Genomic DNA, 230,686 nt, shown 5'->3' with positions numbered 1-230,686 from the left:
CAGAACCCGATAGAGCAAGAGGGGACTTACCGTTTGCCGGAAGCCCAGCTGGACCGTTTCCTGTTTAAGATAGAAGTGAAGTATCCCGCACTGGCGGAAGAGATCTCCATGCTGCAGGCAATGCATCAGTACAACGGATTGTCTGATCTGACGCAACTTGTGCAGCGTGTGGTGACGGCCGTACAGGTCATGGAATACCAGGTGCTGGTACGTAAAGTGCATATTGAGGACAAACTGTTGCATTACATTGCTGCCCTGATCCATGAAACGCGTAACAATGCTTCCTTGTATCTCGGTGCATCACCACGTGCCTCACTGGCAGTAATGAATTGTGCAAAGGCGATTGCTGCGATGCACAATCGTGACTTTGTTACACCGGATGATATTGTCAGCATGTTGCCGCATGTATTACGTCATCGTATTATGCTGACACCTGAACGTGAAATGGAAGGAATTACAGCAGATGAAGTGATCTCGCAGATCGTGAAATCAGTTGAAGTGCCGAGGTAAACATTATTGTATGTTGAAAGCATTTTATCAATCTTTATTTTTTACAACGCGCTTCTATGTGTTGCTGGGAAGTACCGCGATGTTATTCGTCGTGTCTTATTTCTTTGCGCCATTATACATTGTGTCGGAGCTCGTCTTTGCATTACTCGCTTTCCTGCTGGTACTCGATATATTCTTCCTGTATGCGGCAGGAGAGAAGCCATTGGAGGTGGCGCGCACCATGTCAAGCCGTTTCAGTAACGGTGACAATAATGATATCAGGATAAAACTGGTGAATAGTTATCGTTTTCCCGTTACAGTTATATTGCTTGAGGAGTTACCCGTGCAGTTCCAGGTACGTGATTTCAGGAAGAAGGCAAAGCTGAAAGCAGGAGAGGAGCAGGAGATCCATTATACTTTACGGCCTGTCGAGAGAGGGGAATATCATTTCGGCAGAACCAATGCTTTTGTACGGAGCATATTAGGATTATCACAACGGCATATTGCACCGCTGAATGAGGAGATTGTTAAAGTGTATCCTTCTTTTCTGCAGCTACGCAACTATGAGTTCTTTTCCTTCAATGGCCGTTTACAGGAAATGGGTGTGCACAAGCAGCGTGTGGCAGGTCATAGCATGGAGTTCGATCACATTAAGGAATATGTGCGTGGAGATGATGTGCGTATGCTTAACTGGAAAGCTACTGCACGCAGAGGCACTCCGATGGTCAATAACTATGTGGAAGAAAAGTCGCAACAGGTATATTGTGTGATTGACAAAGGAAGGGCCATGAAGATGCCTTTCGAAGGCTTGTCCTTACTGGATTATGCGATCAACGCCTCGTTGATCTTTAGTAATATCGCGCTGCAGAAAGGAGATAAAACAGGACTGGTGACGCTGGCGGCGCAACAGGTAGATGTGTTGCCTTCTTCCAGCAAGAAGACACAAATGAACCTGATACTGGAGAAGTTGTACGCACAGGAAACGCAGTGGGAGGAAAGTGATTATGAGCGCCTGAGTGTTACTTTACGTAGTGTTTTTTCACAGCGTTCTTTGCTGATACTCTTTACGAATTTTGAGTCTATGACAGCGCTGCAGCGGCAACTACCTTATCTGCGCAGGCTTTCAAAGTATCACCTGTTGCTGGTGGTCTTCTTTGAAAACACAGAGTTGAAGAAAGTAACGAAAGATCATGTGCATACGGTAGAGGGGATCTATCGGCAGGTGATTGCACAGAAATTTGCCTATGAAAAAAAGCTAATGGTTCGGGAGCTGACGAAATATGGTATCCTGTCCTTACTTACCCCACCGGAACAACTCACACTGAATGTTGTCAACAAATACCTGGAGCTGAAAGCCAGGTCGCTTATTTAGCAAATGTTATCAACTGCTGCTCATGGACTATTAGTCCCTGAGCAGCTTCGGAATACCCTGAAGCTGAAAGCCGGCACACCACAGCTATCAGCTGCGAGGTACACGGGTTATTTATCGCTGCAGCAGTTTCAAAATACCTGGAGCTGAAACATAGACCACTTATTTAGCCGTAGTATTCAGCTCTGGGAATGATGAATTATTTATCCTGGAGTTGTTTCACAGGTATTGTACTCGATATCGACATTGCCGGATCGTTTTTATTGGTAGCTGTAACGGTGATAGAGCGGGTAGCGTCGTTAGCGTTCAGCAACAGGTCCTGCCCCAATAGTTTCCCGGCACTGGCCGTGAATTTCACCGCGGCTGTATCCAGCGGATAGATCTTTCCGCTGCTGAAAGAACCTTCCACATTCAGGTAAAAGCGGATGCCTTTTTTGAGGCTGTCGGCGTAATGGTTGAAGCGGATACTTTCCAGGTGGGGGAGTGTCAGCGTGGTGGTCAGCGGCTTTCCGGTTTCAGGCAGCGTGATATTAAGCTCTACCTGATAATGCAGTTTTGCCAGCCGTTGCCTGTCGAGCTGCAGGTAGCCGTTCTGTACGCTGCCGGCAGAGCTGGTCACTTTGATATTCCTCCAGCGGTAAGCACCCTGTAAAAATCCTTCTGTTTTTCTTACTTCTCCGTTAGCATATTTGAATTCCAGGCCAATAGGGATATGATCGTACAATTCGGCTATGGAAGCCGGGTCATAACTGGCAGTGACGCCGGTTATATTGTTTTGTTGTGCCTGGACATTGAAGAAAAGCAGCAGCTGCGCGATGATTAAAATAGCTCTCAATGTGTTTTTTACCTGAAAGCTGAAAAAATCATTCCACATTTACAAGTGTGGGCGGTTTTTTATATTTCTTAACAGGTAGCGGAGGCGCTATGCTATGAGTCTCAATGGGCAATGGTGGAAAAGGTGCTGGCGTGGGGGAAAGGCTTGTTTCCAGTATTGCGGCAGCGGACCGTTTTTTCCGTGCGATCCTGAGGGCTTTGGAAGGCCGTTCCTGTTTTTCTTCCAGGGGTAAAGCGGGAGCCAGTACTGCTGTAACAAACGCCTGTTCACTTCTGACGGAATTGTTAACCTGGACACTCATGTCACTATGAAGAAAGCGCAGCTGCAGTACAACAATAGTGGCTGTTGCTTTGACGGCTATGGCCGGCAGGAGCAGGGAATGCTTTTTTTCTCCCAGGGAGATACAATTGGCCGCTGAAGCGGTTCCCACACAGGTGTTATTGTCAAAGTCCATGTCCAGCGCGGCTGCATGGAGCTGTATGTACCGGGTGCCTTTAGGAGGATGGAGCCAGTGTTGCCAGTTGGCAGGCAGCTGCAGCAGGATGCTGCCATCTTCCTGACGGATGGTATCTATCCCCCCGATGGTCATTACTGCTTTTTTGTTATACCGGAAGTCTTTCAGGTGTTGGTGCAGGGCTGCGGGGCTGAATACGCGTTTTCCCCGTGGGTGCAGGGTATCTTCTCTCAAAGCCGCGTAAACGGCCTTATTTAGCCTGTAAATCGTCGTTTCTTCCTTTACGGGCTGCCATACTCCATTCAGGGCTGAACGGATCGATTTTGCAGCCTTACTGGCCTTTGCAAATTCGCGGCTGCTTTGTTTACTGGCGGCAGACATGCTGTCTGGGCCATACTGGGGCATTTTGCGGCAGAACGGCTTACCGTCCCGCTCGTAAAAGATCAGGCCTCCGACACGACCGGAGAGCCCCTGGGTAATAATATTTGAGTTTTGGGCCATAAACGCACAATAGATTTTATCGAATATACGAAATAATCAGCTGACAAATAGGCTCTTATCACGTTTATGTCCTTCTTCCTCAGGCTCATTATAAGCACTTAATAAATGCATTTATACATCTCTATAAAGAGCTTAAAATGAGCCTGTAATCAGCCTGAAGTGACCTTATAATACAAGACTTTAACCGGACCTTAGTCGGACTTTAGTTTGACTTGACCTGGACTTGATCAGGGTAAAGAAAGAGTTTAGGCGGTAATCGGGGAGGTGGCAGATGCCTGGTAGAAGATGAAAATCGTTGCTTATGAAACGTCTCCGGGAAGTGCAGATGCAGCAGTACAAAGGTAAGCTATTCAGTGATCAGGACATTGGAAACCGTGCGAAAGTTCTACTAAAAAGAGCCGTGATCACGGCCTCGGACCTTGCGCAACTATCCTGCAGGTTACTACTAACCTTTAGTATACTACTAACTATTTAATAGCAATTGTAAATAGTTTTGCCCTGTCAAAAAATATCAAATGAAAACATTAAGGATTGTTTATTGGATCAGTACCGCACTGGTAGCATTAATGATGACGTATTCAGGGTATGCTTATTTCACTGACGTAAAAATAGATCAGGCATTTCAACATCTGGGTTTTCCCGCTTATTTCAGGATTGAACTGGCCATTGCCAAATTTATAGGTGTCGTGTTGTTGCTGGCGCCGGTTGGTAGCAGGTTAAAGGAGTGGACATATGCAGGGTTCACTTTTACGTTTATCTCTGCCGGTATAGCTCACGGCTTTTCGGGAGACCCGATGCCCGTGCCGGTTGTACCGTTTGTTTTTCTAGCCGTACTGGCGGTATCGTACTTCACTTATCACAAATTGAATAAATCAAAATAACATGAAAAAGATACTAAAAATTATATCAAGCGTAAAAGGAGCTGAGTCAAAAAGCACGCAGCTGGCAGATGCTGTTATTGAAAAGCTGACGGCGCAATATCCTGGTACTAGCGTTAAGGTAAAAGACCTGTCAAGGGAGCCATACCCGCACTTTCATGAGGGGCATTTAAAAGTATATCGTGGAATGGGCGAGGTCGCACAGGAAGCGGTAGCGGAAGTGGAGAAGGTTTCTGACGAGGCGATCAATGAGTTAATGAGTGCGGACATTATTGTGATAGGAGTGCCTATTTACAATTTTAATATTCCCTCGACACTAAAAGCATGGCTGGATCATGTGATGCGGGCGGGAAAAACTTTCTCTTATGCAAGTGGTCAGAAGGAAGGCCTGGTGACTAATAAGAAGGTGTACCTGGCGGTATCTTCAGGTGCTATTTATTCTGAAGGACCGATGCAGGCTTATAATTTTGCTGTTCCGTATCTGGAAGCGTCTCTTGGTTTTATTGGTATAACGGATATCAGCACATTCTGGGCGGAAGGGTGTGATATGCCGGGTTACAAAGAGACAGCATTACAGAAGGCGATTGAAAGAGTGGCCGTATAGTTTTTGAAATGCGTAAACAGTTAAACAGGAGCTCCGCAAGGGGCTTTTGTTGTTTAATATTGGTATTGTCAATTCAAGAAAAGTTCGCAAGATTTATTGTTGTATTGTTTGTTTGACATAAATTCGGGTATTGCTTGTTAACACTCTCCACTAATGAATTAATTGAGAACTTCTAGATGATAATTGCGATATGCCTATGCCATACTATGCAGTGTAGGCATGGCTATGCATTTGCATGGGAGGGAGTGTTATTGGGAAAGAAAAGATATTGTTTACTTAAATATAGAGCATGACATCAGAACACATTCGGAAAGTGATTGAATTTATGAACAGAGAGAGTGTCAAGAATAGAACAAAGGAAGAAATAATAAAGGAATGGCAAGAAGTTGGGCTTTTGGATAGTAACGGAAATTACACAGCTCCCTACCGGAATTTAGGCCGGCGGATAGATGAATGTACCAGAAAGGCTAAAGAAGAATAAGTGCAGTTGACATAATAGACTTTGACGGGACCTTAAGACGAAATTATAATGTCAAAATAAGGTGCAGGTTATCTTATGCCTGACTTAATATGGCTTTTACTTAAATAAAAAAATTATAATCATGACATCAGAACACATCAGGAAAGTACTTGAATTTATGGATAGAGAGAGTGCCAAGACCCAAACGGAGGAAGAGATAATAAAGAAATGGCAAAGAATTGGATTTTTAGATAGCAATGGAGACTACGCAGCTCCCTACCGGAATTTGGGCCGTTGGATAGATGAATGTACCAGAGAGGCTAAAGAGAAACAAGCACAATTGACATAATACACCTTGTTAGATCATTAAAGTGAGATTGTTAGGATCTACCGAGATAAGGCTCATCTATGTAACAAGTTGCGCGTGGTTTAGTGTTTGCTTTAATATTATTCACTTAAATAAAATTATAATCATGACATCAGAACACATTCAGGAAGTAATTGAATTTATGAAGAGAGAGAGGGCACGGAAAAAAACGAAAGAAGAGATATTTAAGAAATTTCAAGAAATTGGTTTTTTAGATAGCAACGGGAATTATACAGCCCCCTACCAAAATTTAGGTAAGTGGATAGACGAATGTACTAGAAGAGTTAAAGAAAAACAAGCTACGTTGGCAACATTAAATTAAATATATGTTACCCGGACTTAAATAAGATTGTTAACGCCAAATAATAAGTACTGTAAATGTATCATATCAGACCAAATTTAATTGTAGGCTTTCACGGTTGTGATGAAGCAGTTTGTAACGCATTGTTGAATAATCCAAATAGAATTAAGATAAGCAGAGAACGATTTGATTGGTTAGGTAATGGAATGTATTTCTGGGAGAACAATTATCGACGCGCCTTAGATTGGGCTAATGAAAAACATAAACGCGGGAAGATTACTAAACCCGCTGTAATTGGCGCTGTTATCGAGCTTGGATATTGCTGCGATTTTTTAAATGCGGAACATATTCTTATGTTTAAGCGTTCATATGAGAGATTTGTAACTGATCTTCGACAGAGAGGAAAAGAACTATACGAAAGTGCAGATAAGGCAAAGGGTAGGTCTAAAAATAGAATGATAGGAGAGCTTGATTGTTTTATAATTGAACATATGCATGAAGAAATCGCAGCGCAAATAAAAGAAGACATCGAGCAGCAAGGTTTTTCCGAGCAACGCCTTCCTGATTCAGTACGTGGTGCCTTTATTGAAGGGAAACCAGTTTTCGAAGGCTCTGGCATTCACGAAAAAACACACATCCAAATCGCCATCCGTAATCCGAATTGTATAAAGGGGTTTTTTCTTCCGCGTAAGGAAAGGATATCAGATGGTTTTCATTATGATATTAGCGATATCTCTGAAGATGGATTCCTTGTATCCGAACCCGGAGTGCCTTATAATGTATGAAAAACAAGTCCCGGGAATGAACTATCTCCGGGACTTATATATTACGCTGTTGTGTAAGAGCAGGCAGGAGTTACATATACTTCATGGCTTCATAGCCCAGTAACCTCCGCCATAATGCTAATTGTCCGATACAGTTAGCCTCGCGGTAAGTCTGAAAAGAAACCAGATCAAACAGGCTCATTTTCATACCGGGCATTTCAAAGGGCTCATCAAACTTATCATCGTCAGCATTGAGGAGCGCTTCTCTTAAAAGCGGAGAAATGATCTTCCAGTCTTTTTCGAAGGCGCTCAGTGCAGGATAGGTCACGCCCTCCTGTATGCCCTTGTGATCTTTAAAAAGTTCATGCGCCTGCTGTTGTTTTTCAATACCGAACGATCTGGCCAATTCAAATCGTTCCTGTACCAGGCTGCCTGTAAGCCAGGCCATATGATTGGCTTTGGTACCCAGGCGTTCATTGGCGTCTTTTTCAGAAATGTCAACGATCACATTTGAGAAAAAAGTGGTATGCATGTCATACAATACCATAAAGCCAAAAGTTTTACTGCTAAGTGGTTGTACTTCCATTTTAAATAGTATTGGTGAGTACTAAGGTAACTAATAAGCCCCGGGTAACAGGTTGCTGAAGCTGCCAACCTTAGGGGGTATTTGTGACAAATGCAGTAAATTAGTAGTCATATACACGCAGTTATGCCATCTCAGACGCTCGACAGCCGAACCATAGATACATTAAGAGATATACCCGACCTGATCCCTGTATTCCGGGAATTTTTTGAAGACTGGACCATCAGGGTGTTTAACAGGGAAATACATGAATGCCGGAATTATCTGTCTCCCAACCGGAGAGATTTTTATAAAGTACTGCTGACCACGAAAGGGGCAGGGGTGTTCACAATGGGATTAAATACCTATTACCTGGAAGAGCCAACCATTCTGTTTATCCATCCCAATGATATTATTTCGTGGAAAAATTTGTCAGAGGAATCAGGCGGATTTTATTGTCTCTTCAAAAAGTCGTTTATCAATGAGCATCCCACTTTGAAGGCAAGCATGGATAAATTTGGTCTGTTTAACGACAAGTCCAAAAGTGTGATCAGATTGACGGAGCAGCATGCACATACATTGGAGCAATTGTTTGCGAAGATGAAGGAGGAGGAGCTGCTGGGCGGCAAGTGGAGCGATGATTCCATGCAGGCTTACCTGCAGCTGATAATGGTGGAAAGCGCCAAAATTGCCAATTTCCCTCCGCCAGATAATGTAACAGATGAGTTCCGTCATGTGCATGAGTTTTTCAGATTGCTTGAAGCGGAAACTGCTACCATCAACAAAGAAACCCCTATCCGGATCAGGACAGCCAAAGAATTTGCAGCAGATCTGGCAGTACATCCCAATCACCTGAATGCCTTACTGAAGAAGCATACAGGCCAGAATGTAAGCACCCATATCAAAAACCGCCTGCTGGATGAAACCAAGGTATTGCTTTTGCAAACTGATTGGTCACTACAGGAGATCGGGTATAGTATTGGTTACGCAGAACAACCCAATTTTAACTCATTCTTTAAGAAAAATACCGGTATTACCCCCGCTGAGTTCAGGAAGACATACCATCTTTGATTTTCATAAAAGGTTCAGTGTTTTTGCTAAAGCCCGGCTGCTGGCTTCTTTTCATCTTTGTATCACAAAACGCAAACAAAATGAAAAGCACAAAAACACAGAAAGTATGGTTCATCACCGGAGCATCCCGGGGTTTTGGATTAGAAATATCAAAGGCAGTTCTTGCAGCAGGCGATAAACTGGTAGCTACCGTACGCAGCAAACCGGAAGACCTGGCCGCCCAGCTGGGAAATCATGCGCATCTCGCTGTGGTAACCCTGGACATTACTAATGAAGAACAGGCGATAGCAGCAGCCAAACAGGCTGTTGACACCTTCGGAAGAATTGATGTCCTGGTAAATAATGCCGGTTATGGTCTGTTAAGCGGAGTAGAAGAAGCTACAGCGCAGGAGGTAAAGAATAACTATGAAGTAAATGTGTTTGGAGTGTTGAACGTAACCCGTGCAGTGTTACCTCATATGCGGGCACAGGGATCCGGTCATGTGATCAATATTTCTTCCATAGGTGGCTTATCCGGATTTGTAGGCTGGGGTATTTATGGTTCTACCAAATTTGCCGTGGAAGGCATTACCGAGGCAATGGCGCAGGAACTGGCTCCGCTGGGTATCTATGCGACTGTGGTAGCTCCGGGTTTCTTCAGGACAGAATTCCTCGACCACTCTTCCCTGGTAAAAACCAGCAATGAGATCAGCGATTATGCCGCTACCGTCGGTGAAATGCGCTCCTTTGCAGCTGCTGTTAACAAAAAACAGCCCGGCGATCCGGTGAAACTGGCACAGGCCTTCGTGAAACTTGGACATGCGGAAAAACCTCCTGTACACCTCCCATTGGGTAATGATACTCTGGCGAAGTTCAGGGAAAAGACCGCCGCTTTTGAGAAAGAGATCGCAGAATGGCAGGATGTGATCACCGGAACAGATCATGATGATGTTGCTGCCTGAGTGTCCCGTCCGCAGAATGAATGCTGTTTCAAGCGTTAGACGCTACAGGCAGGGACATAGACCAGAAGGGATAGTATTGCAGACGCCCCGCTAATAAGTATCCGAAAGAAGGAGGCGGAACACAAAAGTTGAAGTATTTCCAAAACTTAGGCGCTTTAGGAAGCACTTCAACTTTTTGCGTTCCGCCACTTTTATGTTAAATCGCTTGTCTGGGAGGCGTAGTTTTTATTTCACCAGCAGCTGGCTTGTTTTCTCCAGTGTCTCCTCCAGTTCCTGTATCAGTCTGTTCACAATGTCGTGGATAGGGCTGATGTCTTCCACCATTTCGACACTTTGACCGGCTGACCAGAGTTGCTGGTAATTGCCTGGTTTTACGGCCGCTTCCAGTTTCTTCATGCCGCGTAGCTGTACGAGCATTTTGAAATATTTGCGGGTACGGGCGTTTTTATTCAGTTGCTTTTCCAGCCAGTTCTGTTTATAGCCGATCTTTTTTGCGGCCGGCGTATTGATGACATTGCAGGGAGTACCTGACAGGCGTTCTGTCAATACGATATCTTCCATACCATAGTCCAGGATGGCGTTCTTGTATTCATTACTGACGCTGGCTTCTTCGCTGGCAATGAAACGGGTTCCAATGGACGCGCCGTGAGCACCGAGTACCAATGCGCTGGCTAATTGCTGACCGGTAGCGATGCCACCTGCGGCAACCAGCAGTTTTTCCGGGAACGCTTTCTGCAGGGCGGGAACGAGTATATGCATCGGGTAGGGGCCTGCATGGCCACCGGCGCCGGCGCATACGGCAATGAAGCCGTCACACCCGGCCTGGGCCGCTTTTTCCGCATGCTGAATGTTGGTAACGTCGCAGAGCACCTTAGCGCCGTAGCTATGGGCGGCAGCAATCACCTCTTTTGGGCTGCCCAGGGAGGTGATATAAAAGGGTACTTCTGCTGCAACGCAGTCTTTCAGGTGTTTTGAGTAGAGGGGATTGGTCTTCTGAACAATGAGGTTGACGCCATAAGTTCCCTGGCCGGGCGATAATTGCGCCCGGTGTTGGTTCAATTGTTCCAGCACCTGCTTGAGTTCTCCCTCTTTTCTGTAGTTGAGGGAAGGGAATGTACCGGCAATCCCGTTGTCCATGGCGGCTTTAACCATTTTTTCGTTACTAACGAGGAACATGGGCGCCATGATGACCGGATAGCGGATGGCAAGGGCTGAGGTTAATTGCATAAGTGGATGTTTAGCTATGATTTCACAGCGAGCTGCCTGGCCACGAATTTCCCGAGGATGTCAAATTCCAGGTTGATCGTGTGTCCGGGTTGAACGGCTGAGATATTTGTGTGTTCATATGTATATGGAATCACAGCAATGCTGAATTCCGTATTGGTCACATCATATATGGTGAGGCTGATCCCGTTGAGGCAGATGGAGCCTTTTTCTACGATCAGGCCGGCAAATTGTTCCGGGTAGCGGAAGCGGTATTCCCAGCTGCCGTTCTGAGGGGTACAGGAAATACATTCGCCTGTGCTGTCAACATGGCCCTGAACGAGGTGGCCGTCAATCCTGCCATTAAAGACCATGGCCCTTTCCAGGTTTACTTTTTGTCCGGGGGTGAGTTGGCCGATATTGCTTTTCAGCAGCGTTTCAGCAACAGCGACGATGTCGTAGGTATCGCCATCTGTGCGGGTAACGGTAAGACAAACGCCGTTGTGGGCTACGCTCTGGTCAATTTTCAGTTCCGGTGTGAGGGAAGAACGGATGGTGATGACCATGTTTGTACCTTCCTGCCTGGTAGCTATTACTTCTCCTAATGATTCTATGATTCCTGTAAACATAGGGCTAAATTAAGTAATAATGAGGAGATGGCCGTGACCAGAAGGAGCTCACATTATTTTGATAATTAAAAAGGATGTTATATCTTTGCCTTCCTGAAAAAAAGGAGTATTATATTATGTTGATCATCGATTCCAAAGATTGCGAAAACATTGACAAGGCGCTCAAAAAATACAAAAAGAAATTTGAGAAAGCCCGTATCCTGCTGCAACTCAGGTCACGTCAATCTTTCACAAAACCTTCTGTTAAGCGTCGTACTGAAGTGCTGAAAGCTGTTTACAGACAGCAGTTAGCCAGTGGTAAATTAGACGATTGATTCTATCGGGGGTAATTCCCCACGCAAAATATGTGATGATTGTAAGGTTTATTATAACTTTACAATCATCAAATTTTTTATTTTGAGTGAAGTCTTACACCCGGTAGCTAATCGTTTTCTAGCTTATATCCGGCTTGAGAAGCGTTATTCTGCACATACTGCTACTGCGTATCAGCAGGACCTTACCCAGTTTTTTATCTTCTTAAGATCTCATTATGGCGATGTGTCACTTTCTGGCATATCGCATTCGCATGTCCGTACCTGGCTAGCCTGGCTGATGGAGGAGGGCATGATTGCCAAGAGTGTTAACCGCAAGATCTCCACCCTTAAATCATTTTTCAAATACGCATTGCGTCACGGGGAAATTACAGCTTCTCCGATGACGAAAGTGACTGCCCCGAAGATCGGGAAGCGGTTGCCCGGCTTTATTGATGAAAAGGGGATGCAGGCAGTGGAAGATAACCGGAGTATGCGCAGGGGGCAGGAGGATACGCCGATTTTTGCGGATGACCTGGAGGGGAGGACACACCGGATGATATTTGAGCTTTTGTATCATACAGGTATCCGGTTGTCGGAGTTGATCAATCTGCAGGAGCGGCATGTGGACACGGGTAATCTGACCATAAAAGTGCTGGGAAAGGGCAATAAGGAGCGGATCATCCCTATCAGTAGTGTTTTGAAGGATGAGATAGGGGAGTACCGGGCCATGCGTCGGAAAGAGCTGGCGGAGTATGACAGGGAGGTGTTGCTGGTAAATCCGCGGAGCGGGAAGAAATTATATCCGAGATATGTTTACAATGTAGTGCGGGGGTACCTGACCGATCACCAGATCACGACCCTGAGCCGGAGAAGTCCGCATATACTGCGGCATACGTTTGCCACCCATCTTACGAACAACGGCGCTGACCTGAATGCAGTGAAAGAGTTGCTGGGGCACTCCAGTCTGGCGTCCACACAGGTTTACACGCACAATAGCATCGAGAAGCTGCGGGAAGCGTACCGGAAGGCGCATCCGAAGGGCGAGTAGAAAGGCGCGTTCTCACTTTAACAAAATATTACTAAATGGTTATGCAAAAGAGTTGAAAAGTGATTAAATTAGTAATGAGTTCTTTGTATACTTTTTACATTAGTCGATATCCATTACCATTAACACAATGAAAGCCTATGGACGTAATGTTACGAGCATGTACAAGATTGTTTAAAACTAAAAATTAGTGCTATGAACGTTCAAATTCAAACAGTACATTTCGATGCTGACTCAAAGTTGATTGACCATGTGAGTAAAAAAATTCAGAAACTCAATACTTTTTATGACCGGATCATCAGCGTGGAAGTTTTTCTAAAGTTGGATGGAATTGCCCATCAGATTAAGGATAAAATCGCTGAGATAAAAGTCCACATCCCTCGCCAAGACTTGTTTGTGAAGCACGAATCCAAATCCTTTGAAGAGTCATTTGATCTCGCCTTTGACTCGGTTGTTAACCAGATCAAGAAAACCAAAGAGAAGAAATTTCAGTAAAATCTTAAAAATATTTTGGAATTAAATATCTGTTTACTACCTTTGCCATCCCGATCGAAAAAAGGGATCGGCAAAGGTAGTAAAGTTCTTTACTGTAGGGTGTTTTAGCCAATTAATACAAGTCTTAAAATTTGTATCCGGGTGCTGAAAAAAAGATTTTGAGATTAATTAAATTCAACTATTTTTGCACCCTCTTATAACGGATACCTTTTATAAGATTCTTGCATAACATAAGCCAGCATAGCTCAGTTGGCCAGAGCTACTGATTTGTAATCAGTGGGTCGGGGGTTCGAATCCCTCTGCTGGCTCCGGAAAAATTCCGAAGCAAAAAAGTGGTCCCGGACGGACGAGATTTTTGGAAAGGAGTTTAAGGATTAAAATGGGCAGGTTCCAGAGCGGCCAAATGGGGCGGACTGTAAATCCGCTGACTACGTCTTCACAGGTTCGAATCCTGTCCTGCCCACTCAGCGCAAATGTTCCGCCTTTGCCCCTTAGCAAAGGCGGAACTTGTCTGTTAAATGCAGGTTCTCCCGAAAGGGAAATATAGAGTAGAGGGGAATGGTTCTTTTAGTGTCGGTTATCAAATCGCAGGTTTTCCCCAAAGAAAGCTTCGCAGGAAGTAGAAGGCACACAGTTCTTTAGTTTATTACTTATTAAATGCGGGAGTAGCTCAGTTGGTAGAGCGACAGCCTTCCAAGCTGTAGGTCGCGGGTTCGAACCTCGTCTCCCGCTCATCGTAATACCGGTTCGAAATTTTGTCTTGGTATTACATGGGATGAAAGTTCTTTAAAAAGATTTTCAATGCTGTTGTAGCTCAGGGGTAGAGCACTTCCTTGGTAAGGAAGAGGTCGTGAGTTCAATTCTCATCAACAGCTCAACGGATTTCCAAACATCCGGGATCCGGATTTCGTTGTAGCTCAGTGGCAGAGCGTTCCTGGTGCAGACCAGGAAAGGTCGTGGGTTCAATTCTCATCAGCGGCACAAGTTTGTAAAACCGTTTTTTATAAAAACAACTATCAATACAATCTTTACAAACCATCTAAAAAAAATACAATGGCAAAAGAAACCTTTAAGCGGGATAAACCCCACGTAAACATTGGTACCATCGGCCACGTTGACCACGGTAAAACTACCTTGACTGCTGCCATTACTACCATTTTGGCAAACAAGGGTCTGGCAGAGAAGAAAGGTTATGATGAGATCGATGCGGCTCCTGAAGAAAAAGAAAGAGGTATTACCATCAATACAGCACACGTTGAGTATCAGACAGCTAACCGCCACTATGCGCACGTTGACTGTCCTGGTCACGCTGACTATGTGAAGAACATGATCACTGGTGCTGCGCAGATGGACGGTGCTATCCTGGTGGTTGCCGCTACAGATGGTCCGATGCCACAAACTAAAGAACACATCCTCCTGGCTCGTCAGGTAGGCGTTCCTCGTATCGTAGTGTTCATGAACAAGGTTGACCTGGTTGATGATCCTGAGTTACTGGAACTGGTTGAACTGGAAATCCGCGAACTGCTGAGCAAATATAACTATGATGGTGATAACACACCAATCATCAAGGGTTCTGCAACCGGCGCTCTGGCTGGTGAAGACAAATGGGTTGCTGCTGTTGACGAACTGATGGCTGCAGTTGATGAATACATCCCACTGCCTCCTCGTCCGGTTGATCTGCCGTTCCTGATGTCTGTAGAAGACGTATTCTCTATCACTGGTCGTGGTACTGTTGCTACAGGTCGTATCGAGCGTGGTAAGATTAAAGTAGGTGAGCCAGTAGAAATCGTTGGTCTGATCGAAAAACCACTGTCTTCTACATGTACTGGTGTTGAGATGTTCAAAAAATTACTGGATGAAGGTGAAGCTGGTGACAACGCTGGTCTGCTCCTCCGCGGTATTGAAAAGTCTCAGATCCGTCGTGGTATGGTTATCACTAAACCAGGTTCTATCACTCCGCACACTGAATTCAAATGTGAAGTATACGTACTGAGCAAAGAAGAAGGTGGCCGTCACACTCCGTTCTTCAACAAATACCGTCCTCAGTTCTACTTCCGTACAACTGACGTAACTGGTGAAGTTGAATTACCAGCAGGTGTTGAAATGGTTATGCCTGGTGATAACGTTTCTCTGACTGTAAAACTGATCGCTCCAATCGCTATGGAAAAAGGTCTGAAATTCGCTATCCGCGAAGGTGGACGTACCGTAGGTGCTGGTCAGGTTACTGAGATCATCAAGTAATCACTTTTTTGATATAGAAGGCCATTAGCAATTAGCAAATTGCGTTCAGCGGATAAATTTAATTTATGTAAATTTGTTTCGCCGGGTAGCCTGAAAGCTGGCGGCTAATGGTCTTTTTTTACATACACGGGCATAGTTCAATGGTAGAATAGAGGTCTCCAAAACCTTTGATCAGGGTTCGAATCCTTGTGCCCGTGCTAACAATGGTGAAAAGTGAAGGCTTTTCACCTTTCATGTTTTCAAACGGTTAATTTTTTAAACCAATGAATAAGGTTAGAGCATACTTCCGGGAGTCTTATCACGAGCTGGTGCATAAAGTATCCTGGCCTACATGGCAGGAGCTGCAGTCTTCCACAATGATTGTATTAATCGCTACTGTAGTTATCACTGCGATTGTTTGGGGTATGGACGCCCTTTCACATCTCATGTTGACTCAGTACTATAAAATTATTTCATAATGATCGATGCATCCAATAACCCTGCAGAAGAAACAAACATTCCCACCCAGGACACCAAATGGTACGTTCTGCGCGTAGTGAGTGGTAAAGAGAAGAAGGTAAAAGAATACCTGGATATCGAAGTACGCCGCTCCGATTGGGGTAACGTGATCACCCAGATATTTTTACCTGTAGAAAAGGTGTATAAAGTGCAGGCAGGAAAAAAAGTGATGCGCGAAAAGAACTTCTATCCGGGTTACGTAATGATCGAAGCAATAGACGGTAAAATGACCGATGAGGTGATCCAGTCTATCCGCAACGTATCAGGCGTTATTCACTTCCTGGGTAAAGACAAGCCCATCGCACTGCGTAAGGCTGAAGTGAACAAGATGTTAGGTAAGGTTGATGAAATGTCTGATAACGGACTGACCATGAGCGAGCCTTTCATTGTTGGCGAAACTATCAAGATCATAGATGGACCTTTCAACGACTTCAACGGTATCATCGAAGAGGTGATAGAAGACAAGAAGAAACTGAAAGTAACCGTGAAGATCTTCGGTCGCGCCACTCCGGTAGAACTGAACTTCATGCAGGTAGAAAAAATCAGCTAACTATTTCAGTAATCATATTAAACCGTCCCGCTTTAAGCAGGACGGTTTTTTTTATGCCTAATTCTTTCTCGTGTATTTGATCTCCATCATCTTGAATTCCTTGCCGTCATTCACCATGTACATTTCCATCACCTGGTGATCATCGTCGAGCATCTTAAAGATCTCTTTAATACCCATATCCTTTCCTGTCATGGGATCAACTGATTTGCCTGTAAGTGTGGCAGACTTTGTTGCCTCGTCCCAGGTACCTTCTGTGGTCATGATGCCGGTGCCCATGTTGTCAACCCAGGAGTTCTGGAATATTTTCTTGGCATTGTCATAAGCGAGCAGGCCACGACCTTCGAAAGGCATTCCCATAAAAGTGCCCTTGTGGAGAGATTCCTGGTAACGGCCGCCCAGGATCATCCTGTTGACGGTAGTGCCCGTAGACGTGGTCGGAGGGGCATCTGGTTTCATCCACATCGTCATATCAAAGCTCCATTCGCCGTCGCATTTGGCAAGCATCTGGTGAACAGCACCTGGTGTCATATATTCCATCCAGGCTTTGTGTTCGTCAGACTGGTTCTGCGCCCGCGAGCTGGTGCTGAGCGATAAAAGTGAGATGAGGACTGAGGCTGAAAATAACAATAGACATCGCATAATTGGTGGAGTTTTGTTGTAATCAATAACGTTTGAAAACAGAGAAGGTTGGGTTAACCGGAAGCATAAGTTGGTTGATATTCACTAATTTTGCGAACATATTCGCTATACATATGAGGATTGTTTTTATATTGTTAACTGTCATCACGTTATTTTCTGCATCATTATCATATGCCCAGCCTAAGGAAAGAATCAGTACCGAACGCCCGGTACCAGCGGCCCCGGTAATACCGGAGGCAGACCTGGCTACACCGGCTACCCTGAGCCATTATTTATCGGCGCATACCACATCGAAGAAAGAGTTTGTCCGCCAGTTGTACAGCTGGTTGGTGTGGAATGTGGGCTATGATGTGGCCAATATGTATAGTCCGGACTATTACAAAGACACCCTGGATGCGGCGCAGAAGACGTTAAGGACGAGGATCGGAGTTTGTCAGGGTTACGCGAATTTATATTACCTGGTTTGTAAAGAGGCCGGTATTCCGGTACATCTGATAGGCGGGTATACTAAAACGTACGGTAAGATCGATAATGCCAGTCATGCCTGGATTGCTGTACAGGTGGATGATACCTGGTATATGACGGATCCGACCTGGGGAGCGGGTGTGGTGAACAATAATAAGTTTGTGAGGAAGCCGGTAGATAGTTATTTCCTGGTGGCGCCGTCAGCTTTTGTGACAACACATATGCCTTTTGATCCTTTATGGCAGTTGCTGGAGCATCCTTACAGGCATGAAGAGTTCCGGGACAATAATGTAAAAGCAGCGGCAGCGCGTGCTGTATTTAATTATAAAGATTCGGTGGTTGCTTACGAAACGATGAAAGACGATCTGCTGAAATACCAGCTGGTCATCAACAGGATAGAAGGGTACGGGGTGACCAACCAGCTGATCAGCCATGAGCTGGGATATTATAAGAGCCTGGTGAAATACATAGCAGAGAACAGGCAGATAGCGGCGGCGAACAGGGCTATAGATGATTTTAACAGGAGCAGTAATCAATATAACCGGGCTGTGAACCTGTTCAATGAATATGTGCAGTTCAAGAACAACCAGTTTAAGCCTTCGAAGCCGGACAGTGCGATCAGGGAAATGGTAGAAGCGATAGGGCGGAAGCTGGCGGAGAGCAGGAAGGGCCTGGCAGGATTAAACCGGAATGAGGGGACGATCAGGGGCAATATCAGTGAGCTGGAGGAGTCATTAAGTTCGTTGGAGAAGCGTTTGAATGAGGAGCAGGCGTTTGTGGACAAATATATCAGGACGGGGAAGATGTTCAGAAAATCTTTATTTTATAAGACGACCTGGATGGGAATTCCATTAAATTAAATTAGATTTGTCGTCGACCATACAGACATAATTATGCCCGGAAAGTTTTTACTGCTGGGTTAAGATAAAATACTTTTGCAATAGAATTGTAAAATTTTCGACCCGAACTGATTATAATAGCAAAAAGAATGCCCGAAAGCAAATTCTTTTTGAGATTTAATTCATTATTATTTACCTTTGCATCCCCTTTAAAAGGTAAATTTTCTCTTTTTAGTAAGTAAATTTTCTCCTTTTAGTTTTGGGAGTCTCGTCTGAGGCGAGACGTTTTCACCAAATTAAACTTTATAACATGGCAAAAGAGATCGCTACGTACGTGAAATTGCAGGTGAAAGGCGGCCAGGCCAATCCTGCACCTCCGATCGGTCCCGCATTGGGTTCTAAAGGTGTGAACATCATGGAGTTCTGTAAGCAGTTCAATGCCCGTACCCAGGATAAGATGGGTAAGGTATTACCTGTGTTACTGACTGTTTACACTGACAAGTCATTTGATTTCGTAATTAAGACGCCTCCTGCTGCTGTACAGCTGCTGGAAGCAGCCAAATTGCAGAGTGGTTCCAAAGAGCCTAACCGTAACAAGGTTGGTAAAGTTACCTGGGCCCAGATTGAGGCAATAGCTCAGGACAAAATGGCTGACCTGAACTGTTTCACCAAGGAAAGCGCCATGAAGATGGTAGCTGGTACTGCCCGTTCTATGGGTATCACAGTAGATGGTAACGCTCCCTGGAATTAATTGTGTCACCCTGTTGAAAGCAGGTTAACTTTTTAAAACATTTTGCAAATGGCAACTAAGAAAAGAAAAGCAGCCGATACAAAGGTGGACAAAAACAAGGTTTACAGCCTGAAAGAAGCTTCCACACTTGTAAAAGACATTAACTGCACCAAATTCGACAGCTCTGTCGATTTACATATCCGTCTGGGCGTAGATCCCAAGAAAGCAGACCAGGCTATCCGTGGTTCCGTAACGCTTCCCCACGGTACTGGTAAAACTAAACGTGTACTGGTTCTTTGCACTCCTGATAAAGAAGCTGCTGCAAAAGAAGCTGGTGCTGATCATGTTGGTCTGGACGAGTACATCCAGAAGATCGAAGCTGGTTGGACCGATATCGACGTTATCGTAGCAACTCCTGCTGTGATGCCTAAGATCGGTAAACTGGGTAAGATCCTGGGTCCACGTAACCTGATGCCGAACCCTAAGACTGGTACTGTTACCAATGATGTGGCAGCTGCAGTTAACGAGGTAAAAGGCGGTAAGATTACTTTCAAAGTGGATAAAGCAGGTATCATCCACGCTTCAATTGGCCGTGTATCATTTGCTTCTGACAAGATCGAACAGAATTCTCAGGAGTTGATCAACGCTATCATCAAGCTGAAACCAGCTACAGCGAAAGGTACTTACCTGAAAGGACTGTCTATGGCGAGCACAATGAGCCCTAGCATCACAGTTGACACAAAATCTGTTCAAAACTAATTGATCAAATCTGGAATGACAGAATCCCCGCAAGGAGGGAAGAGTTATTAGGGATCAATAAAAACTGACAAAAAGCTATGAACAAAGATCAAAAAAATGAAGCGATTGAACTGCTGAAAGGTAAGTTCTCTCAATATAACAACTTCTACATCACCAACACCGAGTCTCTGACTGTTGAGCAGGTGAACACGCTGAGAAGGGTTTGTTTCGATAAGAAAGTGGAAATGAAGGTGGCTAAGAACACCCTGATCCGCAAGGCGCTGGAATCTCTGGATAAGGAGAAATATGCGGGTGTATTCGACGCGCTGAACGGCGTTACTGCCCTGATGTTCTCTGACAGCCCTAAAGAGCCGGCTCTGATCATCTCTTCTTTCCGTAAGGACAACAAGAAAACAGAAAAACCAGAGCTGAAAGCAGCTTTCGTAGGTGACGAAATCTACACTGGCGACGCTCAACTGGCTACCCTGGTTAAGATCAAGACCAAGAACGAACTCATTGGAGACGTTATCGGTCTGTTGCAATCTCCTGCAAAACGCGTTCTCGCTGGTTTGCTTGAGAAAGCTAAGAAAGAAGGTGCCGGCGCAGAAGCACCTGCAGCTGAGTAATTGGCTGAATGCCTTGACAGGCGCGCAAAACAACACTGGCTTCCAAGTCACAATATAAATTATTACAATCTTTAAAATTCTTAAAAACATTATACAATGGCAGACGTTAAAGCTTTAGCCGAACAATTAGTAGGTTTAACTGTTAAGGAAGTGCAAGAACTGGCAGATTTCCTGAAATCTGAATATGGTATCGAACCAGCTGCTGCTGCAGTTGTAGTTTCTGCTGATGGTGGTGGCGGTGCTGCTGCTGCTGAAGAAAAAACTGCCTTCAACGTTATCCTGAAAAATGCAGGTGCTAGCAAACTGAACGTAGTGAAGATCGTTAAAGATCTGACCGGTCTTGGTCTGAAAGAAGCTAAGGAACTGGTAGACGGTGCGCCTAAATCACTGAAAGAAGGCGTTTCCAAAGCTGAGGCAGAAGATCTGAAGGCTAAGCTGACAGAAGCTGGTGCTGAAGTTGAAATTCAGTAATTCTTTGCTTAAAGGATACCTCTTTATAAAGGTCAAAAGTGCTTCTGGCACTTTTGGCCTTCTTCCCTTTGGGAAAGTGTCTTTTCGGAGCGTCAAAAAGGGGGAATCACCAGGTCGGTGGATTTGACACAACAGAGAAGACAGAAATTTTTGAGGGTATTTGACAAAGATGTCTTAATTTCCCCGATTCATGTTGTGATTTACTTCACAATATTATATAAGTTAATATAACTGCTAACTTCGAATATGTCTCTAAAAAAAGCCCAAACAAACGAAAGAGTAAATTTTGGAAAGATCAAACAAGTTACTGAGACACCGGATCTGTTGGCTATCCAAATCCAATCTTTCAAGGATTTCTTCCAGTTAGAAACCACACCAGACAAACGTAACAATGAAGGCCTTTTTAAAGTATTTAAGGAGAACTTCCCGATTACAGATACCCGTAACATCTTTAATCTGGAGTTTCTGGACTACTTTGTAGACCCTCCGCGATATACTATAGAGGAATGTATTGAACGTGGGCTTACCTATTCTGTACCGCTGAAGGCGAAATTACGCCTGAGCTGTAACGATGAGGAGCACGTTGACTTCCAGACGATTGTGCAGGACGTATTCCTCGGGAATATACCCTACATGACCCCTAGAGGTACATTCGTGATCAACGGCGCAGAGCGCGTGGTAGTATCTCAGCTCCACCGTTCTCCTGGTGTATTCTTCGGACAGTCCATACATCCAAACGGTACTAAAATCTACTCTGCAAGGGTGATTCCGTTCAAAGGGGCGTGGATGGAGTTTGCAACTGACATTAACAATGTGATGTACGCTTACATCGACCGTAAGAAGAAGTTCCCTGTAACTACCCTTCTGCGTGCGATCGGCTACGAAACAGACAAGGACATTCTGCAGCTCTTTGGAATGGCTGACGAAGTAAAAGCAGACAAGAAGAGCCTGGAAAAATATGCCGGTAAGAAACTGGGTGCACGCGTACTCAGAAGCTGGGTAGAAGATTTCGTGGATGAAGATACCGGTGAAGTAGTGAGCATCGAGCGTAATGAGATCATGCTGGAGCGTGACAGTATCCTGGACGAAGCGAATATCGAGACGATCGTGGATATGGGCGTGAAGAGCGTGTTTGTGCAGAAAGAAGAGGTGAGCGGCGACTTCTCTATCATTTACAATACTTTAAATAAAGATACATCCAACTCCGAGCTGGAAGCAGTTCAGCACATCTACCGCCAGTTGCGTGGTGCCGATGCGCCGGATGATGAAACAGCAAGGGGTATCATCGATAAATTATTCTTCTCTGACAAGCGTTATGACCTCGGAGATGTAGGCCGTTACAAGATCAACAGGAAACTGGGTCTGCCTACACCGCTGAACATGAAAGTGCTGACCAAAGAAGATATCATCGCGATCATTAAATACCTGGTACAGCTCACCAACAGTAAAGCGGAGATCGATGATATCGATCACCTGAGCAACCGTAGGGTGCGTACCGTGGGCGAACAGTTATATGCGCAGTTTGGTGTTGGTCTGGCCCGTATGGCCCGTACCATCCGTGAGAGAATGAACGTTCGTGACAATGAGGTATTCACACCGGTGGACCTGATCAATGCAAGGACACTGTCTTCCGTAATCAACTCCTTCTTCGGTACCAGCCAGCTGAGCCAGTTCCTGGATCAGACGAACCCGCTGTCTGAGATCACGCACAAGCGTCGTATCTCTGCACTCGGACCCGGTGGTCTTAGCCGTGAAAGAGCAGGTTTCGAGGTGCGTGACGTACACTATAGCCACTATGGCCGTCTCTGTACCATTGAAACACCGGAAGGTCCGAACATCGGTCTGATCTCCACACTGTGCGTACACGCAAAAGTGAACGACATGGGCTTTATCGAAACGCCTTACCGTAAGGTGAATGATGGTAAAGTTGACATGGATAAAGTGCAGTTCCTGAGCGCTGAAGAAGAAGATTCTGTAAAGATCGCACAGGCAAACGCACCACTGGATGAAGGCGGCCACTTTGTTAACGACAAGGTGAAATCCCGTGAAACCGGTGACTTCCCGATCCTCGATAAAGGTGAAGTTGAATACATGGACGTTGCTCCGAACCAGATCGTGGGTCTGAGCGCTTCCCTGATTCCGTTCCTGGAACACGATGACGCCAACCGTGCTTTGATGGGATCAAACATGCAACGTCAGGCCGTACCGCTGATCAATCCGCAGGTGCCTATCGTAGGTACCGGTCTGGAAGGTAAAGCAGCGCGCGACTCCCGTCTGCAGATCACCGCTGAAGGTAAAGGTGTGGTTGAATTCGTGGATGCAAATGAAATTCATGTTCGTTACGAGCGTGATGAAATGCAGAAACTCGTGTCATTTGAAGATGACCTGAAGATATATCAGCTGACCAAGTTCGTTAAAACCAACCAGAGCACCTGTATCAACCTGCGTCCTGCCGTTAAGAAAGGACAGCAGCTGGTAGAAGGAGACTTCCTTACAGAAGGTTATGCTACCCGTGGTGGTGAACTGGCGCTGGGCCGTAACATGAAAGTGGCGTTCATGCCATGGAAAGGTTACAACTTTGAGGATGCGATCGTAATCTCTGAGCGTGTGGGCCGTGAAGACCTCTTCACTTCCATCCACATCGATGAGTACGAGCTGGAAGTACGTGATACGAAACTGGGTGAGGAAGAACTGACCCCGGATATTCCGAACGTAAGTGAAGAAGCTACCAAAGATCTGGACCAGAACGGTATCATCCGTGTTGGTGCGCACATTAAGGAGGGAGATATCCTGATCGGTAAGATCACTCCACGTGGTGAATCTGATCCTTCTCCTGAAGAAAAACTGCTGCGTGCGATCTTCGGTGACAAGGCTTCTGATGCGAAAGACGCTTCCCTGAAGGCGCCTCCAAGCACAGAAGGTGTGGTAATTGACAAGAAACTGTTCAGCCGCGCCAAGAAAGATAAGAACTCCAAGACGCGTGAAAAAGCGGCGCTGGAGAAACTGGAAAAAGTACACCAGAAGAACGAAGAAGACCTGCTGGAAGTGCTGATGAGTAAGTTGCTGACACTGCTGAAGGATAAAACCTCTCAGGGTATCACCAACACTTACGGTGAAGTATTGATCTCCAAAGGCTCTAAGTTCTCTTCCAAGAACCTGGCTAACATAGACTTCCAGAACGTGAATCCGCTCGGCTGGACCACCGACGAGGTGACCAACGATCAGATCAACACACTGCTGCACAACTATAACATCAAGTACAATGAGGAACTGGGACGTTACAAACGTGAGAAGTTCAACATTTCAATTGGTGATGAGCTGCCAGCGGGCGTACTGAAACTGGCGAAGGTTTACCTGGCCAGCAAACGTAAGCTGAAAGTGGGTGATAAGATGGCGGGACGTCACGGTAACAAGGGTATTGTTGCGAAGATCGTACGTGATGAAGACATGCCATTCCTGGAAGACGGCACACCGGTAGATATCGTATTGAACCCATTGGGCGTACCTTCCCGTATGAACCTTGGACAGATCTACGAAACAGTACTGGGTTGGGCTGGTCTGAAACTCGGAGTGAAGTTTGCAACGCCGATCTTTGATGGTGCTACCACTGAGGAAATTGCCAAATATATCAACGAAGCAGGTCTGCCAAGCTTCGGCCATACTTACCTGTACGATGGCGAAACCGGTGAGCGTTTCCACCAGAAAGCCACTGTGGGTGTTATCTACATGCTCAAACTGAGCCACATGGTTGATGACAAGATGCACGCCCGTTCTATCGGACCATACAGTCTCATTACACAACAGCCGTTGGGTGGTAAGGCGCAGTTCGGTGGTCAGCGTTTTGGTGAGATGGAGGTGTGGGCACTGGAAGCATATGGTGCATCCAACATCCTGCAGGAGCTGTTAACCATTAAGTCTGATGACATTGTAGGCCGTGCCAAAGCATATGAGTCTATCGTTAAAGGCGATAACATACCAAAAGCAGGCGTACCGGAATCATTCAATGTATTGATACATGAGCTCCGCGGTCTGGGTCTGGATTTGAAATTTGATTAATAATTAGTCCATAAGTTGATGGTCCATAGTCTTAAGCAACCGCTTTAGACTATGGGCCTTAGGCTTTAGATAATCAGACACGGTCTCCATGGACGCTGTCTATGCCCGCGGACTGAATAACATGTGAATTTTCTTTAAACAACATACAATGGCCATCAAGAAAGAAAATCGTCCTAAATCAAACTTTAGCAGCATTACCATTAGTCTGGCTTCTCCGGATTCCATCCTGGAGCGCTCATATGGGGAAGTGCTGAAGCCGGAAACCATCAACTACCGTACTTACAAGCCGGAGCGTGATGGTTTATTCTGTGAAAGGATCTTCGGCCCCGTAAAGGACTATGAGTGCTATTGCGGAAAATACAAACGTATCCGTTACAAGGGTATAGTGTGTGACCGTTGCGGTGTGGAAGTAACTGAGAAAAAGGTACGTCGTGAAAGAATGGGTCACATCCGCCTGGTTGTGCCTGTAGTACACATCTGGTACTTTAAATCATTACCTAATAAGATCGGTTACCTGCTGGGTATGAGTTCTAAAAAACTCGAAACCATCGTTTACTACGAAAGGTACGTGATCATACAGGCTGGCGCTAAACAGGAGAAAGGCCTGAACTACGGCGACCTGCTGACAGAAGAAGAATATCTCGACATACTGGATACCCTGCCGAAAGACAACCAGCTGTTGCCTGACGAGGATCCAAACAAGTTCATCGCCAAGATGGGTGCTGAAGCGGTAGAAATGATGTTGGCCAGAATTGATCTGGATAGCCTTTCTTACCAGCTGCGTAACCAGGCGGCAACTGAAACCAGCCAGCAACGTAAGGCAGAAGCCCTGAAACGTCTGAGCGTGGTGGAAGCTTTCCGTGAAGCAAATGGTCGTGTAGAAAACCGTCCTGAGTGGATGGTAATGCAATATATTCCTGTAGTACCACCGGAACTGCGTCCGTTAGTTCCATTGGATGGTGGCCGTTTCGCGTCTTCTGACCTGAACGACCTGTATCGCAGGGTAATTATCCGTAACAACCGTCTGAAACGTCTGATCGAGATCAAGGCGCCAGAGGTGATCTTACGTAACGAAAAACGTATGCTGCAGGAAGCAGTTGACTCCCTCTTCGATAACTCCCGTAAATCAAATGCGGTGAAAGCAGAAGGCGGACGTGCACTGAAATCCCTGTCTGACGTACTGAAAGGTAAACAAGGTCGTTTCCGTCAGAACCTGTTGGGTAAACGTGTTGACTATTCTGGTCGTTCCGTTATCGTGGTAGGTCCTGAGCTGAAACTGCACGAGTGTGGTTTGCCTAAGGATATGGCGGCTGAGCTGTTCAAACCGTTCATCATCCGTAAACTGATAGAAAGAGGTATCGTTAAAACGGTAAAATCAGCGAAGAAGCTGGTAGACAGAAAAGAAGCAGTGGTTTGGGATATCCTGGAGAATGTACTGAAAGGACATCCTGTAATGTTAAACCGTGCTCCGACCCTGCACCGTTTGTCCATACAGGCGTTCCAGCCTAAACTGGTGGAAGGTAAAGCGATCCAGCTCCACCCGCTGGTGTGTTCTGCGTTCAACGCCGACTTTGACGGTGACCAGATGGCCGTGCACGTACCGCTCAGCAATGCTGCGATACTGGAAGCACAGTTACTGATGCTGTCATCACACAACATCCTCAACCCGCAGAACGGTACGCCTATCACCCTGCCTTCACAGGACATGGTATTGGGTCTGTACTACATCACCAAAGGCAAGAAATCTACTCCTACTGAAAAAGTAGAAGGAGAAGGTAAGGCTTTCTATTCTGCAGAAGAGGTGATCATCGCTTACAACGAGCAGAGAGTGAACCTGCATGCGAACATCCGCGTAAGAGCGACTGTACGTAATGAGAAAGGCGAGCTGGAAACTAAGCTGATCGAAACAACTGTAGGCCGTGTGATCTTCAACCAGCACGTTCCAAAAGAGGCTGGTTATGTGAACGCACTGCTGACTAAAAAATCCCTGCGTGAAATCATCGGTGACATCATCAAGTATACTGATATCCCTAAGACTGCGAAGTTCCTGGATGATATCAAGCAGCTTGGTTTCCGTACCGCATTCCGTGGTGGATTGTCCTTCAATATCAATGACCTGATCATTCCGGAAGTGAAACAGCACATGATTGACGGTGCTTCCAGCGAAGTGGATGAGGTATGGGATAACTATAACATGGGTCTGATCACGAATAACGAACGTTATAACCAGATCATCGATATCTGGTCACGTGTGGACACCAAAGTAACTGAAACGCTGATCCGTGAGCTGGCGAATGACAAACAGGGCTTCAACTCTGTGTACATGATGCTTGATTCCGGTGCGCGTGGTTCCAAACAGCAGATCAAACAGCTGGCTGGTTTAAGGGGTCTGATGGCTAAACCGCGTAAGAGTGGATCTACCGGTTCTGAGATCATTGAGAACCCGATCCTGTCTAACTTTAAGGATGGTCTGAACGTATTGGAATACTTCATCTCTACGCACGGTGCCCGTAAGGGTCTTGCGGATACGGCGCTGAAAACGGCGGATGCGGGTTACCTGACCCGTCGTCTGGTGGACGTAGCACAGGATGTGGTAATTAATGAAGAAGACTGTGGTACCCTGCGTGGTATTGCGACTTCTGCACTGAAAGATAACGAAGAGGTGGTTGAGCCACTGTACGACCGTATCCTTGGCCGTACTTCCCTGCACGATGTATTCGATCCTCATACAGAGGAACTGATCGTTGAAGCAGGTAGCCTGATCACTGAAGATATCGCTCACCGTATTGAGAACAGCGCTATCGACACTGTAGAAATCCGTTCCGTACTGACCTGCGAAAGCCGCAGAGGAGTGTGTGTGAAATGTTACGGTAAGAACCTCGCTACCGGTTATGTGACCCAGCGTGGTGATGCTGTAGGTATCATTGCCGCACAGTCCATCGGTGAGCCTGGTACACAGCTGACACTGCGTACCTTCCACGTGGGTGGTGTGGCTGGTTCTACTTCCGTGGATACCGGCTTACAGGCTAAATTCGACGGTACTATCCAGTTCGACGGTCTGCGTACCACTACATACGAAAACAACGAAGGTGAGAAAGTGCAGGTGGTAATTGGCCGTACCGGTGAATTACGTATCATGGACGTGAAGAACGACAGGCTGCTGATCACCAACAACATTCCGTACGGTTCTACCCTGCTGGTGAAAGACGGACAGAAAGTTGCCAAAGGTGACATGATCTGTACGTGGGACCCGTACAACGCCGTTATCGTATCTGAGATCGCAGGTAACATCCGTTTCGACAGCATCATCGAAGGTATCACCTTCCGTGAAGAGGCTGACGAGCAGACTGGTCACCGTGAGAAAGTGGTAATTGAAACAAAAGACAAGAACAAGATCCCGTCTATCTTCGTAGACGGTAATAAAGAGGTGAAATCTTACAACCTGCCGGTTGGTTCCCACATCGTAATTGAAGAAGGGGAAGCAGTAAGAGCTGGTCAGGTTATCGTTAAGATCCCTCGCGTACTTGGTAAACTGCGCGACATCACGGGTGGTCTGCCACGTGTAACTGAACTGTTTGAAGCACGTAACCCAAGCAATCCTGCCATCGTATCTGAGATTGATGGTGTGGTAGCTTTCGGTAACATCAAACGTGGTAACCGTGAGATCATCATCGAAAGCCGTGAAGGTCATATCAAGAAATACCTGGTGCCATTGACCCGTCACATCCTGGTACAGGACGGTGACTTCGTGAAAGCAGGTACAGCGCTGTCTGATGGTTCCATCACTCCTGCAGACATCCTGTCCATCAAAGGACCGTTTGCTGTTCAGGAATACCTGGTAAATGAGATACAGGAGGTATACCGTTTACAGGGTGTGAAGATCAACGACAAGCACATTGAGGTGATCGTACGTCAGATGATGCGTAAAGTGAACATCGAGGATCCGGGCGATACCCGCTTCCTGGAAGGTGACACTACCGATAAATTTGAATTCTTTGAAGAAAACGACAACATCTTCGATAAGAAGGTGGTTACCGAAGCGGGTGATTCTACCGTGCTGAAAGCTGGTCAGATCGTTACCCTGCGTCAGGTAAGGGAAGAGAACTCCCTGCTGCGCCGTGCAGATAAGAAACTGGTGGAATTCCGTGATGCAAAACCGGCTACCTCCAGCCCGCTGTTACAAGGTATTACCAAGGCATCCCTGGGTACTCACAGCTGGATCTCTGCAGCGTCCTTCCAGGAAACAACCAAAGTACTGTCTTCTGCAGCCATCAACGGTAAAACAGATGACATGCTCGGCCTGAAAGAGAACGTAATTACCGGTCACCTGATACCTGCAGGTACTGGTCTGCGTGAGTTCGAAAACATGATCGTAGGATCCAAAGAAGAATATGATATCCTGGCGTCTTCCAAAGAAGTATTCCAGTTTGACGAAGAAGAATAGAAGAGATACACTCATGTATAAAAAAAATGTCCCGTGCGTAGTGCCGGGACATTTTTTTTACCTGTAACTTTCCGTCAATTAAACTACCGGACGATTGTTATGAAGCAAGGGCTTTATTTAGTATTGTTATTAATAGTAGCGGGTGTCATGGCCTGCAGTAAAGACAGTGACAGCTCTATACCGGAGACCAGTTCCAGCATTAATTTTTTTACTGCGGTGCCTAACCAGGAATTTGATGTGACGATAGATACTGCCAGCATCGGCACAGGGCTGGGGTATGGAGAGAGTACAGGCTATCATGCATTCCAGGCAAAGCGTTATACGTTGCTGATCTATCGTGCTGGAAACCATACCACACCGATAGGCGGCGGAGAGGTCAGCTTACGGAACGGGCATTATTATTCTGTATTCCTGTCCCAGAATAACAGCAGAACGCTGCAGCTGCTGCTGGTGGAAGATAACCTGGCGCCATCGAAACCCAATTTTGGTAAGGTGAGGTTTATTAACCTGAGTGATACCTATGTCAATGCAGCTACCAGGCTGACGCTGGACTTCTATGTGGATGGTGTGCGGAATTTCCGGCGTCAGAGCTACCAGGCATCTACTGATTTCCTGGAGGTGCCGGTAGGGACACGTAATGTAGATGTTCGTTATGCTGACTCTTCCCTGAGCCTGATGGGCGCTAACAGCCGTAATTATGAGATACAGGACCAGAAGCAGTATACTATTATTGGTTACGGGAATGCTCTGAAGGCAGATTCCTTCAAACTGGCGACATTCGCGCATTAAGGCGGCTTCCGGAGCAGGGAAAAAATCTATATGTGAAAGTGTTGTTAAGAAAGCCGGGGACTAAGTATAATCATCTAAAAACCTTATTTTAGCCGTTCAATTTTAAAAATGTATTTAAGGAGATTAAAAAATCCACCTAACAACATGCGCACTACTAAACAACTTGTGAAAAGCGGATTACTAGCGGTACTGACAGCCGGAACATTTATTGCTTGCCAACAGAGTAACAAACAGGGGAACAATAGTCCGGCAGCTGCTGCCAAGGACGGCAGTGCTGCATCTAATAACGGCTTTATCATTGCATATGTGGATATCGATACCGTTGAAGCTCATTATGATTATTTCAAGGAAAAAAAGGCTGAGTTAGAGAAGAAACAGCAGGCGATAGACAATGAACTGCAGGCCAATGTACGCGCATTACAGAACGAAGCTGCTGATTTTCAACGCAGAGCTCAGAGTATGACGCAGGCAGAGGGAGAGGCAACTCAGCGTGCTTTATATAACAAACAGCAGCAGCTGGAAGGCAAGGCGCAGAACATGCGTTCCCAGTATGCAGAACAGGAAAACAAGTTTAACGAAGAACTGCAGAAAAGACTGAACGATTTCCTGGCCAAGTATAACAGTGATAAACGTTATGCCTATATTCTTTCTTACCGTACAGGAGCCAGCAATGTTTTGTACAAGGATGAGAAGTATGATATTACAAATGAAGTGATTAAGGGGCTGAACGAAGCAAATGCATCAACTACCGAGAAAAAATAATAGTTGCTATAGCAAAAACGTTTGAAAAATAATTATAAATTGGAATCCCGTCTCGTAAACATTACCGAGACGGGATTTTTTTAATCATATAGACACACAGAACATATGGAAAACCACAACACAGCTTTCCGCCCCAGTTTAAGTTTACTGGACGCAACCATGATCGTAGCCGGTTCCATGATAGGATCCGGTGTATTCCTTGTATCTGCAGAAATAGCCCGTAATGTGGGTTCTGCGGGTTGGTTAACATTAATGTGGGTATTGGGCGGTATCGTTACGATTATCGCGGCGGTGAGTTATGGTGAGTTGTCTGGTATGTACCCAAAGGCAGGCGGACAGTATGTTTACCTGCGTGAAGCTTATAATCCATTGGTAGCCTTTCTGTTCGGCTGGACGCAGTTCAGTGTGATACAGACGGGAACTATTGCAGCAGTAGCAGTGGCGTTTGCCAAGTTTTCCTCTTATCTCATTCCGGCTTTCAGTGAGGAAAACATATTGCTGAATGCAGGTTTTGTAAAGGTGTCGGCAGCGCAGATCGTCGCTATCATTTCTATTATATTGCTTACCTGGATCAATACACGTGGTATTAAGAGCGGCAAAATTATCCAGACAGTGTTTACGCTGGCAAAACTGTTGTCTTTGTTCGGCCTGATCATATTCGGATTCCTCTTGGGTGCCAAGCAGGAAGTATGGAATGCAAACTGGACAAATGCCTGGGAAGCGGTAAGCCTGACGCAGGTAGATGGCCAGGTGGTTACATCTGTATTGTCCGGGCTTGCTTTATGTGGTGCGATTGCTATTTCCATGAAGGGATCGTTGTTCAGCAGTGATGCCTGGAACAATATTACTTTCATTGCAGCTGAGATCAAAAATCCGCAGAAGAATATTGGACGTGCGTTATTCCTGGGTACGCTGCTGGTGACCATCGTATATGTAAGTGCCAACCTGATGTATCTGGCGGTGCTGCCAATGCATGATATCGCTTTTGCAGCTAAAGATCGTGTAGCCGTTGTGGCAGCCGAGCAGATCTTTGGTGGAAGTGGTTCGCTCGTGATTGCAGTAATGATCATGGTGTCTACATTCGGATGTAATAATGGCCTGATCTTATCTGGAGCCCGTATTTATTATACAATGGCTGAGGACGGGCTGTTCTTTAAAAAAGCAGCTGAGCTCAATGAAAACAACGTGCCTGCCAACGGGTTATGGATACAATGCGTGTGGGCATCATTGTTATGCCTGACAGGTAAATACAATGATTTACTTGTAATGGTAATTTTTGGCGTACTAATTTTTTATGTTATCACAATTGCTGGTATCTTTGTGTTACGCAGCAAGCGTCCGGATATTCCACGTCCGTATAAAGCATTTGGCTATCCTGTATTACCAATGGCGTATATTGTGGTAGCATCCGTACTCGCGTTATTGTTACTTCGTTTTGAGAGCGGCTATGCTTTATCCGGATTATTGATCATCGTTATTGGTTTCCCGCTGTATTATCTGGCCATGAAGACACAAAAAACAGCTTAAGAAGTGCGGGAAAGCTAAAATGGATAACTAATAATGCGGGTTTGACACAAAAGTTGTATGTAAAACGGTTGAAAATTTATCCGACTGCTGTGGAACTTTCAGTGAATTGATGTAATTTGCATGAAGACTTCCGGAACTAGAGGATTGATTTGTGTGTAACCCTTGACGCAACGACACGTATGAATAGAAAACCCTTTGTCAACAAAGAGCATTGCTTTTCCAAAGAGCAATGAATAGAAGGGGAGGGAACCTATCATATTTCACTAAGGTGGAAGCCCGCAAGAATACAGGAGTAGAAAGGAAAGAATAGATGTTCAAACATTCATTAAATGATGCATGTATGAATAAATATTTAACAACATTGTTTGAAGATAGGTAGCACGTACTGAAAACGAAAGTTAACATTAGAAGACTATATGCCGACAACAAACAACATCAAAAACATTATTCAATAAAGATATTTATAAAGGCAATTATTTCTCATTGGGTGGGAGTGAAGATGATTTGAACAAAATCTCTGAGCCCCATAATGACCATTAAAAGCCTACACGATTTGCATTCTCGAACATTCACATGACAATCTTAACAACAAGCGTATGGTATCTACCATACGCTTTTTTTGTGCGCGGAAGGTAAGCCGGGCACGGTTACGGATGTATCGAACACTCCTGTTGGCCCATACCGCACATTACCCGGTCAGTGCGCCCCTGGAAATTTGCGCCGGCAAGCTGTTGAACGGAAGTTGCCAGGCATAGGCTAAGACCGCTCCCAGCCCTAAATGTTAAGGAATTATGAACTCCGTTTTTTGATTAGGACAACCATCTCTGGTAATCGTACTCTTATTGTATCAGGTCATAAAACAAAATAAACCGGCCTTTGAGATTTCTGCTAAAATGAAGATAAGTTCACAATTACTGGAAAAATACTTTAAAGGTCTTTGTACGGATGAAGAGGTTGAAATAGTGGAGGCCTATCTGGACCAGGAGGAAACGCCTGAGGCAGAAGCTTATTTCATGCAGATAAGTGAGCTGACGGAAGTAGCATCAACAAATAAGGAGACTGATAAAGGCCCTTTTTTGAAAAGAATTGTTCATCCGGGATACAGCATTGCTGCAGCGGTAATTGTGGTATTAAGCGTACTGGCCTGGTTGTGGCAATATCCGCGTCAGCGCAGAGAATTAAAAGTAGCTGTACTGTCTGATACTATTTATAATAACTCCAATACTATACGTCTGGTGCATATGGCGGACGGTTCCAGAATTTGGATGAATGCTTATGCTACTATTATTTATAACAAAAGCTATAGCATTAGTAACCGGGAATTATGGTTAAACGGTGAGGCATATTTTGAGGTTGGAAAGCAGGCAGAATTCCCTTTCAAGGTGCACACGTCAGGGATAACAACAACGGCATTGGGTACAGCTTTCAACATTGCTACGGCCAATAAAGCAGATGGAGCAATACAGGTAAGTCTGGTGGAAGGAAGGGTAGCAGTAAGTGACACGTTAAAAGGAGCATCTTTCCGTTACGTGCTGGAGCCAGGTCAGATGCTGGAATACAGGGATGGCCGGCAGCCGGATGTGCCTAAAGCATTCAACGCTAAAACCACACTTGGCTGGAAGAACTATAAGATCATATTCGATCATACCACATTGGCTGACGCCTTTGCATTGCTGGAGAGCCGCTATAAATGCAGGATCACTTTGGTGGATGATAAGCTTGCCGGAAAAAAAATATCTGGCAACTTTAATGCGAATCAGTCAGTCAGCAGCATCCTGGAGACGCTGGGGTATGTGCATAAATTTACGAGCACACATCAGGTAAACAGCAACAATTACATCATAAAGAAAAAATAAGGAAACCTATATACGAGTTTACCACGACGGCATTCTTAAATAAAAATTGGATTTAAAAACATGCAAAAATCGACGTACAGATTTTGTAAGGGGACATTTATGCCTATTGCTATGCTGCTGCAACTGTGCATATTAATATGCGGACAATCAGAAGTACTGGCAGCACAGCTCTATACTGAATTGAATGAAAAGGTACAATTAAAGGCAGGGGTAACTTCTGTTGCTGATATTGTAAGTGCATTGCAGAAACAGACCGGTTACACTTTTGTTTATGATCCAGAATATTTACAGAAATGCCATGTGAAGCCAATGAATGCACAGGTGAACAAACTCTCTGATGTATTACAATGGCTGGATGAACGGGCACCGCTCGATATAGTTTTCAGTGACAATAAGATTATGATCAGGAAAGGGGTACAGGAGAAACCTGCACAGGTAGTAACTGGCCATATCGGTGGAAAAGTAGTCAATAATAAAAATGAAATGTTGCCTGGCGTAACTGTGAAGGTGAGCAATGGTAAAGGTACCGTGACGCAGGTGGATGGAAATTACGATCTGGAGCTGGAACCGGGCAAATACACACTTGAATTCAGTTTCATATCATACAATACGAAAAGAATAACGGATGTAATAGTAACAGAAAAGAAACTGACGCCATTGAATATTGTTTTGCAGCCATCTTCTTCTGCGTTAAAAGAAGTAGTGGTAACTGCCAACTATCAGAAGGCATCTGTAGAAGGTTTGTATGCAATACAAAAGAATAATGCTGCAGTATCAGACGGTATCAGTGCTGAGCAGATCAGGGCTACTCCTGACAACAATGCTGCGCAGGTATTAAAGCGTATCAGTGGCTTGACAGTACAGGAAGACAAATTCGTAACGGTACGCGGTCTGAGTGAGCGTTACAACAATGTTATGCTGAACGGCGCTAACCTGCCAAGTACGGAACCTAATAGAAGGAACTTCTCTTTTGATGTAATGCCGAGCAGCCTTATTGATAATGTGGTGATCAATAAAACGGCTACGCCTGATATGCCGGCAGAGTTTGCGGGTGGATTAGTACAGATCAATACGAAGGATATTCCCTCACAGAATTTCGCTTCTGTTACCATAGGAAGCGGATTGAATACGAACAGTACCGGCAAGTCAATGTATTCAACTGAAAGAGGCGACAAGGAATATCTGGCAGCAGATGATGGCAGACGTACCTGGTGGGAAAAAGACTGGTCGCGCGACGACTACAGGAGAGCAGCGGCAGCAGGAGATAATGTGAAGACCAGCAACATGAATAGCCGTATTCCGAACAATTGGGGATTGCACAAGTACGGTTATTCTCCGGTGCAGAACTACCAGTTAACGATTGGGAGAAAGATCAAACTAAGAGACGCTACTTCGTTGGGTATTACATTAGCAGGTACTTACAGGCATGAGGAAAGTGTGGTGGATGATAAGCGTTATCAACCTTCCTATTATTACTACGATAATGCCAATACATACAATTTCAACACTGCTATTGGAGCGGTCGCGAATATCGGCTTCCAGACCAAAGGGCATAAAGTGGTGTTGAAGAATCTTTATAACAGAAGATTCAGTCATGAATCTGCTACTAATTATGGAAAGGAGTTCAACTACAGGCTGACCACCAAAGAGGATGGCGACGATGTATTGTACTATTCAGATATGGTGCTGATCAGTGAGTTGTGGCAGAGCAGACTGGAAGGCGAGCATCTGCTGCATAAGCATCTGAAATTTGATTGGTCTGCCGACTATATAAACGTACATAGAGACCAGCCAGATACACGCGCGGCACTGGGTTATCAGGCAGATGGTCCTAAAGGATACTATCAATATGTATTAACTGATGCTACTGGTTTTATCAACAGGGGTAATACGATCTTCAATTCTGCTCTTGAGGAAAAGAGAAAGAATGTAGCTGCGAATTTCTCTGTTCCATTCAAAGTGGGGGACGCTAACCAGTTGATCAAGGTGGGTTATGCCGGCGCGTTCCGGAAAGCAGACTTTAAATCATCCGCATTAAGGATGTTATACGATCCAAAAGGGAATAAAGATTCCATTAACAAGGCGGTGTTTGGTGTGCCTGATTATCAGTTACAGACATTATTAAAACCGGGATATCTCACTTACCAGTTTGCTTCGATCAGTGCAGGTGATGATGGCGAGGACTATAACGGCGATCAGAAATTGCATGCTGCTTACATGATGGCAGATATAAATTTCCTGAAAGATTTCCGCTTCATTGGTGGTGTGCGCATGGAAAACAACGCGATGGACGTGAATGGCATCTCTTATAATAAAGCCACGGGTATGCCGGTTGATACGCTGGTGAAATACCGTAAAACTGACTGGTTGCCATCGTTTAATCTGATCTATAATCTGACTCAGACGATGAATGTAAGGTTGGCATATTCCAGAACGCTGGCCAGGGCCGACTTCCGTGAAAGAGCACCGTTTATTTACTATGACTTCAGGGACAGAAGCACCTACAGGGGAGCCACCAGTTTAAAGGACGCGAAGATCACCAACATGGATATCAGGTATGAGTATTATCCAGGTCCGGGAGAAATTATTTCTGTGTCTGCTTTCTATAAACGATTTGATAGTCCGGTAGAGGTAGTGGCTTCAAATGGCGGCGGACAAATAAGCTTATTCTATTTCAACCTTGAGAAGTCAACCAACAGAGGAATCGAAGTTGACTTCAGAAAATCCCTTGGGTTTGTAGCTACTTCTGCTGAATGGTTGAAGAAAGTATATATCAGCGGAAACGGTTCCTGGATGAAGGCGAATGTAGAGTATAGCCCTGATGCACTGTTGAAAGCAGCTGCAGATGCCGGAGCTGCTCCCGGGCAGGCGCCTGCCGGTAAGCGCGACCGTCCGTTACAGGGTCTTTCTCCATATGTAATAAACGGCGGACTGGGTTATTTCGGTGACATTATCGGTGTGAACGTGGTATATAACCGTTTCGGAAAGAGAATATTAAACGCCGGGTTTAACCCATGGCAGGACCAGTATGAAAATGCACGTGATGTGATCGATCTGCAGTTAAGTGCATCGTTACTGAAGAAAAAAATGCAGATCAGATTTAATATCAGTGATCTGTTGCAGCAGGACTTCATAATATATCAGAACGTAAAAGCAACGGCTCCAACAGAGATCGGCGGTGGTCAGTTTGTTTTTGATTCAGTAGCGGATCAGGCGAGTAATCCAAACTCCAATCACGATCCGAAGGGAACATCTTTCAACAAGGACCTGGATTTTGTTTACCATAAATGGTTCAAAGGCAGGAATCTGAGTTTAAATGTTACATACAATTTCTAATGTTCAAGCATCAACATACAACAATTATTAAAACCCTAAAGGATTAACCATGAAAAAATTCATGATTGCAGCCGGAGCTTTATCACTGCTCGCTTTCGGTGCATGTAAGAAAGACGCACAAGACACAGCTCCTAAGTCCGTAAACGCCGCTGTTGTTAACTTGCCTTCAGGCTCTACATTGCCTAATGTTATTCCAGCGGGAGACGAGTATGTTCTTCAGGCAAACGGAACTTATTTCCTGGATGGCAAATGTTATGTAGACAGTCTGGGTAAAATTACTATCAATGCAGGTGCGCAGATCCGTGGCGTTAAAAAAGCTACTCCTGCTGAAGCTTCTGCACTGGTTGTAACACGTGGTGCTACTATCGCAGCACTGGGTGATTCTGCAAATCCAATCATTTTCACTTCTGCGGAAGCAACTCCTGCCGTAGGTGACTGGGGTGGTATCGTTATCCTGGGTCGTGCTCAGACTAACCAGAACCAGTTAGGCTCAGATCCAGTGATCGAAGGTATTAATCTGCCATCATTACCAGCTGGTGTTAACGTTGGTTATGGTAGCGCCAGCACTACATTCAACACTGAATCTTCTGGTATCTTCCGTTATGTTCGTATCCTGTACGCAGGTGCTGCAATCGTTGACGGTAATGAACTGAACAGCCTTACCCTGGGTGGTGTTGGTAGCGGTACAGAACTGCACCACGTAGAAGCTGCTTACGGTCAGGATGATTCATTTGAATTCTTCGGTGGTACTGTAAACGCTCATCACCTGGTTTCTCTGAACACCAATGACGACATCTTCGATTTCGATTTCGGTTATACTGGTACCCTGCAGTTCATCGTAGGTGTTCGCAGAACAACCGGTACTGGTGCTGTTTATGCAGATGCTAATGGTATCGAATCTGACAACAACGCTGCAGGTAACGGTCTTCTTCCATTAACTCAGGCTAAGATCTCCAACCTGACATTGATTTCAGGTACAGCAACTGCTGCTGCTACCGGTACCCTGAATGGTGCTCGTCTGAGAAGAAATACCAACTACATTATTAAAAACTCAGTATTGTTCGGTTATAACAATGGTGTGTCTTTAGAAGGTGGTTCTGCTGCTTATGTTGCCAACTTTACTGACAACCTGGTACATGGTTTCTCTACAGTTGTTACAGGTGGTACACTGCCTGCTGACAATACTACTGCTACTGGTAGCAATCCTCAGACTGCTTTCGGTATCTCAGCTCCATACGGAACAGGCCTGGCCTTCCAGCCTTATCCTACTGCAACCAGCCCAGCTGCAACAGGTGCTGATTTCTCTGGTACAACTGGTTTCACAGCTGTAGCTTACAGAGGTGCTTTCGCTCCAGGTAGCAAAGCCTGGTTAAATACATGGACTGTAGGTCTGTAAGTTATTTTTTTCCTCAATGAAAAATTAAGATGCTTGAACAGCATAAGCAGGTGGTATTTTATCACCTGCTTATTTAATAGGGTTTTAAATTTTTAATGATCATGAATAGAAAATTTATTTCGTTTAAAACATTTTTCACAGCTACTTTTTTAATCTGCGCTATCACGCTATTTTATTCGTGTAAGAAAGATGGAGAACTCGTAAAGGCTACTGAGGTGCTCAATCTATCGATAACCAGCTTTTCTACAAATACCTCAGCTGCTTTTGAAGTAGTGGTCAATGATGATCTGGTTGAGGACAGTTTATATAATGGACAGACTTCTACAAAAATGATCGTGAAGACAGAAGGGATGCAGCACATCGTTATAAAGGATCATTTTACTAATGCTACGCTGATAGATACTACCATTGCTATAGCAGGAAAAATAGCATCTCTTACCTTGTTACAATTGAACGCGGATAGTGATCCTATCTTAGTTGGACAAACAGAAGAGAATGTTCCTGAGAATCATAAGCTGCAAAGCTTTTTTTATACCAGCGATATACTGCCTGATTCTATTGGTCTCCAGATCTATGGATGTTATTATGATCCCAATACTTTTGAGCTGGTAAAGACTGATACATTAGCAAGATTTGAGAAAATAAGAAAAGGTGAGCTTTCCGCCTTTCTGCCGGTAAAGGACAGTATAGACCCTGCTACCACAGTATATTTCTTTCAACCAGTGGATGTTACTACCCAGCAGCCGCTGGCGAACCTTGCAGCACCATTTGATCCGGCCATCTTTTCGGGATATCAGTTTTCGTTGGTACCTGGTATTGGTGGGACAGAAAAGCATTACATCAACAATATTGTTGGTCTGGGAACTCCGGAATTCTTTGATGTGGCTTCAGACAGACTGATTTCTTATTAAGATAATTACTTCATACAATGAGCACGCTGATCAGAAATATGATAATAAGGTTGTGGTCCGGATCTTTTCCGATCGCAGGCTTGCTATTGTTGCTGTTCACGGCTTGCTCTAAAGAAGATGCATCGACTCCTGTTGTTTCCTTACAGGCCATTCCTGCCACGGATACACTGCGCGGTATTATAGGAGAGAATACTTTATTAACTAATAACCGTACCTGGTACATAGATGGTTGGGTATATATCGCTAATGAGGCTGTCCTGAGCATCGAACCAGGTACGTTATTAAAAGTGCTGAGGAACGATCAGAAAAACGTTGATGGTGGATTGATCGTTACCCGTGGTGCAAAGATTGTTGCCCCGGGCACGGCATATGCACCGATTACACTGACTTGTAGTGATACACTCCACACCTGTAACAGTGTAAAGATGGGAGTGGTATTGCTTGGGAAATCGCCGGTAAAGGTACCTTTATCTATTATTAAAGGATTTGCTGGCTTAAACGGAAGCCTTGCTTATGGAGGTAAGCTGCCGGACGACAGTTCAGGCGTCTTGCACCATGTACAGATCATTTATCCCTATACCCGGCATAGAGGAATTGCAGGGCAGGACAGTCTGCGTGCAGGTCTGTTCCTGATGGGAACAGGAGACAGAACTGTTATAAAGAATGTTATAGGAAGACAGGTAACCCCAGATATACAGATCAAACTGAGATAGCCATTAAAAGATGTTGCATATTAGCTGATATGTTACAACAACGATTGATTACTATATTGTTTTGTTAACCCCATTTTTCTCTCACTCTTCTTGCTATGTTCTCGTTGCTGTGCTGATTTAGTGAGGGATAATTACTACGCTACCATCACTTACTTTTTTCCGGCTATCGTAATAAGACCGAGTAGTAGTCGTTGCAAAGGATGTATTGGCCAGGCGTCCACCTCCATCGATGATTTGAATAGCTCTGGCGATAAGCGGATCGGTGGAGTCGCCTATAGGTAGCAGCGGTTGTGTATTTAATTCATTCAGTGGGTAGTCGGGAGTAATACCTGTGGGATAGTTGCCTTGTCCCGCAGCATTTGACAACAGATAAGTGATCGGGTAAAGCATCCAGGTGATGCGTTGCGGGGTTCTCATGTCTTTAATGATAACCGCTGCTTTGTCTTTGCCATATGTCCGTTCTCCTATTGTGACAACCTGTGTATACGGTTTGAGATTATTGACCACTACTTCTGATGAAGAGGCGCTAACAGAAGTAGTGATGACAAAAACACGTTTGAGTGATAAGCGGCCAGCGGCAAGACTGCTGAAGGAAATATATTTACCGCTTGATGGTACTGACAGCAGGCTTTCGAAGGATGCAGACTGATTCCCTATTTTATTGTTGCCGCTGTATTTTATAAATACGCTCTTTGCTGTAATGTTCGGGGCTGTAAGTGCTGATAAGACAGCAGCAGCTGTCAGACTGCCACCGGGGTTGTAACGCAGATCGATGATCAGTTCATTGACATTATTGTTTTTGAACCCGGTAAATGCACTTAAGAGGTTATCATCAAAATAATCGTCGAAATAATTATAGAAGATGTAACCGATCTTCTTATTCCCCATGCTCCAGATCTTTTTTGCATACAGGGGATTTTCCAGCAGTAGTTTGTTCTCTACGAATACCTCTTCCTGCTCTGTAACTGAAGTGTTATTAACGACGGCTTTTGTGACAGTGCCATTGTCAGCCTTCATCAACTCGTTTTCCAGTGCTGCCGCATTATACGCTGTCAGTAGTTTCCCGTTAATACGGGTGAAATAATCTCCCCTGTGTAATCCGTTCAGCTCAGACGCACTGCCTGGTATCACAAATTTGATCAGCCCTAATGGTTGGGGAACACCATCCATAGAGATGACGGCATAACTGAAGCCATATGCATGCAGGATATCCTTTTGAACGGTGCCGGAAATATTGTTTGCATCGAGCATTTGTGAAAAGCTGTCGGTCGTTTTCTTCAGGCTATGGAAGAAGTTCAGGGCCGTCAGCTGGGTATCGGCTCTGGCGGGTAGTGCGTCGTTCCACAGGTAATAATACCGCATACTGTCCAGTATCCAGTTGTTGGTTTCCTGTTGGGTAACCGGGCCGGTGGGTACGGGTGGGGGCGGAGCATCGTCTTTACGGCATGCAAGCAGCAATACCATGATACCGGAAAGGCACACGATCTTACGCGGAAAGATTTTTATGTCCATAAAGTGGGTTTATTGGATTATTTAGTCTCCATATCGTAATGTACCATTAACTCCCGTTTCAGGGCTTGCAGGGCAAGGGTCAGATGATTTCTTACTGTGGTTGGCGAAAGTGAAAGCTGGCTGGCTATTTCCTTATTACTGTGTCCCTTATCACGGCTTAAGATGTAGACATTTCTCCGTTGCTCCGGCATTTGTTCTATCACCCTGTGCATGTGTTGGTGAAACTCTTTTCTGAGTAAAGCATTTTCTTCAGCATTTTCGCTGCTGACAGGCTGGTTTTGAGAAATCTGGGACAGTGTTTTTCTTTCGCGGTACAGTTTACGTGTTTCATCGATGACAATGTGTTTGGTAAATACGAACAATAGCGGGAAGACATCCTGTCCTTCCTGTACTTTATGCATGTTTTCCCAGAGCTTGATGAAGCACTGCTGGGTGATCTCTTCCGCCCGTTGCCGGTCATCGGTTAGTTTGAATGCAAACCGGTACACCTTTTCCCTGTTGGATTCAAATAATTGACCAAAGAGTATTCTGGATGGGTTATCAGACATATAGTTTGATATGTGGTTGCTATAATGGAAAATAAATGTAGGCCTTACATGTTACTTGAATGTTAAGACTCTGTAGTCCTGCATTTGGGGAGGGTTGGAGGGGGGAGGGGGACCCTTCTATGGACTATTTCGCCAATTTATATACTTTTGTCCCATGTCTACAGAACTGTACAATCAAATATTTGATCAGAGTATTGCCGATTATCATGTGCATAACAGTGTACATCAGCCTATCCTGAACCCTTACGAAAAAACAGCTTTTGAGCACCTGCTCTATCTGAAAAACTGGATTGATACGGTGCAGTGGCACCTGGAGGATATTATCCGTGATCCGCTGATCGATCCGGTGAAAGCATTGGAAATCAAGCGTTGGATAGACCGTTCCAACCAGGAGCGTACGGATGTGGTGGAATATATTGACAGCTATTTTCTTGATAAATATAAAGATGTGAAGCCAGCTGCCGGCGCCATCATCAATACGGAAAGTCCTGCCTGGGCAATAGACCGTCTGTCTATACTGGCGTTAAAGATCTATCACATGCGGGAGGAAGCTACCCGGCCGGATGCTACGCCAGCGCACAGGGAAGCCTGTCAGCGTAAGCTGGACATCCTTTTGGAGCAGCGCAGTGACCTGGGAAGTGCTATTACCCAGTTGCTGGCGGACATCGCCGCTGGTAAGAAGTACATGAAGGTGTACAAGCAGATGAAAATGTATAATGATCCTGCCTTAAACCCTGTTCTTTATAAGGGGAAATAATATATGCCAGAACAATTGAGAACGATACTGTCTATCCGCTTTTCCGCCATGGGAGATGTGGCTATGACCATTCCGGTGATGCAGCAGGTCCTGGAGCAGAATCCTGACATACAGATCGTTTTTGTCTCTAATAAGAACTGGGGGGCCTTATGTGAAGGCATTCCCCGGCTGATCTTCTTTCCGGCGGACCTGAAAGGGGAGCATAATGGCTTTAAGGGATTATACCGGCTTTACAAGGCGATCAGAAAATCGTGGAAGATAGACGCAGTGGCAGATCTGCACCAGGTACTACGTTCCCAGATAGTGCGCACGTTTTTCCGGCTCAGTGGTTGTCCCGTGGCTGCCATAGACAAGGGAAGGGCAGAAAAGAAGGCCCTGGCCAGACCGGAGGAGAAGGTCCTCCTGCCGCTGACCAGTACTATAGAGCGATATGCCGCTGTATTCCGTCAATTGGGGCTATCCCTGACCATTAATGCTACCCGGCCTGTATTTCCCCGTCAGCCGCTTACGGCGGAGCTAATGGCCATTACAGGGCCTAAAAACGGGGATAAATGGATAGGACTGGCGCCTTTTGCCACGTATAAGGAAAAAACCTATCCGCTGGCGAAGATGGAGGAGGTGTTGGCCGCGTTGGTGAAGCATCGCGGAGTCAAAGTACTGCTGATGGGGGGAGGGGCCGCTGAAATAGCCCAACTGACCTCCCTGGCCCTCAAATACCCGGAAGCAGTTGTGGTGGCAGGACGATTCAAACTGCCGGCGGAGCTGGCCATTATCAGCAATCTGGATGTGATGATCAGCATGGATTCGGCCAATATGCACCTGGCCTCCCTGTTCCGGGTACCCGTGGTCTCTGTCTGGGGGGCTACGCATCCTTTTGCCGGGTTTATGGGATTTGGGCAGAGTGAGGCTAATGCGGTGCAGCTGGAAAGCCTTTCCTGTCGCCCGTGCTCAATATTTGGTAATAAGCCGTGTTTCAGAGGAGACCATGCCTGTATGGAGTGGATTCCGCCCGCCGCTATTGTGGATAAGGTAGTAAAAGTGGCTGGGTGAGAATAAATTTTAAAACTTTTTTTTGGGAAATGAGAAAAAATACTAATTTCGCCATCCCAAATAACGGGATTGTCCCATAGTATAATGGTAGTACAACTGATTTTGGTTCAGTTTGTCTAGGTTCGAATCCTGGTGGGACAACAGAGGCCCTCAGCTATTGCTGAGGGTTTTTGCATTTTAGGTGTTTTGTGAATTGTTTTGGGGTGACCCGGTTACAAATATCCGTATTAGGGTTGCACCGGCGTGTTACAAATATCTGGCCCCTGGCGGTCCCGGGGTTACACCCCGCGCTACAAACACTGGGACTCCTGACGGAGTCCTGTTATGTTTTGTTGGATACGTTTGTTGTAAACTATAGAAAAGAGGGACGTGCCAAAAATAAATGAGCCTCCTGAGAATAGCTTAAAAGCCTGTCGGTCTCCGTCAGGTATCCGAATAAAAAGAACCCGTATCTTACTTTTGATACGGGCTCGTGTTCGCACCAATCAATAATCCATGTTATAATGATGTTATAATATGGGGGTATGCCTGTAGCACTCCTGTTAGTGTCTTTTCATCTGTTCTCCTTCCCTGTGCTAATTTTTCTTTCACTTTATCCACTAAGTGATACACCATCGGCACAAAAAATGCAAACTGTGACAGTTTTATCTGTTGTCTGCCGTATTTAAGGAAGTTACGTTTTCTACATCTTCCATGTTCTGCCTGTCGAAATCATCCAGCTTGATATTAATGTCATATTCGTTCAACCCCGCCCGGTATTTGGCATCGGTATTACCTGCGGCGCTCACGACAAGGATAATACCGATAAGGAATGGGAAGTAGTCAAATATGAGCGATATGTTAAGGCGTTAAAATTTAGCATAGACTTTTTAAAGCTGATCTACAGGCATAGATGGTCTGTTGGCTTTTCATTTGGAGATTGTATATGCCGGCAGCTAGTTCCAAGGAAAAGGATTACATGTATTGATGCGTTTTTTCTGTTATCTTTAGTGCAATAGCGTGAAATATGGAACTGATCCAGTATATCAACACTAAAGTGAAACTTAGCGAAGAGGAAAGTGCTATCATTGATGCTGCCTTTAAAACGGAGACATATCCTAAGGGAACCATTTTAATGCATCCCGACAATAATTCCCAAAAAGTCTTCTTTGTAGAGAAGGGCCTGATCCGGACGTTTTATAATAAGAACGGAAAAGACATTACGCATTTTTTCTTCGATGAGAACAAGTTTAGTCTGTCCCTGGATAATGTTTATTTTAACCGGGTAGACCCATATGGCAGAGAAGTACTGGAGCATACAACATTAAGAGTAATCCTATTCAGGGACTTTAATGCATTGCTCGAAGAAATAGGAGCATTTAAGCAGCTGGGCCTTATGGTAGCCATTGAATTCCTGAAACTGTTCTCCGACAAATTATATTCGTTGCAGTTCCAGACGGCGGAGCAACGTTATAAGTTTATGATGGATAATTATTCAAATATACTGTCAAGAGCCCCACTCGGACATATCGCCTCTTACCTCGGTATTACCCAACAAACGCTAAGCGTTATAAGAGCTAAATATTAGTTTACCTGCCCCCAACGAAACAAAACCCGGTTTTGAGTGTTCATTTTTTAATATAGATTAAAAGTGGTCCCGCACTTCTTTCTTTGCTTTGCATTGTAATTATTAATCAATACAAAAGCTATATGAGGAATGGGTATTCATTATGTATTTTTTGCAGATGATTTAGGCATTGCCTCCATCTATCCTGCTTTAAAAGACAGGCTTGCCAAACCTGGCCACACACATGTGTCGCTGCTTTATTGTTCTGCCGATAACCCATACGAGTTCCAAAAAGAATTGGAGATTCTCCAAAAGCATTTTCCAACGCGGTTATTGGTATACTACTATTCAAAAAGGCCAACCGGACAATGGGCTATCCAGCAGAGTGAGATTGAAGCAGTATTGAATGCAAACACCATGCGGCAAATGAGTTTCATTATATCCGGTAACGAGTTATTTACTGCAAACGTCAAAGAGGTACTGCTTTTTCTGGGTATAGAAAATGTAGCGATACAAGAACAATATTTCACAGAATAATAAAACATAAAAAGATGAGACGATCTCTATTTTATTTTACACTGATTGCCATCTTGCTTTTCTCAGCTTGCAAGAATAAAGAAACACATACGTCCGCAGATACTTCTTCACCTTTAGCCGTCAAAGTTGAGGAAGTACACCCCACAACCATCTCCGGTGAAGTTTCAGTGAGTGGAAATATAGAAGGCAATACTACCGTAAAGTTGGGCTTTATGGTTGGTGGCAAGATCAATTATATCTCTAACAACGAAGGGGATAATATATCCAAGGGGCAATTGATTGCCAGCCTCGATCCAACCAGTTATTCCATTGCTAAGGGGCTGGCAGACGTTCAGGTAAGTACAGCGAACGATGAATTTAACCGCCTGAAAATACTACATGACCGGGGAAGCCTCAGCGAAAGTGACTTTTCTAAAATAGGATTCAACCTCCAGCAGGCGAAGCTTCAGCAGCAGTTACAGCAGAAAAACCTGTCCGACACCCGCTTGTATTCGCCGGTTAGCGGTGTATTGTTAAAAAGACAGGCAGAAGTAGGAGAGATCGTAAGCGTTGGCTTACCATTGTTTATTGTATCTGATATCAAAACGGTAAAAGTACTGGCCTATGTTCCGGAGGGTGAGCTGCATGAAATCAGAATAGGTCAGACTGCAAACATTAGTATTTCATCTCTCGGCAGAACGTTTGCCGGTAAAGTGATGGAGGTCGGTTCTGCTGCCGACGCCACATCCAGGGCTTTTACAATAAAGATCGGGATAGAGAATCCGGGATTGATAATTCGTCCGGGAATGATTGCGGAAGCGCGCATTGCTACTAATAGTAATAAACAGGTGATCCTGTTGCCTGCCGAATGCATTCAGCAGGACCTGGCCAATCAGAGCTTTGTCTTTGTGGTGGACAAAGCACAGAATAAAGTATTCCAGCGCAGAGTAAGTCTGGGAAGTATGGTGAACAACAAGATCGAGATTGTATCAGGGCTTTCTGAGAACGAGGTCGTAGTTACCGGCGGTCAGAAAAGATTGTCTGATGGTTCCCTGATCACTATTACTAAATAATTACTGCAAATGAACATTATAAAATCATCACTAAAGTATAAGCATGTAACCTTGTCTGTATTGTTATTGCTTTTTGCAATAGGTGTCAATTCCCTGTTCAATATGCCACGCAGGGAGGATCCTAAGATTACCATACGGCAGGGATTGGTTATTGCATACTTTCCGGGGGCCAACTCTGTGCAGGTGGAAGACCAGGTTAGCAGGAAGCTCGAACAGTACCTCTTTCAGTATGAGGAGGTCGATAAATCTAAAACCTATTCTACTACAAAAGACGGAGTGGTTGTAGTAAACGTGGAACTTACAGAGAATGTGAAGCAACCTGATATATTCTGGAGCAAACTTCGTCATCAACTGCTCGTCTCAAGACAGATTGACCTGCCGGAAGGAGTAAGAGGGCCCATTGTGAATTCAGATTTTGGCGATACGGAAGCCATGGTGATCGGGTTGGAAAGCAACAGCGCCAGCTATGAAGAATTAAAGCGGTATGCTCAACGCCTGGAGGACTATCTGCGAACTATTCCTGCCGCCTCAAAGATAAAACGAATAGGTGAACAGCAGGAAGAGATTGTAGTATCGTCTACTTCGGAAAAGCTCTCCCAATACGGGGTAAGTACAGACCAGGTGGTAAAGTTATTGCAATCTCAGAATAGCATTAATGCAACAGGAGAGGTGAAAACCAGCAGCAGCAAGGCGCCGCTGTATACCAATGGTTATTATAATACCGAAACTGACCTGGCCAGCCAGATTGTCGGTACTTCCCAGTCGGGTGCAGTAGTTAAGCTGGGTGATGTTGCCAGCCTGAAAAGAGATTATGCGGAGCCGCAGAGTATTATTACCGTAAATGGTAATAAGGCGATGATGCTTTCCATTCAGATGCAGGAGGGCAACAATATTGTAAAGTTCGGAGAAGATGTGAATAAAAAGATTGAAGATGCCAGAAAGGTTATTCCTTCCTCTGTTAAGATCACCACTATTGTTAACCAGCCACACGTAGTAGATGAAAATATTTCACATTTTATCCATGAGTTCTTCCTGGCCATCCTTTCTGTGATCGTTGTGGTTGTTTTATTACTACCGCTGCGCATAGCAATGGTGGCAGCTATGGCCATTCCCATGACGGTGGCAGTAACATTTGCCGTCATGCATGCATTGGGTATTGAGTTACACCAGGTATCCCTGGCCGCGTTAATACTGGTATTGGGAATGGTGGTGGATGATGCTATTGTCATTGCAGACAACTATGTGGAATTGCTGGACGAAGGTGTGGACAGGTGGACGGCCGCCTGGCGTAGTGCCAATGATCTGGTAATACCTGTACTGACAGCAACAGTTACCATTATTGCGTCCTTTATGCCAATGATCCTGCTAAGGGGTACTGTAGGAGAATTCATTTTCGCCCTGCCCATAACAGTCGCGGTGGCCCTCGCTTCTTCATTTTTCGTTGCCATGGTGCTGACGCCATTGCTTTGTTACACTTTTATTAAGAAAGGTCTTCACCAGCACCCAGCCACCACAGGGGAAACTGATAATGTTCCTGCAAAGAAGAAAAAAAGATCAGTGCTGGATCTGATGCAGGATGGATATAATGCGTTGCTGGATTGGTGCGTACTACATCCCCGGCTTACAATTGTCAGCAGTCTTGTGCCGATTATTTTTGCTGGCTTGCTGTTTTCAAAGGGTGTAAGGCAACAATTTTTCCCGGCAGCAGAAAGAAGCCAGTTTGTGGTAGAACTGTGGATGCCGACCGGAACGAAGCTGGAAACGACCAATGAAGCTATCCTGCGGGTAGAGGCATTGTTGAAGAATGATAAGCGTGTAGTGTCATATGCAACATTTACAGGAACTGCTTCGCCCAGGTTTTATTATAACTTCTCACCAGAGTTTCCCACATCTAATTATGCGCAGATACTGATTAATACCACTACGGAAGAAACCACGGAGGAACTCTCCCGGGAGTTAAGCAGCAAAGTAGGCGAACTGGTACCTGAAGGTACCACTTATGTCAAGCTGATGCAGCAGGGATCGGCTTTAAAGGCGCCTGTGGAAGTAAGGATCACTGGCGAGGATATCAATCATTTAAAGGCCATTGGGGCCGATGTAACCAACATAGTCAGGAATACAAAGGGAGCCCGTTTTGTGAGAAGCGATTTTGCGGAGGATTATTACGGTATCGGCATAAGATTGAAAGAAGAGGCCAGCCGGTTAGGTTATACAACCACCAGCATCTCTCAGTCAGTGTATACCGGCTTCAGTGGCGCAGCTGTTTCTACCATGTATGAAGGCAATGATCCGATAAACATATTGCTACGTCTGGATGAAAAGAGCAGGCAATCAACCAACGATCTGGAGAATCTCTATTTGAAATCTCCGATAACAGGTGCGGCAGTGCCTTTAAGGCAGATCGCTGACTTGAGCCCTCAATGGCAAACCGGCAGGATTATGCACCGTAATGGTGTACGGACGCTTACTATTCAGAGCGAAACAGCACCGGGTGTACTGCCCTCCGAGTTGCTGGCCGCCATACAGCCGGCGATAAATAAACTGGCGCTTCCAAATGGATACCGCATCGAATATGGAGGGGAGGAGTTTAATAAGAAAGAAGTACTGGGGCAGTTAATAGCTGCACTATTGGTGAGCCTTGTGTTGATATTCTTCATTCTGCTGTTCCAGTTCAGGAATATCAAAGAGGTGCTGATTGTGATGCTTACAATACCATTAAGCCTGTTTGGCGCTATCATGGGATTGTATGTTACAGGTAACTTTTTCAGCTTTACTGCCTTTGTTGGTTTGATTGCACTGTCGGGTATTGTTGTCCGTAATGCCATCATCCTGGTGGATCATACGCATGAACTGATGAAACATGGGCTTGATATCAGAGCAGCGGCAATTGAATCGGGTAAAAGGCGTCTGAGGCCCATCTTCCTTACAGCAATGGCGGCGGCTATTGGGGTGTTGCCAATGATTATATCCGGATCTCCCATGTGGGCGCCACTTGCAAGCGTGCTGGCATTTGGTGTGGTATGGAGTATGATCATGGCATTGCTTTCTGTTCCGGTAATGTATATATCCCGAATAAAGTCAAAACCTGTTAATGTAGAACAATAAAGTCAACAGCGAAATGAAGCAATATATAAAACATCTTGCCCTTTTATTCATGGCTTTCCTCTGCTGCTGCAGCTTGCTGAAAGCGCAGGATAGCCAGTCGTACTCCCTGGAGCAGTTAAAAGCCACTGCTTTAAGGAACAACCATACACTTGCCATCAAGGAATGGCAAATAAAAGAAAAGCAGGCGAAGATCAAAGAAGATGAAATCAGGAAGTATCCTTCAGCAACGGTGAACGGCAATTACTTATACAATTTTAACCTGGGAGAAATAACCATACCTGCTGGTACCATTGGTGAGTTGCAGCTCAGTCCGACTAATACCGCACTACTTCCTAATACTGACAAGACTTTTGAAGTAGGCCAGCATAATAACTTTACCATTGGAATGTTGGCATACCAGCCTATTACCCAGCAGGCTAAGATAAAAACCGGACTGGAAATAGATAAGACTGATATGGCGGTGACAGAAAAAGAGCGATTTAAAATATCCCTGCAAATAAAACAGGCAATAGATAAGCTTTACTACGGAACTTTAATAACACAAAAGCAGCTGGAGGAAGCGGAAGCAAAGCTGGCTTTAGCCAGTTCAAGACTAACGGATCTGGAGAATGCACAACTGGCAGGTAAAACGACCAATGCAGATAAAGCGGGCCTGCAGGCTGCTGTTGCCAATGAAGAGCAAAATATCCTCAAATTGAATATTCAGCTACAGGATTATATGGGAGACTTAATAAACCTGACAGGTATTAATGCGCAATCTTTAAAACTGGAAGTAATTGAGCCGGAGGTCCAGCCAATAGACCAATTGGAAGGTTATAAAAGTGCGGCGTCTGACTCAAACGCAGATATGCAGATAGCTAAGCTGAGTAAATCTAAAGCCTTATTGGGCATCAAAGCAGCCAGACAAAGTAATATCCCCGATTTTGGCCTTGTTGGCGGCTATTCCTATCAGTATGGAAATGCAATATTACCTTCTCATATCCCATTTTTAGGGGTGAACCTCAAATGGAATGTACAAGACGTCTTTTCTAATAAACAAGTATTAAAGCAAAGACAGTTCCAGCTAAAGCAGGCGGAGGAAAATATCCAGTATACACAACAGCAGGTGGACAATGATATCGCTAAAGCTTACCGGAAGATTAGCCAATCGCAGGCATTGATCGCTGTTGCGCAAAAAGCGCTTTTTTATCAGAAGGAAGCGTTTAAACTGCAGGAGGATAAGCAGGCTGCTGGTCTTAATGTGAAAACTGATCTGCTCAACGCAAAATCTTCATTGGCAAAATCTGAGGCCGACATGTATGCGGCTCAGTTGTCTTATCTGATAGCGGTTTCCGACTTAAAAATACTGACAGGACAATAAGATCAGGCCCTTGTTACTGCAAAAGTACCGGTTCTCATATCTGCAATATGGATATTGACAGGGCGACCTATTTCATTAACCGAATACACAAATTTCATTACACATGAATTTAAATCATGCCTGTAAGTTATCCTTATTGGTTGGGGCAGTTTACCTGCTGCCATTCGAAGCTTCCGGTCAGGAACATAGGTCATCTGATTTTACCATCAATGCCGGAACTTCTTTTCCGCTGCAGCACATGTTGCAGTTTGGTTGGATTTTCACAAAGGGTCCGGTATTTGAAGCTTATGCACAATTGGGGCTTCCGCCAAGGGAGTACATCAGGCCCCTGGTAGAAGTTTCTGTCACTGAAAATGAAACGGCAAAAGAATACCTCAAGCAGCATCTCACTGGTAGAATTGGTTATGGTGCGGGCATCCGGTGGCATTTTAGCAGGTATTTCAATGTTGACATTGCCTATAGTAAGCTAAATTACGTCATTGACAAAGAGTCTTCAAAAGAGCTGATTGATGCGTTGGTGTATGATGGTCAGGCGCTCAAAGAAATTTTATCCGATATGGCTGCAAGGAATACTTTGTTTAATAATCTTTACAGCAATTACCTGATCACTTCTATTGCTCATGCGCATCAGATATCAGTATCGGGTGGGTACCAGTTTGCTTTAAACAAGCGTAAATCGGTTTTCGTTGTAACAGCGATTGGCGCTTCTGCCACGATACAAACAACAGCCCGGATAGATTCGAACCATTCAAGTCAATTTACACAAGATTTGTCGGATGCTGTCTCGCCTGTCGTAACTACATATCTGGAAGACCTTGTTAACTGGCGGGTGATTCCTATGGTGAATCTTCGTTTAATCTACCGTTTCCCTTAGCCGGTTTATGAACAACTTACCCGGCTGGAGCTTCCCACATTTTTTAATTTATATTAAAAAAGGCCCGGGTACTCCTTCTTTACTTTGTAACTAACAAACTTAAAACATGAAATTATTATCGTTATTAACAGTAAGCGTTTTTTTTAGCCTGGTGGCCAATGCACAAACCGGAAAAGTTATTGTTGGAAAATGGTTCAATGAGGAAAAGGATGGTAAAGTGGAAATTTATGAAAGAGGAAACAAATATTATGGTAAACTGATCTGGATGAAAGATCAGTTCGAGCCAGATGGAAAAACACTTCGTAAGGACAGCAAAAACAAAGACACAAAGCTCCGCAGCCGGACATTGCTGAATACGGTAATTCTAAATGATTTTGTATATGAAGATGGCAAATGGATTGGTGGGGAGGTGTATGACCCAAAAAGTGGTAAAACGTACAGCAGTGAAATGAAGCTTAAAGGCGAGAAATTAGAAATAAGGGGATACGTCGGCAACCCCATGTTCGGTCAGACTTCTGTTTTTACACGTGAGTAGTATTCGTAAACAGTTATTCCTCATTTTAAGCGGAAAGTCAAATAATCCAACACAGAGATTCCATCATATCCAAACATAAAAAAGGGCGTTCGCTTTAGTGGGCGCTCTTTTGGCTGTATGAATGAGTTTAAATACCTGCTGCTTCTCTTGCCTGAGGGAGCGTCTTTCCGGGATATAACAAGCACCAACACTACAACAGACAGCAAAATGATTGAAAATTTGTCGCCTGTGTTTTAATTTTGCGCCCAGTATCCGGGGACGGTAAAATTAATCGAGCAATGAATTTCTATACACGTAAATGGGTGAAACCCGAAGATCTGAATGCACATGGGACTTTATTTGGCGGCAGCCTGCTGCGTTGGATAGATGAAGAGGCAGCTATTTATTCTATCATTCAGCTGGGTACAAACAGGTGTGTGACCAAGTATATGTCAGAGATCAATTTTATCAACTCTGCCAGACAGGGTGATATTGTAGAGTTGGGGATCAAGGCCATCCATTTCGGAAGAACGTCTTTAACACTGACCTGCCAGGTAAGGAATAAGATCACGCAGAAAACGATCCTCACGGTAGATAAAATGGTATTTGTAAGTGTGGATGAAAATGGTGTACCGGCGCCGCATGGCCGTACCAAGATCACCTATACTGATGAACGCCTGAGGGAGGAGGATTAACAGCGTCCGGCGGTGAAGCAACGCATAATTACTGTGCTAAATGTTTCTTTGCGGGCATAAAGAGAGGATGGTTAACAGCGTCCGACGGTGAAGCAACGCATGCTTACTGCGGCAAGTACTTCTTCGTAGGTATAGTGGATCTCTTCATGTTTGTCTGCCAGTGCTATGCTGTATAACATTGGAATGTAGTGGTCTTCCGTAGGCACCGCCCTACGGGCCAGTTTTCCCAGATTCCGGTAATAGAACAGACTGCCGAAGTCGCGTTCATTGATCCTGGCCTTCACCCATTCATCGAACTCAATAGCCCAGGAATAAGGCTTCCCATTACTGAATGTTCCCTTCAGCAGGCTGAGTTGCAGGTTATGCACAATATTGCCGCTACCGACGATCAATACGCCTTTTTCTCGTAATGGCTTCAGTTGCTGAGCCAGATTCCAGTGATAATCCAGCCGCTGACTGACAGGAACGCTTAATTCCATTACCGGAATATTAGCGTCGGGCATCATATGCCGGAGGATGGCCCAGGCTCCATGGTCAAGGTCAGTACTTTCGTCTATTTTGACCTGCGGAGACAACTCAGGTATGACAGTACTGAAGCTGGTAGCTCCGGCTACGTCGTAATAAGAGCAGTTGAAATGTGCAGGAACCTTCAGCCAGGAGTTTTCTGCCGTGAGATAATGGCCGGAAATGACCAGTATGGCGGATGGCTTCCGTGTGAGTCCAGCTCCCATTTTACGCAGGCTTTGGGTAAAAGGATTGTCTCTGAACGCATTTTCCGGATCGCCATGACCCACAAAAAACACCGGCATCTTTTCGGCAGGCTGGAAAATGCCTGGTAAGTTTAGTAAGCGCTCTATCTGCGATGAATAGGGGATCAGAGGCAGTAATGCCGCCATTTTAATGAATCTTTTCCGCTCCATACCACTTTTATAATGTTATAAAACCGGATAAATATATTTACTTTTAAGAACAACCTATGTGTACCTATGAATTTTAACTTTTATGAAAAATATAAGGAATTCTCCACCACCGAACTCCTGAAGATTGTACGACAGGCAGACCAATATGAACCCGAAGCTACTGCTGCAGCACAGCAGGTGCTTTCCGAAAGAGAGATATCCGAGGATGAAATGTTATATGTTGACAGCTTCTTTAAGCAGGAGAGGGTCATTCATGAGAAGAGGATAGAACGGGAAAATGCAGTAAGGGATTTCTTTCTCACATTCGTACGTCCCAATGGCGGCAATGACCTGTTATATGCGAATGGGGTTGTGATGTTGATTGCATTTCAATGCGTGTATCTTAGCTATGTTTATTATAGGCCGGGAGGATTATTTTACAACTGCAAAATGTGCTTTGATACATGGCGGGCGCTTTCCTTTCTCACTCCGGTTTTGCTTGCTGTGACCGTCTGTCTGATGCTTTACAGGAACAAGTGGGGATGGATGTTGTTGTTTGGTTATTGTCTGGCTACGTTTGTTAACGCAGGGTTAGATCAGATATTTAGTTTTATAAAATATAAGGAGGACTACAGTTTTCCTGGTGGAAGATTCCTCATAGTAAACCTGGCTTATATATTGTTTGTGGTGATCGTCTCACGCCCGAAGGTGAAAGTATTATTCGGCATTACAGAGAATATGAAGAAAACTACAGCGATCATCGCTGTGGCGCTGGCAGCATTGCAGGTAATGCTGATCTATTTTCCTGCAACCTAAGCTTTCTCCAATACACACCCTTTCAGGAAATTCATTTTAACAAAAGAGTCTGTTTCTTCAAATCCTGCATCCAGCCATTGTTGTTTGCACTGCGGATTAGCATATAGGATCTTTATTGGCCGTTGTTTTCTGCGCAGGCTTTCTTCAACTTTGGCGATAAATTCCTCCATGATCACATGGTCGAAGGGGTTAAAAAGGAAGATCACCCCAACAGTCTCAGGAATGGTATAAGCACGGGCGTCCTGGCAGGCAACATTAATCCTGATATTCTGGTACCGGTTGTATAGCATATCCCGCATTTTAACGGCTGCCTGGTATAGTTTGGGTGAAAGGTCTATGCCGGCAAGGGCAGTGAAACCATAGGCGGCTCCCATGGCTAATACACGTCCTTTTCCGCAGCCGACGTCCAGCAGGGTAGTGGACAGATCGGCAGGCTGCAGATGATTAAACAGCCAGGTGGCGGTATAGTAGTTGACTGGCTCGTACATGGCAATATGTTTCCTGTCCTCTTTGGAAACATCTGAGGCGAGGCTGTCTGTCCCAATTGTCCGGATGCCGTATTTCTTCTCTCCGCGGATTTCGTGCCTGATGATGAAAAAGGCCAGATCTAATCCCCAGTGCCATCCGACATATAAAAAATATAACAGGTATCTCATGGTTGATACGCTTGTTGATTACAGGGGCGATTTATCTAGTGCTGTTTCAGGATTGTAGGGTTCAGGCAGTAATATTGTAATATAAGTAATTTATCCTATTATTTACGCGGCTTGCCATTCCCATCTGAAACCGGCGGCTCTCCTGTTACTGTTTATGCGGTCTGCTTATTAAGAGTTTTGCTGATAGATAAACGCTAAGTAGCGCCGGGTTTCAGCATGGGATGTCGGTCGGCGCCTCTCTGAATGACGATTGGGCGTTGTCAGGCGAATGGGATGTTGAATGCGGATTGGACAGCACCTGTAGTGTCACCGGAGAGCCGAAGGCCCGACATTCCCATCTGAAACCGGGTGCTACTTCGCTCTCCCTATGGCTGGTTATACGGTCTCCTTGTTAAGGCCCTGATGAGCCTTGAGGTAGATAAACGCTAAGTAGCGCCGGGTTTCAGCATGGGATGTCGGGAACCGGGTGCTACTTTCGCTCTCCCTATACTGTTTATACAGTTTCCTTATTATGAGCCTGGCTGAAGAGCTTTTGTGTGGTTGTAATGACGACGGCAAGTAGCTGCGGCCGGTTACTATCGGGCGCAAAGATGGGTAATACGGCTCAGATCTTCCCCGAAGGGAGAAAGCCTAGCATTCAATCATTTAGAGCAAGGGTCAAGGAGTAGGGAAATAAAAAAGCTGCCTTCCCGGGTGGAAGACAGCTCTTTATAATTTTTATGATGTTACGATTACACCTGCTGTTCTTTTTCCAGTCTTGGCTGGTGTAACTGTACGGGCTTGCTTGCCTTGGATTTCATTTTCAGGTTCAGCATTTCTATGAAAACAGAGAATGCCATTGCGAAATAGATATATCCTTTCGGGATATGCTGTTCGAAGCTTTCTGCGATCAGGGATACACCGATGAGCAGCAGGAAGGAGAGTGCCAGCATTTTCACCGTAGGGTGCTTATTTACGAAGTTACTGATGCCTTCGGATGCTATCACCATGACGCCTACGGCGATGATCACGGCAACGATCATGATCTGGATGTGGTCGGCCATACCCACTGCGGTGATGACGGAGTCCAGGGAAAAGACGATGTCAAGCAGTAAGATCTGGATGATGGTCTGCGTGAAGCTAACGGGCTTTGGATTCGCTTCCTCGAGTCCGCCGCCTTCCAACTTTTCATGTATCTCGGCAGTACTTTTGTAGATCAGGAAGAGGCCACCGATGAGCAGGATGAGATCCCTTCCGGAGATAGCAGTGGCTTCCAGCCATTTTTCATTTTCTATGCCTATCCAGTCTCCTACGTTGAACAGCGTACTGGTCAATGACATGATCCAGCTGATGGACAAGAGCAACAATATGCGGACGAACATAGCAAGGCTCAAACCGAGACGACGGGCCTTCTTTTGCTTCTCTGCAGGCAGTTTTCCCGCCATGATGGAGATGAAGACGATATTATCAATTCCAAGTACTATTTCAAGTACGCTTAAGGTCAAAAGGCTGATCAATGAGTCTACTGTAAACAAGCCTTCGGCGGAAAAAAGATCCATATTTAATGTGCATTATAGGTTTGATGCCGCAATCTTACAATTTTTTAAGCTGATCAGGAAGTTTATTGACAACTTACTATTGGTGTCCTGATAAAAAATATGTGCATTGATGAGATTGTTGCTTCTACATGGCAATTGAGGGTATCACAAAATCTGCGCCACTGCTGCGGTGAAGTTTAATGGTTAAAAAAGGAGGAAAAGCGCCTTTAATTGGATACTTTTGTTACAGTATAACCCTTGAAGAGTATATGGATATAAAAGTTATTGCCTTTGACGCGGACGATACATTATGGATAAACGAACCCTATTTCCGCGAAACTGAGGACGAGTTTTGCCAACTGATGGAAAGTTACTTACCGCAGCATACTGCAGCGCGTGAACTATTGCAGGTGGAAATCAGGAATCTTGCACTATATGGTTACGGTATTAAAGGATTTATGCTGTCGATGATCGAAACGGCTTTGACAGTATCCAACAAAACCATTGATATCAGTGCTGTTGAAAAGATCATCGAGTTGGGTAAAGCGCTGCTGGCCAGGCCGGTAGAAGTGCTGGATGGCGTGCCTGATGTGTTGTCGGCTCTGAAAGATAATTATCGCCTGGTGGTAGCTACTAAAGGCGACCTGCTGGACCAGGAGCGTAAATTGCGTAATTCCGGTATTCTGCATTTCTTTCACCATGTGGAAGTGATGTCAGACAAACAGGAGGCAGATTACCGTAAATTATTGAAGCATCTTGATATTACCCCTGACCAGTTCCTGATGATCGGGAATTCATTGAAATCTGATGTATTGCCGGTATTGGCTATTGGCGGTCATGCTGTTCACATTCCTTATCATGTTACATGGGAACATGAACATGTAGATGTACATATTGATAATCCCAACTTCAAACAGGTAGAACATATTTCTGATGTACTGCCCCTGTTATATGCAACGTTACCGTAGCAGCAACAGTTGTTTTTTCGAGTTGTCTATCCCATACTGTCCCAGTACCAGCGGGACTTTTAATGCTTAAATATTAAGCAGGATTTACTATTTTGTAGCCTCACGTTAGAATTCCATATTATTCACTACTCAAGTCAAACTAAATGAAAATTAAATGGATGGTGTGTTGTGCACTTCCAGTGGTTTTCATGTTACCACTGGGGGCACAAGCCGGCATTAAACAGGTCTCACCCGGCGCCTACACTCCTCCCGCCTATGAAGCGTTGCCATTGGGTTCCGTTAAACCCACGGGATGGCTGAAACGCCAGTTACAGATCATGCGTGACGGTGCAACCGGTCACCTCGATGAAACGTATGCCAAAGTAAAGAACGACAATGGCTGGCTGGGCGGCCGTGGCGATGGCTGGGAGGAAACCCCTTATTGGCTGGACGGTGCATTACCGCTGGCTTATTTACTGGATGACAAGATCCTGAAAGAAAAAGTACTCCGCTATGTTAACTGGACCATTGAACATCAGCGTCCAAGCGGTTATTTTGGTCCGCTGACGAGAATGGAACTGGACAGTAATGTCACCATTGATCCACAACATGCGACCTATGGTGAAGACTGGTGGCCTAAGATGGTCATGCTGAAGGTATTGCAACAGTACTATTCCGCTACCGGAGACGAGAAGGTTATTAAGCTGATGTCAAGGTATTTCCGCTATCAAACGGAAGCCTTAAAAGTAGCTCCTATAGGTAAATGGACAGAATGGGCCGCCTCCCGCGGCGCCGAGAATGTGATGATGGCACAATGGCTATATGGCATCACCAAAGAAGACTATCTGCTGGAACTGGCCAGTCTGATAGAGCAGCAGGCATTTCCCTGGACCACCTGGTTTGGTAACAGGGACTGGGTGATCAGCACCACTACTTATCGCAACAATTATCAGTGGATGAACCGGCACGCCGTGAATGTGGCTATGGGACTGAAAGCACCGGCTGTCAACTATCAGCGTACGGGCAACAAACAATACCTGCAAAATCTGCACACCGGCTGGAAAGATTTAATGACCATTCACGGATTACCGATGGGGATCTTTTCAGGAGACGAGGACCTGAATGGTAATGATCCCACCCAGGGTGTGGAGCTATGTGCCATAGTAGAAGCAATGTATTCACTGGAGCAGATCAGTGCTATTACCGGAGATGTAGCCTATATGGATGCGCTGGAGAAGATGGCATTTAATGCTTTGCCCACGCAAACGACAGACGACTACAATGCCAGACAATATTTCCAGGTAGCGAACCAGTTGCAGATCAGCAAAGGCGTATTTAACTTTTCGCTGCCTTTTGATCGTGAAATGTGTAACGTATTAGGCCCCCGCGCCGGTTATACCTGTTGCCTGGCCAATATGCATCAGGGCTGGACGAAATTCGCTACGCATCTGTGGTATCAGTCGCCCGATAATGGTCTGGCTGCACTGGCTTATGGTCCGAACACAGTGACTGCCAAGGTGGGGAAGAAGCAGCAGGAAGTGACCATCAGAGAGATCACCGACTATCCCTTCAATGAAACGATCAGGTTTGAAATTGCGTTAAAGAAGGAAACAACATTCCCTTTACAACTACGCATTCCCCAATGGTGCGAAGCCGCCGTCATCCTGTTAAATGGCCAGCCTTACAGTCAGGAGAAAGGAGGGCAGGTCATTACGATTAAACGTGAGTGGAAAAATAAGGATGTCCTGACGTTGCAACTGCCGATGAAGATCGCTACAGGTACCTGGGGACGAAACTCCAGCGCTGTGGAAAGAGGTCCATTGGTATATGCCCTGAAGATACAGGAGCGATGGGAGAAAGCTATTGATACTGTCGAGGGAGAGTACTTCAGCGTATATCCCGAAAGTAACTGGAACTATGGTCTGCGCCGTGTAGATGTACGGCATCCTGCAGATAGTATGAAGGTAAGTATGCAGCGGCCTGTAGATGACAGCTTTGTATGGAACCTGCAGCATGTTCCTATAGAGATCACTGCGCCTGCTAAAAAGATACCGTCCTGGAAAGTATTGAACGGTGTAGCGTATCAGCCGCCTACTGATCGTGAAGGTATTTATAAGGGGAAAGTGGATACTGTTGTGCAACGTATCACCCTTGTGCCTTATGGTTTCACTAAAGTCAGAGTTGTAGCATTTCCTGTTGTACCATAAAAATAACACACATTGAGAATTATCATTTCCGCCATTCTTATCTTTTTTACCTGTAGCGCGTATGCCCAGCGTCCTGACTGGAAAGGAAGCTGGATCACCAATACGGAAGATACTACCGCTACCAGGGCGCCTTATTTCAGAAAGACATTCAAACTGCAAAAGAAAGTAGCCAGCGCCACCGCTTACGTGGTTGGTGTGGGGTATCACATTGTGTATGTAAACGGTAAACCCGTTACTGATGCTGTGCTTGAACAGGCATATACACGTTATGACAAACGTCTTTTGTATAAAGTGTATGACGTAACTGCTTTGTTGTCTAAAAGTAATGTTGCTACACAAAGCATAGCTGCGGAGCTGGGTAATGGCTGGTACAATATCCAGTCGCACGCTGTATGGGGCTTTCAGAACGCTCCCTGGAGAAAGACGCCGCGCCTGTTATTAGACCTCGTTGTCAAATACACCGATGGCAGCAGCGAAACCATTGCTACTGACGATAGCTGGAAATGTGCTACCGGCCCTAGTCAATTCAACTGTCTGTATACAGGTGAGATATATGATGCCCGCGAGGAAGTGCCTGGATGGAATCAACCATCCTTCAATGATGCGGCATGGGCGCATGCATTGAAAACATCTGCTCCCGGAGGTACATTGCATGAGCAGGTGATGCCGTCTATCAAAGTCATCCGTCATATCAAGCCGGTGTCTGTAAAGAAGCTGGGCAACGGCCGGTATCTTTTTGACATGGGGCAGAACTTTGCCGGTGTCGCTACGCTGCGGGTGAAAGGAAAAGCAGGTACGAAGGTAACGATGTATTACGGCGAAGTACTGAAAGATGGTGAGCTGGATATGAAACACAATACAGAACATATGCGCAGTATGCCTGGTGAATTGCGTTTTCAGACAGATGTATATTATCTGAAAGGAAGCGGCAATGAGACTTTCACACCCCGCTTTGTATATCATGGTTTTCAGTATGTACAGGTAGAAACTGACAATGCGCTTGCGCTGGATATTCATTCGCTCGAGGGACTATTTTACAGCACTGCTTTTGAAGAAGCGGGGCATTTCACCAGTTCAGACACCATGGTGAATAAACTGTATGATGCGGCGCGACAGTCATATCGCAGTAACTTTCTGAGCATCCCTACTGACTGTCCGCAGCGTGAGAAGAACGGCTGGACAGCAGATGCGCATATCTCCACAGAAGTAGGGCTCTGGAATTATAAAGCGGCAGCGGGGTATCGCAAATGGCTGGATGATGTGAGTGATGCACAATTGCCTAGCGGCGCCATGCCTGGTATCGCACCATCCAATGGCTGGGGATATGACAGGCCGGGTGAAGAAGAGCATACTTTCGGGCCTGCCTGGGGAAGTGCACTGGGGTTTGTGACGTGGTATATGTACCTGTATCATGGTGATACTGCGCTGGTACAAAAACACTATCCTGCCATTAAAAAATATACAGACGTTGTAGCGAAAGAGGCGGAGGGTTATTTGTTTAAATATGGTCTGGATGACTGGATGTCGTTGGTGCAAACACCGAAGACCTTTACTTCCACGGCTTACTTTTACACTGATGCTATTCTTGTGGCTAAAATGGCGCGGGTGTTAGGTAATAAGGCTGATGAAGTTTTTTATGCCAAACTCGCTGATAGTATCCGTATGGCGTTTAACCGTACCTTCTTTGATCCTGTTGCGGGCCGTTATAAAGACAGTACCATGACTGCATTGAGTGCGGCTGTGTTCCATGAACTTGCGTCTCCTGATGCGGCGACTACTGCTGCTGCGCAATTGGCATCTAAAGTAGTGCGGAGTAATTATCATGCGGATTTTGGGGTGATGGGGACGAAGTATGTGTTGCCTGTATTGAGTGAGCATGGTTATGGGGATATTGCTTTCCGGATGTTAACAGATACTGGTTATGCCGGCTGGGGCCATTGGATTGCGCAGGGTGCTACTACCTTGTTTGAAGACTGGCCCGGGGAGTTGTCGCATAATCATATCTTCTTTGGGGATTATTGTGCGTGGTTTTATAAAACTTTGGCAGGGATCCGGCCGGATGAGGATGCGCCTGGGTTTAAGCATTTCTTTTTACAGCCGGTTTTTGTGAAGGGGCTGAATTTTGTGAAAGCGGATTATGAAAGTAGGTATGGTGTGATTAAATCGGAATGGCGACGTAGTGGCAGCGGGATTCGCTTTTCTTTTGAGGTACCGGCAGGGGCAACGGCGACTGTGCGGTTGCCGGCGGGGGCGTTGGTTTCGCCGAAGGTGCGGGTGAAGAGTGGGGCGCAAGTGGATGAAGTGTTGGTGCGAGGTGGGAAGTATGCTTTTGAGTTGCAAGCGAAGTAAATGAAATAGTTTTTTGTAAGGCCTGGCGATGTATGTTGCCAGGCCTTTTTTGCGCTCAATGTGGGCTGCGTACGGCCTCAAAAAGTGACTGTATGGCGGCCGGTTATCATTGTGGGCGCGGATTTGGGCTGACAGTGATTCTAGTGTTGGCCTTCTGGCTCACGGAGCAGGCTGGGATCACTGGCTGAGTTCTTTGAAGTCTCTTGCTATTTGGCCTTGGGATGCGGATTGACGATTGGATGTCTATTTAACCCCTGGTGGGGCGCGTCAGCATACTTCAAATAACTTAGGCCAGTGATTCCCACCTGCCCGCTCGCTGCGTACGGCCTCAAAAAGTGATTGTATGGCGGCTGGTTATCATTGTGGGCGCGGATTTGAGCTGACAGTGATTCCAGTGTTGGCCTTCTGGCTCACGGAGCAGGCTGGGATCACTGGCTGAGTTCTTTGAAGTCTCTTGCTATTTGGCCTTGGAATGTGGGTTGACGATTGGATGTCTATTTAACCCCTGGTGGGGCGCGTCAGCATACTTCAAATAACTTAGGCCAGCGATTCCCACCTGCCCGCTCGCTGCGTACGGCCTCAAAAAGTGATTGTATGGCGGCCGATTCTTTATGATCATGTGATTTAAAGGGGAAGCGGGAGAGTGGTGGCAAAAGCGGCAAAAATGGCATAATTGGCATAAACGGCAATGAGGTACGCTTTAAACATGCCGTTACTATGCCGTTAACCCAACGTACCAATGGCGGGGTGTATATTCGTATAAATCTTTTAAACTGATCTATATGGCAAAGATTGTTGGCTCCGTACCTCCCTTTATTGGTACCAGAGATAATGTGACAATATATCTTATGAATGGAGAATATATTGCCCGCACTAAAAGTTCGCTTACAGGAAAACGTGTTAAGAAAGATCCCATATTTGCCAGAACCATGGAATGGGCTGGCCGCTTAAAACAAGCGGCTCGTATTGCTTCATTTGTCTATAAACAAATGCCGGTTGATGAACGTGTTTATAAACAGTATCGGGAAATTACCGGAAAGGCCATGACCCTGCTGAAAGAGGGTTTTGATACAGAAGATGTGATCACTATGCTTGAAGCTGTTTATTTGCCTCGACAAGTGGAGATTGCAGGAGATATCATGGCTGGAACTAAACCAGCAGCTGAACAGGAAGAAGAATTGCCACTGTTGAGAGAAGGAACTGGTGTAGAAGATGTGATCACTATGCCTGAAGCTGTTTATTTGCCTCGACAGGTAGAGATTGCAGAAGATATCATAGCCGATATTAAATCAGTAATTAAATGGGAAAAGCTCGCATCATGTGAACAAAAGTATGCCATATGTTATGGACGTCCGACTATAATTTGGGCGCCGTACGCAGCGAGCGGGCAGGTGGGAATCGCTGGCCTAAGTTGTTTGAAGTATGCTGATACGACCCGCGAGGGGTTTAATAGTCCCCCAACCGCTAATCCGCCCTCCAAAGCTCCATAGTAAGAAACTTCAAAGAACTCAGCCAGTGATCCCAGCCTGCACCGTGAGCCAGAAGGCCAACACTAGAATTACTGTCAGCCCAAAACAAAACAGCTTTGAAAGTTCAGCGGCCAGTAAACAAGCTTACGAGCCAGCTAGAAACTGTCAGCATGCGTGAAATACCTCATCAAGTATGCGAAAGAAGCAGCCCCGAAATCAAAGAAAGCATCCATAACACATCAACTTAAAACTTATGCGGATAAAAATTCACGGCCGGATTTTTCCCTTCGCTGATTGTTATATACCCGGAATTATCAACACTAAAAGTTACCCCTTCCCCCTGCTTCTCCGGTACATAAGGCAGCACGACAGCAGCTCTCGCCATCGCCGCCTCCACACTCTCCCCGGCGTTACGATGCCAGTAAAAGATCTGCTCTTTGTTCTTAATCACAATATGCCTCCCATCCTGCGAAATGTCCCCGGCAGTAATCCACGTATAAGGCACCGTTCCTACTTTCTGAAATACCGCTTTATCTCCATCCTTAAAATCCAAAGGGGCCTTATAAATCCCCACAGCCTTCTCCCGCTTGCTGACAATATAAAATTGCCGACCGATAGGATCCACCATCAGCGTCTCCGCGTCCCGCGGACCGTCGGCAAAGGCGACATGTAATACCTCAGGTTTGACATTCTCCTGCTTCCCCGGCACATGTACCGGCGCAGGAAAGCGTAAGATACGCGTACGCAGATCTACCTGGACATTGTTGCCAATATCGCCGACATATACATATTGTTTGTGCGGAATCGGACCGGAGCCTTCTGCAATATCTTCCCAGTCACGGTTGAACACACCTTCGAGATGTATGGTACTCACCAGCTGGCCTTTGTTATCCAGCAGGTATACTTCGGGTTTATTACCACTGTCATTGTGCGTCCAGAAATCGCCTGGAAGCGCTTTGCTGGCTGCAATGCCTGACGCCTCGGCAATGGCGGGTGATTGTACAATGCCGAGCACCACTGGTTGAACAGACTCCGTCGTCTGTTTGGCTTTTTTCTTCTTCTTATGTTTCTTTTTCTGTGCCGGTGCTGCAATAGCGACAGAAAGCATGATCAGCAGCAGGCTGTTAAAGCGAAAACTCCGTTTACTCATGATACGATACTACGAAATAATGAGCATATAAACATGCCATACCTGCCCCGTCCGTAACGCTGCTTTTGTCAACCCCGCAGTACTCTTCACTTGCAGTTTGTACAGGCGGCCGACACGGTGATTTTCTACTGTGTGCAGGCTGAGAAAGAGTTGTCGGCAATTTCCTGGTTGGTGTGTTCATCAATGATCAGCTGTAGTACTTCTTTTTCGCTGCGGGTTAAGGTAGTTGTTTCCTTCTCTGTTTTCATATTGCGGAATAGAAAAAAGAGGCGCTGGTTTTGGAGTCTCTTTTTTCATTTGTACATTGTCCGTCCTGATCATTCAAAAAGAATCTATGAAAAGTTACAGGCACTTGATAAGTACAGCTATTCTGTTGTTAGGATCGGTCACTGCGGTGATGGCTCAACAGCCATCGAAGGCCAGCAATGTATCGTATGTAGATCCCACTATTGGGAGTGTAGGGCTCATATTGGAACCTACCCGTCCGGTTATGCACCTGCCCAATAGCATGGTAAGAGTATTTCCCGGGCGTAAGGACCAGCTGGATGATAAGATCAGCTACTTTCCTTTAACGATCGCTTCACACCGTCAGGAAAGCCTCTTTGGCTTACTGCCTCTCTCCGGTGAGATCAATGATGATAACTGGCGGCAGTCACGGGTATCTGACAGAGAGGAAGCTACGCCGTATAAATACGATGTTTACCTGGATGATACTGATAATGTGCAGTTTTCTCCTGCAGCCCGCAGTGGTTACTTCAGTGTCCGTTTTGCCGGCAATATACCGCATCAGCTGCGGTTCAGCATTCTTAACAAGGGGGGCGAGCTGGCCGTTGTTGGTAAGCGCGTTATAGTTGGTGAGGAGAATTTCAGTGGTATGAAGGCTTACTTTTATGCCGAGCTGAATACAGATATTACAGGTGTAACATATCAGGGTGAGAAAAAACACATGTTTGTAGCTACGGGTAATAAAGCCGGGCAGGTGGATGTGCGTTATGGCATCTCCTTCATCAGCACAGAACAGGCAAAGGCAAACCTGCAGAAAGAGATCCCTGAATGGGGCATTGCTGCTGTTACCAATAAGGCATTCCAGGCCTGGGACAAGGTGCTGGGGCAGATCAATGTAAAAGGTGGTACGCCTGCCCAGAAGAGAGTATTCTACACTTCCCTGTACCGCGCATATGAGCGGATGGTGAACATTAATGAATACGGTAAGTATTACAGCGCTTACGATCACCAGGTACATACTTCCGACAAACCTTTTTATGTGGATAACTGGTTGTGGGATACTTATATTGCCCTGGAGCCATTACAAACCCTGCTGAATCCCACTATGGAGGCAGATAAGATCCGCTCGTATGTGACCATGTATGAGCAGAGCGGATGGATGCCTTCCTTCTCTATAGTATGGGGCGATAATCCCTGTATGACGGGCAACCACGCTGCTGCCTGGATGGCGGACGCCTGGTTCAAAGGCATCAGGGACTTTGATGTAAAGAAAGCTTATGAAGGACTGAAAAAGAATTCCTTGCAGGCTACACTACTACCCTGGAGGAATGGTCCTGCCACTTCCCTGGATTCGTTTTACAATGAACATGGATATATGCCGGCGCTGAAACCAGGAGAGAAGGAGACCGTGAAAGAAGTGCATGGCTTTGAACGCCGTCAGGCGGTAGCGGTAACACTGGAAAACAGTTATGACGACTGGTGTATTGCGCAGCTGGCGAAAGCCGCGGGCCAGCCGGGTGATACTGCCCTGTTCCTGAAACGGGCAGCCAACTATAAAAATGTGTACCGTGCGGACCACGGTTTCATGTGGCCCAAAGATGCGGATGGTAACTGGATAGAGCCCTTCGATCCTAAATTTTCCGGCGGTCAGGGTGGACGTGATTACTTCACTGAAAATAACGCCTACACGTATAACTGGGACGTGAAACATGACCTGCATGGCCTGTTTCAACTGATGGGAGGTCGCGCAAAGGCAGAGGAGAAACTGGACAATCTGTTCCGGGAGGGTCTGGGTCGCAGCAAATACCAGTTATGGTACACCTTCCCGGATGCTACCGGCCTGGTAGGACAGTTTGTGATGGGAAATGAGCCAAGCTTCCATATCCCTTACCTGTACAACTATATGGGCGCCCCCTGGAAGACGCAGAAGCGTATCCGCATGCTGCTGGATACCTGGTATACTGATAACCTGTTCGGTATTCCGGGTGACGAAGATGGTGGTGGTATGACGGCTTTCGTGGTATTTTCCATGATGGGTTTTTGTCCGGTGACACCCGGTGTACCGGTATACAATATCGGCAGTCCTGTATTTGAAGAAGTGACCATCAAACTGTCCAATGACAAGGTATTCACCGTGTCTGCGCCTGGCAGTTCTGCAAAGAATAAGTACATCCAGCAGGCATCATTGAACGGTCAGCCGTTGAATACGCCCTGGTTCACACACGAGGCCCTGCTGAAAGGAGGAGTACTGAAACTAGTGATGGGAGAAGCGCCAAATAAGCAATGGGGTAGCGGGGAACAGGCCGCGCCGCCTTCATCTTTGCAATATAAGCCGGAGTAGCTTTTATCGGGATAAGGAATGACCAGGAAGGTTCATTCCTTATCTTATATCTGGAAAGATCTACAGTTCGTCCTGGATATGAAGGCCCAGTTTTTTGATGGCTTCCTCATTCCGTTTATAGTGCGTCCATTGGCCCAAACGGGTAGCTATCAGCAGGTCCGCCCGCTGCAGCATAGACAGATATTCAGATACGGTGGATTGAGTGAGCCCTGATTTCTGCTGAATATGACCCACGCACACGCCTGTCTTGCTGAATTCCCCGCATTCCTGTTTCGGGAAATGCTTTTCCGGTTCCTTCAGCCAGGCTAAAATTTCGAGCCTTTTTTTGTTGGATAAGGCCTTAAAAACTTCAACTTGATCCATACTGCAAAGGTATCGGAATTTACCGATTTTAATGGAATTGGGGTTTTACAATGGTTTAATAACGTTTTTATAACAATAAATTCTTTTATCTTACTGTTTTATAGATAATTTATTATGGATCTGTTTCAATATAAGAATGGGGTGCTGCATTGCGAAGATATCCCGGTAGACAGTTTGCCGGCGAAAGGTCTTCCTACGCCTTTTTACCTGTATTCAGCGAATACCTTAAAGACACATTATCAGAAGATCTACGGCATCTTTGAAAAGTTGCAGCCTATGATCTGCTTTTCTGTGAAGTCGAGCAATAACGTACACCTGCTGAATGAACTGGCCGACCTGGGCGCGGGGATGGACATTGTAAGCGGCGGAGAACTGTTTGTTGTGAAACAGAGTAATGCAGATCTTTCGAAGGTCGTGTTTGCCGGTGTTGGTAAATCGGATGAAGAGATCACTGATGCGATCCTGAGTGAAGTGGGTTTTATTAATATCGAATCAGAACAGGAGCTGGCAAAAGTACAGGAGCTGGCCGGAGAGCTAAAAAGAGAGGTGAATGTGCTGATCCGTATGCTGCCGGATGTGCTGGATGAGAAAACGAATGAAAAGACCCGTACCGGTCATAAGGGCGCGAAATTCGGCATTGATTACGCCAATGTGGAAGCGCTGATAGAAGAGAATGCAGATCATCCCTATGTGAAGATCAGGGGTCTGCATTCCCACATCGGTTCTCCTATTTCTTCGTATACATTCTATGTAGCCGCCATTCATAAAATGGTGGAGCTGGTGGAGGCCCTGAAGCGTAAGAACATCCGTCTGGATGTATTGAATATCGGTGGTGGTTTCCCGGCAAATTATATGGATAATGACAATTTCTCCTGGGAGAGTTTCGCCGGGCCGATCACTGAACTGCTGGAGCCTTATGTAAAGAATGAAGGCTTTAAGATCATCCTGGAACCGGGACGTTCTATTTCTGCGAATGCAGGGATCATGATCTGTAAGGTGTTGTATGTAAAACAATCAGGCGATAAGAACATTGTTGTACTGGATGGCGGTATGACGGAGCTGATCCGTCCGGCCATGTACAACGCCTTTCACTTCATCTGGCCGGTAAAGCCACAGGCCGAGCATATCCTGGCCAACCGTAACTACCCGGTACCACAGGATGGGCTGACCACTTATGATGTGGTGGGACCTATCTGTGAATCGTCCGATTATCTCGCTAAAGAAAGGCCTCTACCGGCTTTGCACCAGGGAGATTATGTAGCGGTATTTACTGTGGGTGCTTATGGAATGGTAATGGCCAGCAATTACAATCTGCATGTGAGGCCGGCAGAAATCATGATCGACAAAGACAAAATATATGTTATCAGGGAGCGCGAAACACAGCAGGACCTGGTAAGGAAAATGATCAGACATGAACTGTAAATGTTAATCAACCTATGACTAAGGAAGAGTACAAAAAGTTATTCAAAGAAGAGGATGCAGTGGGATGGCTGGCAATAGATAAACAACTGGAAGGCATCTATGGCACAACGGAGCCAAGACATTATGCTCCACCCTTACATTTTGCAATAGGAGGTGAAGACCCTATTGATGGTACCAGTATTTACGACAGTGAAAAACAGATCCCGCACCTGCACATGGTGAGCTACGGCATGTCGCAGTTGTATTATGATGAAGAACAGGCGGGTGGTGAATTCAGTAAATGGGGATTTGAATTTACTTTCAGGGTCAAGCCTTTTGCAGAAGATGACGGTGATCCTACCTGGGCTATTCAGGTGATGAATAACCTGGCGCGTTATGTATTTGAAAGCAAACGCTGGTTTGAACCCTATCATTTTGTTCCTGCTAACGGGCCTATCAGGCTGGACACTGCTACCGACATTGTCGGACTGGCATTCGTTCCTGATCCTGAACTTGGCGCTATTCAAACGCCTCACGGAGAAGTTACTTTTCTGCAGATGGTGGGGCTGACTACTAAAGAAGTGGAGCGTTTACTGGCCAAACCGCAGACAAGTGAAGTGGAGAAACTGATCAATGAGATGCGATTGAATAATCCTTTGTTGATCACAGACCTCGACAGGGTAGATTAATGAAAGAGAATATAAAGAAAAGAGACTGCTCATACTGATGGGCAGTCTCTTTTCTTTATATAATGTTATTTGTGTTTTACACAATAACATTCTTTTCCTGCTTCATAAACGGCAGGTGTTTCTTTCGATAAGGGCTCTTTTTCGGTATTGCCGTAATACCTTCCAAAGCACTGTTCTGTGGCAGTGTGATGCTCCAGTAATAATTAGCATTTTCCTCCGTAGTCAGGTACAGTACACTGAGCCCGACACTATCATAAGGCAGCATCCATTGGTTCCAGTCTGCATTGACAAAATATACTTCATCGCCGTAATGAATATCCATTCCATTGGAAGTATCCCGTTTGTACACATACCATGCTGTTTTATCGTTGTTGTCATCATCATAATACAGCGACTTTCTGGTGAAGGCGCCCAGCTGATTTTTGTCGCCTACACTGCTGTCTGTAGTAAGTATGCGCAACTTATCTCCATGCGTCAGATAGTTGCCAGATGTGACAACCACAGGATAGAACTGCTGTGCTACCGGTGTATCATTACTCATATATGGATAGTCTTTATACTCCGGCCCGATGAACTGTCCGTCCTGGGAGAGGAGGTAAGTATTGGCAAGGTAAGGTACCTGTACCTCTGATACCGCAGGAAGGCTATACTGTTCCTGGTACAACTGAGTAGCTTCAGGATTGTCCGGAGGATTGTCTCCCCAGGAAGGGTACTCGTAATAAGTAGTTGTAACCGGATCGGTAGGATTTGTTCTGCCACTGAAGTCAATGACCGCGTAAGCGTGATTGTAGTAAGTCACACCATTCAGATCAGCATTAGTGGAGAGTTGAATCATATTGCCTGTTTCCGGATCAATGAAATTTTTGATGTCCGGATAGTTGATCGCATAAGGATCGGAAGAGGTCAGTTCTTCGAATGCACTGCAACCCAGTAGCCGTCCTTTGGAGAGTCCCAGCAGGTCATTTTCAAACATCACAAAGTTGTGTTCATGTCCCCAGATCCAGGCAGCTATCTTTGAAAAATAGGGGAGGAAGGTCTGGTAGAGATAAGGATTCTGTGAAGGCAATGCGCTGAAGTCAGACCAGGCTCCGTTGATCTTGGCATTGCTGGAGAACAGCTGGTGGTGTGAAAGCAGGATAGTAGCTCCTGCAAAGTTGTTCAGTTTATCCTGGTGCCATTCTATCTCATTAGGTTGCAGCCAGGGGCCTGCATAGAACGGGTCTGCCTGATCGGCAGGGTCACTATCATTATAACCGGTATCCATTCCGAGGAACTGCCATCCGCCGTCTTCTGTACGGAGACAGAAGTAACTGGCTGGTTGAAAAGCAGCTGTTCCGATCTCGCTGTTCAGGCCATATACCATGCTGTAATAGCCCCAGCCCAGTGAGTAATAATCATGGTTGCCGGGAATGGTGAAAACAGGGACAGGATCCTTTTCAGCGATGTCAAAAGCGTTTTTAATGATAGCGGAGAAATTGTTGACACATTCTTCAGGTGTACCGGAATAATAGATATCACCCAGGTGAATGATACAATGCGGATTATGCCGTTCGATGATGTCTACCAGCAAAGCCTGTGCGTCTGCCAGTCCGGTACCCCAGTCGCCAATGATGGCTACCCTTGCATCAGAAGGAAGGGAAAAACCATTGCCGTTATCATTTTCATTGATAACGCCGTAGGTAGAGATATCTTCCCCTAATTCTTTCCAGTCGTTGTAAGCGAAGACACCTGCGTATTTCAGGTAGTACTCCGCGAAAGTAGTAACGCAGGAGGCGAAGCCAATGATATCCTTGTCGCTGTACTTACGGTATTCCGTATCGAACGCCCCGGCTCTTTGCACATCGCTTTCTACCAGGCACAGTGCTTTTTCGTAGGCCAAATGGGAGAGATATACCATCTGCTGGTCAGGATCAGTAAGGTCTAAGGTGTCCGGACCAGGAGGAGTTCCCTTAGCCGTTAGTTTAACATGTTGTGCGGTTGCGGCGATTGCCGGATGTTTGAGTAGTAGATTATGGCTAACCTTAGCGCCGGTCAGCTCCAATTGTTGGCGCACGCGTTGTGATACCACTGATTGCCAGAAGGACAGAGTGGCATTGTGTACCCGTACAAAGTTTTGCAGAGACATAAAGTGGGTTTTAGGAAATGATTAAATGTGTTTACGATCGAAAAGTGCGTAAAGCGTCGTACGAACAAGTAGGCCTTATTCATATGATATTAGTAAACTGTGGCTATATGTCTCAGGAAGTCGTGGGTTGCAATTACCGGTATGGCAGCACTAAGATGAAGTTTCTACGTGGCCTGAACAAATTTATGTAAAAATTTAACACGGTCTTATGGAATCTTTTTATTTCTTGCATCATTATAGAAATTTGTCGAATTGAAGTACTTCTCATGGACCTCAATGGTCATGTTTGTTAGCGGAGCGTTCCTTCTGTTCTGGCATTACCTTGAAGCCAGAAGCCTGCACCTGCGACCTGCTGCGCGTTATGAAACTGTCGGGCAGATACCTTTGCCAGCGGGATATAAACGGGTGTCACTGGCGGCGGGATCATTTGGAGCGTGGTTGCGGGGAGTACATTTAAAGACCAATAACACCGTATACCTCTATAACGGTAAAATAAAGCCGAATCAGTCAGCGCAGTTTGCTGTACTGGATGTCTCTGTTGGAAAGAAAGACCTTCAGCAATGTGCGGATGCTGTGATCAGGTTATATGCAGAATATAAGTATGCTTCTGAGCGATATACACAGATAGCGTTTCATGCGACTGATGGAACGCTGATGGATTATAACAGCTGGATGAAGGGATACCGGTTTCCTGTTAAGAACGGGCGTTTGCAGCGGCAGCAGACCAGTGTGGCTTGTCAGGGCAGGGAGTGCTTTAATCAGTATTTACAGACAGTGTTTTCTTATGCGGGAACTTTATCGTTGAGTAAAGAACTTGTATCTGTTGCTACACCGGCGGATATACAGGCCGGGGATGTGTTTATTCGTGGTGGTTCTCCGGGGCATGCAGTGCTGGTGATGGATATGGCGGTGAATGCTGCAGGGCAGAAGGTGTTTCTTTTAGCGCAGAGTTATATGCCTGCGCAGGATATACATATATTAAAGAATCCGGTTCATTCTTCTCATCCATGGTATGTGGCTGGTGATGGTAAATTGCTGGCTACGCCTGAATGGATTTTTAAATGGGAGGAGTTGAGGCGGTTCAGATAAAGATTGTCGATTCCCTATACCATGCGACGCTGGTAAGCTACTTCGGTATGCTTGCCAGCTTTTTTTTATGCGCCGAAGGGGCGATATTGCTGCTGCTACCTTCCGGTTGGGTTGTGTGTTATTGCGGAGTGTTGTTTGAATGTGACGGAATAGCGTCTGCACGGTTTCAGGTAGGATGCCGGTCGGCGCCTCTCCGGGCATTGGATGGCGATTAGGCTTTGTCAATCGTGTGGATTGGGAATGTCTATCAGGCGTTATCAATCGTATGCCCAAAGAGCCGAAGGCCCGGCATTCCTCCTGAAACCGCTTGCTGCTATTGCCTCCCAATTGGGTTAGGGAGTTGCTGTAGATATGTGTTCATGCATGTATATTGGCCTGTATCAATCGTGTACTCCTTCTTTTCTTCGTTATAATTCTTCCCTTTGTACTTATTGCAAATTTGAATACTTTGCAATGATGTAACCCGTAATCCGGTCATTTTTATAACCTATAAAATATTTCATGAAAACATTAGTATTCATTCTTAGTGCTGTTTTGTCATCAACATTTTTATATGCTCAAAATAATCAGATGAAGTGGAATAACGAACCCAAAAAATGGTCAGGCGATGAAAAGAAACTGACCTGTACCATTGAACCCAATACAGATTTCTGGCGTGTAACACATTATGGCTTTATCCGCGATAATGGTCCTTTTTACTACAAAGAAATGACCGGTAACTTTGAAGCCAGCGTGAAGATCAGCGGTCATTACAAAGAACTCTTTCACCAGGCCGGTCTGATGGTGCGTATCGATGAGAAAAACTGGATCAAAACCGGGATAGAATATGTGGATGGCGTACAGAATGTCAGCGCTGTGGTGACCCGCGAAGTGTCCGATTGGTCAGTAGTGCCAAGACATGATAGTCCCGCTTCCATCTGGCTGAAGCTTTTAAGGAAAGGCGATTATGTGGAGATAAAATATTCCTTTGATGGGGTGAAATATGATATGCTGCGTTTAGCTTACTTCCCGCCAAATGTAAAGGCAGGAATTGGGATTGTAGCTGCTGCTCCTGGTAAGCAGAGCTTCGATGTGACGTATGAGAATTTTGAAGTGAAGGCTGTTGAGTAGTATGTGAGAAAAAAATAATACAACTTCAGATGCAGGGATAATCCTGTCAAGTAATTGGAAGGCTGTTCCATAACAGATGAAATGCTCCCTAAAGCTTCCAGCTTTCTGGGGGGCACTTCATCTGTTATGAGGCAGCCTTAGTTATTATTTAGGCTTCGGATATAGTAGAGATCCGGTTGAGATTCGCTTATCCTCCCTTAATCCTCCCTTTTAAAGGGAAGATTAAGGGAGGATAAGCGAATCTCAACCGAATCTCTACCGGATTGCAGGTAGGTAAAAATCCGGTGTTGAACTGGACGGAGGAAAATCCTGGTCATATACAAGTTGTGAAGGTCTATCGCGGTGATAAGCAGCGATAGCGCCTTGTGTTTTCTGCCGCCGGAATGCGACCCGGGGCAGAAATATAAATCAACACAATTCCCCGAAATAATTTGTAAACCATGTTTTCTATTTATGGTTGCATGCGTATCCAAGTGTTATACAATTTACATATAACTAGTATATGATCAGGATGTAACCAGCATGTAACCAGGATGTAACTAGCATATGACTAGGATTAACTTCCGATAATCCTCCGATCAAATCGGAAGATAATCGGAGGATAATGCTAGTCATATGCTAGTTACATCCTGGTCATATGGAGATTGCTGGCTGTCATAATTCGGGCAGCGAACCGACTTTATAACGCGATTAAGGGCATTAATGACAACGTAAGGCGGCTTCGTGAGGAGAATGAAGGATAGGGGAAGGGCTACGATCGATAATGGCAGGAGTATGCGGAAATGTGAATACAGGTAATTTTTGGTGATGTATTACCTGTATTCACTATAGGATGATGGTTATTGGTTTTTGTTGTTGTCGATAGCCTGACGGAACATGTTCCGTTCCTGTTCAGGGATATTCTGGCCGTATTTCTCCAGGTAGGTATTTGCTACGGAGGCGTAATTTGACCAATCCTGTTTGTTGAAGGTGTATACTGTTTTCGCTCTCAGGAAAATCTCTTCACCTGGTTCGCCATAAGGTTTGATGCTATTGGCGATTGCGTTCCAGTCGGGGGTATCTCCGCTTTTCTGCAGTACCGGGTCGATCACATCTTTGAATACAATATTCATCAGCTTAACGGTAACAGGTCTTTTTTCCAGTTTGGAGTTGCTGGATTGTAATTGTTCCTGTAAGACGCTGAATCCTTTATCTTTTGTGCTGGAGGTGAACTGGAGGATAAGCGCCAGCTGTTCAGGTGTGTAAGGGGCCTGTAAGGTACCTATATAGGCTCCGCCTGCTATGTTGGCGCCGTTCTTATCGCCGGCCTGTTGAGCCATCATCGCCATTTTGAAGAGGAATTCGGCATCACGGCGGCCGTTGATGAAGTCCTGCAGCATTTTGCTATACACTTCGCCGGGATCGGTGAGATCGGCATTTTTGGCCGTCACCTGTGGAATGGTGCCCAGATCTGGATTCAGCTGGGAATGGATCTTACGCATCTGGTCGAACGGGATCTTGACCACTTCCCGGTCGTACGTTAGCAGACCGTTCTGTTCGCCTTCCACATCAAAGGGCTGGGTATAGATAGAGCCTGACAGTCCTTCTACTTCCAGCAGTTTCAGGTGCTGATTCATGATGGTGTATTTGGTGGCAAGACCGGCCGCTTTTTCCTGGATATAGCCCCACGCGCTGCTGGTATTCCACTGGTGGTCCGGAATGAATACGCCGATACCGCCAAATTCGCCGAGTACTCTTGCCTTGCCTGGTTCCGCTGGAGCATTCATCGGGTCGGGGTAGGAGTGAACGTCAGTCATGTCGGCACTTACCCAGGCATTGGGAGACGGACTGCGGAGCTGTTCATTCACATAGAGCATTTCGCCGGAGTGACCATTTACAATACGGGAAGGGTCAGCGGCTTTTACCCATTCGGTGATACGCTGCTGGTCGTACACACCCCATTTCTCATTGAAGATCACCCAGGTGGTGATAGCGGGGCTATTGTGCAGTTGTCCGAGCGTTTCTTTTACTTCTTTCTCGTAGGCTGCTTTGGCGCCTTCCGGTAATCCCTGGTTGGGATTCACGAAATCCTGCCATACCAGCATGCCCAGTTTGTCTGCGTGGTAGTACCAACGGGCAGGCTCTACCTTGATGTGTTTGCGGATGGTGTTAAAGCCCATCGCTTTGATGGCTTCTATGTCGAATTTTAACGCATTGTCTGTAGGGGCGGTATACAGACCATCGGGCCAGAAGCCCTGGTCTAAGGTACCGAGGTTGAAGTAAGCCCGGTTGTTGAGGAAGATGCGGTCAACACCTTTTTCATCTTTCTGGATGGCGATTTTACGCATACCGAAGTAGCTCTTTACCTGGTCTATCGTCTGACCGCCTTTGGTGAGTTTTACGGTCAGGTCATACAGGAAAGGATTCGAAGGTGACCACAGCTTCGCGTTCTTTACAGGCAGTTTTAAGGCTGTTCCTGCCTTGCCTTTTACTTTGCTGACCTCAGTACCTGCATCGCTGGCAATGAGCTCGACGTTCGTGCCAGCAGGGGCATTTACGGTGACGTTCAGAACGCCTTTGTCAATATCAGGTGTCATGACCAGTCCGGAGATGTAGGTAGCGGGCACTGTTTCCAGCCAGACCGTTTGCCAGATACCGGAGGTGGGAGTGTAGTAGATATTAGCCGGATTAAGTACCTGTTTACCATGAGGGCCGACGCCTTCGCTGGTGGGATCAAATACCTTTACTACGATCTCGTTCTCGCCATCTTTCAGTGCGGCGGTAATGTCCTGGGAGAAGGCCTGGTAACCGCCGCTATGGCTGCCTGTTTCTTTACCGTTCACATATACGGTAGCTTGCCAGTCGACCGCGCCGAAGTGCAGCAAAACGTGCTCACCTTCTTTCAGGGCAGGTTTGGTAAAGGAGCGTTTATACCAGAGGTTTTCTGACGGCTGTAATGGCTTTTTTACGCCTGACAGGGCCGATTCCAGGGGGTAGGGAACGAGGATCTGTTCCTGATAGCCGGAAGGCATCGCAGCATCTTTAGGCGTAATGGTATAATTCCACAGTCCGTTCAGGTTTTGCCAGTTCTCCCTCACCATTTGTGGACGGGGATACTCAGGTAAAGCGTTAGTGGGGGAAACATCCTTCGCCCAACGGGTCTTGATGGTTGTGGGCTGGACTTGCCAGTTGGTCTGCGCCATCAGGCCTTGACCAAGCACGACACTCAAAAAACATACACTAGCAGTCTTAGACAGGTTCATTGCTGTAAATGATTGGTTATTAATTGATTTTTTCGTTGTTAGATAAGCTGTTTATCTCAGGTAATCGATTACGTTGTGGATGATAAAAGATCACTTTCGAGGTATCACAATTCAATAAGTATTTATTGGTAAAATGGTAACGTGTTGCCGTATTTCTTCGGATGGAGATTGTTTTGGTCGCTAACTTCTTTGTCTTGATCTGTCTGCGCTAAAGATATGGAAATTCGTTGATAATCATTCCACTTTCATCACCGGGCTCCTTTGGCCAACTCCATTCTCATTGATGGGTTCAATGGAAAAATAGTAGGTGGTATTCTTATCAAGCGTCTTCAGATAATATTCCGAAGCATTATAAACCATGATGCTGGTGTATAGTTTGTCGGGCGCGATGCCATAGTAGATGTTACAGGCATAAGCATCGTTTGCGGGGTACCATTTCAGCCAGGCGTTCCGTTTGTCGGATTGTTGCCGCAGTACGATAAAATTCCTGATTCCGGCGGGAGGGGCGCCGGTGCCTTTACCGAATACACGGAGTCCGCTGATGGCGAATTTACCATTGGCCATGTGGATATTTTCCAGTTTTATGAAACGGGTCCTGACAGGTTGGGATAGTTCTATATAATCGTGGGGGACATCGGTTTTATTCCGGCTTTTGTCTACCAGTAATTTCCAGTTTTTGCCATCGGTTGATTGCCAGAGGCGGTATTGGTGATAGATGTCTGTTCGTTTGCCGAGTATATCTGCATCCTGATCTGCATAGTTGATCTGGATGGCGTTAACGGTAGATATGGCTCCCAGGTCGGTTTGTATCCATTCTCCGGCATTGGCGGTGGCTGCACACCAGTAAGTCTTTATGCTCTCGTCCACGGCGTTATTGGCATAGAAAGCGCCATAGGTGGAGGATACAGTTACAGGGCGTTGATAGTTCAACAGCATCCAGCCAGTGAAATGCCCCTGTTCTTTTTCTGTCGGCAGGTAATAAGGGTAATCGCCGAAAGCGGTATTACAGTAAAGGATATCGTCTTTGTCAAAGCCGGCAGGCCAGATGCCGATCCTTCTTTCAAAATTGTTTTTTACGTTGATGACCATGGTGGAAACATGCCACCAGTGATGGTATTTATCCTGGTAGGTAGCGCCGTGTCCTGCGCCGCGGGCAAATCCTCCGGCTTTATAACTGAAAGGATTATGGGTTTGGTAGGTAAATGGTCCTAAAGGATGATCGCTGATATATACGCCATCCGCATAGCCGCTGAACTCAGTACCGGGAGCGCCGTATTGCAGGTAGTATTTGCCGTTATGCTTGTTGACCCAGGCACCTTCCATGAAGGGAGGCATAAAGTTGTTGTCGTTATATTCACCGAAACGTTCCCATCCATGTTGATCATCGTGGAGCTTAATGAGATCGTGTCGTTCCCCGATGGGCTGTAAGGTATGCCGGTCCACTTCCTGGCCATACAGCGGGTAGGTATTACTGGAGCCGTGATAGAGGTACAGCCGGTTATCATCGTCCAGGAAAAAGGAGGGATCCCATGCACCTGCACGGAAAGAGTCTACCACTTCTTTCCAGTCGTCTACCCTGGGATTGGTGCTCATCCAGATGGGAAAATTCTTTTCGTAGGTAGAGCCGATCACCAGCAAGGTATCTCCTAATACAAATACTGCCGGTGCGCAGAGTTCGTCATATACTTTATGATAAGGCTTAAGGAATTTTCTGGGTACAAAGTGCCAGTTACACATGTCACTGCTCCACCAGTAGCCCCATTGGTTTGTAGAGAAGAGGTAGTAGTCGCCTTTAAAAAGAGTGATAACAGGATCGGCTGTAGCGCGGTGCCTGCCTGCTTCAGAAAAATTAGGAATAGGGGTGAAGCCGTAGTCTATATTGATGGGATTGCAATAGGTCTTTTGTTGCGCATTACCAACCGTAGAAAGTAACAGGAATAAAAAGAGTATGTATACTGCGTTTTTCATGGGCCATCCTTTTCCTGACCGAATTTAAGAAAAGGATAGCGGCTGAAGATATATGATGGAATAGAATATCTGTTGGGGATAACAACAAAGGGTGAAAGAGGTATAAACCGGAACACAGGCTGTTAGCCGGTATTCCGGTGGGCTAACCTAAACGGTTGAAATGGCCGAACTGTTCTTTGAATGCATCAGCAGTTTTCTTTTTCTCTGATGGATCATAGATCGCAAAGACGATATGTTTGAAAGCATTTTTGAAAGTCTCATTCTTCAGCAGGTGGTGTGCAAACCATGCAGCTACATCTTCAGTGCGATTCCTGAATACTCCACAGCCCCAGGCGCCCAGTATCAGGGAAGTGTGTTTATTTACGACAGCCACTGACAGGAGATTCTCTATCCTGTTGAGCATTACACTTTCAATCTTTGGAAGGTTTTCCGGTTCGTTGGTCATCAGCGCTCCTCTGTTAACTGCAGGCGATGTAATGATGGATACGAGATAGTGGTTATCTATCAGTTGATCATTATCATCTCTGAACACAGGCACTGAAGGTGAATAGATCATATGTTCTGTATACAGCAAGCTTTTATGTGCTCTGTTGGTGTCGTACATTTCATGGTGCTGTTTCAATGTAGGATAGAGTCCGCTGGCCCTTGCCAGGCTTTCTTCCTGCGCCTGTGCACCGCCGAGGAAACCACCACCGGGATTTTTCGCAGAGGCGAAATTAAGGCAGCATACATTTTCCTCTCCTTCGGTGACCACCAGTCTGCGGGCTGCAGCAAAGGTACTTTCAGCAGTTACTTCAATGCGACAGTTGCCGGTGGGAATATGCTTTAGTTGAGCATCTCTCGCAATGAATACTTTTTCAAAGTCTTCTGGTTTGTAATGAATAGTATGCTCTATAGCATATTTGAGGTCCTTGCTGATACTCACTACTTCATTTCGTTTGTTTTGATACTGGCCATTTGCCAATATGTCCAGTGTTTCATAGGCGATAGCCACTCTTGCACTCTTGTTCATAAGGGGTATATTTTCTTTGTGTTATTATGACGCAAAGTGAATGTATTTTTTGGAAACGGTCAAATTTTTTTGAAGAAAGCGAATCGGGAAGTGGCGGAAACTGATACGGGATAGGCTTCGCCGGTAGCTAAGTGTCTGACAGACATTCCTTTCCTTGTGTAGAAAAAATATTGTTGGGCAAATGTTGGGACAGGTCTTGCCTGTATACGGGATTTGCAGATAAATAATAATCGTAATTTCACCGTTCCTAAACCTTATACGGCCAAAGTGGCGAACCAGTATGCATTTAAAACATATCTGTTTAAAAGTAAGGGGAACAATCTGAAGATGGAGGATATGGAGAGAAGCCTGAACACACCGGCTAAGGTGATGGAGTTGGCAAGCGTGTTAGGAGTGGCCGTTGTTCCTGTAAAAAATAATTAATGCGGGATACCCTTCGTAACGAAGTTTTTGTTTTTTTATAAAATTGCTCTAATTTCAGTGCACAAGATGTGCTCAGATAACCTTTTTGCTTTTAACATAACCAGACCTCAATTTCTAATATCATCAACAAATTTTGACATTATTACATTGCTGTTATCACATCAGAAGCATTATTCGTGTTGATGTAATGCAGCCTACGTGCTTTTACTGAGAATCGCAAACTGTAAAGAAAATACATCTTATTGTTTAATACCCGGGCTGTGAGTCCGGCGCAAATGCCATACCCTATTGTATCGTTCTTAAATGAATCATAAACCATCGTTCATGCAAAACACCACCTTTACCGTTGCGGATTATCTTTTAACCCGGTTAAAACAATTAAATGTCACAGAGGTCTTCCAGATACCCGGCGACTATGTGAAACACTTTACCCAGGCATTGGAGCACTTTGACGGTGTAACAGCCATTGGTTGTATCAATGAGCTGGATGCGGCCTATGCGGCTGATGCATATGGCAGGACCCGGGGACTGGGCGCCGTGTCCCTTCAATACGGCGTAAGTACATTCATCGCGCTCAATGCCATTGGAGGCGCGTATGTAGAGCGTAGCCCCGTTGTTGTTATCTCGGCAACGCCAGGAGCTGACGCCCGTCAGATCACGAAGATGTACGATGTATTGTACCATCACTCTACCGGCAACCTGGCGGCAGACCAGGAGGTATATGACCAGGTAACGGTAGCCTGCGAAACACTCAGTACTTCTGCCGGTGCTGCAGAAAAAATAGACAATCTGCTGATAGCAGCGCTGACGCACAAAAGACCGGTATTTATCGAATGTTACAAAGAAGTATGGGGAGAGCCTTGTTCGCCGCCACCAGACACTGTTTTGCAACCCATCATTCCCAAAAGCGATCCGCTTGACCTGGAGAATGCCGTTACTACTGCCTGGACGCAGATCACCCAGGCAAAGAACCCATTGATCTTTGCCGGTGTGGAAGTATTACGCCATGGTCTGTCGCCTCTTTTACAGGAACTGATCGACGTGAGCGGTTTTCTGTATACCACTACCAGCCTGGGTAAAACAGTGCTGGATGAGGGAGGCGATAAGTTCATCGGTACTTATTCTGATCAGGCATCTATTCAGAACGTACTGGACCTGGTGTCGGCAGCAGATTGTTTCCTGACACTGGGCACCATCATTACGGACGATTATCTCTGGTTTATCGAGAACAAGTATGCAGATATGGTGCTGGCTACCACAGAGACGATCAGGGTAGGATATTTCACTTATAAGAACGTGACCATGCGCGATTTCATGGAAGCCTTAATAGCCCGTTTTAAAGCCCAGGGAAAACCTTATCCGCTGTCCGTAAAAGCACCGGCACAACCTCCTTATCCGGAACCTTGGTTATCAAATTCTGATCCCCGTTGGAATGATCAGCCACAAGTGATCACTTATAACCGCTTTTTCCAGCAATCCATGAAGTTTCTGAATGACAATAATATGTTGAAAGATATTGTGTGGACTTTCGGTATCAGCTCTGCCATGTACGTGGCCACCAATGCCTATGGTTTGGCGCAGAACAGTTTCCTGGCATCCGCAGCCTGGCAGATCATTGGGTATGAAACGGGGGCGGCATCAGGAGCGCAGCTTGGCAGTGGAAAGCGGGCATGGACGGTAGCAGGAGATGGCGGTTTTATGATGGTTTGCCAGTCGTTATCAACATTGGTAAGGAACAAACTTAATGCCGTGATCTTCGTGATGAGTAATGGCGTATATGCGATTGAGCAGGTATATGTCAATATGGATGCGTTTGAACCCGGCCCTGAACACAAGTTTGACACATTCGACATCCTGCCTAAATGGGATTATCTGGCACTTGCGCAAGCCTTCGGCGCCAGCGGATTTCGTGTGACCACCATAGATGAGCTGGTGAGTGTATTAGGCGAACTCAAAAACCTGAGTGGAGTGCCTGCACTGGTGGAAGTAGTGATCCCTGAAAAAGATCTTCCGCAGCAGATGCGCCGCCTCGGTCTCGAATAACAAGCAGATATCAATACACTCTCAAATATTAAACCATACATCTATGGCTAAGACCTATTCTATTTTCGGCGCCGGCGCAGCCGGGCTTTATACCGCATGGCGATTGCTCAATGGTATTGTAAACAGCGAGTCCGGCAAAGCCAAGCAGTTGCAGTCTGGCGATACCCTCGAACTCTTCGACTGGGGCCAGTATACTTTCAATGACGAAAATAAAGGTACGCGCGAAGCGGGTGCGCGTGTATGCACATGGCATTACAAGGATGATCCCAATAAATCATATCTGGAAGTAGGAGGTATGCGTTATTCGTATTGGGATGGCAATAACGACGGCAAAAGCGGGGGTCACCGGCTGGTGACAACGGTTATCGAAAAACTCGGCCTGAAGCCATTGTCTGTACCATTCAACGAGTCGACGAATCCCCTGTTCTATCTGCGTACAAAGAACATGTACCTGAATGATATTACATCCAGCAAACCTGCTCCTTACAATGCAGATCATTATGCGGCTTCAGACTCTCCCGATACAGGGTTCAACACGGTAGAGAACCTGGCGGTTACCGCCAATTCTGGTCCGACGACAAGAGCGGAGTGGTGTAACTTCTATCAGAATGGGGTGATCAAAGTAGATATGCCGGATTCCTCTATTTTCCGGAAGGGCGATAAATTGAGTGATATCGGCTACTGGAATCTGATGTTTGATCAGCTGGGATCAGAAGGATTCAGTTATACTTCTGATGGTAATGGCTACACTTCCAACGTGATCAACTGGAACTCCGCAGTAGCTTTCCAGGCGAATAATGAGTTTACGCCAGGTACGGAGTACCGTACGCTGAAAACCGGTTATTCCAGCATGTTCAATGCCTTATTTGACGCGATATTAAAGCTGGCGAAAGACCGGGGCGTGAATTTTAACTATCAGCCTAATACACGGCTGCATTCCATTCTGGCAACGGGTGATGGTAAAGTGAGGTTTAGTACAGCTACACGCGCAAACCCTAATAAGAAGAGCGGCAGTTTCACCACAGATGCTGCATGGATGGCGATGCCCCGTGCTTCTATTGAGCTGGTTGCCCAGGCCACGCGTTATGAAGATCATGAAGATACAGACGTCTTAAACGACAGCAAGGTGCAATTGTATCTCGAATCTGCAGTGCTGCAGCCTTCCTATAAGGTAGGAATGTTCTTTAAAGAACCATGGTGGGCGAATAATTACAAGGGCGATAATGCCGCTGTTTATCCTGCGCAGATCAACGGTTATGAAGTAACGCAGGATGTTATTAATAATCTGCAGCAGCAGGGATTTCCGCAAGGCTATCTGAATGCGATGGAGGATCCGAACAATAATATACTCGAAGAACCTTATGCTGCTGGAACTGACTTCATCGTGGCTGTAGAACATGCTATTCAGGCACGGTTGACAGTGCCGCAGGAAGAACAGCTGCTACAGGCATCACAGCGTTATACGATCGGTCCAAGTGTCACCGATATGCCTATCCGGCAGGTAGTTTATTTCGGTAACAATGCGCTGGATCAGAGTGGGGAAAAAGTATACGGACTACTTGCCGCTTATGATGATGAGATGTACACTACCTTCTGGAGGGAGCTGGAGCTTGGGCCGGAACAGGGACGTACCATACCGACTTCAGAGGACCTGCAGACGCTTGATGGTCCGCGTATAGTGCCGGACATCATGGTGAAGATGCTGCGCAAGCAACTTGCCGCGGTGCATTATGGTCCGGCGTCAGATTATACATTCGTTCCGGAGCCATTGGAAGCGCGGTATATGGACTGGTCACTACCGCCGTTCAACGCAGGGTATCATGCGTATGCCGCACATTACGATGTTTGTGATGTACAGCAGAAGATTAGAAAGCCTTCGCAGCTCATTCCGGGAGCTGATGCAAATATCTTCATTGTCGGAGAAGCGTATTCGAATGATCAGGCATGGGTAGAGGGCGCGTATTGTACGGCGGAGTCGGTGTTAAATGATTTCTTTGGGGTTGAGCCCTTGATTGATAATACGAATTATCCGTTTATATGCCCGTGTGGAAAGTGATTTGCTTATGAAGAAAAGAGGCCCGTTGTGATAAGTGCAGCGGGCTTTCTTATTATTACAAGTGTTTATTTTCGTGATGCTGATTGTTTATTAATGAATCTATCTGGCGCTATTTTTCTCATAATTTTTCTTGCAGATTGCGCTCTTTTTTCATACTTTTGATGTGTTGAATTGTTTAACCCATTAGGACTTCTAATGATAAAATAACCATTTATTTCCACCAGATAATCTCAATATTAACCCTTAGTGTTCAGGCACTAACAGACTTCGTTTTTTTTAATCCTAAATACATACTATGAAAAAGATCCTTACAAGGAAAGCTATGCTTATGGCCCTATGTGGCATGTTAACCACTTTTGCAGCCTCCGCCCAGGGCTGGGTAGCTGATGCTACCGGACAGCGACTGTACGCTGTAAATGATTCTCTGAGATTTGGCAGCCTGTTTGTTGGCATTGGCACCAATGTCCCTTCTGCGCAGCTGCATACAACAGGTACTGTGAGATTTGCAGGTATCACGCAGAATAACACATTCAGCCGCCTGCTTGTGCAGGATACCAGTGGCCGTTTGTTCTGGAGGGATGCATCCTCTCTGGGCAGTGGATCCGCCTGGTTATTAACCGGTAATGCTGGTACAAATTCAGCAACTAACTTTCTTGGTACACTGGACACGGCCAGATTGGTATTCAGAACCAACAACACAGAAAAAGCCACCATTCTATCTAATGGTAATGTAGGTATTGGTGTAAGCCAGGCGGCTAAGTTGTTGCATGTGCACAACAGCAACGCAAACGTTGAAGACAACAATGCGTTCCTGTCAGGCCGTGCTCCTTCTCTTTATTTCAGCTTGACGCCAACTCAGCCTACCGCACCTCCTTTTAACAGTCCCTATGCCAGAATAGGCCTGTCAACAAGGCTGGGAACTTTTGTTACCACGAGCCAGGTAGGTGACTTTGTATTACATGCTATCACTACCGGAGGAAGCCTGGTATTTGGCGTGGGTACAGATGCTCAGGGTACTAATGGTGTGGAACGTGCAAGGTTGAACGGCAGCGGTAACTTTGGTATCAATACTGTTAATCCTTCTGCAAAATTGCACGTAAACGGCAACGTGCGCTTCCAGAACCTGCCTTCAGGTACCGGCAGAGTGCTGGTAGTAGATGATAGCGGATATGTATATAAAAGCAGCACCAGTGCCGCCCGTGCTTCAGAAGCAGCTGGTTCAGGTGAGGATGTAGCTGCTCTGCAACAGGAAGTGAATGCTTTAAAACAGACGCTGGCAGAAGTACAGGCACAGTTAGCCGCAATAAAAAGTGGTAGTCTGCAGGTGAATGCAAATACTTCCAACGAATCTTTCGTTCTCGGTAATGCGCCTAATCCGTTCAATGGCAGCACTACTATTAAGTACGCTTTCCCACGTTCAGCTGCTAAAGCATATCTGACTGTGTCTGACCTGAGTGGCAAACAGATTAAACGTTACGATCTGAAAGCTAATAGCGGTAACAGTGTTACTTTGACACTGGACGGTGTTAACGCGGGTACTTATATCTATAGCCTGGAAGTAGACGGACGGATTGTAGAAAGCAAGAAAATGGTGTACACAAAATAAGCGTGATAATGGCGGATCCCGCTTAATAAAAAAGCCCGCTGCAGTTGATGCAGCGGGCTTTCGCATTATTTTACTACTGTTGTTTTCCAACCATCGTAAACGCCGTTACATTTTTTTGCTTCTTTTCTTAGTTCGGTCGTGATCTTGCTGATCGACGGCAGATCAACCTTGTCGGTTCTGAAAATCTGTAGTTTGAACAGTTCGCTTTTTGTGTCTCTCCCTTTCGTTACTGTTTTAAAGCCTTGTTTGGCAGTGTAAGAGATAAAACATTCCATATCGCTTTCACTGGTGAAACCTATCCAGTGATCAACGCGTCTTGCTTTATCCAGTTTATCGCCCTGCTTTTCAAGCGTCATCAGTATTTTCTCATTCTGCGTGTATTCCAATGTCTCTTCATTTGGATACAGGAACTTGAGGTAGGCGTCCCAATCTTTGTCAAGTTTGATATTGATGTAGGGCTCGTATGAATTAAAGTGCTTTTTGAACAGCGAAATGAGACGATCTCTTATCTGCGTGGTGTCAGCAACATAATAATATTCCAGCCGTTCGCATTGATAGGTGAATGTACCGGCCATGATGTTCTTTACAAGAGTGGTGACGGTTGCGTAAACAGAATCAGAGATGGTGTATAGATGAGATAATTCATTTTCTGTTGGTATGCCGTTCGCACAGTCTTTAAATTTTACGCCTGTTATGAGAACAAAGGGGAAACCGCTGACAGGGGCAGTTTGTTTGAGGCCTTTGTCGAAGATGGTGCTGCCGGCTCCCTGGTCGTATTGGGCCTTATAGGCGCCGAAATTTGCTTTCTGGGCTTTCAGGGAGGGGGAGATGAGGATGGGTAAGGTGATGGATAGTATAAGGCGGATAGAGATATTCATTTTTTATGATATTTCGTCAGGTAAATTCCGGAAAATACTTGACATTTTAAATGGCTGATTATGGCCATTCGTGATTGTTATTTTGGATTAGTTTTTCCGTATAACTATCATTATCACATCTGTTTTTACTGTTGCCGCCTGAGTAGACCGGTATTCGTCGAAGTATCTTTATGAGAACAATTTGTTTTTTTTAGGTACAAAATGTACAAGGCTGGTAGATGAAAAATTTGCTTTTTTGGTACATTTTGTACCAAAAAAGCAAATTTTTCATCTACCTTTGAATATATATTACACCCACGTTGAATGAGGAAAAACGGAAAGTAAAAATTCTTGAGGTTAAATCTGGTAGTGAGATCGAAGCACTTATCAGAAAAGGTACGGTTAAGGACATGCCATCAATGCATGATGGCTGGCAGTTTAATTTTGATAAAGAACTCAAAAAATTAAAAAATGCAACAGGCTACCTAAAAGGAATAGAATAAACTCAAATTTTGTGCAATGGAAAAGAAAAGAGAAACCCGCCAACAAGTAAATGTCACCCTCGGCCCTAAAGATGGTCAGGCAAGAAGTGCAAAGCATAAGGCAATTGTTGCAGCCGCTGCCAAGAAACATAACGCTAATCGAACCACCGCGCGATTGATAAGGAATGAAATGCTAGCCATCCGTTATCAAATGGAAGCTTATATTTTAAATCAAACAATTACGGCAAATGAAATGCGATCTATCCGAGATTTTGCTAATGACTTCTTACGTATTTTGAATTTGAAAAAGGGGGATTTTGCCTGTTACATAGAAATTGATCTTGCTAACTTAAACAAATATTATAAAGAAGATAGAAAATTCAATCCAGAATTGGCCCTGAAATTTGGACATTTCTTTCATACGCCAGCCGATTTGTGGCTCAGGATTCAATTTAAAAATGAAATGCTAAAGTTTGAACAAGAGACAAGGCTGGAAAAAAAATATAAGAAATACGATTACGAAAAAGTGCTGAAAATTGCCTAAGGTTCATGGGTTGTGAATTACTTTGCAGTGTTATCTGATCTTCCGTTTGGCCACCGCCTAATCCGGGAAAATGGAAATAAAAAAAGCCCGCTCAACGAGCGGGCTTTTTTGTTGCCTGACCTGGATTCGAACCAAGACAAACAGAGTCAGAGTCTGTCGTACTACCGTTATACTATCAGGCAATAGTACCGGGGACATATTTCCCCGTTCGGGACGGCAAAATTATATATTTCTCTTCAATTTCCAAAAAAATCCTAAACAAATTTATAAATGTCTGTAAATCAAAAAAGTAGTTTCGCAGAAGCGAAACTACTTTTCTATTGGAAAAAGGAGATTGATTGTCTTATTTATACGTCGCTGCCAGTTCGAGTGCTTTGTACGCATTCACCACACCACCGGTACGGCAGAGGTCTGTCATCTGTACTGTTTTAGGCTGACCGTCCTCGACGATAGTCACCGGGTGGTCTACTTTTATCACTGATTTCAGGATGATGTCTTTTACCTGAACTGCGCTCAGCTTAGGGTAGTAAGAACGGATCAGGGCAGCCAGGCCGGTTACTACAGGGGCCGCCATACTGGTACCATCATGGTAGTCGTAGTGGGAACCCGGGGTAGAAGAGTAAATGCCTACGCCAGGAGCAAATACATCCACAGAGATCTTACCGTAGTTGGAAAACGGCGCTGCCAGTGTTTCGTCATTGTCAGGGCCGGAGGCTCCTACTTCTATCCAGGCAGTTGCGGTGTCACCATTCTGATATACACGGCTGGGATAGTTAGGTGTAACGTCGATGTTTTCTGCATCATTACCAGCTGCATGAATAAGTAATACGTCTTTGGAGATGGCATATTTAACTGCTTCGTCCACAACATTCTTGTTAGGGGAGTAGGCCTTACCGAAACTCATATTGATCACACGGGCGCCATTATCAGCCGCATAACGGATGGCATTGGCCACATCCTTGTCTCTTTCATCACCATTAGGAACTGCCCTTACCGACATGATCTGTACATTATTAGCAACACCGTTAATGCCAAGGCTATTATTTCTGCCTGCACCAATGATGCCTGCCACGTGTGTACCGTGGTCAGCGTCCGGACCGGTAGCATCGCCGGATCCATAATATCTTTCAGATGGATTGTTATAGTCGTCGCCCACAATAGCGCGTGGATCATAGTCCAGGTTCAGCTGGTACTGTACCTGCTCTTTATAATGTGCTACGGCAGCGTCCAGTTCTTTTTCACGGAAGGTTTTAAAATCAGGGAAACGTTCGAGTTGCTGAGATACTACCTGTTTGATCTGAGCTTCTGCCGGGTTCTGCGGTGTGTAAGCCTGCAGTTCGGCTGCCGTCGGGTTGTTATTGCCCAATTTGGTAAGCATAGTATCCAGCATACCTACAAAACGGGTGATGCCGTATAATGTCTGCTGTGCTTCCGATAGTTTCAGCTCGTACTTACTTCTGAGCACTTTATATTGGTACAGGCCGGCAGTGTCTTTAGGAACACTGTTCAGACTGCCGAATTGTTTTTGTTGCTGGCGGATGATACGGGTCAGTTCCAGGTTGTCGTAGTCAACATTACCTTTCGTAGAGCCGATGAAGTTCCAACCGTTAATATCGTCTGCATAATGATTCTTGTCATCATCTTTACCATTGCCCCTTTTTTCTTTAGCGTTTACCCACAGTACGCTTTTCAGGTCCTCGTGCGTTGTGTCAACGCCACTGTCAATTACTGCAACAATTACTGGTTTGGATTTTTTGTCCTTTAGCAGTTCTGTATAGGCTTTCTCAACACTGATACCGAATACGGAATCTTTCTGAAGGTCCATGTTCTGCCAGTTCTGTGTCTGCGCCTGCGCAATATAACCTGAGGATAATAATGAGGCAATGAGTGCTGCCCGCTTAAAAATATTCATGTAATAAATCATTGAATCAGCTGTAGTCCTGTTCTATATGTGACTAGCTGGGGTTGGTTTAAGATTGAATTGAATATTGTTAATAAATGCTACGTCCAATCCTGAGTTGCTCTGACCTAATGCTCCTGAAGGAAATACTGTTACGCAAATTAGAAATTTAATAGTATTGGAAATGTTAAAAGTTGTCCGACGGCAAGGGAATTATTCAATTGGATTAACCGATTTCCATTAAAAATGGATGTTACAGGGGTAATATTCTATTGAGAAATAGGGCTTTGCAGGTGATTTTAGTAAATGTCCTGCTGAAAACCGGAGGGTCGTTTATTGGTAAGCTGATAGAAGACCTTACTAAAAGCAGCAATACTGCTATATCCCGTCTGATAAGCAATTTCACTTAATGTCTGGTTCGTCTGGAGGATCATTTCAATGCCTTTCACTACTCTTAATGTCTTCAGGTATTGTACAAAAGACATATCGAGTGTGTTGGTGAAAAGGCGCGAAAGCGTACGGGGGCTCAGGTCGAACTGGTGACTAACACTTTCTAACGTCAGCTGCTGATCAAAATGCTGAGCTATATATTGCAGTACTGGTTGCAACCTTTCATGTTGTGTGGTAGGTAATGCCACAGGCAACGCTGTGGTACTTATATCAGGTAGAATGTCTTTAATAGCGCTCAGAAAACTGAAGCCGGGTTCGCCTGGCAAAACATGCTGCTTCCAACGGGCTGAATAGCCGATCATTTGTAATAGTAATTCATTGACCGGATAGATACCCAGGCGGCTATAAAAAGGATTCAAATGATCATTATGACTATAGAAATACAGGTTACGCGTAGTAGTAGCTTTTGAATGTTTTATCTGCATGTAATGCTGCTGATGTTTCGGGACCCATATATAATGGCGTGCCGGTATCACATAAGATCTGTCAGGCATGTTACAATAGGCAATACCTCCTTCCACATAGGTCAGTTGTCCTTTTTCATGCGCATGCATGGAAAACCTTCTCTCTACTTTTTCATGTAAAACATAGACTGATTGTGGATGTACATCTATCTCACTTAAATAACCTGCCAGGGGCTGCATGCGCTTAAATGGCTTGAATGGATAAATAATTGGCAATTTAGATAAAAGTGTTCATATCCTCACATAGTACCTTTGCATGCAGAATAAAGAATATGTGTACGAATATCAGGAAGGCATACGCACTGTTGCCTTTTATGTTTTTGACATTGTGTGTAATGGCACAACAACCTCATGACACTATCAAACCGTTACATCTATCGATTGAGCAGATATGGGAACAGGCGGAGTTAAAGAATAAACGGATAGAGATGTCCAGGCTACGCCTGGAAAGTAGCGAAGAAGCATTGAAAGATGCGAAGGCCGAACGGCTGCCGGAAATCAATGCAGCTGGTGCTTATGCGCGTGTAACCAATATGCCTGTATATGAAGATGGTCTCTTTCATACACCAGAACAGTTTCCTGTCTTACATAATTATTACAAGGTAGGAGGAGAAGCATACTTTAATATTTATAACGGGAATAAAACTAATCTTGAAATTAAAAAGGAAGCGACGGAACATGCTATAGTACAACAACAACAAAACCTGACCGTAGCTGAAGTGAAATTCAATGCGGCAGTCTGTTACCTGGATCTGGCGCGTAGTTGCCGGTTTAAAGAATTAATAGCAAAGGATATTGCCGAACAGGAAAAGCAACTCGCCCATATCCGGGAGCTACAGAAAAATGGTGTTGTACTGAAAAGTGATGTGTTGAGAGCTGAGTTAAAATTATCCCGTCAGCAAATGGGGATGGTCCAGATCAATAATGACATTGCCATTGCCAGTCAGAAGCTGGCCATTATGATCGGTGCAGATGAACATGTGTTGATTGAGCCTGACACTTCATTGGCAGAACAGGCTGTGATACCCGGTACGTATGAAGATTATCTGGCTGCTGCCGCAGATCATGCCTATGAATATAAGATCTCCGAGGGAGAGACTGCCCTTAAAGAGTTATCGCTGAAACAGGTAAAAGCAAATGTATCTCCTAAGGTTGGTTTGTTTGCAGAATATGCATGGGCCTATCCGCAGATACAGTTTTATCCTTATGCCGGTGCGATGTATGGATTAGGTATGTATGGTGTGAAAGCATCTTTTCCTATCTCTTCTTTTTATCATAATAAACATAAAGAGAAGGTAGCGAAACTGCAATTGGAAAGACAGGAAGTAGAACATAAGGAGACAGGCGACGAGGTAAGACAGCAGGTGAACGAAGCCTTCCTGCGATATAAAGAAGCGCTGACACGCATAGATGTAGCCAGAACGAATGTGAAACAGGCAGCGGAAAACCTCAGAATTGTGAATAACACTTATTTCAACCAGCTCTCTCTTGTGACCGATCTGCTTGACGCGGATACCCAGATGTTACAGACACGTTTTGACCTGGTGTCGGCAAATATTGCTGCCCGCGTCAGGTATTACCAATTACAGAAAGTTACAGGCAATTTATAAATTATGACAGGCAGAATGAACAACTATGCGAGGACCGACAGACTGATCACCACTATTACCGGTTGGATAGCCGGTGTCATCCTGGTGGCGCTGGCCATATGGGGTGTCATTACCCTATTTGAACTGCGCAGGTATGAAGAGACCAATGATGCACAGGTGGAAGAATATATCAATCCGATTACCTCACGGGTGACAGGTTACATCAGCAGGATCAATTACGAGGAAAACCAGGACGTAAAGAAGGGAGATACTTTACTTGTGATAGATGACAGTGAATATGTTTTGCAGGAGCAGGAGGCAAGTGCTGCTTTGATGAATGCAAGAGCGCAGATACAGGTGCTGGAAAGTAATGTGTCTACCAGCAGCAAAGCAGCTGAGGGTACGCAGGCACAGATCGCGGCCGCCAAAGCAAAGCTCTGGAAGCAACAGCAGGAATATGATCGTTACAAGAACCTGTATGACGCGGAATCGGCTACGAAACAACAACTGGAGAATGTGCAGACAGCATTGGATGTAGCCAAAGCTGACTATGCGTCTATTGTTAATAACTACGATGCTGCGGTATCTAAAATTAATGATATCAGGTCACAGAAAGCCGTATTGATGGCAGAGATACAAAGACGGGAAGCCTTGCTGGGGCGTAACAAACTGGATGTTTCCTATACAGTGATCAGAGCGCCGTACGATGGCAAAATGGGGCGCCGCACTATACAGGAAGGACAACTAGTGCAGGCAGGGCAGACACTGGCCTTTATTGTAAACCAGGCTACAGGAAAATGGATCATTGCCAACTTCAAGGAAACACAGGTCAGCAAAATGCATATAGGCCAGGCAGCTGATATTGAAATAGATGCCTTTCCGGGTAAAACCTTCAACGGCACGATAGAGTCACTATCGCCTGCTACAGGTGCCCGTTTTTCTCTTTTACCGCCTGATAATGCATCCGGTAATTTCGTGAAGATCGTACAACGAATTCCTGTCCGCATTAAACTGACAAATGCTTCCGGCGAGACGGCCCTCTTACGTGCTGGTATGAATGCCACTGTTTTAATCAGTAAGAAGCATGGCTAAGCATACTCCCATCTTTAAACCATGGGCCTCCGAATGGCTGATCAGGGCAGTGATCTTTCTCAACCTGCTGCCTTCGATGCTCGTGTTTGGACTATCAACTGCCAGTGGACCTGCAGCAGCCGGTTATTATGGTATAGAGCCTGCAGATGTACAGTATTCAATGGTATTGTTCTATGCCTCACTGGCTGGTTTTTTTGCACTGGAAAGACGATTCTTTGTCTTTATTGCCAGTAAGGAATATTTGATCATAGGGACTGTGATACAGATCATCGCTTCCTACGGCTGTTATATCACCCGCGATCTGCATATATTATTGGGGCTTCGCTTCATACAGGGGATGGCGAACTGTGTAACCACGAGCGTATGTATTACACTTGTGTTCAGCAGATTGCGCACAAGCCGTGCCAGGGAGATAGGTTATTCCCTCTTTTATGGTATCCTGCTTTGTATAACTGCTATTACCACTCTACTGACAGCGCCGATTATTGATGCCTTTGATTATAATGTGCTGTACAAGTGGATGATCTTTATTTATGTACCTGGTGCGGTATTGCTGGTACTGATTATGAACAGGATACGGCTTAACAGGAGGTTCCCTTTGTACCAGCTTGACTGGGCAAGTTATGTGATCTATACTACAGCGTTATGTCTGCTGGGATATATTCTCCTGTACGGACAGCAGTATTACTGGTGGGCCAATGACAGGATCATGGCGGCTACGATAGGGGTAATAATGCTGGCGGTCATACACATCTTTCGTCAGCGTTTTTTAAAGCGACCTTACCTAAGCCTGGAAGTGTTCCGTTACAGGAACTACGTGACAGGCGTTGCCCTTATATTGATCCTCTATATCTGCAGAGGAGCGTTGAACGTTACGACAAATCATTTTACTACTGTATTAGGCATGGACCCGAGACATTTATCTTATATCCTGTTGGCTAATATTGGCGGTATCATAGGTGGTGTATTGTACTCATCAAGATGGATCGTAATGAAAAGACCTATGCGATGGATATGGATCTTAGGCTTTGCACTGCTGTTGATATTTCATCTGTGGATGCATGCTTTGTTTGCCACACAGGCAGATGCACCAACGTTTATTGTACCGTTGATAGTACAGGGTCTGGGAGCAGGAATGCTGATGGCGCCGATGATCATCTACGCCATTTCTTCCGTACCATCGCACCTGGGAAGTACAGCGTCGGCAACAGGCGTCTTTTTCCGCTTTACAGGCTTTTGTCTCAGCATAGCCCTCATCAACTATTTTCAACTCTTTTCCAGGAAGGTGCACTACAACCGTTTCCTGGAGCTGGTCACTTCGCTGGATCCCTTCGTAACAGCAAGGCTGGAGGGATATAAAAACGCTGTTACTGCAAAAGGGATTCCGGCAGACCAGGCTGCAAAGATGGCAAATGGACTATTATACCGTTCTGCAGACATACAGGCGCAGATCCGTTTCTCCATGGATTATTATTACCTGATCAGTTGTTTCCTGATACTGATCATTCTGTTGATCGCATTACTGCCTTATCTGAACAGAACTGTTATTAACCTACGGAATAATCAGCCTGCGCCTGCATCGTATTAAGCAAATAAAGTGAGGTCTTTGCGATCTGCTTAGAGTCTGGTTTTCTCCTGTAGCACTGCACTTAAGGTCTTCCGCTTCAGCTTTGCTTCTATCCATGCTGAGAAGTCGAAAAGTTTCAGCTGCTGGCGTTCATATTTGTCAGCTTTTATTTTCTCAAAACTGGCATTAAGCTTTTTCCATAAGGCAGTACGATAAGCAGTGACGTGAGGTATTTCACCATTTCCAAGGAATTTGATAACTGTTCTCTCCAACAGATAGGAGCGTTTTGCATCCGGCTGGAGGTGCCGGCGGAAGGCTCTGGTCTCGTAACGGATATATTCATAATTGCCCAGTTCAAATTGTATAAGCAGATGTACCAGGCGACAGGTACGATAGATAGGCAGCGTGCTGTAAAGATTGCTTTGTAATACCTGCTCAAGACTATTATGTGCATTGTTTATATCTTCATTGCCGAGGTAGATAAGTGTCATATGAAGATAGATCTCTGCCTGCTTGCTGATGTCCATCAACAGGATGTTCTTCTTTATTCCCGGCATATACTGCTGCAGTAATGTAAGAGCAAGCGGGAAGTTGCCACTGTCGATATAAGCGCCTGCTTCATAGATAAATAACAGACGCTGCTGCATAATGTCGAAATAAACACTGTCGCCATTCAAACGTTTCACCTTGTCTATAAATGAGAATAACTCCTCATAGTGTTTGCCTGCACGCAGACTGTCCAGTATGCCTTCTATGACCAACAGATGATCGGCAGGTGTGTCTTCAAAGAGCACCGGATGTGTTTCCAGTAAATGATGCAGTTTGTGAAATACCTGTAATGCTGCTGGGTAATCGCTGGTGACAAGATGGTAATGGGCTTCGAACAGCAGCTGTACTTTCAGACTGGTAGCAGAATGAGCTACAGGTGGAGGCATGCCGGCATTCAGCGCATCTACCGTTTCCTGTTGTCTGACAGTGCGTGCGCTGCCCCTGTATAACAGATGATGCCGGAGTGTTTCGTACAGCGATGTCTGTTGTCTTATCTGTTGCATTGTCTGCATTGTTTGCTGTATGCCAGATTGTTTTTGTAACAGGTCTTCTTCTGTGATGCCTGGAAAGTTCATTTGCTGCAGCAATTGCATCTCCTGTTGTTGTGCCCATAGATGCAATAGTTGTTTTTCATTGACGGATGCGGTTGTTTGTGCTTTATGTAATTGTTTCAATGCATCTTCATGCAGGGAGCGTTCAAAAAGAATGTCGCATTTCAGAATGCCTGCTGTCAGCGCAGCAGTGGGATGTCGTTGCAAACGCAGATGCAAAAGGCAATCCAGCAATACTTTGTATAGGTATTTACTGCAAACTTCATAACTACAGCCGGCATATTGTTGCTGAAACGCCTGCTTCAATTCAGCAGTGCTTCTAAAAGACATGCGCTCCATCATGTTGAATAGGTTGACATAGTCTTTGTTACCCTGCTGGAGCGCCGTATACAAACGGAAGTATCTTTTTTCAGCTTTTGTAAGTGTATTTATAAGTCTGCTAAGCATATCAGCTTTAGCCATAGTCCAGTTGGTTTAAATTTATAAGGCCCCCAAACTTTCCATTGTTTCAGTAAGAGATCTGGTTGATACGAACCAAAGTAAGTTAAATAACGAATAGTATTCTAATGATGTTATAAAGACAATGTTATTGCTTTTGGATTATCTTATTTGTATAATAATATTATTTTATTTGTATAGATTATTTGCTTATTAATGGCTTGATTTATATATTTATATGTGGTGTTTGAAGTAGTCGAGATATTCAAAATAATGGCGTTGGGAATGTCTAATCTTTATAAAAAAAGGTTAAAAAGTTATCAGACGGCTCATTATATTTGAATCGTAATAAAGGCACAAATGCGACTAGCATGTAACCTGTACTTTGTAGATTCCCGTTAACAAGCCCTGATGAAAATGAAGAGTGTTAGTTAATCGTAAGAGTTCAACCTAAATCGCAAACCAAGAAGATATTGTAGCAGGAACTGAAAAATCAAGCAAACAGGATTACAGTAACCAGTAGCTTCACAAAGTATCAACAGCAAACAACTTATTTTTAAAACTTAAACAGATTTCTATTGATGAAAAGTATACGCTAAAACGTTTTATACAAGCAGTTAAGAGATACTAATCCAATGCAGCCAACACTGCATATATTTATTTCACGTTATAGTTTCCACGGGGTCAGGTTCGGTGTTGTTCACCCAGTTCACTCAAGTATAAATACCACTTTTAGCGTTAGCTACGCAGAGGGGAGGCCTATCATTGTTGGTCTGTTCCTTCTATTCAATTCAATTTTAAATACATGATGTAATCGATTACTCAGTGTGCTTGCCATCACTGTAGTGATCTGCTCTGCCTATTTTAAACATTTACGTTATGCGTGTACTTGTACGGATCTTCATCACGTGCCTGGCTGTGTATTGCCCACAGTATGCCTTTTCACAGGATACAGTTAAACAATATCATCCGGTGGTGAGGGTGACAAAAGCGGATTCCATATCACCTGAGCGTGAGCATATTTATCCTTATGCCTCACTACAACAACTGTTAAAAGGAAATAGTGCAGGGGTATACATACAGGAGCCGACAGGAGAGTCAGGGTCCTTTTCCAGTATAGCTTTGAGAGGCACAGCGATTCCTTTTATCACGAGTAAGGATATCTATGAGTCGCAACCTACCATTGTATTGGATGGCATTCCACTTATCATGGATCATCCTTTCACTTTTGACATTCAGCTGTTCGGGTACAATCATCTCGGGCCTGCTACTAATCTTCTCTCCGCTATCGATATGAACAATATTGAGAAGATAGAAGTAGTGAAAGACTTTGGCAGAGCTGCATTATACGGCCCCCGCGCTGTAAATGGCGGTGTGATCCTTCTCACTACCAAGGCGCCTGTAACAGGCCGCCGTAAGATCAGTTTCAATACCTACTTTGGTATGGTACAACGGCCGCATATTTATACGACGAACGCTAAGTTTGAAAATGATTTTCGGCAACGGTTCTACGATAAGTATGCTACTACTGAACAGTTGCAAACTTACCCGCTCTATCTGCGCGACTCTACTAATAGTGCCTATTATGGGCCGTCTAACTGGACGGACCTCTATTTTAAAAACACACCTGTATACGGCATAAATGCCAGTCTTTCCAGTGGTACCGACAGGGCTAACTTCAGGTTTGCCGCCGGCAATCAGCGTTCCGCCAATACTGCAGACAACAGCAAGATGGACAGGTACAACGCCATGTTTGAAATAAACATGGTGCCGTTGCATGGTTTCACAGTGTCATCAATGATCAGTGCTTCGAGACTGGAGAGGACACGGAGCAGATGGCTGCGCGACAGGTTTGCCGAAATGCAGTATCTGCCTGATCTGAGCAGTCCCCTGCCACCTAATAAACAGTACTATGGGCAGTACCTGCATGAGTTTACCAAATCATTCGACGATAACAAAACCAATGAGATAAACGGGTATTTTAAGATCAATGTAAAGTTGTCTAACAGTCTGCAGATCAATTCGCAATTCGGGTTTGATTATAATGAGGGATTGAGGGACCTGTTTTATCCCAGCACCCTGCTGGAAACAGTAAACTACCTGTCCAACTATTTCGGTTATAACCAGCGGGTACTCTTCAATAATACCATCACCTATGACCATACCTTTAAGGAGAAGCATCACGTGACTATCGAAGCCGGTGAAGGATTCCAGGCAGACTATCACAGGTATAACTATGCTTATGCCTATAAAGGGCCTAATGATCTGATCCGTATTAACCTGTTGCATTCAGATAATACGAAGACAGAATATCTATCGCCAAAGTCATTCAATCATGCATTGATCTTCTCGTTCCTCGACAAACAACGCGCCCGTTTATTATCCTTCTATGGCCGTGCTGCATATTCCTACAATGATCAGCTGGACTTTTCCGTACTGTTACGCGCAGACGGTTCTTCCAGTGCGCAGCCCGACAACTGGTGGCTATTTACTCCGACATTCTCTGCCGGATTGAATGCTAAAAATATCTGGTTAAAAGATGACCATACCATCAACGCCTTAAAGCTGCAGGCCAGTTGGGGAAGAGTAGGCAGGCTGATGCCGGACGACCGTTTTGGTGAAGGCTCGCAATATACTTCCGACCTTTCATTCAGTAACAACCCCGTTCGCTTCTCCTACAACGGTTTTCCGGGTATCAGCCGGGGCTACTCTTCCGGTTATATCGGGTACGGCATCACATGGCCATATGCCGATCAGCTAAATGTTAATGTGAGTTCCGCATTGCTTAACAACAAACTGCAGGTCTCCCTTGACCTCTACAACAGAACCGATCGTAACATGCTGCTGGGAGTACCGTTTTCGGCGGAATACGGTTATAACTTCCGCTATAAGAACGGAATGTCGGTACGCAATCGTGGGATAGACCTGGCCCTGAAAGCTACCGTACTGCCGACAAAGAGTGCCGTACAATGGGTACCTGGTATCACACTCAACTACAACAGGAACACATTGCTTGCCTTACCGGGCGGTCTGAATGAGCTGACTGTTGCCAATGGCACTAAACTATTGAAGGTCGGTAAGGCAATAGATCAATACTGGGTGCTGGAGAATGACGGCATCTATAACCGTGACGCCGACATTCCCACGAGCCAGGAAGGGAAGCGCCTGAACTACAAAGGCATTCCGCTGATGGCCGGAGACCCGCGCTGGAAAGATATCAATGGCGATAACGTGATCGATGATAAAGACAAGGTGCTGAAGGGACATGTTTCACCGATTATCTCTGGCGGGTTTAACAATGATTTCTATTGGAGAGGTTTTACGCTTGGCCTGTCATTCTATTATACCCTGGGCAGAAAAGTAATGAACGCAGAAGTGGCCGATCGTTTCGACTTCATTAACAAAGAAGGAAAGATTGATATGAGTGCAGTGAAGGAAATCACATTCTGGAGCAAGGCAGGCAACTATGACCAATACCCTTTATACAATCCATGGAGTACGGTAGACGCATACCGTACAGACCAGGACCTGTTCCTGGAAAATGGCTCCTTCCTGAAACTGCGTACACTGTCCCTCCAGTACGATCTGACCACGGCGAAGTGGTGGAATAAAAAAGGTAAGATCAACGGGCTGTCTATCTATGCTACGGCTACAAATGTATTTACAATCACGCCTTATACGGGGGGCGATCCTGAGTTGGTTGATTTTAATGGTTTTGATACTGGCTATTCCCTGCCATTATCCAGGACATATACAATGGGTTTAAAAATGGATCTCTGATGAAACGCTTATTCCTGATAACTATCATCTTCTGTTGCACCACTTTTGCCGGTTGCAATAAACTGCTGGATATTGATTCTTCTCATGCCGTGTCGGAAGAGAACTTCTGGAACTCGCATGAAGATACGCGTACAGCGCTGGTAGCTGTGTATGGCCTCCTGCGTGCTGCCATGGCGGATAATAATGCCTGGTGGATGTATGGTGAATTACGTAAGGGTGATTTCTACGCGCTGCAAAGGCAGGATATGAAAGCCATTATACGCAATGACCTGCGGGCTGCCTATCCATTGCTGGAATCATTATCGAACTGGCGGCGTTTTTACGCTGTCATCAATGCTGCCAATATGTTCCTGGAACACGTAGGTGAAGTAAAGGCACGCGATCCGAAATACTCAGAAGAGAACATGCGTGTGGATATTGCCCAGATGCGTTGTATAAGAGCATATGTTTACTTCTTTCTCGTATCTGTATGGGGAGATGTACCATTGATCACATCATCTCATGACGGCGAGTTTGCCAATAAACCAAGGGAGGATAAACTGACCATACTCGCATTCGTAGAAAAAGAACTGGTGCAATCTGCCGCAGATCTTCCCTATAAATACAGCGCTGACGATCCGCAACAATCAGGCTCTTACTATAATGAAAGCAGCACTCGCTGGTATGGTGTACTGGCACGCAAACATACTGCTTATGCAATCCTTGCTCATGTGGCCGCATGGCAGGGAAAGTATGTTGATGCCTCTGTATATGGCCAGTTTGTGCTGGACAATTACTCCAAAGGCGGTAGCTACTACATCGGTACCGATGAACTGGTAAGTGGCAATGGGTTCTTCAAATGGAAGAAAGACAATCATATCCTTGCTTTCAATTTTGACTGGGGCCACGTGGATGCTTCTTTCTCCGGTCACCTGGAAGAAATGACACTGGCTGAACCTGTAATCAATAAAGCGCTGCCGGACATCTATGTGCCGAAAGATACGATCCTTTCCGTCTTTGATCAACCTGTGGATGAGCGTTTCAGCCTGGATACACTGACCGGCGTGCCTACTTCCCAGCGTTACTTCGCCAATTTCAATAGTCAGATCCCCATTTTCACCAAGATAAAAGTGATACAGGACGGTAATACATCTGATCCTTCCTTCAGGATATATTCCAGCACTATCGTTATTACCCGTCTGGAAAACATTGCATTGCTACAGGCGGAAGCATTGGCAGTGATCGGAGAGCAGCAGCGGGCCATTGATCTGCTAAACACCATCAGGGACCTGCGAAGGATTAAACGTTATGACAGCGCCAGAGAGGGCGATCTGATAGATGCCATTTTTAAGGAGCGGCGTAAAGAGCTGATGGGAGAGGGATGGCGCTGGTTTGATCTTATCCGCTACAACAAGATCAAACAGAATGATCCTGCCTTTATGGAACTGATTGCCAAAGGTGGTATCTATTGGCCAGTGGCAGATGAGGTCATCAAACAAAACCCATTGATCACCCAGAACCCCTATTGGCAATGATAAAAACGATGAGATATATGATCAACATAAAGATGCTCCTGGTAGCAGGGCTGGGTATACTGTTGTTATCTCCGGCCTGCAAAAAGGATAGTGGCTACTACAGTTATGAGAATCAGCTGAGGGAATTTGATGGCAGTACCCTCGAGTTCCTGCAAAGCGAACATCAGTACGATTCTTTTCTGCTGGCAGTGGAAAGGGTACACCTGACAGATACGTTAAAGTCCGGTCTGTATACGGTATTCGCGCCTACAAACGCCAGCTTCAAACAGGCGATAGAGAATATGAATACCCTGCGCACCATTCAGGGACGGGGACATATGTTCATTAGCACAGTGCCTTATGAACAACTGGATACCCTCGTATGCCGCTATTTTATACGTGATACCTTCCCTTCAAGGGCTATGGTATTACAGGATGGTATCCGGCTGACAGCCATCAGGTATAATTATCCGATGCATGGCAAATTCAATCGTACCGATGCGGAAGGCCATGTGAATGGAGGACCTGGCGTCATCACCTTCAGTGACACCAAAGGTGTGATCTATACCAATCGCTGGAGTAATGCCAGTACAGTAGCCCTTGACATTAAAACCAAAACAGGACTGGTAAATGTGCTGGATAAAGATCACATGTTCGGCTTTGATGAATTCATCCCCAGGATGAATCCTACGGTGTCTGCTCCCTGGAATGAATTTCCTTTCTATATACCTGGTGTAATAGGATTGGAACAATACAATCGTGGTGGTAACAAGGTGGCCTACCTGGACTTCTCACTGAACAACCAGGGCGGTCAATACCGTCCTGCCGATCAGGTGGATATTACTACCGCGTCCAGTGAAAATGGACTCAAGGTAGGATGGACAGAGACTGGAGAGTGGATGGATTACACCGTAGAGGTGACCGAGACGGGTGAGTATGATATGACTTTGCGTTATGGTAGCGGCGGAAGTGATGGCAGGGTACACCTTGAAATGGATGGAAAGCCGGTAGTAGGTAGTGCTTTAGTGATGCCGGGAACTGGTGGCTATGATACTTTCCGTGATATTACTACGACCGTGCAACTGACCGCAGGCCGACATCTGATGAAGATATATTTTGACTTTGCCAACTTCGATCTGCGTTACCTCAAATTCCTGCGCAAAGGTGCTCCTATGACCATTCCCGGTGTGATCACGCTGGAAGACTTTGACAGCGGCGGGGAAGGTGTTGCTTATCATGATAATAACACGGAAAATAATGGTGGCAAATACCGCCCCTCTGAAGGTGTGGATATTGACTTCGCCAGAAATGAAGGGGGCGGCTACCAGGTAGGGTGGACAGGTACAGGCGAATGGATGAACTACACAGTGGTGGTAAAAGAAACTGGCTACTATAACGCATCCATACTTGCCGGCTCTGAAAGGAGTGATGGGGTTGTTCACCTTGAGTTTGACGGAGTAGATGTTACAGGCCAGCTGAAAATGCCTAACACCGGCAATTATCATAAAAGACAGAACGTCACCACCAGTGTCTATCTCACCAAAGGAACGCATGTGATGCGCTTCTTTGTAGACCACGAAGGATTTGATGTGAAGTCTGTCACATTCCGGCCATTAAACTAAAACATTACTACCCATGCGACGACTTTTTATATTACTGTCTTTATCACTGTTGCTCTTCGCCTGCAGGAAATGGGCGGCAGATGATCTCGACTATCTCAGCAAACGAGCGGTGTATAACCAGCGGGTATTCTCTCCAATACTGGGAAGAACGACTTTATATTCTCAGATCTTTAATACAGACAACTCTACCACACCGATCAACTTCCGTATACTGAATGTCAGGTATAAGAAGGATGGTAAACCCACCAATGATTTTGAGCAGCAAGTGCAGACATTGGTCTGGAAGGCGACTTATACCGGCGAGGAAAAATCGCTGGCAGAGATAGAAGCCAAACGTGGAATAGAGACACATTCGGTTTTTGAGGTAAGACAACAATCGGGCGATTTTGTGCTTTGGGCAGAAGCAAACAGTACACCCATGCGCCAGCAACCAGACTCCGGTTATTTGTTCGATGTAGAAGCTTCCAATTCCGGTGGTACCAATATGTACAAGGACCTGTCACTGATGCCATTCAGGGAACAGCCTTATGCACCTTATGAATATGATGCGATCACAGGCATGCATCGCGCGAATTATCCCAACCCTAATGATTCATCCGTATTTGAGCTGATCTACAATCACCCGGGTGTATACAACATGATAGACGACGGCACCAATCTGCAGCTGAAAGGCGATAGTGTCAGGGTATTCTTTCATCGTAAAGGAGATGGCAATTCTTTATCCTTCAAGTTCATGGATAAGGATTCTCTGCCTATCAATCCTGAGAAATTCAATCTCACACCCTGGGATTCCCTTTTACATGGCTTCAACAAACAGATGACGGCAACAGAGGTCACTTACCAGGTTGCTTATCCGGTACCGGTAATGCGCTTCAAAACACGATATACAAATGGAGACGGCTCACAGGCTTACGTGAAGTTCAGCTTCAGCAGGCTGGGATTTGGGAATATCAGAGAGATCGGTGTACTGGACCTGAATTTCAATATTTATCAGAAGGGCGACTGGGAGATCATCTTCTATTTCCGGAATAATCCAAGGTTCAGGGATGAATGAGTTAACAACACAAAAAACTGTGACTATGCAATGTCTGCGTTTATATAAAATGATAGGACTGTTACTGTTGCTGCCGGTATTGGTGGCGCAGGCACAGGAGAAAGTACAGGTAAAGGGCGTGGTAAGGGACGCTCAGACCAATGAGCCGCTGGTGGGTGTAAGCATCATGGCGGGCACGCCGCCGAAAGCGGTAGGTGTTACAAATGCTTCCGGTGCGTTCAGCGTATCTGTTGCACCAGATGCTAATCTGGTGTTTCGCTATATCGGGTTTTCAGATTATAAACTGAAGCTGAAAGATAAACGTGATCTGGTGATAAGGCTGGTGGTAACAGAGAACAAACTGAACGAAGCAGTCGTGATCGGTTACCAGAAGAAGACCAGGGAGGTTACCACAGGTTCTGCCGTGATTGTAAGCGGTAAGGAGCTGCAGGATATTCCCGTGTCGAATGTGGAACAACTGTTACAGGGGCGTGTAGCCGGTCTGAACATCCAGAATAATACCGGTACGCCCGGTGGCCGTGGTATTATACAGATCAGAGGCTTGTCCAATATCAGCGTCAGCGGTAGCGGTAATGACGCATTTCTGTCTCCCACTTCACCATTGTATGTGATAGATGGAGTACCTGTAGAAGCAGACGCCAATTTTGAATACGGGTATCAGTCGGCGGGACCGGGTGTAAGTCCCCTGTCACTGATCCCGCCGGAAGATATTGAAAGCATGGAGATCCTGAAAGATTCACAGGCAACAGCTTTATATGGATCGAGAGGCGCATATGGTGTGATCCTGATCACCACAAGGCGTGGTAGTTCTCCTATCCCGCTGGTGAGATATACCGGCAACTTCTTCATCAACAACCCTCCTAAATTGCGTCCCACCATAGGTGGCAAGGAAGAGAGAAGGATAAGACTGGGCATGATCTATGGAGGCAACAACATGGATGATATCTACAAAATCTCTAACCAGCCTTTCCTGGCGGACAGTCTGAATCCTTATTACAATAATTCCACAGACTGGCAGGATGTTTTCTATGCCACTACTTACAACCAGACGCACAACGTGAACATTAGTGGTGGTGATCCTAAGTTTAACTATAAAGTGGACCTCGGATACTATCATGAAAATGGTGTGATCCGCAATACCGGGTTTGACCGCTATTCTATTAATACAAACATGTTGTATCAGCCTAATCCTAAATTCAGGGTATTCACTACTTTGTCCACACAGGTAGGCAGAAGGAACAAGGGCGATGGTAATGGTCTTACACAAAGTGGTGTATCGAATAATGCTTCAGCTTCCTCACTGTTGCCAGGGCCCTCTTTTTACCAGAGTACAGCCGGCGTATTGTCTGCACTCAACACCAGGAATGACAACAAAACGGGAAACGTGCGCAGCAGTCTTGATGTAAGCTATCAGCTGATACAAGGGCTGAACCTCGGTTCAAGTGTGAGTTACGAATACGCTTCCAATACGGAAGACAGGTTCACTCCGGCAGAAGCGCATAACGATTTCTCACAGATCTACGCTTACAATGACCGGAAGTACACATTGTACAACCGTAATACGATATCATATAACCACATCCTGAATACAAACCATAATTTCTTCATTTCTGCTTTTAACGAATTCTATAACCGCGGTTTCCAGGCACAGGTGATTCAGCAGGAAAAGACGCCGAATAACCAATACGAAGGGCCGCTCGGTTATGATGGATATGCTTCCCGCGGGGGAGGTCTCCTGGATAACTACAGCAAACAGCACGTGGCCTCCTTTGCAGGAACATTTTCCTACAATTACAAGCAGAAGTATGTAGTAGATTTCAGTTACCGTATGGATGGTACATCCAGCAGCGGTTTTGAAGATCCCTACTCCAAGAACCCCGCCATCGGTGTTCGTTGGAATTTCAACAAGGAACCCGGCCTGAGCGACAGCAAATGGCTGACTTATGGCTCTCTCCGCGGTAGCTGGGGACAGAATATTGTACCTACCGGAGATATCTTTTCTATTTACGGTACCTATGACCCACGCGGTACTTATAATGCGAATCCCCGTTTAGGTATCAACTTCGGCCGGCTGCCCAATACCTATCTGCAACCCACTGCCACGACGCAGTATAACTTCGGTTTTGAGGCGGGGTTCTTTGACAGCAGGGTAGAAGTGATCTTTGACGGTTATTATAAAACGGTGAAGAACCTGCTGCGTACCAAATCATTGTCCAATATTACCGGCTTCAATGAAATCACTACGAATGAAACTTCGCTGATCAACTACGGCTATGAGCTGACTTTCACCTTCCGTCCTTTGCCGCGTACCAGTGCCGTACAGTGGACCATCTCACTAAATGGCGCGCTGAATAAAGATGTACTGACCAGTCTTCCGAATGGCGCAAGACAACTGGTGCAATACGACAATTCGACCAGTCAGCATACTTTGTTCCGTGTAGGCCGTAACAGTCTTACGAACTATCTGCTGAAAACAGAAGGCGTTTACGCCAGTGATGCAGATGTGCCTGTGGACCCCGCTACAGGACAACGTTACCGCACGGCAAATGGTACATTCTTTAAAGCAGGCGATCCTATCTGGAAAGATGTGGATGGTAACTACATCCTCGATGGAAATGATTATGTGCCTGCAGGTAATTCACAACCACTGATCACAGGCGGTATACAGTCTTATGTAAACTGGAAGAATTTCTCTCTGAACATCAGCAGTTCTTTCACGCTCATCAGGGATATATTGAACAATGCATTCGCAGAAAGGATGCAGTTCCTGGGAGATCCGTATAACAAGAAAGCGATGGTTGATTTCAGTGATGTAGACTACTGGAAAGGGCCGGGTTCCACAGCACAATATCCTAATCCTTTTGACTATAAACGTTACAATGACATAAGGCCTTACCGCTACGATCAGACGCTGATACAGGAAGATGGCTCATACTTTAAGGTGAATACCGTGACGCTGGCGTACCTGTTGAACAGGAAGTTTACCAGTCGTTACAGCATCAACTCTGTCCGTATGTACCTGTCTGCCAATAACCTGATCACCTTCTCGCCGTACAGCGGTCCCAATCCGGAAAACGTATCTGCCATGGGGCGCGACCAGTCGGGAGGCTATCCCATTGCCCGCAGTTACAACTTCGGGATGAATGTTGAATTCTAATGATTTTAAAAGTATTGCTATGCTCCGGAGGTTTATTTATATCACTGCCTGTTTGCTGCTCTGCGGTCAGTACGGGTGTAAAGAGTTCCTGAATGTGGAGCCGCTGGACCGGCTTTCAGGAAACACGTTCTTCAAATCAGCGAAAGATGTGGAAGATAATATCTGGGACATCTACGGCCTTTTCAGAGATGCTACAGGTTCCTGCCCGCTGTTTGCTCTCGCGGGAGAGGCAAGGGGAGGTATGCTGGCCATGTCGCCGAAGGGTGATGGGGCAGACAGGACCTTCGTGGAATATGTAGCCAAGAATGACCTGATCCCGGTTATTTACAGACCGCCTGGCAAGGACTTCTGGGACATCTTCGATCTTTATATGCTGGCGGACTGGAAGCCTTTCTATCGCGTGATACAAGCTTGTAATATCCTCATCTATGAAGTAGACAGGCGCGACATACCCGACCTCGCCGCGGACCGTAAAGAGACCTATAAAGCGGAAGCCATCTTTATGCGCTGTCTTTCCTATTTCATCATGGTAAGGCTCTGGGGCGATGTGGTATACTATACAGATGCGTATCATCAGGCACCGTTGCCAAGAGAAAAGATGGTGACGGTAATGAACAATTGTATCGCAGAGCTGACGGCGGTATTGGAAGCATTACCCTGGAGCTTTACGGAGCCGGCTTACCAGGGCGCCCGTACCAGCAGAGGATCGGCCATAGGATTGCTGATGGAAATGCATATGTGGAATGCCGGTTTTGATAAAGCAAATGCGCAGAAGCATTACCAGGCTACTGCCGATCTGGGTGATGAGCTGATGAAGAGTGGCGCTTACATGTTGTTACCCATAGAGGAGTCGTTCACCATTTTCAAAGGCCGTTCAAGAGAAAGCCTGTTCGATATCGTTATCAGCTCCAACTATGGGGAAGGACTGGCAGAGAAATGGAATGACCTTTCTGAGCTGGTAGTGCATTATCCGTATAAACGTCCCGCCTGGAACCACCAGTACAGCTTCTGTTACTTCCGGGCAGAGTACCTGCGCCGCCTGTATCCGTCGGGCGTGCCTGATGCCAGGATACAGATGTGGTTCGACTCACAGATGTTTGCCAACGACGGCACTTTTATGTTCCTGAAGTACAATAGTGTTTATGAGCAGGGTAACTCAGATGTGAATGTGGATAACAACCTCATTGTACTACGGTACGCCGGCGCTATCCTGTTGAGGGCAGAAGCACTGGCAGAACTGGGGCAGACCGATGAAGCCATCCGTCTGATGAATATCATCAGGCAGCGTGCAAAAACCACCTTATACCAGGGAGGAACAGGGCAGGCACTGAAGGATGCGATTTTCACCGAAAGGGCAAAAGAGCTGATGATGGAAGGACACTATTATTTTGACGTAGTGCGCACAGGCAGGGCGACCAACCAGCAATGGTGTTACTATCCGCTTACGCAGGCGCAATTCGATAATGGTGGTTGGACATGGCCTATTAACACCGCTGCGCTGGATAACAATCCCTTTATGCAACTGAACAATTATTGGTTAAGATAAAATAATACTTATGCGGACAATACTGTGCTTTATGGCTGCGCTCTTATTGGGTTTATGCGCCTGTAATAAAGATAAATACTACCAGGACTCAGGTACCCATGATCCTGTTTTTAAAGGTACAACACTGGACTACCTGGACGCTGTACCGTTCTATTTTGACACTGTGGCTACGATAGTGAGGCTGGCAGGTATGGAAGAGGTTTTTAACAGTGATACGCTTACTTTCTTTGCGCCGACCGACAGAAGTGTGCTGCGTTTGATACAGGAGCTGAATTATACCTTGTATCGCCTCGGGCATGATACTGTAAAAGTGCTGGCAGACGTCCCAAAGGACATCTGGTTTAAATACCTGCAGCAGTATATGTTCCATGGCAGTAATGAACTGAAGGATTATCCGCAGATAGATTATAACCTGCTGAATACCTACCCGGGGCAAGGCTTCCTGTCGTGGAACGGCTCTCCTATGAATATCGGGGTTGTGTACAATGATGATAACGGTGTAAAATATGTGGGATACCGGCAGCTCTCCATTGCCTGTATCCCGGATCCTGCGAGGCCTAGGGAGAACTGGATCATTGACTATGTAGCCTCCTGTAATATCACCACCTATAACGGAGTGGTCCATACACTGACAAATGACCATTATTATTTCGGATTCCAGGGAGGCCTCTTCATTGCAGACATGATCTCTGTAATGGAAAACGGAGGTTAATAAAAGCGTGTAACACATGAGAATAATGTCAATGGCAGCGCTGCTAATGATACTCTTCATAACAGCCTGTAAAAAAGATAAAACGTACGATGATCCTTATGCCGGGGGAAAAGAACCATTGGGAGTAACGTTAAGTACAGAAACACCCAATCCGTCGGAAGCGGCGCCTGGTACTCTGGTCACTTTCAAAGGGAAAGGACTCACGAAATACAAGGACTCCCTGCTGTTCAACTTTAATGGTGAAGCAGCGGAGATAGTAAAAGTGGATTCTACCGGTATTCAGGTGAAAGTACCTGTTACTGCCAGTACTGGTGTGACTTCTGTGACTATCGGCGATCAGATCTTCTTTGGTCCTCTGTTCAGAGTAAGAGGTAATCTGGATATTGACAACAACTATAAAGTAGTTGTAGGGGCGAACAGCTGGGTGAGTGATGTATATCGTTTCGCTGACGGAAGATTATTGCTGGTGGGCGACTTCCTCGACTATGAACGTAAGGGCATAGTAAGACCTATCAGCAGGATAGTGCTGACTTCCCGTGATGGGGAAATGGATCGCAGCCTGCAGTCGGGCAGGGGAGCCGATGGTTCACTCAATAGTATAGCAGCATTACCCAGTGGTAAGCTGGTGGTAGGTGGCAGCTTTGCTTCTTACGATATCCACCAGGCAGAGATCCATAATATTACTGTATTGAATAGTAACGGCTCTCTTGACTCTATGAGTGTGAACACGTTTACTGATAAGGATACAGTGCCTTCTTTCAACGGTGGTACCGATGGAAGGATCAGCAAGGTCTTTGTGTACAATAACCGTATTACCGCTATTGGAGGTTTCAACTATTACCTGCGGTTTGTATATGGAAAATCAGATTATCTGCAGGAAAGAGACTCACTCGTTACGGACAGTATACTGGTTCGCCAGCTGATACGCTTTTATCCTGACGGCACCCTGGACACTTCATTCAATTATGACCTGGCGCGTCACAGGAGCTTTGATGGTCCGAATGGCCCCATTAGTGATGCTTATCAACAGCCTGACGGCAAGATCATTATTGTAGGCCGTTTTACACGCTATAACGGACAGCCGGCGCCCTATATCGCACGTATAAACATCGATGGCAGTCTTGATCCGGGCTTTGGAGGCAGTGGCGCTGATAATGATATTATTTCCATCCGATATAACGAGACTATGCAACGCTTTGTGCTGGCGGGCAACTTTGATAAGTTCGACGGTACTGCGCATAGCGGTCTGGTAATGTTGCGGTCGGACGGAACTCCTGATGAACAATTCATCGCAGCACCAAGGGCAAGTAATGAAGCTTATTACTGTGCGCAGCAGCTAAGCAATGGACTGGTAGTTGTCAACGGGAATTTCACCCGATATGACAACGTGCACCGAAGTGGGTTCATGGTGCTGGACAAGACAGGCAAGCTGGCGCAGGGATATAACAACACTGCTGATTTTTCAGGCGTTCTGCTCAGGGTATTTGAAACTATCAATACCTCCGGACAAACGCAGGCGCTCATCATGGGAAGATTTAGCCGCTTTAATAACAAAGAGATCAATAACGTAGTCCGCCTGTTATTCAAATGATAAAATTATCCGCATATATGAAGAATTTCAACCGGCTGGCAGCTATCATTACGGTTATACTGCTTTCAGCCTGTAACAAGGGCTATGACAGGTTGCTCGAACAGAGGGAATATGAAGACACGACAGGTGTAACCGGTAAGCAACCCAAAATACTGTTTCTCGTCGTGGATGGGGCCCGTGGTGAATCTGTTCGGGATGCACAGGCCTCACATCTGCTTGAACTGGGTGATAATGCCATCTATTCGTGGAACAGCATCAGCGATACACTTAGTCTGGATGCCACTGCCTGGGCAGACCTCCTGACGGGAGTGCGCAAGGAAAAACATGGCGTGGTGAAAAGTGATTTCAGCGACAACAGGCTTGGGCAATATCCTGTCTTTTTCAAATACATTAAAGCACGTATGCCTGCTTTCAGGGTGGCGGCATATAGTGCTAGCGATTCACTGGGTAAAATGCTGATCACTGACGCTGATGTGAACAGGACTTTTAGTAATGATGATGATGCGACGGAACAGGCTATCCTGGAAGAGTTGAAAATCGACACAGCCGGATTGATATTCGGGCAATTCAGTCAGGTGGCTACCGCTGGTAAGACTTATGGCTATGATGCCGGCATACCGGAATACAAGGCGGCGATCCTGCGTGTGGATGAATATATCGGCAACATTATGAATGCCCTCCGGCAGCGTAAGAACTATCAGCATGAAAGCTGGCTGGTGGTGGTAACATCCGGCAGAGGCGGTCCTTTCAATATTCCGCCTGATGAAGATGATGGCACCATCCTCAGTAATCCGAAGGTGAACACCTTCACTATTTTTTATTCACCCCGCTATACACCGAACTTCATAGACAGACCTTATACGGGAGCCCGTTATACGGGCAAGGCAGTGCGTCTCTATGGCAAAACAGCCGGCGATGCCGTATATGCTACCATCGACGAAGGCAAGGAAGACCTGAACATTGGTAAGACCAATGAAGTGACCATTGCACTGAAGATCAAAAAGAATAAGACCATTTATGGCGATTATTCCTATACCTATCCGAATATCATCGGTAACAATCTGTCGCTGGACTGGTGGAAGAATACCGGTTGGGCTATGTCCCTGGAGTCAAATGGCTGGGGGATGCACTATGGACAGGATGGTGCTGGTTTCAACATGGTGACCGGCCCCAATATCAGTGATGGTAAATGGCATGATCTGACAGCCGTGTTCCTGAACAGGGATAATAAACGTTTCATCCGCCTGTTCACAGATGGAAACTTTAATACTGAAACAGAGATCACTTCTTACGGCAACTTTGATACAGACGACCCGCTGACACTGGGATATGTGCCGGGAAATGTTACTGACGATAACCGTTGGCTGAACGCCTATGTTACTGAGATCCGTTTCTGGCGGGCTGCATTACCCGACAGTGTGATAAGGGCATATGTCTGTGCGGAAGAATTACCTACTTCCCATCCATATCATGATTACCTGATAGGATACTGGCCCTGCAGGGATGGCTTTGGTGGTGTATTCAAGGATCAGACGGAATATAAACACGATTTCCAGATACATAATAACTACCAGTGGGATGACTTCAGTGACCTGATGTGCCCCAGTTCTGCATCTAACCTGACGCAACTGGTACCGCAACCCGTGGATGTGGCCCGGCAGATCATGAACTGGCTGCAGATAGCGGTAGATACCAAATGGCAGATGGATGGCAGGGTATGGGTAACCTCTTATACATCTATCTGAATTTATTTTTTAACTGCAAATATGCTGATATGAGTCGCAATATGCTCTTTGTGTTGTTATCACTCCTGTTGTCCGGTGTGTTGTCCTGTAAAAAGGACGACAAATTCCAGGATGAGCAGCTGAACCCTGTGAATATATCTATTCAAAGCACAAACGGGCGGATAGCTGTGCCTGCAGGCAACAATTACACCAAAACAACTGACTATCTCAATATACCTGTTAAGATCGTGCTCTCTGCTGCTGCGCCGAAGATCTTTACCATGGATGTGCATGTAAATAACGATACGATCACTCATCTCATAGAACAACAGCAGCTGGGAGATGCGGTATTACTGGAGGAGGTTTATTATCAGTTGCCCAAAACAGCGGAGATCCGGTTCGGTATTGATACATTCACACTACCCCTGCAGATCAGTATGCAGGCTGTTGAACGGTATTATGGCAAGACGCTGGCCCTGGCAGTCGGCCTTTCGGATGTTGGTAAGAACAACACCCTGGATGCTTCGGGCAAGGTGGCAATTTTGCTGATCAATACAGCGGAAATCATCCGTCAGGAAGACATTCATTACATCTCTTTTACGGGGGCAGGCAGCGTATTACAGCAGCCTTCAGGCACTAACCATGTGTTGGGCACTAACGAAGTGGTGCTACCTGTTAGTGTAACGTTGGGCGGAGTAGCGGGAGGTGCGTTCACCGTAAATGTGAGCGCAAGCCCTGATACAGCGCAGGCATTGATAGATGATGGTACGTTGAGCGGCTCAGTGTTGCTGAAGGAAGGAGATGATTACAGTATGCCGTCTACACTGACATTTCCCGCTAATACCAATACGGCAAGATTTAACCTGGTTGTGAAAACAGAAGCCTTGAAGAGGAATGTGCAGAATAAACCGGTGCTGGCATTAAGTCTGAGCAGTCCTACCAGGCATCTGCTGGATGCAGAACACAGTACTATTGTGATGACAATGGATCCTTCCAAACTGATCGAAACAGATATTACCAATACCAATATCAGTTATAAGACACAATACGAGAACACCAGTAACGCCAATGAGACTTCAGGTAAGCTGATCGACAATAACATCAACTCGAAGTTCCTGTTGTTTAATTTTTCTACGGTTTGGGCGCAGCTGGAGTTTGCTACTCCGCAAACCACCGGTGCCTATACCATGACGTCTGCCAATGACGCCCCGGAACGTGACCCTAAGAACTGGACACTGGAAGGGTCGGACAACGGTACTGACTGGACGGTGCTGGATACGCAGACGGACCAGTCTTTCGGCTCCAGGTTCCTGACAGTGAAGTATACCTTCAACAACCAGGTGGCCTTTAAATTCTATCGCCTGAATGTGTCTGCCGTGAAGAACAGTTCATTATTCCAGCTGGCCGAATGGAGGCTTTTAAAACGTCCATAATATTTTCCTGTTCCCTCAGAATCAGGAGGTTTTAGATCCGGAGGCCGGTTATTGCCGGCCTCTTTTTATTACATTTGAATGAACCGTTCCTCTTTAAAGTTATAGATGCTGCTTTTACCGTCAGCCAGTGAAATGCGCAGAATATCGCTTACTTCGCCTATTTTTGATTTGTTAATATCCTGCCTATGTTAAAAATATTATCCTTTTTTTTGCTATTGAGCTTCCCCGTGTTTGCACAGACGGATAGCATATTACAGCATATCAGAGAAAGGTATGAGGAAGTCAATAAAAATATCAGCTCTTATCGGCGTGTCGAAGTGTATCTGTCAGGTATTAGTGCAGAGGGGGCCAGCCTGGAGGGGTATTTTACGGGTGACTCACTTCAGTTGATGATAGAGGACGTATGTGGAGAGACAGGCAAATATCGACTGGAGGTGTACTATGACAAAGGTGCGCCAGTGTTTTATTATATGAGGGATTACAAATATGAAGTGCCTATGTATGATTCCACATTTGGTCAGCATAACATAGCTGTTGCGGAGCACAGGGGATATTTTTACAAGGGAAAAATGATACGGATGATAGATGAAAAAAATAGGATCTTTACGAAAAGAGATGCTGCTTTCATTAAAACAGAGCAGCAATATTTCGAATCAATAACAGAATCCTACAAGATTATCTTTGCACACAGACATGAAAAGTTCTTCGAGTTGGAACAATAAAATATGAAAATAACACTCTTACAAGGCGATATTACCAGGATGGAAGTAGACGCTATTGTCAATGCGGCTAATTCATCCTTATTAGGTGGTGGAGGCGTGGATGGCGCTATCCATAGAGCAGGAGGACCCGCTATACTGGAGGAATGCCGCAAGATCCGCGATAAGCAGGGAAGATGTGCACCAGGTGAAGCGGTGATCACAACAGCCGGCCGGCTGCCTGCAAAGTATGTTATTCATACGGTCGGGCCCGTATGGAACAAAGGGAGTGACGAAGAAAAAGCCTTGTTGCGAAGTGCTTACATGAATAGCCTGGCATTGGCTGTAAAGCACGATGTGACGACCATCGCCTTCCCAAATATCAGTACCGGTGTGTATCGTTTCCCAAAACAGGTAGCCGCTGAAATAGCAGTAGCTGCTGTAACGGATTTTCTGAAAAGTGATAACAAGATAAGTAACGTGATCTTCGTGTGCTTCGAAAAAGAGAATTATGACATCTATACGCAACTGCTTAGCCAACAGGGCGCCATATAGGTTCCGGTGATATGGCGGAGCGCCAATGAATATGGGCGTGATTGCATTCAATTGCAGTCACGCTTTTCTTTTTTAAGATTCATTTAGTACTTTTTCCGTAAAGCAAAGACTATGAAAAAATTCCCGTTATTATTGCTCCTGTTCTGTTTTACTGTACCATCGTTTGCGCAACAGTTCAATGGCCTCGACATGAATCTGGGCAACCTGTACCGTTTATCTAACGCAAAGACACGCTCTATCAGCCCGGAAAATTTTACCGGTGAGCAAGGCAAAGGTGGGATGGCCGTTCCTCACAAAGATGCAGCGGCCAATACCGCAAATGCTTCACACGCGGCACGCGACCTCGGACAGGGATGGAAGGTGAACCCTTTTGTCATTATTAAACCCGGACAAACTTTCACGCTTGCAGAAGTGAGTGGTCCCGGCGCTATCCAGCATATCTGGATGACGCCGACAGGTGTATGGCGTTATTCCATCCTGCGCATATACTGGGATGATGAAAAGGAACCCTCTGTGGAATGTCCTGTAGGCGATTTCTTCGGCATGGCCTGGAATGAATATGCACCGCTGAATTCCATGGCTATTACCGTTAACCCGGGCAGCGCCTTTAACAGCTATTGGATGATGCCCTTCAGAAAGAAATGCCGCATTACGATGGAGAATATTCATACAGAGCAAATGACACTGTACTACCAGGTAGATTACACACTTACCGAAGTACCTGATGATGCGGCTTATTTCCATGCACAGTTTCGCCGTACCAATCCTGATACCACGTCAGACTATGTGCTGGTAGACAATATCCGGGGAAAAGGCCAGTATGTGGGTACTTTTATGGCGCTGGGAGTGAATAATTCCGGCTGGTGGGGAGAAGGTGAGATCAAGTTCTTCATGGACGGAGACACAAAGTTTCCTACTATCTGCGGTACAGGCACTGAAGACTACTTCTGCGGCTCCTACAACTTTGACAGGGGAGGCAAGTATACGGAGTTCTGTACACCCTATGCAGGATTACACCAGGTGATACGTCCTGATGGTACCTACCGGGCACGTCAGCGGTTCGGCATGTACCGCTGGCACATTATGGATCCTATCCGTTTTGAAAAGGAACTGCGGGTAACCATCCAGGACTTGGGTTGGCGGGAAGGAGGAAGGTATCTGCAACAGCATTCAGACATCTCATCTGTTGTATACTGGTACCAGACAGAGCCGCATCAGCCATTCCCGAAATTGCCTGTAAAAGATAAACTGGAGGTCTATTAAACAAGGGTTTTAGCCAGCACATTTTCCAGCTGTTTGCACAGCTCGCCAAAGCTGGAAGGTTTGGTCAGGAAATGTGATGCTCCCAGTTCGGCAGTCTCAATGCCGTCTTTCTCTCTTAGTGAAGTGGTAAAAATAACAACAGGAATAGAGCGGTAGGCGCTGTTCTTTTTGATTTCAGCGAGGAACTGTTTGCCGTTCATTCTAGGCATGTTCAGGTCCAGGAAGATAAGATCGCATTGAAGGCTGCCGCTATCCAGCATTCGCAAGCCTTCCTCTCCATCAGAAGCAAAATAACAGGTAGCAGCACTATCCACGATGGACATTGCTTCGCCAAAAAGCTCCTGATCATCCATGTCATCGTCTACCAGTAAAATTACTTTTTTTGCCATACGTGCCGCAAAATTAGGGATAATCTGCCAATCTATGGCGGGTTTAAGCAGAATGTTTATGTAGTTGAAATATTAAAAAAATGGTGCATGGAAATGTCTTGTAGCGAATGTAATACATACTGCAGCGAAGATCTGTAAGTTGCCGCCGGCAGGGTAGCCACATACTGCTGCAACGCCAGCTCCAGCATTTCCCCCTGTTATGGCAAACGTAGTACGAGAAGATGTTTGCATAATATGATAAAATAGAATGGCTTATGATTATTATTAATTGTTGTAACTTTTTTTACAGGAAATGTTGTATATTCAATTAGTCGCAATTAGTCTATAATGCAATACTGCACTGCAATTGCAGCGTTGCAGGGAACCCAGTTGATCCCCGGGCAGGGCACGAATTAAGTTAACCTGATTGAAATGGAAGACAACGTTTATTTGCGCATACTCAACGCGCTGTCTTTGAAATTGTGTTTATACTTCACTCATCCAGGTGTTCAGGTAATTAACCGCCAACATTACTGCAATTACTCCGCAGCACAATCTGTAAGCTGGTTAAACATGCACCCCGGATAGCACAGCGTGAATGCAATAATCCCTACCAAGTTCTCTTCCTCACCTAAAATAACTAACATGAAACTAGATGTTAACTTTAATCCACTTTTGGCATTTCAACAAACTGAAAATGTACCTGCATCCCTTGAACATTATCTGTCTTCAGAGAAGCCTCCGTTATTTTTTACTGCACCCCAGTGCAATGTGTTGATACAGCAGCTGCAGCTTTTTGAAAGAAGTTTCTGGTATACCGTTATCAACGCCACAGAAGATAACCTGCTGTTAAGATTTGACCTTATGCCCGGCCTGAGTAAATTATTGATCTACACTATTCAGAATGATAATGAGATGATGTTCCTGCATCAGGATATAGGGATTGATATAGGAGAGAACGATTACTGTTACCTGGGAGGCGGTTTCCAGCCAAAAGATCTCCGCGTGCTGGTGAGCAAAGGTACATATCAGTCACTGGCCTTCCCCTTCTCTCCCGAACAGGATGATAGTGACAGCATGAAGAGTGCAGAAACATTTTCGTTCGTAAACAAATTCCTTTTCGCGCTGGGCTTATTGAATACAGAGACGCGAAAGTAGGTGCCATATATTCTATCATAAAAACCTTACCAATATGCCAATTGAGTTCCGGTTGCCTGACCATTTAGTGCAGGACGTTGTGGTAACGCATGCTGTGCCGGCTCGTTACCGTAAATTGAGATTACCTATTGAAGACACCGCAGCATTGTTCTTATCCGGCAAATGGGGATCGCTGCTTAAACAGAAGGTGCAGGTAGCAGATAGCTTTTACTGCGAATTGTATGCTGAACCGGTGACCGACATGGAATTGCTGCTCTCTGTCAAAGAGCCGGTCATTATTATGCAGACAATGATGACCGGCAGTATACGCGTTGCATATGCCGACAGCCGGATGCAGTTGCAGCCCGGGAAAGTGGGGATGCAGTACCTCGCCCCCGGAGTCGTTTATACCATTAGTCTCACGGCGGGACAACACTACCGCAGTGTTTATTTTCAGACGCCGGCGGCTATGCTGGAAGAGCTGAGTGACACTTATCCGCTGATAACAGATATGTTGCAAACCGTGAAGGCAGGCGGCGGTTTCTCGGCACATCTGCCCTACATCCGGTTGAGTGCCGCTATGCGCAGTGAAATAGAGAAAATGAAGAATTGCCCGCTCACAGGACAGGCGCGTGCCCTGTATTATAATAACCGCATCAGTGATGTAGTGATTGCCTACCTGGATAGTATGCACCGTATTACTTTGCAGGACAGCAGGTTGATATTGCTGCATGAAAAGGAGATCGACGAATTTATTGAAAGAGTAGACAGATGTCCCGAAGAACATGTGAACGTGGAACAGCGCGCGCACGCTCTCGGACTGACAGAACGGGCGCTGGAAAACGCTTTCAAGTTGAAGCTGGGCAGTACTGTAAAGATCTATATACTGCAGCAGCGGGTAGAAAAGGCTAAACAGTTGTTACTGGCTACCATGCATACAATAACAGATATCGCTATGGAAGTTGGTTATTCTGATCCCTCTTATTTTATCAGGGTGTTTAAACAGACAGAAGGCGTCACGCCCGGACGGTATAGAAGTGATCACAGTGCAGCTATATAGCTGTGTATAGGACAAAAGAAATAAAAAAACAGCGATGATTTGCCGCCTTTGTCCTATCCGTTTTGTTAACGACTAGCGATATTTGAATTGTATTTGTGAGATGACCCCTTGTAGAACGCCATTACATGAAGAATTGTTAATACCACAAAAGAAATAGTCTTATGGAAGATCTCTAAAGATGCCTTGTTTGTAAAATGATTTTCAGGTCTTATTTAAACTGTCATAGCATAATATATTTTGCCTTTTCATAAAAATGCGGGCAGGCGTTCTTTCGGGATGCCGTTTTCCTCAACTACTTACCCTGTAAGTATGCCTGCAAAATTCAATCAGCCGGATGTCCACTCCTTTGCAGTTGCAAAGGTTTGGAGTCCGCTGATGGAAAGGTCTGAACAGCTCTTTTTAATGGTATATTGAGGATATTTAGCTGTTCTGCTTGTCCAGGCGGGACATTCCTGAAACTAATTACCTTATAGCTCATGGAGATGGTCAATCCGTGAGGGTACCATCAAAAAGCGATGCTTGTTCGTAAACCCTTTAAAGCGTTGGTTCCTGATCTGCCACCCTTTCTTCGTCCATTGAACAGACCCCTTCAAAAGGCAGACTGCACTTTCGCAATACAGTTCCATATTGACTCAACTTTCCCTCGTTAACAATCCTGAGTCAGCGACTGTATTTTTAATCGTTCCGGGAGAATTGCCGTCAGGCTTTTTTCCCGGAATTTGTATTTTCTCCCGGCTGCTCAGAACCTGCCTACCTAAATGCCCGGCATTGTTATCTTATAGGTTTTCCACACGGAGCAACCAATCTGAGTGTCATTACTTACACGAATGGAATGCCGGCCAGAGAACAGCTTGCCGTTACTGAAGAAGAATTGTTAAAACGATTAAAAGATAACTAATTCATACCCAGTCGGGTAATAGTAAAAGCGTCGTCTGAGTTATCAGGCGGCGCTTTACTGTATTACATATATAATATTTTTATTCTTTTTTCAGAAAACAATTCCTTACTTTGAATGTAATTTAACTATCCGGAAAACCTGATGACTATACCAACTAGGAGTCTACTTCCCTCAGTGACTCTAACCATTATTTGCTGCCTGGTCTCTTCTATTTTTATTCATGCGCGGAATAACAGTATTACAGACAGTGAGCTTTGTTCCCAGCCAGCCGGCTTCCAGGTGAACAACGGGAACAATGGAGGGGCTGCAACCCGTAACATGGATACAACACCTGTTGTTATCGCTATTTCTACTACCGCCACAGATGGTTTTTATGGCGTTGGAAGTACGATCACCTTTAACATTACGTTCGATCACGTCGTAAGGGTAAGCGGTGGTACGCCAGCGCTTATATTGGGTATAAACCCTGTGAACCGGACCGCTTTATACGTTTCCGGAGATGGTACTAATACCCTCGCTTTTGCCTATACTGTAAATACAGGAGATACCACTGCCAAACTGGATTACACCGGTACGGATGCATTGCTTTTCAACGGCGCTGTCATTCGTGGTAGTGGTGGCTCCGTCGCTTCATTGACGTTGCCTGTCCCCGGTAGTGCGGGCTCCATTTCGGGGCAACGTACAATTACAATTGACGGCAATGCACCCGCTGCACCTGTTATTAAGATCCCTGTCAGCAATACCATATTCAATACAACCGATATGTTGATGGGCGGCACAGCTGAACCCAATGCCCTCGTCACCGTTTATATAGATGGTAATGTGCTGACTACGGCTACTGCTGATGCTGGCGGTAGCTGGTCATCGGCTTTTACGGCCAATTCCCTGGCTGATGGTAATCACAATATCAGGGCCACCGCCACTGATCTGGCGAAGAATGTAAGTGCGCCGGGTACATCCGTCCCTATTATAACAGATGTTACTATTCCTGGCGCTATGTCTGTGGCAATGAGATCCAGCAATCAGAATGCTTCTTATGCCACTACAGGAGATGTGATCACGGTTTATTTTACGGTAGATGATAATATCTATGTACCTGAGATCACAATACTCGGTACACCTGTCGCTGTTAATATGGTAGGTGCGAAAGAATACGTCGGCAGATACACCGTGACGGCAGATGATCCTGACGGAGAGGTTCCCTTCTCCATCGATTTTAAAGACCTGCATGGAAATGCAGGGGCTACTATCACTGCCACAACAGATAACAGCAGAGTATCTATAGATAGAAAGCGGCCGGCTGTTACGCTGAATACTATAGAAATGTCGCCGCTCAGACGTGCATTTCTCGTCTATATCAGTTTCAGTGAGGCTATTGCTGATTTTGATCCGGCTTATCTGACTGCAACGAACGCTGTTATTTCCGATCTGACCAGTGTGAGTAACAACGTTATGACGGTTCTTGTCACTCCGCAGTACGATGGTATAGTCACCGTGAAGCTGGCTGCCAACGCAGCCCACGATGTAGCTGGTAATCCCAGTCAGGCATCAGAAGATCTGCAGGTAGAAGCACTCTTTGGAGGATACTTTGAGAAAGTATACCCTAATCCCGCATCGGGTATCATGCATCTTCACTTCACCGGCACCGTAAATGAAAAAGCAAAAGTGACCATGACAAGTTTTATGGGTGTACTGGTGTACGAGAAGGACCTGCAGATGGATAATAAGACGCTGACACTGGATGTGAGCGGTCTGCAACCCGGAGCGTACATCATGAGAATTACGTCAAAAAATTATAATTTTTACACCAATGTAATGGTGATACACTAACCTTATTAGTGCGTAACGGTACTGTTGTTTCAACACTACTTAATATTTCCCCTGCATTTTATGCGCTGTACTTTATTCTTTTAGTACGGCCGGAAAGCCTGTACGGATCTGCTTTACAGGCTATATTATATCCCTGTTTCTGAAACGGGAACACGCCTTTTTATGTATTATTTTAAGCGAAAATATTTTCCGGCAACGATTGCGTAAATAAAAAGTACGAGAATTAAATAATTCTGTAGCTTGTCAAAAATTAGTGTCATACAGACACTGTTGACAAATAGTATCAAGATTCCATGGTTGTGTAAAGGGGGCCGTAGCTCGGGGTTTGGCCTGCAAACATTGTCACGATGCTTCGTAGAAAGGTATGAAGAAAGCTTTAAATTCCTTAGGTATGAAAAAGTATGTATTCCATCATCTGATCGCTCAGAAAATTTTTTGGCAACGGCTATTTTAAATACCGTTTCCTGAATTAACAAGGCCTATTTATTAAGAAATTCCACTATTAAAAGCAGCATTCAGTTAGACCATTACGTTTTAGCGGGCTGTATTCAGCAAAAAAATCAGCTGATGAAAAACTTTTTATTCCACACAAAACTACTATTGCCTGGTGCATTACTGTTCCAAATGACGGCTGTTGCACAACAATTGGCTGTTAACAAACCTAATGCGACACCCACAGCCATTGCACAGGCAAAAGAAATTATCCTGAAGGGGAAAATAATAGGGACAGAAGAAGGTACCGGTCTGCCGGGAGTTACTGTACGTGTAAAAGTGGGCAACAAAGGCACCACTACTTTGCCCGACGGTTCTTATACCCTGAAAGTGCATGAGAATTCCACCATTGTGGTATCTCTGATGGGATATGTTACACAGGAGATCCCTGTGAACAAACAACAAAGTATAGATATATTTCTGGCCAAAGATGTAAAGGCCCTGAATGAGACCGTGATCGTTGGTTATGGTGGTCAGAAGCGGGCTAACGTACTGGGCGCCGTAGCAGCAGTCAGTGCGGCCGATATCGAAGACCTGCCTGTTGCCAACCTGGCCACTGCCCTGCAGAACAAAGTGCCGGGTGTGTCTGTGTCACAGTCTTCCGGTCGTCCTGGTTCGACTACATCCCTGACCATCCGCAATCCCGTGACCTGGGCAGCTACCGGTTCTTCCACCGATCCGCTGTTCGTAATAGACGGTTTCCAGATGACTAAACAGGATTTTGACAACCTGGATGCTACACAGATAGAAAGTGTCACCTTCCTGAAAGATGCAGCGGCTTCCATTTATGGCGCCAGGGGCGCCAACGGTGTGGTACTGGTGAAAACCAAAATGGGCCGTCCGGGCAAGCCGCGCATTAATTATGCAGGCTCGCACGGTATCTCTTCGGCAACCTACATTCCTGAAATGTTATCCTCGTATGACCATGCCGTGGCGTTGAACAACAAGTATGCCTCACTTGGGGATGTGAACACCGCGAAGTACTATACGGCCGACGAATTGGCATACCTGAAAACACATAATTATAACTGGATAGATGACGTCTGGAAAAGTTCACATCTAAGCCGCCATACACTGAATGTGAGTGGCGGGAGTGAACGGGTGACCTTCTTCACCGGTGCTAACTACTACTCTGAAGATGGTAACGTGGGTGATCTGAATATTACCAAATACGGCCTGCGCATGGGCGTAAATGCGAAGATCATCGACAATCTGACCGCGAGCGTGTCCTTTGCTACCGACAACTCTAAGATAAACAGGCCTACGCCTAAAACAGTACAATCCGGCCTGACCGAACAGGCAGACCAGATGAATGGTACTGTGAGCGCCCTGTTACTGACGCCGGGATGGGTGCCGATGTATATTGACGGCAGACCAGTTTACTCTTCCGCTCCCGGATGGCATCCGGGAGAGCTGGTAAGAACGGGCAGTTACAGCCGTACCCGCTCCCAGGGACAGACCATCAACGCTAGTCTGGAGTATAAACTGCCAGCTATCGAAGGACTCTCTTTCCGTGTGCAATATGCGCGTAACTCCCGGAATACTTTCGGCAAAGAGTTTTACCTGCCATATTCTCTGTACAACTTCGTAAGAGAAGGTGCTCACCAGACTACGCAGAATGTCATTTTTACCAATCAGCTGACAGCCACTAATCCGACTACGCTGATCAAAAACGGTAACCTGATGACGGAATCTTATGGCGCCTCCAACAATTACCAACTGAATGAAGCGATCAGCTATGCACGAACCTTCGGCAAGCACGATATCAGCGTGTTACTGGTGGCAGAACAGGGCGAATCGTTCACAGACGCTTTTGATACCCGTCGTGAACAGGTGGTAATACCCGGCATCGATGAATTGTTCGCTTTCAGCATGGATAAGAACTTCTATGACAACTCTGGTTCCTCCGGCGAAACCGGCAGGATGAGCTATATCAGCCGTCTGAACTATTCCTTTATGGACAGATATCTGCTGGAAGCCACCTTCCGTGCAGATGCTTCCCAGAACTTCCCGAAAAATTCCCGCTGGGGGTATTTCCCTTCCGTTGCAGTGGGCTGGAAAATATCACAGGAGAAATTCTTTACAGATAATGTGAAGTTTGTAAATGATCTGAAGATCCGCTTCCAGGTCGGTCTCACCGGTAATGACGCCGTAAAGAACTATCAGTACAAAGAACGTTATACCCAGACTACCGGTATGCTGTTTGGCAATACAATGACCAGTGGTTTGAACAATAACGACATCCCGAATTCTTCCATTACCTGGGAAAAGGCTTTATATAAGAACCTGGGATTTGATGGTAGCTTTTTCGACCGCCGTTTTGATTTTTCGATCGACCTGTATCACCGTTACAACTATGACATGCTGATGCAGCCTACCAGTACAGTGCCTACCAGCTTTGGTGGTGGTATCTCCGATCAGAACTATGGCCGCCTGAAATCATACGGTATTGAGGCGATGCTGAACTATAATGGAAGTGCGGGTAAAGATTTTAAATACAATGTGGCTATCAACTTCGGCATCAGCGACAACAAAGTGATCCGCAAATACTATGGCGCCGGAGATACTGCCTGGAGAAACCCGATAGGCCGCAGAACAGATAATGGCCTCGAAGGATACAGGTCAACCGGCATCCTGCGTACGCAGGCAGAGGTAGATGCTTTCCTCGCTAAGAATCCTGACTGGACCATCGACGGTGAAAAGCTGGTTCCAGGGTATATGAATTATGAAGACATTAACAAGGACGGCAGGATAGATGAGAACGACAAGACACGTATTGCACCGAGAGGGAGCAGCCTGTTTGGCGTAGGCTTTAACCTGGGTGCATCCTGGAAAACGCTGAAGTTCAGCGTGAACATCGGTCTGCAGGTTGGAGGTTCTTTAGCTTACGACAAGTCAGCCAGAACGCCAGCCACTGAGAACCTGCGTTCTCTCGCTATCTGGAAAGATTCCTGGTCGCCTGAAAACCCCAATGCGAAATATCCGCTGATCAACTCTCCGCTGATCAGGGAAGTTTCTGACTTCTGGGTGCGCAGCGCTACCACTATGCGTGTGAACAATATGATGTTGTCTTACGGCATTCCGCAAGATCTTTCCGCCCGCTGGAAAGTGCCTGAGTTCAGGGTATTTGTGACCGGCACCAATCTCTGGTCTATTATTAACAACCAACCTTACAAAGATCCGGCAACCAACCTGGCGGTAGATTATCCTGCCCTGCGTACCTATACTTTCGGATTGAATGTGAGCCTGTAAATTATTAAGCCATGCGAAAAATATTCAGCTATATATTACTCACTGTTTGTCTGAGCGCCTGTTCTGACATTCTTGATAAAACGGACCTGACAGGTATCGACGAGCGTACCTGGGATCATGAATCTACCGCTACGCTGTATGTGAACAGGTTGTATGATGTATCCATGCCTACCTGGCCGAACTTATCAGGGTCAGCTACACTGCCTACCGCTATTCACGATTTGTCTGACGACTATAATGGCGGAGACGCGAAGATCTGGTTTGGTACATTGTCTGTGGATAACATCAACGATTTCTTTGGCGGTAATGCATCCAATAATGCGTGGGCGTATATCCGTAAGATCAACATCCTGCTGACGGAGATCGAAAAAGGTGCGCTGCCGCTGGACGTAAAGACAAAGATCAAGGCACAGGCATATTTCCTGAGAGGATGGTTGTATTTTCAGCTCATTAAGCTGTATGGTGGCGTACCTTATGTCAGTCATCCGCAGGACTGGATCACGGAGAACCTGTATGTAAAGCGGAACAAGACCTCGGAATGTGTGGATTCCATCGCCCGGGATCTGGATATGGCCACTTCCTTACCGGCCACCTGGGGCAGCTCAGACAGAGGTAGGATCACCCGAGGCGCTGCAATGGGTATTAAAGGCCGTTTGCTGCTGTTTTGGGCCAGTCCGCAGTTCAACCCTAACAATGATCAGGAACGTTGGGAAAGGGCTTATAAAGCCAATAAAGCGGCATATGATACTTTGGTCTATGATGGCTACGGATTGTTCTCCAGTTTTGCCAACATTTGGCTGGATGAAGGCAACGGAAATAAGGAGGTGATCCTGTTACGTTCTTTTGACGGGGCGAACAAGGCAAGCACCTTTGAAGATGCTGCCCGTCCTTTTTCTGAGTCCAACGGAGGCGGGGGCTCTTATCAGCCAACGCTGGAGCTGGTAAATGCTTTCCCTACTGCAGACGGCCTGCCGATCACTGACCCTGGTTCAGGGTATGATTCTGTATATTACTGGAAGAACAGGGACCCGCGTTTCGATGCCACCATCGCTTACAATGGCTGTATATGGCCGCTGAGCAATAAAACAGGGCGTAAGCAATGGACATATACCGGCGTGACGGATGACAAGAACAAACCGAGTACGACCGGTTTCTATTGCCGCAAGAATATCAATACTTCGACAATTAAGGATAACACTAAACTGGGTAAGACAGACTGGATAGAGATGCGTTTTGCAGAAGTGATGCTGAACCTCGCAGAGTGTGCGAATGCTACCGGCCATATGCAGGAGGCGTATGATATGTTGATAGCCATCCGTAAAAGAGCGGGTATCCATCCCGGAGAAGGAGGCCTTTATGGTCTGAAACCTTCTATGTCCAAAGAAGAGATGTTCACCGCTATTATCAACGAGCGCCGTATAGAACTGGCCTTCGAAGGTAAACGTTACGATGACCTGCGCCGTAACAAACTGTTCGATCAGCTGAATGGGAAAAGACGTTCTATCCTGAAGATCGCGGTGAAGCCGCCATATACTGTGGCCGATCTGGAAAAAACAGATGCTACCGGCATCATGCTGCGTGACAAACTGGACCTGAACGGACCGGATTATACCACGTATTTTGAAACAACCGTGGAACTGCTGGATACGCAGCGGCCGATCAATTACCCGTCCAACTATTATTTTTATGCTATTCCGACTACAAATCTTACAAGGAATCCAAGCCTTGTACAAACAGTAGGATGGAACAATGGCAGTTTTAATCCGCTTGAGTAAAATAACCTAACATAATTAATCATCTATGGGCCGTTAAAGTTCAAGAACCATTACATTAAACTCTGTGAATAGTATGAAACATTATCTCGCCGGAACTTTGCTTATCGCCGCCCTTGGCGCGGCGCACGGCGCTCTTGCTCAGTATCCCACCATCCCGAAAGCAGTACAGGATGTCAGTGATTCACTGCTGGAAGCAGCCAAGAAACATGCCGATGAGGCATGGGAAAAGGCCTTGCCTATCGTAAAAAAGGAAGCCCGCCAGGGAAAACCCTATGTACCATTTGCCTCCCGTCCTACTGACCTGCCACAGGCAACGATCCCTGCCTTCCCGGGTGCAGAAGGCGGTGGCGCCTACACTTTTGGTGGAAGAGGCGGCAAGATCTATGTGGTGACCAGCCTGGCTGATAGTGGTCCGGGTACCTTACGTGAAGCCTGCGAAGCAGGTGGTGCCCGTACTATTATCTTCAACGTCGCCGGTATCATTAAGCTGAAAACGCCTATTATTCTCATGGCGCCGTATATCACTATCGCAGGACAAACAGCGCCTGGTGATGGCGTATGTGTGGCCGGTGAATCTTTCTGGATCAACACGCACGATGTAGTGATCCGTTACATGCGTTTCCGTCGTGGTGAAACCAATGTGGGCCGCAGGGATGATGCCCTGGGCGGTAACCCGATCGGTAATATCATCATCGACCATTGTTCTACCAGCTGGGGACTGGATGAAAATATCTCCCTCTATCGTCACATGTATAACCCGGGTGCAGGGTATCAGGAAGAAAAATTGCCTACAGTAAATATCACTATCCAGAATACGATCTCTGCTGAAGCACTGGACACTTACAACCACGCTTTTGGCAGCACACTGGGAGGAGAGAATTGTTCCTTCATGCGTAATCTCTGGGCTTGTAATGCAGGTCGCAACCCATCTATCGGCTGGTACAGCGTATTCAATTTTGTTAATAACGTAGTCTTCAACTGGAAACATCGCACCGTAGATGGTGGCGATTACCGCTCACAGTTCAATATCATCAATAACTATTTTAAACCAGGTCCTGTTACGCCGAAAGACGATCCTGTTGGTCACAGAATACTGAAACCGGAGTCTGGGCGCAGCAAGCTGAAATACCGGGAATTTGGCCGCGCATACGTAAGCGGCAACATCATGGACGGTTATCCGAACATCACCAAAAATAACTGGGATGGCGGCGTACAGATAGAAGATATGGACAACGCAGGCGAATATCAGCCGGATATGCGTGTGGAAAAACCACTGCCTATGCCGCGTATGATGATCATGTCTGCGAAGGATGCTTATGAATACGTACTGGACAATGCAGGTGCTACGCTTCCTAAAAGAGATGCGGTAGACACCAGGGTGGTAGAGCAGGTAAGAACAGGTAAGATCCAGTATAAGGACAATACGAATTCAAAGATCGGTAGCGAGTATATCAAGCGCCGTTTACCGGAAGATTCTTACAAGCAAGGCATCATTTACGATATCGCGCAGGTAGGTGGATATCCTGAGTATAAAGGAACGCCTTACAAAGATAGCGATGGAGACGGTATTCCTGATGAATGGGAAACCCGCCATAAGCTGAATCCTAAAGATGCGAAAGACGCATTGCTGGATGCGAATGGTGATGGTTATACCAACATCGAAGACTTCCTGAATGACATCAAGGAAGAAAAGAAAAGTTACCAGATGATCGTGACTGAGCGTGCAGCAAAGATCGTTTCCACACTCGATATCAATGATGCAGGCAAGTCAATGCAGGTGCAGGAGATCATTGCACAGCAATATGTAGACCTGCGCGATACCGAAGAGAAGAAGGATACGACAATGGTGCATCAGCTGCACGAACGTTACCTGTCAAAATTATCGTCTGTATTAACTACAGAACAGGTAACAAAAGTAAAGGACGGTATGACTTACGGCATTCTGCCAATAACTTACAATGCATACCTGCAGATGCTGCCGCAGCTGACCAAACAGCAACAGCAGCAGATCATGACCTGGCTGGAAGAAGCGCGTGAGAAAGCAATGGATGCCGGTTCGTCAGAACAGAAACATGCATGGTTCGGTAAGTACAAAGGCCGTATCAACAACTATTTATCATCAGCAGGTATTGACATGAAAAAGGCGGAAGCCGAATGGAAGAAACGCAGGAATGGATAAGGCATTATTAATAGCATGGATGGCCTGTTGCATGCCCGTGATGGCAAGCGCACAGGCAAAGAAACCAAAAGCACCGTTGCCCCCCGTTTCATGGGAGAAAGGGCAACTGATGTACCAACAGGATGAGCGCGGGAACCGTGTTCCCGACTTTTCCTGGTGTGGTTATATGGCTGGAGATAAAGCATTGCCCCTGGCCCCCGTAAGGGTCAGGGTGCCTGCTATGCAGGAAGATGCTACCGCAAGGATACAGGCTGCGCTGGATTATGTGGCAATTTTGCCGGCAGATAAGGATGGTATACGTGGAGCTGTGCTGCTGGATAAGGGCACCTACGCAGTGAGCGCTAGTCTGCGCATACGCTCCTCCGGCGTGGTGCTGAGAGGCAGCGGAGACAGTACAGTGTTGCTCGCTACTGGTTACAGCCGTGCTGTATTGGTACATGTAAGCGGCCGTAACGACAAGCAGTTGTCACCTGCCATAAAACTGACAGATGCTTATGTGCCTGTGAACAGTACTGTCGTACATGTGCCTGCAGGCACTGCTTTAAAAGCGGGAGATGAAGTGGAGGTTACAAGACCCTGCACACAGGCCTGGATACAACAACTAGGTACCGCGCATTTTGGTGGCGGTATTACTACATTAGGATGGAAACCGGGCGACCGGGAAATTCACTGGTATAGAAAAGTGGCCAAAGTAGAGGGAAATACAGTGACTCTGGATGTACCGCTAACCACTGCATTGGACAGTACTTACGGCGGGGCTACTATTGCTGTGTACAAATGGCCGGGACGTATATCACAGGTGGGTGTGGAAAACCTGCATTGCCGTTCAGTATTTGACGCTAACAATCCTAAGGATGAAGATCATTGCTGGACAGCCATCGCAATTGAAAATACCACAGATGCCTGGGTAAGACAGCTCACCTTTGAACACTTTGCAGGTTCCGCAGTGTCAGTGCTGGAAACAGCCCGCAGGGTGACAGTAGAAGATTGTATCTCTTTGTCGCCGGTGTCCGAGATAGGTGGGCAGCGCCGGTACACTTTTTTTACTGCCGGTCAGCAGACCTTGTTCCAGCGCAACTATGCCCAGTACGGGTATCATGATTTTGCAGCCGGCTTCTGTGCTGCGGGTCCGAATGCCTTTGTGCAATGTATGTCTGACATGCCCTACAGTTTCAGCGGGGCGATTGACAGCTGGGCATCCGGCCTGTTGCTGGACAACGTGATCGTTAACGGGCAGGCATTAGGTTTCCCTAACCGTGGGCAGGATGGACAGGGTGCAGGATGGACTGCCGCTAACAGTGTGTTGTGGCAATGTGCTGCAGCAAGGGTTGATTGTCCGCGGCCGCCCGGTGCTAATAACTGGGCCTTCGGCACCTGGGCGCAGTTTTCAGGAGATGGAGAATGGTATAGTTCCAATGAATATATTCAGCCACGCAGCCTCTATTATGCACAACTGGCGGCAAGGCGGGGAGAGGCCGCCGCAGCACGCGCTTACCTGTTACCCGAGCTGGGAGATGCTTCCAGCAGTCCGACAGTGGCAGTAGCTGCTGAGTTATCCCGCCAGGCAATGCAGCCAGCAGTTACTTTATATGAATGGATCAGACAGGCTGCACAACGTGATCCTATTCCCATTGATGCCGCAGGTGTGCGGATACAGGGGGTGGTACAATCGTCACAATCATCCGCAGTAGCAGGAATGAAAATAGTGAACGGATGGCTGGTGAATAATGGTGCTGTTATGACTGGCGACAGAAGAGATGTGTCGTGGTGGCGTGGAAACATACGTCCTGATGGCATACAGGAAGCTACACCACATATCACCCGTTTTGTGCCGGGAAGAACAGGTACTGGTTTAACAGATGATCTGGATTCTGTATCTGCCTGGATGGAACGTAAACATATCGTAGCGATCGATCATAATTACGGCTTATGGTATGAAAGGCGCCGTGATGATCATGAGCGTGTACTACGCCTGGATGGTGATGTATGGCCGCCTTTTTATGAGCAGCCTTTTGCCCGTAGCGGGCAAGGCACTGCATGGGATGGTTTGAGCAAATATGATCTTACAAAATATAACCGCTGGTACTGGTCCCGCCTGCAACAGTTTGCGCATCTCGCTGATCGTAAAGGGCAGGTGCTGATCCATCAGCAGTATTTCCAGCACAATATTATCGAGGCAGGGGCGCACTATGCTGACTTCCCCTGGCGGCCAGCCAACAATATCAATGCCACCGGCTTTCCAGAGCCGCCACCTTATGCCGGTGGTAAACGCATCTTTATGGCGGAGCAGTTCTACGATACTACTCATGCTGTACGAAAACAGTTCCACCGCACTTATATCCGTCAATGCCTGGATAACTTCAGCAGCAATCATAACGTGATACAGCTGATAGGTGCGGAATTCACAGGCCCTTTACATTTTGTGGATTTCTGGGTAGATGTGATCAGCGCCTGGGAAAAAGAAAAACAACAACATCCGGTGATCGGGCTGAGTACGACGAAAGATGTGCAGGACGCGATCCTGCAGGACCCTGCACGTTCTCCCATGATCGATCTGATAGATATCCGTTACTGGCATTACCAGACAGGTGGCACGACCTATGCTCCGCAAGGCGGGCAGAACCTGGCTCCCCGTCAGCATGCACGCCTGCTGAAACCTAAACGGAGTGATGAAAAAGAAGTATACCGGGCAGTCCGCGAATACCGTGATAAGTATCCCGGTAAAGCGGTGATCTATTCTGCCGATGGTTATGATAAAAACGGCTGGGCTGTATTCATGGCAGGAGGCTCTCTTGCCAGTATTCCATCCATAGCTGTACCCGGTTTCCTGTCTGCCGCTGCTGAGATGCATCCGGCAGACATGCCGGGGCTCTTCGCCCTCACCAACGCTCATGGTGATTATATCATCTATACGCCAGGTGCAGCTGCTATTGATGTAGCAGGAGCTTCCGGTACTTTTAATGCGGTATGGATTGATGCTGCCAGCGGACAAACACTGTCAAACAAGAAAAATATTAAAGCAGGTACTGGTCATCCACTACCGACGCCACAGCAAGGGGCATTGGTATTATGGCTGGTACGTAAATAAAGACCTGTTATGCGGAACAAGATCTGTACTGTGACTTTTTGCCTGTTATTTTGTCTGATAACCTATGTGGATGCCCAGCAAGAAAAGATGTTACCACTGAGGGTATCAGCCAACGGCAGATATTTTGAAACTACTGATGGCAAACCCTTCTTCTGGCTGGGAGATACCGGCTGGTTATTATTCACACGACTGACCCGGGAAGAAACAGAACAATATCTCACCGACCGTCAGCAGAAAGGTTTTAATGTTATCCAGGTGATGGTATTGCCAGGTGTTACCTCCGCCAATATCTACGGCGACTCTGCACTGATCGCCAGGAATGTTAGTCGCCCGCTGACTACTTCCGGCAACCAGTTTGCTGATACGACGCAATATGATTACTGGGACCATATAGATTTTGTAATTGCCAAAGCAGCGGAGAAAGGGTTGTATATGGCATTGGTGCCTGTGTGGGGAAGTCCGGTTAAAGCTGGTTTTGTGACAGAGGAAGAAGCGACTGCTTATGCGTCTTTTCTGGCAAAGCGGTATAAAGATTATCCGAATATTGTCTGGATGAATGGTGGTGATATAAAGGGCAGCGATTCTATGAATGTCTGGATGGCTGTTGGCAATACCTTACATAACGAAGATCCAGGGCATCTTGTAACATTCCATCCACGTGGACGTACGCAGTCGTCCGACTGGTTTCATAACGCCTCATGGCTGGCGTTTAACATGTTCCAGTCAGGTCATCGCCGGTATGATCAGGATACTGCGGCTACAGACAAAAAATACGGAGAAGATAACTGGAAGTACGTCAATGTTGATTATAACAGGAAACCAGTTAAACCGGTTATAGACGGCGAGCCTTCTTATGAGGGCATTCCGCAGGGGCTGCATGATCCGAAAGAGCCATTTTGGAAGGATTGTGATGTGCGTCGGTATGCTTATTGGTCTGTGTTTGCCGGTGCCTGTGGATATACTTACGGGCATAATGCTGTTATGCAGATGCATAAGCATGGCGATGGTCCTGGGGTATATGGTGTGCGCGAATATTGGGACACGGCTATTCACGCACCTGGTGCCGGGCAAATGGCTTATCTAAAGAAACTGATCTGTTCAAGGGGGTATGCTGATCGTGTTCCTGATCAGTCGTTAGTGGCGGACAATGCTACGGGATATAAACGCCTTTGTGCGACGCGTGGGAAGGACTATGCTTTTGTTTATACGTATACTGGTGGTAAGGTTCCAGTGAATATGGGGCGGATTTCCGGTAGTCGTGTGAAGGCTTCATGGTATGATCCGCGCAGTGGGAACATGAGCAGGATTGGTGAGTATGCGAATAAAGGTGTGATGGTGTTTGATCCGCCAGGAGAGGAACAGAATGGGAATGATTGGGTGTTGGTGATTGATAAGGTGAGGTGAGTTTTTGGAATACGCTTTCGGTTTCAGATGGTATTGCGGTCGGCGCCTCTTCGGCAGCGGAGTACTATTGAACTTTGGCAATCGTGTTGAGTTGAGCATCACGATGAGGCTTTAGCAATCGTCCCCCCGAAGAGCCGAAGGCCCGCAATTACCATCTGAAACCGCTCGCTACTTCCGGGGTTTTGACGATAGGTAAGCGGACGCTATACAAACCCTGCATGGACGTTAAGCCGATCAACTCCGCTAGGAGTTGTGTGTTTGTAGCGCGGGGTGTAACCCCGGGGCGTGTTTGTAGCGCGGGGTGTAACCCCGGGGCGTGTTTGTAGCGCGGGGTGTAACCCCGGGGCGTGTTTGTGGCGCGGGGTGATAACCCCGGGGCGTGTTTGTAGCATGGGGTGATAACCCCGGGACGTGTTTGTAGCGCGGACAACCCGCGGTTCGTGTATCCAACCGGGTTTATCCGCAACGGCATGTTGTTTGAAATTATCATTGGTTGGTTGATTGTTAACGAAATTCCACGGTTTGAAATGAAACAATTCATCATATACATATTGGCATTGACCTGTTTCGCCTGTCGATCAGGAAAAGAGGTTTATATGTTTACTTCATTCCACGAGCCAGGTAAAGATGGTCTGCATTTCCTTTACAGCTATGACGGTTATAACTGGGATAGCCTGCCTGGTAGTTTTTTAACGCCGGTGGTAGGCAAGGATAAGATCATGCGCGATCCCAGTATTGCAAAAGGACCTGATGGTACATTTCATCTGGTTTGGACTACCAGCTGGAAAGGCGATAAAGGGTTTGGATATACTTATTCGAGCGATTTGCAGCACTGGAAACCGCAGCAGTTCATTCCTGTGATGGAGCATGAGCCTACTACTGTAAATGTGTGGGCGCCGGAGTTGTATTATGATGAAGAGGAAAAACAGTTCATCATCATGTGGGCATCCTGTATACCCGGACGTTTTGAGAAAGGGATTGAGGACGAGAATAATAACCACCGGATGTATTATACGGTTACCAAAGATTTTAAAACGTTTTCTCCGGCCAGGCTGTTTGTTGATCCGGGTTTCAGCGTGATAGATGCCGTGATCGTCAGGACAGACATACAGGAGTATACTCTGGTACTGAAAGATAATACCCGGAATGAGCGGGACCTGAAAGTAGCTTTTGCCAAACATCCTTTAGGGCCTTATAGTACTGCTTCCGCTGCTTTCACGGGAAAGCTCACTGAAGGGCCTACTGTGTTGAAGAGTGGCAAAGAGTGGCTGATCTATTATGATGATTATGGGAATAAGAGATATGGAGCGGTGAGTACAACAGACTTTCACAATTTTAAAGACATCAACGGGCAGATCAAAGTGCCTGCAGGGCATAAGCATGGAACAGTGTTTAAAGTCCGCCGGAAGATATTGAATCAGATCAAATGACCGATATGAGGAAGAGTGCAACGATATGCATGTTGAGTTTATGCTTAAGTACTGTTGCGAAGGCACAGGAAAGTATCCGCTATACAGGCAATACATTAGTGAATGTGGACTATCATCACGGACAACTGCGGCCGGCGATGGGAGTGCATAGTATACAGATCATGCGTGCCAACAGGGAACATCCTGAGTTGGGAGATAATATCGGATGGACTTACAATCATGCGCCTATGTTGGCGTATTGGAATAAGCGCTTTTATGTGGAATACCTGAGCGATGAGAAGGGCGAAAGTATTCCTCCGGGACAGACATTGTTATTGTCTTCTGCCGATGGTTACAATTGGGGTATGCCGGTGTTATTGTTCCCTCCCTATAAAATTCCTGATGGTACTGTCAAGGAAGGACATCCGGGTGTAGCGAAGAACCTGATGGCGGTTATGCACCAGCGCATGGGATTTTATGTGTCGAAGAGTAACCGGCTGCTGGCATTGGGTTATTATGGCATTTGCCTGGACGCCAAAGATGATCCAAATGATGGAAAGGGGATAGGACGCGTAGTAAGGGAAATATTGCCTGATGGCAAGTTTGGCCCCATCTATTTTATCAGGTATAATAAGAAATGGAATAAGGATAATACATCATACCCTTTTTATGCTACCAGTAAAGACAAAGGTTTTGTTGCTGCCTGTAATGAATTGCTGGCTACACCGCTGATGCTGCAGCAATGGAATGAGGAGGCAGACAGAGATGATCCACTGATCCCTATCCATAAAGAATACAAGGCTTTCTGTTACTATCACCTGCCGGATGGACGGGTGGTAGGGCTGTGGAAGAATGCATTGACAAGCATGAGTAAAGACGAAGGACGTACCTGGGGAACCGTAGCACGTGCGCCAGGGTTTGTGAATAGCAATGCCAAGATATGGGGACAACGCACTGCCGATGGACGATATGCAACAGTGTACAATCCCTCTGAATATCGCTGGCCATTGGCCTTGTCTGTAAGTCAGGACGGTATAGATTATACAAACCTCTTGCTGGTGAATGGAGAGATCACTCCTATGCGTTATGGTGGTAACTATAAATCTTATGGTCCGCAGTATGTGAGAGGTATTGAAGAGGGAAATGGTACGCCGGCTGATAGTAATCTGTGGGTGACCTACAGTATGAATAAAGAAGATATCTGGGTATCTATGATACCGGTACCTGTTGTGGATAAAGCACCTGCTCATGTGAATGATGTGTTCCCTGAAATGAAACCTGCTGATGCACTGAAGAACTGGAATATCTATAGTCCCCGCTGGGCGCCGGTATCTATTGGAGTAGTGCCTATGGATGCCGGTTCGCCCAATGATGCGACGACTGCCGGTGGGGAATCGCAGCTGATGCTGGAAGACAAGGACCCCTTTGATTATGCAAAGGCAGAGCGATTGTTCCCGGCATCAACAAAGTTGACAGTATTATTCACCGTGAAAGCTGCGCAGAATGATCATGGCTGTTTGCACGTGGAGTTGCAGGATGGAAAAGGAAGGCCGGGGCTTAGGCTGGTCTTCGATGCAGATAGCGTTTTTAAAGCCAAGGCAGGCGCCAGGTTTAAGAACTTTATGAAGTATGCACCAGATAGTGTGTATAATGTACGTCTCACTATCAATACTACAAATCGTTTCTACACTATTAATGTAAATGGTAAAGACGTATTAACGAGTTTAATGTTTGCACCTGTGGATAAACTGGAAAGAATTGTATTCCGTACCGGTGAGCCTAGACATTTTCCTGATGCAGATACCCCTGCTGATCAGGAGTATGATCTCAAACAAGCCGGAGAACAGGAGTCCCGGACTGCAAAGTTTTACATAAGAGCCCTCAAAACAGCTGAATGATAATGCGTGCCCTGGTTTATATATTATTGACGATTGGTGTTACTCAGGTAACAGTAGCCAACACATTGCACGACCGGTTTATTGTATCTAAGACAAGTCCTGTGTCCCTGCAGTATCTCCGTTGTGAGATGCTCGTTAATCCGGAGGGCATTGATGTTATCCGTCCGCGCCTTAGTTGGGAGATAGCGGGCGCAGGGCGTAATATCATACAAACCGCCTACCAGATCCTGGTGGCGTCCACTCCTGAGAAACTGGCTGCCAATCAGGGGGATCTTTGGAATTCAGGAAAGATCCTCTCCGGAAACAGCATTCATATATCCTACAATGGTAAAGCATTACAAAGCCGTCAGCAGTGTTACTGGAAGGTGAAAGTGTGGACAAGTGCCGGTGAGTCAGAATGGAGTAATGTGAACGCATGGAGTATGGGGTTGTTGAATAGATCCGATTGGAAAGCAAGGTGGATCGGTGCAGATACCAGCTTTGCATGGGATAGCGCACATACTAAGTTTTCCCGCTTGTCGGCCCGTTACTACCGTAAACCATTTACAGTTAAACAGGCTGTTAAGCGTGCTACTATCTATGTGGCAGGGCCGGGCTCATACGAGTTATATATAAACGGGAAACGTACGGGTACAGCGGTGTTGTCGCAATCGCCCACAGATTTTCGTAAGACAGTAAAGTATAATACATACGATGTTACCAGTGCCTTAAAGAACGGTGAAAATGTGATTGGTGCTGTGTTGGGAAATGGACGCTTCTTTACTATGCGGCAGGCTTATAAGCCACATAAGATCACCACCTTCGGTTATCCCCGTTTACTGTTGCAGCTGGAAGTACTGTATGCAGATGGAAAGCGGGAGATGATTACCAGTGATGCCAGCTGGAAGCTGACTGCTGATGGACCTATAAGAACGAATAATGAATATGACGGAGAGGAGTATGATGCAGATAAAGAAATGCCGGGATGGAATGCCGCAGGCTTCAATGATAAAGGCTGGCAACAGGCAGAACTAGTGCCTGCACCTGCTGGTGTATTACAGGCGCAGATGAATGAACCGATGCGGATAGTGGAGAGGTTAAGTCCCGTTTCTGTCAAAGAAAAACAACCAGGCGTATATATTGTGGACATGGGACAGAATATGGTCGGCTGGTTGCAGTTGAAGGTAAAAGGGAAGAAAGGCCAGCAGGTAGTTATGCGTTTTGCTGAGACGCTGAAGGCAGATGGTAGTCTCTATAGAGATAATCTTCGTGATGCGAAAGTGACAGACATCTATACTTTGAAAGGCGAGGGCGAAGAAAACTGGGCGCCCGCTTTTGTATATCACGGCTTCCGTTATGCAGAGATCAGTGGTTATCCAGGGAAGCTGGAAAAGAGCCATCTCGAAGGCCAGGTGGTCAGTGATGATCTCGCGCATACAGGTGCTTTTGAAACATCTGATCCCACCATCAACAGTATTTACAAAAATGCCTATTGGGGCATCCTGGGCAATTATAAAGGAATGCCTTTGGATTGTCCGCAGCGAAATGAGCGTATGCCGTGGTTGGGCGATCGTGCTACCGGTGCTTACGGAGAAAGCTTTCTGTTTGATAATGCGAAGTTATATGCCAAATGGCTGGATGATATTGAGCAGTCACAAACCAAAGAAGGTGCTATTCCGGATGTAGCGCCGGCTTACTGGAACTACTATTCCGATAACATGACCTGGCCGGGTACTTACCTGATGATCGCCAATACGCTCTATGATCAGTATGGTGACCTGCAGGCTGTTGCCAGGCATTATGCATCTATGAAACAATGGCTGCATTATATGAGAACAAAATACCTGAAGGAAGGTATTATGACAAAAGATAAGTATGGCGACTGGTGTGTACCTCCTGAGTCCAAACAACTGATCCATACTAAAGATTCTTCCCGTATTACAGATGGTACTCTCATTGCAACGGCTTATTACTATCACTATCTGCATATGATGGCAAGGTTTGCCGGACTACTACAGCGGCCGTCTGATGTGGCGATGTTCAAAGCAGGCGCAGATAGCATTAAGACAGCCTTTAATAACCGTTTCCTGCATACAGATCATTACGGCAATAATACGGTAACAGCCAATCTGCTGCCGCTCTCGTTTGACATGGTGCCTGCAAGCGTTCGCAGTCAGGTATTCAAGCATATTACAGACAGTACGCTGTTGAAATATGGGGGTCACATCAGTACCGGGCTTATTGGTACACAATGGCTGATGCGCGGTCTTACACGTAATGGCAGACCAGATATCGCTTACCAGATTTCGGCAGACAGGGATTATCCCGGCTGGGGATATATGGTGGAGAATGGCGCCACTACTATCTGGGAATTATGGAATGGTAATACCGCTGCTCCTGCTATGAATTCACATAACCATGTAATGCTGTTGGGAGATCTGCTGGTATGGTTGTATGAAGATATTGCAGGAATAAAGAGTAACGCAGCTGCTTACAGCCAGTTGGAAATGAATCCTGTGCTCGCTCGAGGTCTGGACTATGTGAATGCATCTTTCCATACTATGCATGGTACGGTACGCAGCAGCTGGAGAAAAGATATAAACAGATTTACGTGGACACTATCCGTTCCTGTGAATACCACCGCCTCCGTGTATATCCCCGCTCGTGCTGTGGTGGATATACAGGAGGGTGGGAAACCTATCAGTGAGGTGAAAGATATCACTTTCCTGAGAATGGAAGGTGACCGGGCTGTATACAGGATCGGATCGGGCGATTATGTATTTACTTCCAATCTGCAGCAGCCATGGAAGAAAGGTATTGTGGAAGATGAGTTCATCTTCGAATCTGCTCCTTTTCCCGAAAGCCATGCAGCTACGATTGCGGAGACACCTGCCGGGCTGATCGCAGCATGGTTTGGTGGTACAAAAGAAAGAAATCCGGATGTGGGGATTTGGGTAAGCCGTAAGATGGGTGATAAATGGACAATGCCGGTGGAAGTAGCTAATGGTATCATGTCAGATACAGAGCGGGTAGCCTGCTGGAACCCGGTACTGTACCAGGTGCCCGGTGGTGCATTACAGCTATTCTATAAAACCGGAAAGAATGTTGGCTCATGGAAAGGCTGGATGAAGACATCCGCTGACGGCGGACTGACATGGTCTGCTGCACAGGCATTGCCGGAAGGCTTTCTGGGACCTGTAAAGAACAAGCCTGTTCTGCTGGACAATGGCGAGTTGATTTCTCCGTCGAGCACGGAAGGAAAGGGCTGGAAAGTACATTTTGAGTGTACCACAGATACAGGTAAGACCTGGACAAAGCGAGGCCCTATCAATGATGGAAAGACATTTAACGTTATTCAGCCAAGCATATTAAAACACGGCAAGGGTAAACTACAGATACTCTGCAGAAGTAAGGACGGTTCGATTGTGCAATCCTGGTCGGAGGATAATGGTAAGACCTGGTCTCCGCTCAGCGCTACAGCGTTGCCTAACAACAATTCCGGTACAGATGCGGTGACACTTGCAGATGGCAGACAATTGCTGGTGTACAACCATGTGAAGACACCTGCTGGCAAATCAAAAGGAGCGCGTACACCACTGAATGTAGCGGTATCTGATGATGGCATCCACTGGTCTGCCGCGTTGGTGCTGGAAGGATCGCCCGTAAGCCAGTATTCTTATCCTTCGGTAATACAGACTGCTGATGGTTATGTGCATGTTGTATACACCTGGCGCAGGCAGCGGATCAGGCATGTGAAGATAGACCCGCGTGCACTTGAATTGAAACCTATAAATAATGAGCAATGGCCATGATGGAAAAAACGAGCAGACGTCGCTTTCTGGGCAATGCCGCTTTACTGGCGGGAGGACTGTTACTCCCGGAAACGGTATCGGCAGCCTTTAAAAGAGACCTCAGATACCGGATAGCGGTATGTGACTGGATGATCCTGAAACGCCAGAAATTAGGCGCTTTTCAGCTTACAAAGGATATCGGTGCAGATGGTGTGGAAGTAGATATGGGAGGACTGGGTAACCGTCCGACCTTCAACAGTAAACTATCTGATCCCGTGGTGCGTCAGCAATTTCTGGATACGTCTAAGTCGCTGAACATCGCTATCAGTTCCATTGCTATGTCAGGCTTTTATGCACAATCTTTCGCGGAAAGGCCTGAAGCAGAAGTAGAAAAGATGGTGCAGGATTGTATTGATACAATGGTGCAGATGAATGTAAAGACCGCTTTTCTGCCGCTGGGCGTGCAGGTCGACCTGGTGAAGCGCCCCGGGCTACGGCCAGTTGTTGTACAACGCTTAAAGCGCATAGGCGCGAATGCTGAAAAGGCAGGTGTGATCATCGGCGTAGAAACGGCCCTGCCGGCTGCTGATGAGGTGAAACTGCTGGATGAAATAGGTTCTCCTGCAATAAAGAGTTATTTCAATTTTTCCAATGCCCTGCAGGCAGGACGTGATCTGATTCAGGAGTTGAAGACCCTGGGCGCTAAGCGCATCTGCCAGATCCATTGTACAGACACAGATGGCGTATGGCTACAGAATAATCCGCGCATCAATATGAAAGAAGTAAAACGTACGCTGGATAAGATGCAGTGGCGTGGGTGGCTGGTCATAGAACGTTCCCGCGATGCAAATGATCCAAGGAATGTAAAGAAGAACTTTAGTGCAAATGCAGCTTATATGAAGTCTGTCTTTCAGTAGTGTCAACACCGGTGCCAGTTTGTGTTCAGCTCCTGCTGTACAAGGTGCTGCCGGAGCTAATGATCTTGTCAGCACATTTGGCCAATGAAATGAGGGCTTTTTAGACGGTGCTTCTAACCTGTTTAGTTCAGCGGAATTTTACAAAACGAATATTAGTCAACCAATAAATGCTTGTGTAGCTCGTCTGTACGATTTTTATGAAACGGTATTTCTTTCTTATCATTTTTTGCCTTTTTGTGAAAGCTGGCATGTCGCAGAACCAACGTCTCGACAGTATTTTCAGGCAGCCTCCTGCTAATGCAAAGCCCTGGGTATTCTGGTACTGGATGCATGCGAGCGTAAGCCGTGCTGGTATTACTGCCGATCTGGAAGCAATGAAAGAAGCAGGTATTGGTGGTGCATACCTCATGCCTATAAAAGGGAAAGCGAACCCGCCTTTTATCGATCCGCCGGTAGAACAGTTAAGTCCTGCCTGGTGGGATATGGTACGCTTTGCGCACAGTGAAGCGGCCAGACTGGGCTTACAACTTGGCATGCATGTAAGCGATGGTTTTGCTTTGGCGGGAGGCCCCTGGATCACACCGGAATTATCTATGCAGAAAGTAGTGTGGACCGCTACTACAGTAAAAGGGAATACAGTATTCAACGATACTTTAGCTCAACCCGAAACCAACGAAAAGTACTATAAAGATATTGCAGTGCTGGCATTCCCGTCTTTGCCGTTAAACAGGCAAACGCCAGTCGTAAGTACCAGTCAGCCGGGTGTGAATGCGCAATTCCTCACTGTACCCGGTAATAAGGAAAGCTTCCGCAGCCAGGATCCTTGCTGGATCCAGTATGCGTATGCCCAGCCCTTCACCTGTTATGCAGTGACGGTGCGTACCAATGGTAACAACTACCAGGCACACCGCCTGCACATTTCAGTAAGCGACAATGGCGTGGATTTCCGGCCGGTGGCTCAGTTACAAGCTCCCCGTCATGGCTGGCAGGATACAGATGCGCCGGTTACACATGCTATTACTCCCGTGACAGCCCGCTACTTCCGCTTTTCCTACAACAAAGAAGGATCGGAGCCAGGTGCGGAAGATCTGGATGCTGCTAAATGGAAACAAAGCCTGAAGGTAACAGGACTGCTCCTTTCAGATCAGCCGCGTATCCACCAGTTTGAGGGTAAGAGCGGCGCTGTATGGCGTATCAGTCCTTACACAACAACAAAGCAGATCCCCGATAAAGATTGTATTCCACTCGATAAAATAACAGACCTCACGGCCTTTATGGATGCGACAGGCAGGCTGCAATGGAAAGCGCCTGCAGGTAACTGGACAATACTACGCATAGGCCACACACCTACAGGGTATACAAATGCTACTGGCGGCGCCGGAGCGGGACTGGAATGCGATAAGTTCAATAGTGCCGCAGTGCGTGTGCAGTTTGATCACTGGTTTGGGGAGACTATCCGTAAGATAGGCCCGCAACTGGCAGACAGTGTATTGAAAGTTTTTCATGTGGATAGCTGGGAATGTGGTAGTCAGAACTGGTCATCCGGCTTCAGGGAAGCGTTTAGCAAACGCCGTGGTTATGATCTCCTCCGCTATCTGCCTGCCATGGCGGGGTATCCTGTACAGAACACACAAACGGCCGAACACTTCCTGCATGATGTAAGAACAACAATTACTGAATTAGTACAACGAAACTTCTATGATACGCTGGCAGCATTGGCCCACGCACATAAATGTAAGTTTAGTGCGGAAAGTGTAGCGCCTGTGATGACTTCAGATGGCATGCAGCATTATCAGTCCGCCGATATTCCGATGGGAGAATACTGGTTGCGCAGCCCTACCCATGACAAGCCGAATGATATGCTGGATGCTATTTCAGGCGCGCATATATATGGTAAACGCATTGTGCAGGCGGAGGCATTTACAGAATTGCGTATGCGCTGGGATGAACATCCCGGTATGCTCAAGACATTGGCTGACCGTAACTATGCACTGGGCATTAATAAACTCGTGTATCATGTATTTGCACATAATCCGTGGACAGATCAGCGTCCTGGCATGACGCTGGATGGCGTAGGGCTCTATTTCCAACGCGATCAGACCTGGTGGAAACCAGGCAGGGCATGGGTGGCGTATGCACAGCGTTGTCAGGCCTTACTGCAGGAAGGCCGTCCGGTGGCAGATATTGCAGTGTTCACCGGTGAGGGATTACCACGCAGGGCAGTATTGCCTGAAAGGTTGACAAGCGTATTGCCTGGTCTTTTCGGAGACAGTATGCTTTATATGGAATCACAGCGCATGACCAACAGGGGAGGCCCGCTAAGGGAAATGCCTGCCGGGATAACTGCATCTGCAAACATTACTGACCCTGCCACCTGGGTGGATGCATTGCAGGGATACAACTATGATTCATTTAATAAGGATGCCTTATTAAGGCTGGCAACAGTGAAGAATGGCAATATTGTATTGCCGGGAGGAGCTGTGTATAGGCTGTTGGTGTTGCCTGGTACAATGGCGATGTCTCCGGAAGGTAATTTATTATCCCGCGAAACAGTATTTCATCTCAGAAGGTTGCTGCAGGCAGGAGCTACTGTACTGGTGAATGGGCCTGTCAGGTCGCTCGAAGCGCCCGATAGTGTGATCACGTTAGGAAATAAAGGTGTAATACAAGCACCCTGGAAGGCATCTTCATTTGATGCATTGGGACTGGCGCCAGACCTGCTGGTGAAAGAACAATCCGGTAAAAGAGCCAGGGGGATTGCCTGGACACATCGCACCGCTCCGGATTATGATATTTACTTTGTTTCTAATCAGGCAGAGATGGAACGATTGATAAATGTGTCTTTCCGTACAACAGGCCGGCTGCCTGAATTATGGGACGCGGTAACAGGTGACCAACGTATGGCTACAGATTGGACATCACATAACGGACGTACAAACCTGCAATTACAATTGCCGGCCAACGGCAGCATTTTTATTATTTTCCGGAAAGCCACAGGAGAAAAGGAAATGCATAAGGCTGTTAACGGGCCTATGTTGCAAGCCGGGGAAACATTGAACGGGCAATGGGAAGTGAAGTTTGATACAGCAGCAGGAGGTCCCGAAGCGCCTGTTATGTTTAATGAACTGACAGACTGGAGTAAACATGCTTCTCCACAGATACGTTATTATTCAGGTACTGCCACCTATAAAAGGAGTTTTGAATGGTCGTTGGATAAGAATGATACTTTATCCCGCGTTTTACTGGATCTGGGGCGTGTGGCCAATATAGCAGAAGTTACAATAAATGGCATCAACTGTGGTGTAGCATGGACTTACCCTTACCGTGTGGATATTACGCCGGGTTTACATAATGGAAAAAATGAACTGTCTGTCGCTGTAACAAATACATGGGCTAACCGCCTCATCGGAGATACCGCTCTGCCGGCAACACAGCGTATTACACATACTACGGCGCCCTTGCGTCTGCAAAATGTTCCCTTGCTGGAAGCGGGATTGTTAGGGCCAGTACAGTTGCTCCGGGAAAAGCTTACGGCAAATGATCGAGTGCCTATGACAGTGATGCAAAGGATCTATCATGAAATAAAAACACCTTACAAGTACGGTATGGCGATGGTGCCGCCAGATGAGAGCAGGAAACTGGATTGTCCCAGCATATTCCGTAAGGGCAGGAAATGGTACATGGTATATATCATGTATGATGGTCGCGGCTACGAAACCTGGCTGGCGGAAAGCAAAGACCTGCTGCACTGGAAAACAAAAGGAAAGATGATGTCGTTTGCTGATAGTACCACTTCCTGGGATGCGAATCAGCGGGCGGGATATATTTCCCTGCAGGACCATGTGTGGGGAGGTAACTACAAATGGCAGTCGTTCAGAAATAAACATTGGATGACGTATATCGGAGGTGCTAAGACCGGATATGAACAGGGGCTATTGTCTATCGGTATTGCCAATACCCCTAAAAAGATCACTAAGGCGCACGAGTGGCATCGCTTTGGTAAACCTGCCCTGATGGCGACAGACAGCAATGCCGGCTGGTGGGAGAATAACACTATTTACAAAAGCTCCGTCATATGGGATAAGACCACCACTACAGGTTATCCTTTTGTGATGTACTACAATGCGAAAGGGGATAGCCTGAACCCTAAGCGGGGCAAGGAACGTATTGGTATGGCAGTATCTGATGATATGGAGCACTGGAAGAGGTATTTCGATCAGCCCGTGCTGGACCATTATACCGGTATCACCGGAGATGCCGTGATACAGCGGATGCATAATGTATGGGTGATGTTTTATTTCGGTGCATTCTGGAAGGACAGGCCAACTGCCTTTAATCGCTTTGCCTGTTCTTATGACCTGGTACACTGGTCTGACTGGTATGGAGAGGACCTGATCAATTCAACGGAAGACTATGATGGCCGTTTTGCCCATAAATCGTTTGTTATTTCTTACAAGGGAGTAGTCTACCACTTCTATTGTGCGGTCGATAAGAAAGATCAGCGTGGTATCGCAGTAGCAACTTCTAAAGACTTCGGTAAGAGTACACTTAATTTCACGAAAGCTAAATGATGATGAGCCGTTTGCTGATAGTATTATTTACCTGTATGCTGTGCAGCACAAAACTGACAGCACAACGTGTACAGTTATTCGACGATAACTGGCTTTTCTGGCGGGGCGCCGCACAGGGAGCAGAAGATACCTTATTCAATGACAGTGACTGGCGTAAGGTATCGCTCCCGCATGACTGGAGTATTGAAGACCTGCCCGGAACTGTTTCTCCCTTTAATAAGGGGGCACTCAGTCAGGTGAGTGGCGGATTTACCACCGGAGGCAGTGGCTGGTACCGCAAGCACTTCCTTATGCCTGCCGCGCAGCGCGGTAAGCGTATTATCATTCAGTTTGATGGTGTGTATATGAACGCGCAGGTGTGGATCAATGGAAAGAAACTGGGTAAACATCCTTATGGATATACTTCCTTCTGGTATGATGTTACGCCGCATGTAAGATTTGGCAGGGAGAACCTGTTGGTGGTGAAAGTGAGGAATGAAGGTGAGAACAGTCGCTGGTATGCCGGATCGGGCATTTACCGCCATGTGTGGCTGAAAGCGCTGGAGCCTGTACATGTGGGACAATGGGGTACTTATATTGCTACGCCCGTAGTGAATAATAGTGCAGCAATAGTTAATGTCAATACAACATTACAGAATGAAACGGGTGCAGCTGTTACAGCTACTGTGATCACACGCTTGTCAGATGCAAAAGGAAAAATAGTAGCCGAACATAAAGGTCAGCAGCTGATACAGGCAGGAAAGGATACGGTATTACAGCAGGAAATTACTGTGAAATCTCCGGCGCTTTGGTCAGTTGAGTCGCCTGTATTGTATAAAGCGACTTCACAGATATATGTGAATGATGAGCTGAAGGACAGCATTACCACTTCCTTTGGTATCCGTACTATTACTGCGGATGCGCAAAAAGGGTTTCAGCTGAATGGTAAAACTATCAAGCTGAAAGGAGGCTGTGTGCATCATGACAACGGACCATTGGGAGCGAAGGCATATGACAGGGCAGAAGAGCGTAAAGTAGCATTATTAAAAGCCAGTGGTTACAATGCGATCCGCTGTTCACATAATCCACCTTCACCTGCTTTTCTTGATGCCTGTGATCGCTTAGGTATGCTGGTGATAGACGAGGCTTTTGATATCTGGAATGATGGAAAGAATCCTGAAGACTATCACCTGTACTTTGATGACTGGTGGAAGCGCGATTTAGAAAGTATGGTGTATCGCGACCGTAATCATCCGTCTATCATTATGTGGAGCACCGGGAATGAGATCCCTCATCGCGAGAAGCCGGAAGTAGCAAAGGTAGCAGCTATGCTGCGCGATCATATCCGCAGTATAGATACCACACGTTTTATTACCTGTGGCGTAAATGGCATTGCACCGGATAAAGATGCTTTTCTATCAACACTGGATATAGCAGGTTATAACTATGCGCGTGATCAATACCTAAAAGATCATGAACGTATGCCACAGCGGGTGATGATGGCAACAGAGTCTTTTGCCATAGAAGCTTTTGATTACTGGATGGCCGTTGAAGATCATCCCTGGGTGATAGGAGATTTTGTCTGGACTGCCTTTGATTACATAGGCGAGGCCAGTATCGGATGGCTGGGATATATGCAGCGTCAGGACTTTTATCCCTGGAACCTGGCATACTGTGGGGATATTGATATCTGCGGATGGAAACGCCCGCAGTCACACTACCGTGATGTACTCTGGAAGGAGGACCAGATTTCCATTTTCGTAAAACCACCGAAGCCTTCTTTTGATACAAATACCCGCAAAGTTGAATGGAGTCATTGGGAATGGTACGATGCCCGGGATAGTTGGAACTGGGAGGGGCACAACGGAAAGCCGCTCGAAGTGTCTGTATACACTTCCTATGAAGAGGCAGAGCTATTTCTGAATGGTGTTTCTTTAGGCCGCAAAAAAGCAGGTAGAGCGAACCGTTTTATGGCGGTATGGCAAGTGCCTTATTCACAGGGAAAGCTGACAGCGATCGGGTATAAGGGCAAACAGAAATCTCCTGCAGCCACGTTGGCCACAGCTGGGAAACTTGCGCAGATAAAGCTGACGGCCGACAGGCAGCAGATCATTGCTGACGGACAGGACCTGAGTTATGTGACGGTTGAATTGACGGACGCAGATGGTAACAGGTTGCCCAATGCAGAAGACCTGGTGAAGTTTGAGATCACTGGTCCGGCAGCTATAGTAGGAGTAGGCAACGCTAATCCGATGAGCGTGGAGAGCTATCAATTACCACAACGTAAAGCCTGGCAGGGTAGATGTCTGGCAATCATAAAAGCAGACAAAACCGCAGGTAACATTACATTACGCGCTACTGTAGCCGGGTTGTCGCCGGCGCAACTGACCATTAAATCGACATCAGCGCACAAAGAATGATAAGCATGAGACAAGGCATAATGATGCTATTCCTGTTACTATATCTGAAGAGTTGGGGACAGGAATTGCAGGTTGTTAACCTGAGAACTGATCGTAAGATAAATCCTGTAGGTACGGGGCTTAGTCCGGCATTCAGCTGGGAGTTGATTGCATCTCAAAGAGGCTGCATGCAGACGATGTTCCAGATACAGGTCACTGAAGATACTGCGTTGGCGGGAACGAAAGATACCAGCGCCCGCATTCGTATTTCGCAATCCTATAACATAGATCCTCATTTTGTGAAGCGGGCTATACTGCCTGCGCATAAATATTACTGGCGGGTACGTGTGTGGGATAATCATGGTAATGTATCATCGTGGAGCGCTGCTGCGTCTTTTACAATAGCTCTCGCCAGCCGGCAGGACTGGGCACAGGCACAATGGATAGGATACGAGGATATTCCTGATTCTATGCGTGTGGTACCAGGTGTACATAGTGGAGGCGATAAGTTCTATGAGAAGCATAAGGCGCGTCAGCGGCCGGTAGTGCCATTGTTCCGTAAGGAGTTCCTGGGTGGCGATCATATTAAAAGTGCTTTACTCTTCATCAGCGGACTTGGTCAGTACGAGGTAAGCTTGAACGGGGAAAAACTGGGGGACAATTTCCTGGCGCCTGGTTGGACCGACTATGATGAAACGGTATTGCACAATACCTATGATGTAACAGATAAATTGAAAGCAGGTGGAAATGCATTAGGCATAATTGTAGGGAATGGATTCTTCAATGTGAATAAGGAACGTTATAAGAAGTTGTCCATTGCCTATGGCATGCCCAGGATGATCTGCCGGCTAATGATCACCTATGCTGATGGAACAGTTAAAAATATTGTTTCCGGTGATGATTGGAAAACAGCGCCGTCGCCCGTCACATTTGCCAGCATCTATGGTGGAGAGGACTATGATGCGCAGTTGGAACAAAGCGGCTGGGACAAGCCTTCTTTCAATGTTGCACACTGGAAACAGGCCATCATTGTAAAAGCAACAGAGAAAAGGCTGGTACCGGAACTGGATCATCCGGTAAAGGTGATGGAAATACTGCCGGTAAAAAAGGTCACACAAGTCCAGCCAGGTGTGTATATGTATGATTTTGGTCAGAATGCTTCGGGTATCGTGGAGCTGAAAGTGAAAGGTAAAAGAGGACAAACAGTGAAGCTAATACCTGCTGAATTGTTGAATGCCTCCAAGTTATCCAATCAAAAAGCCACCGGTTCTCCTTATTACTTCTCCTATACATTGAAGGGGGATGGAGAAGAGGTTTGGCGGCCCCGCTTTACTTATTACGGCTTCCGTTATGTGCAGGTAGAGGGTGCTGCTCCGGATACCGCTGCTAATATTTTACTGCCGGCGATCACTCAATTGAACTTCCTGCATACCCGCAATGCGGCTCCTGCGACCGGTAGTTTCTCCTGTTCGAATGAGCTGTTCAACAGAATTTATACCCTGATCCAGTGGGCTATTAAGAGCAATCTGCAAAGTGTGGCAACGGACTGTCCGCACAGGGAAAAACTAAGCTGGCTGGAACAGGATTACCTGATGGGTAATTCTATCCAATATAATTACGACATCTCCCTGTTATATCGCAAGTTGCTGGACGATATGCGGGAGGCGCAGACAGACAGTGGCCTGGTGCCCGATATCGCACCTGAATATGTCTTCTTTGATGATAATGGCTTTGGTTTCAGGGATTCGCCGGAATGGGGAAGTGCCAGTGTCATACTGCCCTGGCAGTTGTACAAATGGTATGGCGATACGGGAATTATCCGCAAGGCTTATCCAACTGCCAGCAAATATGCAAACTACCTGCAATCAAAAGCAGTGAATAACATGCTTTCGTATGGCCTGGGCGACTGGTATGATAATGGCCCTCAGCGTCCGGGATTGGCACAGCTAACGCCGAAAGCGCTGACAGCTACGGCTATTTACTATTACGATCTTATGCTACTGTCAAAGATGGGAAGCATGAGTGGAGATCCGGAGGGAGCAAAAAGGGCCGCTGCATTGGCTGCCAGGGTGAAAAAGGCATTCAATGAGCAGTTCTTCAATCCGGCTACTAAAGTATATGCGACCGGAAGTCAGACCGCTATGGCCATGCCCCTATGTGTGGGATTGGTGGAAGCGCAGTACAGGAAGGCTGTTTTCAGAAACCTGGTGGACTCCATTGAGCAGAATGGCCGGAAACTCACAGCAGGGGATATCGGCTTTCATTTCCTGGTACAGGCCTTACAGGAAGGGAGCGCGTCTCAACTATTGTACGAGATGAATAACCGTGATGACGTACCGGGATATGGATTCCAGCTGGCAAAAGGAGCTACGGCGCTGACCGAATCCTGGGCTGCCCTGGAGAGGGTCTCGAACAATCACCTGATGTTGGGCCACCTAATGGAATGGTTCTATACGGGGCTGGGTGGAATAACCCAGCAGGATCGTTCCATTGCCTATAAAGAAGCGGTTATACGGCCTGAAATGGTCGGGGATGTGTCCTGGGTTAAAACTTCCTATAAAACGGTTTTTGGGGCTATAATTAGCGAATGGGAGAAAAAGGCAGACGAGTTGACTTTTCATATAGTCATTCCTCCCAATAGTAGTGCACTGATCAAACTACCGGTGATGAAAGGTCAGCAGGTGATGGAGGGAGGGCAAGGTGTTGATAAGCAAAGAGATATAAAGGTGAAAGGGTACGAGGATGGGAGAATTGTTTTAACGGCCGGGTCGGGGGACTACCGGTTTGTTGTGAAATAACCATTTCGTTCCGGGGTTAATTGTTGCATTGATTGTGACGTATTCCGTCCCGGGGTTGAAACCCCGCGCTACAAACACAGCTCACCTACGGAGGGCTATTGCCGCGAATGATTCGTATTGGTAATACACTTTTGCCATGCCTTTGCCCTGCCTTAACTCTGCTTTTAAGTTGTACCGGTGACGTTTCTAGTCCCGTTTCCTCATGTTGTCGGGCGTCCGTTATTCCCAACCTGATTCGATTCAATCCCGTACTGAATACGCTTTGATCTCTATATCTCCATATCCTTATAAGCTCATCTGGATATCACTTCACCGTCATATGTATATCCCTTCGATATACAGATGTCGGTAAAGTGATATGGAAATGATGGTGAAGTGATATGGAAGTAACGGGAATAAATCGTGTAAATAAGCTTCTTTGATAAAAGAAAATGGCGAATACTCCTGTCATAGCCGATTTGGAATTCCCACAGTGGTTGAGATGCTTGTTCAGATAAAGTTCTGTAGGGATAGGAATTAAATGTCGTAGGGGGGCAGAGTTGAAATGTACCGGTAACGATTGCGTAAATAAAAAGGCTCGCTTTGTTCCTCAACCGGTCAGATTTTTATAGTTTGTCCCCGCTGCTGTATGACTAAATTCCTTGTTATGAAGAAATATGTTCATCTTATTTCCGTATTACTTGTACTGCTGTCATTTTGCGTGCATGCGCAGGATACACGTAAGCGTCTTGTGGTAGCGCAGGATGGTACCGGCGATTATCGCTCGATACAGGAGGCGGTGAATGCCGTACGGGATTTTACGTATTTCCGCGTTACGATCTTCATCCGGAAGGGGGTGTATCATGAAAAGTTGTGTATCCCTTCCTGGAAATGCAGCATTACTTTACAGGGGGAAGATAGGGACAGTACTATCATCACCAACAGTGATTATTCGGGAAAGCCTTATCCTGGTAGGGATGCGTCCGGCAGGGATAAGTTCGGCACGTTTACCTCGTATACCGTATTGATAGCAGGAGATGATATCATCGCTGAAAACCTGACCTTTGAAAATGCCGCTGGTCCGGTAGGACAGGCAGTGGCCCTGCACGTGGAAGGCGATCGCTGCATTTTCCGTCACTGCCGGCTCTTAGGTAACCAGGATACACTGTATGCCGGAAGGGCGGACAGCAGGCAATATTATAAGGATTGTTATATCACCGGTACCACCGACTTCATTTTTGGTGCAGCAACGGTATGGTTCGAAGGCTGCACTATCCACAGTAAAAGAGATTCTTACATTACTGCCGCTTCTACAACGGAACGGCAGTCATATGGGTTTGTATTCAATCATTGTACGTTAAGGGCTGATTCAAGTGCGAAAAAGGTGTACCTGGGCCGTCCATGGCGTCCCTATGCAGCTACAGTGTTCATGCACTGTACGTTGGGGGCACATATTCTGCCCCATGGATGGCATAACTGGGACAAACCGGAGAATGAACAAACAGCCAGGTATGCTGAATATGAAAACACTGGTGATGGTGCTGTTAGCCGTCAACGTGTAGCCTGGTCGAAACAACTAAGCGCGAAGGATGCAAAAAATATTACACTCACTAAAGTATTTGGCAATTGGGAACCTTTAAAGCAATAGCAGCGATATGTGTTTTCTTCCCGTTACATCTTTTGGGTCAGCGGGGAAATGATGGTAAAAGAGCGGGTGTTGAAACATCAGTGAAACAGTATGTCTTGCAGAATACACTGCAAAAGTATACCAACCGTTTCAACAGCCTTGACTCGGAATATGTGGTCAACTATGTGAGTAATGCGCAGGCATTCGACTGGCTGAAAACAAATGTGCCATTACTCGAATGTCCTGATAGTATCATAGAACAAACTTACTATTATCGCTGGTGGACATTCCGCAAGCACCTGAAAGAAACGCCTGATGGGTTTATCTTCACTGAATTCATTACGCCTGTTAAACATGCGGGACGCTACAATGCCCTGAGCTGTGCTTTCGGACATCACGTCTATGAAGGAAGATGGCTGCGGAACAGGCAATATATCGATCAATATATACAATACTGGTATCTGAAAGATGTACAGCAGAAGTCTCCCCGTTTCCATCAGTTCAGCAGCTGGGCGGCAGATGCGGTATACAACCGTTTCCTGGTGGATAAGGATAGTAGTTTTATTACAGCGCTATTGCCATATATGGATAAGGACTACCGTTTATGGGAGCAGGAAAAACGCCTGCCCAATGGCCTGTTCTGGCAGTTCGATGTGAAAGATGGAATGGAAGAATCTATCAGTGGCGCCCGCCGGGAAAAACATACACGGCCTACCATCAGCAGTTATATGTACGGTAATGCCAATGCGCTGACAAAGATCGCTGTTATGGCCGGGAATGATACCCTGCGGCAAAGATATGCTGCCGATGCGGCAAAGATCAGGCAACTGGTGCAGGAACAGCTGTGGGATGATACAGCAGCTTTTTTCAAAGTAAGACAGGCCATAAAAGGTAGTAGCGATACCAGGTTCTCCAATGCACGGGAAGAGATAGGGTTTATTCCCTGGTACTTTAATATACCTGCTGATAAATCCAGGTACGCCAAAGCCTGGGAGCAACTTACGGATACCAGCGGTTTTGATGCGCCCTGGGGGCTGACCACTGCTGAAAGACGACACCCTGCCTTCCGCTCACATGGCACTGGTGGGTGTGAATGGGATGGCGCGATATGGCCCTTTGCTACTACACAAACATTAAAAGGATTAGCAAATCTGCTGACAGGTTACAAACATCATAATGGTATGTCGCCGGCTGTGTATTATCATGCTTTACAGGTGTACGCCCGGTCGCATCAGAAGAATGGAAAGCCTTACCTGGGAGAATACCAGGACGAACGTAATGGTTACTGGCTGAAAGGCGATGATCCGAGAAGTAGTTATTATAATCATTCAGGTTTTTGCGATCTGGTGATTAACGATCTGATTGGACTAAAACCCCGTGCAGATAATCGCCTGGAATTGCATCCGCTGATTTCGGAAGGACAGTGGGACTGGTTTATGCTGGAGGGGGTGCCGTATCATGGGAAGTTAGTGACGGTGAGATGGGATAAGAGGGGGGAGCGGTATAAAGAAGGGAAGGGGTTGAAGGTGTTGGTAGATGGGAGAGAGGTGTATAGTGGGGCGAAGTTGAAGAGGGTAGTGGTGAGGTTGTAGGAACAGATAATAGCGTGGAAAGAATTACAGGATCATAATTGAATAATTTTCTTCTATGTTGATAAAACAATGTTAATCAATTAGTAGGCTGTTTCAGGAAAGCCTTTTACTTTTGTGAAAAGCATTGTTTAATGGTATACACTGTTGACCAGATCCCAAATCCTTTTTTATTGGTATTTATATTTCAGCTTCTCTTTTATCTGAAAAGTTCACAAGTGTGGATGCATAACCTGTTTTTGCGAACAAGCTAATTTGTTTTAATTGGTGTACGGATATTTTCCGTACATTTGGGGTATTGATCATAAGCTAATCTTAGCCCTAATTTTTAAAACATTTTAGTAATGAAATCTACAGGCATGACAAGGTTTGATACGAGGTTGTCGACTGAATTAAAACAGTATTTTGAACATGCTGCTGACCTGGGGGGATTTAAAACTTTATCTGAATTCGTAATTTTTTCAGTTAAGGCACAGGCTGAAAAGATTATCGAAAAGCACAATGCTATCCTGGCGTCTCAACGTGATCAGGAAGTTTTTTTTGATGCTATTATGAATCCAGGTAAACCTAACAAATCTCTTAAGGAAGCTGCAGCACGATATAAGCGGTTAAGCAAAGAAAAATGACTTATTTAACAGTTCATTTAAACGGGGATCACAAGAAGAAAGAATTTGAATGTGGAAAACCACTCCTTGATAGTTATTTAAAAACACAAGCCAAACAGGATGTAAAAAGAAAGCTATCGGCTTGTTTTATATTAGAGGGCGAAAAAAATGCTATCAAAGGTTATTATACACTTTCAAGTGCTTCTATTGACAGAAGTATGCTTCCTGAGGCAATTATAAAAAGGTTGCCAGCTTCCTATCATCATTTGCCTGTGACACTACTTGGTAGATTGGCGGTGGATAGTTCTTACCGAGGGCAGCGGTTGGGAGAATTACTTTTATTGGATGCATTAAAAAGGAGTCATGACGTTGCCCTGGAAGTTGGCTCAATGGCGGTAGTTGTTGACCCTTTGGATAAGGATGCACAACAGTTTTATGAAAAGTATGGTTTTATTGTTTTGCCTGATAGCGGTAAAATGTTCCTGACGATGGATAGTATTTCACAGCTCTTTTAGTTAAGAGCTTTTGGGGCCCAATTATCGCATCTCTCCTTGATTTAAATCCCTTACCTTAGCCCCACTTGTAAACTTTAAAACCACAGTTATGAGGAACCCGAAGCGCTTGCTGGTAGCATATCTGCTGCTGGCTGCCCTCAGCGTGAAGGCACAAAACACGAAGCAGACCTTCGTCAGCAATCTGATTAAACGCATGACCCTGGAAGAGAAGATAGGGCAGCTGAACCTGCTCACCAGTGATATGGACGTTACGGGTCCTTTTATGAAACCGGGATATAAAAAGGATATTGAAGCTGGTTTATGCGGCTCGATCTTCAATGCATATACTCCCCAGTATACCCGCCAGTTGCAGGAAATGGCCATGAACACCAGGCTGAAAATACCGCTGTTATTCGGGTATGACGTCATCCATGGACATAAGACAATCTTCCCTATTCCATTAGGAGAAGCCTGTACCTGGGATATGGCCCTGCTGGAGCAGAGTGCCAGGATCGCGGCACAGGAAGCCAGTGCCGACGGGTTACACTGGACATATTCACCGATGGTGGATATTGCCCGTGATCCCCGCTGGGGCCGCGTAGCAGAAGGTGTAGGGGAAGATACATGGTATGGCACGCAGGTGGCAAAGGCCAAGGTAAAAGGCTACCAGGGCTCGGACTTGGGTGCTGATAATACCATCCTGGCCTGTGTGAAACACTTTGCGTTATATGGCGCCATTGAAGCGGGCCGCGACTATAATACCGTGGACATGAGCCGCCGGCAGATGTTCCAGTATTACCTGCCGCCGTACAAGGCAGCTATAGATGCTGGAGTAGCCACTGTTATGACATCTTTCAACGAAATAGACGGTACGCCTGCCACTGCCAATAAATGGCTGCTGACAGACCTGCTACGGAAAGAGTGGGGCTTTAAAGGCTTCATAGTGACAGATTATACCGCTATTAATGAAATGATCGCCCATGGCAATGTGAAGGATGAATATGAGGCCGGCGCAGCTGCCCTGAATGCCGGTGTGGATATGGATATGCAGGGAGGCATTTTTGCCGGTCAGTTGAAAAAGCTGCTGAAGGACGGAAAAGTGACCCAAAAAGAGATCGACAGCGCCGTATACCGCATCCTGGCGGCAAAATATGACCTCGGCCTGTTCCAGGACCCATTTAAATACTGCGACACCACCAGGACGGCAAAAGACATCATGTCTGCCGGAAATCTGGCTACCGCGCAGAAAATAGCAGAACGCTCCATTGTGCTGCTGAAGAACGAAAACCAGCTGCTGCCCCTTAAAAAGGACGCGAAGATCGCATTAATCGGCCCCCTGGCTAATAGTCAGCGGGATATGATCGGCAACTGGTCGGCTGCGGGCGATTATACCAAGGCTGTAACCCTGCTGGAGGCCCTGAAACAGCGTTCTGCCAATGTGCAATATCTGCCAGGCGCCCACTATACGGCGGATACCACCTTATTGAAAAGAGCTACCCAGAAATTCAAACTGGAAGCTGCGGATACGGCTGATAGCCAGTCGATGCTGGCGGCAGCCGTGGAACTGGCTAAACAGTCAGACATCGTCGTGATGGCATTGGGCGAATCGCAGGGCATGACCGGCGAGGCGGCCAGCAGGTCCAATATCAGCATCCCGGAAAACCAGCAACAGCTGCTGAAGGCAGTACATGCCACGGGTAAACCTGTAGTACTGGTGCTGATGAATGGTCGCCCGATGACGCTGGAATGGGAAGACGCCCATATTCCTGCCATCCTGGAAACCTGGTTCCTCGGTACCCGTGCGGGTAATGCCATTAGTTCGGTGTTGTTTGGCGATTACAATCCGGCTGGTAAGCTGACAATGAGCTTTCCACGGAATGTAGGCCAGATACCGATCTACTATAATCATAAGAATACCGGCCGACCGCTGAACCCCAATAATAAGTATTCAACAAAGTATCTCGATACGGACAATGAGCCACTGTATCCCTTCGGGTATGGGCTGAGCTATACAAAGTTCACCTATGGCGATCTGAAACTGAGCAAGCAGCAGATCACAGCAGCAGACAAGCTACAGGTGAGCGTACCGGTGACTAACAGCGGGAATTATGACGGCGAAGAGGTAGTACAGCTCTATATCAGGGACATGGTAGGGTCAGTTACCCGGCCGGTAAAAGAGCTGAAAGCCTATAAAAAGATCGCGCTGGCCAAAGGACAGACCCAGACGGTGACCTTTGATATTTCTGTAGAGGACCTGAAGTTCTACGATAAAGATATGCGCTGGAAGGCAGAACCGGGCGATTTTACCGTGTTTGTAGGTACTAATAGCAGGGACGTCCAGTCAGCAGGGTTTACATTAAAATAATGGCGGATATGCAAAAATTAGTTTGATTATTCAAAATTGTTATTACCTTCGCATCGTTATTTCAAATTATGAACATTAACGTACATACACATCATCACCATCATTTCTTACCACGCAGGTAGGCTGGGATGATTTTATGTATACCTAATAAGATATTAAAACATCATCAGGGGCTTACCAAACGGTAAGCCCCTTTTTGTTTTCACCGAACATTGTCAAAAACATGAAACTGAGAATTGCCATTCAGAAATCCGGTCGCTTACACGACGACTCAATCAAACTGTTGAAAGAATGTGGTATCGACATTAACAACGGTGTTAACAAACTGAAAACGGAAGCCAGTAATTTCCCGCTGGAAGTCTTCTTCCTGCGCGATGATGATATTCCGCAATACGTAGAAGATGGTGTGGCAGATATCGGTATCGTAGGTGAAAATGTGATCCTGGAAAAGAACCGTCCTGTGAAGGTTGCGGAGAAACTGGGATTCGGTAAATGCCGCCTCTCTCTGGCAGTGCCAAAATCTGTAGAGTATAACGGTGTGAAAGACATGGACCAGCTGCGTATCGCTACCAGCTATCCGGTGATATTACAAAACTTCCTGAATGAGCATAACATCAGCGCCGAGATCCACGAGATCAGTGGTTCGGTGGAGATCGCTCCAGGGATCGGATTGGCAGACGCCATCTGTGACCTGGTAAGCAGTGGTTCAACGCTGTTCATGAACGGCCTGAAGGAAGTGGAAGTGATCCTGAAATCTGAAGCGGCTTTGATCAGTAGCAGCAATCTGACGCCTGAGCAGGAAACACTGTTGCAAAAACTGTTGTTCCGTATCCAGGCTGTTAAAAAAGCAAAGAACAATAAATACGTGCTGCTGAACGCACCTAATAACAAACTGAAGGAGATCATTGCGCTGCTGCCGGGTATGAAGAGCCCTACAGTACTGCCGCTGGCAGAAGAAGGCTGGAGCTCTGTACATTCCGTGTTGAATGAAAATGCTTTCTGGGATATTATTGAAAGCCTGAAAGCAGCTGGTGCACAAGGTATCCTTGTAGTGCCAATTGAAAAGATGATCATATAATCAGGGATCATTGTAGTCATCACTGATCATTGTCATTCAATAATAGTTCAACGTAATTGATTATACCATGCTTGTATTCGAATATCCAGAACGTGCTCAATGGCCGGCATTACTCCAACGTCCGGTTTTAGATACAACAGCGCTGGAAACCAGTGTAGGCAACATCCTCGCTGCGGTAAAGCAGGACGGAGATGCAGCAGTGCGCAGATATGCGCAGCAGTTTGACAAGGTGCAATTAGATGCACTGGAGGTCACTCCTGCAGAATTTGCACACGCCAACAATGTGCTGGATGCAGATCTGAAAAAGGCCATCCTCCAGGCAAAACATAATATAGAAGTCTTTCACAAGGCACAGCAGGAACAGAGCAGGATCATAGAAACCATGCCCGGCGTACAATGCTGGCGTAAGCCGGTGGCTATTGAAAAAGTAGGTCTGTATATTCCCGGAGGTTCTGCCCCGCTGTTCTCTACTATCCTCATGCTGGGTATACCTGCCATGATCGCAGGTTGTAAGGAGATCATCCTGTGTACGCCATCTAATGCTGCCGGTGATGTACATCCTGCCGTATTATTTGCTGCACAGGAGGTGGGCGTAGAGCGTGTTTTCAAAATAGGCGGTGTACAGGCAATTGGCGCAATGGCCTATGGTACAGAAAGTGTACCGCGTGTGCATAAGATCTTCGGTCCGGGTAACCAGTATGTAACCTGCGCGAAACAGCTTGTTAATAAAAGCGGTGTAGCGATCGATATGCCTGCCGGTCCATCCGAAGTAGCCGTACTCGCAGATGAAACCTGCGTACCTGCTTTCGTTGCGGCCGACCTCCTCTCTCAGGCCGAACACGGTCCTGATAGCCAGGTATTGCTGGTAACTACAGCACGTGAGATCATCAAGGCAGTACAACAGGAAGTTGCCGATCAGCTGGCGCAATTGCCACGTAAGGATATTGCAGCGCTGGCATTGGAAAACAGCCGGATCATTCTTGTAAAAGATACGCCTGAAGCCATGGACCTGCTGAATGCATACGCTCCTGAGCACCTGATCGTAGCTTGTAAAGATGATATTTCCATCGCTGACGCTGTAGTGAATGCAGGGTCTGTATTCCTCGGAAACTATTCACCGGAAAGTGCGGGCGACTATGCTTCGGGTACTAATCACACATTGCCGACCAATGGTTATGCAACTGCATACAGTGGCGTATCTCTCGATAGCTTTGTAAAAAAGATCACCTTCCAGCGCCTCACGCAGGAAGGATTACAACAGATAGGGGCCACCATCGAAACGATGGCCGCCGCTGAAGGACTGGACGCTCATAAGAATGCAGTGACTGTCCGCCTGAAACAAAAGACTCAACTATAAAATCTTTTATCAATGTTCGATCTTAATAGCTTACTACGCGACAATATAAAACGCCTGGTGCCGTACTCCACCGCCAGGGACGAATTCAAAGGCGAGGCTTCCATTTTCCTCGATGCCAACGAAAACAGTTTTGGTTCTCCACTGCCGGTGGCTTACAACCGCTATCCTGATCCTATGCAGTGGAAAGTGAAATATAAGCTGGCAGATATCAAAGGTGTGCCACCACAGAATATTTTCCTCGGTAATGGCAGCGATGAAGTGATAGATGTACTGTACCGCTCTTTTTGTCGTCCGGGTATCGACAATGTGGTATTGTTCCCACCCACTTACGGCATGTATGAAGTGAGCGCTAATATCAATGATGTGATCGTTCGTAAAGTATCGCTAACGCCCGACTACCAGATTGATATGGCAGCCCTGCAGGAAGCTGTAGATGAGCGTACAAAGCTGATCTTTATCTGCTCTCCCAACAACCCCACCGGCAATTCCATCAACCGTTCCGACATTGAAATGATCCTGAATAATTTTGACGGTATCGTAGTGATCGATGAAGCATACATCAACTTCGCCCGTCAGAAAACATTCATTCCCGAACTGACAGAATACCCTAACCTCGTTGTAATGCAGACCCTCTCCAAAGCATGGGGACTGGCGGCACTGCGCGTAGGCATGGCTTTCGCCGGAGAAGAGATCATCAACGTCCTGAATAAAGTAAAGCCTCCATATAACATTAACCAGGCAGCGCAGGACCTTGTGCTGGAAGCGCTTGATAATATCATCCAGGTGAATGAGTGGATCAAGGACACCGTAGTGGAAAGAGATAAACTGGCTGCTTCCCTGATCAATCTGCCGCAGGTGCTGGAAGTATATCCGAGTGATGCCAACTTCCTGCTGGCTAAAACAGTGGATGCTAAAGGTATTTACAACTACCTGGTAGAAAGAGGTATCATCGTACGTGACCGCTCCAAAGTAGAATTGTGTAATGGCTGCTTACGTATCACCGTAGGTACACCGGAAGAGAATACCACTTTGTTGGAAACAATCGCACAGGTCACTGTATAATACTCTACTTCAATAACAACAGTTCGCCACTGTACAACATAACAACACACAGCTACAATGAAAAGAGTGCTCTTCATAGACAGGGATGGTACAATTATCAAAGAAGTACCACCTACATACCAGATCGACAGCCTTCAGAAGATAGAATTTTATCCGAAGGTCTTTACTTACCTTTCCCGCATTGCTGCGGAACTGGACTATGAGCTGGTAATGGTGACAAACCAGGATGGCATGGGTACTGCCAGCTTTCCGGAGGCCGATTTCTGGCCGGCGCAGAACTTTATTGTGCGGGCGTTTGAGAATGAAGGCGTAATTTTCAAAGCGGCACACATCGACCGTACCTTCCCTCATGAGAATGCGGCTACCCGTAAGCCGGGTACAGGCATGCTAACACAATACTTCTCCGCCGACTATGATCTCGCAAATTCATTCGTGATCGGCGATCGTATCACAGACGTGCAGCTGGCAAAGAATCTTGGCGCTAAGGCTATCTGGATGAACGAAGGTACTGGTCTGGGGAGTGCAGAGGTCAATTCCAATGCGCAGGCCCTGAAAGAAGTGATCGCGCTGGAATCTACCGACTGGGAGAAGATCTACGAGTTCCTGAAATTAGGCTTGCGTACCGTTTCACATACACGGACGACTAAAGAAACAGACATCTTCATTTCTTTAAACCTGGATGGTACCGGTAAGGCCGATATCAGCACAGGCCTGGGTTTCTTTGATCATATGCTGGATCAGATTGCCCGTCATGGCAGCATTGACCTGACCATCAAGGCAAAGGGAGATCTGCATATTGATGAGCATCACACCATCGAAGATGTAGGTATCGCGTTGGGAGAAGCAATGGCGCAAGGGCTGGCTGATAAGCGAGGCATTGAGCGTTACGGCTTCTGCTTACCAATGGACGACTGTCTGGCGCAGGCTGCGATTGATTTTGGTGGCAGGAACTGGATTGTATGGGATGCGAAGTTTAATCGCGAGAAGATAGGGGAGATGCCGACGGAGATGTTCTTTCACTTCTTCAAATCCTTCTCTGATGCGGCGAAGTGTAATCTGAATATCAAAGCTGAGGGCGAGAATGAGCATCACAAGATCGAGGCGATCTTTAAGACGTTTGCGAAGGCGATAAAAATGGCAGTGAAGAGGAATCCCGCGAATATGCAGTTGCCGAGCACCAAGGGCGTGCTGTAATTGCAAGCTCCGCAGTCTATCAGGATATTGTGTGATTTTTTTATCGCAAGTAGTGTGCGGTTAAAGTATGGGACTGCGGTCGGCGCCGAAGGCCCGCAGTCTCCATCTTTAACCGTCTGCTACTTAGCTGGGGTCCTATGAGTGGTTGGGCGCTATCAGGATATTGGTTAAGTTTTTCTTTGGAGCCCTTATAATGGACAATTGGGAATGGAACGGAATAGGAGGAGGATAGAGGGAATGGGATGAAATAATTAGAATGAATAGGCAATAGGCCAGGATGAATAAATCAAGAAGTCTAAGTCGGGACGAATAAATCAGGAGGTATGAATCAGATAAATAGGTCAGATCGGGACGGAATAGATCAGATGAAATAGAGGACAGCAGGAACAGAGTACGGCAGGAATAGAGGTGGAACGACATTATCGACACAGCATTATGAATGCAATAGCACAGTTAATGCAACAAAGACACTATTGAAGCAATGTCGCTGCATTGTCTCTGAATATTACAGGCAGACCATGACGAAGACGGGGTTCAGTGGAGACTGCGGGCCTTCGGCTATTCGGGTGCACGATTGATGAAGTTTCAAAGATATTCCCAAGTTCATACGATTGACAAACAACAATCAGCGATCTGATGCCCGGAGAGGCGCCGACCGCAGTCCCACTGACCCCGGCGCGGAATGTCTGCCCCGGGAGAACAAGCGGTAGCCTAAAGGTATCTGGAAAGAGAACCGGCGCGGAATGTCTGTCCCCGGATAATAAGTGGCAGCCTAAAGGTATCCGGAAAAAGAACCGGCGCGGAATGTCCCCAGAGGAATAAGCGGCAACCTAAAAGTATCTGGAAAAAGAGCCAGCGAGGAATGTCTGCCCCGGGAAGAGAACCGGAGGCCTTAGCAGCGCCCGTCAGGATGATCTACACCAGGGCGGCCGGAAAATGAAAGCAAGCCTAAAGCACTAAAAGATGTACAATTTCGCAACAGAAAGCCAGGAACTTATCGCTTCACAAATTTTTTCAAAAAAAATTTGCATCTTTTCAAAAAACGCCGGATATTTGTTCCGCAAGATATTAAAACATGATAACAAATATTACAAACAAGCATTGGTGGTGGCACAATATCAGTTCCTGATACGGTGTTACAGTGCCATGTTTCGTAATGAAATATAATTTGGAAGGCTCGCTGTTACACAGCGGGCCTTCTTCGTTTTAGATAGTCACCCTCACTCAATCACAAACCAATGGGTAGTATTCAAGTAAAATCAAAATCAAAGAAAATGCTGGCAGACGTGTTCACGCCTGTTGGTATCTATTTGCGGCTCCGCGACAAGTTTCCTGGTACCGTACTGCTGGAAAGTACAGACTATCGCGCAAGTGAAAACAGTTTCTCCTTCATCTGCATCCAGCCTATTGCTGGCATTGAAGTGACCAGCACCTCCGATTTTGAATTTAAGTATCCTAATCTCCCGCCAGAAAGGAAACAGCTCAAGAACAAACAAAGCGTGTTGAGTGAGCTGCAGAAATTCCTCGGTAATTTCACCTTCGCCGATAAGCCGGTACTGCCAGTAGTGCACAGTTTATTTGGATACAGCACATTTGATTCGGTACAGTTCTTCGAAACAATAGAATTTAACAAGGATAAACAGAACGGTAATACCATCCCATTGATGCGCTACCGTTTTTATCAATACATCATCGCCATCAATCACTTTAAAGATGAGCTTTATCTCTGTGAGAATGTGATAGAAGGCCTTGACAGCGAATTTGATCTCATTGAATCCCTGATAAGACAAAAGGACGTACCTAGCTACGGTTTCAAGGCAGACGGGGAGGAAAAGAGTAACCTGACGAATGAACAGTATATGGAGATCGTCGAAAAAGGTAAACAACACTGCTTCCGCGGCGACGTTTTCCAGGTTGTACTCTCCAGAGCCTTCCAGCAAAAGTTCAAAGGTGACGAATTCAATGTGTACCGCGCTCTCCGCTCTATTAACCCTTCCCCTTATCTCTTCTTCTTCGATTACGGCGATTACAAATTAATGGGCTCCTCACCAGAGGCACAGCTGATCATTAAGGATAATAAAGCTACTATTCATCCTATTGCAGGTACTTTCAAACGTACGGGTGATGATGAACAGGACAGACAGCTGGCGGCAAAACTGCTGGAAGATCCGAAGGAGAATGCAGAACATGTGATGCTGGTCGATCTGGCCCGGAATGATCTGAGCAGACTGGCAACAGATGTGGAAGTAGAATCATACAGGAAGATACAGTACTATTCACATGTTATTCACCTGGTGAGTGAAGTGACAGGTAAAATACAATCCGGACTGAACCCATTCTCATTGCTGGCAGCTACTTTCCCGGCAGGAACATTGTCTGGCGCGCCGAAGTACAGGGCAATGGAGATCATTGATGAAAATGAACCCACCGCCCGCGGTTTCTACGGAGGCTGTATCGGATCAGTAGGATTCAATGGTGATTTTAACCATGCCATCATGATCCGTTCTGTGTTGAGCAAGGCAAATACATTATACTACCAGGCAGGCGCCGGTGTAGTAGCGAAATCTGTCGCATCTTCTGAGCTGGAAGAAGTGAACAATAAACTGAATGCATTAAAACAGGCCATTATAATGGCTCAAAATATCTGACATGAATATTCTGGTGTTCGATAATTACGATTCATTTACCTATAACCTGGTGCACCTGGTGGAGAAGATCATCAATGGTAAAGTGACGGTGGTGCGCAACGATGAAATACCATTAGAAAAAGTAAAGGACTATGACAAGATCATCCTGTCTCCCGGGCCAGGTATTCCTGAGGAAGCAGGGCTGCTGCTGCCGCTGATCACGGAATATGCAGCGAGTAAATCCATCTTTGGAGTGTGCCTGGGTCAACAGGCTATCGGAGAGGCTTTCGGTGCAAAGCTGATCAATCTGAAAGATGTATATCACGGCGTAGCAACGAATGTGAATATCACAGCGAGGGACGGAAGACTGTTCAATGGTTTGCCCGATCAGCTGGAAGTAGGCCGCTATCACTCGTGGGTGGTAGATGAAGCAACATTATCGCCTGATCTGATAATAACTGCCCGGGATGATAATAAATATATCATGGCGCTGCAGCATAACAAGTATGACGTAAGTGGCGTGCAGTTCCATCCCGAAAGTGTATTAACGCCACAGGGAGAACAGATACTTCGTAACTGGTTGAATGCTTAAATTCCAAGTAATGAAAAAGATACTCAATTACCTTTTTGAACATAAAACATTTAGCCGGGAGGCGGCCAAAGAGATACTCATCAGTATTTCAAAAGGCATGTACAATGAAAGTGAGCTTGCCGCTTTTATGACCGTTTTCCTCATGCGCAGCATTACTGTAGATGAACTGCTGGGCTTCCGGGATGCATTGCTGGAACTATGTGTGCCGGTGAACCTGAATGGATATGAAGTACTTGATATAGTAGGTACCGGTGGCGATGGTAAGAATACTTTTAATGTATCCACCCTGTCCTGCTTCATTGTAGCGGGCGCAGGCGGTAAAGTAGCCAAACATGGCAACTATGGCGTATCTTCCATTAGCGGAGCTTCCAACCTGATGGAATCTGCCGGGTACAAGTTCAAGAATGATGATGCAAAACTCAGGGAAGAGCTAGAAGAAGCGGGTGTTTGTTTCCTGCATGCACCATTGTTCCATCCTGCATTGAAGAATGTGGCCGGTGTGCGCCGTCAGCTGGGGATCCGTACTTTCTTCAACATGCTGGGCCCGCTGGTGAATCCGGCTTTCGCGCAGCATCAGCTGATAGGTGTGTATAGCCTGGAATTGGCGAGAGTGTATAATTATCTGTTCCAGCAGACTGACAAGCGCTATGCAATCGTTTATAGCCTGGACGGATATGATGAGATCTCCCTGACTGCAGATACGCGCGTTATTACGAATGAGGGAGAGAAAGACTGGACGCCTGAACAGCTGGGTAAACGCAAGGTATATCCCGAAGATATCTATGGTGGTAACACAGTGGAAGCGGCAGCAAAGATCTTTATGAAGATATTGAAAGGGGAAGGAACCTGGGCACAGAACTCGGTCGTACTGGCTAATGCTGCCATGGGACTGTATTGTATGGAGAAATTTGATAACTATAACGACTGTTTCCTCGCAGCTGTAGAGTCGCTGGAATCAGGCGCAGCGCATAATGCGTTTAAGAAGTTGATAAGCTTGCAATCATGAAAAATATCCTGACAGAAATAGTAGCCCACAAACACACAGAAGTGGCCGCCCGCAAACAACAGCGGAGCGTGGAAGAACTGGAACAGGTATCCTGGTTCAAACGTACACCACTGTCATTGGCCCAGTTTCTCCGTGACCCGGAGAAGACAGGTATTATTGCGGAGTTCAAAAGACGTTCTCCTTCAAAGGGCGTTATCAATGGCAATGTAACTGTGCAGGATGTAACAACCGCATATACGCGCTATGGCGCATCCGGCCTGTCAGTGCTGACAGACGAGAAATACTTTGGTGGTTCTTCGGATGATCTGCAACAGGCAAGGGCGCTGAATAATATCCCTATCCTCCGGAAGGATTTTGTTATTGATGAATATCAGATCCTGGAAGCGAAAGCTATTGGTGCTGATGTGATCCTGCTGATAGCAGAATGTCTGTCAAAGCAGGAAGTAGCACAGCTGGCAGCTTTTGCGAATAACCTGGGACTGGAAGTATTGCTGGAGGTACATAGCGGAGATCAGCTGGAGAAAGTGACCAGTCATATACAGATGGTCGGCGTCAACAACCGTGACCTGACCACCTTTAAGGTTGATTTCAACCGCTCCTGTGAGCTTGCGCCGCAGATCCCTGCGGATAAATGTAAGGTAGCTGAGAGTGGTATCAGCAATACCGATGCTATTGTAACGCTGAAACAGGCGGGCTTCCAGGGATTTCTGATAGGGGAGCATTTTATGAAACAGGAAAATCCGCCAAGAGCATTTGAGCACTTTGTGACAGAACTGGCCAATAAATCAGTACAATGAAAATAAAGGTCTGCGGTATTACACGGAGAGAAGACCTGCAACAACTGGTGAATTACCAGGTTAATTATGCCGGCTTTATATTCTATGAAAAGTCGCCGCGTTTTGCGGCACACAAAATAGATGCCCGTACTGTCCGCGAAACGGAAGGCATCAAAAAAGTAGGTGTATTTGTAAATGCGCCACTGGAACAGGTGCAACGTACCATTGCTGATTATGGTCTGGATATGGTGCAGCTGCACGGTGATGAAACACCGGAGTACTGTGCTGTTATACGGAAAAGTGTACCGGTGATAAAAGCTTTCCGCTTGGGAGAAAACGTAGACTGGTCAGCATTGTTATCTGCTTATCTGCCGGTGACAGACTATTTCCTGTTCGATACCGAAGCAGGTAAGGAATATGGTGGAACCGGCAAACGGTTTAACTGGGAATTGTTGAAGACCTATCCATATTCACACCCTTTCTACCTGAGCGGTGGCATAGGTCTGGAAGAAACGCCTGAGTTAATGCAGCTGCAGCTGCCTGCTTTATTTGCGGTGGATGTCAACAGCAGGTTTGAGACACAACCGGGTGTGAAGAACATGGAAAAGGTGCGGTTATTTACAGATCAGATTCATTCAACTTATTTAAAATAATCATAGCATGAAGATCGCGGAAAATACGTTCGGCTCTAAATATCATGTAGATGAAAAAGGCTTTTACGGCAGATTTGGCGGCGCTTACATTCCGGAGATGTTATATCCGAATGTGGAGGAGCTACAGCGCAATTACCTGGCAATACTGCGTGATCCGGGATTCCAGGAAGAATTTGATCAGTTGTTGCGCGACTACGTAGGTCGTCCTTCTCCCTTATACTTCGCAAAACGTTTGTCTGAGAAGTATAAAGCGAAGATCTATCTCAAACGGGAAGATCTGAACCATACAGGTGCTCATAAGGTAAACAATACGATCGGGCAGATCCTGCTGGCAAAGCGCCTGGGCAAGACGCGTATCATCGCTGAAACCGGTGCAGGACAGCATGGGGTAGCTACTGCTACGGTGTGTGCCCTGATGGGACTGGAATGTGTGGTGTACATGGGCAGTATCGACATCAAGCGTCAGGCGCCGAATGTGGCGCGTATGAAAATGCTGGGTGCGACAGTAGTACCAGCTACCAGCGGCAGTCAGACCCTGAAAGACGCCTGTAATGAGGCGATCCGCGACTGGATCAATAACCCCGTGAATACACATTATATTCTTGGTACAGCGGCAGGCCCACATCCTTATCCGGATATGGTGACCCGCTTCCAGTCTGTGATCAGCGAGGAGATCAAAAAACAATTGCTGGAAAAAACAGGTCGTGCAAATCCTGATTACGTGATGGCATGTATCGGCGGTGGCAGTAATGCAGCCGGCGCATATTATCACTTCCTGGATGAACCGGATGTGAAACTGATCGCTATAGAAGCAGGTGGTAAGGGCGTACATTCCGGTCATTCCGCAGCCACCACGCAACTGGGTAAGCTGGGTATCATCCACGCAAGTAAAACCCTGCTGATGCAAACAGAAGATGGGCAGATCACCGAGCCGTATTCTATCTCCGCAGGACTGGATTATCCCGGTATCGGGCCACTGCATGCGCATCTTTATGAGACTGGACGCGCTACATTCCTGAATGCGACAGATGATGAAGCTTTACAGGCAGCGTATGAACTGACCCGCCTGGAAGGTATCATTCCGGCACTGGAATCTTCTCACGCGCTGGCTAAACTGGGACAGGTAGCTTTCAAGCCCGATGATGTGGTAGTAGTATGTTTGAGTGGACGCGGGGATAAAGACATGGAAACTTACATTCGTAATTTGCCCGGTAATACTGGCGGTAACGTATAAACATATTTTATGAGCAATCGTATAGATCAATTATTTGCCGGCAAAAGAAAGGGGGTGCTGAATATTTATTGTACAGCAGGATTCCCCGAGCTGAATGATACATTGCCTGTCATGAAGGCACTACAGCAATATGGCACGGACATTATCGAACTCGGTATGCCTTTCTCCGATCCACTGGCAGATGGCCCTGTGATCCAGGATAGCAGTACCCGGGCTATCAGTAACGGTATGAGCTTAAGAGTACTGTTTGAACAGCTGAAAAATTTCAGGGAACAGGTCCATGTACCCGTACTCCTGATGGGATATCTGAATCCGGTACTGCTGTATGGTATTGAGAACTTCTGTAAGAAATGTGCTGAAGTAGGTGTGGATGGTGTGATCCTGCCCGACCTGCCGATGGATGAATATGAGTCCGAATACAGGCCGGTTTTTGAAAAGTATGGTTTGCACCTGGTCTTTCTCGTAACGCCTGAAACCAGTGAAGAACGCATCCGTAAGATAGACAGTGTGAGCAAAGGATTTATATATGCGGTGTCTTCTTCATCAACTACAGGCACGGATAAAGACATGGGACATCAGCAGGCTTATTTCGAAAAACTGGAGGCATTGAAGCTGAAGAATCCCGTACTGATCGGGTTTGGTATCAAAGATAAAGCTACCTTTGATGCTGCTACAGTACACAGTAACGGCGGAGTGATAGGCACAGCCTTTATCCGCGCCATCGAGAAAGCAACTAACCTGGATTCAGCAATACAGCAGTTTATTGCTGGCGTAAAATAGACAAGAAGAGTATATGAAGACGGTCATCATAAAATATAATGCCGGTAACATCCGTTCTGTGCTGTTTGCACTGGACAGACTGGGAGTGGAAGGTGTGGTAACAGACGATCCGGAAGCGATTAAGGCGGCAGATAAAGTGATCTTCCCCGGTGTGGGAGAGGCAAGTTCCGCTATGCGTTATTTGCAGGAGCGGAAACTGGACCAGCTCATCACCAGTTTAAAACAGCCGGTGCTGGGCATTTGCCTGGGTATGCAGCTGATGTGTAAACACTCGGAAGAGAACGATACCAACTGCCTTGGTATTTTCGATGTAGAGGTAAAACGTTTCCAGTCGCCGGTGGATAACCTGCTGAAGATACCACAGATAGGATGGAATAACGTAACAGGATTGTACAGCACGATGTTCGAGCATGTACCGGAAAATTCCTACATGTATTTTGTACACAGCTACTATGCGGCGTTAAGTCCTTATACAGTGGCTACCACCAACTATGTCATCAATTACAGTGCTGCATTGCAGAAAGATAATTTCTATGCAGTGCAGTTCCACCCGGAAAAATCAGCAGGAGAAGGACAGAAGATCCTGGAGAATTTCCTGAAGTTATAAAATACTATGCAGCCAGTACAGATAAGAAGGATCAATTCTGCAGATACATTGCAGCTGCGCAGGGATGTGTTATATCCTGATGCAACATTGGAAGCAGTGCAGGTAGATCACGATGAAGACGGTTTACATTTTGGCCTGTTTGAAGACACAAGGTTAAGAGGAATCGTATCACTGTTCCCGCAAAAGCAATCGGCACAGTTCCGCAAGCTGGCTGTCCACCCTGATTGTCAGGGTAAGGGATACGGCAGTATGCTGATGCAATATGTGGAAGACTTTTGCCGAAAAGAGCATATACCCACTTTATGGTGCAATGCCCGTAATACGGCGGAAGGATTTTATACAAAGCGCGGGTATGAATTCTGGGGCGATCATTTCACAAAAGATAATATTGTTTTCTGCAAGATGAAATTGCAACTTGATAAGGCAACAGGGAGTGGGTTCACCATTATTCCTGCTATTGACATTATAGATGGTAAATGTGTGCGTCTCACGCAGGGCGATTACGGGCAGAAGAAAGTGTACAACGAACATCCGCTGGAGGTAGCCAAGGCTTTTGAAAGTATCGGCGTACGCCGTTTGCACCTCGTAGACCTGGATGGCGCGAAAAAAGGCGCTGTCGTGAACTGGAAAGTGCTGGAAGCTATTGCCGGTAAAACCAGCCTGGTGATAGATTTCGGCGGTGGGATCAAAACGGAGGATGATCTGCGTATTGTATATGAAAACGGAGCTGCGCTGGCCACGATTGGTAGTATAGCAGTGAAAGATCCGGCCTTGTTTTCAGGATGGGTGAAGAAGTATGGTGCAGAAAAGATCTTCCTGGGAGCAGATGTAAAAGAAGAGAAGATCGCTGTGGGGGGATGGCTGGAAACGACAGAACTGTCTGTATTTGACTTCCTGGAAGAGAATGTGAAACAGGGCGTAAAACATATCTTTTGTACAGACATCGCAAAGGATGGACTGTTACAGGGGCCTTCCATCGCTTTGTATGAAAAGATCCTGCAACGCTTCCCGCAGATTGACTTTGTTGCGAGTGGCGGCGTGAGCACGATGGCAGATGTACATGCACTGGCAGAAGCAGGTTGCAGTGGTGTGATAGTGGGGAAAGCAATTTATGAGGAAAGGATCAGTATGCAGGAATTAAGTGAATTCCTGAAATTGAATGCCTGATCCCAATCTTAATTCCAAATTTTTTAATCATGTTAACGAAACGTATTATTCCCTGTCTCGATATTAAAGATGGCCGCACAGTAAAGGGTGTGAACTTTGAAAATATCCGCGATGCAGGCGATCCAATTGAACTGGGCGCTTTATATGCGGAGCAGGGAGCGGATGAATTGGTGTTCCTGGATATCACGGCCACCAATGAGCGCAGGAAGACTTTGTCTGAACTGGTGACGCGCATTGCGAAACATGTGAATATCCCGTTCACTGTAGGCGGCGGCATTTCTTCCGTAGAAGATGTGAATGTGTTACTGCAATCAGGCGCAGACAAAATATCCGTTAATACTTCCGCTTTTAAACGTCCTGAACTGGTAGACGAGCTGGCCCGTGAATTCGGTAGTCAGTGTGTGGTGCTGGCCATTGATACCCGCTTTGAAGATGGGGATTGGTATGTATACCTGAACGGTGGCCGGGTGAAAACAGAAACGAAGGCTTATGACTGGGCGAAGGAAGCCGTCCAACGTGGCGCCGGAGAAATCCTGCTGACCTCCATGAACAATGATGGTACCAAACAAGGGTTTGCGCTGGACATTACCGGAAAGTTGTCGCAAAATCTGAATGTACCTGTTATCGCCTCTGGAGGAGCAGGTACGATGGATCATTTTATGGATGTGTTTGAAAACGCTCAGGCGGATGCTGCATTGGCGGCCAGCATTTTCCACTACAAGGAAATCGAGATCCCGGCACTGAAAACATACCTGTACCAGAGAGGCTTAAATATCAGGTTCTGAGAAAACCACTAATTTTGACTGCCGGACGGTATATCTTACTTTAAAATATGACTACTGCATGTACAATAACAAACAGATAAATTTTGACAAATGTGCGGATGGTCTGGTGCCAGCCATAGTACAGGATTCAGCTACACTGAAAGTCCTGATGCTGGGGTATATGAACCAGGAAGCACTGGATAAGACCCTGCAGGAAGGCAGAGTGACCTTTTTCAGCCGTTCCAGAAAGCGTCTGTGGACAAAAGGTGAGGAGAGCGGTAACTTCCTGACCCTACAGGAGATCAGGGTGGATTGCGATAGTGATACACTGCTGATCAAGGCTATCCCAACTGGCGTGGTATGCCATACAGGCGCAGATACCTGCTGGGAGGAAGACAATGTCAGCAATGATTTCCTGTCAAAGCTCGAAAGCATTATTACTGAGAGAAAGAATAATCCTTCGGAGAATTCCTATACATCCAGGCTGTTCGCAAAAGGAATTAATAAGATTGCGCAGAAAGTAGGGGAAGAGGCGGTGGAAGTCGTTATAGAAGCTAAAGACGATAATGAGGAGCTGTTCCTGAACGAATCAGCAGACCTGCTTTTCCATTATCTCGTGCTGCTCAATGCAAAAGGATACCAGTTGTCCGACGTATTGGCCGTTCTGAAGAAAAGGCACGATAAATAGCAGTTATTTTTTATATTAGTAGGAATGAAACAACTTGTTACCAGCACCCTTGCGGTGCTTTTCTCATGTGCAGCCTTTGCTCAGCAGGAGGTCTCCGGTACATTGGCGGGAGCGGAAGGCAAAAAGCTCTATCTGTATTCAGATGATGATAATAGCCCGAAGGATTCAGTATACCTGAAGGGTGGAAAATTCTCATTCAAGGTGCCTGAGCCCAAAGGACTGTCTATTTACGCAGTCGTGCTTGAGGGTGTTCAGAACCCCCTACTGTTTGTAACAGGCAAGGAATCAGTGCATTATACCCTGAATGCGCAGAGTTTCCCGATTGCTACAGCTATAAAAGGAGATGAAGAGAACAAAGCGATGCAGGCCTATCAGAAGACGTTTCTGGCCTTGATCGAACGCGCGCAGGTCCTGAATGCTGAGGCATCAAAAATATCCGGAGATGATGAGGCGGCGAAAAATGCTTTCCGTGCAAAGGCATCCCTCTTCAATGAGGATGTGGTGAATGCAGGAAGGGATTTCATAAAAGGCCACCCAAAGCAGCTGGCTAGTTTGTGGATACTGTTCAATGAGTTACGTAACCGCGTGGAGCCGGATGAATTTGAAAAGATCTTCAATTCACTGAGCCAGCCACTGAAAGAATCCAAGTATGGGTTGACAGCAGCCAAATACCTGCGTAGTGTACAGGGAGAGACTGAGGGCGGCGGCGTAGCCAGCGACTTTACCCAGGAAGATATTAACGGTAAACCGGTTAAATTGTCTTCCTTCCGGGGAAAATATGTACTGGTTGATTTCTGGGCCAGCTGGTGCGGTCCATGCCGGGCAGAAAATCCGAACGTAGTGAAGGCTTTTGAGCGCTTTAAGAACAAGAACTTCACCATCCTGGGGGTTTCCCTTGATCAGGACAAAGATCGCTGGGTTGGGGCTGTAAAGAAGGATAATCTACAGTGGACCCAGGTGTCTGATCTGAAGGGATGGAGTAATGAAGTAGCACAATTATATGGTGTAAATGCCATTCCGGCCAACTTCCTGATAGACCCGAATGGGAACATCATTGCCCGCAACCTGCGTGGCAGAGCATTGGAAGCCAAACTGGAACAGATATTAAAATAATTAACTTACCGGCCTCGTATCTACACGAGGCCGCTTTTTTTATATTCATTTCTGTCGCCGTTTATCACAAACAGGTTGATTTTCCTGCCGGGATATGTGAATTTCGTTAGTCTTAAATAATCTAAATCAATGAAGTCCGTAATGATGGCCGTGGCGTTTTTTGCGCCAATGGTCCTGTTGGCGCAGGAAAAATGGAAGGGTGAACAATCATTTACGATACAGGGCACTGTCACAGCTTTACAGAAACCAGCAAAAGTGTATCTGAATATCAGGCGTTGTGGTGATAACAAACTGGATAGCACGGAGGTTAAAGATGGTAAATTTTCTTTTTCCGGCGTCCTGGCTGAAGCAACCATCGCCAATTTGTTGCTCAAAGTACAGGAACCGCCTGTCCAGAAAGATGGCCAGGAGAATCCTGAGGTAAGAAAGAACGATGTGCTTACACTGTTCCTGGACAAAGGAGATATTACGATCACTACTGAAGATTCTATTAATAAAGCTACCGTAAAAGGATCTGTTGCAAACGATGACTACCTCCGTCTGAACGGACAGCTGAGAGATGTGAACGCGCGTCTGGATGAACTGGAACGGCAGTACCGCCAGCTGTATATGGCGGAAGACGAAGAGGGCATGAAAAAGCTGGAACCTCAGTTCGACGAACTGGCCGCGCAGCAGAAGCAGGTGATGAGGGACTTTCTGAAGAATAATTGTAACTCGCCAATAGCCATCTACGTATTGAATAAATATGCAGATTATGAGATTAACCTGGCTGAAATTGAACCTATGTTCAACAAGCTGGGAAAAAATATCCGTAATACACCGGGAGGAAAGGATTTTGCGGCAGGACTGGAAGCAGCAAAGAAAACTGCCGTGGGCCAACCTGCTATAGACTTTGCCCAGCCTGATGCTGAGGGAAAAAATGTGAGTCTGGCAGCCTATAAGGGAAAATATCTCCTGATAGGCTTCTGGGCCAGCTGGTGTGGCCCCTGCCGTGCAGAAAACCCGAATGTGCTGAAGGCTTACAGCCGGTTCCGGGATAAAGGGTTTGATGTACTGTCAGTCTCCCTGGACGATAAGCGGGAAAAGTGGCTCGCAGCAATACAGGCCGATAATCTGCAGTGGACACAGGTGTCCGATCTGAAGGGCTGGAAAAATGACGTAGCAGAGAAATATGGTATCAGGGCTATTCCCCAGAACCTGCTGATCGACCCCCGGGGAAATATCATTGCCAAGAACCTGCGGGGCGATGCACTGGAGAAGAAACTGGAAGAGGTTTTTAAAGTAGAAGTTGCCGGAAAATAACGGCTGGTAAGGATTTTAAAGTAAGTACATAGTAACATAGAAGAAAAACATCTGCCCAAAGCAGGTGTTTTTCTTTTTTTATTTGGTGGTTTACGAAAAGTTCGTAGATTTACGAAACAATCGTAGATGGTTGTTATTTAAACTGAACAATATGGAAAAGCTGACGCAGCAGGAAGAAGTGGCAATGCTAGCCATCTGGAAAACAGGGCCGGGGTTCGTGAAGGACTTTTTAGAAGCACATCCCGCTCCTCAGCCGCCGTATACCACGCTGGCATCTACCATCAAGAACCTGGAAAAAAAGGGGTATCTGAGGAGTGAGAAGATGGGCAATGTATACCGGTATACGCCCGTGATAGCGGAAAGTGAATACAAGCAGAAGTTTATGAATGGTTTTGTAAAAGATTATTTCGAAGACTCTTACAAGGCGCTGGTCACCTTCTTCGCAAAGGAGAAGAAGATCACTCCGGAGGAATTAAAGGAAATCGTCAAAATGATTGAGAAAAACTGATCGTTATGCTTATTTACCTGCTTAAAGCCAACGTAGTGCTAATACTGTTTTACCTGGCTTATTATTTCGGATTAAGGCGGCTCACTTTTTATACGCTTAACCGGTTTTTTCTGCTGGGAGGGATTGTTTGTGCGGCCATTTGTCCATTGATAGATCCATCATTATTCATACAGCAGCATCAGCCCCTGAATGCTGTGGCAGAAACATATATACCGGATCTGGCGGCTTTACAGACGCGTCAGTCTGTACCCTTTATCAACATATTCCTGGAGTATATTTTCTGGGCAGGAGTAGCCGTGATGAGCGTACGTCTGCTGATCCAGTTATTGTCTTTATGGAAACTGCACCGGCAAACAAGGGCTACCTCTTCTCCGGAAGAGCAACGGCTGAGAATAATGGAAAAGCCGGTGAATCCTTTTTCATTCATGCGTACTATTTATATTAATCCTTCTCTGCATAGTCCGGAGGAATTTGCTTCCATCATCCGGCATGAACAGGTGCATGTACGGCAGTGGCATACAGTGGACGTGCTGCTGGGAGAGCTGAACAAGATCTTTTACTGGTTCAATCCCGGCGCCTGGTTAATGAGCATTGCTATCCGTGAGAATCTCGAATTCATCACAGACAGAAGCATACTGCAGCAGGGAATGGATGCGAAAGCTTATCAATACAGTCTTATAAAAGTAAGTGGGATCCCATATGCGACGGCCATCGCAAACAATTTCAATTTCTCACATTTAAAACAAAGGATTATGATGATGAATAAAAAGAGATCATCCCGCTATCATCTGCTACGTTATGTGGTGCTGGGCGCCATTATGGGCATTGCAGTGCTGTCGCTGAACTTTACCAGGGCAATTGCCAAAACTGAGAAGGCGGCAAAAAACTTCGCTGTTGTTACTTTCTCTGCAGACACGGCGAAACCTGCAGCACCTGCACCTCCGGCACCGGTGCCACCACCGCCGCCACCGCCTCCTCCGGCACCTGCGAAAGGAACGGCACAACCAGCTGTTCCGGCAGCTCCTGCGCTTCCGCCAGCACCTGCGGGCAACGCTGTTCCTGCGGTTCCTCCGGTACCTGCTGCCCCTGCTGTTCCCAGCAAGGATGTAGTTACCCTGACTTCTGAATCTGGCGTTACTTTTAGAAGAGGGCAGACGACCGAGCCGCCACTGTATTTTGTAGACGATGTAAATATGGGCCATCAGGCACCCGACTGGTTGAAGGGCGACGAAATAGCATCTATTAACGTCTATAAGGGCGAACATGCGGCAGTATACGGAGAAGATGGTAAAAATGGGGTGTTATTTATTTATACAAAAGGGTATACTGGTACGAAGGTAAATACAGTTAACACTAACTATGTACATAAATCTGGTGAACCAGCGGTTACCAATGCCAGTACATCGACGCTGACGGGTCAACAACCTGTGAAGGTGACAACCAACGTTAATACCACTAACAAGACCTCTGTCAACACGAATGTAAACGCGGTCACCACCGTAAATGCCAATACGAACGTAAATACGGACACGGCAGATAAGAAGTCTGAAAATAAGTAAGCAATAACGTTGCACATGATATACAGGGGCTGACCACAAAGTTGGCCCCTTATTTTTGCAGCTTATTTGTCTTTCACACACCTGAAACCAAGATTCTCCAGTCCTGATTCCGGTGACGTTTTCATTCTTGCGGTAACCCGGTAACCGGAGCAATATTCATCAGTACACATAAAGGAGCCTCCTCTGATCGTATGTTTAGGCGCGGCAGGATCGTCAGGGTCATAGCCGCTGGCAGGGCCTTTTGGATTGTTATTATTGTCTGCCTGCTGATAATAACGGCTGTCATACCAGTCAGCACACCATTCCCATACATTGCCCGACATATCGTATAATCCATAGCCATTGGGTGCATAACTTTTTACAGGGGCCAGCCCGGCAAAACCGTCAGTCTGTGTATTCTGATAGGGGAAATGTCCATTCCAGGTATTTGCTTTGGTCTTTCCTTCCGTCAGTGCTTCCGTACCCCAGGGATAAGGCTGATCTTTCAGGCCGCCCCGGGCTGCATATTCCCATTCCGCTTCTGTTGGCAGGCGTTTGCCCGCCCATTTTGCAAAAGCCTGTGCATCATCCCAGGAGATGTGTACTACCGGCAGCTGTGCTTTGCCATCCAGATTGGTGTTTGGTCCGCCGGGATGCTGCCAGCTGGCGCCCAACACAAACGACCACCATTGCGATACGTCATCCAGCGGCACCGCGTGGGAGGGAGGCGCAAACACCAGTGACCCAGGTTGTAACATACTGCTGTCGGGTTCAGGAGAACCTGGCGGCAGTTGCTGCATCAGTTCTTCTTTGCTGATAGGTTTCTCAGCTGTGGTTATATATCCTGTAGCCTTTACAAATACAGCGAATTCGGCGTTGGTCACTTCATGTTCGTCCATCCAGAAACTATCCACCGTTACGGTATGACGGGGCTGTTCATCTTTTCGTGCTTCCGCATCGTTGGCGCCCATGGTAAAGGTGCCACCTGGAATGAGCATCATGTGGTTCAGTGAGTCGTTTATCGCGGCATGGTCTGCCGTGTTTGTGGCTGCGGCCTGTTGCGGATGATTGCCCTGGCAGGCGTACAGCAGGAGGCTCGTACTCAATGCCCATCCGGTAATGTGTTTACTAAACATTTGCCTAAGATCGCTATTTTGTATGTTAAATTTCAGGCTCCTTAACAATTAAATAATCAGTTATACAAACAAACTGTCGTAAACTGCATCCTTGTTTTATCTATGGAACAATTTACCGCGCCTTTCAGCCGCCAGGATTTTGGAGAGCACTTCCTATGGGGAGTGGCCATTTCGGCTTTTCAGAATGAAGGGGCCTGTGATGCTGATGGTAAGGGCAGGTCTATCTGGGATGAGTTCTCTTCAAGGAAAGGAAAGATCAAGGATGGCACCAATGCACTGATAGCAAATGATTTCTATAACCGTTACCGGGAAGATATCCGCCTGGTGAAACAACTGGGATTTGATGTATTCCGTTTTTCCATCTCCTGGCCACGTATACTGCCACAGGGCACGGGTGCCGTTAATCCAGCCGGTATCGCTTTCTATCATCGTGTAATAGACGCCTGCCTGGAAGAAGGGTTGACACCCTACATCACACTTTATCACTGGGACCTGCCACATGCACTGGAATTGAAAGGAGGCTGGTGCCACCGCGGGGTGATCTTTGCGTTTGAGGAATATGTGCGTATCTGCATGAACGCATATGGAGACAAGGTGAAGAACTGGGTAGTGATGAATGAGCCTTTCGGTTTCACCTCTCTGGGATATATGCTGGGCGTGCATGCACCAGGCAAATTCGGCCTGTCCTATTTCCTGCCTGCAGTGCATCATGTGTTACTGGCGCAGGCGGCCGGAGCGAAGGTGATCAGGGAAATGGTAAAAGGGGCCAATATCGGGACTACGCTGTCCTGCTCATATATTTACCCATATTCGCAGCAGGAGGCCGATATACAGGCTGCAAAGAAGGCTGACGCATTGTTTAACCGCCTGTTCCTGGAGCCGGTGCTGGGGATGGGATATCCGGTGAATGATTTCCCCTTGTTACGCCGCATAGAAAGGCGGTATGCCCTGTGGAGGGACTGGGATCAGTTATCGTTCGACTTCGATTTTATTGGTGTGCAGAACTACTTCCCGCTGGTGATACGCAGAAATGCTTTCATGCCGGTGGTGGGTATTTCAGAGGTCAAGCCTAAAGCGCGCCGGGTACCAACAACGGCCCTGGGCTGGGAGATCAGTGGCGAGGGGCTGTATGCCATTCTGAAACAGTACGCAGCGTACAAAGGCATTAAGAAGCTGATTGTAACGGAAAGTGGGGCCGCCTTTGCCGATATCATGAGCGAAGGAAAAGTAGATGACAGGGACCGTATCAGTTATTTTGAAGAATATCTCTCGGGTGTGCTGAAGGCAAAGAGGGAAGGGATACCTGTGGAGGGATATTTTGCCTGGACGCTTACGGATAATTTCGAATGGGCGGAAGGTTACAGGGCCCGCTTCGGACTGGTGCATGTAGATCCGGAAACACAACGCAGAACGATAAAGAGATCAGGATATTGGTTCCGGGAGCTGTTGCATAAGGAATCCACATCCGGAAGGAAGTAATAAAAAAGCCCACAGCATATGCTATGGGCTTTAATTATTTTACTGTCCGTCAGCTCAGATCAATCGTAAGTTCTGCGCAGGAACCAGATATCTCTCAATGAGAAGTGGAACACACCGTTCACATAAGTTTCTTTGACAAGTCCGCCGCTGGTAGTACCGCGCTGACCTACTTCAATTCCTATATAATAACGCAGCACATTGGATTTAGCCGGGATGGAGATACCTGCGGTACCTGCAACATCCTTGATCTGGTTATTATTGACAACCAGGTATGACTTGTAATAAGAGAAACCTGCCTGTACTATAATACCTTCGGCCTGCTGATTACCATATGTACGTTTGAAGGCATATTCAAGACCTGTAGAGTAGCGATCAGAATTAGTAAGCTTGTATTTGGCGCTTACAATGCGGCTGTCAGTCCACATCTGTCTGCGTATGTCGGCCACCCATGTGAGGCTACCGTTGGTGAGTGAAATACCGCCACCAAACTGCTCAGGTAATGTATATCTTTCCTTGGCCAGATCGTCTTCGAAGAGCGTTGTTTCCGTCGCGTTCTGTACGATCAGCTTTTTCTCGTAGCTTAATTTTGTTTTGAAGCGGTAGGTAGCACCGAGGCCTAGCATCCAGTTCTTTCCCAGCATACCGGAATACAGGATACCGGTATTGAAGTTGGTATTGAATGCGTAACGCTGGATCTTGGTAGATACGGTATCCCCGCCGATATTTTCTGTTACGTTGTTGGGACCGAACAGGAAGTTGGTGGATACACCTACTGAGAAGTTCTTCGTCAGCCTTACCCCATTAGATATATACGCTTTATAAATGCCGCCGGTACCTTCGGTAGTGGTGGTCTGGGGCGATGTATCTATAAATGTGGTAGAGATCAGTTTATAATCAACGTTGCTGAACTGTCCGAAGCCGGCGCTCATACCCCATCTGTTGTTCACCTTGAAACCCATGGCCAGTCGTTTGACGTTTACGTCGCCCGCCGTTTGGTTCAGGTTACCGGCATCTTTGTAGTTAACGGATTGTGCGCGCAGTGATACATCAAACATAAAGTTCTGACGTGGTATTGCCGAATAGGAGGCCGGGTTCAGTTCATTAAGATAAAAATCTGAACGGCGGCCAATACCGGTACTGCCGAGACCAAAGTTGCGGGTGTAATCATGCTCCTCCTGGTCGCCGATGGCGTAGGCAGAATAGAGTGAATTGATACCGTGTTGTGCCATAGCCTTTGCGCCCAGTAAAAGCATCAGGCCGCATAAGCCGGTCGTATATTGTAATCGCTTCATGTAGTCAATTCTTGATTGCATTATTTATACCGCAGGTAATAAATCTGAACTGTAATTCTGTTTTTCGTGTTCCTGTTGTCGCCCAGAATAGCACGGTCAAAGTTAGTAAGACCGACTGATCTTGGAGGCAGCAACGCCAGCCCTCTGTATGAATTATCAGTAGCTTTTAATTGTGCAATGCAATAATTGGTAATATCGTAAGTATAGGCGGTCGTCTGATTATAGATAGGATCGAGTACCAGGCTACCATATTGTACGGCGCCGGTGGTAGGGGAAACGAGCGTATCTTCTATGACGTTGCCATCTCTGATAACGCCAAGTACCAGCGCGTTAGGAAGAACGTATGGATATTTATAAGTCGCTTTCTCTGGTCTTACGGTCAGTGTGGCCCGCATGATCTTCGAAAACTTGCTCAACTGGTTAAAATAGCGGAGATAAGGAAAGTCGATACGGCCGATGATGTTAGTCAGCGGCTGTACAAACAACCTGTTGTCTGCAGCGGAAGAAGGCAGTAATTTCTTGGTCGGGCTCAGTGTGGCGAGCGGAGACCCTGAAGGACGCTGTACATCGACATGATTGAACTGTAGTGCTGAATTATAAACAGGGAAGTCAATGTATGCCTGTACGATCTCACCCGGAGTAGTATGATAGAAAAGGCGCAGGTTCAGGGAGTCATCTGCCCTGAAAGCGTTGACCACCTGGCTGTTGGCACCTGGTTTCAGTGCGAGGCCTTTGAAGTATCTGGAGAAATTCAGCTGGTTGGTGATGGTCTGTGAGTTTTTATCGCAGAGCGTAAAAAACTCTCTTCCAAGTACATCATCCAGTCTTATTTTAAATATGGAGTCGCGGTGAGGACGTATCCTCATTTGCCGGCTACCCAGTGGGGTAGGGTCTGTGGCAAATGAACTGCGGCTGTACAGGAAGGTGCTGTTTCCGAGTCTTTTGATCTCTTCCTGCACACGATATACTTCGAGGTGCTGGGTCAGCGTGGTATCACCATAATATTCCGTTTTGGGATGCACCACTAATATAAGAGAGTCATAGATGGCCCTGTCGGGAATAGCAGTACCGCTAAAGGCTTTTAGCTGCCAGTATGAAGTTGCAGAAATTTTTCCGAAGAAAGGATCATCGGCGGTACCAACGAGGGCTACGCTAAGATTTGAAGTAGGAACAGAATCCAGGTATGCCGTGCTCATGTTCATGGTAATGGTGTCTGTTACCAGAAACTCCGTACCACTCTCATCTGTGATATTATCATATAAAAAACCCTCCTTATCACAGGCGGCGGCGCCAGTGATCAATAATGCACAAACCAGGTATTTACAGGCCACTTTGGCGCGGATACTTTTATTCATGGAGCGCAATTTTAGACAGGAACCCAACTTCACGCTGATTTAATATGCGAATAGGCTCTTTTTATCGACGAATACCCTTCGGTACTCTTTGTGCTACTGCTGGGGTAGCAAGGCGCCGTAGATGGTAAAAAACCAATTGGCAGATAAAAAGGCCTGATTTGTCTGTCAAAAGTACCCAAATATCTATTTCGTGATTGAGCTTAAATAAGTGCGGATAATTTTGGCAGCTATTAAAAAAGTAAAAATAACTTATGCGCTATTTAAAAGTATGTTTTCTGGGATTGGCAGTACTTACATTGGCCTCCTGTTCATCAAGCGAAGATACGACCAAGCTGGGTAACTGGGTAAGAAGGGCAGATTACCAGGGAGACGCCAGAAGGGAAGCAGTGAGCTTTGTGATCGGAGATACAGCGTATGTAGGAACTGGTACCAGTGGTGTTGATGGTGGTACCTGGTTAAGTTCTTTTTATAAATACGACCCGGTAAAGGATAACTGGACCATTATAGCGTCTATGGCGGATAAGAATGATCCTACAAGGAATCTTGCCCGTACTGGCGCAGCAGCTTTCACTGCCGCCGGCAAAGGATATGTAACAACCGGTAGCGATGCTGATCTGAGAACATTGAAAGATACCTGGGCATACGATCCTGCTACCAACAGCTGGGAAGGCAAAGCTGAATTCCCTGGCGCCGGCCGTTATTATGCGGTAGGTTTCGGTTTAAAAGATATGGGTTATGTAGGTACCGGCTATGATGGCGGTAACAACATGAGCGATTTCTATAAATATAATCCATCTTCCAACACCTGGTCTACAGCTAACTCTCTGAAAGACAAGAGAAGACAAGCAGTTGCTTTTGTGATCGGCGATAGCGCATACGTTGTAACAGGTTCCGGTGCAGGTACAACACCTACCCGTATGTATGTGTACAACGCTACGAACGACCAGTGGAACGAGAAAGCAAAGATCGAAAACGCGACAGACGAGTCTTTCGATGATGATTATTCTTCCATCGCCCGTTACGGTGCTGTTGCATTTGTGATCAACAACAAAGGTTATGTTACTACCGGTTCAAGTGCAACTACCTGGGAGTATGATCCAATCAACGACCGCTGGACAGAAAAGACCGCTTTCGATGGTGCAAGCCGTACCTCAGCTGTAGGCTTTACCGTAAAAGGCAGAGGTTTTGTGAGCACCGGTTATTCTTCCGCTACTTACCTGGATGATCTGTTTGAATTCTTACCAGATCAGGAAAATGACACTAATGACTAATTATAAGTCTATTCTTTTTGTAAGCATGCCGGTATTGGCCGCAACGCTGTTCTTTACAGCCTGTCAGCAACCGTCCAGGCAAACAGAAAAAACTGAACATATTGAAGAGGCGCCAGCTACCGCAATGCAAGACAGCATTGCGGTAGTTACGTTTCAACCCGAAGGGGGAGGATGGGGCTTCAAGATCAATAAAGGCACCCATACTTACATTGAACAACCTTTCATTCCCGTGATCATGGGCAGAACGCCTTTCAAAACAGAGGCAGATGCACTGAAAGTGGGAGAACTCCTCGCCGCCAAGCTTAGGAAAAATCCGGCCGGTTTACCGGACTTGACCAGGCAAGAGCTGCTTGATATGAAAATAGCCGGTGTAGAGTAGCACTAAAAACTCTCCGGTAGATATATATTAACTTATATTAATATTGGCCACAGTACTGTATTTGGCCATAGAGATCTTTTATTCCCCAGAAATTTTAACATTCCTTTTACTACGCTTAACAAATTTTAACAGCCGCTTTACGGGAATTGAGTGTAAGTTTATCGCGCTTTTGGGCTACATGATAAATTTAAAACAACTCTATAGGAACCGGCTATTCAGCGTAGGACTGCATATTGTAGTTTGGACCTGCTTCCTGTTCTTTCCCTTTTTTATCTACCGGATCAAGATCCAGCACCCCTGGTTCTTTGCCAGGGAAATAGTTGATAACCTCTTCCTCATAGGATTGTTTTATCTCAATTTTTATGTACTGATCCCCCGTTTTTTCACATTAAAGAAAATAGTCTACTATCTGTCTTTTGTTGTATTAACGCTGGTATTCATCATTATGCAACAGGCAGTTACGGAGTATGTTTTCTGGAAAACCTTCGCTTCCCAGGAAACGGTACTGACGCCAAACAGGGACCGCGAAGCGGGATTTGCTCCGCCACCACCCTTTATGCGGTACCATTCGCTGGAGGGCAGGCTGCATTCAAAGGTGAGATACCGGGAACAGATAACCCCGGTATACGCCGGCGCTACGCTGAACGACTCGATCAGAAAAAAAGAATTTATCAGTGCCCGGAGTGAACTGTCTTTCCTCGACTATATCCTTTTCCCGGAAATATTGCGGAAATCGGTTTTTGCCGCCTTGCTCATGCTTTTTATGAGCGGCTTTATCAAGATCGCGCAGGAATGGTTTAAGAGTGAACAGCAACGGGAAGCCCTGAAAGTGGAGAATCTGAATGCAGAATTAAAATTTTTAAAGTCTCAGATTAATCCTCACTTCCTTTTTAACTGTCTAAACACCATCTACTCGCTGGCACATAAACATTCCGCACAGACAGAACACGCCATCGTCAAACTGTCTACCATCATGCGGTACATGATCTATGACTCCAACGAGGACAAGGTACAGCTGCAACAGGAGCTGCAATACCTGGAGGACTATATTGATATTCAACGTTTAAGAATGCCGGACGATATAGTGGTGGACTATGCCGTGCAGGGAAATCCGGCAGGATTGAAAATAGAGCCCATGTTGCTGGTGCCATTTGTTGAAAATGCATTTAAACATGGGATCAGTTATGCCGAACCATCTTTCATTGCCATTGCCCTGGCAATAGAAAGGAACCAGGTGAGACTGGTAGTGGAGAACAGCCGCTTTAGAAAGCGCGTGGCCGAAAAAGGGGGAATAGGCCTGCAGAACGTGCGTAAACGGTTGGAATTATTGTATACCGGTGACCATGATCTGGAAATCACAGAATCTGAAAACCAATTTATTGTTGATTTAAAAATCGTGTTGAAAAATGATCAGGTGCATAGCGGTGGATGATGAACCACTGGCATTGGAAATAATCACCGACTTCGCCAGGAAGGTTCCTTTCCTGCAGCTGGTGGGTACATTTGAGAATGCGACGGAAGCTTTACGTTTTTTACAGGAAGAGCGGGTAGACCTGCTGTTCCTCGATATTAAGATGCCGGATATCACGGGTATTCAATTGATGAAATCCCTGAAGTACCCACCCATGGTGATCTTTACCACGGCATATGGAGAATATGCACTGGAAGGATTTGATCTTGAAGTGGTGGATTATCTGTTGAAACCAGTGCCCTTTGAACGTTTTCTCCGGTCGGCCACCAAAGCGCTGGAACTGAGAAGCATGTCCCAGCAGAAGAATGGTGACAGCAACAACGGGCATGTCAATGATTACATCTTCATTAAGACAGAATACAAGATCATTAAGATCAACCTGGAAGATATTTTATTCATCGAAGCACTGAAAGATTATACGAAAATTTATACGCCATTTCAGCCAGTACTCACACTGCGCAGCCTTAAGTCGTTCGAAACACGTTTACCTGCAGATAAATTCATCAGGGTACACCGCTCTTATGTTGTGTCACTGAATAAGATCAATTCTGTAGAGAAGAATACCGTGATGATCGCTAATCAGTCTATTCCTATCAGCGACGGCTATAGGGAAAAGTTCTATGACGTGATCAACCGGAACAGTTAATCAGTCTGCAATATCAATAGCATAAAAAAGAAACGGTAAAGAGCGATCTGCTATTTACCGTTTTCTTTTTATTGTCTGTTGAAGTATGATCGTTTATATGATCTCTTTCAGTCGGGTGATTACTTCGTCAATTTCTTCTTTCGTATTGTCTTTGGCGAAAGAGAAGCGTACCGCAATCCTGTTAGGATCACTATTGATGGCGCGGATAACGTGAGAACCTGCATCGGCGCCGGAAGTACAGGCACTGCCACCAGATGCGCAGATACCGTTAATATCCAGGTTGAAGAGCAGCATTTCACTCTTTTCCGTTTTAGGGAATGACACGTTCAACACCGTATACAGGCTGCGGCCATAGAGGTCGCCGTTATGGCTTACGCCGGGTATATGCTGCTTTAACTGGTCCATCATATACATACGCAGGTCATTAATATACCTGCTATGTTCTTCCATGTGCTCAGTGGCCAGTTCCAGCGCTTTGGCAAAACCAACAATGCCGTATACGTTCTCCGTACCAGCGCGCATGTTACGTTCCTGGGCGCCACCATGAATGAACGGCGTGATCTTCACATTTTCGTTGATGTAAAGAATACCTACACCTTTAGGGCCGTGGAATTTGTGGCCGGAACCATTGATGAAGTGTACAGGTGTGTTACGCAGGTCAAAAGCATAGTGTCCTACTGTCTGTACCGTATCAGAATGGAAGATGGCATCAAATTCCTTGCAGAGGTTACCTACAGCATGGAGATCGAGCAGGTTGCCGATTTCGTTGTTGGCATGCATGAGGCTTACCAGGCAACGTTCAGCTGAATTGGCCAGCAGTTCGCGCAGGTGTGCCATATCCACATGACCGTCGGGTAGCAATCTTACATTACTCAGCCTGATCTTGTCTTTTGAATGGGCATGCTCCACAGAATGGAGGGTGGCATGGTGTTCAATTTCAGAAGAGATGATATGCCTGCAGCCCAGGTTGTGGATGGCTGCAGTTACCGCAGTATTGGTGCTTTCAGTACCACCTGAGGTAAAAAAGATCTCTCCCGGATGTGCGTTCAGGATCTTAGCTACGGATTTACGTGCGTTTTCAATGGCCAGTCTTGTTTCACGGCCATACGAATAGATGGAAGAAGGATTTCCAAACTTTTCTGTCAGATAAGGCAGCATCACATCCAGCACGTCTTTATCCAGCGCCGTGGTGGCTGCATTATCAAAATAAATTCTTTTCAAGGTGGTGGTGGTTTTTGATAAAAAAATGCCGTTGGCGGACACAAATGTCTGATTTTTTTAGAAAACCAAAAAAAACAACCGGCGGACACAAATACATGCATCCGCCGGTTGATATTTTCTAAGTAGTTGGAAATTAGTGCATAAACTCACGGATGTCCTGCATGATACGTTTGGCGATATTATCGGCCGTAGTCTCATTCTGGCTTTCCGCATAAATCCGGATAATAGGTTCCGTATTGGAGGTACGTAAGTGTACCCAGTCCCTGTCGAACTCTATTTTCAGACCGTCTTCTATATTAATTGGCTGGTTCCTGTACTTACCCTTGATCTTATCAAAGATGGTCACTACATCCACACCTTTGTCCAGTTCAATCTTGTTTTTGGAGATGAAGTAGTCAGGGTAGCTGTTGCGCAGGGCTTTCAGGTTCTTTTTGGTCTGTGCCACATGGCTGAGGAAGAGGCCAATACCGATCAGGGCATCACGGCCATAGTGCAGATCTGGTACGATGATACCGCCATTACCTTCACCTCCGATCACCGCGTTTACCTCTTTCATTTTACGCACTACATTCACTTCTCCTACTGCGGAAGGATGGTATTCTCCACCATTCTTCAGCGTTACATCTTTCAGTGCCTGTGTGGAAGAAAGGTTGGAAACAGTGTTTCCTTTGCGGCTTTTCAGTATATAATCAGCTACTGCCACCAGGGTATATTCTTCACCGAACATGCTGCCATCTTCACATACGAAGCAAAGGCGGTCTACGTCAGGATCTACAGCAATACCCAGGTCTGCACTGGATTTATTCACTTCGTTGCTTAACGCGGTAAGGTTTTCCGGCAGTGGCTCCGGATTATGACTGAAACGGCCATTCACTTCATCGAACAATACGGTCACCTCTTCTACTCCCAATGCCTTCAGCAGGGCAGGAATGAAGATAGCGCCGGTAGAGTTGACAGCGTCCACCACCACTTTAAAGTTGCGGGCTTTGATAGCGGGAACATCCACCAGGGGATAGTTCACAACCATATCGATGTGTTTCTGCAGGTAACTGTCATCTTTTCTGTAAGTGCCAAGTTTATTGACATCTGCAAAGGTGAAATCTTCGCGTGCAGCCAGATCGAGTACGATCGCTCCATCATCGCCGGATATGAATTCGCCTTCACTGTTCAACAGCTTCAGGGCGTTCCATTCTTTGGGGTTGTGGCTCGCCGTAAGGATGATACCACCTGCGGCCTGCTCTGCCTTTACAGCTACTTCAACTGTAGGCGTGGTAGAGAGGTCAAGATCCACAACATCCAGGCCCAATCCGTTGAGCGTAGCAACTACGAGTTGTTTCACCATTTCACCTGAAATGCGTCCGTCCCGTCCTATTACTACTTTCCTGTTGTCGGATTGTTTGATGAGCCATGTGCCGAATGCTGCTGTGAACTTTACAACATCGAGAGGTGAGAGTCCTTCTCCAGGTTTGCCCCCGATGGTTCCGCGAATGCCAGAAATCGATTTGATCAGTGCCACGAATTTCAATTTTTAAAGGAAGGGCAAATATAAAATTACAATCAGCAATAGACAAATGAATTAAACATATAGCGCTCCTTTCTAATTAAATATTAATTATATAGATGTGTTATAGTTTTAATGTGGGCCATTTATATAGGGGTTAGGAAACTTTACACCGTTTTTCATTAATGCCACAGTTTAGCATACTTTTGCATGTCAAATTAATCAACAGCTACGTTTACATGAAATATTTATGGAAGAGTATACCCCGGTATATTCGATATGTGATTATCCAGGCCTTATTCCTATATCTCTTCATGGTCGTTTTTCGTCTGGTTTTCTTTCTGTTTTTCTTTAAAACTACCGTTACGGATAGCGGGGCCATCCTGAAGGCCTGGACGCTGGGGCTGAGATTCGATATGCGACTAGCCCTGATCCTGACCGTTCCCTTATTGCTGATTGCTTTCATTTTCAGAAATAGCTTCTTTACAAAACCGGCCATCAGAAAGCCGGTTTTTGTCTATCTCTTCCTGGTCTACCTGGTGCTGACGTTCGGCTATGTGTTCGACCTGGGACATTATGCTTACCTGGGCCTGCGCATGGACCCTACCATTACCCGTTTCCTGGCAGCAGGAGAACGGGCTGACAATGCCAGGATGTTGTGGCAGAGCTATCCGGTTGTACGCACAATGGTGGGCATCGGACTGTTCCTGTTCCTGATTTCGTACCAGTTTATCCGTTCCTATCGCCGACTGGCGCATGAACCGGCTGTGAAACTCAGCAACTGGAAATACAGTGGCTGGCTGTTCTCTATGGTCATCGTGTTTGCTGCCGGTATTTATGCCAGTATAGCCTACTTCCCGCTACGCTGGAGCCAGGCCATGTTCACCAGGGATAACGGGGTGACCAGTCTGGCGCTGAACCCTGTGCTGTACTTTGTTGCTAACATATCCGGTAAAACGGACACCTATGACATAAACAAGACGAGAGAGCTTTATCCTGTGATGGCGCGATACCTGGGAGTACAGCAACCGGATGTGGAAAAACTCAACTTCCTGCGTGAGATCCCCGGCGCAGACAAAAAGAAAATGAACGTGATACTGGTCATGCTGGAATCGACCGGAGCGGCCGTTACCAGTATGCACAATAACCCGATGCAGCCTACGCCCAATATGCAAAGGCTGGCCGACAGCGGGATCCTTTTCCGCAACTTCTATGTACCTGCCGTCAGTACGGCCAGAACGGTGTACGGGGTGACTACCGGCCTGCCTGATATCAGTCTGACAAAAACTGCGTCCCGTCATCCAAAGATGATCGACCAGCGGGTGGTATTGGACCAGTTCAAGGGGTATGAGAAATACTACCTGTTGGGAGGAAATACCAACTGGGCCAATATCAGGGCCGTATTCACGAATAACGTGGAAGGGGTGAAGATCTACGAAGAAGGCTATTTTAAATCGCCTAAAGCGGATGTATGGGGCGTATCTGACTACGATCTGATCACAGAGGCAGACGAAATATTCAGGGACGCCGGCAAACGGCAACAGCCATTTGTGGCATTCCTGCAGCTGGCAGACAATCATCCTCCATATACGACCACAAATGGGGGCGGCGGTTTTAAAAGGATAAGCGCCCGGGATATTGATAAAGAGCAGTTTAAAAAATCAGGATTCGTTTCCATAGATCAGTTGAATGCTATCCGTTATGAGGATTATAACATAGGGCATCTCATCGATCTGGCAAAAAAAGGAGGATACCTGGACAATACCATTTTTATCATGTTCGGAGACCATAACTGTACCCTGAATCCTTACCATTTTATGCCTACCCCGGAGTATGAACTGGTCAGCGGATCAGTACATTCCGCCTGCTTTATCTATGCCCCGGCACTGGTAAAGCCCCAGGTGATCAATTATGCGGTCAGCCTGGTAGATATTTATCCGACAATGGCGAAACTGGTGGGTATGCCGGTGAAGAACTATACGCTGGGACAGGATATGCTGGATACTGCGCAGACAAGCAGGTATGCTTTTGCCAGCTATGCCAAAAACCTCCAGGGGTATATATCTATGATAGGGGAACGCTATATGTATGAGATCAATACGAAGACCCAGGCAGCCTATCTGTATGATATGCAGGGAGACCCGCTGAAAAATGTGAGTGCACAATATCCGGATACGGCAAAAGCGCTCGATAATTTAACGCGGGCATTTTACGAAAGCACCCGATATTTGATGTTTAATAATAAAAAATAGAGCTTTGGGGCGTTCATCTGATCATGGAAGTTTTTAATGAGTTAGCAGTGGAAATACAAAAACAATGGTTTAAAGATTGGTTCAATTCTCCTTACTATCACCTGTTGTACGATAACAGGGATAATGCAGAAGCGGCAACTTTTATAGACAAGCTGTTGAACTATCTGCGTCCGACTGCTAATGCCACCATGCTGGATGTAGCCTGTGGCACCGGTCGCCATTCCAGTTACCTGGCATCAAAAGGATATACGGTCACAGGTATCGACCTTTCCATCCGCAGCATCAACATTGCCCAAAAGCTGGAAAATGATCATCTCAGCTTTTACCAGCATGATATGCGTCTGCCTTTCAGGGTGAACTATTTTGATTTTGTATTTAACTTTTTTACCAGCTTTGGTTATTTTGATACGGAAAGGGAGAACGAGAATGCATTACGTACTATGCGGAATGCCCTGAAACCGGGAGGCTGCCTGGTGCTGGACTACCTGAACAGTCCATATGTCGAAGCTAATCTGGTGCCTTTTGAAGTGAAAGAGAAAGGCGAGGTGGTGTTCGATATTGCCCGGGAGGTAAATGATGGAAAATTCCAGAAGCAGATCAACATCCTGGACCGTTCCCGCTTATACCGGACCACATTTACCGAGAATGTAAGTGCCTTTACCCTCCACGATTTTCAGGAAATGTTCGCCCATCAGGGTTTACAAATAACAGATATCTTTGGAGACTATCATTTCAATAGTTACGATGAACAGCATTCGCCAAGACTGATCATCATTGCTACAAAACAATAGCCATGCTGGAAAGACTGCTTAGACTGGACTACAAACTCTTTTTCTATATTAATAACGTGTGGCGGAATTCCGTGCTGGATGCTATCATACCCTGGTTAAGGGAGCCATATGTATGGGCGCCGGTGTACCTTTTTCTGCTGTTGTTTGTAACGATCAACTACGGTTGGAAAGGGTTCTGGTGGATAGTCTTTTTCCTGGTCACTTTTGGTCTCGCTGATCAGTCGAGCTTGCATATCAAAGAGCTTGTGGGGAGAATAAGACCATGCCGGGACCCGCTGATGCAGCATTTTGTAAGAGTATTGGTCGTATATTGTCCTGGCAGCGGTAGTTTTACCTCTTCCCATGCAGCCAATCATTTTGCACTGAGCACTTTTTGTTTCCTCACTTTCAGGCATATCTCAAAATTATATGCCTCTCTGTTTTTTGTCTGGGCGCTGGCAGTCTGTTATGCACAGGTATATGTAGGCGTCCATTACCCGCTGGATGTGATAGGAGGCGGTGTACTGGGTATCATGATCGGTACCTTAAGTGCCGGTTTCTTTCAGCGGCGTATCAGACTGGAACCTGAATTAACAACATGAACTGGATCTTTCTTTTAGTTATTTTACTGGCCACGTTTGGCGGCGGTTTAATTCCCATGATGGTAAGAAGGGTAACCCCCAACTTTCCGATCTATATGCTGGCATTTACCGGCGCCTGTCTGTTTGGGGTCACTATCATGCATCTGTTGCCGGAAGTGTATCATGAACTGGGACATAAAGCCGGTATCTATATCGTACTGGGTTTTTTCCTGCAGGTAGCCCTGCAGGCATTATCCCATGGAACGGAACACGGGCATACCCACATTCCGAAAGATGGTCACCACCACGTACACATTTTTCCCCTGCTGCTGGGACTATCAATCCATGCCTTTATGGAAGGTATTCCGCTGGGCTTTCAGTTTGAGGACCGGGCGGCCCTGGCCTCGCTGGTCATAGGGGTAGCTGCGCATAAGCTGCCGGAGGCGTTTACACTGATCACCGTAATGATGCACGCGCATCAACAGGGAGGAAGACTCTGGCGTATCCTGATCATTTTTTCACTCGTTACGCCTGTTGCGGCGCTGCTGGCATCTGTACTGGGGCAACATTCTGCGTATATATCCAATATTACAGCTTACATCGTGGCACTAGTGATAGGCGCATTTCTGCACATTTCTACCACTATTTTTTACGAAAGCGGCACTAAACACCATGAATTGAGCTATCGTAAAGTAATTGCAATAGCGGCAGGGCTGCTTTTAGCATTTCTTACCTTAATATTTGAATAATTCTTTATTTTTAGCCTTTTAAACATGGAAGTCGTCGTCATTATCCTCATCCTCATTTTGCTAAATGGCTTATTCTCAATGTCAGAGGTCGCCATGGAATATGCACGTAAAGCAAGGCTGGAATATCTGGCTAATAAAGGGGATGAAAAGGCAAAAGCTGCGCTCAAACTGGCCAGCAATCCGGACAGGTTTCTCTCCACTGTCCAGGTCGGAATCACACTTATCAGCATTTTAATAGGTATATTATCAGGAATCAGCCTGAAACCACGCCTGGTTGAATATATTTCCGGTTATCCACAGTTAAGTTCCTATAGCGATGGTATTGCCATTACCATTATCGTGGTAGTGGTCACCTACTTTACGCTTGTACTGGGAGAGCTGGTGCCCAAACGCCTGGGCATCCTTCGTCCGGAAGCCATTGCCCGGCAAACAGCAGCGCCTATGAAATGGGTGTCTATGATCACCTATCCGTTCATCTGGCTGTTGACCATATTTACCAACATGTTGGTGAATATCTTTAATCTGAAACCCAACACCGACAACAATGTCACGGAAGAAGAGATCAAAGCGCTGATCAGCGAAGGCACTACTACAGGCGCTATTGAGGAGACCGAGCAGGAGATCATCGAAAGGGTATTTCACCTGGGAGACCGTAACATCACCTCCCTCATGACACACCGCACGGATATCGTATACCTGGACATCAATGACCCTAAACCGGTCATCCGTAGCAAGATCATGGATAGTCCGCACTCCGTATACCCGGTATGCGATGACGTTATTGACAATATTCTCGGTATTATTACCATCAAGGACCTTTATACTGCGGCGGCCGACACAGGTCATGAACTGGCCCGCATTATGAAAAAGCCCCTGTTCGTACCAGAGAATAACTCTGCTTACCAGGTACTGGAGAAGTTCAAGGAAACACAGAGTCATGCTGCGTTTATAGTAGATGAATATGGTACTTTCCTGGGAATGATCACCCTGAATGATATACTGGAAGCCATTGTAGGAGACATGCCGGAAACCGGTCAGGATGACGACTATGAAATAGTGCGCCGGGATGATGGTTCCTACCTGGTGGATGGGCAGATCCCTTTCTATGACTTTCTCGCCAGATTTGACAAGGAAGACTGGATGGCAGAATTTGAACAGGAATTTGATACTATGGCCGGCTTTATCCTGCACCATCAGGAGCATATCCCGAAGATCGGAGAAAAATTTGAGTGGCGGGGTTTCACCTTTGAAATTGTAGATATGGACGCCCACCGTATCGATAAAGTACTGGTGGAAGCGCCGGAAGATGCGATAGAGGAAGGCTGACCCGAATGGGGTAAAGGACTGGTCTGATTACGAATTGTAAATGGCAGATGCGTATGATTATCATACCGATAAATTACGTAGGTCTCCATTTGTGATTCGTAATTGTTTTTTGCTAATTTTGAGCACTTTTTTACATAATCAAATAATTTAATTTAAAATAATGGTTGTTTTAGGGAGTAAGGTGCTTTCACTGGACGAAGTGTACCGCGTGTTGTTTAACGGGGAAGAGTTGAGCCTGGATGAAGCCGCTTTACAGCAAGTAACGCACAACTTTGAGTTTTTAAAGAAATTTGCCTCCAAGAAGCTGATTTATGGCATCAATACCGGCTTCGGCCCCATGGCACAATATCGCATCAGTGAGAGCGATACACATCAGTTACAGTACAATCTTATCCGCAGCCATAGTTCAGGAGCTGGCAAATACATGCCGCCGCTGTTAACAAAAGGCCTCATGATAGCGCGCCTCAGCAGCTTCATGCAGGCGCATTCCGGTGTACACCCGGAAGTGGTGATCCTGCTCCGCGATCTGATCAATAAGAACGTTTATCCTTGTATATACGAGCACGGTGGCGTAGGCGCCAGCGGCGACCTGGTACAGCTGGCCCATCTGGCACTGATACTGATAGGTGAGGGTGAAGTGGTATATGAGGACGTACTGCGTCCAACAGCCGAAGTATTTGCCCAGTTAGGTATCAAGCCAATGGGTGTGCACATCCGTGAAGGTCTGGCTGTTATTAACGGTACTTCCGCTATGACCGGTGTTGGCCTGGTGAATATCATCGAAGCCAAGAAACTGTTGGGTTGGAGCTGCATCCTCTCGGCCATGATCAATGAAGTTGTAGAAGCGTTTGATGACCATCTTTCCAAAGAACTGAATGCTGTAAAGCTTCACGAAGGACAGAATAAGGTGGCGGCCGCTATGCGCAACATCCTGAAAGATAGTAAGATGATCAGGCACCGTCCTGACCATTTCTATAAAGAACTGGAAGAAGAGATCTTTAAAGATAAAGTGCAGGAATATTATTCCCTGCGCTGTGTACCACAGGTGTTAGGCCCTATCTACGATACGCTGGTAGCAGCTGAAAAGATCGTTGTGCAGGAACTGAACTCTGTAAGTGACAACCCCGTGGTAGACCATCACCAGGAGAATGTATTCCATGGTGGTAACTTCCATGGCGACTATATCTCCCTGGAAATGGACAAGGTAAAGATCGCGATCACCAAGCTGTCCATGCTGTCTGAAAGACAGTTGAACTACCTGATGAACGAAAAGCTGAACCACAAGTTCCCGCCATTCATGAACCTCGGCAAACTGGGACTGAACTTCGGTATGCAGGGTATTCAGTTTACCGCTACATCAACTGTGGCTGAGAACCAGACACTATCCTTCCCGATGTATGTGCATAGCATTCCCAACAATAACGACAATCAGGATATTGTGAGCATGGGATGTAATGCAGCGTTGATGACCAACCGTGTTATTGAGAATGCGTACGAGGTACTGGCCATACAGGTAATGACGATGTTGCAGGCGGTTGACTACCTCAACTGTCATGCGAAACTGTCATCCTTCTCACATCGCATATACAGTGAAGTAAGGGCAATTTTTCCTAAATTTATTGAGGACAGTCCTAAGTATAAAGACGCTAAAAAGATCAAGGAATACCTGTTACAGCATGATCCTGAAATAGCATGGTAACCTACTAAAACAATTATCGGATGAAATGTGCTTTAATAACGGGTGGCTCCAGGGGTATAGGACGGGCGATATGTGTGAAGATGGCCGAGTTGGGGTACCATGTAATTATCAATTATAAGGGCAATGAAGCTGCGGCCATTGAAACGCTGGAAGCGGTAAGAGCCAAAGGGAGCGATGGAGAATTGCTGCAGTTCAATGTCGGTAATAATGAGGAGGTACAGGCTGTGTTAGGCGGCTGGGTAGAGAACAACAAAGAGAAACAGATCCAGGTATTGGTGAATAATGCCGGTATCCGTGAAGATAACCTGCTTTTCTGGATGAACAGCGACCAGTGGAGGAATGTGCTGAACATTAGTCTGGATGGCTTCTTTAACGTCACAAAACAGGTGCTGAACAATATGCTGATGAAACGTTACGGACGCATCATCAACATTGTATCCCTGTCGGGTATTAAAGGTCTGCCCGGTCAGACAAATTACTCTGCAGCCAAAGCAGGGGTGATAGGTGCCACCAAAGCGCTGGCCCAGGAAGTAGCTAAACGCGGCGTAACAGTGAACGCTGTAGCCCCGGGTTTTATCAAAACCGATATGACGGCTGAGCTGAACGAGAAAGAACTGGCTGCACAGGTACCTATGAACCGTTTTGGTACGCCGGAAGAAGTAGCGGAAGCTGTTGCATTTTTTGCTTCTTCAGCATCCTCCTACATTACAGGAGAGGTGTTATCTATTAACGGAGGACTATACACATGATTATAACCAGGAGGTGAAGGAAGGTATCAGGAAGCTGATGTCTGATCTTATGTTCCTGGTCCAAATTGATTTATATGAACAGAGTGGTGATCACAGGATTGGGCGTTTATTCCTGTATAGGTAAGAACCTGGAGGAGGTACGTGATTCTTTATATAAAGGGAAATCCGGTATTATTCTGGACCCTGCCAGGAAGGCTTTCGGATACCGTTCGGGTTTAACCGGTTATGTAGACCGTCCCGACCTGAAAGGAGTGCTTGACCGCCGTGCCCGCATGATGATGCCGGAGCAGGCGGAATTCGCTTTTATGAGTACCCGTGAAGCGCTGGAGCAGGCCAAAATAGATCCGGATTATATAGAAAATACGGAAGTAGGATTGCTGTTCGGTAACGACAGCTCCTCCAAGCCTGTGATAGAAGCTACCGATATTATGCGGGAGAAGAAGGATACCATGCTGGTAGGTTCCGGCTCTGTGTTCCAGACCATGAACTCTACCGTGAACATGAACCTTGCCACCATCTTTAAGCTGAGAGGGATTAACTTCAGCGTGAGTGCGGCCTGTGCAAGCGGCTCCCACGCTATCGGTCTGGGCTATATGTTTATCCGCAACGGTATGCAGGATTGTGTGGTTTGTGGTGGCGCCCAGGAGATCAACATTTACTCTATGGGTAACTTCGATGCCATTGCAGCGTTCTCTGTAAGAGAGAATGAGCCTGAAAAAGCCAGCCGTCCGTTCGATCGTGACCGTGATGGCCTGGTGCCCAGTGGCGGCGCGGCTACCGTGATCCTGGAAAGCCTGGAATCGGCCCAGCGCAGGGGAGCAAATATCCTTGCTGAGGTAATTGGTTATGGATTCTCTTCCAACGGAGCGCATATCTCCAACCCCACAATAGACGGACCCGTGCGTTCACTGCAGATCGCTTTACAGGATGCAGGGCTGCAGGCAAAAGACATTGAATATATCAATGCACACGCTACCAGTACGCCGGCAGGAGATGCAAGTGAAGCAGCAGCGATCGACCAGGTGTTCGGTGGATCAAGACCGTATGTCAGCTCTACCAAATCGATGACAGGACATGAATGCTGGATGGCGGGAGCGAGTGAAATCGTTTATTCCATGCTGATGATGCAGAATGGTTTTATTGCACCGAATATTAACCTGGAGAACCCCGATGGAGCAGCAGCCAGATTAAATATCAACAATACCACCATTAATAAAGATTTTAATATATTTTTGTCTAATTCTTTTGGCTTTGGGGGAACTAATTCTTCCCTGATAGTCAGGAAATGGACGAAGTAAATAGTTAACTGTCAACACTTTAACACCACAAAAGAGGCGATATGTAATATCTGCCCGGATATTTATACCTTTGAGGGACTAAAAAACGAATGCAAGAAAGGTTGATCAGCTAAACTATCATTAGAAGTAAAATTATAAGGAACATAGGCCCGGATTAACAGCCAATCTAAGCGAACTTTTTAATTCTGAATAATCACGAATATAGATCAACCTATATCCTAGAGTTACACTGATATGGACAAACAAGAAATCATACAAATCACAAATGCATTCCTGGTAGAGGAATTTGAAGCGGATGGAAACAAGATAACGCCTGATGCCAACCTGAAGTCTACCCTTGATCTGGATAGCCTTGACTACATTGACCTGGTAGTTGTAATTGAAAACAACTTCGGATTTAAGGTAAATCCGGAAGATTTTCAGAGAATAGCCACTTTCCAGGATTTTTACGACTACGTGGCTGATCGTATCAAACAAAAAGAACTGGTATAATGCCTTCCTGGGAGGGGAAATCCAAGGGAAATAAGCTGGGGTACAGTATTTTTATCGGGACATTGCGTTATGGGGGCGTACTGCCTGCTTATGTATTACTAAGGTTTGTAGCCGCATATTATTTTCTGTTTTCCTACAGCTCTTCACGCCCCATTTTTCAATATTTTCATACCAGGGTAGGATATGGCTGGTGGCGGTCATTGGTCAGCGTATACCGGAACTATTATGTATTCGGTCAGGTGCTGATCGACAAGGTCGTTGTAATGTCCGGCATCAGGAACAGGTTCACCTTCGAATTTGAGGGAGAACATTACCTCCGGGAAATTACTGCCGCCGGCAAGGGAGGCATCATGCTCAGTGCCCACCTGGGTAACTGGGAAGTGGCCGGGCACCTGTTCCAGCGCCTGGAAACGCGCATTAACATTGTCATGTTTGATGGCGAGCATGAGCGTATCAAAAAGTATTTGTCATCCGTGACGGGCGAACGTAATGTGAATATTATTGTTATTAAGGATGATTTATCGCACATTTACGCTATTAATGAAGCGCTGAGCAACCAGGAACTGGTGTGTATGCATGCAGACAGGTTTCTGAAGGGTAATAAAACGGTAGCCGCACCTTTTCTGGGAGCGGATGCCCGCTTTCCGGCAGGACCTTTCCTGCTGGCAGCTACATTCAGGGTGCCGGTATCGCTTGTATTTGCTTTTAAGGAAACCAGCAGTCATTACCACTTATATGCAACTCCGCCAAGAGAATATCATGGCCGCCGCAGGCAGGGCGTAGAAACTGCCGTTCAGGATTTTGTTCAGGAACTGGAAGTCATGGTGAAGAAATATCCTGAACAATGGTTTAACTATTACGATTTTTGGGAAATACCGGAAGATAAATAAGCAGATTTTATGTTCATCCACACCGACAACGTTACAGCATATATACCGCAACGTACACCGATAGTAATGATCAGCGGCATATTGGAAGTAAAAGACAACATCACCCGCACCGGCCTGCAGATCGCAGCCGATAATCTTTTTGTGGAAGATGGCGTGCTGAAATCACCCGGACTGCTGGAGAACATGGCACAGACTGCAGCCGCCCGCGTAGGGTATGTGGCCCAGCAGGAAAATACGCCTGTTCCTATCGGCTTCATTGGCGCCGTGAAAGACTTTGAAGTGTTTGAATTCCCTCCCGCCGGCTCCTTTATCGAGACTACTACAGAGATACAGAGTCAGGTGTTTAACGCTACCATGGTAGCGGCCAAAGTGACCCTGAACGGAAAAGTAATGGCGCAATGTGAATTGAAAATTTTCATAAACCCATAAAATCCATTTGTAATGACCACCTTAAAGAAATGCCTGCTGGCAAGTTTTGCTTTAGTATTTGTGTGTTTGTCTGCCGGAAGCAGCTATGCACAGACCCTGAAAGAATTTTTCAGCAATGAATCCACCCCATTGACTTACCTCGGTGTTGATTTCTCTGCCACCAAAGTAGAGGGAGAAACAGCAACTGCCGCGGAAATTGTGAGCAAATTCGAGCCGATCAACAACGTGATCGTTACAGAATCCAAGAAGTATGACATTGCCGGTACCTTCAAAAGGACCAGTGTGAGCAACTTCCTGGAAGCGGTACAGAAACTCAATGAAGGAGTGAATCCTGCTACCATCAAGGCCAATGGTGTTGCTGACCTGGAAAAAGGATTGACAGCTGCAGACATTGATAAGCATGTGAAGAAATACGATCTCCATGGCCAGAAAGGTATCGGACTGGTATTTATTATGGATGGTATGAGTAAGACAAATAAGGAAGCTTACATATACGCTACACTGATAGATCTTTCCAGCAAAAAAGTACTGCTGACAGAACGTTTCACTGGTAAGGCACAGGGCTTTGGTTTCCGTAACTACTGGGCTTATACCATCTACAAAGTGCTGAATTCCATCGATCATGGAAAATATAAAGAGTGGAAGAGCAAATCTGCAGCTACTGCTGAAACACGGGTGGCAGCTGTGAAAAGCCATGCCAGCCTGCTGTAATTAATCCGGAAAAATAAAATGATGAGTCCTGTATTGACCGAGAGCGCGAATATACTTGTGAAGTTCAATGAAGCCGATCCGCTGGGAATAGTATGGCATGGACACTATATTCGCTATTTTGAAGATGGGAGAGAGGCTTTCGGTGAAAAATACGGGCTACGTTATCTCGATATTTATAAAGAAGGGTATACCGTACCTGTTGTGAATGTACAATGCAATTACAAGCGTTCACTGAGATACGGAGACCGTGTAGTTGTGGAAACCACTTATGTGAATACTGCCGCTGCAAAGATCAGGTTTGAATACAAACTGTACAATTTTGTAACCGGTGAGCTGGTAGCCGATGGGAGTTCCCTCCAGGTATTCCTGGATGTAGCTACGTCTTCGCTGCAGCTGACCATCCCTCCGTTTTTTGAAAAATGGAAAGCACAGTATGGGCAGATCATTGCTCCTAATAATGTGAAAAGATGAAAAGTGTGTATGTAGTGGCAGATAATATCCTGTCGCCACTGGGCAGAACAACCGAGGAGAACTTTGTAAATGTAAGGAATGGCCTGAGCGGCATCCGCCTGCATGACGATCCCGCCATGTCGGCGGCGCCGTTTTATGCGGCAATGATGGCTCCCGACCAGCTGGAGAAAAGCTGGAATGAAGAAAGCCTGGAACAGTATACAAAGTTCGAACAACTGTTGATGTTATCCGTGCAGAATGCACTGGACAGAACATCCATTGACATTACAGATGGCCGTACCGCTTTCATTGTATCTACCACGAAAGGGAACATTGAGCTGCTGGAGCAGCAGGAAGATCCTGCCAATGCGCCCTTGCAGGAAATGGAACTGTTCCATACTGCAAAAAAAGTAGCACAGTATTTTAATTATACAGAAGATCCGATTGTAGTCAGCAACGCCTGCATCTCAGGCTTGCTGGCTATTTTAACAGCCAGAAGGCTGATCCTTTCCGGCCGTTATGACCATGCGGTAGTGACCGGGGCAGATGTGGTGACCAGGTTCGTATTATCTGGCTTCCAGTCTTTCCAGGCCGTCAGCAGCGAGCCATGCCGGCCTTTTGACGCCAACCGTAAAGGAGTGACATTAGGGGAAGGAGCAGCTACTGTGATACTGACCAGCAATGAAGCATACATTACTCCTGCTTCCATTCGTGTAGGAGCAGGAGCAGTGAGTAACGACGCTAACCACATTTCCGGGCCTTCCCGTACCGGGGCAGAGCTGAGTACAGCCATGCAACAGGCGATGAAGGGTTCAGGGCTGACGCCTGCAGATATCGGTTTTGTTTCCGCACATGGTACTGCAACGCTGTACAATGATGAAATGGAATCGAAGGCGCTCCACCTGGCAGGACTGCTGGACGTGCCTGTGAACAGCCTTAAAGGCTATTATGGGCATACATTAGGTGCGGCAGGATTGATTGAAGCCGTGATAGGCATGCATGCACTACAGCAACAACTGGTCATTCCCACATTGGGATTCCAGTCCCTGGGCGTACCTCACCCGGTAATGGTGAGCAGCCAGCTGAGTAGCAAGCCTATGCAACATTTTCTAAAGACGGTATCCGGTTTTGGCGGTTGTAATGCAGCCATGATATTTTCGAAATAATCTAATCTTAATTCAGAATGGAGTTTTTTACTAAAGAAACGAAAACAGCACTACAGGCGCAGGAAGCAGCATTGAGACTGGCTTTTGCGCCGATAGCATTTCAGGCTACCCGTGCCCTGCGTGATATGGGCATCCTGCAGGCTATCAGTGACGCCGGACAAAAGGGACTGACCATTGAAGAAGTACTGGAAAAGGTATCGCTCTCCCGTTATGCCGTACGCGTACTGCTGGAAGCGGGCCTCGGTATCGAACTGCTTATTGTGAATGATAAACGATACATTCTGACAAAGACAGGTTATTTTATCCTGCATGATAAGCTGACCCGCATTAACATGAACTTCTCGCAGGACATCTGCTACCGTGGTATGGACCACCTGCAGGATAGTTTAAGGGAAGGAAGACCTGCCGGATTAAAGGAGCTGGGCCCCTGGGAAACGATCTATCCCGGATTGCCACTACTGCCGCCGGAAATAGGCAAGAGCTGGTTTGATTTCGATCATTACTATTCCGATCTGGCATTCCCACAGGCACTGCCGATCGTATTTGAAAATAAACCGCGTACACTGCTGGATATCGGTGGTAATACCGGGAAATGGACACTGGCTGTAACCGCCTACGATCCGGACGTAAAAGTGACCATGTTTGACCTGCCGGGAGAGATCGCCATCGCGCAGCAACGAACAAAAGAAGCTGGCGTAGCTGACCGTGTGACTTTCCATGAAGCCAACATCCTGGATGAAAGCCTGCCTTTCCCATCCGGATTTGATGCTATCTGGATGAGCCAGTTCCTGGATTGCTTCTCAGAAGAGCAGATCGTTTCCATCCTGAAACGCTGCCGTGAAGCGCTGACAGAGAATGGTACCATCTTTATCCTGGAGCCGTTCTGGAACAGGCAGCCATTTAAATCGGCCGCTTTCTGCCTCCAGCAGACGTCATTGTATTTTACCGCTATGGCAAATGGTAACAGCCAGATGTATCATACAGACGATTTCTTTAAATGTATTGAAGATGCGGGCCTACAGATAGTTGAAGAGAATAACCAGATGGGACTTAGCTACACACTGTTAAAATGTAAAAGAAAATAGTCTCCATAATACCACTCCATAAAACATATCTATGACAACAGAAAAGGTAGACGTATTAGTGATAGGTGCGGGCCCTTCCGGAACAGTGGCGGCATCCATTATCCACCAGGCAGGTTATTCTGTGAAAATAGTGGAAAAGCTGAAATTCCCCCGCTTTGTGATAGGTGAAAGCCTGCTGCCACGTAGTATGGAAGCGCTGGAAGAAGCCGGTTTTATCGATGCCATTAAGGCCAAAGGGTTCCAGGAAAAGTATGGCGCCAAGTTCGTGAAAGGCAACAGCGTATGCGACTTTACCTTTAAAGAACAACATACACCAGGCTGGAACTGGACCTGGCAGGTGACCCGGGCTGACTTTGACAAGACACTTGCAGATACTGTGGAGTCAATGGGCGTACCTGTATGTTATGAAACGACGGTGACCGCCATCCGCTTCAACGGATCAGACTCTGTAACAACAGTAGAAGATATACACGGTAATAAAAGTGAAATAGCTGCCCGTTTCATCGTAGACGGCAGCGGATATGGCAGGGTTATACCCCGTCTGTTCAACCTGGAAAAAAGTTCAAACCTGCAGCCGCGTAAGGCCTTGTTTGCACATACAGTGGACGTACGCCGTTCCATGGCAGACGAGCCTAACCGAATTACAGCAGTGGTACACAAGCCGGGTACCTGGATCTGGATCATTCCATTCTCCACCGGCGTGACTTCTCTCGGTTTTGTAGGCGATCCTTCGTTTTTTGCAGCTTATCCGGGTACACCGGAGCAGCAATACCGTGCTTTGCTGGAAGCTGAACCTTATACGAGAGAGCGTTTCCGTGATGTGGAACTGGTGTTTGAACCTCGCATCCTAGAGTCATGGTCCGCTACCACAGATAAGTTCTATGGAGAAGGTTTTGTGCTGACAGGCAACGTAACAGAATTTCTGGACCCTATTTTCTCATCTGGCGTAACTTTGGCCTGTGTTTCCGCGCAGACTGCCGCTAAACTGGTGATCCGTAAGCTGAAAGGGGAAGCGGTTGACTGGGATAAGGAATATATGGCGCCTACCATGCAGGGTGTGAATACCTTCCGCTCTTATGTAATGGCCTGGTATGAGGGTACCCTCGACAAGATCTTCTTCTCTGAAGAGCAGCGTCCGGAAGTGAAAAATCAGATCTGTTCAGTACTGGCAGGATATGTATGGGACATGAGCAATCCTTTCGTGCAGCATCATGATACAGCACTGAAACGTTTAGCGCGTACCATCGAATTAACAGAAATTATAAAACAGGACCAATAGCTTGTATAACGGCGAGGCATATATAACAGGAAGTTGTGTGATCCGGAACAACCGGATATACAGGGATGGAGCACTGTTGTGGGAAACGTCGCAGGACCTGGAATTGCAGGATTTCCTGCGGTCAGGATATGATCAGTTTTCCGGTCAGTATCCTAAGTTCCACAAAATGGACCCGCTGAGCAAGCTGGGGTGGCTGGCAGCAGAAATACTGCTGAAAGATGCCCCGCTGAGCAGTTACCCGCCTGAAAGTGTGGGCCTGATACTGGCTAACAAAAGCGCCAGTCTCGACACCGACCTGCGGTATTTTGATACAGTGAAAGATATTGCCAGTCCGGCATTATTTGTATACACACTGGCCAATATCGTAATGGGGGAGATCAGCATCCGTCACGGCTTTAAAGGAGAGAATGCCTTTTTTACCACCGATGCATTTGATCCGGGATTCCTGGCCGGATATATCAATCAGCTGTTCCTGGAAAATGCTGTTGCTGCCTGTCTCTGTGGATGGGTGGAAGTAATGGGACCAGTGTATGAAGTGATGCTGTACAAGGTAGAACGTACCGGTGGGGGATTGGTATTTAATGCAGACAATCTGCTGAAAGCAGTAAGTATTTAAATTAATATACAGTAATAATAACCATGGAAAAATTGATGGCGGCGCTGAAAGCCCAGATCGTAGAGCAGTTGAACCTGCAGGAAGTAAAACCTGAAGATATCGGGGATGATCAGCCTTTGTTCAAGGATGGATTGGGTCTGGACTCTATCGATGCGCTGGAAATAATCGTACTGCTGCAGCAGCATTACGGTATCCGTATTGCAAATCCTGAGCAGGGCCCGGAAATATTCCATTCCGTGCGTACCATCGCTGAATTTATTACCGCGCATCAAACCGCTAAATAATGCATAGTGATGTATGGATTGCCGGAGGTGGCGTCATTTGCGGCATAGGGAACAACCTGTCTGAATGCCTTGAGGCATTCAAACGTATGGAGCCCGGTATGGCCCATATGGAGTATCTGCATTCTGTGCATCGCCATACATTTCCGGTAGTGGAAGTAAAAGCATCCAACGTTACACTGGCCGGCTGGACGGGTATGCCTGAAAAGATCAGCCGTACAGCCCTGCTAAGCCGTGTGGCCGCGCAGGAAGCCTGGAACAGTACAGGGCTTGGAGATATCAGCCAGTACCGCGTAGGCTTTGTTTCCGCTAATACAGTGGGCGGTATGGACAAGACGGAAGACTTCTTTGCAGACTACCTGCAGGACCCTTCCAAAGGTCATCTGAGCCAGGTGGTACATCATGAATGTGGCGCCATTACTGAGCTGGTGGCCGATGCAATGGGCATCCGTCACCATATTTCGACTATCAGCACCGCCTGTTCTTCCAGTGCAAATGCATTGATGTATGGGTCAAGGCTGATCAGGAATAACCTCGTGGATGTGGTGATAGCCGGCGGTACCGACGCGCTGACCCGCTTTACACTCAATGGTTTTAATACGCTGATGATACTTGATCCTGCCGCCTGCCGTCCTTTCGACGACACCCGCACCGGGTTGAATCTTGGAGAAGGCGCCGGATATGTTGTATTGATCAGCGATGCACTGGCAGCAGAACTGCCTGCCAGCAAGCAGCCCTGGTGCCGTTTGAGTGGCTATGCCAATGCTAACGATGCCTATCATCAGACGGCTTCTTCCCCTGATGGCACGGGTAATTTCCTGGCCATGCAGGCAGCATTGGACATGAGCGGTATCAAGCCGGAAGACATCGATTATATTAATCTCCATGGTACCGGGACCCAGAATAATGACTCGGCAGAGGGTGCAGCTATTGCCCGCCTTTTTGCACCGCATTATCCGCCGGTAAGCAGTACCAAGTCCTTCACAGGGCATACATTGGGCGCCAGTGGAGGCATAGAAGCCGTTTTTTCTGCCTGGGCAGTGAAAGAGGGTGTGATCTATCCCAACGCGAATTTCAGTAAACAGATGAAAGAGTTGCCTTTTTCACCGGTTACGAAGTTCTCTGCAGGGCAGCAGCTGCAACACGTGATGTCAAACTCTTTTGGTTTTGGCGGTAACTGTTCCAGCCTGGTATTTTCAAAAAATGCGCAATCGTAAAATATGAACATCTATATACAAGGAACAGGTTGTGTGTCACCGCAGGAGACTGCGGCAGGTAACGCATTCCCGGCTGCGGTGTTGCCCTGGGAAGGGCCGCGCCTGAAGGCGTGGGAGCCTGATTATAAACAATGGATAGATGTGAAGCTGATACGCCGCATGAGCCGTGTTATTAAAATGGGCGTGGCTGCAGCGAAGCTTAGTCTGCAGGAAGCAGGCGTGCAGATCCCCGATGCGATCATCACCGGAACTGCGTATGGCTGCCTGGATGATACCGGTGTTTTCCTTTCAAAAATGATCAATCAGCAGGAAGAGATGTTAACGCCCACAGCGTTCATCCAGTCCACTCATAATACCGTAGCAGGACAGATCGCGTTAATGCTGGGCTGTCATGCATACAACAATACTTTTGTGCACAAAGCCTTCTCTTTCGAAAGTGCTTTGCTGGACAGCATCATGATACTGAGAGAAGGACGTTCTTCCAGCATCCTTGCAGGTGCCATGGACGAACTGACCAATCATAGTTTCAATATCCTTTCCCGCTTCGATCTGTACAAGAAAGAGCCCGTTACCCATGAGCAGCTGCTGAAAAGCAACACGCATGGTACGGTAGCAGGAGAGGGAGCGGCCTGTTTTGTGCTGGGAACGCAAAAAGGGCCCGATACAAAGGCTAAACTGACAGGACTGACCACTATATACAAACCGGCAGGTAAGGCCGAAATCTCGCCTGAAATCACTTCTTTTCTGGCCGCGCATAACTGCAGTCCGGATGAAGTGAGTATGATCATTACCGGCCGAAACGGAGACGCCAGCGGAGATGAATGGTATGAGTATGTGGAGGATACATTGTTTGCCGGTAAACCGGTGGCAGCTTTCAAACATCTCTGCGGGGAATATCCTACTGCGGCTTCCTTCGGTATGTGGCTGGGCAACAGGATACTGGCAGAACAACAGGTGCCTGCTGCTGCGCTGTTGAAAGGACAGGCACCGGAACAGTTTAAGAAGGTCCTGATCTATAATCATCATAAACAAACGCATCATTCACTGATCCTGCTAACGGCATGCTGACACACCGTATTGCAAATATCGGCCTGTTTGTGTTGCTCGCAGCCGCGCTGCTGGTACATAACCTGTGGCTGACATTGCCCTGGTGGGTATTCCTGTTACTGCCGCTGCCTTATGTAGCGGCGCTGGTATGGGGAGCATGCAATATCGGATCGAACTTTTATATACCGGTGGTATGTGCGGCCGATACAAAAGAAAAAGTGATCGCTATTACGTTCGATGATGGTCCCCTGCAGCAACATACGCCGGAGATCCTCGACATTCTGCAAAGAGAACAGGCGCCCGCGGCTTTCTTTTGCATCGGTAACAGGATAGGGGGGAATGAACCGCTATTGCGTCGTATAGATGCCGAAGGACATGTGATCGGAAACCATAGCTTTTCTCATCACTTCTGGTTCGATATGTTCGGTTCCGCTAAAATGCTGGCTGAAATGAAACAGGTGGATGATGCAGTAGAAAGTGTGACAGGTAAAAGACCCAGGCTTTTCCGTCCGCCATACGGGGTGACGAATCCGAATCTCGCCAAAGCGATCAGGAAGGGTACTTACACGCCCATCGGCTGGAATATCCGCTCGCTCGACACCGTGGCGAAAGATAAAGACCAGCTGCTGGAAAGGATCAGGCAAGGTATCAGACCGGGAGCAGTATTATTGCTGCACGACTCGATGGAAGTAACAGTACAGGCATTGCCATCGCTGATACAACATCTGAAAAAGGAAGGATACCGTATTGAACGAATCGACAAATTATTAAACATACCCGCTTATGCGTAGATGGCTTTTGATATTGGGTTGTATAGCATGCGCCATAACGACAATGGCGCAGCAGCCGGGCTTTAAGCCGGTAGCAGATGCAGCGGCTTTCAAACAACAGTTTGCAAAGGCTTCCCAGGCTACACAATCCATTCAGTGCGATTTTGTACAGGAGAAGAACCTGAGCATGTTATCCGACAAGATCGTATCTAAGGGTAAGTTCTGGTTCAGGAAAGAGAATAAGGTACGTATGGAATATATGCAGCCTTCCTATTATCTCCTGGTGATGAACGGAAAAGATATTAAGACGAAGGACGGACAGAAAGAGAACCGCGTATCTACCAAAGGCAACAAACTGTTTGAACAGATCAACAAGATCACGGTTGACTGTGTACAGGGCAATGTGGTGAATAATGCCGACTTCAATACCCGCATCCTGGAGAATGCCCAGTCTTATCTGCTGGAGCTGACACCGGTAAATAAATCGCTGGCGCAGTATTTCAAAACCATTCACCTCCTGGTTGACAAGAAAGATTATTCTGTGTCGAAGATCCAGATGTATGAGGCGGGTGGCGATGATACCAGCATCAGCTTTTTGCACAAACAACTGAACGTAAATATTCCCGATGCGGTCTTTGCTGTTAAATAGTTTACTGCTGATGGGACTATTGTCCGGTTGTAGCTCTGCCTATAAAAACCTGCAGCAAAGCAGTGGCGATGTAAATTGTATTACGAAATTCCGTCCGCAGTTTGCCAACACCCTGTACAGCACACAGGTGGATATACTGCAGCATCATCTTAGCGGATTGCTTTTCTTCAAGCAGATGCCCGACAGCAGCCTGCGGGTGGTATTTGCCAATGAGATGGGCTTTAAGTTCTTTGATTTCGAATTTACCAGAGATGGTGGTTTTGTAAAACATTACATGCTGCCAAAGATGGATAAAAAAGCAGTGGTAAAAACACTGCGTAGTGATTTTGAACTTGTATTGCTGCGACCTGATCTGAGCCGGGCGCATGTCATGCAGGACAGTACTTATCATTACACCGTGGTGCCTACGGCAAAAGGCAACAACTATTATATCACTGATACTGCCTGTGAGCGGCTGGAAAGGATTGAGAAATCTTCCAAACGCAAGCCGGTGGTAAAGGTATGGCTGGGACATTATGAAGCCGGCGTACCGGATACAATCGCTATCCGCCACCAGGGCTTTACTTTTAATATATCATTACAACGCGTACAGAAATAATGTTAGCAGGAAAACTATACACGCTTGAGCAGGAGCAGTCTGCCGGTGAAACCGCAACTTACCAGGTTTTGTGGAATGCAGCCCATCCTGTATTTGAAGGACATTTCCCTGGCCGTCCCGTTGTGCCGGGTGTTTGTATGATGCAGACCATCCAGGAACTGCTGGAAAGACTACTGCAGAAGAAGGTGCTGCTGAAAAAGGCGTCGCAGATGAAGTTCCTGAACATGATCGATCCTACGGCGAATCCGAAGGTAGAGATAGGTGTTCAGTACAAACTGCAGGAGGGGGAGATAAAAGTGACTGCATCCCTGAAATATGAGGCGCTCACTTTTATGAAATTCCAGGGAATATTTGTTGAAGCATAATGACCGATACTACAACATATCATGATCAGTTTACTGCACAGAAAGCTGCAGTACTGGTGCCAACCTACAACAATGCGAAAACGCTGGAGGCGGTATTAAGGGATGTACTCTCTTATACCACCCATGTCATTGTGGTAAATGATGGCAGCACTGACAATACATCCACTATACTTGATGCTTTCCCCGAAATACAACGGGTGGAATATATATCCAACAAGGGTAAAGGCATCGCGCTGCGTCGTGGTTTCCGCTTCGCTGTAGACCAGGGATATGAATATGTCATCACAATGGATGCCGACGGACAGCATTTTGCTTCTGATCTGCCTGTGTTGCTGGAGAAACTGGAAACAGAACGCAAGGCTATCATCATCGGCGCACGTAACCTGCAACAGGAAAACATGCCCGGTAAGAACACTTTTGCGAACAAGTTTTCCAATTTCTGGTTTTATGTAGAAACAGGATTGAAAGGTCCGGATACACAATCCGGTTATCGTTTATATCCTGTTCATGCCATGCGCAAAATGCGTTTCTGGTGTACCAAGTATGAGTTCGAAATAGAAGTGCTGGTGCGCAGTGCCTGGAAAGGCGTTAAAATTGACTGGGCGCCTATTAAGGTATACTATCCTCCTGCAGAGGAGAGAGTGTCCCATTTCCGCCCTTTCAGGGATTTTTCGCGTATCAGTGTACTGAATACTGTATTGGTGCTGATCACTTTCCTGTACATCAAACCGCGCGATTTCATCCGCTTCCTGTTCAAGGCTGAAAGCTGGCGTATAATGTGGTATGAGCATGTACTGAATAAAGAAGAGACCAATGCCCGTAAGGCACTCTCTGTTGGCTTTGGCGTATTTATGGGTATTGTACCTATCTGGGGATTCCAGATGGTGACGGCACTGGCATTGGCTGTGTTATTCCGGCTGAATAAAGCATTGGTGTTTATGTTCTGCCATGTCAGCCTGCCGCCAATGATCCCCTTTGTGATCTTTGCGAGTTTTGCAACAGGAAAGATCTGGATAACAGACGGCAGTATCCTGCCGCCGCTTACCAGCGATCTTACACTTGACATGATCAAACAGAATTTGTTTCAATATTTGACCGGAGCTGTCACCCTGGCAATAATAGCAGGTGTGCTGGCATTTTTGCTCGTTTATATACTGCTGGCCCTCTTCCGTAGAGATCCTGTGAAACAGGTCAGCTAGTGTACAGTATGAATTGATATGGGTAAGTTATTTGTAAGTATATATAATTTCTTCCACCGGCATAAGGCCTGGCTATGGACCTGTACCATTGCCTGTTTCTTCCTGGCCGGTTATTTCGCATCCCGTATTAAGCTGGAAGAAGATATTACCCGTATCCTGCCACAGGACAAAAAACTCGATAAGTTACAGCAGGTGTTCAACGATTCCCGGTTTGCCGACAAACTGGTGATCACCATCTCTCAGAAAGATACTACACAGGCCGCCCAGCCCGACAGCCTCACTGCTTTTGCACAGGCGCTGACTGCCCGTGTGAACGAGCGCTATGCGCCTTACATCAAACAATTCCAGGCACAGGTGGAAGACGCGGCCGTGCTGGACCTGATGCAGGTGATACAGCAACACCTGCCGGTATTCCTGGAAGAAAAAGACTATCAGAAGATCGACTCGCTGATCATGCCCGACAGGCTGCAGCAGACACTGGAAAATAATTATCATACCCTGATATCACCTGCCGGCCTGGTAGTGAAGAAAGTTATTGCAGCCGATCCTGTGGGAATGTCCTGGCTGGGTATTAAGAAACTGCAGCACCTGCAGTATGATGAACAGTTCGAGCTGTATGACGGCTTTGTGATGAGCAAAGATCAGCGGCATTTGTTATTGTTCATTACACCTGCCAATCCTGCGAGCGCTACTGCAAAGAATGTAGGTCTTCTGAAGGGGTTGCAGGCAGAAATAGATACACTACAGAAAAGCACAGCAATTACCGAGGCTTCCTTTTTCGGAGCAGCCGCGGTATCTGCGGGTAATGCGACCCAGATCAAACAGGATGTGTGGCTGACCCTTGGTATTACAATAACAATACTGGTAGTATTGATTGCATTTTTCTTCCGAAGGAAGCGTGCTCCATTACTGATCATGTTGCCAGTGTTGTTCGGTGCATTGTTTTCTATAGCCATTATCGCCATTGTTCAGGGTAGTATTTCCGGAATGGCACTGGGGGTAGGGGCTGCGGTACTGGGTATTGCTGTAAATTATTCCCTGCATATTTTTAATCACCATCGCCATGCCACTGACATCCGTGACGTGATCCGTGATCTGGCTGAACCGATGACCATAGGAAGCTTTACAACAGTAGGTGGTTTTCTTTGCCTGCAATTTGTACAATCGCCTATTTTACACGACGTCGGTCAATTTGCAGCATACAGCCTGATAGGTGCTGCATTGTTTTCACTGATATTCCTGCCACATTGGATTGTATTAGGTGAGAAAACGACTCAAACCAAGACTTATACGCATACCTGGATCGATAAACTGGCAGCCTACAAACCTGAGAAGAATAAATATCTGGTAATTGCTATACTGCTGCTTACTGTCATTTTCTTTTTCACATCTGGAAAAGTGGAATTTGAAAGCGACATGATGCGCATGAACTTTATGCGTCCTGAACTGAAAGCCGCAGAAGCAAAGTTTAATCAGGTAAATGCCTATTCTGCACAATCCATCTATCTCGTTACCGACGGCGTTAGTCTGGATGTTGCATTGCAAAACAGCGAACGTTTATTGCCACTGGTGCACCAGTTACAGGAACAAGGTATTATAAAGAAATACGCAGGTGTGAATACTTTACTGATGTCCCGGCAGGAACAGCAGCAAAGGATACAGCGATGGAACAGGTACTGGACGCCTGAAAAGAAGCAACAGTTGGTGAATTACCTGCAGCAGCATGGACCGGCAGTGGGTTATAAAGCGGCCGCATTTGCCCCCTTTGCACACTGGCTACAGCAGGACTTTACAGCTATTCCGGAAAGTGACTTGCAGCCATTACGCGCTGGTAACCTGGGCGACTTTATCACAGAGAAAAAAGGCCGTGTATCACTCGTTACCCTGCTGAAAGTAGATCCCGCCCGCAAAGCAGCATTATATAAAGTTTTAGGAGAACAAGAGCATACAACAGTGCTGGACAAACAATACGTGGCCAACCGGCTGGCAGAAGTGTTGCGTAAAGAATTCAACAGTATAGCCTGGATGACATCTTTGCTCGTATTCTTTGCGCTATTGATTTCTTACGGTCGCATAGAGTTAGCACTGATCACCTTTATTCCGATGCTTATCAGCTGGATCTGGATATTAGGTATTATGGGGCTGTTCGGTATTAAGTTCAACATAGTAAATATTATTCTCAGTACGTTCATATTTGGTTTGGGGGATGACTATAGCATCTTCACAATGGATGGCTTGTTACAGCAGTATAAGTCAGGTAAAGAGGAAAACCTTTCTTCCTTCCGGTCTTCCATCTTCCTTTCTGCCATTACGACCGTACTGGGAATAGGTGTGATGATATTTGCGCAGCACCCGTCATTGCGTTCCGTCGCATTGATCTCTATCATCGGTATCAGCTGTGTGGTATTGATCTCGCAGGTGATGATCCCGCTGCTCTTCAACTGGCTGATCACGAGCCGTACGCGTAAAGGCAGAGCGCCGTGGACCTTACATGGATGGGCGAAATCTGTATTTGCCTTCGCTTACTTTACTTCAGGTTGTTTGGTGTTGACAGTCATAGGATGGGTGCTGGTGAAATTCAATCCGTTTAAGAAAAAGACGAAAGCGAAATATATATACCACCGGATTTTATCAGCTTATACGAAGTCCGTGATCTATATCATGGGTAACGTAAAAAAGAACATCATTAATCCGGCAGGAGAGAAGATGGAAACACCTGCAGTGATCATCAGCAATCACCAGTCTTTCCTGGACATCCTGGTGTCTACGATGTTGAATCCAAAGGTGATCCTGCTGACCAGTGAGTGGGTATGGAACTCACCGGTATTCGGCGCTGTAGTGAAAATGGGCGATTATTATCCTGTAGCAGAGGGAGCGGAAGGTAGTATCGACAAGCTGAGAAAGAAGGTGGAAGAGGGGTACTCTATCGTGGTTTATCCGGAAGGAACCCGTTCTCCCGATGCCTCCATCAAACGTTTCCATAAGGGCGCATTCTACATCGCAGAACAGATGGGGCTGGATATACTGCCGATCGTCTTGCATGGTACAGCGTATACGATGAGCAAAAATGACTTCCTGCTGAAAGATGGTACCATCACCGTGAAGTACCTGCCAAGGATCAAAGCTGGCGATACTTCCTGGGGAGAGAATTATACAGCGCGTACTAAACAGATCAGCCGTTATTTCAAGGCAGAATACGAAGAACTGCGTGAGGAAATTGAAGTGCCGGCTTATTTCAGGGAACAACTCATCTACAACTATATTTACAAAGGGCCTGTACTGGAATGGTACATGCGCATTAAAACAAAACTTGAAGGTAACTACGCATTGTTCGACCAGTTGTTACCTAAACGCGGACGTATTCTCGACATTGGCTGCGGATACGGCTTTATGAGCTACATGCTGCACTGGCTGTCTGAAGAACGTGTAATGAAGGGAATAGACTACGATGAAGAGAAGATCATTACCGCACAGCATTGTTACCTGCGCAATGAACACGTGAGTTTTGAACATGCAGATGTGACTAATTATGCCTTCGGACAGTATGATGCCTATGTGATCAGTGATGTGCTGCATTACCTGCAACCAGCCGAACAGGAGAAGGTTCTCTCCGCCTGTATCAGTCAGCTGGGACCTGATGGTGTGATCATCGTACGTGACGGTGACAGCGATCTGAAGGAAAGGCATGAAGGCACGAAGCTCACTGAATTCTTTTCTACTAAGCTGATCGGATTCAATAAGACGAAAGATAAGCCATTGTCGTTTTTCTCTTCTTCCCGTATCAGGGAGATTGTTACGGCCAATGGAGCGGTAATGGAACAGATAGACAATACAAAATATACCTCCAACGTAATTTTCATTATCAAAAAGTTATCCCCTGTACATGCAATATGATGTGATCATAATAGGTAGCGGGCTGGGAAGCCTGGTTTGTGGCGCTATTCTCAGCAAGAATGGCTACAAGGTCTGCCTCTATGAAAAGAACCGGCAGATAGGCGGCTGTCTGCAAACATTTTCGCGCGACAAAGCAATTATTGATTCAGGTGTACATTATATCGGCGGACTAGGTGAAGGGCAGAACCTGCACCAGGTATTCCGTTACCTGGGCATCACGGACAAAATGAAGCTGCGGCAGCTGGACATGGATGGATTTGATCATATTCATTTTGGCAATGAGCAGAAAGCATATAAGCTGGCCCAGGGCTATGATAATTTTACAGAACAACTGCTGAAAGATTTTCCCGGAGAAAAAGATGCACTGCATGCATACTGTGAAAAAATGCAGGAAGTGTGCAGCAAATTCCCCCTGTTCAACCTGCGGATGGGAGACTACCGTGAGAAGGAATCAGTAATGGGACTTGATACACACGATTTCATCAGCAGTATTACGAAGAATGAGCGACTGCAGCATGTACTGGCAGGTAATAATCTGCTGTACGCGGGCGAGCAGGGTAAGACGCCGTTCTATGTACACGCATTGGTACAGCACAGTTATATAGAAAGTTCCTGGAAATGTGTGGACGGCGGTTCCCAGATATCCCGTGCGCTGAACAAAGTGATCAGAGAACATGGGGGGAATATTATCCGCAATGCAGAAGTGGTACGCATCGTGGAATTTGATGGCAAGGTAGATCATATTGTACTGGCCAGCGGAGAACAGGTCTCTGCAAGGCACTACATCTCTGGTCTGCATCCTGCAAAGACCATGGAGATGACGGAGAGCGTCAGCCTGCGCCAGGCCTATAAAGCCAGGATATGTACACTTGAGAATACGCCAGGCACCTTTATGCTGAACGTAGTACTGAAGCCGGGTACTTTTCCTTACCAGAACTATAACTACTATCATCACGATTCGGATAATGCCTGGGATGGCGTGAACTATACTTCCGATAACTGGCCGAATACCTATGCCCTGTTTGTGTCTGCCGGTACAGGAAAGGAACAGTATGCCGATAACCTGTCTATCATGACCTATATGCGTTATGCAGATGTGGAACGCTGGCATAATACTTTCAACACAGACTCACAGCCGGATGTGCGGTGCCCTGACTACCAGGCGTTCAAGAAAGAAAGATCAGAGAAACTGCTGGATGCCGTGGAGAAACAGTTCCCGGGGCTCCGCAACTGTATACATGCCTATTATTCCTCTACACCGCTGACATACAGGGACTATCTGGCTATGCCGGAAGGCAGCATGTACGGCATTGCGAAAGATGCGGCTGATCCGCTGAAAACAATGATCTCAGCGGCAACCCGGTTACCTAATTTGTATCTTACCGGGCAAAACCTGAACTTGCATGGAATTTTGGGCGTAACGATGACGGCAGTGGTCACCAGTTCGGTACTGCTGGGCATGGAAAAGCTCATTAACGATATTAACGCAGCATAAACTATTAGAGAGATGTCATTGAATAAGGGAAAGAAACGGAGTGGATGGCGTACACTGGGCAAGGCGCTGTTATATGTAACGGGCACGATTGTATTACTACTGATCATACTGGTTATTTATGTAGTCAGCGTATCACATATAGACCCGCCTGCAATTGCAGACAAACAATCCCTTCAATGGCAGCGTAAACCGCTGGACAGTACCAGCTACACCCTCGGCAACAGCTGGTTCCGCAAAAGCGAGAGTGGCCTGTATGAATTGTATGTGGAAGGAAAGCCCTTTGAAAGAGGGGTAGTGGAAGGTAAACTGACAGCAGAGCTGGTACAGCGGCAGGAAGATCATTTCACTGACCAGATCAAAAAAATGATCCCTTCACAAACGTACCTGAAATTCCTCCGCTACTTCGTAGGTTTCTTTAACAGGCATCTGGCTGATAATATCGCTGAAGAAAACAAAGAAGAGATCTATGGTATCTCTTTTTCCGCATCTGACAGATATGATTTCATCGGCTCTAACTATGAGCGCATCCTCAACTATCACGCTGCACACGATATAGGGCACGCCCTGCAGAATATGGCGCTTGTAGCCTGTACCTCTTTCGGCACCTGGAATGGCGCTTCTGCCGACAGTAGCCTGATCATTGGCCGCAACTTTGATTTTTATGTAGGCGATAAATTCGCAGAAGATAAGATAGTAGCATTCTATCGCCCTGAAAAGGGTTACCGCTTTATGATGGTGACCTGGGCGGGTTTTACAGGCGTAGCTTCAGGTATGAATGAAAAAGGACTGACAGTTACCATCAATGCCGATAAAAGTGATATTCCTACCGGTTCCGCCACACCTGTGTCGCTGGTAGCAAGAGAAATACTGCAGTATGCGAAGAACATCGATGAGGCCTGGACTATCGCCAACAAGCATAAGATGTTCGTATCAGAATCTTTCCTGGTAGGTTCCGCAGAAGATAATCGCGCAGCTATTATCGAGAAAACGCCTGAGAAGATAGATATATACGATCCTAAGGAACAATTCATCACCTGTACCAATCACTTCCAGGGCGCTACGCTGGGTAAGGAAGAAAAGAACATCAAACAAAGAGATGAAACTGCTTCCGGTTACCGCTTCAACCGCCTTTCAGAACTACTGCAACAGCATGGGCCGAATACCGTGCAGAAGACAGTCGACATCCTGCGCGACCGCTACGGACTGCGCGGAGAGAATATCGGCATGGGAAATGAAAGAGCGATTAATCAGCTGATCGCGCACCATGCCGTGGTATTTGAGCCTAAGAAGAAGATGGTATGGGTATCTACAGCCCCCTGGCAGCTGGGTAAATTTGTGGCTTATAACCTGGACTCTGTGTTTAACATGAAAGGGCTGCAATATGACCACGAGATCTATGACAGCACACAGACCATAGCAGCAGATCCTTTCCTGCAAACGCAGGATTATAGATCTTTCGTAGCTTTCAGGGCAATGAAGGCTGAGATCATGGATGGGAAGGAAGTTGATGTAAAACAACTGATCCGTCTTAATCCTGAATACTATCATGCTTATGTGCTGGCGGGCGATTATGCGTTTAAGCATAAACAGTATACAGCTGCAGCCGGTTATTATAAAACAGCATTGACCAAAGTGATAGCAACGAAAGGAGAGGAAGATCATATCCGCACACAATTGGAGAAATGCGCTAAAAGTAATTAACATGATATACGGGATCGGTACTGATATCATCGAAGTAGACCGCGTTGCGGCGAAGATGGAAAAAGGAAAAGGATTCCGGGACATGGTATTTACACCGCATGAAATAGCTTATTGTGAGCAACAGGCCAATCCTGCTGAGTCCTATGCAGCCCGCTTTGCCGCGAAGGAAGCCTTCCTGAAAGCCATGGGCACAGGCTGGGGGCACGGAAAGATCAACTTCAACGAGATAGAGATCAGGAATGAGGAAACAGGAAAACCCTTACTACAGCTGACCGGTAATGCTGTGTCCTGCTATAGTGAATTACAGATTAAACAGATACTGGTTTCCTTATCCCATGTGAAAGCAACCGCTATTGCCATGGTGGTAATAGAGATCTGAAAACTGAGTACCATGTATATACCTAACATTGAACTGCAGCCACGAACGGCTATCAGGCAATTCCAGGAGAAAGAAGTATTGCACCTGCTGGGGTACCTGCGTGAGTTTTCGCCTTTTTACCGGCAATGGTTCGCAGACCATGGTATACAGCCTTCTACCGTTAAATCATTGAACGATCTGTGGCTGATCCCGCCCGTTACCAAAGAACATCTGCAGGAGCAGAACTGGGACTTTTTATGTGTGGATAAAAGCAAGATCGCTGAATATACAACTACTTCAGGCACGCTGGGCCGCCCCGTTATTATTGCGCTGACACAGAAAGACCAGGAGCGTCTCAGCTACAATGAATACATATCCTTCTGCTGTGCAGATGGTACTGAAAATGACATTTACCAGCTGATGCTGACGCTGGACCGCCAGTTTATGGCGGGTATGGCTTACTACAACGGCATCCGTAAGCTGGGCGCCGGTGTGCTGCGCGTTGGGCCGGGCGTACCCTCCCTGCAATGGGAGAATATCCGCCGCATACAGCCCACTACCATCGTAGCGGTACCTTCCTTCATTGTGAAGCTGATCGCTTTTGCAAAAGAACACAATATCGATATCAACGACTCTTCCGTAAAGAGTGCGGTTTGTATCGGAGAGAATATCCGTAACGTAGACTTCTCCCTGAATGTACTGGGCAAGAAGATCACAGAACAGTGGAACATCAAGCTGTATTCCACCTATGCCTCCACAGAAATGCAGACAGCCTTTACCGAATGTAAGGCAGGGCAGGGGGGACATCATCACCCGGAGCTGCTGTACATAGAGCTGCTGGACGATAACAATCAACCTGTTGGTCCTGGTGAGGACGGAGAGGTAACCATCACCACCCTGGGCGTGGAAGGCATGCCACTGTTGCGTTATAAAACAGGGGATATCTGCCGTTATTATGACGAGCCTTGTTCCTGCGGCAGGCATACCATGCGTTTATCGCCCGTGATAGGCAGACGCAAACAGATGATCAAATACAAGGGCACTACCTTATACCCACCTGCGCTTTTTGACCTGCTGAATGATATGGAGGAAGTACGGGAGTTTGTGGTGGAAGTATTCTCTAACGAAATAGGCACAGACGATATACTGCTGCATCTGTGGCCGGTGGCGGAAACGGAGGACATTGACCGTAAGATCCGTTCTTACCTGCAGGCGAAACTGAGAGTGATACCGGAGGTACGCTACGTTTCCCAGGCCGATATCATGAAAATGCAGTTTCCGGAAGGCAGCAGGAAGCCTATCAAGTTCATTGACAGGCGCTAGCCGGATCAGAAGGAAAAATCAGCATCCGCTTTCGGGTTATCGAGTTTAGTGCTTTTGCGCACATCGTTCTGGATCACATGGATCATATTGATCTGGTTAGGATGCTCGTCATACAGGATGTTATTCCTGACATGGGCGCGTTTGAAGGCCGGTATCTTTTCAGCAGCCAGGAAGCACCAGGCTGCCTCTTCTTCGATCTTGTAGCCAAGATATTGCAGGCGTACGGCTTTACCGTCGATGGTCACAAACAGGTGTCTGGCCAGGTAACCTGCTATCAGGCTGTCGGTTACCGCCCTGTTGGCAGGATGTACGATATCCAGGGGCGCTTTATACTGCTTTTTAATGGCATTTTCCAGGTCATCGGCAAAGATGCGGCAACTTACCTGCAACTCATTTTTGGACTTGTCGTGCGTTATTTCCGTAACGCTCACATAGAAAGGATGTAATACCGTCAATGCCGTAAGCAACCATTTAAATAATAATACCCCCACTTGCCTAAAAAATTTTAAATTTTAAAATGACCTTTGTATAATTACTGAAACTGGCAACAAATATAGGGTAATGAACGAGTTTGTGATGTATTTTCAGATGGGATGGCAGCATATTGTGGATTGGGGCGGTATAGATCATATATTATTTATTGCTGCATTATGTGCTGTTTACCTGCTGGAAGACTGGAAAAGGGTACTGGTGCTGGTGACTGCGTTTACAATAGGACATTCTATTACTCTTGCATTGAGCGTAACGAACGTAGTATTCATAAAAAGCAGCCTGATAGAGTTCCTTATACCGGTGACAATAGCCATCACAGCTTTTTCAAATGTAATAAGGAAGCAAACTGTTCCCGGCAAGTTACAGATCAACTACTATTTTGCAGGTTTTTTCGGATTGATCCATGGAATGGGTTTTTCCGGTTACCTGAAAAGTTTATTGGGAACACAGACAAATATTGTTCGTCCCCTGCTGGCCTTTAACCTGGGATTGGAATTTGGCCAGATCCTGATTGTTACGGGCGTACTTTTACTGGCAGCTATTGTCGTAAATATCCGGCGCGTAAAGCGGAGAGACTGGAGTTTGTTCCTGTCGTCCGCCATTTTCGGGGTTGCTTTTATGATGGCCGCTGAGCGGTATCAGGAATTAATGGTTAAGTAAGCAGTATCAACCAAGCTGCTGACCTTTGTAATATAGACTTGTTTATGAGAAAAAAATCCTTCAAACTGGCACTGGCCCTATGCTTTATGACGGCATTGGCGCAGGCGCAAAATCCAGGCTCTAATCATGGTAACCGCTTTGAGCAGCTGGGTACTATGCTGACAGATCCTAATGAATACCGCTCTGCTTCCGGCGCGCCCGGACCCAAATACTGGCAGCAACGGGCTGACTACGACATTACCGCTACGCTGGACGATGAGCAGCAGAAGCTCACAGGTGCGGAAACTGTTACGTATTACAACAACTCGCCCGACCCGCTGACCTACATCTGGCTGCAGCTGGACGAAAATGAGCACGACCTGAAAAGCGACAACAACAGCTTCGATGGCAGCTCTATGTCTGAAAAGATGAGTATGCGTACTGTAAACGGCATACTGGGTAATCCGGGCAGCAAGAAATTCGGTGTGAACATCGTGAAGCTGACCGACGAAAGCGGCAAGGCTTTACCTTACACCATCAACCAGACCATGATGCGCATTGACCTGCCACAGACACTGCAGCCGGGCCAGAAGCTCCGCTTTAAGGTAGAGTGGTGGTACAACATCTCTGACCGTATGGTACAGGGCGGCCGTGGTGGTTATGAATACTTTCCTGAAGACAAGAACTACCTCTATACAATTACCCAGTGGTATCCACGCCTGGCAGTATATTCCGACTTCCAGGGATGGCAGAACAAACAGTTCACCGGCCGTGGTGAGTTTGCGCTGACCTTTGGTAATTTCAAAGTGAGCATGAACGTTCCTGCTGATCACGTGGTAGGTGCTACCGGTGAATGTCAGAACTACAAAGACGTGCTGACATCCGCACAATTCCAGCGCTGGCAGCAGGCACAGTCTGCAAAACAGCCTGTGGAAGTGGTAACATTGGATGAGGCTAAGAAAGCACTGGCAGGACATGCTACGGGTCGTAAGACATGGGTATATGAAGCGCAGAATGTACGTGACTTCGCCCTGGTATCTTCCCGCCGCCTGGTATGGGATGCGATGGCTACCAATGTGGAAGGTAAGAAAGTAATGGCGATGTCTTATTACGGTCCGGAAGCTTATCCGCTGTATAACCGTTACTCTACCAAAGTAGTAGCGCATACCGTTAAGACATATTCCAAACACACCATTCCTTACCCTTATCCGGTAGCTATCTCCGTTGAAGCTGCCAATGGTATGGAATATCCGATGATCTGCTTCAACTACGGTCGTGCAGAGAAAGACGGTACTTACTCCGAGTCTACCAAAAACGGTATGATCGGTGTGATCATTCACGAAGTAGGACACAACTTCTTCCCGATGATCGTGAACTCTGACGAGCGTCAGTGGACATGGATGGATGAAGGTCTGAATACTTTCTGCCAGTTCCTGACAGAACAGGAGTGGGACAATAACTTCCCTTCCAACCGCGGACCGGCCTACAAGATCACCGACTACATGAAGATGCCGAAAGATCAGCTGGAGCCTATCATGGTGAACTCTGAGAACATCGTACAGTTTGGACCAAATGCTTACGCAAAACCAGCTACTGCGCTGAACATTCTGCGTGAGACGGTAATGGGCAGAGAATTGTTCGATTTCGCTTTCCGTGAATATGCACGCAGATGGGCATTCAAACATCCAACACCTGCTGACTTCTTCCGTACCATGGAAGATGCATCTGCAGTAGACCTGGATTGGTTCTGGCGTGGCTGGTTCTATGGTATCGAACCAGTTGATATTTCCCTGGATAGCGTGAAATGGTTCCGCCTGGATACAAAAAATCCGCAGATCAGCAAAGCGGAAGCAAAACAGAAGTACGATCGCGCTGCTGACCACATATCCCGTGCCCGTAACAAGGCTGCCGGTATGCAGTTTGTGGTAGATCAGGATACAAGCCTGCAGGACTTCTACGTGAAATGGAACCGCTTTGAAGTAACACCGGAAGATAAGGCGGCCTATGAAACTTTCACTGCCGGACTATCTCCTGAAGAGAAGCGCCTGTATGAGAGCAAGAAGAACTTCTATGAAGTATCTTTCTCCAACGTAGGAGGTCTGGTAATGCCACTGATCATCGAGTGGACATATGCAGATGGTACTAAGGAAACTGACCGTATCTCTGCGTATATCTGGCGTAAGAGCGAAAACCATGTATCCAAGGTGTTCGCGAAGGACAAAGAGGTAGTGGCTATCAAACTGGATCCTCAGCGTGAAACTGCTGATATCGATGAGTCCAACAATACATGGCCTCGTGTAGTAGCTCCGTCCCGCTTTGAACTGTTCCGTCAGTCACAGAGTGTACGTGGTGCATCTACCGGTGGTAACCCGATGCAGAAAGCAAGAAAATAATAAGCATCATACATAAAAAAGCCGCGAAAAATTCGCGGCTTTTTTTATTGTTTCTTTCCGGGTTTGTCTTTATCGGGAGTGCCCTTTTTGGGCGTTCTTCCAGCCTCTTTCAGGGCGCGGTGTATGATCCACTCCAGCTGACCATTGATGCTCCTGAACTCATCAGCAGCCCATTTTTCAAGTGCCTCATAAGTCTCGCTGTCAACCCTTAATACGAATGATTTCTTATCCGCCATACCCCTTATTTACTGATTATTGATGTAGTGTACCGGTATTGACAACAGGTGCTACTTTCGATTCACCGCAAAGTACAACCAGCAAATTCGATACCATTGCTGCTTTACGTTCTTCATCGAGTACCACGATATCTTTCTGTGATAACCTGTCCAGTGCCAGTTCCACCATACCTACAGCGCCTTCCACGATCTTGGTACGGGCAGCAACGATCGCAGTTGCCTGCTGGCGTTGTAACATGGCGCCTGCAATTTCAGGGGCGTAAGCCAGGTGACTGATACGTGCTTCCAGTACAGTGATACCGGCGGGGCCGAGACGTTCATTCAACTCTCTTTCAAGCATCTCGTTCACTTTATCGCCACCATCGCGGAGGGTGATGTCCTGCTCTGCGCCTTCTTCTTCCATTCTGTCGTAGGGGTAGCTTACTGCCAGGTGGCGCACAGCCGCTTCGCTCTGTACGTTCACATACTGCAGATAGTTGTCTACTTCGAAAGATGCTTTGTAAGTATCACTTACCCTCCATACAATAACGGCGGCAATTTCGATGGGGTTACCCAGTTTGTCGTTCACTTTTAACTGTTGTCCGTTGTGATTATGCGCCCTTAAAGACAGGTGTACTGTCTTGTATAACGGGTTCACCCACATCAGTCCATTTTCTTTCACTGTACCGATGTATTTACCGAAGAAGGTGAGTACACGGGAGTGATTGGGGTTTACGATCAGTATGCCTTTCACAAGGAAGATAAAGGCAAGGAAAAATAACCCTGCCAGGAAGAAATAGCCGGCATTGGCGGTTTGTCCCAGCATAACGAAAAAGATGATGGATAAGGGGAGGCTGATCAGGGCCATAACAATAGCAAGGTAGCCCGATACGGGCTTAATGATCTTTTCCATAAGTAATGTTGTTTTGATATCAATATGATATCAAAAGTAATCAAAATAAATCACTCTCCAACTAATAATTTGCAGGCATAACCTAAACGGATTATTTTGAAGCAAAATTCTGGTTATGAAGTATCTGATAGGAACGCTGTTAATCTTAAGCGGTTTTTTGACTACAAAGGCCGCCAGCGTGGACACAATTGCCATTTTCAGCAAAGCTATGCACAGAAGCATCAAGTGCGTGGTAGTAACGCCCGACAGCTATAAGGATAAGGCAAAACAGCGTTATCCGGTGGTATACATACTGCATGGTTATAGCGGCAACTATGCTGATTACGTTAAGAAAATCGCTGCGGTTCCCGCCATGGCGGATGTCTACCAGGAAATACTGGTATTTCCTGATGGGGGTTTCAGCAGTTGGTATTTTGATAGTCCTGTAGACAGTGCCATGCGTTTTGAAACATATGTAGGTAAGGAGATCCCTGCGTGGATAGATCAGCATTACCGCACCAAGGCCGCGCGCCAGTACCGTGCTATTACAGGCTTAAGTATGGGCGGACATGGAGCGCTGTACCTGGCCATCCGTCATCAGGAGACGTTTGGCGCAGCAGGCAGTATGAGCGGGGGAGTGGATTTCCGGCCTTTCCCTAATAACTGGGATCTGGCGCTCAGACTGGGTGCGTATAAAGAACATGCTGAAAACTGGGACAAAAATGTGGTGGTGAACCAATTGTCCGGTTTAAAGAACGATTCCCTGTCACTGATCATCGACTGCGGTGTAAAGGACTTTTTCATAGATGTGAACCGCCAGTTACACCAACGTTTGCTGGAGCAAGGCATTTCTCACGATTATATTGAACGTCCCGGAGAGCATAACTGGGATTACTGGAGTAATTCGATCATGTACCAGTTGTTTTATTTTAACAGGTTTTTTGGCAGGCAGTAAGTATTGCTGTTGAGAAGGCGGTCATCCTGTAAAGTCAATCCTGCACCTCCACCGTAAAACTGTAAAGTTTTTTTTGTTCTCAGACATTTCGGGCTTTGTGTTCGATAAAGATTCACTACCAATCCGGTACCAACGGTGTACCAATGGCCTCATCTTATGTTCATCTTACGTTTTGAACGTAAGATGAACATAAGATGAGGCCATTGGTACACCGTTGGTACCGGATTGGTACCGGAGTGGGTCAGGTAACTTTTATGTACCTGAGATATAGTTGAGATTCGGTCGACCTAGCCTCATCCTCCCTTCATCTTCCGTTCCCGAACGGAAGATGAAGGGAGGATGAGGCTAGGTTGACCGAACATCGACCGAACCTTAACCCTGGTTTCGGTTTACCTGAGACCCGCTTAGATACCGCTTTGATACCCATTATCCTACGTTAATCCTACGTTCATGAACGTAGGATTAACGTAGGATAATGGGTATCAAAGCGGTATCTAAGCGGATAAAGAAGCAGTAAAAATCAGTATTTCCCGCATAGTGTCTTAGTACAGAAAAACTTTACAGTTTTTGCAAGAAGTTTCAGGATTGACTTTACAGGTTATTGAAATAATTCATTATTTGCTTTACAGATGCGCAAATTAAGCTTTACAGATGTGCAAATTAAGCTTTACACTGCTATTTCTGTTGTTTTTACCTTCTTTTTAGCGATCCATCTTCGCTTTAATGCTCCACTGGCTAAATGAGCCTGATTAGGCGTCAGATTATTGCA

The 230,686-nt window shown here is 46.3% G+C and carries 182 protein-coding genes and 8 tRNA genes (1 of these 190 cut by a window edge); 157 read left to right on the top strand and 33 right to left on the bottom strand.

The features are described from left to right. Both L3C95_RS22675 and L3C95_RS22670 read left to right on the top strand, forming a co-directional pair. On the top strand, positions 1-510 hold the 3' portion of the coding sequence (locus L3C95_RS22675) for an AAA family ATPase (protein ID WP_236390985.1). The gene continues 471 nt to the left of window position 1, outside the view; 510 of the gene's 981 nt are visible here — the last part of the coding sequence; the start codon falls outside the window, past its left edge; it ends in the stop codon at positions 508-510. 10 nt (positions 511-520) lie between these two features. Next, the gene (locus L3C95_RS22670) at positions 521-1,861 is read left to right on the top strand and encodes a DUF58 domain-containing protein (protein ID WP_236390983.1); all 1,341 of its coding nucleotides are present in this window, start codon (positions 521-523) and stop codon (positions 1,859-1,861) included. 196 nt (positions 1,862-2,057) lie between these two features. Here L3C95_RS22670 and L3C95_RS22665 read toward each other — a convergent pair whose 3' ends face one another. Beyond that, entirely contained in the window at positions 2,058-2,693 is a 636-nt protein-coding gene (locus L3C95_RS22665; RefSeq protein WP_236390980.1) for a hypothetical protein, read from the bottom strand. 28 nt (positions 2,694-2,721) lie between these two features. Then, a complete protein-coding gene (locus tag L3C95_RS22660; RefSeq protein ID WP_236390978.1) occupies positions 2,722-3,648 on the bottom strand; it encodes a hypothetical protein in 927 nt (308 codons plus the stop codon). Positions 3,649-4,163: 515 nt separating this feature from the next. On the opposite strand from L3C95_RS22660, the gene L3C95_RS22655 reads away from it, so the two are divergent. From L3C95_RS22655 to L3C95_RS22630, 6 genes are all read left to right on the top strand, one after another. Beyond that, positions 4,164-4,529: a DoxX family protein gene (locus L3C95_RS22655; protein WP_236390976.1), complete on the top strand. Its 366-nt coding sequence runs from the start codon at positions 4,164-4,166 to the stop codon at positions 4,527-4,529. 1 nt (position 4,530) lies between these two features. Continuing rightward, positions 4,531-5,130 carry an FMN-dependent NADH-azoreductase gene (locus L3C95_RS22650; RefSeq protein ID WP_236390974.1) on the top strand — a complete coding sequence of 200 codons (600 nt, stop codon included), beginning with the start codon at positions 4,531-4,533 and terminating at the stop codon, positions 5,128-5,130. A 289-nt stretch (positions 5,131-5,419) separates the two neighbouring features. Continuing rightward, the gene (locus tag L3C95_RS22645; protein ID WP_236390973.1) at positions 5,420-5,611 is read left to right on the top strand and encodes a hypothetical protein; all 192 of its coding nucleotides are present in this window, start codon (positions 5,420-5,422) and stop codon (positions 5,609-5,611) included. Positions 5,612-5,732: 121 nt separating this feature from the next. Beyond that, positions 5,733-5,939, top strand: a complete 207-nt coding sequence (locus L3C95_RS22640) for a hypothetical protein (protein WP_236390970.1) — start codon at positions 5,733-5,735, stop codon at positions 5,937-5,939. 124 nt (positions 5,940-6,063) lie between these two features. After that, positions 6,064-6,279 (top strand): hypothetical protein, encoded by a 216-nt coding sequence (locus L3C95_RS22635; RefSeq protein WP_236390967.1) that lies wholly within the window; start codon positions 6,064-6,066, stop codon positions 6,277-6,279. A 56-nt stretch (positions 6,280-6,335) separates the two neighbouring features. Beyond that, entirely contained in the window at positions 6,336-7,043 is a 708-nt protein-coding gene (locus tag L3C95_RS22630) for a hypothetical protein (RefSeq protein WP_236390965.1), read from the top strand. A gap of 70 nt (positions 7,044-7,113) precedes the next feature. Here L3C95_RS22630 and L3C95_RS22625 read toward each other — a convergent pair whose 3' ends face one another. Beyond that, positions 7,114-7,608 (bottom strand): DinB family protein, encoded by a 495-nt coding sequence (locus L3C95_RS22625; RefSeq protein WP_236390963.1) that lies wholly within the window; start codon positions 7,606-7,608, stop codon positions 7,114-7,116. Between the two features lie 123 nt (positions 7,609-7,731). Between L3C95_RS22625 and L3C95_RS22620 the strand changes: the two genes are divergently transcribed. Both L3C95_RS22620 and L3C95_RS22615 read left to right on the top strand, forming a co-directional pair. After that, entirely contained in the window at positions 7,732-8,655 is a 924-nt protein-coding gene (locus L3C95_RS22620; protein WP_236390962.1) for an AraC family transcriptional regulator, read from the top strand. A gap of 80 nt (positions 8,656-8,735) precedes the next feature. After that, on the top strand, positions 8,736-9,596 hold the full coding sequence (locus L3C95_RS22615) for an oxidoreductase (RefSeq protein WP_236390960.1): 861 nt from the start codon (positions 8,736-8,738) through the stop codon (positions 9,594-9,596). 225 nt (positions 9,597-9,821) lie between these two features. On the opposite strand, the gene L3C95_RS22610 is transcribed toward L3C95_RS22615, so the two are convergent. After that, a complete protein-coding gene (locus tag L3C95_RS22610; protein ID WP_236390958.1) occupies positions 9,822-10,823 on the bottom strand; it encodes an NAD(P)H-dependent flavin oxidoreductase in 1,002 nt (333 codons plus the stop codon). A gap of 14 nt (positions 10,824-10,837) precedes the next feature. Beyond that, complete coding sequence (locus tag L3C95_RS22605) at positions 10,838-11,428, bottom strand: riboflavin synthase (protein WP_236390957.1); 591 nt, start codon at positions 11,426-11,428, stop codon at positions 10,838-10,840. Between the two features lie 116 nt (positions 11,429-11,544). Here L3C95_RS22605 and rpsU point away from each other — a divergent pair, with 116 nt between their 5' ends. The 12 genes from rpsU (at position 11,545) to nusG (ending at position 16,550) form a co-directional block, all read left to right on the top strand. After that, entirely contained in the window at positions 11,545-11,742 is a 198-nt protein-coding gene (rpsU, locus tag L3C95_RS22600; RefSeq protein ID WP_236390955.1) for a 30S ribosomal protein S21, read from the top strand. Between the two features lie 82 nt (positions 11,743-11,824). Then, complete coding sequence (locus tag L3C95_RS22595; protein WP_236390953.1) at positions 11,825-12,769, top strand: tyrosine-type recombinase/integrase; 945 nt, start codon at positions 11,825-11,827, stop codon at positions 12,767-12,769. 192 nt (positions 12,770-12,961) lie between these two features. Further along, positions 12,962-13,261, top strand: a complete 300-nt coding sequence (gene hpf, locus L3C95_RS22590; protein WP_089835187.1) for a ribosome hibernation-promoting factor, HPF/YfiA family — start codon at positions 12,962-12,964, stop codon at positions 13,259-13,261. 234 nt (positions 13,262-13,495) lie between these two features. Next, positions 13,496-13,569, top strand: a tRNA-Thr gene (locus tag L3C95_RS22585). A 73-nt stretch (positions 13,570-13,642) separates the two neighbouring features. Then, positions 13,643-13,724, top strand: a tRNA-Tyr gene (locus L3C95_RS22580). 196 nt (positions 13,725-13,920) lie between these two features. Continuing rightward, positions 13,921-13,993: transfer RNA gene (locus tag L3C95_RS22575), tRNA-Gly, on the top strand. A 71-nt stretch (positions 13,994-14,064) separates the two neighbouring features. Then, positions 14,065-14,136, top strand: a tRNA-Thr gene (locus L3C95_RS22570). A 33-nt stretch (positions 14,137-14,169) separates the two neighbouring features. Then, positions 14,170-14,242, top strand: a tRNA-OTHER gene (locus L3C95_RS22565). 72 nt (positions 14,243-14,314) lie between these two features. After that, positions 14,315-15,502 (top strand): elongation factor Tu, encoded by a 1,188-nt coding sequence (tuf, locus tag L3C95_RS22560; protein ID WP_236390951.1) that lies wholly within the window; start codon positions 14,315-14,317, stop codon positions 15,500-15,502. 126 nt (positions 15,503-15,628) lie between these two features. Next, positions 15,629-15,699, top strand: a tRNA-Trp gene (locus L3C95_RS22555). 66 nt (positions 15,700-15,765) lie between these two features. Then, a complete protein-coding gene (gene secE, locus L3C95_RS22550; protein ID WP_236390949.1) occupies positions 15,766-15,960 on the top strand; it encodes a preprotein translocase subunit SecE in 195 nt (64 codons plus the stop codon). Continuing rightward, positions 15,960-16,550, top strand: a complete 591-nt coding sequence (gene nusG / locus L3C95_RS22545) for a transcription termination/antitermination protein NusG (RefSeq protein ID WP_012789374.1) — start codon at positions 15,960-15,962, stop codon at positions 16,548-16,550. The genes secE and nusG overlap by 1 nt, the downstream gene beginning before the upstream one ends. A gap of 57 nt (positions 16,551-16,607) precedes the next feature. On the opposite strand, the gene L3C95_RS22540 is transcribed toward nusG, so the two are convergent. Further along, positions 16,608-17,189, bottom strand: a complete 582-nt coding sequence (locus L3C95_RS22540) for a DUF1579 domain-containing protein (RefSeq protein ID WP_236390947.1) — start codon at positions 17,187-17,189, stop codon at positions 16,608-16,610. Positions 17,190-17,302: 113 nt separating this feature from the next. Here L3C95_RS22540 and L3C95_RS22535 point away from each other — a divergent pair, with 113 nt between their 5' ends. From L3C95_RS22535 to L3C95_RS22465, 15 genes are all read left to right on the top strand, one after another. Then, positions 17,303-18,514, top strand: a complete 1,212-nt coding sequence (locus L3C95_RS22535) for a transglutaminase domain-containing protein (protein ID WP_236390946.1) — start codon at positions 17,303-17,305, stop codon at positions 18,512-18,514. A gap of 289 nt (positions 18,515-18,803) precedes the next feature. Further along, positions 18,804-19,244 carry a 50S ribosomal protein L11 gene (gene rplK / locus L3C95_RS22530; RefSeq protein ID WP_089835181.1) on the top strand — a complete coding sequence of 147 codons (441 nt, stop codon included), beginning with the start codon at positions 18,804-18,806 and terminating at the stop codon, positions 19,242-19,244. 48 nt (positions 19,245-19,292) lie between these two features. Then, positions 19,293-19,982: a 50S ribosomal protein L1 gene (rplA, locus tag L3C95_RS22525; RefSeq protein ID WP_106602923.1), complete on the top strand. Its 690-nt coding sequence runs from the start codon at positions 19,293-19,295 to the stop codon at positions 19,980-19,982. A gap of 77 nt (positions 19,983-20,059) precedes the next feature. Beyond that, positions 20,060-20,587, top strand: coding sequence for a 50S ribosomal protein L10 (gene rplJ / locus L3C95_RS22520; RefSeq protein WP_236390944.1), 528 nt, complete (start codon positions 20,060-20,062; stop codon positions 20,585-20,587). Positions 20,588-20,683: 96 nt separating this feature from the next. Continuing rightward, positions 20,684-21,058: a 50S ribosomal protein L7/L12 gene (gene rplL / locus L3C95_RS22515; RefSeq protein WP_236390942.1), complete on the top strand. Its 375-nt coding sequence runs from the start codon at positions 20,684-20,686 to the stop codon at positions 21,056-21,058. Positions 21,059-21,304: 246 nt separating this feature from the next. Beyond that, positions 21,305-25,114 (top strand): DNA-directed RNA polymerase subunit beta, encoded by a 3,810-nt coding sequence (gene rpoB, locus L3C95_RS22510; RefSeq protein ID WP_262915909.1) that lies wholly within the window; start codon positions 21,305-21,307, stop codon positions 25,112-25,114. A 148-nt stretch (positions 25,115-25,262) separates the two neighbouring features. Continuing rightward, the gene (gene rpoC, locus L3C95_RS22505) at positions 25,263-29,558 is read left to right on the top strand and encodes a DNA-directed RNA polymerase subunit beta' (RefSeq protein ID WP_236390938.1); all 4,296 of its coding nucleotides are present in this window, start codon (positions 25,263-25,265) and stop codon (positions 29,556-29,558) included. Between the two features lie 99 nt (positions 29,559-29,657). Next, the gene (locus tag L3C95_RS22500) at positions 29,658-30,347 is read left to right on the top strand and encodes a DUF4397 domain-containing protein (RefSeq protein ID WP_236390936.1); all 690 of its coding nucleotides are present in this window, start codon (positions 29,658-29,660) and stop codon (positions 30,345-30,347) included. 144 nt (positions 30,348-30,491) lie between these two features. Then, entirely contained in the window at positions 30,492-31,109 is a 618-nt protein-coding gene (locus tag L3C95_RS22495; protein ID WP_236390934.1) for an OmpH family outer membrane protein, read from the top strand. A 105-nt stretch (positions 31,110-31,214) separates the two neighbouring features. Further along, entirely contained in the window at positions 31,215-32,636 is a 1,422-nt protein-coding gene (locus tag L3C95_RS22490) for an APC family permease (protein ID WP_236390932.1), read from the top strand. 893 nt (positions 32,637-33,529) lie between these two features. Continuing rightward, positions 33,530-34,492 carry a FecR family protein gene (locus L3C95_RS22485; protein ID WP_236390930.1) on the top strand — a complete coding sequence of 321 codons (963 nt, stop codon included), beginning with the start codon at positions 33,530-33,532 and terminating at the stop codon, positions 34,490-34,492. Positions 34,493-34,552: 60 nt separating this feature from the next. Next, positions 34,553-37,828: a TonB-dependent receptor gene (locus tag L3C95_RS22480; RefSeq protein ID WP_236390928.1), complete on the top strand. Its 3,276-nt coding sequence runs from the start codon at positions 34,553-34,555 to the stop codon at positions 37,826-37,828. A gap of 49 nt (positions 37,829-37,877) precedes the next feature. Beyond that, the gene (locus L3C95_RS22475; protein WP_236390926.1) at positions 37,878-39,224 is read left to right on the top strand and encodes a hypothetical protein; all 1,347 of its coding nucleotides are present in this window, start codon (positions 37,878-37,880) and stop codon (positions 39,222-39,224) included. A 101-nt stretch (positions 39,225-39,325) separates the two neighbouring features. Beyond that, a complete protein-coding gene (locus tag L3C95_RS22470) occupies positions 39,326-40,135 on the top strand; it encodes a hypothetical protein (protein WP_236390924.1) in 810 nt (269 codons plus the stop codon). A gap of 17 nt (positions 40,136-40,152) precedes the next feature. Next, positions 40,153-40,848, top strand: coding sequence for a hypothetical protein (locus L3C95_RS22465; RefSeq protein ID WP_236390922.1), 696 nt, complete (start codon positions 40,153-40,155; stop codon positions 40,846-40,848). Positions 40,849-40,965: 117 nt separating this feature from the next. Here L3C95_RS22465 and L3C95_RS22460 read toward each other — a convergent pair whose 3' ends face one another. Together L3C95_RS22460 and L3C95_RS22455 are read right to left on the bottom strand one after the other, a co-directional pair. Then, entirely contained in the window at positions 40,966-42,360 is a 1,395-nt protein-coding gene (locus L3C95_RS22460) for a S41 family peptidase (RefSeq protein ID WP_236390920.1), read from the bottom strand. A 17-nt stretch (positions 42,361-42,377) separates the two neighbouring features. After that, positions 42,378-42,908, bottom strand: a complete 531-nt coding sequence (locus tag L3C95_RS22455; RefSeq protein WP_236390919.1) for an RNA polymerase sigma-70 factor — start codon at positions 42,906-42,908, stop codon at positions 42,378-42,380. Between the two features lie 154 nt (positions 42,909-43,062). On the opposite strand from L3C95_RS22455, the gene L3C95_RS22450 reads away from it, so the two are divergent. The 3 genes from L3C95_RS22450 to L3C95_RS22440 all read left to right on the top strand — a co-directional run bounded on the left by L3C95_RS22450 (position 43,063) and on the right by L3C95_RS22440 (position 44,856). Further along, positions 43,063-43,665, top strand: a complete 603-nt coding sequence (locus L3C95_RS22450; protein WP_236390917.1) for a DUF4254 domain-containing protein — start codon at positions 43,063-43,065, stop codon at positions 43,663-43,665. Positions 43,666-43,668: 3 nt separating this feature from the next. After that, on the top strand, positions 43,669-44,715 hold the full coding sequence (locus L3C95_RS22445; RefSeq protein ID WP_236390915.1) for a glycosyltransferase family 9 protein: 1,047 nt from the start codon (positions 43,669-43,671) through the stop codon (positions 44,713-44,715). Between the two features lie 70 nt (positions 44,716-44,785). Continuing rightward, a tRNA-Gln gene (locus L3C95_RS22440) sits at positions 44,786-44,856 on the top strand. Positions 44,857-45,359: 503 nt separating this feature from the next. On the opposite strand, the gene L3C95_RS22435 is transcribed toward L3C95_RS22440, so the two are convergent. Then, the gene (locus L3C95_RS22435) at positions 45,360-45,503 is read right to left on the bottom strand and encodes a hypothetical protein (RefSeq protein ID WP_236390914.1); all 144 of its coding nucleotides are present in this window, start codon (positions 45,501-45,503) and stop codon (positions 45,360-45,362) included. A gap of 218 nt (positions 45,504-45,721) precedes the next feature. Between L3C95_RS22435 and L3C95_RS22430 the strand changes: the two genes are divergently transcribed. The 8 genes from L3C95_RS22430 to L3C95_RS22395 all read left to right on the top strand — a co-directional run bounded on the left by L3C95_RS22430 (position 45,722) and on the right by L3C95_RS22395 (position 54,398). Further along, entirely contained in the window at positions 45,722-46,282 is a 561-nt protein-coding gene (locus tag L3C95_RS22430; protein WP_236390912.1) for a Crp/Fnr family transcriptional regulator, read from the top strand. A 129-nt stretch (positions 46,283-46,411) separates the two neighbouring features. Further along, positions 46,412-46,798: a hypothetical protein gene (locus L3C95_RS22425; protein ID WP_236390910.1), complete on the top strand. Its 387-nt coding sequence runs from the start codon at positions 46,412-46,414 to the stop codon at positions 46,796-46,798. Between the two features lie 14 nt (positions 46,799-46,812). Further along, on the top strand, positions 46,813-47,850 hold the full coding sequence (locus L3C95_RS22420; protein ID WP_236390908.1) for an efflux RND transporter periplasmic adaptor subunit: 1,038 nt from the start codon (positions 46,813-46,815) through the stop codon (positions 47,848-47,850). Positions 47,851-47,859: 9 nt separating this feature from the next. After that, on the top strand, positions 47,860-50,955 hold the full coding sequence (locus L3C95_RS22415; protein ID WP_236390907.1) for an efflux RND transporter permease subunit: 3,096 nt from the start codon (positions 47,860-47,862) through the stop codon (positions 50,953-50,955). A 13-nt stretch (positions 50,956-50,968) separates the two neighbouring features. After that, positions 50,969-52,315, top strand: coding sequence for a TolC family protein (locus L3C95_RS22410; RefSeq protein ID WP_236390905.1), 1,347 nt, complete (start codon positions 50,969-50,971; stop codon positions 52,313-52,315). A gap of 103 nt (positions 52,316-52,418) precedes the next feature. Continuing rightward, the gene (locus L3C95_RS22405) at positions 52,419-53,189 is read left to right on the top strand and encodes a hypothetical protein (RefSeq protein WP_236390903.1); all 771 of its coding nucleotides are present in this window, start codon (positions 52,419-52,421) and stop codon (positions 53,187-53,189) included. Between the two features lie 106 nt (positions 53,190-53,295). Then, positions 53,296-53,724 carry a DUF2147 domain-containing protein gene (locus L3C95_RS22400; protein ID WP_236390902.1) on the top strand — a complete coding sequence of 143 codons (429 nt, stop codon included), beginning with the start codon at positions 53,296-53,298 and terminating at the stop codon, positions 53,722-53,724. A 278-nt stretch (positions 53,725-54,002) separates the two neighbouring features. Further along, complete coding sequence (locus tag L3C95_RS22395; RefSeq protein WP_236390901.1) at positions 54,003-54,398, top strand: acyl-CoA thioesterase; 396 nt, start codon at positions 54,003-54,005, stop codon at positions 54,396-54,398. Positions 54,399-54,469: 71 nt separating this feature from the next. Here L3C95_RS22395 and L3C95_RS22390 read toward each other — a convergent pair whose 3' ends face one another. Continuing rightward, on the bottom strand, positions 54,470-55,318 hold the full coding sequence (locus L3C95_RS22390) for a dioxygenase (protein ID WP_236390900.1): 849 nt from the start codon (positions 55,316-55,318) through the stop codon (positions 54,470-54,472). A gap of 66 nt (positions 55,319-55,384) precedes the next feature. Between L3C95_RS22390 and L3C95_RS22385 the strand changes: the two genes are divergently transcribed. After that, positions 55,385-56,113, top strand: a complete 729-nt coding sequence (locus L3C95_RS22385; RefSeq protein WP_236390899.1) for an efflux RND transporter permease subunit — start codon at positions 55,385-55,387, stop codon at positions 56,111-56,113. On the opposite strand, the gene L3C95_RS22380 is transcribed toward L3C95_RS22385, so the two are convergent. Together L3C95_RS22380 and L3C95_RS22375 are read right to left on the bottom strand one after the other, a co-directional pair. Beyond that, positions 56,110-56,769 carry a class I SAM-dependent methyltransferase gene (locus L3C95_RS22380; RefSeq protein WP_236390898.1) on the bottom strand — a complete coding sequence of 220 codons (660 nt, stop codon included), beginning with the start codon at positions 56,767-56,769 and terminating at the stop codon, positions 56,110-56,112. The genes L3C95_RS22385 and L3C95_RS22380 overlap by 4 nt on opposite strands. A gap of 731 nt (positions 56,770-57,500) precedes the next feature. Next, positions 57,501-58,307, bottom strand: a complete 807-nt coding sequence (locus L3C95_RS22375; RefSeq protein ID WP_236390897.1) for a TerC family protein — start codon at positions 58,305-58,307, stop codon at positions 57,501-57,503. 248 nt (positions 58,308-58,555) lie between these two features. Between L3C95_RS22375 and L3C95_RS22370 the strand changes: the two genes are divergently transcribed. The 4 genes from L3C95_RS22370 to L3C95_RS22355 all read left to right on the top strand — a co-directional run bounded on the left by L3C95_RS22370 (position 58,556) and on the right by L3C95_RS22355 (position 65,279). Further along, positions 58,556-59,254 (top strand): HAD family hydrolase, encoded by a 699-nt coding sequence (locus L3C95_RS22370; RefSeq protein ID WP_236390896.1) that lies wholly within the window; start codon positions 58,556-58,558, stop codon positions 59,252-59,254. A gap of 143 nt (positions 59,255-59,397) precedes the next feature. Further along, complete coding sequence (locus tag L3C95_RS22365) at positions 59,398-61,440, top strand: beta-L-arabinofuranosidase domain-containing protein (RefSeq protein ID WP_236390894.1); 2,043 nt, start codon at positions 59,398-59,400, stop codon at positions 61,438-61,440. A gap of 12 nt (positions 61,441-61,452) precedes the next feature. After that, the gene (locus L3C95_RS22360) at positions 61,453-63,789 is read left to right on the top strand and encodes a family 78 glycoside hydrolase catalytic domain (RefSeq protein ID WP_236390893.1); all 2,337 of its coding nucleotides are present in this window, start codon (positions 61,453-61,455) and stop codon (positions 63,787-63,789) included. A gap of 782 nt (positions 63,790-64,571) precedes the next feature. Then, entirely contained in the window at positions 64,572-65,279 is a 708-nt protein-coding gene (locus L3C95_RS22355) for a hypothetical protein (protein ID WP_236390892.1), read from the top strand. A 223-nt stretch (positions 65,280-65,502) separates the two neighbouring features. On the opposite strand, the gene L3C95_RS22350 is transcribed toward L3C95_RS22355, so the two are convergent. After that, complete coding sequence (locus L3C95_RS22350; RefSeq protein ID WP_236390891.1) at positions 65,503-66,408, bottom strand: hypothetical protein; 906 nt, start codon at positions 66,406-66,408, stop codon at positions 65,503-65,505. Between the two features lie 125 nt (positions 66,409-66,533). Then, positions 66,534-66,656 (bottom strand): hypothetical protein, encoded by a 123-nt coding sequence (locus tag L3C95_RS34985; RefSeq protein ID WP_262915908.1) that lies wholly within the window; start codon positions 66,654-66,656, stop codon positions 66,534-66,536. 86 nt (positions 66,657-66,742) lie between these two features. Here L3C95_RS34985 and L3C95_RS22345 point away from each other — a divergent pair, with 86 nt between their 5' ends. Further along, the gene (locus L3C95_RS22345) at positions 66,743-68,974 is read left to right on the top strand and encodes a GH92 family glycosyl hydrolase (protein ID WP_236390890.1); all 2,232 of its coding nucleotides are present in this window, start codon (positions 66,743-66,745) and stop codon (positions 68,972-68,974) included. Positions 68,975-69,034: 60 nt separating this feature from the next. On the opposite strand, the gene L3C95_RS22340 is transcribed toward L3C95_RS22345, so the two are convergent. Continuing rightward, entirely contained in the window at positions 69,035-69,337 is a 303-nt protein-coding gene (locus tag L3C95_RS22340; RefSeq protein WP_236390889.1) for an ArsR/SmtB family transcription factor, read from the bottom strand. A gap of 114 nt (positions 69,338-69,451) precedes the next feature. On the opposite strand from L3C95_RS22340, the gene lysA reads away from it, so the two are divergent. Together lysA and L3C95_RS22330 are read left to right on the top strand one after the other, a co-directional pair. After that, entirely contained in the window at positions 69,452-70,759 is a 1,308-nt protein-coding gene (gene lysA, locus L3C95_RS22335; protein WP_236390888.1) for a diaminopimelate decarboxylase, read from the top strand. Between the two features lie 14 nt (positions 70,760-70,773). Continuing rightward, a complete protein-coding gene (locus L3C95_RS22330) occupies positions 70,774-71,427 on the top strand; it encodes a suppressor of fused domain protein (RefSeq protein WP_236390887.1) in 654 nt (217 codons plus the stop codon). Between the two features lie 76 nt (positions 71,428-71,503). On the opposite strand, the gene L3C95_RS22325 is transcribed toward L3C95_RS22330, so the two are convergent. Then, on the bottom strand, positions 71,504-73,552 hold the full coding sequence (locus tag L3C95_RS22325) for a metallophosphoesterase family protein (RefSeq protein WP_236390885.1): 2,049 nt from the start codon (positions 73,550-73,552) through the stop codon (positions 71,504-71,506). Between the two features lie 252 nt (positions 73,553-73,804). Between L3C95_RS22325 and L3C95_RS22320 the strand changes: the two genes are divergently transcribed. After that, on the top strand, positions 73,805-74,641 hold the full coding sequence (locus L3C95_RS22320) for a DUF4846 domain-containing protein (protein ID WP_236390884.1): 837 nt from the start codon (positions 73,805-73,807) through the stop codon (positions 74,639-74,641). Between the two features lie 570 nt (positions 74,642-75,211). Beyond that, positions 75,212-75,751, top strand: a complete 540-nt coding sequence (locus L3C95_RS22315; RefSeq protein WP_089835125.1) for a DUF1349 domain-containing protein — start codon at positions 75,212-75,214, stop codon at positions 75,749-75,751. Positions 75,752-76,590: 839 nt separating this feature from the next. On the opposite strand, the gene L3C95_RS22310 is transcribed toward L3C95_RS22315, so the two are convergent. From L3C95_RS22310 to L3C95_RS22300, 3 genes are all read right to left on the bottom strand, one after another. Next, positions 76,591-78,993, bottom strand: coding sequence for a glycoside hydrolase family 2 protein (locus L3C95_RS22310; RefSeq protein ID WP_236390883.1), 2,403 nt, complete (start codon positions 78,991-78,993; stop codon positions 76,591-76,593). A 234-nt stretch (positions 78,994-79,227) separates the two neighbouring features. After that, the gene (locus L3C95_RS22305) at positions 79,228-80,961 is read right to left on the bottom strand and encodes a family 43 glycosylhydrolase (protein WP_236390882.1); all 1,734 of its coding nucleotides are present in this window, start codon (positions 80,959-80,961) and stop codon (positions 79,228-79,230) included. 142 nt (positions 80,962-81,103) lie between these two features. Further along, the gene (locus tag L3C95_RS22300) at positions 81,104-81,973 is read right to left on the bottom strand and encodes a TIGR02452 family protein (RefSeq protein ID WP_236390881.1); all 870 of its coding nucleotides are present in this window, start codon (positions 81,971-81,973) and stop codon (positions 81,104-81,106) included. A gap of 267 nt (positions 81,974-82,240) precedes the next feature. Between L3C95_RS22300 and L3C95_RS22295 the strand changes: the two genes are divergently transcribed. The 4 genes from L3C95_RS22295 (at position 82,241) to L3C95_RS22280 (ending at position 88,101) form a co-directional block, all read left to right on the top strand. Continuing rightward, positions 82,241-82,396, top strand: a complete 156-nt coding sequence (locus L3C95_RS22295) for a hypothetical protein (protein ID WP_236390880.1) — start codon at positions 82,241-82,243, stop codon at positions 82,394-82,396. Between the two features lie 324 nt (positions 82,397-82,720). After that, the gene (locus tag L3C95_RS22290) at positions 82,721-84,439 is read left to right on the top strand and encodes an alpha-keto acid decarboxylase family protein (RefSeq protein ID WP_236390879.1); all 1,719 of its coding nucleotides are present in this window, start codon (positions 82,721-82,723) and stop codon (positions 84,437-84,439) included. A 43-nt stretch (positions 84,440-84,482) separates the two neighbouring features. Then, positions 84,483-86,495, top strand: a complete 2,013-nt coding sequence (locus L3C95_RS22285) for an FAD-dependent oxidoreductase (protein WP_236390877.1) — start codon at positions 84,483-84,485, stop codon at positions 86,493-86,495. Between the two features lie 295 nt (positions 86,496-86,790). Then, entirely contained in the window at positions 86,791-88,101 is a 1,311-nt protein-coding gene (locus L3C95_RS22280; protein WP_236390876.1) for a T9SS type A sorting domain-containing protein, read from the top strand. 65 nt (positions 88,102-88,166) lie between these two features. Here L3C95_RS22280 and L3C95_RS22275 read toward each other — a convergent pair whose 3' ends face one another. After that, positions 88,167-88,979, bottom strand: coding sequence for a DUF695 domain-containing protein (locus L3C95_RS22275; RefSeq protein ID WP_236390875.1), 813 nt, complete (start codon positions 88,977-88,979; stop codon positions 88,167-88,169). Positions 88,980-89,278: 299 nt separating this feature from the next. Between L3C95_RS22275 and L3C95_RS22270 the strand changes: the two genes are divergently transcribed. Beyond that, positions 89,279-89,461 carry a hypothetical protein gene (locus L3C95_RS22270; RefSeq protein WP_236390874.1) on the top strand — a complete coding sequence of 61 codons (183 nt, stop codon included), beginning with the start codon at positions 89,279-89,281 and terminating at the stop codon, positions 89,459-89,461. 16 nt (positions 89,462-89,477) lie between these two features. Next, positions 89,478-89,984 carry a transcriptional regulator gene (locus L3C95_RS22265; RefSeq protein WP_236390873.1) on the top strand — a complete coding sequence of 169 codons (507 nt, stop codon included), beginning with the start codon at positions 89,478-89,480 and terminating at the stop codon, positions 89,982-89,984. A gap of 111 nt (positions 89,985-90,095) precedes the next feature. Here the strand turns inward: L3C95_RS22265 and L3C95_RS22260 are convergent. The 3 genes from L3C95_RS22260 to L3C95_RS22250 form a co-directional block, all read right to left on the bottom strand. Then, positions 90,096-90,166, bottom strand: a tRNA-Gln gene (locus L3C95_RS22260). 161 nt (positions 90,167-90,327) lie between these two features. Then, the gene (locus L3C95_RS22255) at positions 90,328-91,896 is read right to left on the bottom strand and encodes a S8 family peptidase (RefSeq protein WP_236390872.1); all 1,569 of its coding nucleotides are present in this window, start codon (positions 91,894-91,896) and stop codon (positions 90,328-90,330) included. A gap of 287 nt (positions 91,897-92,183) precedes the next feature. Continuing rightward, positions 92,184-92,978, bottom strand: coding sequence for an AraC family transcriptional regulator (locus L3C95_RS22250; RefSeq protein ID WP_236390871.1), 795 nt, complete (start codon positions 92,976-92,978; stop codon positions 92,184-92,186). 155 nt (positions 92,979-93,133) lie between these two features. Here L3C95_RS22250 and L3C95_RS22245 point away from each other — a divergent pair, with 155 nt between their 5' ends. The 3 genes from L3C95_RS22245 to L3C95_RS22235 are packed head-to-tail and all read left to right on the top strand — an operon-like array spanning position 93,134 to position 97,067. After that, positions 93,134-94,408: a TolC family protein gene (locus L3C95_RS22245; RefSeq protein ID WP_236390870.1), complete on the top strand. Its 1,275-nt coding sequence runs from the start codon at positions 93,134-93,136 to the stop codon at positions 94,406-94,408. Between the two features lie 3 nt (positions 94,409-94,411). Further along, complete coding sequence (locus L3C95_RS22240; RefSeq protein WP_236390869.1) at positions 94,412-95,479, top strand: HlyD family secretion protein; 1,068 nt, start codon at positions 94,412-94,414, stop codon at positions 95,477-95,479. After that, positions 95,472-97,067 carry an MFS transporter gene (locus tag L3C95_RS22235; protein ID WP_236390868.1) on the top strand — a complete coding sequence of 532 codons (1,596 nt, stop codon included), beginning with the start codon at positions 95,472-95,474 and terminating at the stop codon, positions 97,065-97,067. The genes L3C95_RS22240 and L3C95_RS22235 overlap by 8 nt, the downstream gene beginning before the upstream one ends. A gap of 29 nt (positions 97,068-97,096) precedes the next feature. Here L3C95_RS22235 and L3C95_RS22230 read toward each other — a convergent pair whose 3' ends face one another. Continuing rightward, entirely contained in the window at positions 97,097-98,608 is a 1,512-nt protein-coding gene (locus tag L3C95_RS22230) for a hypothetical protein (protein WP_236390867.1), read from the bottom strand. 855 nt (positions 98,609-99,463) lie between these two features. Here L3C95_RS22230 and L3C95_RS22225 point away from each other — a divergent pair. From L3C95_RS22225 to L3C95_RS22165, 13 genes are all read left to right on the top strand, one after another. Further along, positions 99,464-102,364: a SusC/RagA family TonB-linked outer membrane protein gene (locus L3C95_RS22225; RefSeq protein WP_236390866.1), complete on the top strand. Its 2,901-nt coding sequence runs from the start codon at positions 99,464-99,466 to the stop codon at positions 102,362-102,364. Next, entirely contained in the window at positions 102,364-103,878 is a 1,515-nt protein-coding gene (locus tag L3C95_RS22220) for a RagB/SusD family nutrient uptake outer membrane protein (protein ID WP_236390865.1), read from the top strand. The genes L3C95_RS22225 and L3C95_RS22220 overlap by 1 nt, the downstream gene beginning before the upstream one ends. 17 nt (positions 103,879-103,895) lie before the next feature. Continuing rightward, entirely contained in the window at positions 103,896-105,479 is a 1,584-nt protein-coding gene (locus L3C95_RS22215; protein ID WP_236390864.1) for a carbohydrate-binding protein, read from the top strand. Positions 105,480-105,492: 13 nt separating this feature from the next. Then, on the top strand, positions 105,493-106,533 hold the full coding sequence (locus tag L3C95_RS22210) for a DUF5007 domain-containing protein (protein WP_236390863.1): 1,041 nt from the start codon (positions 105,493-105,495) through the stop codon (positions 106,531-106,533). A gap of 25 nt (positions 106,534-106,558) precedes the next feature. Further along, positions 106,559-109,690, top strand: coding sequence for a SusC/RagA family TonB-linked outer membrane protein (locus tag L3C95_RS22205; protein ID WP_236390862.1), 3,132 nt, complete (start codon positions 106,559-106,561; stop codon positions 109,688-109,690). 19 nt (positions 109,691-109,709) lie between these two features. After that, on the top strand, positions 109,710-111,236 hold the full coding sequence (locus L3C95_RS22200) for a RagB/SusD family nutrient uptake outer membrane protein (RefSeq protein ID WP_236390861.1): 1,527 nt from the start codon (positions 109,710-109,712) through the stop codon (positions 111,234-111,236). Positions 111,237-111,246: 10 nt separating this feature from the next. Beyond that, on the top strand, positions 111,247-111,948 hold the full coding sequence (locus L3C95_RS22195) for a hypothetical protein (protein ID WP_236390859.1): 702 nt from the start codon (positions 111,247-111,249) through the stop codon (positions 111,946-111,948). A gap of 16 nt (positions 111,949-111,964) precedes the next feature. Next, complete coding sequence (locus L3C95_RS22190) at positions 111,965-113,539, top strand: DUF5008 domain-containing protein (RefSeq protein ID WP_236390857.1); 1,575 nt, start codon at positions 111,965-111,967, stop codon at positions 113,537-113,539. Between the two features lie 17 nt (positions 113,540-113,556). Continuing rightward, positions 113,557-115,284 (top strand): alkaline phosphatase family protein, encoded by a 1,728-nt coding sequence (locus L3C95_RS22185; protein ID WP_236390855.1) that lies wholly within the window; start codon positions 113,557-113,559, stop codon positions 115,282-115,284. 29 nt (positions 115,285-115,313) lie between these two features. Beyond that, positions 115,314-116,696: a discoidin domain-containing protein gene (locus tag L3C95_RS22180; protein ID WP_236390854.1), complete on the top strand. Its 1,383-nt coding sequence runs from the start codon at positions 115,314-115,316 to the stop codon at positions 116,694-116,696. 185 nt (positions 116,697-116,881) lie between these two features. Further along, complete coding sequence (locus tag L3C95_RS22175) at positions 116,882-117,418, top strand: hypothetical protein (protein WP_236390853.1); 537 nt, start codon at positions 116,882-116,884, stop codon at positions 117,416-117,418. A gap of 3 nt (positions 117,419-117,421) precedes the next feature. Beyond that, a complete protein-coding gene (locus L3C95_RS22170; RefSeq protein WP_236390852.1) occupies positions 117,422-117,949 on the top strand; it encodes an O-acetyl-ADP-ribose deacetylase in 528 nt (175 codons plus the stop codon). Between the two features lie 111 nt (positions 117,950-118,060). After that, positions 118,061-119,212 carry a glycoside hydrolase family 172 protein gene (locus tag L3C95_RS22165; protein ID WP_236390851.1) on the top strand — a complete coding sequence of 384 codons (1,152 nt, stop codon included), beginning with the start codon at positions 118,061-118,063 and terminating at the stop codon, positions 119,210-119,212. On the opposite strand, the gene L3C95_RS22160 is transcribed toward L3C95_RS22165, so the two are convergent. Beyond that, on the bottom strand, positions 119,209-119,601 hold the full coding sequence (locus L3C95_RS22160; protein WP_236390850.1) for a response regulator: 393 nt from the start codon (positions 119,599-119,601) through the stop codon (positions 119,209-119,211). The two genes, L3C95_RS22165 and L3C95_RS22160, sit on opposite strands and share 4 nt — an antisense overlap. Positions 119,602-120,225: 624 nt before the next feature. Between L3C95_RS22160 and L3C95_RS22155 the strand changes: the two genes are divergently transcribed. The 39 genes from L3C95_RS22155 (at position 120,226) to L3C95_RS21965 (ending at position 181,162) form a co-directional block, all read left to right on the top strand. Further along, entirely contained in the window at positions 120,226-120,738 is a 513-nt protein-coding gene (locus tag L3C95_RS22155) for a hypothetical protein (RefSeq protein ID WP_236390849.1), read from the top strand. Between the two features lie 34 nt (positions 120,739-120,772). Beyond that, entirely contained in the window at positions 120,773-121,777 is a 1,005-nt protein-coding gene (locus L3C95_RS22150) for a helix-turn-helix transcriptional regulator (RefSeq protein WP_236390848.1), read from the top strand. A 1,072-nt stretch (positions 121,778-122,849) separates the two neighbouring features. After that, complete coding sequence (locus L3C95_RS22145; protein ID WP_236390847.1) at positions 122,850-124,505, top strand: T9SS type A sorting domain-containing protein; 1,656 nt, start codon at positions 122,850-122,852, stop codon at positions 124,503-124,505. A gap of 567 nt (positions 124,506-125,072) precedes the next feature. Next, positions 125,073-128,249, top strand: a complete 3,177-nt coding sequence (locus L3C95_RS22140) for a SusC/RagA family TonB-linked outer membrane protein (RefSeq protein WP_236390846.1) — start codon at positions 125,073-125,075, stop codon at positions 128,247-128,249. An 11-nt stretch (positions 128,250-128,260) separates the two neighbouring features. Further along, positions 128,261-130,024, top strand: coding sequence for a RagB/SusD family nutrient uptake outer membrane protein (locus L3C95_RS22135; RefSeq protein WP_236390845.1), 1,764 nt, complete (start codon positions 128,261-128,263; stop codon positions 130,022-130,024). Positions 130,025-130,097: 73 nt separating this feature from the next. Beyond that, entirely contained in the window at positions 130,098-132,203 is a 2,106-nt protein-coding gene (locus L3C95_RS22130) for a DUF3826 domain-containing protein (RefSeq protein WP_236390844.1), read from the top strand. Next, a complete protein-coding gene (locus L3C95_RS22125; RefSeq protein ID WP_236390843.1) occupies positions 132,196-135,291 on the top strand; it encodes a DUF6298 domain-containing protein in 3,096 nt (1,031 codons plus the stop codon). Before L3C95_RS22130 ends, L3C95_RS22125 begins: the two co-directional genes overlap by 8 nt. Before the next feature lie 9 nt (positions 135,292-135,300). Next, positions 135,301-136,695 carry a glycoside hydrolase family 140 protein gene (locus L3C95_RS22120; RefSeq protein WP_236390842.1) on the top strand — a complete coding sequence of 465 codons (1,395 nt, stop codon included), beginning with the start codon at positions 135,301-135,303 and terminating at the stop codon, positions 136,693-136,695. A 596-nt stretch (positions 136,696-137,291) separates the two neighbouring features. Next, positions 137,292-138,125 (top strand): glycoside hydrolase family 43 protein, encoded by an 834-nt coding sequence (locus tag L3C95_RS22115; RefSeq protein WP_236390841.1) that lies wholly within the window; start codon positions 137,292-137,294, stop codon positions 138,123-138,125. Positions 138,126-138,130: 5 nt separating this feature from the next. Beyond that, entirely contained in the window at positions 138,131-140,002 is a 1,872-nt protein-coding gene (locus L3C95_RS22110; RefSeq protein WP_236390840.1) for an exo-alpha-sialidase, read from the top strand. Positions 140,003-140,004: 2 nt separating this feature from the next. Next, positions 140,005-143,793 (top strand): family 78 glycoside hydrolase catalytic domain, encoded by a 3,789-nt coding sequence (locus L3C95_RS22105; RefSeq protein ID WP_236390839.1) that lies wholly within the window; start codon positions 140,005-140,007, stop codon positions 143,791-143,793. After that, positions 143,784-144,689: a sugar phosphate isomerase/epimerase family protein gene (locus tag L3C95_RS22100; protein WP_236390838.1), complete on the top strand. Its 906-nt coding sequence runs from the start codon at positions 143,784-143,786 to the stop codon at positions 144,687-144,689. The genes L3C95_RS22105 and L3C95_RS22100 overlap by 10 nt, the downstream gene beginning before the upstream one ends. A 248-nt stretch (positions 144,690-144,937) precedes the next feature. Then, complete coding sequence (locus L3C95_RS22095) at positions 144,938-149,260, top strand: glycosyl hydrolase (protein WP_236390837.1); 4,323 nt, start codon at positions 144,938-144,940, stop codon at positions 149,258-149,260. Beyond that, positions 149,257-151,659 (top strand): glycoside hydrolase family 2 TIM barrel-domain containing protein, encoded by a 2,403-nt coding sequence (locus L3C95_RS22090; RefSeq protein WP_236390836.1) that lies wholly within the window; start codon positions 149,257-149,259, stop codon positions 151,657-151,659. The genes L3C95_RS22095 and L3C95_RS22090 overlap by 4 nt, the downstream gene beginning before the upstream one ends. 5 nt (positions 151,660-151,664) lie before the next feature. After that, positions 151,665-154,436 carry a family 78 glycoside hydrolase catalytic domain gene (locus tag L3C95_RS22085; RefSeq protein ID WP_236390835.1) on the top strand — a complete coding sequence of 924 codons (2,772 nt, stop codon included), beginning with the start codon at positions 151,665-151,667 and terminating at the stop codon, positions 154,434-154,436. A gap of 646 nt (positions 154,437-155,082) precedes the next feature. After that, complete coding sequence (locus L3C95_RS22080) at positions 155,083-156,063, top strand: pectinesterase family protein (RefSeq protein ID WP_236390834.1); 981 nt, start codon at positions 155,083-155,085, stop codon at positions 156,061-156,063. Further along, entirely contained in the window at positions 156,042-157,634 is a 1,593-nt protein-coding gene (locus tag L3C95_RS22075) for an MGH1-like glycoside hydrolase domain-containing protein (RefSeq protein ID WP_236390833.1), read from the top strand. Before L3C95_RS22080 ends, L3C95_RS22075 begins: the two co-directional genes overlap by 22 nt. Before the next feature lie 341 nt (positions 157,635-157,975). Then, positions 157,976-158,257, top strand: a complete 282-nt coding sequence (locus L3C95_RS22070; RefSeq protein WP_236390832.1) for a DUF1778 domain-containing protein — start codon at positions 157,976-157,978, stop codon at positions 158,255-158,257. Then, positions 158,254-158,751, top strand: a complete 498-nt coding sequence (locus L3C95_RS22065; protein WP_236390831.1) for a GNAT family N-acetyltransferase — start codon at positions 158,254-158,256, stop codon at positions 158,749-158,751. The genes L3C95_RS22070 and L3C95_RS22065 overlap by 4 nt, the downstream gene beginning before the upstream one ends. 88 nt (positions 158,752-158,839) lie before the next feature. Continuing rightward, positions 158,840-161,095, top strand: coding sequence for a beta-glucosidase BglX (gene bglX / locus L3C95_RS22060; RefSeq protein ID WP_236390830.1), 2,256 nt, complete (start codon positions 158,840-158,842; stop codon positions 161,093-161,095). 223 nt (positions 161,096-161,318) lie between these two features. Next, positions 161,319-162,173, top strand: a complete 855-nt coding sequence (hisG, locus tag L3C95_RS22055) for an ATP phosphoribosyltransferase (protein ID WP_236390829.1) — start codon at positions 161,319-161,321, stop codon at positions 162,171-162,173. 67 nt (positions 162,174-162,240) lie between these two features. Beyond that, positions 162,241-163,530, top strand: a complete 1,290-nt coding sequence (hisD, locus tag L3C95_RS22050) for a histidinol dehydrogenase (RefSeq protein WP_236390828.1) — start codon at positions 162,241-162,243, stop codon at positions 163,528-163,530. Between the two features lie 12 nt (positions 163,531-163,542). Further along, positions 163,543-164,592, top strand: a complete 1,050-nt coding sequence (gene hisC / locus L3C95_RS22045) for a histidinol-phosphate transaminase (RefSeq protein ID WP_236390827.1) — start codon at positions 163,543-163,545, stop codon at positions 164,590-164,592. Positions 164,593-164,649: 57 nt separating this feature from the next. Next, positions 164,650-165,786 carry a bifunctional histidinol-phosphatase/imidazoleglycerol-phosphate dehydratase HisB gene (gene hisB / locus L3C95_RS22040; protein WP_236390825.1) on the top strand — a complete coding sequence of 379 codons (1,137 nt, stop codon included), beginning with the start codon at positions 164,650-164,652 and terminating at the stop codon, positions 165,784-165,786. 1,238 nt (positions 165,787-167,024) lie between these two features. Beyond that, the gene (locus tag L3C95_RS22035; RefSeq protein ID WP_236390823.1) at positions 167,025-168,434 is read left to right on the top strand and encodes an anthranilate synthase component I family protein; all 1,410 of its coding nucleotides are present in this window, start codon (positions 167,025-167,027) and stop codon (positions 168,432-168,434) included. A 1-nt stretch (position 168,435) separates the two neighbouring features. Then, positions 168,436-169,005: an anthranilate synthase component II gene (locus L3C95_RS22030; RefSeq protein ID WP_236390822.1), complete on the top strand. Its 570-nt coding sequence runs from the start codon at positions 168,436-168,438 to the stop codon at positions 169,003-169,005. A gap of 10 nt (positions 169,006-169,015) precedes the next feature. Continuing rightward, positions 169,016-170,011, top strand: coding sequence for an anthranilate phosphoribosyltransferase (gene trpD, locus L3C95_RS22025; RefSeq protein ID WP_236390821.1), 996 nt, complete (start codon positions 169,016-169,018; stop codon positions 170,009-170,011). Beyond that, entirely contained in the window at positions 170,008-170,808 is an 801-nt protein-coding gene (gene trpC, locus L3C95_RS22020; protein WP_236390820.1) for an indole-3-glycerol phosphate synthase TrpC, read from the top strand. The genes trpD and trpC overlap by 4 nt, the downstream gene beginning before the upstream one ends. Beyond that, positions 170,805-171,440, top strand: a complete 636-nt coding sequence (locus L3C95_RS22015; RefSeq protein ID WP_236390819.1) for a phosphoribosylanthranilate isomerase — start codon at positions 170,805-170,807, stop codon at positions 171,438-171,440. The genes trpC and L3C95_RS22015 overlap by 4 nt, the downstream gene beginning before the upstream one ends. A 7-nt stretch (positions 171,441-171,447) precedes the next feature. Further along, the gene (trpB, locus tag L3C95_RS22010; RefSeq protein WP_236390818.1) at positions 171,448-172,674 is read left to right on the top strand and encodes a tryptophan synthase subunit beta; all 1,227 of its coding nucleotides are present in this window, start codon (positions 171,448-171,450) and stop codon (positions 172,672-172,674) included. A 9-nt stretch (positions 172,675-172,683) separates the two neighbouring features. Further along, entirely contained in the window at positions 172,684-173,454 is a 771-nt protein-coding gene (gene trpA, locus L3C95_RS22005; protein ID WP_236390817.1) for a tryptophan synthase subunit alpha, read from the top strand. 13 nt (positions 173,455-173,467) lie between these two features. Beyond that, a complete protein-coding gene (hisH, locus tag L3C95_RS22000; RefSeq protein WP_236390816.1) occupies positions 173,468-174,061 on the top strand; it encodes an imidazole glycerol phosphate synthase subunit HisH in 594 nt (197 codons plus the stop codon). Between the two features lie 6 nt (positions 174,062-174,067). Further along, the gene (gene hisA, locus L3C95_RS21995; RefSeq protein WP_236390814.1) at positions 174,068-175,228 is read left to right on the top strand and encodes a 1-(5-phosphoribosyl)-5-[(5-phosphoribosylamino)methylideneamino]imidazole-4-carboxamide isomerase; all 1,161 of its coding nucleotides are present in this window, start codon (positions 174,068-174,070) and stop codon (positions 175,226-175,228) included. 29 nt (positions 175,229-175,257) lie between these two features. Next, on the top strand, positions 175,258-176,013 hold the full coding sequence (hisF, locus tag L3C95_RS21990; protein ID WP_236390813.1) for an imidazole glycerol phosphate synthase subunit HisF: 756 nt from the start codon (positions 175,258-175,260) through the stop codon (positions 176,011-176,013). Positions 176,014-176,071: 58 nt separating this feature from the next. Next, positions 176,072-176,680: a bifunctional phosphoribosyl-AMP cyclohydrolase/phosphoribosyl-ATP diphosphatase HisIE gene (hisIE, locus tag L3C95_RS21985; protein ID WP_236390812.1), complete on the top strand. Its 609-nt coding sequence runs from the start codon at positions 176,072-176,074 to the stop codon at positions 176,678-176,680. 24 nt (positions 176,681-176,704) lie between these two features. Next, positions 176,705-177,793, top strand: a complete 1,089-nt coding sequence (locus L3C95_RS21980) for a TlpA disulfide reductase family protein (protein WP_236390811.1) — start codon at positions 176,705-176,707, stop codon at positions 177,791-177,793. A gap of 129 nt (positions 177,794-177,922) precedes the next feature. After that, positions 177,923-179,095 (top strand): TlpA disulfide reductase family protein, encoded by a 1,173-nt coding sequence (locus tag L3C95_RS21975; RefSeq protein ID WP_236390810.1) that lies wholly within the window; start codon positions 177,923-177,925, stop codon positions 179,093-179,095. A 151-nt stretch (positions 179,096-179,246) separates the two neighbouring features. Then, positions 179,247-179,603, top strand: a complete 357-nt coding sequence (locus L3C95_RS21970) for a BlaI/MecI/CopY family transcriptional regulator (RefSeq protein ID WP_236390809.1) — start codon at positions 179,247-179,249, stop codon at positions 179,601-179,603. A gap of 5 nt (positions 179,604-179,608) precedes the next feature. After that, the gene (locus L3C95_RS21965; protein ID WP_236390808.1) at positions 179,609-181,162 is read left to right on the top strand and encodes a M56 family metallopeptidase; all 1,554 of its coding nucleotides are present in this window, start codon (positions 179,609-179,611) and stop codon (positions 181,160-181,162) included. A 62-nt stretch (positions 181,163-181,224) separates the two neighbouring features. Here the strand turns inward: L3C95_RS21965 and L3C95_RS21960 are convergent, their stop codons facing one another. Continuing rightward, the gene (locus L3C95_RS21960; RefSeq protein ID WP_236390807.1) at positions 181,225-182,277 is read right to left on the bottom strand and encodes a formylglycine-generating enzyme family protein; all 1,053 of its coding nucleotides are present in this window, start codon (positions 182,275-182,277) and stop codon (positions 181,225-181,227) included. Between the two features lie 102 nt (positions 182,278-182,379). Between L3C95_RS21960 and L3C95_RS21955 the strand changes: the two genes are divergently transcribed. Beyond that, positions 182,380-183,756, top strand: a complete 1,377-nt coding sequence (locus L3C95_RS21955; protein ID WP_236390806.1) for a GH1 family beta-glucosidase — start codon at positions 182,380-182,382, stop codon at positions 183,754-183,756. Between the two features lie 59 nt (positions 183,757-183,815). Here L3C95_RS21955 and L3C95_RS21950 read toward each other — a convergent pair whose 3' ends face one another. Together L3C95_RS21950 and L3C95_RS21945 are read right to left on the bottom strand one after the other, a co-directional pair. Beyond that, positions 183,816-185,048: a hypothetical protein gene (locus L3C95_RS21950; RefSeq protein ID WP_236390805.1), complete on the bottom strand. Its 1,233-nt coding sequence runs from the start codon at positions 185,046-185,048 to the stop codon at positions 183,816-183,818. A 20-nt stretch (positions 185,049-185,068) separates the two neighbouring features. Next, complete coding sequence (locus tag L3C95_RS21945) at positions 185,069-186,403, bottom strand: DUF4270 family protein (RefSeq protein ID WP_236390804.1); 1,335 nt, start codon at positions 186,401-186,403, stop codon at positions 185,069-185,071. Positions 186,404-186,654: 251 nt separating this feature from the next. Between L3C95_RS21945 and L3C95_RS21940 the strand changes: the two genes are divergently transcribed. The 4 genes from L3C95_RS21940 (at position 186,655) to L3C95_RS21925 (ending at position 190,170) form a co-directional block, all read left to right on the top strand. Next, positions 186,655-187,674 carry a Kelch repeat-containing protein gene (locus tag L3C95_RS21940; protein ID WP_236390803.1) on the top strand — a complete coding sequence of 340 codons (1,020 nt, stop codon included), beginning with the start codon at positions 186,655-186,657 and terminating at the stop codon, positions 187,672-187,674. After that, on the top strand, positions 187,667-188,053 hold the full coding sequence (locus L3C95_RS21935) for a DUF4907 domain-containing protein (protein ID WP_236390802.1): 387 nt from the start codon (positions 187,667-187,669) through the stop codon (positions 188,051-188,053). Before L3C95_RS21940 ends, L3C95_RS21935 begins: the two co-directional genes overlap by 8 nt. A gap of 178 nt (positions 188,054-188,231) precedes the next feature. Next, on the top strand, positions 188,232-189,485 hold the full coding sequence (locus tag L3C95_RS21930; protein WP_236390801.1) for a sensor histidine kinase: 1,254 nt from the start codon (positions 188,232-188,234) through the stop codon (positions 189,483-189,485). Next, entirely contained in the window at positions 189,460-190,170 is a 711-nt protein-coding gene (locus L3C95_RS21925) for a LytR/AlgR family response regulator transcription factor (protein WP_106603033.1), read from the top strand. Before L3C95_RS21930 ends, L3C95_RS21925 begins: the two co-directional genes overlap by 26 nt. A 93-nt stretch (positions 190,171-190,263) precedes the next feature. Here L3C95_RS21925 and L3C95_RS21920 read toward each other — a convergent pair whose 3' ends face one another. Next, positions 190,264-191,391, bottom strand: a complete 1,128-nt coding sequence (locus tag L3C95_RS21920; RefSeq protein ID WP_236390799.1) for a cysteine desulfurase family protein — start codon at positions 191,389-191,391, stop codon at positions 190,264-190,266. A gap of 133 nt (positions 191,392-191,524) precedes the next feature. Continuing rightward, positions 191,525-192,907 (bottom strand): phosphoglucosamine mutase, encoded by a 1,383-nt coding sequence (glmM, locus tag L3C95_RS21915; RefSeq protein WP_236390797.1) that lies wholly within the window; start codon positions 192,905-192,907, stop codon positions 191,525-191,527. 224 nt (positions 192,908-193,131) lie between these two features. Between glmM and L3C95_RS21910 the strand changes: the two genes are divergently transcribed. From L3C95_RS21910 to L3C95_RS21765, 30 genes are all read left to right on the top strand, one after another. Next, complete coding sequence (locus tag L3C95_RS21910; RefSeq protein WP_236390796.1) at positions 193,132-195,144, top strand: LTA synthase family protein; 2,013 nt, start codon at positions 193,132-193,134, stop codon at positions 195,142-195,144. A 47-nt stretch (positions 195,145-195,191) separates the two neighbouring features. Then, complete coding sequence (locus L3C95_RS21905) at positions 195,192-195,935, top strand: class I SAM-dependent methyltransferase (RefSeq protein ID WP_236390795.1); 744 nt, start codon at positions 195,192-195,194, stop codon at positions 195,933-195,935. Positions 195,936-195,937: 2 nt separating this feature from the next. Beyond that, the gene (locus L3C95_RS21900; RefSeq protein ID WP_236390794.1) at positions 195,938-196,516 is read left to right on the top strand and encodes a phosphatase PAP2 family protein; all 579 of its coding nucleotides are present in this window, start codon (positions 195,938-195,940) and stop codon (positions 196,514-196,516) included. After that, a complete protein-coding gene (locus tag L3C95_RS21895) occupies positions 196,513-197,244 on the top strand; it encodes a ZIP family metal transporter (RefSeq protein ID WP_236390793.1) in 732 nt (243 codons plus the stop codon). Before L3C95_RS21900 ends, L3C95_RS21895 begins: the two co-directional genes overlap by 4 nt. 24 nt (positions 197,245-197,268) lie before the next feature. Then, on the top strand, positions 197,269-198,570 hold the full coding sequence (locus L3C95_RS21890) for a hemolysin family protein (RefSeq protein WP_262915906.1): 1,302 nt from the start codon (positions 197,269-197,271) through the stop codon (positions 198,568-198,570). 160 nt (positions 198,571-198,730) lie between these two features. Then, a complete protein-coding gene (gene hutH, locus L3C95_RS21885; protein ID WP_236390790.1) occupies positions 198,731-200,269 on the top strand; it encodes a histidine ammonia-lyase in 1,539 nt (512 codons plus the stop codon). Between the two features lie 20 nt (positions 200,270-200,289). Then, on the top strand, positions 200,290-201,018 hold the full coding sequence (fabG, locus tag L3C95_RS21880; protein ID WP_236390788.1) for a 3-oxoacyl-ACP reductase FabG: 729 nt from the start codon (positions 200,290-200,292) through the stop codon (positions 201,016-201,018). Between the two features lie 74 nt (positions 201,019-201,092). Further along, the gene (locus L3C95_RS21875) at positions 201,093-202,316 is read left to right on the top strand and encodes a beta-ketoacyl-[acyl-carrier-protein] synthase family protein (RefSeq protein WP_236390787.1); all 1,224 of its coding nucleotides are present in this window, start codon (positions 201,093-201,095) and stop codon (positions 202,314-202,316) included. A gap of 234 nt (positions 202,317-202,550) precedes the next feature. Continuing rightward, positions 202,551-202,808 (top strand): acyl carrier protein, encoded by a 258-nt coding sequence (locus L3C95_RS21870; protein ID WP_236390786.1) that lies wholly within the window; start codon positions 202,551-202,553, stop codon positions 202,806-202,808. Continuing rightward, entirely contained in the window at positions 202,808-203,698 is an 891-nt protein-coding gene (locus L3C95_RS21865; protein ID WP_236390785.1) for a lipid A biosynthesis acyltransferase, read from the top strand. The genes L3C95_RS21870 and L3C95_RS21865 overlap by 1 nt, the downstream gene beginning before the upstream one ends. Positions 203,699-203,707: 9 nt before the next feature. Next, positions 203,708-204,127 (top strand): 3-hydroxyacyl-ACP dehydratase, encoded by a 420-nt coding sequence (locus L3C95_RS21860; protein ID WP_236390784.1) that lies wholly within the window; start codon positions 203,708-203,710, stop codon positions 204,125-204,127. A gap of 12 nt (positions 204,128-204,139) precedes the next feature. Then, positions 204,140-204,838, top strand: coding sequence for a hypothetical protein (locus L3C95_RS21855; protein ID WP_236390783.1), 699 nt, complete (start codon positions 204,140-204,142; stop codon positions 204,836-204,838). A gap of 18 nt (positions 204,839-204,856) precedes the next feature. After that, positions 204,857-205,309 (top strand): acyl-CoA thioesterase, encoded by a 453-nt coding sequence (locus L3C95_RS21850; RefSeq protein ID WP_236390782.1) that lies wholly within the window; start codon positions 204,857-204,859, stop codon positions 205,307-205,309. Next, positions 205,306-206,454, top strand: coding sequence for a beta-ketoacyl synthase N-terminal-like domain-containing protein (locus L3C95_RS21845; RefSeq protein WP_236390781.1), 1,149 nt, complete (start codon positions 205,306-205,308; stop codon positions 206,452-206,454). Before L3C95_RS21850 ends, L3C95_RS21845 begins: the two co-directional genes overlap by 4 nt. A gap of 17 nt (positions 206,455-206,471) precedes the next feature. Continuing rightward, positions 206,472-207,539, top strand: coding sequence for a methyltransferase (locus tag L3C95_RS21840; protein ID WP_236390780.1), 1,068 nt, complete (start codon positions 206,472-206,474; stop codon positions 207,537-207,539). Positions 207,540-207,570: 31 nt separating this feature from the next. Further along, positions 207,571-208,818: an NAD(P)/FAD-dependent oxidoreductase gene (locus L3C95_RS21835; protein WP_236390778.1), complete on the top strand. Its 1,248-nt coding sequence runs from the start codon at positions 207,571-207,573 to the stop codon at positions 208,816-208,818. A gap of 37 nt (positions 208,819-208,855) precedes the next feature. Next, positions 208,856-209,434: a beta-ketoacyl synthase N-terminal-like domain-containing protein gene (locus L3C95_RS21830; protein WP_236390777.1), complete on the top strand. Its 579-nt coding sequence runs from the start codon at positions 208,856-208,858 to the stop codon at positions 209,432-209,434. A gap of 23 nt (positions 209,435-209,457) precedes the next feature. Beyond that, positions 209,458-209,718 (top strand): phosphopantetheine-binding protein, encoded by a 261-nt coding sequence (locus L3C95_RS21825; protein ID WP_089838859.1) that lies wholly within the window; start codon positions 209,458-209,460, stop codon positions 209,716-209,718. Then, entirely contained in the window at positions 209,718-210,932 is a 1,215-nt protein-coding gene (locus L3C95_RS21820) for a beta-ketoacyl-[acyl-carrier-protein] synthase family protein (RefSeq protein ID WP_236390776.1), read from the top strand. Before L3C95_RS21825 ends, L3C95_RS21820 begins: the two co-directional genes overlap by 1 nt. Before the next feature lie 3 nt (positions 210,933-210,935). Then, positions 210,936-212,000, top strand: a complete 1,065-nt coding sequence (locus L3C95_RS21815; RefSeq protein WP_236390775.1) for a beta-ketoacyl synthase N-terminal-like domain-containing protein — start codon at positions 210,936-210,938, stop codon at positions 211,998-212,000. Beyond that, positions 211,994-212,770 (top strand): polysaccharide deacetylase family protein, encoded by a 777-nt coding sequence (locus L3C95_RS21810; RefSeq protein ID WP_236390774.1) that lies wholly within the window; start codon positions 211,994-211,996, stop codon positions 212,768-212,770. Before L3C95_RS21815 ends, L3C95_RS21810 begins: the two co-directional genes overlap by 7 nt. Further along, positions 212,763-213,398: a LolA family protein gene (locus L3C95_RS21805; protein ID WP_236390773.1), complete on the top strand. Its 636-nt coding sequence runs from the start codon at positions 212,763-212,765 to the stop codon at positions 213,396-213,398. Before L3C95_RS21810 ends, L3C95_RS21805 begins: the two co-directional genes overlap by 8 nt. Before the next feature lie 10 nt (positions 213,399-213,408). Further along, positions 213,409-213,996, top strand: a complete 588-nt coding sequence (locus L3C95_RS21800; protein WP_236390771.1) for a hypothetical protein — start codon at positions 213,409-213,411, stop codon at positions 213,994-213,996. Further along, complete coding sequence (locus L3C95_RS21795; protein WP_236390770.1) at positions 213,996-214,361, top strand: 3-hydroxyacyl-ACP dehydratase; 366 nt, start codon at positions 213,996-213,998, stop codon at positions 214,359-214,361. Before L3C95_RS21800 ends, L3C95_RS21795 begins: the two co-directional genes overlap by 1 nt. Next, on the top strand, positions 214,361-215,560 hold the full coding sequence (locus tag L3C95_RS21790; protein ID WP_236390768.1) for a DUF2062 domain-containing protein: 1,200 nt from the start codon (positions 214,361-214,363) through the stop codon (positions 215,558-215,560). Before L3C95_RS21795 ends, L3C95_RS21790 begins: the two co-directional genes overlap by 1 nt. Before the next feature lie 18 nt (positions 215,561-215,578). After that, entirely contained in the window at positions 215,579-219,454 is a 3,876-nt protein-coding gene (locus tag L3C95_RS21785) for a trifunctional MMPL family transporter/lysophospholipid acyltransferase/class I SAM-dependent methyltransferase (protein WP_236390766.1), read from the top strand. Then, positions 219,444-220,949, top strand: coding sequence for a phytoene desaturase family protein (locus tag L3C95_RS21780; protein ID WP_236390765.1), 1,506 nt, complete (start codon positions 219,444-219,446; stop codon positions 220,947-220,949). Before L3C95_RS21785 ends, L3C95_RS21780 begins: the two co-directional genes overlap by 11 nt. Before the next feature lie 12 nt (positions 220,950-220,961). Next, positions 220,962-222,650 carry a C45 family peptidase gene (locus L3C95_RS21775; RefSeq protein ID WP_236390764.1) on the top strand — a complete coding sequence of 563 codons (1,689 nt, stop codon included), beginning with the start codon at positions 220,962-220,964 and terminating at the stop codon, positions 222,648-222,650. Position 222,651: 1 nt separating this feature from the next. Continuing rightward, entirely contained in the window at positions 222,652-223,029 is a 378-nt protein-coding gene (gene acpS / locus L3C95_RS21770) for a holo-ACP synthase (RefSeq protein ID WP_236390763.1), read from the top strand. A gap of 12 nt (positions 223,030-223,041) precedes the next feature. Then, positions 223,042-224,331, top strand: a complete 1,290-nt coding sequence (locus L3C95_RS21765; RefSeq protein WP_236390762.1) for a phenylacetate--CoA ligase family protein — start codon at positions 223,042-223,044, stop codon at positions 224,329-224,331. A gap of 5 nt (positions 224,332-224,336) precedes the next feature. Here L3C95_RS21765 and L3C95_RS21760 read toward each other — a convergent pair whose 3' ends face one another. After that, positions 224,337-224,822, bottom strand: coding sequence for a DUF6702 family protein (locus L3C95_RS21760; RefSeq protein WP_236390761.1), 486 nt, complete (start codon positions 224,820-224,822; stop codon positions 224,337-224,339). A 70-nt stretch (positions 224,823-224,892) separates the two neighbouring features. On the opposite strand from L3C95_RS21760, the gene L3C95_RS21755 reads away from it, so the two are divergent. Continuing rightward, positions 224,893-225,483, top strand: coding sequence for a HupE/UreJ family protein (locus tag L3C95_RS21755; RefSeq protein ID WP_236390760.1), 591 nt, complete (start codon positions 224,893-224,895; stop codon positions 225,481-225,483). 44 nt (positions 225,484-225,527) lie between these two features. Then, positions 225,528-227,855: a M1 family metallopeptidase gene (locus L3C95_RS21750; protein WP_236390759.1), complete on the top strand. Its 2,328-nt coding sequence runs from the start codon at positions 225,528-225,530 to the stop codon at positions 227,853-227,855. Positions 227,856-227,899: 44 nt separating this feature from the next. On the opposite strand, the gene L3C95_RS21745 is transcribed toward L3C95_RS21750, so the two are convergent. Further along, a complete protein-coding gene (locus L3C95_RS21745; protein ID WP_236390757.1) occupies positions 227,900-228,091 on the bottom strand; it encodes a hypothetical protein in 192 nt (63 codons plus the stop codon). Positions 228,092-228,107: 16 nt separating this feature from the next. Then, positions 228,108-228,983, bottom strand: coding sequence for an SPFH domain-containing protein (locus L3C95_RS21740; RefSeq protein ID WP_236390756.1), 876 nt, complete (start codon positions 228,981-228,983; stop codon positions 228,108-228,110). Between the two features lie 115 nt (positions 228,984-229,098). Here L3C95_RS21740 and L3C95_RS21735 point away from each other — a divergent pair, with 115 nt between their 5' ends. Then, entirely contained in the window at positions 229,099-229,917 is an 819-nt protein-coding gene (locus L3C95_RS21735) for an alpha/beta hydrolase (protein WP_236390755.1), read from the top strand. Positions 229,918-230,686 lie beyond the last annotated feature (769 nt).

The sequence above is a fragment of the Chitinophaga filiformis genome (assembly GCF_021646545.1).
Lineage (GTDB): Bacteria > Bacteroidota > Bacteroidia > Chitinophagales > Chitinophagaceae > Chitinophaga > Chitinophaga filiformis_A.
This window is presented reverse-complemented; position numbering and strand designations above follow the sequence as displayed.

What these genes read in the sequence shown, in the direction of transcription:
- L3C95_RS22670 (WP_236390983.1), top strand. Translation starts at nt 521, where the DNA reads ATGTTGAAAGCATTTTATCAATCTTTATTTTTTACAACGCGCTTCTAT.
- L3C95_RS22660 (WP_236390978.1), bottom strand. Translation starts at nt 3,648, where the DNA reads ATGGCCCAAAACTCAAATATTATTACCCAGGGGCTCTCCGGTCGTGTC.
- L3C95_RS22655 (WP_236390976.1), top strand. Translation starts at nt 4,164, where the DNA reads ATGAAAACATTAAGGATTGTTTATTGGATCAGTACCGCACTGGTAGCA.
- L3C95_RS22650 (WP_236390974.1), top strand. Translation starts at nt 4,531, where the DNA reads ATGAAAAAGATACTAAAAATTATATCAAGCGTAAAAGGAGCTGAGTCA.
- L3C95_RS22645 (WP_236390973.1), top strand. Translation starts at nt 5,420, where the DNA reads ATGACATCAGAACACATTCGGAAAGTGATTGAATTTATGAACAGAGAG.
- L3C95_RS22640 (WP_236390970.1), top strand. Translation starts at nt 5,733, where the DNA reads ATGACATCAGAACACATCAGGAAAGTACTTGAATTTATGGATAGAGAG.
- L3C95_RS22635 (WP_236390967.1), top strand. Translation starts at nt 6,064, where the DNA reads ATGACATCAGAACACATTCAGGAAGTAATTGAATTTATGAAGAGAGAG.
- L3C95_RS22630 (WP_236390965.1), top strand. Translation starts at nt 6,336, where the DNA reads ATGTATCATATCAGACCAAATTTAATTGTAGGCTTTCACGGTTGTGAT.
- L3C95_RS22625 (WP_236390963.1), bottom strand. Translation starts at nt 7,608, where the DNA reads ATGGAAGTACAACCACTTAGCAGTAAAACTTTTGGCTTTATGGTATTG.
- L3C95_RS22620 (WP_236390962.1), top strand. Translation starts at nt 7,732, where the DNA reads ATGCCATCTCAGACGCTCGACAGCCGAACCATAGATACATTAAGAGAT.
- L3C95_RS22615 (WP_236390960.1), top strand. Translation starts at nt 8,736, where the DNA reads ATGAAAAGCACAAAAACACAGAAAGTATGGTTCATCACCGGAGCATCC.
- L3C95_RS22610 (WP_236390958.1), bottom strand. Translation starts at nt 10,823, where the DNA reads ATGCAATTAACCTCAGCCCTTGCCATCCGCTATCCGGTCATCATGGCG.
- L3C95_RS22605 (WP_236390957.1), bottom strand. Translation starts at nt 11,428, where the DNA reads ATGTTTACAGGAATCATAGAATCATTAGGAGAAGTAATAGCTACCAGG.
- rpsU (WP_236390955.1), top strand. Translation starts at nt 11,545, where the DNA reads ATGTTGATCATCGATTCCAAAGATTGCGAAAACATTGACAAGGCGCTC.
- hpf (WP_089835187.1), top strand. Translation starts at nt 12,962, where the DNA reads ATGAACGTTCAAATTCAAACAGTACATTTCGATGCTGACTCAAAGTTG.
- tuf (WP_236390951.1), top strand. Translation starts at nt 14,315, where the DNA reads ATGGCAAAAGAAACCTTTAAGCGGGATAAACCCCACGTAAACATTGGT.
- secE (WP_236390949.1), top strand. Translation starts at nt 15,766, where the DNA reads ATGAATAAGGTTAGAGCATACTTCCGGGAGTCTTATCACGAGCTGGTG.
- nusG (WP_012789374.1), top strand. Translation starts at nt 15,960, where the DNA reads ATGATCGATGCATCCAATAACCCTGCAGAAGAAACAAACATTCCCACC.
- L3C95_RS22540 (WP_236390947.1), bottom strand. Translation starts at nt 17,189, where the DNA reads ATGCGATGTCTATTGTTATTTTCAGCCTCAGTCCTCATCTCACTTTTA.
- L3C95_RS22535 (WP_236390946.1), top strand. Translation starts at nt 17,303, where the DNA reads ATGAGGATTGTTTTTATATTGTTAACTGTCATCACGTTATTTTCTGCA.
- rplK (WP_089835181.1), top strand. Translation starts at nt 18,804, where the DNA reads ATGGCAAAAGAGATCGCTACGTACGTGAAATTGCAGGTGAAAGGCGGC.
- rplA (WP_106602923.1), top strand. Translation starts at nt 19,293, where the DNA reads ATGGCAACTAAGAAAAGAAAAGCAGCCGATACAAAGGTGGACAAAAAC.
- rplJ (WP_236390944.1), top strand. Translation starts at nt 20,060, where the DNA reads ATGAACAAAGATCAAAAAAATGAAGCGATTGAACTGCTGAAAGGTAAG.
- rplL (WP_236390942.1), top strand. Translation starts at nt 20,684, where the DNA reads ATGGCAGACGTTAAAGCTTTAGCCGAACAATTAGTAGGTTTAACTGTT.
- rpoB (WP_262915909.1), top strand. Translation starts at nt 21,305, where the DNA reads ATGTCTCTAAAAAAAGCCCAAACAAACGAAAGAGTAAATTTTGGAAAG.
- rpoC (WP_236390938.1), top strand. Translation starts at nt 25,263, where the DNA reads ATGGCCATCAAGAAAGAAAATCGTCCTAAATCAAACTTTAGCAGCATT.
- L3C95_RS22500 (WP_236390936.1), top strand. Translation starts at nt 29,658, where the DNA reads ATGAAGCAAGGGCTTTATTTAGTATTGTTATTAATAGTAGCGGGTGTC.
- L3C95_RS22495 (WP_236390934.1), top strand. Translation starts at nt 30,492, where the DNA reads ATGCGCACTACTAAACAACTTGTGAAAAGCGGATTACTAGCGGTACTG.
- L3C95_RS22490 (WP_236390932.1), top strand. Translation starts at nt 31,215, where the DNA reads ATGGAAAACCACAACACAGCTTTCCGCCCCAGTTTAAGTTTACTGGAC.
- L3C95_RS22485 (WP_236390930.1), top strand. Translation starts at nt 33,530, where the DNA reads ATGAAGATAAGTTCACAATTACTGGAAAAATACTTTAAAGGTCTTTGT.
- L3C95_RS22480 (WP_236390928.1), top strand. Translation starts at nt 34,553, where the DNA reads ATGCAAAAATCGACGTACAGATTTTGTAAGGGGACATTTATGCCTATT.
- L3C95_RS22475 (WP_236390926.1), top strand. Translation starts at nt 37,878, where the DNA reads ATGAAAAAATTCATGATTGCAGCCGGAGCTTTATCACTGCTCGCTTTC.
- L3C95_RS22470 (WP_236390924.1), top strand. Translation starts at nt 39,326, where the DNA reads ATGAATAGAAAATTTATTTCGTTTAAAACATTTTTCACAGCTACTTTT.
- L3C95_RS22465 (WP_236390922.1), top strand. Translation starts at nt 40,153, where the DNA reads ATGAGCACGCTGATCAGAAATATGATAATAAGGTTGTGGTCCGGATCT.
- L3C95_RS22460 (WP_236390920.1), bottom strand. Translation starts at nt 42,360, where the DNA reads ATGGACATAAAAATCTTTCCGCGTAAGATCGTGTGCCTTTCCGGTATC.
- L3C95_RS22455 (WP_236390919.1), bottom strand. Translation starts at nt 42,908, where the DNA reads ATGTCTGATAACCCATCCAGAATACTCTTTGGTCAATTATTTGAATCC.
- L3C95_RS22450 (WP_236390917.1), top strand. Translation starts at nt 43,063, where the DNA reads ATGTCTACAGAACTGTACAATCAAATATTTGATCAGAGTATTGCCGAT.
- L3C95_RS22445 (WP_236390915.1), top strand. Translation starts at nt 43,669, where the DNA reads ATGCCAGAACAATTGAGAACGATACTGTCTATCCGCTTTTCCGCCATG.
- L3C95_RS22430 (WP_236390912.1), top strand. Translation starts at nt 45,722, where the DNA reads ATGGAACTGATCCAGTATATCAACACTAAAGTGAAACTTAGCGAAGAG.
- L3C95_RS22425 (WP_236390910.1), top strand. Translation starts at nt 46,412, where the DNA reads ATGGGTATTCATTATGTATTTTTTGCAGATGATTTAGGCATTGCCTCC.
- L3C95_RS22420 (WP_236390908.1), top strand. Translation starts at nt 46,813, where the DNA reads ATGAGACGATCTCTATTTTATTTTACACTGATTGCCATCTTGCTTTTC.
- L3C95_RS22415 (WP_236390907.1), top strand. Translation starts at nt 47,860, where the DNA reads ATGAACATTATAAAATCATCACTAAAGTATAAGCATGTAACCTTGTCT.
- L3C95_RS22410 (WP_236390905.1), top strand. Translation starts at nt 50,969, where the DNA reads ATGAAGCAATATATAAAACATCTTGCCCTTTTATTCATGGCTTTCCTC.
- L3C95_RS22405 (WP_236390903.1), top strand. Translation starts at nt 52,419, where the DNA reads ATGAATTTAAATCATGCCTGTAAGTTATCCTTATTGGTTGGGGCAGTT.
- L3C95_RS22400 (WP_236390902.1), top strand. Translation starts at nt 53,296, where the DNA reads ATGAAATTATTATCGTTATTAACAGTAAGCGTTTTTTTTAGCCTGGTG.
- L3C95_RS22395 (WP_236390901.1), top strand. Translation starts at nt 54,003, where the DNA reads ATGAATTTCTATACACGTAAATGGGTGAAACCCGAAGATCTGAATGCA.
- L3C95_RS22390 (WP_236390900.1), bottom strand. Translation starts at nt 55,318, where the DNA reads ATGGAGCGGAAAAGATTCATTAAAATGGCGGCATTACTGCCTCTGATC.
- L3C95_RS22385 (WP_236390899.1), top strand. Translation starts at nt 55,385, where the DNA reads ATGAATTTTAACTTTTATGAAAAATATAAGGAATTCTCCACCACCGAA.
- L3C95_RS22380 (WP_236390898.1), bottom strand. Translation starts at nt 56,769, where the DNA reads ATGAGATACCTGTTATATTTTTTATATGTCGGATGGCACTGGGGATTA.
- L3C95_RS22375 (WP_236390897.1), bottom strand. Translation starts at nt 58,307, where the DNA reads ATGGATCTTTTTTCCGCCGAAGGCTTGTTTACAGTAGACTCATTGATC.
- L3C95_RS22370 (WP_236390896.1), top strand. Translation starts at nt 58,556, where the DNA reads ATGGATATAAAAGTTATTGCCTTTGACGCGGACGATACATTATGGATA.
- L3C95_RS22365 (WP_236390894.1), top strand. Translation starts at nt 59,398, where the DNA reads ATGAAAATTAAATGGATGGTGTGTTGTGCACTTCCAGTGGTTTTCATG.
- L3C95_RS22355 (WP_236390892.1), top strand. Translation starts at nt 64,572, where the DNA reads ATGGCAAAGATTGTTGGCTCCGTACCTCCCTTTATTGGTACCAGAGAT.
- L3C95_RS22350 (WP_236390891.1), bottom strand. Translation starts at nt 66,408, where the DNA reads ATGAGTAAACGGAGTTTTCGCTTTAACAGCCTGCTGCTGATCATGCTT.
- L3C95_RS34985 (WP_262915908.1), bottom strand. Translation starts at nt 66,656, where the DNA reads ATGAAAACAGAGAAGGAAACAACTACCTTAACCCGCAGCGAAAAAGAA.
- L3C95_RS22345 (WP_236390890.1), top strand. Translation starts at nt 66,743, where the DNA reads ATGAAAAGTTACAGGCACTTGATAAGTACAGCTATTCTGTTGTTAGGA.
- L3C95_RS22340 (WP_236390889.1), bottom strand. Translation starts at nt 69,337, where the DNA reads ATGGATCAAGTTGAAGTTTTTAAGGCCTTATCCAACAAAAAAAGGCTC.
- lysA (WP_236390888.1), top strand. Translation starts at nt 69,452, where the DNA reads ATGGATCTGTTTCAATATAAGAATGGGGTGCTGCATTGCGAAGATATC.
- L3C95_RS22330 (WP_236390887.1), top strand. Translation starts at nt 70,774, where the DNA reads ATGACTAAGGAAGAGTACAAAAAGTTATTCAAAGAAGAGGATGCAGTG.
- L3C95_RS22325 (WP_236390885.1), bottom strand. Translation starts at nt 73,552, where the DNA reads ATGTCTCTGCAAAACTTTGTACGGGTACACAATGCCACTCTGTCCTTC.
- L3C95_RS22315 (WP_089835125.1), top strand. Translation starts at nt 75,212, where the DNA reads ATGAAGTGGAATAACGAACCCAAAAAATGGTCAGGCGATGAAAAGAAA.
- L3C95_RS22310 (WP_236390883.1), bottom strand. Translation starts at nt 78,993, where the DNA reads ATGAACCTGTCTAAGACTGCTAGTGTATGTTTTTTGAGTGTCGTGCTT.
- L3C95_RS22305 (WP_236390882.1), bottom strand. Translation starts at nt 80,961, where the DNA reads ATGAAAAACGCAGTATACATACTCTTTTTATTCCTGTTACTTTCTACG.
- L3C95_RS22300 (WP_236390881.1), bottom strand. Translation starts at nt 81,973, where the DNA reads ATGAACAAGAGTGCAAGAGTGGCTATCGCCTATGAAACACTGGACATA.
- L3C95_RS22290 (WP_236390879.1), top strand. Translation starts at nt 82,721, where the DNA reads ATGCAAAACACCACCTTTACCGTTGCGGATTATCTTTTAACCCGGTTA.
- L3C95_RS22285 (WP_236390877.1), top strand. Translation starts at nt 84,483, where the DNA reads ATGGCTAAGACCTATTCTATTTTCGGCGCCGGCGCAGCCGGGCTTTAT.
- L3C95_RS22280 (WP_236390876.1), top strand. Translation starts at nt 86,791, where the DNA reads ATGAAAAAGATCCTTACAAGGAAAGCTATGCTTATGGCCCTATGTGGC.
- L3C95_RS22275 (WP_236390875.1), bottom strand. Translation starts at nt 88,979, where the DNA reads ATGAATATCTCTATCCGCCTTATACTATCCATCACCTTACCCATCCTC.
- L3C95_RS22265 (WP_236390873.1), top strand. Translation starts at nt 89,478, where the DNA reads ATGGAAAAGAAAAGAGAAACCCGCCAACAAGTAAATGTCACCCTCGGC.
- L3C95_RS22255 (WP_236390872.1), bottom strand. Translation starts at nt 91,896, where the DNA reads ATGAATATTTTTAAGCGGGCAGCACTCATTGCCTCATTATTATCCTCA.
- L3C95_RS22250 (WP_236390871.1), bottom strand. Translation starts at nt 92,978, where the DNA reads ATGCAGCCCCTGGCAGGTTATTTAAGTGAGATAGATGTACATCCACAA.
- L3C95_RS22245 (WP_236390870.1), top strand. Translation starts at nt 93,134, where the DNA reads ATGGCACAACAACCTCATGACACTATCAAACCGTTACATCTATCGATT.
- L3C95_RS22240 (WP_236390869.1), top strand. Translation starts at nt 94,412, where the DNA reads ATGACAGGCAGAATGAACAACTATGCGAGGACCGACAGACTGATCACC.
- L3C95_RS22235 (WP_236390868.1), top strand. Translation starts at nt 95,472, where the DNA reads ATGGCTAAGCATACTCCCATCTTTAAACCATGGGCCTCCGAATGGCTG.
- L3C95_RS22230 (WP_236390867.1), bottom strand. Translation starts at nt 98,608, where the DNA reads ATGGCTAAAGCTGATATGCTTAGCAGACTTATAAATACACTTACAAAA.
- L3C95_RS22225 (WP_236390866.1), top strand. Translation starts at nt 99,464, where the DNA reads ATGCGTGTACTTGTACGGATCTTCATCACGTGCCTGGCTGTGTATTGC.
- L3C95_RS22220 (WP_236390865.1), top strand. Translation starts at nt 102,364, where the DNA reads ATGAAACGCTTATTCCTGATAACTATCATCTTCTGTTGCACCACTTTT.
- L3C95_RS22215 (WP_236390864.1), top strand. Translation starts at nt 103,896, where the DNA reads ATGATCAACATAAAGATGCTCCTGGTAGCAGGGCTGGGTATACTGTTG.
- L3C95_RS22210 (WP_236390863.1), top strand. Translation starts at nt 105,493, where the DNA reads ATGCGACGACTTTTTATATTACTGTCTTTATCACTGTTGCTCTTCGCC.
- L3C95_RS22205 (WP_236390862.1), top strand. Translation starts at nt 106,559, where the DNA reads ATGCAATGTCTGCGTTTATATAAAATGATAGGACTGTTACTGTTGCTG.
- L3C95_RS22200 (WP_236390861.1), top strand. Translation starts at nt 109,710, where the DNA reads ATGCTCCGGAGGTTTATTTATATCACTGCCTGTTTGCTGCTCTGCGGT.
- L3C95_RS22195 (WP_236390859.1), top strand. Translation starts at nt 111,247, where the DNA reads ATGCGGACAATACTGTGCTTTATGGCTGCGCTCTTATTGGGTTTATGC.
- L3C95_RS22190 (WP_236390857.1), top strand. Translation starts at nt 111,965, where the DNA reads ATGAGAATAATGTCAATGGCAGCGCTGCTAATGATACTCTTCATAACA.
- L3C95_RS22185 (WP_236390855.1), top strand. Translation starts at nt 113,557, where the DNA reads ATGAAGAATTTCAACCGGCTGGCAGCTATCATTACGGTTATACTGCTT.
- L3C95_RS22180 (WP_236390854.1), top strand. Translation starts at nt 115,314, where the DNA reads ATGAGTCGCAATATGCTCTTTGTGTTGTTATCACTCCTGTTGTCCGGT.
- L3C95_RS22175 (WP_236390853.1), top strand. Translation starts at nt 116,882, where the DNA reads ATGTTAAAAATATTATCCTTTTTTTTGCTATTGAGCTTCCCCGTGTTT.
- L3C95_RS22170 (WP_236390852.1), top strand. Translation starts at nt 117,422, where the DNA reads ATGAAAATAACACTCTTACAAGGCGATATTACCAGGATGGAAGTAGAC.
- L3C95_RS22165 (WP_236390851.1), top strand. Translation starts at nt 118,061, where the DNA reads ATGAAAAAATTCCCGTTATTATTGCTCCTGTTCTGTTTTACTGTACCA.
- L3C95_RS22160 (WP_236390850.1), bottom strand. Translation starts at nt 119,601, where the DNA reads ATGGCAAAAAAAGTAATTTTACTGGTAGACGATGACATGGATGATCAG.
- L3C95_RS22155 (WP_236390849.1), top strand. Translation starts at nt 120,226, where the DNA reads ATGAAACTAGATGTTAACTTTAATCCACTTTTGGCATTTCAACAAACT.
- L3C95_RS22150 (WP_236390848.1), top strand. Translation starts at nt 120,773, where the DNA reads ATGCCAATTGAGTTCCGGTTGCCTGACCATTTAGTGCAGGACGTTGTG.
- L3C95_RS22140 (WP_236390846.1), top strand. Translation starts at nt 125,073, where the DNA reads ATGAAAAACTTTTTATTCCACACAAAACTACTATTGCCTGGTGCATTA.
- L3C95_RS22135 (WP_236390845.1), top strand. Translation starts at nt 128,261, where the DNA reads ATGCGAAAAATATTCAGCTATATATTACTCACTGTTTGTCTGAGCGCC.
- L3C95_RS22130 (WP_236390844.1), top strand. Translation starts at nt 130,098, where the DNA reads ATGAAACATTATCTCGCCGGAACTTTGCTTATCGCCGCCCTTGGCGCG.
- L3C95_RS22125 (WP_236390843.1), top strand. Translation starts at nt 132,196, where the DNA reads ATGGATAAGGCATTATTAATAGCATGGATGGCCTGTTGCATGCCCGTG.
- L3C95_RS22120 (WP_236390842.1), top strand. Translation starts at nt 135,301, where the DNA reads ATGCGGAACAAGATCTGTACTGTGACTTTTTGCCTGTTATTTTGTCTG.
- L3C95_RS22115 (WP_236390841.1), top strand. Translation starts at nt 137,292, where the DNA reads ATGTTTACTTCATTCCACGAGCCAGGTAAAGATGGTCTGCATTTCCTT.
- L3C95_RS22110 (WP_236390840.1), top strand. Translation starts at nt 138,131, where the DNA reads ATGAGGAAGAGTGCAACGATATGCATGTTGAGTTTATGCTTAAGTACT.
- L3C95_RS22105 (WP_236390839.1), top strand. Translation starts at nt 140,005, where the DNA reads ATGCGTGCCCTGGTTTATATATTATTGACGATTGGTGTTACTCAGGTA.
- L3C95_RS22100 (WP_236390838.1), top strand. Translation starts at nt 143,784, where the DNA reads ATGGCCATGATGGAAAAAACGAGCAGACGTCGCTTTCTGGGCAATGCC.
- L3C95_RS22095 (WP_236390837.1), top strand. Translation starts at nt 144,938, where the DNA reads ATGTCGCAGAACCAACGTCTCGACAGTATTTTCAGGCAGCCTCCTGCT.
- L3C95_RS22090 (WP_236390836.1), top strand. Translation starts at nt 149,257, where the DNA reads ATGATGATGAGCCGTTTGCTGATAGTATTATTTACCTGTATGCTGTGC.
- L3C95_RS22085 (WP_236390835.1), top strand. Translation starts at nt 151,665, where the DNA reads ATGAGACAAGGCATAATGATGCTATTCCTGTTACTATATCTGAAGAGT.
- L3C95_RS22080 (WP_236390834.1), top strand. Translation starts at nt 155,083, where the DNA reads ATGAAGAAATATGTTCATCTTATTTCCGTATTACTTGTACTGCTGTCA.
- L3C95_RS22070 (WP_236390832.1), top strand. Translation starts at nt 157,976, where the DNA reads ATGAAATCTACAGGCATGACAAGGTTTGATACGAGGTTGTCGACTGAA.
- L3C95_RS22065 (WP_236390831.1), top strand. Translation starts at nt 158,254, where the DNA reads ATGACTTATTTAACAGTTCATTTAAACGGGGATCACAAGAAGAAAGAA.
- bglX (WP_236390830.1), top strand. Translation starts at nt 158,840, where the DNA reads ATGAGGAACCCGAAGCGCTTGCTGGTAGCATATCTGCTGCTGGCTGCC.
- hisG (WP_236390829.1), top strand. Translation starts at nt 161,319, where the DNA reads ATGAAACTGAGAATTGCCATTCAGAAATCCGGTCGCTTACACGACGAC.
- hisD (WP_236390828.1), top strand. Translation starts at nt 162,241, where the DNA reads ATGCTTGTATTCGAATATCCAGAACGTGCTCAATGGCCGGCATTACTC.
- hisC (WP_236390827.1), top strand. Translation starts at nt 163,543, where the DNA reads ATGTTCGATCTTAATAGCTTACTACGCGACAATATAAAACGCCTGGTG.
- hisB (WP_236390825.1), top strand. Translation starts at nt 164,650, where the DNA reads ATGAAAAGAGTGCTCTTCATAGACAGGGATGGTACAATTATCAAAGAA.
- L3C95_RS22035 (WP_236390823.1), top strand. Translation starts at nt 167,025, where the DNA reads ATGGGTAGTATTCAAGTAAAATCAAAATCAAAGAAAATGCTGGCAGAC.
- L3C95_RS22030 (WP_236390822.1), top strand. Translation starts at nt 168,436, where the DNA reads ATGAATATTCTGGTGTTCGATAATTACGATTCATTTACCTATAACCTG.
- trpD (WP_236390821.1), top strand. Translation starts at nt 169,016, where the DNA reads ATGAAAAAGATACTCAATTACCTTTTTGAACATAAAACATTTAGCCGG.
- trpC (WP_236390820.1), top strand. Translation starts at nt 170,008, where the DNA reads ATGAAAAATATCCTGACAGAAATAGTAGCCCACAAACACACAGAAGTG.
- L3C95_RS22015 (WP_236390819.1), top strand. Translation starts at nt 170,805, where the DNA reads ATGAAAATAAAGGTCTGCGGTATTACACGGAGAGAAGACCTGCAACAA.
- trpB (WP_236390818.1), top strand. Translation starts at nt 171,448, where the DNA reads ATGAAGATCGCGGAAAATACGTTCGGCTCTAAATATCATGTAGATGAA.
- trpA (WP_236390817.1), top strand. Translation starts at nt 172,684, where the DNA reads ATGAGCAATCGTATAGATCAATTATTTGCCGGCAAAAGAAAGGGGGTG.
- hisH (WP_236390816.1), top strand. Translation starts at nt 173,468, where the DNA reads ATGAAGACGGTCATCATAAAATATAATGCCGGTAACATCCGTTCTGTG.
- hisA (WP_236390814.1), top strand. Translation starts at nt 174,068, where the DNA reads ATGCAGCCAGTACAGATAAGAAGGATCAATTCTGCAGATACATTGCAG.
- hisF (WP_236390813.1), top strand. Translation starts at nt 175,258, where the DNA reads ATGTTAACGAAACGTATTATTCCCTGTCTCGATATTAAAGATGGCCGC.
- hisIE (WP_236390812.1), top strand. Translation starts at nt 176,072, where the DNA reads ATGTACAATAACAAACAGATAAATTTTGACAAATGTGCGGATGGTCTG.
- L3C95_RS21980 (WP_236390811.1), top strand. Translation starts at nt 176,705, where the DNA reads ATGAAACAACTTGTTACCAGCACCCTTGCGGTGCTTTTCTCATGTGCA.
- L3C95_RS21975 (WP_236390810.1), top strand. Translation starts at nt 177,923, where the DNA reads ATGAAGTCCGTAATGATGGCCGTGGCGTTTTTTGCGCCAATGGTCCTG.
- L3C95_RS21970 (WP_236390809.1), top strand. Translation starts at nt 179,247, where the DNA reads ATGGAAAAGCTGACGCAGCAGGAAGAAGTGGCAATGCTAGCCATCTGG.
- L3C95_RS21965 (WP_236390808.1), top strand. Translation starts at nt 179,609, where the DNA reads ATGCTTATTTACCTGCTTAAAGCCAACGTAGTGCTAATACTGTTTTAC.
- L3C95_RS21960 (WP_236390807.1), bottom strand. Translation starts at nt 182,277, where the DNA reads ATGTTTAGTAAACACATTACCGGATGGGCATTGAGTACGAGCCTCCTG.
- L3C95_RS21955 (WP_236390806.1), top strand. Translation starts at nt 182,380, where the DNA reads ATGGAACAATTTACCGCGCCTTTCAGCCGCCAGGATTTTGGAGAGCAC.
- L3C95_RS21950 (WP_236390805.1), bottom strand. Translation starts at nt 185,048, where the DNA reads ATGAAGCGATTACAATATACGACCGGCTTATGCGGCCTGATGCTTTTA.
- L3C95_RS21945 (WP_236390804.1), bottom strand. Translation starts at nt 186,403, where the DNA reads ATGAATAAAAGTATCCGCGCCAAAGTGGCCTGTAAATACCTGGTTTGT.
- L3C95_RS21940 (WP_236390803.1), top strand. Translation starts at nt 186,655, where the DNA reads ATGCGCTATTTAAAAGTATGTTTTCTGGGATTGGCAGTACTTACATTG.
- L3C95_RS21935 (WP_236390802.1), top strand. Translation starts at nt 187,667, where the DNA reads ATGACTAATTATAAGTCTATTCTTTTTGTAAGCATGCCGGTATTGGCC.
- L3C95_RS21930 (WP_236390801.1), top strand. Translation starts at nt 188,232, where the DNA reads ATGATAAATTTAAAACAACTCTATAGGAACCGGCTATTCAGCGTAGGA.
- L3C95_RS21925 (WP_106603033.1), top strand. Translation starts at nt 189,460, where the DNA reads ATGATCAGGTGCATAGCGGTGGATGATGAACCACTGGCATTGGAAATA.
- L3C95_RS21910 (WP_236390796.1), top strand. Translation starts at nt 193,132, where the DNA reads ATGAAATATTTATGGAAGAGTATACCCCGGTATATTCGATATGTGATT.
- L3C95_RS21900 (WP_236390794.1), top strand. Translation starts at nt 195,938, where the DNA reads ATGCTGGAAAGACTGCTTAGACTGGACTACAAACTCTTTTTCTATATT.
- L3C95_RS21895 (WP_236390793.1), top strand. Translation starts at nt 196,513, where the DNA reads ATGAACTGGATCTTTCTTTTAGTTATTTTACTGGCCACGTTTGGCGGC.
- L3C95_RS21890 (WP_262915906.1), top strand. Translation starts at nt 197,269, where the DNA reads ATGGAAGTCGTCGTCATTATCCTCATCCTCATTTTGCTAAATGGCTTA.
- hutH (WP_236390790.1), top strand. Translation starts at nt 198,731, where the DNA reads ATGGTTGTTTTAGGGAGTAAGGTGCTTTCACTGGACGAAGTGTACCGC.
- fabG (WP_236390788.1), top strand. Translation starts at nt 200,290, where the DNA reads ATGAAATGTGCTTTAATAACGGGTGGCTCCAGGGGTATAGGACGGGCG.
- L3C95_RS21875 (WP_236390787.1), top strand. Translation starts at nt 201,093, where the DNA reads ATGAACAGAGTGGTGATCACAGGATTGGGCGTTTATTCCTGTATAGGT.
- L3C95_RS21870 (WP_236390786.1), top strand. Translation starts at nt 202,551, where the DNA reads ATGGACAAACAAGAAATCATACAAATCACAAATGCATTCCTGGTAGAG.
- L3C95_RS21865 (WP_236390785.1), top strand. Translation starts at nt 202,808, where the DNA reads ATGCCTTCCTGGGAGGGGAAATCCAAGGGAAATAAGCTGGGGTACAGT.
- L3C95_RS21860 (WP_236390784.1), top strand. Translation starts at nt 203,708, where the DNA reads ATGTTCATCCACACCGACAACGTTACAGCATATATACCGCAACGTACA.
- L3C95_RS21855 (WP_236390783.1), top strand. Translation starts at nt 204,140, where the DNA reads ATGACCACCTTAAAGAAATGCCTGCTGGCAAGTTTTGCTTTAGTATTT.
- L3C95_RS21850 (WP_236390782.1), top strand. Translation starts at nt 204,857, where the DNA reads ATGATGAGTCCTGTATTGACCGAGAGCGCGAATATACTTGTGAAGTTC.
- L3C95_RS21845 (WP_236390781.1), top strand. Translation starts at nt 205,306, where the DNA reads ATGAAAAGTGTGTATGTAGTGGCAGATAATATCCTGTCGCCACTGGGC.
- L3C95_RS21840 (WP_236390780.1), top strand. Translation starts at nt 206,472, where the DNA reads ATGGAGTTTTTTACTAAAGAAACGAAAACAGCACTACAGGCGCAGGAA.
- L3C95_RS21835 (WP_236390778.1), top strand. Translation starts at nt 207,571, where the DNA reads ATGACAACAGAAAAGGTAGACGTATTAGTGATAGGTGCGGGCCCTTCC.
- L3C95_RS21825 (WP_089838859.1), top strand. Translation starts at nt 209,458, where the DNA reads ATGGAAAAATTGATGGCGGCGCTGAAAGCCCAGATCGTAGAGCAGTTG.
- L3C95_RS21820 (WP_236390776.1), top strand. Translation starts at nt 209,718, where the DNA reads ATGCATAGTGATGTATGGATTGCCGGAGGTGGCGTCATTTGCGGCATA.
- L3C95_RS21815 (WP_236390775.1), top strand. Translation starts at nt 210,936, where the DNA reads ATGAACATCTATATACAAGGAACAGGTTGTGTGTCACCGCAGGAGACT.
- L3C95_RS21810 (WP_236390774.1), top strand. Translation starts at nt 211,994, where the DNA reads ATGCTGACACACCGTATTGCAAATATCGGCCTGTTTGTGTTGCTCGCA.
- L3C95_RS21805 (WP_236390773.1), top strand. Translation starts at nt 212,763, where the DNA reads ATGCGTAGATGGCTTTTGATATTGGGTTGTATAGCATGCGCCATAACG.
- L3C95_RS21800 (WP_236390771.1), top strand. Translation starts at nt 213,409, where the DNA reads ATGGGACTATTGTCCGGTTGTAGCTCTGCCTATAAAAACCTGCAGCAA.
- L3C95_RS21795 (WP_236390770.1), top strand. Translation starts at nt 213,996, where the DNA reads ATGTTAGCAGGAAAACTATACACGCTTGAGCAGGAGCAGTCTGCCGGT.
- L3C95_RS21790 (WP_236390768.1), top strand. Translation starts at nt 214,361, where the DNA reads ATGACCGATACTACAACATATCATGATCAGTTTACTGCACAGAAAGCT.
- L3C95_RS21785 (WP_236390766.1), top strand. Translation starts at nt 215,579, where the DNA reads ATGGGTAAGTTATTTGTAAGTATATATAATTTCTTCCACCGGCATAAG.
- L3C95_RS21780 (WP_236390765.1), top strand. Translation starts at nt 219,444, where the DNA reads ATGCAATATGATGTGATCATAATAGGTAGCGGGCTGGGAAGCCTGGTT.
- L3C95_RS21775 (WP_236390764.1), top strand. Translation starts at nt 220,962, where the DNA reads ATGTCATTGAATAAGGGAAAGAAACGGAGTGGATGGCGTACACTGGGC.
- acpS (WP_236390763.1), top strand. Translation starts at nt 222,652, where the DNA reads ATGATATACGGGATCGGTACTGATATCATCGAAGTAGACCGCGTTGCG.
- L3C95_RS21765 (WP_236390762.1), top strand. Translation starts at nt 223,042, where the DNA reads ATGTATATACCTAACATTGAACTGCAGCCACGAACGGCTATCAGGCAA.
- L3C95_RS21755 (WP_236390760.1), top strand. Translation starts at nt 224,893, where the DNA reads ATGAACGAGTTTGTGATGTATTTTCAGATGGGATGGCAGCATATTGTG.
- L3C95_RS21750 (WP_236390759.1), top strand. Translation starts at nt 225,528, where the DNA reads ATGAGAAAAAAATCCTTCAAACTGGCACTGGCCCTATGCTTTATGACG.
- L3C95_RS21745 (WP_236390757.1), bottom strand. Translation starts at nt 228,091, where the DNA reads ATGGCGGATAAGAAATCATTCGTATTAAGGGTTGACAGCGAGACTTAT.
- L3C95_RS21740 (WP_236390756.1), bottom strand. Translation starts at nt 228,983, where the DNA reads ATGGAAAAGATCATTAAGCCCGTATCGGGCTACCTTGCTATTGTTATG.
- L3C95_RS21735 (WP_236390755.1), top strand. Translation starts at nt 229,099, where the DNA reads ATGAAGTATCTGATAGGAACGCTGTTAATCTTAAGCGGTTTTTTGACT.